This window comes from Streptomyces sp. HNM0574 (assembly GCF_012726235.1).
GTDB lineage: Bacteria > Actinomycetota > Actinomycetes > Streptomycetales > Streptomycetaceae > Streptomyces.
The window spans coordinates 57,672-288,357 of sequence record NZ_JAASAH010000003.1 but is presented as its reverse complement, the minus strand read 5'-3'; the positions used below and the strand labels follow the sequence as shown (position 1 = coordinate 288,357).

At 72.5% G+C, this 230,686-nt stretch carries 199 protein-coding genes, 1 tRNA gene, 2 pseudogenes and 1 riboswitch (2 of these 203 only partly in view); of the genes and pseudogenes, 109 read left to right on the top strand and 93 right to left on the bottom strand.

Translation table 11 applies throughout. From position 1 onward, the window contains the following. Nucleotides 1–339: the 5' portion of a peptidoglycan recognition family protein gene (locus tag HCC30_RS08030; protein WP_169441631.1), read on the bottom strand. The gene continues 252 nt to the left of window position 1, outside the view; 339 of the gene's 591 nt are visible here — the first part of the coding sequence; its start codon is at nt 337–339; its stop codon lies off the left edge, out of view. 103 nt (nt 340–442) lie between these two features. After that, nucleotides 443–2,002: a hypothetical protein gene (locus HCC30_RS08025; RefSeq protein WP_206323504.1), complete on the bottom strand. Its 1,560-nt coding sequence runs from the start codon at nt 2,000–2,002 to the stop codon at nt 443–445. A 290-nt stretch (nt 2,003–2,292) separates the two neighbouring features. On the opposite strand from HCC30_RS08025, the gene HCC30_RS08020 reads away from it, so the two are divergent. Then, entirely contained in the window at nt 2,293–3,660 is a 1,368-nt protein-coding gene (locus tag HCC30_RS08020) for a transcriptional regulator (RefSeq protein WP_169441630.1), read from the top strand. A gap of 85 nt (nt 3,661–3,745) precedes the next feature. Further along, nucleotides 3,746–4,276, top strand: a complete 531-nt coding sequence (locus tag HCC30_RS08015) for an NUDIX hydrolase (protein WP_169441629.1) — start codon at nt 3,746–3,748, stop codon at nt 4,274–4,276. A 66-nt stretch (nt 4,277–4,342) separates the two neighbouring features. On the opposite strand, the gene HCC30_RS08010 is transcribed toward HCC30_RS08015, so the two are convergent. Then, nucleotides 4,343–4,576 carry a hypothetical protein gene (locus tag HCC30_RS08010; protein ID WP_169441628.1) on the bottom strand — a complete coding sequence of 78 codons (234 nt, stop codon included), beginning with the start codon at nt 4,574–4,576 and terminating at the stop codon, nt 4,343–4,345. A gap of 140 nt (nt 4,577–4,716) precedes the next feature. Further along, nucleotides 4,717–5,640 (bottom strand): LysR family transcriptional regulator, encoded by a 924-nt coding sequence (locus tag HCC30_RS08005; protein WP_169441627.1) that lies wholly within the window; start codon nt 5,638–5,640, stop codon nt 4,717–4,719. A gap of 69 nt (nt 5,641–5,709) precedes the next feature. On the opposite strand from HCC30_RS08005, the gene HCC30_RS08000 reads away from it, so the two are divergent. The 3 genes from HCC30_RS08000 (at nt 5,710) to HCC30_RS07990 (ending at nt 9,741) form a co-directional block, all read left to right on the top strand. Next, nucleotides 5,710–6,678 carry an EamA family transporter gene (locus HCC30_RS08000; RefSeq protein WP_206323502.1) on the top strand — a complete coding sequence of 323 codons (969 nt, stop codon included), beginning with the start codon at nt 5,710–5,712 and terminating at the stop codon, nt 6,676–6,678. A 30-nt stretch (nt 6,679–6,708) separates the two neighbouring features. After that, entirely contained in the window at nt 6,709–7,878 is a 1,170-nt protein-coding gene (locus tag HCC30_RS07995; protein WP_346776542.1) for a class I SAM-dependent methyltransferase, read from the top strand. Nucleotides 7,879–7,983: 105 nt separating this feature from the next. Then, the gene (locus HCC30_RS07990) at nt 7,984–9,741 is read left to right on the top strand and encodes an FAD-dependent monooxygenase (protein WP_169441626.1); all 1,758 of its coding nucleotides are present in this window, start codon (nt 7,984–7,986) and stop codon (nt 9,739–9,741) included. Between the two features lie 308 nt (nt 9,742–10,049). Here HCC30_RS07990 and HCC30_RS07985 read toward each other — a convergent pair whose 3' ends face one another. From HCC30_RS07985 to sodN, 6 genes are all read right to left on the bottom strand, one after another. Next, nucleotides 10,050–10,820: an aminotransferase class IV gene (locus tag HCC30_RS07985; protein ID WP_169441866.1), complete on the bottom strand. Its 771-nt coding sequence runs from the start codon at nt 10,818–10,820 to the stop codon at nt 10,050–10,052. Nucleotides 10,821–10,881: 61 nt separating this feature from the next. Then, nucleotides 10,882–12,348: an amidohydrolase family protein gene (locus HCC30_RS07980; protein ID WP_169441865.1), complete on the bottom strand. Its 1,467-nt coding sequence runs from the start codon at nt 12,346–12,348 to the stop codon at nt 10,882–10,884. Between the two features lie 422 nt (nt 12,349–12,770). Next, nucleotides 12,771–14,861, bottom strand: a complete 2,091-nt coding sequence (locus HCC30_RS07975; protein ID WP_169441625.1) for an APC family permease — start codon at nt 14,859–14,861, stop codon at nt 12,771–12,773. 158 nt (nt 14,862–15,019) lie between these two features. Beyond that, nucleotides 15,020–16,018 carry a sporulation protein gene (locus HCC30_RS07970; RefSeq protein ID WP_169441624.1) on the bottom strand — a complete coding sequence of 333 codons (999 nt, stop codon included), beginning with the start codon at nt 16,016–16,018 and terminating at the stop codon, nt 15,020–15,022. Between the two features lie 195 nt (nt 16,019–16,213). Then, the gene (locus tag HCC30_RS07965) at nt 16,214–16,624 is read right to left on the bottom strand and encodes a VOC family protein (protein ID WP_169441623.1); all 411 of its coding nucleotides are present in this window, start codon (nt 16,622–16,624) and stop codon (nt 16,214–16,216) included. 172 nt (nt 16,625–16,796) lie between these two features. After that, the gene (sodN, locus tag HCC30_RS07960; RefSeq protein ID WP_169441622.1) at nt 16,797–17,192 is read right to left on the bottom strand and encodes a superoxide dismutase, Ni; all 396 of its coding nucleotides are present in this window, start codon (nt 17,190–17,192) and stop codon (nt 16,797–16,799) included. A 151-nt stretch (nt 17,193–17,343) separates the two neighbouring features. Here sodN and sodX point away from each other — a divergent pair. Beyond that, a pseudogene (gene sodX, locus HCC30_RS07955) lies at nt 17,344–17,757 on the top strand (nickel-type superoxide dismutase maturation protease); the annotation flags it as partial. Here sodX and HCC30_RS07950 read toward each other — a convergent pair. Then, complete coding sequence (locus HCC30_RS07950) at nt 17,700–18,374, bottom strand: CGNR zinc finger domain-containing protein (RefSeq protein WP_346776541.1); 675 nt, start codon at nt 18,372–18,374, stop codon at nt 17,700–17,702. The pseudogene sodX and the gene HCC30_RS07950 overlap by 58 nt on opposite strands. 80 nt (nt 18,375–18,454) lie before the next feature. Here HCC30_RS07950 and HCC30_RS07945 point away from each other — a divergent pair, with 80 nt between their 5' ends. Then, on the top strand, nt 18,455–19,243 hold the full coding sequence (locus HCC30_RS07945) for a class I SAM-dependent methyltransferase (RefSeq protein ID WP_169441620.1): 789 nt from the start codon (nt 18,455–18,457) through the stop codon (nt 19,241–19,243). A 299-nt stretch (nt 19,244–19,542) separates the two neighbouring features. Here HCC30_RS07945 and HCC30_RS07940 read toward each other — a convergent pair whose 3' ends face one another. Then, on the bottom strand, nt 19,543–20,739 hold the full coding sequence (locus HCC30_RS07940; RefSeq protein WP_346776540.1) for an NADP-dependent malic enzyme: 1,197 nt from the start codon (nt 20,737–20,739) through the stop codon (nt 19,543–19,545). Nucleotides 20,740–21,343: 604 nt separating this feature from the next. Between HCC30_RS07940 and HCC30_RS07935 the strand changes: the two genes are divergently transcribed. From HCC30_RS07935 to HCC30_RS07915, 5 genes are all read left to right on the top strand, one after another. Next, complete coding sequence (locus HCC30_RS07935) at nt 21,344–22,285, top strand: ABC transporter substrate-binding protein (protein WP_169441619.1); 942 nt, start codon at nt 21,344–21,346, stop codon at nt 22,283–22,285. Nucleotides 22,286–22,343: 58 nt separating this feature from the next. After that, nucleotides 22,344–23,291 (top strand): amino acid ABC transporter permease, encoded by a 948-nt coding sequence (locus tag HCC30_RS07930; RefSeq protein ID WP_346776539.1) that lies wholly within the window; start codon nt 22,344–22,346, stop codon nt 23,289–23,291. Then, a complete protein-coding gene (locus HCC30_RS07925; RefSeq protein ID WP_346776538.1) occupies nt 23,288–24,052 on the top strand; it encodes an amino acid ABC transporter ATP-binding protein in 765 nt (254 codons plus the stop codon). The genes HCC30_RS07930 and HCC30_RS07925 overlap by 4 nt, the downstream gene beginning before the upstream one ends. A 119-nt stretch (nt 24,053–24,171) precedes the next feature. Beyond that, a complete protein-coding gene (locus HCC30_RS07920) occupies nt 24,172–25,134 on the top strand; it encodes a zinc-binding dehydrogenase (RefSeq protein WP_169441618.1) in 963 nt (320 codons plus the stop codon). A gap of 63 nt (nt 25,135–25,197) precedes the next feature. Further along, nucleotides 25,198–25,800 (top strand): GNAT family N-acetyltransferase, encoded by a 603-nt coding sequence (locus HCC30_RS07915; RefSeq protein WP_169441617.1) that lies wholly within the window; start codon nt 25,198–25,200, stop codon nt 25,798–25,800. 219 nt (nt 25,801–26,019) lie between these two features. Here the strand turns inward: HCC30_RS07915 and HCC30_RS07910 are convergent, their stop codons facing one another. The 6 genes from HCC30_RS07910 to HCC30_RS07885 form a co-directional block, all read right to left on the bottom strand. Next, nucleotides 26,020–26,631 (bottom strand): TetR/AcrR family transcriptional regulator, encoded by a 612-nt coding sequence (locus HCC30_RS07910; RefSeq protein WP_169441616.1) that lies wholly within the window; start codon nt 26,629–26,631, stop codon nt 26,020–26,022. A gap of 71 nt (nt 26,632–26,702) precedes the next feature. Continuing rightward, nucleotides 26,703–27,488: an SDR family oxidoreductase gene (locus tag HCC30_RS07905; protein WP_169441615.1), complete on the bottom strand. Its 786-nt coding sequence runs from the start codon at nt 27,486–27,488 to the stop codon at nt 26,703–26,705. Between the two features lie 90 nt (nt 27,489–27,578). Further along, nucleotides 27,579–27,935: a hypothetical protein gene (locus HCC30_RS07900; protein ID WP_169441614.1), complete on the bottom strand. Its 357-nt coding sequence runs from the start codon at nt 27,933–27,935 to the stop codon at nt 27,579–27,581. Next, a complete protein-coding gene (locus tag HCC30_RS07895; protein ID WP_169441613.1) occupies nt 27,932–28,393 on the bottom strand; it encodes a prevent-host-death family protein in 462 nt (153 codons plus the stop codon). Before HCC30_RS07895 ends, HCC30_RS07900 begins: the two co-directional genes overlap by 4 nt. 49 nt (nt 28,394–28,442) lie before the next feature. Continuing rightward, nucleotides 28,443–28,982: a PadR family transcriptional regulator gene (locus HCC30_RS07890; protein WP_169441612.1), complete on the bottom strand. Its 540-nt coding sequence runs from the start codon at nt 28,980–28,982 to the stop codon at nt 28,443–28,445. Between the two features lie 203 nt (nt 28,983–29,185). Then, nucleotides 29,186–29,368, bottom strand: a complete 183-nt coding sequence (locus HCC30_RS07885) for a DUF6104 family protein (RefSeq protein ID WP_030790590.1) — start codon at nt 29,366–29,368, stop codon at nt 29,186–29,188. A 161-nt stretch (nt 29,369–29,529) separates the two neighbouring features. Here HCC30_RS07885 and HCC30_RS07880 point away from each other — a divergent pair, with 161 nt between their 5' ends. From HCC30_RS07880 to fxsT, 7 genes are all read left to right on the top strand, one after another. After that, nucleotides 29,530–29,979 (top strand): CU044_2847 family protein, encoded by a 450-nt coding sequence (locus HCC30_RS07880; protein WP_169441611.1) that lies wholly within the window; start codon nt 29,530–29,532, stop codon nt 29,977–29,979. Further along, nucleotides 29,972–32,200 carry a trypsin-like peptidase domain-containing protein gene (locus HCC30_RS07875; protein WP_169441610.1) on the top strand — a complete coding sequence of 743 codons (2,229 nt, stop codon included), beginning with the start codon at nt 29,972–29,974 and terminating at the stop codon, nt 32,198–32,200. Before HCC30_RS07880 ends, HCC30_RS07875 begins: the two co-directional genes overlap by 8 nt. Before the next feature lie 199 nt (nt 32,201–32,399). Then, a complete protein-coding gene (locus HCC30_RS07870) occupies nt 32,400–33,503 on the top strand; it encodes a MoxR family ATPase (protein WP_169441609.1) in 1,104 nt (367 codons plus the stop codon). Nucleotides 33,504–33,506: 3 nt separating this feature from the next. Next, nucleotides 33,507–36,929, top strand: coding sequence for an SAV_2336 N-terminal domain-related protein (locus HCC30_RS07865; RefSeq protein WP_169441608.1), 3,423 nt, complete (start codon nt 33,507–33,509; stop codon nt 36,927–36,929). Between the two features lie 35 nt (nt 36,930–36,964). Then, the gene (locus HCC30_RS28485) at nt 36,965–37,165 is read left to right on the top strand and encodes a hypothetical protein (protein WP_240979398.1); all 201 of its coding nucleotides are present in this window, start codon (nt 36,965–36,967) and stop codon (nt 37,163–37,165) included. Between the two features lie 71 nt (nt 37,166–37,236). Next, nucleotides 37,237–38,421, top strand: a complete 1,185-nt coding sequence (locus tag HCC30_RS07860) for a radical SAM protein (protein WP_346776555.1) — start codon at nt 37,237–37,239, stop codon at nt 38,419–38,421. Between the two features lie 96 nt (nt 38,422–38,517). Further along, nucleotides 38,518–41,478, top strand: coding sequence for an FxSxx-COOH system tetratricopeptide repeat protein (gene fxsT, locus HCC30_RS07855; protein WP_169441606.1), 2,961 nt, complete (start codon nt 38,518–38,520; stop codon nt 41,476–41,478). A gap of 228 nt (nt 41,479–41,706) precedes the next feature. On the opposite strand, the gene HCC30_RS07850 is transcribed toward fxsT, so the two are convergent. The 4 genes from HCC30_RS07850 to HCC30_RS28480 form a co-directional block, all read right to left on the bottom strand. Next, nucleotides 41,707–45,594, bottom strand: a complete 3,888-nt coding sequence (locus tag HCC30_RS07850; protein WP_169441605.1) for a multifunctional oxoglutarate decarboxylase/oxoglutarate dehydrogenase thiamine pyrophosphate-binding subunit/dihydrolipoyllysine-residue succinyltransferase subunit — start codon at nt 45,592–45,594, stop codon at nt 41,707–41,709. Between the two features lie 396 nt (nt 45,595–45,990). Next, nucleotides 45,991–47,103 carry an ATP-binding protein gene (locus HCC30_RS07845; protein ID WP_240979428.1) on the bottom strand — a complete coding sequence of 371 codons (1,113 nt, stop codon included), beginning with the start codon at nt 47,101–47,103 and terminating at the stop codon, nt 45,991–45,993. 300 nt (nt 47,104–47,403) lie between these two features. After that, nucleotides 47,404–48,255, bottom strand: a complete 852-nt coding sequence (locus tag HCC30_RS07840; RefSeq protein ID WP_240979397.1) for a response regulator transcription factor — start codon at nt 48,253–48,255, stop codon at nt 47,404–47,406. A gap of 91 nt (nt 48,256–48,346) precedes the next feature. Beyond that, nucleotides 48,347–49,207, bottom strand: a complete 861-nt coding sequence (locus HCC30_RS28480; RefSeq protein WP_240979396.1) for a spermidine synthase — start codon at nt 49,205–49,207, stop codon at nt 48,347–48,349. A gap of 163 nt (nt 49,208–49,370) precedes the next feature. Between HCC30_RS28480 and lon the strand changes: the two genes are divergently transcribed. After that, nucleotides 49,371–51,872: an endopeptidase La gene (gene lon / locus HCC30_RS07825; protein ID WP_169441604.1), complete on the top strand. Its 2,502-nt coding sequence runs from the start codon at nt 49,371–49,373 to the stop codon at nt 51,870–51,872. A gap of 22 nt (nt 51,873–51,894) precedes the next feature. On the opposite strand, the gene HCC30_RS07820 is transcribed toward lon, so the two are convergent. The 4 genes from HCC30_RS07820 to HCC30_RS07805 are packed head-to-tail and all read right to left on the bottom strand — an operon-like array spanning nt 51,895 to nt 57,581. Next, nucleotides 51,895–52,215, bottom strand: a complete 321-nt coding sequence (locus tag HCC30_RS07820; RefSeq protein ID WP_206323499.1) for a hypothetical protein — start codon at nt 52,213–52,215, stop codon at nt 51,895–51,897. Between the two features lie 34 nt (nt 52,216–52,249). After that, nucleotides 52,250–52,528 carry a hypothetical protein gene (locus HCC30_RS07815; RefSeq protein ID WP_169441603.1) on the bottom strand — a complete coding sequence of 93 codons (279 nt, stop codon included), beginning with the start codon at nt 52,526–52,528 and terminating at the stop codon, nt 52,250–52,252. A gap of 57 nt (nt 52,529–52,585) precedes the next feature. Continuing rightward, entirely contained in the window at nt 52,586–52,996 is a 411-nt protein-coding gene (locus HCC30_RS07810; RefSeq protein ID WP_169441602.1) for a hypothetical protein, read from the bottom strand. Nucleotide 52,997: 1 nt separating this feature from the next. Further along, nucleotides 52,998–57,581 (bottom strand): DUF6531 domain-containing protein, encoded by a 4,584-nt coding sequence (locus HCC30_RS07805; protein ID WP_169441601.1) that lies wholly within the window; start codon nt 57,579–57,581, stop codon nt 52,998–53,000. Nucleotides 57,582–57,764: 183 nt separating this feature from the next. Between HCC30_RS07805 and HCC30_RS07800 the strand changes: the two genes are divergently transcribed. After that, complete coding sequence (locus HCC30_RS07800) at nt 57,765–58,412, top strand: dihydrofolate reductase family protein (RefSeq protein WP_169441600.1); 648 nt, start codon at nt 57,765–57,767, stop codon at nt 58,410–58,412. A gap of 40 nt (nt 58,413–58,452) precedes the next feature. On the opposite strand, the gene HCC30_RS07795 is transcribed toward HCC30_RS07800, so the two are convergent. Together HCC30_RS07795 and HCC30_RS07790 are read right to left on the bottom strand one after the other, a co-directional pair. After that, nucleotides 58,453–58,704, bottom strand: a complete 252-nt coding sequence (locus HCC30_RS07795; RefSeq protein WP_169441599.1) for a DUF397 domain-containing protein — start codon at nt 58,702–58,704, stop codon at nt 58,453–58,455. Continuing rightward, a complete protein-coding gene (locus HCC30_RS07790; RefSeq protein WP_346776537.1) occupies nt 58,701–59,507 on the bottom strand; it encodes a helix-turn-helix transcriptional regulator in 807 nt (268 codons plus the stop codon). The genes HCC30_RS07795 and HCC30_RS07790 overlap by 4 nt, the downstream gene beginning before the upstream one ends. Before the next feature lie 388 nt (nt 59,508–59,895). Between HCC30_RS07790 and argE the strand changes: the two genes are divergently transcribed. Next, complete coding sequence (argE, locus tag HCC30_RS07785; protein ID WP_169441597.1) at nt 59,896–61,083, top strand: acetylornithine deacetylase; 1,188 nt, start codon at nt 59,896–59,898, stop codon at nt 61,081–61,083. 45 nt (nt 61,084–61,128) lie between these two features. Continuing rightward, entirely contained in the window at nt 61,129–62,433 is a 1,305-nt protein-coding gene (locus HCC30_RS07780) for an MFS transporter (protein ID WP_169441596.1), read from the top strand. Between the two features lie 120 nt (nt 62,434–62,553). Here the strand turns inward: HCC30_RS07780 and HCC30_RS07775 are convergent, their stop codons facing one another. Then, nucleotides 62,554–63,447, bottom strand: a complete 894-nt coding sequence (locus tag HCC30_RS07775; RefSeq protein WP_169441859.1) for a lysozyme — start codon at nt 63,445–63,447, stop codon at nt 62,554–62,556. Nucleotides 63,448–63,695: 248 nt separating this feature from the next. On the opposite strand from HCC30_RS07775, the gene HCC30_RS07770 reads away from it, so the two are divergent. After that, on the top strand, nt 63,696–64,205 hold the full coding sequence (locus HCC30_RS07770) for a MarR family transcriptional regulator (RefSeq protein WP_169441595.1): 510 nt from the start codon (nt 63,696–63,698) through the stop codon (nt 64,203–64,205). 217 nt (nt 64,206–64,422) lie between these two features. Here the strand turns inward: HCC30_RS07770 and HCC30_RS07765 are convergent, their stop codons facing one another. Then, nucleotides 64,423–65,262, bottom strand: coding sequence for a protein phosphatase 2C domain-containing protein (locus HCC30_RS07765; RefSeq protein ID WP_169441594.1), 840 nt, complete (start codon nt 65,260–65,262; stop codon nt 64,423–64,425). 524 nt (nt 65,263–65,786) lie between these two features. Here HCC30_RS07765 and HCC30_RS07760 point away from each other — a divergent pair. The 5 genes from HCC30_RS07760 to HCC30_RS07740 all read left to right on the top strand — a co-directional run bounded on the left by HCC30_RS07760 (nt 65,787) and on the right by HCC30_RS07740 (nt 71,525). Further along, nucleotides 65,787–68,615, top strand: a complete 2,829-nt coding sequence (locus HCC30_RS07760; protein ID WP_346776536.1) for a nitrate- and nitrite sensing domain-containing protein — start codon at nt 65,787–65,789, stop codon at nt 68,613–68,615. Nucleotides 68,616–68,674: 59 nt separating this feature from the next. Next, a complete protein-coding gene (locus HCC30_RS07755; protein ID WP_169441858.1) occupies nt 68,675–69,205 on the top strand; it encodes a roadblock/LC7 domain-containing protein in 531 nt (176 codons plus the stop codon). 26 nt (nt 69,206–69,231) lie between these two features. After that, nucleotides 69,232–69,618, top strand: coding sequence for a DUF742 domain-containing protein (locus HCC30_RS07750; RefSeq protein ID WP_206323551.1), 387 nt, complete (start codon nt 69,232–69,234; stop codon nt 69,616–69,618). Beyond that, nucleotides 69,599–70,201: an ATP/GTP-binding protein gene (locus HCC30_RS07745; protein WP_169441591.1), complete on the top strand. Its 603-nt coding sequence runs from the start codon at nt 69,599–69,601 to the stop codon at nt 70,199–70,201. The genes HCC30_RS07750 and HCC30_RS07745 overlap by 20 nt, the downstream gene beginning before the upstream one ends. Nucleotides 70,202–70,292: 91 nt before the next feature. Then, on the top strand, nt 70,293–71,525 hold the full coding sequence (locus tag HCC30_RS07740; RefSeq protein ID WP_169441590.1) for a styrene monooxygenase/indole monooxygenase family protein: 1,233 nt from the start codon (nt 70,293–70,295) through the stop codon (nt 71,523–71,525). 71 nt (nt 71,526–71,596) lie between these two features. On the opposite strand, the gene HCC30_RS29135 is transcribed toward HCC30_RS07740, so the two are convergent. The 7 genes from HCC30_RS29135 to HCC30_RS07705 all read right to left on the bottom strand — a co-directional run bounded on the left by HCC30_RS29135 (nt 71,597) and on the right by HCC30_RS07705 (nt 78,500). Then, nucleotides 71,597–72,799 carry a C40 family peptidase gene (locus tag HCC30_RS29135; RefSeq protein WP_169441589.1) on the bottom strand — a complete coding sequence of 401 codons (1,203 nt, stop codon included), beginning with the start codon at nt 72,797–72,799 and terminating at the stop codon, nt 71,597–71,599. Nucleotides 72,800–73,080: 281 nt separating this feature from the next. Beyond that, nucleotides 73,081–73,956 carry a protein kinase gene (locus tag HCC30_RS07730; protein WP_169441588.1) on the bottom strand — a complete coding sequence of 292 codons (876 nt, stop codon included), beginning with the start codon at nt 73,954–73,956 and terminating at the stop codon, nt 73,081–73,083. A 326-nt stretch (nt 73,957–74,282) separates the two neighbouring features. Further along, complete coding sequence (locus HCC30_RS07725) at nt 74,283–74,570, bottom strand: hypothetical protein (protein WP_169441587.1); 288 nt, start codon at nt 74,568–74,570, stop codon at nt 74,283–74,285. A gap of 10 nt (nt 74,571–74,580) precedes the next feature. Continuing rightward, on the bottom strand, nt 74,581–75,093 hold the full coding sequence (gene soxR, locus HCC30_RS07720) for a redox-sensitive transcriptional activator SoxR (RefSeq protein WP_169441586.1): 513 nt from the start codon (nt 75,091–75,093) through the stop codon (nt 74,581–74,583). 70 nt (nt 75,094–75,163) lie between these two features. Next, entirely contained in the window at nt 75,164–75,889 is a 726-nt protein-coding gene (locus HCC30_RS07715) for a TetR/AcrR family transcriptional regulator (protein ID WP_169441585.1), read from the bottom strand. Between the two features lie 148 nt (nt 75,890–76,037). Then, entirely contained in the window at nt 76,038–76,985 is a 948-nt protein-coding gene (locus HCC30_RS07710) for a diiron oxygenase (protein WP_169441584.1), read from the bottom strand. 147 nt (nt 76,986–77,132) lie between these two features. Next, nucleotides 77,133–78,500 (bottom strand): SLC13 family permease, encoded by a 1,368-nt coding sequence (locus HCC30_RS07705; RefSeq protein WP_169441583.1) that lies wholly within the window; start codon nt 78,498–78,500, stop codon nt 77,133–77,135. Between the two features lie 523 nt (nt 78,501–79,023). On the opposite strand from HCC30_RS07705, the gene HCC30_RS07700 reads away from it, so the two are divergent. Beyond that, nucleotides 79,024–80,283 (top strand): RNA-guided endonuclease TnpB family protein, encoded by a 1,260-nt coding sequence (locus HCC30_RS07700; protein WP_169441582.1) that lies wholly within the window; start codon nt 79,024–79,026, stop codon nt 80,281–80,283. 72 nt (nt 80,284–80,355) lie between these two features. Here HCC30_RS07700 and HCC30_RS07695 read toward each other — a convergent pair whose 3' ends face one another. Beyond that, the gene (locus tag HCC30_RS07695) at nt 80,356–80,790 is read right to left on the bottom strand and encodes a hypothetical protein (protein ID WP_169441440.1); all 435 of its coding nucleotides are present in this window, start codon (nt 80,788–80,790) and stop codon (nt 80,356–80,358) included. Between the two features lie 266 nt (nt 80,791–81,056). On the opposite strand from HCC30_RS07695, the gene HCC30_RS07690 reads away from it, so the two are divergent. Next, nucleotides 81,057–81,665, top strand: coding sequence for an ATP-dependent Clp protease proteolytic subunit (locus HCC30_RS07690; protein WP_169441857.1), 609 nt, complete (start codon nt 81,057–81,059; stop codon nt 81,663–81,665). 1 nt (nt 81,666) lies between these two features. After that, entirely contained in the window at nt 81,667–82,272 is a 606-nt protein-coding gene (locus HCC30_RS07685; RefSeq protein WP_169441581.1) for an ATP-dependent Clp protease proteolytic subunit, read from the top strand. 220 nt (nt 82,273–82,492) lie between these two features. On the opposite strand, the gene HCC30_RS07680 is transcribed toward HCC30_RS07685, so the two are convergent. Beyond that, nucleotides 82,493–82,657 (bottom strand): hypothetical protein, encoded by a 165-nt coding sequence (locus HCC30_RS07680; protein WP_169441439.1) that lies wholly within the window; start codon nt 82,655–82,657, stop codon nt 82,493–82,495. Nucleotides 82,658–83,254: 597 nt separating this feature from the next. Beyond that, a pseudogene (locus HCC30_RS07675) lies at nt 83,255–83,509 on the bottom strand (helix-turn-helix transcriptional regulator); the annotation flags it as partial. 445 nt (nt 83,510–83,954) lie between these two features. Here HCC30_RS07675 and HCC30_RS07670 point away from each other — a divergent pair. Together HCC30_RS07670 and HCC30_RS07665 are read left to right on the top strand one after the other, a co-directional pair. After that, a complete protein-coding gene (locus HCC30_RS07670; protein WP_169441580.1) occupies nt 83,955–84,527 on the top strand; it encodes a transglycosylase SLT domain-containing protein in 573 nt (190 codons plus the stop codon). A 235-nt stretch (nt 84,528–84,762) separates the two neighbouring features. Continuing rightward, complete coding sequence (locus HCC30_RS07665; RefSeq protein ID WP_240979395.1) at nt 84,763–86,001, top strand: LCP family protein; 1,239 nt, start codon at nt 84,763–84,765, stop codon at nt 85,999–86,001. A 72-nt stretch (nt 86,002–86,073) separates the two neighbouring features. Here HCC30_RS07665 and HCC30_RS07660 read toward each other — a convergent pair whose 3' ends face one another. Beyond that, entirely contained in the window at nt 86,074–86,811 is a 738-nt protein-coding gene (locus HCC30_RS07660) for a hypothetical protein (RefSeq protein WP_169441579.1), read from the bottom strand. A gap of 214 nt (nt 86,812–87,025) precedes the next feature. After that, a tRNA-Arg gene (locus tag HCC30_RS07655) sits at nt 87,026–87,097 on the bottom strand. A 285-nt stretch (nt 87,098–87,382) separates the two neighbouring features. Here HCC30_RS07655 and HCC30_RS07650 point away from each other — a divergent pair. From HCC30_RS07650 to HCC30_RS07535, 24 genes are all read left to right on the top strand, one after another. After that, complete coding sequence (locus HCC30_RS07650; RefSeq protein WP_169441855.1) at nt 87,383–87,946, top strand: response regulator; 564 nt, start codon at nt 87,383–87,385, stop codon at nt 87,944–87,946. 96 nt (nt 87,947–88,042) lie between these two features. Then, nucleotides 88,043–88,858 (top strand): arginine--tRNA ligase, encoded by an 816-nt coding sequence (locus HCC30_RS07645; RefSeq protein WP_169441578.1) that lies wholly within the window; start codon nt 88,043–88,045, stop codon nt 88,856–88,858. Between the two features lie 16 nt (nt 88,859–88,874). Further along, nucleotides 88,875–90,266: a diaminopimelate decarboxylase gene (gene lysA, locus HCC30_RS07640; protein ID WP_169441577.1), complete on the top strand. Its 1,392-nt coding sequence runs from the start codon at nt 88,875–88,877 to the stop codon at nt 90,264–90,266. Between the two features lie 109 nt (nt 90,267–90,375). Beyond that, entirely contained in the window at nt 90,376–91,677 is a 1,302-nt protein-coding gene (locus HCC30_RS07635; protein ID WP_169441576.1) for a homoserine dehydrogenase, read from the top strand. A 14-nt stretch (nt 91,678–91,691) separates the two neighbouring features. Beyond that, nucleotides 91,692–92,771: a threonine synthase gene (gene thrC, locus HCC30_RS07630; RefSeq protein WP_169441575.1), complete on the top strand. Its 1,080-nt coding sequence runs from the start codon at nt 91,692–91,694 to the stop codon at nt 92,769–92,771. Nucleotides 92,772–93,195: 424 nt separating this feature from the next. Continuing rightward, a complete protein-coding gene (gene thrB, locus HCC30_RS07625) occupies nt 93,196–94,149 on the top strand; it encodes a homoserine kinase (protein ID WP_169441574.1) in 954 nt (317 codons plus the stop codon). A gap of 399 nt (nt 94,150–94,548) precedes the next feature. Beyond that, nucleotides 94,549–96,588 (top strand): transcription termination factor Rho, encoded by a 2,040-nt coding sequence (gene rho, locus HCC30_RS07620; RefSeq protein ID WP_169441573.1) that lies wholly within the window; start codon nt 94,549–94,551, stop codon nt 96,586–96,588. Nucleotides 96,589–96,928: 340 nt separating this feature from the next. Further along, complete coding sequence (locus HCC30_RS07615; protein ID WP_169441572.1) at nt 96,929–98,059, top strand: LCP family protein; 1,131 nt, start codon at nt 96,929–96,931, stop codon at nt 98,057–98,059. 137 nt (nt 98,060–98,196) lie between these two features. Next, nucleotides 98,197–98,415 carry a 50S ribosomal protein L31 gene (gene rpmE, locus HCC30_RS07610; RefSeq protein ID WP_169441571.1) on the top strand — a complete coding sequence of 73 codons (219 nt, stop codon included), beginning with the start codon at nt 98,197–98,199 and terminating at the stop codon, nt 98,413–98,415. A 97-nt stretch (nt 98,416–98,512) separates the two neighbouring features. Next, nucleotides 98,513–99,583, top strand: a complete 1,071-nt coding sequence (gene prfA / locus HCC30_RS07605; RefSeq protein WP_169441570.1) for a peptide chain release factor 1 — start codon at nt 98,513–98,515, stop codon at nt 99,581–99,583. 84 nt (nt 99,584–99,667) lie between these two features. Continuing rightward, complete coding sequence (prmC, locus tag HCC30_RS07600; protein ID WP_169441569.1) at nt 99,668–100,513, top strand: peptide chain release factor N(5)-glutamine methyltransferase; 846 nt, start codon at nt 99,668–99,670, stop codon at nt 100,511–100,513. After that, nucleotides 100,513–101,160: an L-threonylcarbamoyladenylate synthase gene (locus HCC30_RS07595; RefSeq protein WP_169441568.1), complete on the top strand. Its 648-nt coding sequence runs from the start codon at nt 100,513–100,515 to the stop codon at nt 101,158–101,160. Before prmC ends, HCC30_RS07595 begins: the two co-directional genes overlap by 1 nt. A gap of 130 nt (nt 101,161–101,290) precedes the next feature. Then, nucleotides 101,291–101,914 (top strand): protein-tyrosine-phosphatase, encoded by a 624-nt coding sequence (locus HCC30_RS07590; protein WP_346776554.1) that lies wholly within the window; start codon nt 101,291–101,293, stop codon nt 101,912–101,914. 133 nt (nt 101,915–102,047) lie between these two features. Continuing rightward, entirely contained in the window at nt 102,048–103,358 is a 1,311-nt protein-coding gene (locus tag HCC30_RS07585) for an MraY family glycosyltransferase (protein WP_346776535.1), read from the top strand. A 234-nt stretch (nt 103,359–103,592) separates the two neighbouring features. Continuing rightward, a complete protein-coding gene (locus tag HCC30_RS07580) occupies nt 103,593–104,039 on the top strand; it encodes a hypothetical protein (RefSeq protein WP_169441566.1) in 447 nt (148 codons plus the stop codon). A gap of 219 nt (nt 104,040–104,258) precedes the next feature. Next, entirely contained in the window at nt 104,259–105,086 is an 828-nt protein-coding gene (gene atpB, locus HCC30_RS07575; RefSeq protein ID WP_169441565.1) for a F0F1 ATP synthase subunit A, read from the top strand. Nucleotides 105,087–105,162: 76 nt separating this feature from the next. After that, nucleotides 105,163–105,393: an ATP synthase F0 subunit C gene (gene atpE, locus HCC30_RS07570; RefSeq protein WP_169441564.1), complete on the top strand. Its 231-nt coding sequence runs from the start codon at nt 105,163–105,165 to the stop codon at nt 105,391–105,393. A 41-nt stretch (nt 105,394–105,434) separates the two neighbouring features. Beyond that, the gene (locus HCC30_RS07565; RefSeq protein ID WP_346776534.1) at nt 105,435–105,989 is read left to right on the top strand and encodes a F0F1 ATP synthase subunit B; all 555 of its coding nucleotides are present in this window, start codon (nt 105,435–105,437) and stop codon (nt 105,987–105,989) included. Further along, nucleotides 105,986–106,801 carry a F0F1 ATP synthase subunit delta gene (locus HCC30_RS07560; RefSeq protein WP_169441562.1) on the top strand — a complete coding sequence of 272 codons (816 nt, stop codon included), beginning with the start codon at nt 105,986–105,988 and terminating at the stop codon, nt 106,799–106,801. Before HCC30_RS07565 ends, HCC30_RS07560 begins: the two co-directional genes overlap by 4 nt. A gap of 120 nt (nt 106,802–106,921) precedes the next feature. Continuing rightward, the gene (atpA, locus tag HCC30_RS07555; protein ID WP_169441561.1) at nt 106,922–108,493 is read left to right on the top strand and encodes a F0F1 ATP synthase subunit alpha; all 1,572 of its coding nucleotides are present in this window, start codon (nt 106,922–106,924) and stop codon (nt 108,491–108,493) included. A 3-nt stretch (nt 108,494–108,496) separates the two neighbouring features. Next, complete coding sequence (locus tag HCC30_RS07550; RefSeq protein WP_169441560.1) at nt 108,497–109,435, top strand: F0F1 ATP synthase subunit gamma; 939 nt, start codon at nt 108,497–108,499, stop codon at nt 109,433–109,435. A gap of 2 nt (nt 109,436–109,437) precedes the next feature. Further along, nucleotides 109,438–110,892, top strand: a complete 1,455-nt coding sequence (gene atpD / locus HCC30_RS07545) for a F0F1 ATP synthase subunit beta (RefSeq protein ID WP_169441559.1) — start codon at nt 109,438–109,440, stop codon at nt 110,890–110,892. 123 nt (nt 110,893–111,015) lie between these two features. After that, complete coding sequence (locus HCC30_RS07540) at nt 111,016–111,396, top strand: F0F1 ATP synthase subunit epsilon (protein WP_169441558.1); 381 nt, start codon at nt 111,016–111,018, stop codon at nt 111,394–111,396. Nucleotides 111,397–111,597: 201 nt separating this feature from the next. Then, nucleotides 111,598–112,050, top strand: a complete 453-nt coding sequence (locus HCC30_RS07535) for a DUF2550 domain-containing protein (RefSeq protein WP_169441557.1) — start codon at nt 111,598–111,600, stop codon at nt 112,048–112,050. 78 nt (nt 112,051–112,128) lie between these two features. On the opposite strand, the gene HCC30_RS07530 is transcribed toward HCC30_RS07535, so the two are convergent. From HCC30_RS07530 to HCC30_RS07520, 3 genes are all read right to left on the bottom strand, one after another. Then, complete coding sequence (locus HCC30_RS07530; RefSeq protein ID WP_169441556.1) at nt 112,129–114,417, bottom strand: family 2 encapsulin nanocompartment cargo protein terpene cyclase; 2,289 nt, start codon at nt 114,415–114,417, stop codon at nt 112,129–112,131. 129 nt (nt 114,418–114,546) lie between these two features. Continuing rightward, the gene (locus HCC30_RS07525; RefSeq protein ID WP_346776533.1) at nt 114,547–115,251 is read right to left on the bottom strand and encodes a response regulator transcription factor; all 705 of its coding nucleotides are present in this window, start codon (nt 115,249–115,251) and stop codon (nt 114,547–114,549) included. Nucleotides 115,252–115,263: 12 nt separating this feature from the next. Beyond that, nucleotides 115,264–116,505, bottom strand: coding sequence for a histidine kinase (locus tag HCC30_RS07520; RefSeq protein WP_346776532.1), 1,242 nt, complete (start codon nt 116,503–116,505; stop codon nt 115,264–115,266). 276 nt (nt 116,506–116,781) lie between these two features. On the opposite strand from HCC30_RS07520, the gene HCC30_RS07515 reads away from it, so the two are divergent. Further along, a complete protein-coding gene (locus HCC30_RS07515) occupies nt 116,782–117,366 on the top strand; it encodes a hypothetical protein (RefSeq protein WP_169441554.1) in 585 nt (194 codons plus the stop codon). 52 nt (nt 117,367–117,418) lie between these two features. On the opposite strand, the gene HCC30_RS07510 is transcribed toward HCC30_RS07515, so the two are convergent. Next, nucleotides 117,419–117,991, bottom strand: a complete 573-nt coding sequence (locus HCC30_RS07510) for a cob(I)yrinic acid a,c-diamide adenosyltransferase (protein WP_169441553.1) — start codon at nt 117,989–117,991, stop codon at nt 117,419–117,421. Nucleotides 117,992–118,226: 235 nt separating this feature from the next. Between HCC30_RS07510 and wrbA the strand changes: the two genes are divergently transcribed. The 4 genes from wrbA (at nt 118,227) to HCC30_RS07490 (ending at nt 123,691) form a co-directional block, all read left to right on the top strand. Beyond that, nucleotides 118,227–118,847: an NAD(P)H:quinone oxidoreductase gene (wrbA, locus tag HCC30_RS07505; protein ID WP_169441552.1), complete on the top strand. Its 621-nt coding sequence runs from the start codon at nt 118,227–118,229 to the stop codon at nt 118,845–118,847. 588 nt (nt 118,848–119,435) lie between these two features. Then, nucleotides 119,436–120,284, top strand: coding sequence for a 3-hydroxyacyl-CoA dehydrogenase family protein (locus tag HCC30_RS07500; RefSeq protein WP_169441551.1), 849 nt, complete (start codon nt 119,436–119,438; stop codon nt 120,282–120,284). Nucleotides 120,285–120,665: 381 nt separating this feature from the next. Next, on the top strand, nt 120,666–121,043 hold the full coding sequence (locus tag HCC30_RS07495; protein WP_169441550.1) for an STAS domain-containing protein: 378 nt from the start codon (nt 120,666–120,668) through the stop codon (nt 121,041–121,043). A 116-nt stretch (nt 121,044–121,159) separates the two neighbouring features. After that, on the top strand, nt 121,160–123,691 hold the full coding sequence (locus HCC30_RS07490) for an ATP-binding protein (protein WP_169441549.1): 2,532 nt from the start codon (nt 121,160–121,162) through the stop codon (nt 123,689–123,691). A 68-nt stretch (nt 123,692–123,759) separates the two neighbouring features. Here HCC30_RS07490 and nucS read toward each other — a convergent pair whose 3' ends face one another. Then, nucleotides 123,760–124,419, bottom strand: coding sequence for an endonuclease NucS (nucS, locus tag HCC30_RS07485; protein ID WP_169441548.1), 660 nt, complete (start codon nt 124,417–124,419; stop codon nt 123,760–123,762). A gap of 325 nt (nt 124,420–124,744) precedes the next feature. On the opposite strand from nucS, the gene HCC30_RS07480 reads away from it, so the two are divergent. Next, nucleotides 124,745–125,137, top strand: coding sequence for an SCO5389 family protein (locus tag HCC30_RS07480; protein WP_169441547.1), 393 nt, complete (start codon nt 124,745–124,747; stop codon nt 125,135–125,137). A gap of 122 nt (nt 125,138–125,259) precedes the next feature. On the opposite strand, the gene HCC30_RS07475 is transcribed toward HCC30_RS07480, so the two are convergent. Next, the gene (locus tag HCC30_RS07475; protein ID WP_169441546.1) at nt 125,260–126,330 is read right to left on the bottom strand and encodes an LLM class flavin-dependent oxidoreductase; all 1,071 of its coding nucleotides are present in this window, start codon (nt 126,328–126,330) and stop codon (nt 125,260–125,262) included. A gap of 205 nt (nt 126,331–126,535) precedes the next feature. On the opposite strand from HCC30_RS07475, the gene HCC30_RS28470 reads away from it, so the two are divergent. Next, nucleotides 126,536–126,886, top strand: coding sequence for an ATP/GTP-binding protein (locus HCC30_RS28470; RefSeq protein ID WP_169441545.1), 351 nt, complete (start codon nt 126,536–126,538; stop codon nt 126,884–126,886). Nucleotides 126,887–126,908: 22 nt separating this feature from the next. On the opposite strand, the gene HCC30_RS28230 is transcribed toward HCC30_RS28470, so the two are convergent. The 7 genes from HCC30_RS28230 to mce all read right to left on the bottom strand — a co-directional run bounded on the left by HCC30_RS28230 (nt 126,909) and on the right by mce (nt 136,854). Next, the gene (locus HCC30_RS28230) at nt 126,909–127,928 is read right to left on the bottom strand and encodes an ABC transporter permease (RefSeq protein ID WP_206323495.1); all 1,020 of its coding nucleotides are present in this window, start codon (nt 127,926–127,928) and stop codon (nt 126,909–126,911) included. Next, nucleotides 127,925–129,244, bottom strand: coding sequence for an ABC transporter ATP-binding protein (locus HCC30_RS28225; RefSeq protein WP_240979394.1), 1,320 nt, complete (start codon nt 129,242–129,244; stop codon nt 127,925–127,927). The genes HCC30_RS28230 and HCC30_RS28225 overlap by 4 nt, the downstream gene beginning before the upstream one ends. A 126-nt stretch (nt 129,245–129,370) precedes the next feature. Then, nucleotides 129,371–130,141, bottom strand: a complete 771-nt coding sequence (locus tag HCC30_RS07460; RefSeq protein ID WP_169441544.1) for an ABC transporter permease subunit — start codon at nt 130,139–130,141, stop codon at nt 129,371–129,373. A 3-nt stretch (nt 130,142–130,144) separates the two neighbouring features. After that, nucleotides 130,145–131,143, bottom strand: a complete 999-nt coding sequence (locus tag HCC30_RS07455) for an ABC transporter ATP-binding protein (RefSeq protein ID WP_169441543.1) — start codon at nt 131,141–131,143, stop codon at nt 130,145–130,147. Nucleotides 131,144–131,316: 173 nt separating this feature from the next. After that, on the bottom strand, nt 131,317–132,282 hold the full coding sequence (locus HCC30_RS07450; protein ID WP_169441542.1) for a cellulose-binding protein: 966 nt from the start codon (nt 132,280–132,282) through the stop codon (nt 131,317–131,319). Between the two features lie 125 nt (nt 132,283–132,407). Continuing rightward, nucleotides 132,408–136,193 carry a polarized growth protein Scy gene (gene scy, locus HCC30_RS07445; RefSeq protein WP_169441541.1) on the bottom strand — a complete coding sequence of 1,262 codons (3,786 nt, stop codon included), beginning with the start codon at nt 136,191–136,193 and terminating at the stop codon, nt 132,408–132,410. A gap of 184 nt (nt 136,194–136,377) precedes the next feature. After that, a complete protein-coding gene (gene mce, locus HCC30_RS07440; RefSeq protein WP_169441540.1) occupies nt 136,378–136,854 on the bottom strand; it encodes a methylmalonyl-CoA epimerase in 477 nt (158 codons plus the stop codon). Nucleotides 136,855–137,016: 162 nt separating this feature from the next. Between mce and HCC30_RS07435 the strand changes: the two genes are divergently transcribed. Together HCC30_RS07435 and meaB are read left to right on the top strand one after the other, a co-directional pair. Beyond that, entirely contained in the window at nt 137,017–138,192 is a 1,176-nt protein-coding gene (locus HCC30_RS07435; protein ID WP_169441853.1) for an acetyl-CoA C-acetyltransferase, read from the top strand. Nucleotides 138,193–138,281: 89 nt separating this feature from the next. Then, complete coding sequence (gene meaB / locus HCC30_RS07430; RefSeq protein WP_169441539.1) at nt 138,282–139,244, top strand: methylmalonyl Co-A mutase-associated GTPase MeaB; 963 nt, start codon at nt 138,282–138,284, stop codon at nt 139,242–139,244. A 106-nt stretch (nt 139,245–139,350) separates the two neighbouring features. Here meaB and HCC30_RS07425 read toward each other — a convergent pair whose 3' ends face one another. Next, entirely contained in the window at nt 139,351–140,238 is an 888-nt protein-coding gene (locus HCC30_RS07425) for a PepSY domain-containing protein (RefSeq protein WP_169441538.1), read from the bottom strand. 161 nt (nt 140,239–140,399) lie between these two features. Here HCC30_RS07425 and HCC30_RS07420 point away from each other — a divergent pair, with 161 nt between their 5' ends. Together HCC30_RS07420 and HCC30_RS07415 are read left to right on the top strand one after the other, a co-directional pair. Continuing rightward, a complete protein-coding gene (locus tag HCC30_RS07420; protein WP_169441537.1) occupies nt 140,400–141,080 on the top strand; it encodes a response regulator transcription factor in 681 nt (226 codons plus the stop codon). Further along, nucleotides 141,077–142,651: an ATP-binding protein gene (locus HCC30_RS07415; protein WP_169441536.1), complete on the top strand. Its 1,575-nt coding sequence runs from the start codon at nt 141,077–141,079 to the stop codon at nt 142,649–142,651. Before HCC30_RS07420 ends, HCC30_RS07415 begins: the two co-directional genes overlap by 4 nt. A 57-nt stretch (nt 142,652–142,708) precedes the next feature. Here HCC30_RS07415 and HCC30_RS07410 read toward each other — a convergent pair whose 3' ends face one another. The 4 genes from HCC30_RS07410 to HCC30_RS07395 all read right to left on the bottom strand — a co-directional run bounded on the left by HCC30_RS07410 (nt 142,709) and on the right by HCC30_RS07395 (nt 145,326). Beyond that, entirely contained in the window at nt 142,709–143,185 is a 477-nt protein-coding gene (locus tag HCC30_RS07410; protein ID WP_169441535.1) for a MarR family transcriptional regulator, read from the bottom strand. Nucleotides 143,186–143,279: 94 nt separating this feature from the next. After that, complete coding sequence (locus HCC30_RS07405; RefSeq protein ID WP_169441534.1) at nt 143,280–144,041, bottom strand: AIM24 family protein; 762 nt, start codon at nt 144,039–144,041, stop codon at nt 143,280–143,282. Continuing rightward, nucleotides 144,038–144,688, bottom strand: a complete 651-nt coding sequence (locus HCC30_RS07400; RefSeq protein WP_169441533.1) for an AIM24 family protein — start codon at nt 144,686–144,688, stop codon at nt 144,038–144,040. The genes HCC30_RS07405 and HCC30_RS07400 overlap by 4 nt, the downstream gene beginning before the upstream one ends. Further along, a complete protein-coding gene (locus tag HCC30_RS07395; protein WP_169441532.1) occupies nt 144,688–145,326 on the bottom strand; it encodes an AIM24 family protein in 639 nt (212 codons plus the stop codon). Before HCC30_RS07395 ends, HCC30_RS07400 begins: the two co-directional genes overlap by 1 nt. A 131-nt stretch (nt 145,327–145,457) precedes the next feature. Between HCC30_RS07395 and HCC30_RS07390 the strand changes: the two genes are divergently transcribed. From HCC30_RS07390 to HCC30_RS07360, 7 genes are all read left to right on the top strand, one after another. Continuing rightward, a complete protein-coding gene (locus HCC30_RS07390; RefSeq protein ID WP_169441852.1) occupies nt 145,458–145,814 on the top strand; it encodes a DUF3817 domain-containing protein in 357 nt (118 codons plus the stop codon). Further along, a complete protein-coding gene (locus tag HCC30_RS07385) occupies nt 145,811–146,107 on the top strand; it encodes an MTH1187 family thiamine-binding protein (protein ID WP_169441531.1) in 297 nt (98 codons plus the stop codon). The genes HCC30_RS07390 and HCC30_RS07385 overlap by 4 nt, the downstream gene beginning before the upstream one ends. A 153-nt stretch (nt 146,108–146,260) precedes the next feature. Beyond that, entirely contained in the window at nt 146,261–146,773 is a 513-nt protein-coding gene (locus tag HCC30_RS07380) for a MarR family transcriptional regulator (protein WP_169441530.1), read from the top strand. 339 nt (nt 146,774–147,112) lie between these two features. Further along, the gene (locus HCC30_RS07375) at nt 147,113–147,451 is read left to right on the top strand and encodes a DUF3817 domain-containing protein (RefSeq protein ID WP_169441529.1); all 339 of its coding nucleotides are present in this window, start codon (nt 147,113–147,115) and stop codon (nt 147,449–147,451) included. A gap of 122 nt (nt 147,452–147,573) precedes the next feature. Then, nucleotides 147,574–149,274, top strand: a complete 1,701-nt coding sequence (locus HCC30_RS07370; RefSeq protein ID WP_169441528.1) for a methylmalonyl-CoA mutase family protein — start codon at nt 147,574–147,576, stop codon at nt 149,272–149,274. A 59-nt stretch (nt 149,275–149,333) separates the two neighbouring features. Then, complete coding sequence (locus HCC30_RS07365) at nt 149,334–150,653, top strand: OFA family MFS transporter (protein WP_169441527.1); 1,320 nt, start codon at nt 149,334–149,336, stop codon at nt 150,651–150,653. Then, complete coding sequence (locus HCC30_RS07360) at nt 150,622–150,759, top strand: hypothetical protein (RefSeq protein ID WP_169441526.1); 138 nt, start codon at nt 150,622–150,624, stop codon at nt 150,757–150,759. The genes HCC30_RS07365 and HCC30_RS07360 overlap by 32 nt, the downstream gene beginning before the upstream one ends. Before the next feature lie 7 nt (nt 150,760–150,766). Here the strand turns inward: HCC30_RS07360 and HCC30_RS07355 are convergent, their stop codons facing one another. Further along, nucleotides 150,767–151,438, bottom strand: a complete 672-nt coding sequence (locus HCC30_RS07355; protein ID WP_169441525.1) for a TetR/AcrR family transcriptional regulator — start codon at nt 151,436–151,438, stop codon at nt 150,767–150,769. 196 nt (nt 151,439–151,634) lie between these two features. Between HCC30_RS07355 and HCC30_RS07350 the strand changes: the two genes are divergently transcribed. The 4 genes from HCC30_RS07350 (at nt 151,635) to HCC30_RS28220 (ending at nt 155,956) form a co-directional block, all read left to right on the top strand. Next, nucleotides 151,635–152,591, top strand: a complete 957-nt coding sequence (locus tag HCC30_RS07350) for a tetratricopeptide repeat protein (RefSeq protein ID WP_169441524.1) — start codon at nt 151,635–151,637, stop codon at nt 152,589–152,591. Between the two features lie 647 nt (nt 152,592–153,238). Then, nucleotides 153,239–153,856 (top strand): DUF6230 family protein, encoded by a 618-nt coding sequence (locus tag HCC30_RS07345; protein ID WP_169441523.1) that lies wholly within the window; start codon nt 153,239–153,241, stop codon nt 153,854–153,856. Nucleotides 153,857–153,987: 131 nt separating this feature from the next. Further along, nucleotides 153,988–154,620 carry a DUF6114 domain-containing protein gene (locus tag HCC30_RS07340; protein WP_169441522.1) on the top strand — a complete coding sequence of 211 codons (633 nt, stop codon included), beginning with the start codon at nt 153,988–153,990 and terminating at the stop codon, nt 154,618–154,620. After that, complete coding sequence (locus HCC30_RS28220) at nt 154,610–155,956, top strand: hypothetical protein (protein ID WP_346776531.1); 1,347 nt, start codon at nt 154,610–154,612, stop codon at nt 155,954–155,956. Before HCC30_RS07340 ends, HCC30_RS28220 begins: the two co-directional genes overlap by 11 nt. A gap of 103 nt (nt 155,957–156,059) precedes the next feature. Here HCC30_RS28220 and pyk read toward each other — a convergent pair whose 3' ends face one another. The 3 genes from pyk to pta all read right to left on the bottom strand — a co-directional run bounded on the left by pyk (nt 156,060) and on the right by pta (nt 160,970). Then, nucleotides 156,060–157,487 (bottom strand): pyruvate kinase, encoded by a 1,428-nt coding sequence (pyk, locus tag HCC30_RS07330; RefSeq protein WP_169441521.1) that lies wholly within the window; start codon nt 157,485–157,487, stop codon nt 156,060–156,062. Nucleotides 157,488–157,541: 54 nt separating this feature from the next. After that, complete coding sequence (locus HCC30_RS07325; protein ID WP_169441520.1) at nt 157,542–158,780, bottom strand: acetate kinase; 1,239 nt, start codon at nt 158,778–158,780, stop codon at nt 157,542–157,544. A gap of 78 nt (nt 158,781–158,858) precedes the next feature. After that, nucleotides 158,859–160,970, bottom strand: coding sequence for a phosphate acetyltransferase (pta, locus tag HCC30_RS07320; protein ID WP_169441519.1), 2,112 nt, complete (start codon nt 160,968–160,970; stop codon nt 158,859–158,861). Nucleotides 160,971–161,392: 422 nt separating this feature from the next. Between pta and HCC30_RS07315 the strand changes: the two genes are divergently transcribed. From HCC30_RS07315 to HCC30_RS07300, 4 genes are all read left to right on the top strand, one after another. After that, nucleotides 161,393–162,418: an ATP-dependent 6-phosphofructokinase gene (locus tag HCC30_RS07315; RefSeq protein ID WP_169441518.1), complete on the top strand. Its 1,026-nt coding sequence runs from the start codon at nt 161,393–161,395 to the stop codon at nt 162,416–162,418. 83 nt (nt 162,419–162,501) lie between these two features. Further along, nucleotides 162,502–162,792, top strand: coding sequence for an amino acid permease (locus tag HCC30_RS28970; protein WP_277347958.1), 291 nt, complete (start codon nt 162,502–162,504; stop codon nt 162,790–162,792). A 130-nt stretch (nt 162,793–162,922) separates the two neighbouring features. After that, nucleotides 162,923–163,933 (top strand): APC family permease, encoded by a 1,011-nt coding sequence (locus HCC30_RS07305; protein ID WP_169441517.1) that lies wholly within the window; start codon nt 162,923–162,925, stop codon nt 163,931–163,933. A 300-nt stretch (nt 163,934–164,233) separates the two neighbouring features. Next, complete coding sequence (locus HCC30_RS07300; RefSeq protein ID WP_346776530.1) at nt 164,234–165,436, top strand: cytochrome P450; 1,203 nt, start codon at nt 164,234–164,236, stop codon at nt 165,434–165,436. Between the two features lie 296 nt (nt 165,437–165,732). Here HCC30_RS07300 and HCC30_RS07295 read toward each other — a convergent pair whose 3' ends face one another. From HCC30_RS07295 to HCC30_RS07285, 3 genes are all read right to left on the bottom strand, one after another. Next, nucleotides 165,733–165,954: a hypothetical protein gene (locus HCC30_RS07295; RefSeq protein ID WP_240979393.1), complete on the bottom strand. Its 222-nt coding sequence runs from the start codon at nt 165,952–165,954 to the stop codon at nt 165,733–165,735. A 62-nt stretch (nt 165,955–166,016) separates the two neighbouring features. Further along, nucleotides 166,017–167,228 carry a helix-turn-helix transcriptional regulator gene (locus HCC30_RS07290; protein WP_169441516.1) on the bottom strand — a complete coding sequence of 404 codons (1,212 nt, stop codon included), beginning with the start codon at nt 167,226–167,228 and terminating at the stop codon, nt 166,017–166,019. Between the two features lie 279 nt (nt 167,229–167,507). Beyond that, entirely contained in the window at nt 167,508–168,971 is a 1,464-nt protein-coding gene (locus tag HCC30_RS07285; RefSeq protein WP_169441515.1) for a cytosine permease, read from the bottom strand. A 126-nt stretch (nt 168,972–169,097) separates the two neighbouring features. Here HCC30_RS07285 and HCC30_RS07280 point away from each other — a divergent pair, with 126 nt between their 5' ends. Next, on the top strand, nt 169,098–169,241 hold the full coding sequence (locus HCC30_RS07280) for a hypothetical protein (RefSeq protein WP_169441514.1): 144 nt from the start codon (nt 169,098–169,100) through the stop codon (nt 169,239–169,241). Between the two features lie 273 nt (nt 169,242–169,514). Here the strand turns inward: HCC30_RS07280 and HCC30_RS07275 are convergent, their stop codons facing one another. The 6 genes from HCC30_RS07275 to HCC30_RS07250 all read right to left on the bottom strand — a co-directional run bounded on the left by HCC30_RS07275 (nt 169,515) and on the right by HCC30_RS07250 (nt 176,024). Then, nucleotides 169,515–170,225, bottom strand: a complete 711-nt coding sequence (locus HCC30_RS07275; RefSeq protein ID WP_169441513.1) for an XRE family transcriptional regulator — start codon at nt 170,223–170,225, stop codon at nt 169,515–169,517. A 91-nt stretch (nt 170,226–170,316) separates the two neighbouring features. Next, the gene (locus HCC30_RS07270) at nt 170,317–171,156 is read right to left on the bottom strand and encodes a carbohydrate ABC transporter permease (protein WP_346776529.1); all 840 of its coding nucleotides are present in this window, start codon (nt 171,154–171,156) and stop codon (nt 170,317–170,319) included. A gap of 1 nt (nt 171,157) precedes the next feature. Beyond that, nucleotides 171,158–172,057 carry a sugar ABC transporter permease gene (locus HCC30_RS07265; protein WP_169441512.1) on the bottom strand — a complete coding sequence of 300 codons (900 nt, stop codon included), beginning with the start codon at nt 172,055–172,057 and terminating at the stop codon, nt 171,158–171,160. Further along, nucleotides 172,054–173,418: an extracellular solute-binding protein gene (locus HCC30_RS07260; protein WP_169441511.1), complete on the bottom strand. Its 1,365-nt coding sequence runs from the start codon at nt 173,416–173,418 to the stop codon at nt 172,054–172,056. Before HCC30_RS07260 ends, HCC30_RS07265 begins: the two co-directional genes overlap by 4 nt. Nucleotides 173,419–173,562: 144 nt before the next feature. Continuing rightward, nucleotides 173,563–174,294: a response regulator gene (locus HCC30_RS07255; protein ID WP_169441510.1), complete on the bottom strand. Its 732-nt coding sequence runs from the start codon at nt 174,292–174,294 to the stop codon at nt 173,563–173,565. Continuing rightward, nucleotides 174,291–176,024 carry an ATP-binding protein gene (locus tag HCC30_RS07250; RefSeq protein WP_169441509.1) on the bottom strand — a complete coding sequence of 578 codons (1,734 nt, stop codon included), beginning with the start codon at nt 176,022–176,024 and terminating at the stop codon, nt 174,291–174,293. Before HCC30_RS07250 ends, HCC30_RS07255 begins: the two co-directional genes overlap by 4 nt. Before the next feature lie 131 nt (nt 176,025–176,155). Here HCC30_RS07250 and HCC30_RS07245 point away from each other — a divergent pair, with 131 nt between their 5' ends. Continuing rightward, complete coding sequence (locus tag HCC30_RS07245) at nt 176,156–177,550, top strand: cation:dicarboxylase symporter family transporter (RefSeq protein ID WP_346776528.1); 1,395 nt, start codon at nt 176,156–176,158, stop codon at nt 177,548–177,550. Between the two features lie 447 nt (nt 177,551–177,997). Here the strand turns inward: HCC30_RS07245 and glgB are convergent, their stop codons facing one another. The 4 genes from glgB to HCC30_RS07225 all read right to left on the bottom strand — a co-directional run bounded on the left by glgB (nt 177,998) and on the right by HCC30_RS07225 (nt 185,833). Further along, nucleotides 177,998–180,211, bottom strand: coding sequence for a 1,4-alpha-glucan branching enzyme (gene glgB, locus HCC30_RS07240; protein ID WP_346776553.1), 2,214 nt, complete (start codon nt 180,209–180,211; stop codon nt 177,998–178,000). A gap of 146 nt (nt 180,212–180,357) precedes the next feature. Next, the gene (locus HCC30_RS07235) at nt 180,358–181,875 is read right to left on the bottom strand and encodes a phosphotransferase (protein ID WP_169441507.1); all 1,518 of its coding nucleotides are present in this window, start codon (nt 181,873–181,875) and stop codon (nt 180,358–180,360) included. 198 nt (nt 181,876–182,073) lie between these two features. After that, nucleotides 182,074–183,798: a maltose alpha-D-glucosyltransferase gene (gene treS / locus HCC30_RS07230; RefSeq protein WP_169441506.1), complete on the bottom strand. Its 1,725-nt coding sequence runs from the start codon at nt 183,796–183,798 to the stop codon at nt 182,074–182,076. Further along, nucleotides 183,785–185,833 (bottom strand): alpha-1,4-glucan--maltose-1-phosphate maltosyltransferase, encoded by a 2,049-nt coding sequence (locus tag HCC30_RS07225; RefSeq protein ID WP_169441505.1) that lies wholly within the window; start codon nt 185,831–185,833, stop codon nt 183,785–183,787. The genes treS and HCC30_RS07225 overlap by 14 nt, the downstream gene beginning before the upstream one ends. A 466-nt stretch (nt 185,834–186,299) precedes the next feature. Here HCC30_RS07225 and glgP point away from each other — a divergent pair, with 466 nt between their 5' ends. Further along, nucleotides 186,300–188,906, top strand: coding sequence for an alpha-glucan family phosphorylase (gene glgP / locus HCC30_RS07220; RefSeq protein ID WP_169441504.1), 2,607 nt, complete (start codon nt 186,300–186,302; stop codon nt 188,904–188,906). A gap of 85 nt (nt 188,907–188,991) precedes the next feature. On the opposite strand, the gene HCC30_RS07215 is transcribed toward glgP, so the two are convergent. After that, nucleotides 188,992–190,587 carry a M4 family metallopeptidase gene (locus HCC30_RS07215; RefSeq protein ID WP_206323533.1) on the bottom strand — a complete coding sequence of 532 codons (1,596 nt, stop codon included), beginning with the start codon at nt 190,585–190,587 and terminating at the stop codon, nt 188,992–188,994. Nucleotides 190,588–191,060: 473 nt separating this feature from the next. Between HCC30_RS07215 and HCC30_RS07210 the strand changes: the two genes are divergently transcribed. Beyond that, nucleotides 191,061–191,921 carry an SAM-dependent methyltransferase gene (locus HCC30_RS07210; RefSeq protein WP_169441502.1) on the top strand — a complete coding sequence of 287 codons (861 nt, stop codon included), beginning with the start codon at nt 191,061–191,063 and terminating at the stop codon, nt 191,919–191,921. Nucleotides 191,922–191,933: 12 nt separating this feature from the next. Here HCC30_RS07210 and glgX read toward each other — a convergent pair whose 3' ends face one another. Continuing rightward, a complete protein-coding gene (gene glgX / locus HCC30_RS07205; RefSeq protein ID WP_346776552.1) occupies nt 191,934–194,135 on the bottom strand; it encodes a glycogen debranching protein GlgX in 2,202 nt (733 codons plus the stop codon). Between the two features lie 418 nt (nt 194,136–194,553). Here glgX and HCC30_RS07200 point away from each other — a divergent pair, with 418 nt between their 5' ends. The 3 genes from HCC30_RS07200 to HCC30_RS07190 all read left to right on the top strand — a co-directional run bounded on the left by HCC30_RS07200 (nt 194,554) and on the right by HCC30_RS07190 (nt 197,431). After that, nucleotides 194,554–195,825 carry an Ig-like domain-containing protein gene (locus tag HCC30_RS07200; protein WP_169441500.1) on the top strand — a complete coding sequence of 424 codons (1,272 nt, stop codon included), beginning with the start codon at nt 194,554–194,556 and terminating at the stop codon, nt 195,823–195,825. A gap of 74 nt (nt 195,826–195,899) precedes the next feature. Next, the gene (locus HCC30_RS07195; protein WP_169441499.1) at nt 195,900–196,667 is read left to right on the top strand and encodes an enoyl-CoA hydratase-related protein; all 768 of its coding nucleotides are present in this window, start codon (nt 195,900–195,902) and stop codon (nt 196,665–196,667) included. A gap of 254 nt (nt 196,668–196,921) precedes the next feature. Then, nucleotides 196,922–197,431 carry an ATP-binding protein gene (locus HCC30_RS07190; RefSeq protein ID WP_169441846.1) on the top strand — a complete coding sequence of 170 codons (510 nt, stop codon included), beginning with the start codon at nt 196,922–196,924 and terminating at the stop codon, nt 197,429–197,431. A gap of 22 nt (nt 197,432–197,453) precedes the next feature. Here the strand turns inward: HCC30_RS07190 and HCC30_RS07185 are convergent, their stop codons facing one another. The 7 genes from HCC30_RS07185 to HCC30_RS07155 all read right to left on the bottom strand — a co-directional run bounded on the left by HCC30_RS07185 (nt 197,454) and on the right by HCC30_RS07155 (nt 205,705). Further along, a complete protein-coding gene (locus HCC30_RS07185) occupies nt 197,454–198,548 on the bottom strand; it encodes a peptidoglycan DD-metalloendopeptidase family protein (protein WP_169441498.1) in 1,095 nt (364 codons plus the stop codon). Between the two features lie 251 nt (nt 198,549–198,799). Then, nucleotides 198,800–199,762 (bottom strand): alpha/beta hydrolase, encoded by a 963-nt coding sequence (locus tag HCC30_RS07180; RefSeq protein WP_169441497.1) that lies wholly within the window; start codon nt 199,760–199,762, stop codon nt 198,800–198,802. A gap of 89 nt (nt 199,763–199,851) precedes the next feature. Continuing rightward, the gene (locus HCC30_RS07175) at nt 199,852–201,093 is read right to left on the bottom strand and encodes a beta-ketoacyl-[acyl-carrier-protein] synthase family protein (RefSeq protein ID WP_169441496.1); all 1,242 of its coding nucleotides are present in this window, start codon (nt 201,091–201,093) and stop codon (nt 199,852–199,854) included. Next, nucleotides 201,093–201,329 carry an acyl carrier protein gene (locus HCC30_RS07170; RefSeq protein WP_169441495.1) on the bottom strand — a complete coding sequence of 79 codons (237 nt, stop codon included), beginning with the start codon at nt 201,327–201,329 and terminating at the stop codon, nt 201,093–201,095. Before HCC30_RS07170 ends, HCC30_RS07175 begins: the two co-directional genes overlap by 1 nt. A gap of 206 nt (nt 201,330–201,535) precedes the next feature. Next, a complete protein-coding gene (locus tag HCC30_RS07165) occupies nt 201,536–203,836 on the bottom strand; it encodes a glycoside hydrolase family 3 N-terminal domain-containing protein (protein WP_169441494.1) in 2,301 nt (766 codons plus the stop codon). Nucleotides 203,837–203,990: 154 nt separating this feature from the next. Further along, the gene (gene lysA / locus HCC30_RS07160) at nt 203,991–205,346 is read right to left on the bottom strand and encodes a diaminopimelate decarboxylase (protein ID WP_169441493.1); all 1,356 of its coding nucleotides are present in this window, start codon (nt 205,344–205,346) and stop codon (nt 203,991–203,993) included. Beyond that, nucleotides 205,343–205,705 carry an SAV_915 family protein gene (locus HCC30_RS07155; RefSeq protein WP_240979392.1) on the bottom strand — a complete coding sequence of 121 codons (363 nt, stop codon included), beginning with the start codon at nt 205,703–205,705 and terminating at the stop codon, nt 205,343–205,345. Before HCC30_RS07155 ends, lysA (HCC30_RS07160) begins: the two co-directional genes overlap by 4 nt. Before the next feature lie 395 nt (nt 205,706–206,100). Here HCC30_RS07155 and HCC30_RS07150 point away from each other — a divergent pair, with 395 nt between their 5' ends. After that, the gene (locus HCC30_RS07150; RefSeq protein WP_169441492.1) at nt 206,101–206,361 is read left to right on the top strand and encodes a hypothetical protein; all 261 of its coding nucleotides are present in this window, start codon (nt 206,101–206,103) and stop codon (nt 206,359–206,361) included. Nucleotides 206,362–206,375: 14 nt separating this feature from the next. On the opposite strand, the gene HCC30_RS07145 is transcribed toward HCC30_RS07150, so the two are convergent. The 4 genes from HCC30_RS07145 to gcvT all read right to left on the bottom strand — a co-directional run bounded on the left by HCC30_RS07145 (nt 206,376) and on the right by gcvT (nt 211,119). Beyond that, a complete protein-coding gene (locus HCC30_RS07145; RefSeq protein ID WP_169441491.1) occupies nt 206,376–207,773 on the bottom strand; it encodes an L-serine ammonia-lyase in 1,398 nt (465 codons plus the stop codon). Between the two features lie 235 nt (nt 207,774–208,008). Beyond that, nucleotides 208,009–209,283, bottom strand: coding sequence for a serine hydroxymethyltransferase (gene glyA, locus HCC30_RS07140; RefSeq protein WP_169441490.1), 1,275 nt, complete (start codon nt 209,281–209,283; stop codon nt 208,009–208,011). Nucleotides 209,284–209,343: 60 nt separating this feature from the next. Beyond that, on the bottom strand, nt 209,344–209,724 hold the full coding sequence (gene gcvH / locus HCC30_RS07135; RefSeq protein ID WP_169441489.1) for a glycine cleavage system protein GcvH: 381 nt from the start codon (nt 209,722–209,724) through the stop codon (nt 209,344–209,346). Between the two features lie 261 nt (nt 209,725–209,985). Beyond that, a complete protein-coding gene (gcvT, locus tag HCC30_RS07130; protein WP_169441488.1) occupies nt 209,986–211,119 on the bottom strand; it encodes a glycine cleavage system aminomethyltransferase GcvT in 1,134 nt (377 codons plus the stop codon). 157 nt (nt 211,120–211,276) lie between these two features. After that, nucleotides 211,277–211,376, bottom strand: a riboswitch (glycine riboswitch). A 157-nt stretch (nt 211,377–211,533) separates the two neighbouring features. On the opposite strand from gcvT, the gene HCC30_RS07125 reads away from it, so the two are divergent. After that, complete coding sequence (locus HCC30_RS07125; protein ID WP_346776527.1) at nt 211,534–212,211, top strand: AAA family ATPase; 678 nt, start codon at nt 211,534–211,536, stop codon at nt 212,209–212,211. 86 nt (nt 212,212–212,297) lie between these two features. Here the strand turns inward: HCC30_RS07125 and HCC30_RS07120 are convergent, their stop codons facing one another. Beyond that, a complete protein-coding gene (locus HCC30_RS07120) occupies nt 212,298–213,440 on the bottom strand; it encodes a hypothetical protein (RefSeq protein WP_169441486.1) in 1,143 nt (380 codons plus the stop codon). 186 nt (nt 213,441–213,626) lie between these two features. Here HCC30_RS07120 and HCC30_RS07115 point away from each other — a divergent pair, with 186 nt between their 5' ends. The 10 genes from HCC30_RS07115 to HCC30_RS07070 all read left to right on the top strand — a co-directional run bounded on the left by HCC30_RS07115 (nt 213,627) and on the right by HCC30_RS07070 (nt 224,318). Further along, nucleotides 213,627–214,400, top strand: coding sequence for an enhanced serine sensitivity protein SseB (locus HCC30_RS07115; protein WP_169441485.1), 774 nt, complete (start codon nt 213,627–213,629; stop codon nt 214,398–214,400). A gap of 248 nt (nt 214,401–214,648) precedes the next feature. Further along, complete coding sequence (locus tag HCC30_RS07110; RefSeq protein WP_169441844.1) at nt 214,649–215,395, top strand: enhanced serine sensitivity protein SseB C-terminal domain-containing protein; 747 nt, start codon at nt 214,649–214,651, stop codon at nt 215,393–215,395. Nucleotides 215,396–215,751: 356 nt separating this feature from the next. Continuing rightward, the gene (locus tag HCC30_RS07105) at nt 215,752–216,750 is read left to right on the top strand and encodes an ABC transporter permease (protein WP_169441484.1); all 999 of its coding nucleotides are present in this window, start codon (nt 215,752–215,754) and stop codon (nt 216,748–216,750) included. A gap of 77 nt (nt 216,751–216,827) precedes the next feature. Then, the gene (locus HCC30_RS07100) at nt 216,828–218,579 is read left to right on the top strand and encodes an ABC transporter substrate-binding protein (RefSeq protein WP_169441843.1); all 1,752 of its coding nucleotides are present in this window, start codon (nt 216,828–216,830) and stop codon (nt 218,577–218,579) included. Nucleotides 218,580–218,724: 145 nt separating this feature from the next. Next, nucleotides 218,725–219,723, top strand: a complete 999-nt coding sequence (locus HCC30_RS07095) for an ABC transporter permease (RefSeq protein WP_169441483.1) — start codon at nt 218,725–218,727, stop codon at nt 219,721–219,723. Beyond that, nucleotides 219,720–220,835 (top strand): ABC transporter ATP-binding protein, encoded by a 1,116-nt coding sequence (locus HCC30_RS07090; RefSeq protein WP_169441482.1) that lies wholly within the window; start codon nt 219,720–219,722, stop codon nt 220,833–220,835. The genes HCC30_RS07095 and HCC30_RS07090 overlap by 4 nt, the downstream gene beginning before the upstream one ends. Nucleotides 220,836–220,896: 61 nt before the next feature. Next, a complete protein-coding gene (locus HCC30_RS07085; protein WP_169441481.1) occupies nt 220,897–221,937 on the top strand; it encodes a dipeptide ABC transporter ATP-binding protein in 1,041 nt (346 codons plus the stop codon). 331 nt (nt 221,938–222,268) lie between these two features. Further along, nucleotides 222,269–223,087, top strand: coding sequence for a DUF5753 domain-containing protein (locus tag HCC30_RS07080; RefSeq protein WP_169441480.1), 819 nt, complete (start codon nt 222,269–222,271; stop codon nt 223,085–223,087). Then, nucleotides 223,084–223,308, top strand: coding sequence for a DUF397 domain-containing protein (locus HCC30_RS07075; protein ID WP_169441479.1), 225 nt, complete (start codon nt 223,084–223,086; stop codon nt 223,306–223,308). The genes HCC30_RS07080 and HCC30_RS07075 overlap by 4 nt, the downstream gene beginning before the upstream one ends. A 356-nt stretch (nt 223,309–223,664) precedes the next feature. Then, on the top strand, nt 223,665–224,318 hold the full coding sequence (locus HCC30_RS07070; RefSeq protein WP_169441478.1) for a trimeric intracellular cation channel family protein: 654 nt from the start codon (nt 223,665–223,667) through the stop codon (nt 224,316–224,318). A 49-nt stretch (nt 224,319–224,367) separates the two neighbouring features. Here the strand turns inward: HCC30_RS07070 and HCC30_RS07065 are convergent, their stop codons facing one another. After that, nucleotides 224,368–225,333: a WYL domain-containing protein gene (locus HCC30_RS07065; RefSeq protein WP_169441477.1), complete on the bottom strand. Its 966-nt coding sequence runs from the start codon at nt 225,331–225,333 to the stop codon at nt 224,368–224,370. 95 nt (nt 225,334–225,428) lie between these two features. Between HCC30_RS07065 and HCC30_RS07060 the strand changes: the two genes are divergently transcribed. Together HCC30_RS07060 and HCC30_RS07055 are read left to right on the top strand one after the other, a co-directional pair. Further along, complete coding sequence (locus HCC30_RS07060) at nt 225,429–225,794, top strand: VOC family protein (protein WP_169441476.1); 366 nt, start codon at nt 225,429–225,431, stop codon at nt 225,792–225,794. A gap of 367 nt (nt 225,795–226,161) precedes the next feature. Continuing rightward, nucleotides 226,162–226,992 carry a thioesterase family protein gene (locus HCC30_RS07055; RefSeq protein ID WP_169441475.1) on the top strand — a complete coding sequence of 277 codons (831 nt, stop codon included), beginning with the start codon at nt 226,162–226,164 and terminating at the stop codon, nt 226,990–226,992. 13 nt (nt 226,993–227,005) lie between these two features. Here HCC30_RS07055 and HCC30_RS07050 read toward each other — a convergent pair whose 3' ends face one another. Further along, on the bottom strand, nt 227,006–227,842 hold the full coding sequence (locus tag HCC30_RS07050) for an alpha/beta fold hydrolase (protein WP_169441474.1): 837 nt from the start codon (nt 227,840–227,842) through the stop codon (nt 227,006–227,008). Nucleotides 227,843–228,016: 174 nt separating this feature from the next. On the opposite strand from HCC30_RS07050, the gene HCC30_RS07045 reads away from it, so the two are divergent. From HCC30_RS07045 to HCC30_RS07030, 4 genes are all read left to right on the top strand, one after another. Further along, nucleotides 228,017–228,493 carry a DNA starvation/stationary phase protection protein gene (locus HCC30_RS07045; protein ID WP_169441473.1) on the top strand — a complete coding sequence of 159 codons (477 nt, stop codon included), beginning with the start codon at nt 228,017–228,019 and terminating at the stop codon, nt 228,491–228,493. Between the two features lie 63 nt (nt 228,494–228,556). Beyond that, entirely contained in the window at nt 228,557–228,769 is a 213-nt protein-coding gene (locus HCC30_RS07040) for a hypothetical protein (RefSeq protein WP_169441472.1), read from the top strand. A 278-nt stretch (nt 228,770–229,047) separates the two neighbouring features. Next, complete coding sequence (locus HCC30_RS07035; RefSeq protein WP_169441471.1) at nt 229,048–230,238, top strand: cysteine desulfurase family protein; 1,191 nt, start codon at nt 229,048–229,050, stop codon at nt 230,236–230,238. 92 nt (nt 230,239–230,330) lie between these two features. Further along, nucleotides 230,331–230,686 carry the 5' portion of a PP2C family protein-serine/threonine phosphatase gene (locus tag HCC30_RS07030; protein ID WP_169441470.1) on the top strand. Its footprint extends 1,354 nt past the window's final position, so 356 of the gene's 1,710 nt are visible here — the first part of the coding sequence; the start codon lies at nt 230,331–230,333; its stop codon lies off the right edge, out of view.

The window sequence follows — 230,686 nt, the reverse complement described above, 5'->3', positions numbered from 1 at the left end:
GGTGGGGGTGCGCTTCTCGGCGACGACCGCGCGGAGCACGTCGTCGTCCCCGAGCCCCGCGTGGTTGCAGCGGCCGTTCCCGACGAGGTGGATGGTGCCGTCCTTGGTGATGCAGCCGTGGGACAGCGGTCCCGGCAGGTCGGCGTGGCCGTCGTAGATCAGGTCCACCGTCTCCTTCGCGCCTCTCGTCGCGGTGTGGTGGATCATGACGCCGTGCACCGGGCCCCACGGGCCCTTGTGGTCGCGGTTGTGCTCGCGCCAGTCGCGGACCTCCTCGACCTTCGCGCCTTCCTTCTTCAGTGCCGCGACCAAGGCGTCCGCCGTGATGGGTGTGGCCATCTCTCGCCCCCGCATCTTCCGTGTCTCGTCCGGGTGTTCGGTGTGATTCCCTGCCGTCGCCGCCGTTACCCGTCGGCAGCGTGGCGGCTGCCTCCCGGCGCGTTCACCGGGCGTTCGCGGGGTGTTCCCGCGGCGCCCCGTCCGGCCCGTGACCGGCTCCGGCGCGGGTGAACAGCGCCCGCACACACTGCTCTCGCGCGTACGGCCGCAGCAGGCGGGGCATGCGGTCGCGGGCGCGGCGGGCACGTCCAGAGCGGACCATGGCACAGTCCTCCAGGAAGATCTGCCAGGCCGCGCACGCTTCCTCCAAACGGCCGTACGCCAGCAGGAGTTCGGCGAGTTCCGCGTGACTCACGGCGCGCGCCCGGCGCTCGCCGCGGGGCCGTACGTCGAGGGAGGCGCGCAGGTCACGGACCGCGCCGTCGGGGTCGCCGAGCCGGGCGCGCACCCGGCTGGACTGGTAGAGCAGCGCCGCCTGCTGGTACGCGCCGGCGCCCTCGCCGAGCGGGCTGTCCGGGCCGGTCGTCAAGTCGGCCGGGGTGCGGGCCAGTTCGCGTTCCGCGCGGTCCAGCGCCTCGGTCGCGCGGGCGCTCCCGCCGTCCGCCGCGTGCGCGACGGCGAGGCCCGCGTACAGGAAGGAGCGGGCCGACGGCGGGGCGTCCGGCGGTGCCGCGCGGCAGGCCGCCTCGGCGAGGGCGAGGCTCTGCGCGCGGTGGCCCAGCTCGTGGGCCTGGGTGCTCAGCGCGCGGTACGCGAGGGCCACGCCCTCCGGGTCCTCGCCCTCGCGGGCGAGTTCGGCCGCGGTGAGGAAGGCGCGCTGGGCGAGCCCGTGCCGCTGCTCGTCCGCGTACACCCTGGCCAGCAGGAAGCCGAGGCGGGCCGTGCCGGCCAACAGGGCCGCGTGGTGCGGCCCTTCGCCGCCGGCGCGCAGCTGCCGGACCAGGCCGGAGAGGTACGCGGCGAGCGAGGTGCGGATGTGGCCGCCGCCGTACCGGTCGGCCTGCTGGGCGAAGAACCGGGTGTGCTCGTGCACGGAGGCCACCTCGCCGGGATCGGTACGGCGGGCCGACCGCCCGCCCCGGGGGATGGCGGGGAGGGCTTTCCGGGGCGGGCGGAGCAGGTGGGGGTACGCGCCCGTGGCCGGCGGCAGCAACGGGCGCCCGGGGGACGGGGTTTGGGCGGGCGGCGGGTCCGTGACCAGGGTGAGGCGGTACGGGGCCGGGGACGGGGGCGCCGCGCGGGGCGGGCCGACGACGGGGGCGGTGAGGGCGGCGAGCCGGTCCACGGGGTGCGCGGCGGCGAGGCCCGTGGCGTCGGCGTCGGCCGCCCTGCCGTGGCCCGCGTCGTCGGCTTCCCGGGCGGGGCGGCGTCCGGGGCCGCCGCTGCGGCCGTCGCCCATGCCCAGCTCGGTCACGGTGACGGGGCGGCCGAGGCGCCGTGACAGCGCCTCGGCCATCAGCCGCTGCACCTGCGGCTCGGGGCGGCTGCCGCGCAGCCAGTGGGCGACGGAGGTGCGGTCGTAGTGCAGCCGCAGTCCCACCTCCGTGCCGGTGCGGGTGACCGCTCGCGCGAGGGTTTCCTGGGTCCATCCCGTCTCCTGGAGGAGGGAACGGAGCGCGAGGTTGGGGGCGGGGGACCGGCGTGGGTGTTCAGCGGACCGCACGGCTGGTCACCTGCCGGACGAGTATCGGGTCGTTCACGTGTGGCGCTCCTTCTGGTCGCTGTGCGTGGGCAGTTGCTCTGCGTGGGCGGCCGGTGTGCACGGTGCGTGTGCACCGGCCGGGGCGGCCGGAGGCCCCGTCCGCCCGGGTCTGCCGGGGCACTGTCCAGAGAAGCGGATGCGGCGCCCGCGCGGGAGTGTGTACGGAGGGTGTGTGCGAGTGGCTTTTTCACACCCTGTGTGAACGCACGTCCGTTACTCTGCGAAGCAGGAGTTGGACGACGGAGGGCGGGATGGAGCCCAACAGTCAACTGGACGCGCTGCTGGACCAGTCGGGGATCTCCCGGTCCGGTCTCGCGGCGCGCGTCAACCGGCTCGGCGCGGAAGCCGGAAGCACCCTGCGTTACGACCACACCGCCGTCGCGCGGTGGTTGAAGGGCCAGCGCCCGCGCGGCCGGGTCCCCGAGTTCGTGTGCGAGGTGCTCGGCCGGCGGCTCGGCCGCACACTCACCCTCGCCGACATCGGCATGGCCGCGCCCGCCGCCGTTCCCCCCGCCCCGCGGGACGCGGGCGACGACGGCGGACTCGGCCGGTTCGTCGAGCGCGCCGTCGGTTCCTGGCGCTCCGACCTGCGGTCGGACCAGGTGCGGGCCGGGGCGCCCGGGCCGCCGCTGCTGACCGGCGCGGCCGCCGTCGCGCCGGTGTGGGAGTGGGAGAACCCGCCGGAGGACGCGGACGTCTCGCACCGCGGCGAACTGCCCGTCACCGAGGTCGACGTGGCCGTGCTGCACGCGGCGCGGGGCCACTACGAGCACCTGTACCGGAACGCGGGCGGCGTCGCGACCCGCCCCCGCGTCGTCGGCTTCCTCACCGGCGAGGTCGCGCCCCTGCTGCGCGGCGGGTACGGGGACCGCACGGGCCGGAGTCTGTGCCGCGCCGCGGGCTCGCTGGCCGCCGTCGGCGGGATCTGCGCGTACGACGCGGACGCGCAGGGGCTGGCGCAGCGGTACTTCCACCAGGCGCTGCGGCTCGGAAAGGCCAGCGGGGACCGGATGTTCGGCGGCTACGTGGTGGCCCTCCTGGTCAACCAGGCGCTGTTCCTCGGGGACAACCGCCGCGCCATCGCCTGCGCCGAGGCCGTGCTGCGCACGCCGGGCGCGCAGGCGTCCCCCGCGCTCGCCACCGACCTGTACGCGATGCAGGCCACGGCCTACGCACGGCTGGGGGACGCGGCTACGGCGCACAGCCGCATGCGCGCGGCCGAGTCCTACGCGCAGCGCATCAGGCCGGAGAACGAGCCGGAGGAGACCGGCTACGTCCAGCCGGGGCTGCTCGAAGTCCGGCTGGCCGAGACGCTGTTGGCGCTGGGCGAGCTGGACGCGGCCGGCCGGTACGCCGAGGAGGCCGCCCGCGCCCCCGCGCATGTGCGCGGGCGGGTGAACCGGCTGGCGACGCTCACCGACGTCGCGCTGCGCAGCGGCGAGGCGGAGCGGGCGGCGCGCATCGCGGCCGAGATGGTGGGCCACGCGCAGGGCATCGAGTCGCAGCGGCTGCGGGGCCGGATGCGGCAGGTGCGCGACCACCTGGTGCGGTCGCCGGGGACGCCGGCGGCCGAGGCGGCGCGGCTGATCGAGGAGGCGCTGCGGGTGCCCCTGCGGTGAGGGGCCGTGGCTGTGCGCCTCCTGTCGTGCGGGCGTCGCGGCGTGCTGGGATGTGCCCAATTTCCGCCAGGAAGGGGGCACATACGTGCAATGGAACAACCTGGGTGAACACACTGTGTACGAGAACCAGTGGCTACGGGTCAACCTCGCGGACGTGCTTCTCCCGGACGGCCGCCATCTCGACCACTATCTGATCCGGCTGCGGCCGGTGGCGATGGCGACCACCGTCAACGAGAGGAACGAGGTGCTGCTGCTGTGGCGGCACCGGTTCATCACCGACAGCTGGGGCTGGGAGCTGGCCGCCGGTGTCGTCGACGACGGGGAGGAGATCGCCGCGGCGGCCGCGCGCGAGATGCTGGAGGAGACCGGCTGGCGTCCGGGACCGCTGGAGCCGCTGATGACCGTCGAGCCGTCCAACGGCCTGACCGACGCCCGGCACCACATCTACTGGTCGGAGACGGCCGAGTTCGCCGGGCACCCCGAGGACGACTTCGAGTCCGACAAGCGCGAGTGGGTGCCGCTCAAGGAGGCGCCCGAACTCGTCGCCCGCGGCGAGGTGCCGGCCGCGAACACGGCGGCGGCGCTGCTGATGCTGCACCGCCTGCGCTTCGGCTGAGGCGCGGCCCGGGCACGGCGCGGCCCCGCGGACGACCTGCCCGCGGGGCCGTGCGCGCGTGCTTCCTCAGTGGTGCAGGAAGCCGTCGCCGTGGGTGGCGATGTGCTGCTCCAGCTCCGTGAGGGCCCGCTGCACGTCGTCGGCCGAGCCGTTGCCGCGCTGCTCGGCGTAGTAGGCGGCGCCCAGCTTGCGCAGCAGGTCCTGGCCCGCGCGCTGTGCCTGGACCTCGTCCACCTTCTGCTTGCCCTGGTTGAGCGCTGACTGGGCCTGTTCCTTGGCCCTGTCGAGGAAACCCGCCATGGTCCTGCCTCCTGCTGGTGCGGTACGGAACGGGTGGCACGGAATTCCGCGGAGGAGCGGTGTGCCCCGTCTCCGCTCTTCTCGGAAGAACGCGTGCCCCGGCCGACGGGTTCCCCTCGCACGGGTGACGGACGGAAGGCTCAATGCGGGCCGGCCGGGGGCGGGCCGCCGAGCACCTCGCGGGCCAGCCGCACCAGCGCGGGCACGGCCGGGTGCACCGGGGCGGCGCGGTGGACCAGCAGCAGCGACACGGGGGAGACCCCGGCGAGCGGGCGGTAGCGGACGTCCGGGTGGACGTGCAGCTGGGCCGTCGCCTCGGTGGAGACGCCGACGGCGCCGCCCGCGGCGATCGCGCCCAGCCAGTCGTCGGTGTTGGCGACCTCGACGGTGCGGGAGGCGTCGGGGCGGACGCCGGCGGGCCACAGGTCCAGGGTGGTGTGCCCGGAGACGGTGTTGAGGGCGATCGGCATCCCGGCCAGGTCCGCCAGCGTCAACGGGCCGGCGGCGCGGGCGAGTTCGCTGTCCGCGGGGACGGCGGCGACGCGGGGCTCGTCCAGCAGCCAGGTGCTCACCAGCTCGCCGGGCCGGAAGCCCTCGACGGTGAACTCCGCCCCGGGGCCCGGGTGTTCGCCGCGCAGGAGGGCCGCGTCGGCGCGGCCGCCGAGGAGTCCGGCCGTGCGGTCGTCGAGGCGGAGCAGCTCCAGCGGTGTCCCGGGGTGCTCGGCGCGCCAGCGGCGGAGCAGCGGTGTCGTCCAGCGGCCCAGCGCGGACCAGGCGTGGCCGAGGCGGAGCGGCCGGTGCGCGGGCCGGGTGGGGTCGAGCGCGTGGTCGAAGGCGGTGACGGCCGAGGCGGCGCGGCCGTGGAAGGCGCGTCCCTCGGGGGTGAGCTCCAGGTGGTGGGTGGAGCGGTCGACGAGCCGGGCGCCGATCCGGTCCTCCAGCGCGCGCAGGGTGCGGGAGAGCGCGGGCTGGCCGACGCGCAGCCGCGCGGCGGCCGCGGTGATGCTGCCCTCCTCGGCAATGGCGAGGAAGGCGCGGAGGTGCCGCAGCTCGACGTTGGTCATGTCCACGGAGCATAACCACCGGTGCCGTGGCATTTCACAGCTGGAACGGGCAGGTCCTAGCGTTCCGGTATGACGCATGCCGACCGCCCGGCAGGGGCCGACGCCACCGCAGCCCTCCCCGAGTCCGCGGCCCCCGAGGCGGCCGCCGCCGTCTCCGCCACGCGCGGTACGGGGCCCGACGGCGGGCAGGCGGGCGTGAGCCGGGCGCGGCTGGGTGCCGTGGGCCTGGTGATCTGCAGCGCGATGTCGCTCCAGTTCGGGTCCGCGGTGGCCGCGACGCTGTTCCCGCGCGCGGGCGCGCTCGGCGTCGTCGCGCTGCGGCTGATCTTCTCCGCGCTGATCATGCTCGCGGTGTGCCGGCCGAAGGTACGGGGCCACTCGCGCGCCGACTGGGGCGTCGTCATCGGCCTCGGCGTCGCGCTCGGCACCATGAACTCGCTCTTCTACCAGGCCATCGACCGGATTCCGCTCGGCGCCGCGGTCACCCTGGAGCTGCTCGGCCCGCTCACCCTGTCCGTCGTCGCGTCCCGCCGCGCGCTCAGCTGGCTGTGGGCCGGGCTGGCGCTGGCCGGGGTGTACCTGCTGGGCAGCAGCGGCTTCGACAAGCTCGACGTCGCGGGCGTCGCCTTCGCGCTCGCCGCCGGGGCCATGTGGAGCGCGTACATCGTCTTCAACGCCAGGACCGGGGCGCGCTTCCCCGGGGTGGACGGGCTGGCGCTGGCGATGGGCGTGGCCGCGCTGGTCAGCGCGCCGCTGGGGGTGGCCGACGCGGGGGCTGCGCTGCTCGACCCGGTCACGCTGGGGCTGGGCGCCGCCGTCGCGGTGCTCTCCTCCGGGCTGCCGTACACCCTGGAGCTGTTCGCGCTGCGCAGGCTGCCGGCCGCGACCTTCGCGGTGCTGATGAGCCTGATGCCGGTCGCGGCGACCACGGCCGGGTTCCTGGTGCTGGACCAGAGCTTCGGTCCGGTGGAGCTGGTCGCGATCGCGCTGGTCGTCGCCGCGAGCATGGGCGCCGTCCGGACGGGCTCCGCGCGCTGACCGGGCCCGCCGACGCCATAGGCTGGGCCGGTGAACGAGCAGCAGGCTGAGCAGCAGACCGTCGCATGGGACGAGGACGGCACGACGCGCACCGCGCGGTGGCGCTCCGAGAGCGGCGCCCGGCCGCCCAAGCGGGTGCGGACGGCGGACGACCGGATGACGGCGGACGCCGCGTACAAGCTGGCCTGCGAGGGGACGGCGCTGCTGTGGCGCGGTGACTTCCACGGCGCGCGGCAGCTGCTGTCCGCGCTGGCCCGCCGGGTGGACCGCAAGCCCGCGAAGCCGGGCGCCACCCCGGCCGAGTCCTTCCATCTGCACCGGCAGGCCCTCTCCCGCCGCGCCCGCGTCCTGGGCATGCTGCTCGTCCCGCTGGAGAGCGGCGACGGCGCGTACACCGTTCCGCTGCGCCGCGCCCCCGAGGTGCACGGCGCGTGCGAGGCGGCGTACGGGCCGCCGGACGCGGGTCCTTCCGTGCTCGCGCTGCGGGAACTGCTCGGGCTGGTGGGCGCGTTCGAGTGGCAGCGCAAGGGGGTGCCGGTCCCGGCGCTGGACGGCGAGCGCGTGCACCCCGCGTACGGGGTCTTCTCGCCGGTGCGGGGCGAGTACGTCGACCTGGTCGCCGGGGCGCCGCTGCCGCCCGGCGTGGGCACGGCCTTCGACATCGGCACGGGCACCGGGGTGCTCGCCGCGGTGCTCGCGCGCCGTGGGGTGCGCCGGGTCGTCGCCACCGACCAGGACCCGCGCGCGCTCGACTGCGCCCGCGCGAACCTCGAACGGCTGGGCGTGCGCGGCACGGTGGACGTCGTACCGGCCGACCTCTTCCCGGACGCGGCCGAGGGCCGGGCCGGGCTGGTCGTCTGCAACCCGCCGTGGGTGCCGGCCAAGCCGACCTCGCCGCTGGAGCACGCGGTGTACGACCCGGGCAGCGGGATGCTGCGCGGCTTCCTGGGCGGGCTCGCGGAGCGGCTGACGGAGGACGGCGAGGGCTGGCTGATCCTCTCCGACCTCGCCGAGCACCTGGGCCTGCGCACCCGCGAGGAACTGCTCGGCTGGATCGGCGCGGCGGGCCTGGAGGTCGCGGGACGCGAGGACATCCGGCCGCGCCATCCCCGCGCCGCCGACGCCGGTGACCCGCTGCACGCGGCCCGCGCCGCCGAGACCACCTCGCTCTGGCGGCTGCGGCGGGCCGCCGGGGACTGACCTGCCGGGTGCTCAACCGCCCTGCGCCGACGGGAAGTTGAAGGAGAAACCAACACCGTTACGATCTTCCTGTCACCGTGACCCGGGAACAGGAGCAGCACCGTCGTGCAGAGAATCGAAACCGACGTACTGATCGTGGGCAGCGGCCCGGCAGGGGCCACGGCCGCGCTCGCGCTCAGCACGTACGGAGTGCGCACCATGGTCGTCACCCGTCACAGCAGGCTGGCGGACACCCCTCGCGCGCACATCACCAACCAGCGCACCATGGAGGTCTTCCGGGACCTCGGTGTCGAGGACCGGGTGGCCGCGCAGGCCACCCCGCAGCACTTCATGGGCCAGACCGTCTTCTGCACCAGTCTCGCCGGGCAGGAGCTGGGCCGGGTGCGCTCCTGGGGCAACGACCCGCACGTGCAGGCCGCGCACGAACTCGCCAGCCCCAGCCGCATGTGCGACATGCCGCAGCACCTGCTGGAGCCCGTCCTCGTCGACGCGGCCGTCTCCCGCGGCGCGGCACTCCGCTTCGCCACCGAGTACCTCTCCCACGAGCAGGACGAGGACGGAGTCACCGCGCTCGTCAAGGACCGGCTGCGCGGCGACAGTTACGAGATACGCGCGCGCTATCTGATCGGCGCCGACGGCGGGCGCAGCCGCGTCGCGGAGAACGCCGGGCTGCCGATGCGCGGCCGGATGGGCGTCGCCGGCAGCATCAACATCGTCTTCGAGGCCGACCTCAGCCGCTTCACCGCGCACCGCCCCAGCACCCTCTACTGGATGCTCTCCCCGGGCGCCACGGTGGGCGGGATCGGCGCCGGAGTGGTGCGCTGCGTGCGCCCCTGGAACGAGTGGATGGCCATCTGGGGCTACGACCTGGAGGAAGGGGAGCCCGACCTCACCGAGGAGTACGCGCTCTCCGTCGTCCACCGCCTGCTCGGCGACGCCGACGACCCGGTACCGGTGAAGATCACCTCCACCTCCGCCTGGACGGTCAACCACCAGTACGCCGAGCGCTACACCGACCGGCGCGTGCTGTGCGCCGGGGACGCCGTGCACCGGCACCCGCCGTCCAACGGGCTCGGCTCCAACACCTCCGTCCAGGACGCCTACAACCTCGCCTGGAAGCTCAAGCTCGTCCTCGACGGCACGGCGTCCCCCGCGCTGCTCGGCACCTACGACGCGGAGCGGGCGCCCGTCGGCGCGCAGATCGTGGAGCGCGCGAACAAGAGCATCGGCGAGACCCAGCCCGTCTTCGAGTCCCTCGACCTGCTCTCCACCGGCGAACCGGAGGAGATGTGGCGCCGGGTGGAGGCGCGCAAGGACGCCACCCCCGAGGCCGAGAAGCGGCGGCGGATGCTGCGCGAGGCGCTCGACGCGAAGGTGTACGAACTCAACGCGCACGGCGTCGAGATGAACCAGCGCTACACCTCGGACGCGGTCGTCCCCGACGGCACCCCCGACCCCGGCTTCCCCCGCGACCCGGAACTGCACCACCAGCCCAGCAGCCGCCCCGGCGCCCGGCTCCCGCACGCCTGGATCACCGGAGCGGACGGGCACCGGCTCTCCACCCTGGACCTCGCGGGCGGCGGCCGGTTCGCGCTGCTCACCGGGATCGGCGGCGAGTGCTGGGTCCGCGCGGCGGCGGACGTCTCGCGTGAACTGGGCTGCGAGATCGGCGCGTTCGTCATCGGGCCCGGGCAGGAGTACGAGGACCCCTACGGGGACTGGGACGCGGTGCGTGAGGTCGCCGACGGCGGGTGCGTGCTGGTGCGGCCCGACCAGTACGTCGCCTTCCGGCACGGGGAGCCGGGCGGCTCGGCGACGTCGCTGCTGGGCGCGGCGGTGCGGGGGGTGCTGGGGCGCGCGTAGCGCGGTTCCTTCGCGGGGTGCGGGGCGGTGTGGGCGGGTGCGGGGGCGCCGTGGCCGTTCGCGCAGTTCCCCGCGCCCCTTCGCGGGCCCACCCCGCTTGGGAGGTCTGCGCCAGAGGCGCAGGGCTGGCAAGCGCAGCGCCTCAGCCCCGGCGCGGGGTGCTCCATGTCGTCACCGGACCACCCGTCCGCCGTGGCCGTTCGCGCCGTTCCCCGCGCCCCCAAGAGGGCGCCGTTCCCCGCGCCCCCAAGATCGCGCAGTTCCCCGCGCCCCCAAGAGGCGCAGTTCCCCGCGCCCCTGCACGGGCCTCAGACCGGCTCCGGCCGGATGGCCGCGTACCTCGTGGTGAGGTCGTGCAGCACCGGGTGGGTGGGTGGGAATTCGCGGTCGTCCAGGGAGGCGAGGGGGCGGACGCCGAACGCCGCGTTGGTGGCGAAGGCGGCCTCCATCCGGACCGCCTCGGACAGCGGGACGGGCGCGCACGCGCCCGCCCCGCGCAGCAGCCGCATGGTGACGCCCTCCAGGCACTCCGCCTCCGGCCACACCACCCGGCCCCCGGCGTCGACGAAGCCGATGTTCCACGTGCCGCCCTCGGACACCCGCCCGCGCCGGTCCGTGAACAGCGCGTCGTCGTACCCCGCGAGCCGGGCCGCGCGCCGCTGCCGCAGGGAGCCGAAGAGCGCGACGCTCTTCACCTCCGGCGCGTCCCGCTCGTAGGTGACGGACCGTACGCGCAGCGGCGGCAGCGCCTCCCCGGCCGCCTCCCGCCGCGTCACCAGCACGCGCGGCGCGGCGGCCTGTTCGGGCCGGGCGAGGCCGAGCCCGGGGTCGAAGACGGTCACCCGGACAGTCGTCGCGCCCCGGGCCGGCAGCGTCCGGCGTACCCACTCGCGTACCCGTCCGGTGTCGAGCTCCGCACCGAACAGCGCGAAGCAGTCGCGGCGCAGGCGTTCCAGATGGAGGGCCAGTCCGCGCGCGGCGCCGTCCTCCACGCGGAGGGTCGTGAAGTGCCCGTAGTTGGTGAGCGCGAGGGCCCTCAGCTCGTCCGCGCCGGCCTCCCGCCCGTCGATCTCCGCCACTGTTCCCGCTGCGTTCCTCGCGTCCGTCACCGGGCCAGCATGGCAGGGCGGGCGGACGGGTTCAGCGGGGCTCCACCCGGTCGATGTCCGCGCGCCGGACGACCTCGGGGGCGAGGGAGGCGACCTCGTCGACGAGGGCCGAGGCGTCCCAGTCGCGCGGGTTGCCCTCCCACAGGCGGAGGCGTCCCGCGACGACCACCGCGGTGATCAGATCCCGGTTGCCGAAGCGGACCAGCTCCCACTCCAGGTCGGTGCTGGGCGTCAGTTCGGGGACCCGGAGGTCGACGACGAGGTAGTCCGCGGCCCGCCCCTCGGCGATCTCGCCGGTGACCTTCCCCAGCCCGAGCGCGTCCGCGCTGAGCGAGGTCGCGTGCCGCAGCCACATGCGTCCCGCGCCGCACACCGAGTCGCCCGAGGCGATCCCGTACGCCAGGCGCTGTGCCGTCTCGGCCGCGTCGACGAGCCGGAAGCCGTCGCCGCGGGTGCCGTCCGTGCCGGTGCCGAACCGTACGCCCATGGCGTCCAGCATCGTCGCGTGCGTGACGGCGTTGCCCTTCCAGGAGCTGGCCACCGGGTTGTAGCTGAGGGCCGCGCCGCTGTCGGCGAGCATCCGCATCTCGGCGGGCGTCAGCAGCGTGCCGTGCGCGCCGAGGGTGTGCGGGCCGAGCGCGCCGATGTGGTGCAGGTACTCCAGGGGACGGCGTCCGGTGCTCTTCAACGAGCGTTCCACGGAGGCCAGATGCTCGTTCACGTGCACCTGGAGCACCGCGTCCGCCTCGGCGCACAGCTTCGCCGTCTTCCGGTGGACGGCGGCCGTGGCGTCCTCGGGGACGGGTATCGCCAGCGAGGGATGGATCAGCGGGTTCCCGTCCCAGCGGCCGAGGTGCTCCTCGCCGCCCTTGCCGTCGGAGACCACGCGCGCCAGCACACAGCGGATGCCCGCCTCCTCCGCGCCGCGCGCCACCACCTCGACGTCCACGGGAGCGCGGGTGCCCGCGTCCGCGACGGTGGTGAAGCCGCCGCGCAGCGCCTCCAGCGAGGCGAGCTTCGCGGACAGGTACGCGCTCTTCTCGTCCAGCGCGTGCTCCAGCGGCTCCCAGACGGACTTGAAGATCTCCGAGGGCTGCCCGAACGCCTGGGCCTTGCCGAAGCTCTGCGTCAGATGGTGGTGCGCGTCGACGAACCCCGGCATCAGCAGCTTGCCGTCCATCCGTACGGGACGGAGGTTCGGGTGCCGTGCGGTGAGCCGGTCCGCGTCGCCGACCTCGCGGAACCTGCCCTTCTCGACGAGGACGCCCTGCCCGCGCCGCGGCCCGTCCGGCAGCAGGACGACCTCGGGGAGGAGCAGCTGCCGCTCGCCGCCGAAGTCGCCGGGACCGAGCCGCCGTTCACCGCCCGCGCCGCGCGCGTGCCCGGTCGGTGCGGGCTCCGCCGGCGCCGCTGCCGCGCTGCCGCCGCCCGCCACCGAGGCGCCCAGGACGCCCGCGCCGGTCAGTCCGACGTCGCGGAGGAAGCCGCGCCGTCCCATGCCGTCCTCGTTCCGCTCCGGGGACGGTTCCGCTTCCGGGACGTTCTGCCCCTGCTGTCCCCGGTGACCCTGGTGCTCCTGCTCGTGCGCCAACCCGCCCGCCTGCTTCCGCTGTTCGTCCGGCCCGCTGCCGGTCCGTGCCGACCCGTGCCCCGGGAGCGGTACCGCGCGTTCCGGGGACGGCGGCACCCTAGAGCCACCCGCGACCCGGAACAAGCCTTCCGGGATGCGGTAGGAGGGCGCCCGCCCCGGCCTCCGGCGCCCACAGTGGCGGAACCCTCGGGGCGCCCCTCGAACTCCCAGGTCACGCCCACGAGTCGGGCCGCGGCAGTGGCGTAACCCGAGCCCGGAAACACCGGAACCCGGCCCGAAAAACAGCGGAACCCGGGTGCCGGCACCCGGGTTCCCGACGGCCGGAACCGTCAGCTCTCCTCCGCGGCGGCCCGCTCCTCCACGGATGCCGGGCCGCCCTGCGCGGGGACCTCCGCCGCCCCCTCACCCGCCGACCCCCGCCGGACCGCGCCCGGCTGGTGCCACTCCGCGCCCCTGCGGGCCCGCTTCCTGGCGGCCTCCGAGGAGTCCAGCTGCCACGGGACGGAGGTGACCATCACGCCGGGCGTGAACAGCAGCCGCCCCTTGAGCCGCAACGCGCTCTGGTTGTGCAGCAGTTGCTCGTACCAGTGGCCTACGACGTACTCCGGGATGTACACCGAGACCACGTCCCCCGGGCTCTCCCGGCGCATCGCCTTGACGTGGTCGACGACCGGGCGGGTGATCTCGCGGTACGGGGAGTCCAGGATCGTCAGCGGCACCTCGATGCCCTGGCGCTGCCACTCGCGCCACAGCGCCTCCGTCTCCGCCGGGTCCACGCCGACGCTGACCGCCTCCAGGGTGTGCGAGCGCATCAGCCGGGCGTAGGCCAGGGCGCGGAGCGCGGGCTTGTGCAGCGTCGAGACGAGGACCAGGGAGCGCACCCGGGACGGCGCGGCGACGGAGTCCTCCTGCCCGTCGTCCACGGCCAGTTCGCTCTGCACGTGGTCGTAGTGGCGGCGGATGGCGAGCATCGTCACGTAGAACAGCGCCATGCCGACCAGGGCCACCCAGGCGCCGTGCGTGAACTTGGTGATCAGCACGACGACCAGCACCAGCCCCGTGAAGAACGCGCCGAAGGTGTTGATCGCCCGCGAGCGCAGCATCCGCCGCCGCTCCGCCGGGCGCCCCTCCCGCTTCAGATGCCGGTTCCAGTGCCGGATCATGCCGGTCTGGCTGAGCGTGAACGAGACGAAGACGCCCACGATGTAGAGCTGGATCAGCTTGGTGGAGTCCGCGTCGTACAGCACGACGAGCACCGCCGCCGCGCCCGCGAGCAGCACGATGCCGTTGGAGAAGGCGAGCCGGTCGCCGCGGGTGTGCAGCTGGCGGGGCAGGTAGCGGTCCTGCGCCAGGATCGAGCCGAGCAGCGGGAAGCCGTTGTACGCGGTGTTCGCGGCGAGGAAGAGCACCAGCGCGGTGGCCGCGGCGAGCAGCACGAAGAAGAACGAGCCCTCGCCGAAGACCGCGGCCGAGACCTGCGAGATCACCGGGTTCTGGGTGTAACCGGCGCCCACCGGCTCGCCGTTGTGCGTCAGGTGCGTGGCCGGATGCTCGGCGATCTTCACGCCGGTCGCCAGGGCCAGCGCGACGATGCCGCAGAACATGGTGACGGCGAGCCCGCCCATCAGGGCCAGCGTCGTCGCCGCGTTCTTCGACTTGGGCTTGCGGAACGCGGGCACGCCGTTGCTGATCGCCTCGACGCCGGTGAGCGCCGCGCAGCCGGAGGAGAAGGCCCGCAGCAGCAGGAACACCATGGCGAAACCGGCCAGTTCACCGTGCTCGGGCCGCACCTCGAAGCCGGCCGTGGGCGCCCGCATCTCCTCGCCGAGCACGAGCCCGCGGAAGGCACCCCAGGCGAGCATGGTGAAGACGCCGCCGACGAACACGTACGTCGGGATCGCGAAGAGCTTCCCCGACTCCTTCACGCCCCGCAGGTTCATCACCGTCAGCAGCACGATCATCACGACCGCGCAGAGCGTCTTGTGCTCGATGACGAAGGGGATCGCGGAGCCGAGGTTCTCCACGCCGGAGGAGATCGACACCGCCACCGTGAGCACGTAGTCGACGAGCAGCGCGCTCGCGACCGTCAGCCCCGCCTTCGGCCCCAGGTTGGTGGTGGCGACCTCGTAGTCGCCGCCGCCGCTCGGGTACGCGTGCACGTTCTGCCGGTACGAGGCGACGACGGTGAACATCAGCACCACGACCGCGACGGCGATCCACGGGCTGAAGGCGTAGGCGGAGACCCCCGCGACGGAGAGGACCAGCAGCACCTCCGTCGGCGCGTACGCCACGGAGGACAGCGGGTCGGAGGCGAAGACCGGAAGCGCGATCCGCTTGGGCAGCAGTGTTTCGCCGAGCTTGTCACTGCGCAGCGCACGACCCAGCAGGAGACGCTTGGGTATGTCGGAGGGTTTGGGCACGAAAGGGAACTCTAGGAGCCCGCCGAAGACCTTTGACGCGGTGTTGACGGGCCCCATACGGGGCCTTGACGGCGCCCCGGCGCGGGCTTCGTCACACCCGTCACGCCCCGGCGGCCGGCCCGTGACGCAGGGGTGTCACGGGCCCGTTCCGCCCGTGCTCACTCCTCGTCCTCGTCCTCCTCGTCGTCCTCGAAGGCGTCGCCGATCTCGTCGACCACCTCGGCGGCCACCAGCCCGCCCGCGACACCGACCGCGAGCCCGGCGGCCCCGGCCGCGACGGCGGTGCCCACGCCCGGACCCGAACGCTCCTGGTGCGCGCCGTGGCCGTGGTGCGGGTCGAAGCTTCCGTGCGCGTGGTGCCCGGCGTAGCCGGCGGCGGACGGGGCGCGCTGTTCGAGGAGGCTGAGCAGCCAGCCGTCGACCGTACCGTTCCAGTCCGTGCCCTCGGCGTCCTCGTGCCGGACGGTGAAGCTGTGCACGGTGTCGTGCCCGCCGGAGAACAGGCCGCCGCGCTTGTCCGCCTCCAGCACCACCTCCGTGCCGCCGGGGTGGGCCAGGAACGTCAGCTCCACCTCGTTCAGCTGCTGCGCGTACCGCGGCGGGGGCGTGAGCTCGATCTCCTGGTAGAAGGGCAGCCGCTGGCCGGTGCCGTGGATGGTGCCCAGCTCCAGGTCGGCCGAGGCGAAGCCGAAGCCCAGCTGGCCGAGCGCCTCCAGCACCGCCTCCTGGACCGGCAGCGGGCCGACCGCCAGCGCGTCCAGGTCGCCCTTGTCCTTCGCGCCGTCGAGCTCCACCTCGGTACGGACGCCGAGCACGATGCCGAGCGGCTGCCCGTGCAGCTGTGTCACCGGCGTCTCCCACGGCAGGACGACGCCGAACGGGAGGCTGCGGCGCTCGCCCTCCGCGAGGCGGAAACCGCCGCCCACGGTGAAGCGTTCGAAGACGACGTCCCCGCGCTCCTCGCCGTCGTGCCCCTCGGCCTCGACGCGGGCGACGAGCTCCAGCGTGATCTGCCGGACGTCCGCCTCGGCCGAGCCGCCCTCCAGGTGGACCTGTCCCTCCAGGGTGCCGCCCGGCGTCGCCGCGGTGTCCTGGAGCACGGTGTCCACCGAGGGCCCGCCCCTGCCGAGGGCCTGGAACAGCTTGCCGAACACCATCGCGGTGCACGCTCCTTCGGGTTCTCGTCTTCTGGGACGCCGGTCACCCGGCGACGCCATTCTCCTGAGGCCGCTACGCCCCACCGGACGACAAGCAGGCGGTTTCGGACAGCCGGTACGGGCCCCAACTCCCTTGGCGGGCCCGGGGGAGAGGCCTTCGCGCACCCGCTCCGGCCTCGGGGAATTGGCTTGTTTCTACACGTCTGTAGACGCAGGGCCGGTGAGCTCCGACCCGATCCGCAGCAGATTCCCGTCCCCGTCCACGAGCGCGAACTCCCGCATCCCGTACGGGGTGTCCACCGGCGCCACCAGCCGCGGCACCGCATCCCCCGCCCCACTGATCCCGAGCCCCGCCCAGGCCCGGAACACGTTCCCCGCGTCCCCCTCCAGCCGGACGTAGGCGGACTGCGCGTCACACCCCGGATCCGTCCCCGGCGCCAGGAAGAAGTGCAGCTCCACATCGTCCCGTTCAAGAATCAGATACCCCTCCTCCGGATACCTCCCCACCACCCCGAACCCGAGCCGGGCGTAGAACTGCACCGTCCCGTCCAGATCGCGACTGGGGAGGACGGGGGCGACGCGGCCGGTGAGGCGGGGTGGGGGCATGGGGGCTCCTCGACGAGGCGGACGGCAACGGCCAACTGGCGCGCGGGGCGCCCGACGACCGTACGTGCGGCGGCCGCGTCCCGCCGCCCCGCCCACCAAAAACCGCACCCGGCGGCTCGGATGGAGCGCCGGGTGCGGTGGGTGGGGCCTGGGCCCCGGGGCTGAGGGTGGGTCAGCCCTTCTTGGTCTCCCAGAAGATCTTGTCGATCTGGGCGATGTAGTCCAGAGCCTTCTGGCCCGTGGCCGGGTCGGTGGAACCCTTGGCCGCGCTGAGCGCCTTGAGGGCGTCGTTCACCAGCTGGTGCAGCTCCGGGTACTTCTCGAAGTGCGGGGGCTTGAAGTAGTCGCTCCACAGCACCGAGATGTGGTGCTTGGCGAGCTCCGCGCGCTCCTCCTTGATGGCGATGGCGCGCGTACGGAAGGCCGGGTCCTCGTTGGCCTGGTACTTCTCCTGGACGGCCTTGACGGACTCGGCCTCGATGCGGGCCTGGGCCGGGTCGTACACGCCGCAGGGGAGGTCGCAGTGGGCGCTGACCTGCACCTTGGGGGCGAACAGGCGGGAAAGCATGCAGCTGTCCTTCCTCGTGATCGTCTTCTCACGTGCGAGATTACTCCGTGCGGGAAGGCTTTTGGCGTGTGCCCCCTGGGGCTTACGACAAAAGTCCCCCCGTGTGCGGGGACGAGGACTGGCCGCAGGTGGACCGGAGGCGGAGCGGGAGATGCCGGAGAGCGCACATGAGCAGGGACGTCCTGAGCCGGACGGGGGCGGACTGCTGAAGCGGATCGGACTCGCCGAGGTCTACAACCCGTCGATGCTGCCGACGCTGCACCCCGGCGACCACCTGGTGGTGCGGTACGGCGGGACGGTGCGGCCGGGTGACGTGGTCGTGATGAAGCACCCGTTCCAGCACGATCTGCTCATCGTGAAGCGCGCGGTCGAACGGCGCGGTGCCGGCTGGTGGGTGGTCGGCGACAATCCGGGCGTACGCAACGACAGCCGGGAGTTCGGGGCGGTACCGGACGAACTGCTCGTGGCCCGGGCCTGGTTGCGGGTGCGGCCGCGCCCGCGCGGGGGTCAGCGGTCCTCGGTGCCGTCCGTCGCGGGCTGGGCGCTGGGGGCGGTGCGGCCGCTGGTGCGGGTACGGCTGCCGCTGCCGCTGCGTTCGCGGCTCTCGCGCGGGCGCTCCTCGCTCTCGCGGCGCTTGCGCGCGCGGTAGGCGGCGACGTTGGCGCGGGTGGCGCAGCGGTCGGAGCAGTAGCGGCGGGAGCGGTTGGTCGAGGTGTCGAGGTAGGCGTTGCGGCACGGGTCGGCGTTGCAGATGCCGAGCCGGTCGACGCCGAGCTCGGTGAGGTGGAAGGCGAGGCCCATGCAGGCAGTCGCCGCGTAGCCGGCGGTGGCGGTGACGGGGTGGTCGGCCAGGTGCATGTGCCAGCGCGGGCGGCCCTCGTCGTCCAGGAACTCGTGGCCGGAGATCTGCGGGCTCGTCGGGAACTCCATGAGCAGGGCGTTGAGCAGGTCGACGGCGCGGACCTCGTCGCCCTCGGCGGCCGCCGCGAAGACGGCGCGGAGCCGGGTGCGTACGGCGCGGAGCCTGCCGACGTCGGCCTCGGCGGCGCGTTTCGCCATCTGCACCATGGGGCCGCACAGTTCGCGCACGGCCTCGACGGACGTCAGCGTGTCCTCGCCGCGGTCGGGCCGCTCGGTGTTGACGAGCTGCACCGCCATGTTCGAGTAATAGCTGAGTTCCACTTGTGATCCTTACCGGCCCGGGCCTACTGTGGGTAATGCCTGTTTTCGCCTAGAGGGTATTACGCAGGGAAGGGATCGTGATGACTCAGGTGACCGCCGCCACCGCGGACCACGCGTACTGGAAGGCCCGGCAGGACAGTTGGGACCGGCAGCAGGAGTGGTACCTCCCGGACCGTGAGGAACGCTTCCGCGTCATGCTGGAGATGACCGAGGCGCTCACCGGCCCCGAACCCGAGGTCCTCGACCTCGCCTGCGGCACCGGCAGCATCTCCGGACGGCTGCTCGCCCGGCTGCCCGGCGCCCGCACCACCGGGGCCGACCTCGACCCCGCGCTGCTCGCCATCGCCCGCGGCCACTTCGCCGACGAGCCGCGCGCCCGCTTCGTCACCGTCGACCTGACCGACCCGGACTGGCCCGCGAAGCTGCTGCACCGCCGCTACGACGCCGTCCTCACCGCCACGGCCCTGCACTGGATGCGGACGGACGCGCTGAGCCGGCTGTACGGGCAGCTGGCCGGCGTCGTACGGGAGGGCGGGGTGTTCCTCAACGCGGACCACATGCCCGACCCGGTCACGCCCCGGATCAACGAGGCCGCGCACGCCTTCGACAAGGCGCGGCGGGAGCGGGAGGCCGCGGCGGGGCGGCAGGGCTGGGTGGAGTGGTGGCAGGAGATGGCCGCCGACCCGGTGCTGGCGGACGTCGTCGCCGAGCGCTACCGGATCTTCGGCGATCCGGCGCGGGGGGATCACGCGGACGGGCAGTTCCAGTCGCCCGCGTGGCACGTGGAGATGTTGCGCGGGGCGGGGTTCGCGGAGTCGCGGGTGGTGTGGAGTTCGCCGGGGGACGCGGTGGTGCTGGGGCTGCGCTGAGCGGCGGGGTGCCGCGTCCTGTGCGTCGCGGGGTGCGGGTGCTTCGTGGCTGAGCTTTTGCGCAGTTCCCCGCGCCCCTTTTTCGCGGGCTCACCCCGCTTGGGAGAACTGCGCCGTAGGCGCAGGGCTGGCAAGCGCAGCGCGCTCACCCCGGCGCGGGGTGCTCATCGCCGTCACCGGACCACCCCGTACGTCGTGGCCGTTCGCGCAGTTCCCCGCGCCCCCAAGAGGCGCAGTTCCCCGCGCCCCTGACGGGGCGCTCCTCCCCGCGCCCCCAAGAGGGGCGCGGGGGTGGTGCGTCAGCGGCGGGCGATGCCCTCCGCTCGGGCCGCGGCGGCGACGGCGGCGGTGACGGCCGGGGCCACCCGCTCGTCGAACGGCGACGGGATGACCTTGTCGGCGCTCAGCTCGTCCGCGACGACCGCGGCCAGCGCCTCGGCGGCGGCGAGCTTCATGCCCTCGGTGATGTCCGTGGCGCGGACCTGGAGCGCGCCGGCGAAGACACCGGGGAAGGCGAGCACGTTGTTGATCTGGTTCGGGTAGTCGCTGCGTCCGGTCGCGACGACCGAGGCGTACTTCTGCGCGACGTCCGGGTGGATCTCCGGGTTCGGGTTGGCCATGGCGAAGATGAACGCGCCCTCGGCCATCGTCGCGACGGTCTCCTCGGGGACGGTGCCGCCGCTGACGCCGATGTAGACGTCCGCGCCCGCCATCGCGTCCGCCAGCGAACCGGTCAGCCCGGCCTTGTTGGTGAACCCGGCCAGCTCGCGCTTGACGGCCGTCAGGTCCTCGCGGTCCTGCGAGACGATGCCCTTGCGGTCGCACACGGCGACGTCGCCGATGCCCGCCTCGGTCAGGATCTTCGCGATCGCGACGCCCGCGGCACCCGCGCCGGAGATGACGGCGCGCAGGTCGCCCAGCGGCCGCTCGCTGAGCAGGGCCGCGTTGCGCAGCGCCGCCAGCGTGACGATGGCCGTGCCGTGCTGGTCGTCGTGGAAGACGGGGACGTCGAGGCGCTGCTTGAGCTTCTCCTCGATCTCGAAGCACCGGGGTGCCGAGATGTCCTCCAGGTTGACGCCGCCGAACGACGGTGCGAGCCGGGCGACGGTCTCCACGATCTCGTCGGTCTCCCGGCAGTCGAGCGCCACCGGGACCGCGTCCACGCCGCCGAACTGCTTGAAGAGGATGGCCTTGCCCTCCATCACCGGAAGGCTGGCCTGCGGGCCGATGTCGCCCAGGCCGAGCACCGCGCTGCCGTCCGTCACGACGGCGACGACCTGGGACTTCCAGGTGTACTCGTCGACGAGTTCGGGCTGTTCGGCGATGGCGCTGCACACCTTGGCGACGCCCGGCGTGTAGGCGAGGGACAGGTCGTCCGCGTTCCGCACGGGAACGGTGGCCTGCACCGCCATCTTGCCGCTCCGGTGCAGGGCGAAGGCCGGATCGATGAGATCCTCGCCCAGCCCGTCCTTCGGATTGACGATCTCCGCTGACACTTTGATGACCCCTTTGTCGTTTTCGTGTGAGGGTGGCCGCTCCCTGGTTGAGGAGCGGGCGGGCACCACATCCGCTTCCCGTCCGGCGGATAACCGCCGTCCAGGGGGAGGCGCGGACGCCGGGCGCGCCGCACACGCGCCCTGGTCCCCGGGTGAGGGGTGTAAGCGACCTTTCTACCCGACGAGGCCGTACGGGGACGAGCCGCTTCCGGCCCCGAAGGGCCCCGTCACGGCGGGACGCACGGGCGCGCCCGCGCCCAGAAGCCCTGGTTCGGCCGGGAGTTCACGCCGTTCCGGCCCACTGCGCGTGATGTCCGTCTCACAGCACGCACAGGCGCCGTACGACGGCCGGTCACCGCGCCCCATACCCGACCGAGCCCCAACGAGCGGGCGTCCGTCCACTATCCGGATGGCTGGTTCCGTTATCCGATTTTGATGTTGCTGAGCCTCTGCAATCAGCCGTCCTGATGGCAGGATTCCGTCCACTCGTACGCCGCTTCGGCACTCGGCACCCTGTGCCCGTAAGGGGAAGAAGACGCACGTCAGGGGGCCGTACGCGGTTTCCCGCGCCGGCCGCTGTTCTCGTTTCGCAGGAGGACCCCGCATGACCGCACCCATCCGCCGCCGTCCCCTCGCCGTCGCGCCCGTGGCGCTCGCCGTCACCGGCGCCCTGCTGGTCACCCTGACCGGCTGCGGCGACCAGACGGACGCGGCCCAGGCGCGGCGGGCCCAGGACCGGGGCGAGGGGCCGCCGTTGGCGGACAAGCTCCCGCAGAAGATCCGTGACCAGGGCGTCGTCAAGGTCGGTTCGGACGCCGCCTACCGGCCCATGGAGTACCAGGACGGGGCCGACATCGTCGGCGTCGACCCGGAGATCGCGCAGGCGGTCGGGAAGAAGCTCGGGGTGCGGTTCCAGTTCCAGAACGGCACCTTCGACGGGCTCATCACGGCGATGCAGACCGGGCGCTTCGACATGGCGATGTCGTCGATGTCGGACACCAAGGAGCGCCAGCAGGGTCTGGACGACAACGGCAAGAAGGCGGGCAAGGGCGTCGACTTCGTCGACTACCTCTCCTCCGGTTCCTCGATCCTCGTCAGGAAGGGGAATCCGGACAAGGTCGACTCGGTGGAGGAGATGTGCGGGAAGAAGGTCGCCACCCAGCGCGGCACCGTCTCGCACGACATCCTCAAGGACCGGACGAAGCAGTGCGAGAAGGACGGCAAGAAGCCGGTCACCGTCGAGGCGTACGAGACGGACGACCAGGCACGCATCCGTCTGAAGACCGGCGCCGTCGTCGCGGACGTGGCCGACTTCCCCGTCGCGGCGCACGCCGCCGCCAGCGGGAACGAGTTCGAAGTCGTCGGTGAGCAGATGGAGTCGGCGCCCTACGGCATGGCGTTCGCGAAGGACAACAGCGAACTGCGGGACGCCGTCCGGGCCGGGCTCCAGGCGATCATCGAGGACGGCACCTACGCGAAGATCCTGAAGAAGTGGGGCATCGAGGACGGCGCCGTCTCCGAGGCGAAGATCAACGGCGGCTCGTGAGCGCGCGCGGACCCGGCACGCACGGACCCTGCACGCACGGACGCGGAAAGGTAACGCGGTGAGTTCCTCCCAGCCCACATCCCCCACCGAGGCGACACCGGGCGGCAGCCCGCCCGAAGCCATCAAGGCCATCCCCGTACGCCACTACGGCCGGTACGTCGCCGCCGTGCTCGTGCTCGCGCTGCTGGCGCTGCTCGTCAACGCCTTCGCCGGCGCGGACCTGCGCTGGTCGGCCGTGGGCGAGTTCCTCTTCGACGACCAGGTGCTGGAGGGCGTCAAGAACACCATCGTCGTGAGCGTGCTGGCGATGCTGATGGGCCTGGTGCTCGGCGTCGTCCTGTCCGTGATGCGGATGTCGAAGAACCCGGTGACGTCCTCCGTCGCCTGGGGCTACATCTGGTTCTTCCGCGGGACGCCCGTCTACGTCCAGCTGCTGCTGTGGTTCAACCTGGCGCTGGTCTTCCCGATCCTCAACCTCGGTCCGGTCTACAAGGACGAGATGACGGACGTCATGACCCCGTTCATGGCGGCGCTGCTCGGGCTCGGGCTCAACGAGGCCGCGTACATGGCCGAGATCTGCCGCGCGGGCATCGACTCCGTCGACGAGGGCCAGACCGAGGCGTCCCAGGCGCTCGGCATGAAGAGCAGCCAGAACATGCGGCGGATCGTGCTGCCGCAGGCGATGCGCGTCATCGTGCCGCCGACCGGCAACGAGTTCATCAACCTGCTGAAGACCTCCTCGCTGTGCGCCGTGGTGATGTTCGAGGAGACGCTCCGCAAGGCGCAGAACATCGGCAACACCTCCAGCGCCGTCGTCGAGCTGCTGCTCGTCGCGACGATCTGGTACCTGGCGATCACCACGGTCTTCAGCATCGGCCAGTTCTACCTGGAGCGCCGCTTCGCCCGCGGCTCCTCGCGGCAGCTGCCCGCGACGCCCTGGCAGAAGGTCAAGCAGAACCTCACGACATTCAGCCGCGGCACCGGAGCGGGGGCACAGAGCGCATGAGTTCGGACATGGTGAAGGCGGAGGCCGTCCACAAGTCCTTCGGACACGTGGAGGTGCTCAAGGGCGTCGACATGACGGTCGCGCCCGGCGAGGTCTCCTGCATCGTCGGCCCGTCGGGCTCCGGCAAGTCGACGTTCCTGCGCTGCATCAACCACCTGGAGAAGATCAACGCGGGCCGGCTGTACGTCGACGGCACGCTCGTCGGCTACCGCGAGAGCGGCGGCAAGCTCTACGAGCTGCGGGACCGTGAAGTCGCCGCGCAGCGCCGGGACATCGGCATGGTCTTCCAGCGCTTCAACCTCTTCCCGCACATGACCGCGGCGGAGAACGTGATGGAGGCGCCGGTCCAGGTCAAGAAGGTGCCCAGGGCGAAGGCCCGGGAGCGGGCCGTGGAGCTGCTGGAGCGGGTCGGGCTCGGCGACAAGACCGGCAACTACCCCTCGCAGCTCTCCGGCGGCCAGCAGCAGCGCGTCGCCATCGCGCGGGCGCTGGCGATGGAGCCGAAGCTGATGCTGTTCGACGAGCCGACCTCGGCCCTCGACCCGGAGCTGGTCGGCGAAGTCCTCGACGTCATGCGGGGCTTGGCCGAGGACGGCATGACGATGATCGTCGTCACGCACGAGATGGGCTTCGCGCGGGAGGTCGGCGACTCGCTGGTCTTCATGGACCAGGGCGTCGTCGTCGAGTCCGGCGACCCGCGCCAGGTGCTCACCGACCCGCGGCACGAGCGCACCAAGTCCTTCCTCTCCAAGGTGCTCTAGCCGCGGCCCGTCCCGATCCGCCCCGGCCCGAGGGGCGCGCGTGACCCGAGATGGTGACGTGCGTCCCTCTGTGCCGCGGGGTCTGGAACGCCCGGCTACCCGGGCGTAGCGTGCGGCCCATGTTTGCTGCCTACGCCGCGCGTATCGACAGGGACCAGCCGCTTTCCGGGCTGGAGTTGGGGGACCGGCCCGAGCCCGAGGTCCCGGCCGGATGGACGACCGTACGTGTGAAGGCGGCGTCCCTGAACCACCACGACCTGTGGTCGCTGCGCGGTGTGGGGCTCGGCGAGGAGGCCCTCCCGATGATCCTCGGCTGCGACGCGGCCGGGCTCGACGAGGACGGCAACGAGGTCGTGCTGCACTCGGTCGTCGGCCAGTCCGGGCACGGCGTCGGCCCGCGCGAGCGCCCCTCCATCCTCACCGAGAAGTACCAGGGCACCTTCGCCGAACGGGTCGCCGTACCCGCCTGGAACGTGCTGCCCAAGCCGCGCGAGCTCTCCTTCGAGGAGGCCGCCTGCCTGCCCACCGCCTGGCTCACCGCGTACCGGATGCTCTTCACCAACGCCGGTGTGCGGCCCGGTGACAGCGTCCTGGTGCAGGGCGCGGGCGGCGGCGTCGCGACGGCCGCCGTGGTGCTGGGCGCGGCCGCGGGTCTGCGGGTCTTCGTCACCAGCCGCGAGGAGTCCAAGCGGAAGCGGGCGCTGGAGCTGGGCGCCGAGGCCGCGTTCGCGTCCGGGGAGCGGCTGCCGCAGCGGGTGGACGCGGTGCTGGAGACCGTCGGCGCGGCGACCTGGTCGCACTCCGTCAAGTCCCTGAAGCCGGGCGGCACTCTGGTCATCTCCGGCGCCACCAGCGGACCCAACCCGCCGGCCGCCGAACTGAACCGCATCTTCTTCCTGGAGCTGCGCGTCGTCGGCTCCACCATGGGCACCAAGGACGAACTGGCCTCGCTGCTCAGCTTCTGCGCGGCCAAGGGCGTACGCCCCGTCGTCGACTCGACGCTGCCGCTGGACCGGGCCCGCGAGGGCTTCGAACGGATGGCGCAGGGCGACCTGTTCGGCAAGGTCGTCCTCACGGTCTGAGACACGGCCGCCCGGGAGCAGCGGGCGGCCCGGCCGTCAACGGAACTCACGGAGGGGAAACCGGTGGAGCGGACACGAGGCGCGGGCGAGCGGGACCGGGAGCCGGTCGCACGGTTACTGCACGAGGTCTTCCGGGACGATCCCGTCAGCCGGTGGCTCTTCCCCGAGGAGGCGGAGCGGGAGGCCCGGCACCCGCTGGTCTTCCGGGCCTTCCTCGACACCGCCCTCGCGCACGGCACCGTCGAGCTGACCGGCGACGAGGGCGGGCCGGTCACCGGCGCGGCCCTGTGGTTCGCCGTCGCCGGGGGCGAACTCGCGGGCGGCGAACCGCTCGGCAAGCTCATCGCCGCCGCCGCGCCGGGCAACGAACGGCTCGCCGCCATGGGCGGGCTGACCGGCGAGCGGCACCCCATGGCCGAGGACCACGCCTACCTCCAGGCCATCGCCGTCACCCCCGGCCGCCGCCGGCGCGGCCTGGGCAGCGCGCTGCTCGCGCCCATGCTGGAGCGCTGCGACGCGCGCGGCCTGCCCGCGTACCTGGAGGCCAGCAGCCCCGGCAGCCGCGAGCTCTACCTCGGCCTCGGCTTCACCGGTCTCGGCCCGCCCCTCCAGCTCCCGGACGGCCCACCGATGTGGCCCATGTGGCGTCCCGCGTCGGGGAGTTGAGACGGCACGGGCCTGAGACGGCACGGGTGTCCCGACCCCGCGTCGTCCACCGCCCACGCACCGGGAGTCGAGATCCGTCGGACTCTCCCGGCCCTGTGCGCCCTCCGGAAGGCCGACGGACCGGACGCGGTGCGAGCGCATGAGCATGCAGCGGCACGGGTGACGCCCCTCCCGCCGGGCCGGGGGCGGAAGTGCCGCCCGGGACGTGCCCGGTCCGGATCAGGCCGCGATGCCGTCGAGGACCATCGAGGTGTAGTGGGCGGCGATCTCGTCCGCGCTCTTGCGGCCCTCCGGGCGGTACCAGACGGCCGCGGTCCACACCGTGTCCCGGACGAAGCGGTAGGCGAGGGGCACGTCCAGGCCCGCGCGGAAGCTGCCGTCCTCGACGCCGCGGCGGAGCGTACGCGTCCACAGCTCCTGGAAGCGGCGCTGCGACTCCCCGAGGTACTCGAAGCGGGGCAGCGCGGACAGCGTCCTGGCCTCCTTCTGGTACAGCGCGACGGCGGGCCGGTGCCGCTCCATCTGCCGGAACGACTCGGCGACCAGGCCCTCGAAGGTGGCGCGCGGCGGGCGGTCCTCCGCGTCGATCCGGTCGTAGCCCTCCCACAGCTCGGTGAGGAAGGCGCTGAGGATCTCGTCCGCCATCGCCTCCTTGGAGTGGAAGTGGTAGTAGAGGCTCCCGGCGAGCATGCCCGCGCGGTCCGCGATGGTGCGGACGGTGGTGGCGTTGTACCCCTGCTCGGCGAACACCTCGGCGGCCGTCGCGAGCAGTTCGGGACGCCGGGGCCGGGCACCGCCCGTGGCCGGGGGCGCGGTCTTCTTCGGTGGCATGCGTCCATTGTCCGACGGCCCCGGACCGGCCCGGCCCCCGCTCCCGGCCGCCCGCGCGCGGCCGCGGGCCGTCACGGGTGCTGGCTGCTGACGGAGACGGACTCGCCCGTCATGTACGAGGAGTAGTCGCTGGCGAGGAACGCGATGACGTTGGCGATCTCCCAGGGCTCCGCGTACCGCCCGAACGCCTCCCGCGAGGTCAGCTCCTCCAGCAGTTCGGGGGTGGTGACCTTCACCAGGTGCGGGTGCATCGCCAGGCTGGGCGAGACCGCGTTGACCCGCACCCCGTACGCGGCGGCCTCCACGGCGGCGCACCGGGTCAGCGCCATCACGCCCGCCTTGGCCGACGCGTAGTGCGCCTGCCCGCGCTGGGCCCGCCAGCCCACCACGGAGGCGTTGTTGACGATGACGCCGTGCCCCTGCTCGCGCATCAGTCGGAGCGCGGCCCGGGTGCAGCGGAAGGTGCCGCCGAGGGTGACGTCGAGTACGGCGTCCCACTGCGCGTCGGTCATCTCGGTGAGTTCGGCGGTGCCGCCGAGGCCCGCGTTGTTGACGAGCACGTCGATCCGCCCGTACCGGTCGGCGCACTGCCGCAGCAGCGCCCGCACCTCGTCCTCGGCGGTGACGTCGCAGCGCACCGAGGCGACGCGGTCCGCGCCGAACTCCCCGGCCAGCTCCTTCTCCGTCTCCGCCAGCCGCCGCTCGTGCGTGTCCCCGAGCACGACGCCCTCGGCGCCCTCCTCCAGGAAACGCCGCGCCGTGGCCCCGCCGATCCCGCTCCCCGCCGCGGCGGTGACCACGGCCACCCGCCCGCCCAGCAACCCGTGCCCCGCCACGTATTCGGGCGCCACCACCATCTCCGCCCACCCCTTCCGCACAGCCCACCCCCGCCCGGCGGGCACACGGTATCTACCAAACGGTTGTTAGGGAAGGGTGCGAGGGCGGGCTCAGGCGTCGGTGTCGCGCGGGTGGCGCGGAGAGGCGTAGACGAAGTGCACGGTGTGCCGGTCCTCGTCGACGAGGTACCGGACCCGTCCGCCGGAGGTCACCTCGTACTCCCACTGCGGAAGCGGGCGGCCGCCGAGCGTCCCCGAGGCCAGACGGCCGCGCAGCCGGTGCTGCCGGTCGGGGTCGTGCCGGGCGAGAGGTGCCGTCCGCAGCGCCTCGTAGCACCGGCGGGCGTTGCCCGGGGCCTCGGCGCACAACTCGCCCCAGCCCTTGGCGGCTTCGTTGGTGGCGAAGCGGAGTGTCCACTCGGCGCCGACGGGTGGGGGCGGTACGTCGTCCCCGCGCTTCGGGGTCACGGAGCGGGCACCTCGCCGTGGTCGTCGCCGGGGAGCGGGCGGGTGAGCTGCGCGGTGAGTTCCGGGTCGGCGAGGACGCGCGCGGTCGCCCGCCACTCGGTGATGACGCGGTGCAGGTTGGTGTGGACGTCGAGCTCCGCCGCGTCGTGCGTGGCGTCCACGAGCTCGACGACGAACTCGCGCACCTCCTCGGACGAGAGGTGGCGGGTCCACGGGAAGACGGCGGGGAGGGCGAGCAGTATCGCCCGGGCGCCCTCGTCGTTGCCGATCAGCGCCGCGAACAGGCGGGCCGTCACCTCGGCGGTCTCCTCGCGCTGCTGGTCGTGCCGCGCGGTGGTGAGGAACATGTCCTCGCCGTCCCGCCGTGTGACGTGGACGCGCTGGGCCCGGTCGACCGCCGCGGCGACCTGTTTCGAGTTCTTGGAGAGCTCGGAGAACGACACCGTGGGTGTGGACATATCAGGACGGTACTTCGGAACGTGTTCCGAAGTCAACGGCGGGCGCCCCTCACCCCTCCTCCCCCTCCCCCCGCAGCAGGGCCGTGAGGTGGGTGGCTGTGGTGGTGAGGTGGGTGCGGGTCCGGGTGAGGCGGGTGGGGGTGAGGCCGTGGTCGCGGGCGGTGTCGCGGATCTCGTCGCGGAAGTGGTCCAGGAGGCGTTCGAGTTCGCGGAGAGGTGCGGTGTCGCGGGCGAGCCGGGGCATGCCGTGCCGGTCGTCGCCCGGGCGGGGCTCCTCGGTGGCGAGGGCGTCCAGGGAGCGGTGGATCTCGGCCTCCAGCTCGGCCAGTTCGGCCTGCCGGGCGGCGAGTTCGCGGCGTCCGGCCGCGGTGATCGCGTAGACCTTGCGGCCGCCCTCGGTGGTGTGCCGGACGAGGTCCTCGGACTCCAGCTTGGCCAGGCGCGGGTAGACGGTTCCGGCGGAGGGCGCGTACCGGCCGCGGAAGCGCTCCTCCAGCAGCCGGATCACCTCGTAGCCGTGCCGGGGCGCCTCGTCGAGCAGCTTGAGCAGGTAGAGGCGGAGCCGTCCGTGGCCGAAGACCGGGGGCATGTCACACGTCCTTGCTGGGGGAGTGCCGGGGCGCTGGGGAAGGGCTCCGGGTGCGCGCGCCGTACCGGCGGCCGCGGGGGCCGTGCGGGGTCCGACGGGGACGGGACGACATGACGCGTGTCCGCCGACACGCTATGTCGCGTATCGGCGGAGGGGCAAGGGAGGCGGGACCGCCCCGCCGTCACCCGCCGGTCAGCCGGCAGTCACTCCTCGTCGTCCTCGTCGTCCAGGCGGGCCAGCCAGGTGGCGAGGCGTTCCACCGGGACCTCGAAGTCCGGGTTCAGGTCGACGAAGGCGCGCAGCTGCTCGGCCAGCCACTCGAAGGTGACCTCCTCCTCGCCGCGCCGCTTCTCCAGCTCCTCGATACCGCGGTCGGTGAAGTACAAGGCGCATCTCCAGTGGTGTCCTGGCCCGGGGGAGGGGCCGGTGGGTCCGTTCCGTCCCAGGGTATGCGTCCGCCGGGTGGGGCTTCGCGCGCGGCCGTGGCGGCAGTAGTCTGGATCTTCTCAAGTGGCGCGCCCCGCAGGGGTGTTCGACGGGGACGGGGGTGCTGGACGTGGCATACCGGGTGCGGGAGATCGATCTCGGGAACGGCGACGTGGTGCTGGCCAGGGTCGAGACGCTGGACGCGGAGGACCTGGCGGTCCAGCGGCGCCCCGCGGGCTACGGCCAGGGCCAGGACGTCGGCGCGCTGGACTCGGTGGCCTCCCGCGCGGGGGACGTGGGCGAGGTCGTGCGCCGCGTCGCCCGGAACGTGGTGGACGCGGCCCGCGAGGCCGGTCCCGACGAGGTCGCCGTCACCTTCGGTCTCGAACTGGCCGCGAAGTCCGGCAAGGCGGTCGCCTTCGTGGCCGAGGGCGAGGCGAAGGCCGCACTGTCCGTGACGCTCACCTGGCGTTCGGAGGAGCGCGGGCGCACGGACTCCCGGGACAGCGCGGGCGGCGCCCACGGGAGCCCGCCCACGGTGCCGGCGCCCGGAGGCCCGGCTGATGCCTGACGCGGGGGCGGACGTCGGCCGGCTGGACACGCTCGTCCAGCCCGCGACGGTCCGCCTGCACGGCGCCGACGGCACGTTCTGGGGCTCGGGTTTCCTGGTCGCGCCGGGCTGGGCGCTGACCGCGGCGCACGTGGTGCGCGCGGGTCTTGGCGCTCCGGAACGGCTGACGGAGCCGTTCGACGTGGTGCTGCCGGAGGCGTACGGGCAGACCCGCACGGTGCGGGCCCGGCTCGGGTACTGGCCGCGCGGGGTGTTCGCGTACGACGCGGTGCCCGAGGAGTGCGACATCGCCCTCGTCCGGCTGCTGGAGCCCGAGCCGGCGCACCCGTGCGTCTGGCTGTCGGACCGGCGGGAGACGCCGAAGGGCCGGTTGAAGGCGTACGGCTGGTACGAGAAGGACGGCACCCCGCACGGCTGGGACTCGGTCTTCGCCTACAGCGGCAAGGACGGGCTGTACGGGCTGCGCTTCGCCCCGGACAGCGAGGTGCCGCCGGGGGTCTCGGGCGGGCCGGTCGTCGACCTGCACAGCAACGTGGTCGTCGGGCTGGTGAAGCGGAACAGCACGTTCGGCTCCGGTGACATCAAGGAGGGCGGGCTGGCCGTCCGCACCTCGCTGCTGGGCGATCTGACGGCCGAAGCCGTCTGCCCCGAGGCGGTGCTGGGCACCGACCCGTACGTCGAGCTGATGCGGCTGCACGACCGCTGGCACGAGGCGGCGGTCCGCCCCGGCGTCCCGCCCGCCGGTTCCTACGGCTTCGGTGCCGGAGGCCCCGGCGAGGGCTGGCACCGTACGCAGGCGGCGTCCCCCGAGCACGCGGTCGCGGCCGCCGCGCCCGGCGGGGCGGCGACGGCGGCCGGGCACTGGTCGCCCACGGACCGGCTGCGGCTGCTCGGGCTGCTCAGCAGGCTGCCCGAGCCGGGCGGCCCGGTGCGGGTGAAGCAGCTGGTGAGCGAGGCGGTGTACGGCAGCCTCGGCTCGCTGCCGCCGCGTCTGCGCACCCTCCGGGACGGGCACGGCTGCCTCTACCGGGACAACTTCTCCAACACCTCGCTGCCCTTCCTGCGGTACGCGCGGCTCGCCGCGCTCGCGGCGGCGCACGCGGCTGAGGCCGGGGACACCGGGGGCCTCGGGTACGCGGACGTGGTCCGGGCCGTCCAGGCCGTCGAGGAGTGGGTGGCGTCGCGGGTCGCGGAAATGCCCGTCGACCAGGTCGCGCAGGTGCTCACTCTGGCCCTGCCGCCGCAGCTCACGGACGCGCCGCCCGCGCACACCTCCGGCACCCCGTACATTCCGGCGCAGCCCTCGCCCGGCGAGCGGGAGAAGGCGACGGACCCGCTGCTGGTCTGCTCCGGCACGCACCCGGGCGACGAGGGGCCCACCGTCGTGCTGGAGATCGAGCCCGTGCTGTGGACGGAGCGGCCCGCGTTCTTCGCCTCGCTGCGGGTGCAGGTCGGGGACGAGCCCGGCGGGTACGACGAGCACATCGAGCCGCCCGGCGGCATCCCGTACGAGGAACTGGTGCCGTCCCTGCGGCGGCCGCTGCTGCGGCTGTTCGCCACCGTGGACACCGAGCGGCGCAAGGCGCCGCTCGAAGTCGCCCTGCCGCTGGAGCACTTCGACCTCGGGGTACAGCGCTGGATGCTGCACGAATCCGCCGGCTCGCTCGACGGGAACGACCCGGCGTACCTGCCGCTCGGCGCGCAGCGCCAGATCGTCGTCCGGGCGCTGGACCGCAAGGAGGGCGCGGGCGAGGACCCGTCCCCGGAGGCGGACGTGTGGGCCGGGCGCTGGGCGGCGCTCGGGGACGTCACGGGGCTGGAGACGGTGCGCGTCCCGCCGCACGGACTCCCGCTGCGCGAGGAGCAGTTGGCCGCCGCCGCGCCCGGCACCGTACCGGCGCTGTGCCGCCCGGCCGGGGACGAGACGGGGCGCGCGGGCATGGAGCTGGCGTTGCGGCACGGGCACGGCGTCGTCCTGTGGCAGTCCTCGCCGCACGCCTCGGGGCACTGCGACACCGGCTGCGACGCGCTGCACGAGCGGCTGGCGAAGACGGTGCGCGGCATCGGCTCCGCGCGCCAACTGCCCGAACATCTGCGCGTGTTGAGGGCGCGGTTCCACCGTCGGGACTACAGCGTGCAGTGGGCCGAGAAGCTGTCGATTCTCTACGATGACGCCTCGCGGCCCCTGCCCGCGGCCGAGGGGACGGTGGACTCGCCATGAGCGGCCGCGCGGTGCGCGGTGCGGCACGCGCCGGTCCGCGCGCCGGGTGCGCGCCGCACGTGAGGCGCACCGCCGCACGACACGAACAACCTTCCGGAGATTGTCGTTTTCCGGTGCGCGGCCGGGTACGTACTCGGTTGGCTCCAGCAGCACGACACCGGCCGGCCGGGGAGACACGAACCGCAATGAGGAGCCCATCGTGACGGAGTGGCTGATCTACAAAGGGGCGGGGGAGCCGCACGACGGCATCCGGCGACTGCCGGACCCGCCACCCTGGCGCACCTTCGACGGCGGCGCCGCCGGGGACGCGCACGACCCCGGCGCCGTGCTGCCCGCGCCCCGGGTCCCCGAGCTGGACCCGGCCACCGTCCGGCGGCTCGGACCGGCGCGGGAGCGGATGCGGGCCGAGAGCGAGCACGAGCTCGAACTCATCAACGCCGCCCTGTACTTGCGGCGTCCGCTGCTGGTCACCGGCGTCCCCGGCTCGGGCAAGAGCACCCTCGCGCACTCCCTCGCGTACGAACTCGGCCTCGGCCGCGTGCTCCAGTGGCCCGTCCTCTCCCGCACGACCCTCCGCGACGGGCTGTACCAGTACGACGCCATCGGCCGGCTCCAGGACGCCCAGCTGTCCGCCCGGAACGCGCGGCCGGGCGGGGAAGCGGGGGAGACGGGCGACATCGGCCGGTACGTGCGGCTCGGGCCGCTCGGGACGGCGCTGCTGCCCGGCGAACGGCCGCGGGTGCTACTCGTCGACGAGCTCGACAAGAGCGACATCGACCTGCCGAACGACCTGCTGAACGTGCTGGAGGAAGGCGAGTTCGAGATCCCGGAGCTCAGCCGGATCGCCGACGACGACGGCCGGCAGACCGTGCGCGTCCGCACCGACGACGGCACCTCCGTCGACGTCCGCCGCGGCCGCGTCCGCTGCCGCGCCTTCCCCGTCGTCGTGATGACCAGCAACGGCGAACGCGACTTCCCGCTGCCGCTGCTGCGCCGCTGCATCCACCTCGACCTGAAGGCGCCGGACAAGAAGCGCCTCGCGGCCATGGTCACGGCCCACTTCGGGGAGCTGAACGAGGACAACGACGCGACGATCGAGCAGTTCCTCTCCAGCGCCCCCGGCGAGGTGCACGCCGCCGACCAGCTGCTCAACGCCATCTACCTCACCCAGAACAGCGTGCTCGGGCAGGACGCGGGGCCGGACGCCAGGCGCCACCTGGCCGAGATGATGATGCGGCCGCTCGGCGCCACCGGCGGCCCCGGTGGCGAGGACCGGGGCGGCGCCTCCCACAGGCCGGGGTGACCGGTGTCCGACGGACTGCCCGAACTGGTGCGCAGACTCCGCGACGTGGGCGCCGAGCCCTCCGCGCGGGAGCTCGCCGACGCCCTGTGGCTGGCCCGCTGGGCCAGCCCGGGCGAGCCGCTGGCCGAGCCCGCTCCGGAACCGGACCGCACCGGCACGGCCGCGGCGGACACCACCGGAGCGCACGGCACCGGCGCGGGCACCCCGGCGGCGAAACCCGGCCGGGACGGGACGGCGCCCCAGGACCCGGTGGACGGCGCCCCCGCGCGCCGGCGCCGCGGCCCCGGGGACGACACCGTCCCGCTGCACACCACGGGCCCGCACCCGGCCGGGGGCACCCGGACCGGCGGGCCCACGGGCCGGCCCGTGGGAGTGCCCGTACGGGTGCCCGTCGCCAACGCGCTGCCCTCGCTGCTGCCGCTGCAACGGGCGCTGCGTCCGCTCCAGCGGTACCGGCCGCCGGTGCACGCGGTGCGCGAGGACGTCGACGAGCAGGCCACGGCCGAACGGGCCGCCGAGACCGGCCTGGTGGTGCCCGTCCTCCGCCGGGGCGCGCGGCGCACGGCACGGGTGCAGCTGCTCATGGACGTCTCCTCGTCGATGGTCCCGTGGGAGGAGATGTGCGCCGAGCTGCGCCAGGCGTGCGCGGGCGCGGGCGCGTTCCGCGACGTCAAGGTGCACTTCCTGCACGAGGACGCGGAGACCGGGGAACCGGCCGTCGGGTCCGAAGTGGACGCGCGGGGACGGGCGTTGCGGCCCGCCGGCCTGCTGCGCGACCCCACCGGGCACTGGATCACGCTGCTGCTCAGCGACTGCGCGGGCCCGATGTGGCGCAGCGGCCGGATGCAGCGCCAGCTGAACCACTGGGCGCAGACGTCCCCCGTCGCCGTCATCCAGCCGCTGCCGCAGCGCATGTGGCGGCGTACGCACCTGCCCGCGCTCCCCGGCGTGCTGCGGCGCAGGCAGGGCATGGGCGGGCAGCTCGCCTTCCGTCCCGCGAGCCGGGTGCGCCCGGCGCCCCGGGAGGCCGCGCGTGACACGGGCGCCTGGGCGGTGCCCGTGCTCGCGCCCACCGAGACGGCGCTCGGCAACTGGGCCCGCCTCGTCTCGGGCGTGACGGGCGTCGCCGTGAACGCCGCCGCCGGCTGGGTACGCCCCGCGCACCCGGCCGCCCGCGCGCCCCGCGCGGGCGGCGCACGCGAGCCCGGGCGGCTCCTCGCCGCCTTCGAGGGCAGCGCCTCACCGGACGCGGTGCAGCTGGCCGTGTATCTCTCGGCCACCGAACTCGCCTTGCCCGTCATGCAGTTGGTGCAGCGCGCGATGCTCCCGCACACCGGCCCGTCGGAACTCGCCGAGGTGCTGCTCAGCGGCCTCCTGCGGCGCGAGGGCGGCACAGGGCCGGGCGAGCGCGTGGCCTACGAGTTCCACGACGGCGTACGCGAACTGCTGCTGGAACGGCTCAGCCAGGGCGACGCGGCGCTCGTCCTCAAGGAGTGCTCGACGTACGTGGAGCGGCACTTCGGACGCCGCACCCGCAACTTCCCCGCGATGGCCGCCGATTACCTCGGCGGCACCGTCACACCCCCGTCCGGCGGCCCGGCCCCCGGGCGCGAGGGCGTCGCGCGGCAGCCGTTCGCGCGCGTCTCCCAGGCGGTGCTGCGCCGCTTCATGCCGCGCTGGGGCGAGGACGACGACCCGACGCGCCACGCCCCGCGCGAGCGCGAGGCCCTGCGGGAGCGCGCCCGGCACCACTGGAACCGGTACCACGACGACGGCACCGCACGGGAACTGGAGGCCGCCATCGCGCACTTCCGGGCCCTCGGCGGCCCGGAGACGGACGAATCGCTCGCCCGCGCCCTGCTGGAGCGCTGGCGCGTCACCGGCGACCGCGAGGACCTGCTCGACGCGTACGAGGCGCTGCGCCGGGTCACCGACGCCTACCCGGAGGACCCGGGCGTCTTCGTCCGCGCCGACCTCGTCCGGGTGCTGACCGGCCTCGCGGACGAGGTGCGCACCGCGCCCGACTGGCCCGCGCTGCGGGTCCTGCCCGCCGCCACCGGCCGCGCCTGGCAGGACACCCCCGCCGACCGGCTGCACGCCGAGTACCTGCTGCTGCTCCACGCGGCCGGCGCCGCGCCCACCACGGACGGCGCCCGGGACACCGCGGGCGGCGCCGCCGGCGCGGTGGCCACCGAACGCGCGGCCCTGCACCTGCGGCTGGCGACGCTGCTGGTGGAGATGCCCGAGCCGCCCGAGCACCCCGAACTCCCCGGCTCCCTCGACCGGCACGGCCTGGCGCTGCACCACCTGGACGCCGCCGACGCGGCCGTCGCGCTGCCCGACGCCGACCAGCTGCGGCAGAGCGCCGGCGTCGCGCTCGCGCTCTCCCGTGCCGCGCCCTCCGAACACGCCGCCGTGTACGCGGAGAAGGCGCTCGCCGGGCTGGAGATCGCGCACGCCAGGCAGCGGATGGGCAGGGACGGCCGCCGTTTCGTGCACTCGGCCCGCTACTGGCTGGACCGGGCCGAGGCCAGGACCAGGGCCGCCGGCGGCCTCCGCGCCGACCGGGTGTTCGCCACCGTGCTCCACGAGGCCGACACGGCCCTGGCGTTCGCGCGCGAGGCCGACGACCCGGCCCTGTGGGCCGAGGCCGTCTGCGCGCTCGGCGGGTACGCGCTCCGGGGCTGGGCGGAGGGCGCGGCGGCGGAGGCCGACGGGCGGGACGGGGTGTCCGAGGGCGGCATCTCCTGGCGCGGCGACGACGACTCCAGCCTGCGCGAGGTCCTGCCGCTGCTGCGCGAGGCCCGCGCCGGCCTCCCCCGCGAACAGCACGGCAGGCTCCGGCACATGGAGGCCCGGCTGCAACTGGCCCTCGCCCGCGCGGCACGGGACGCGGGCCGCGCCGGCGAAGCCGTCCGGCTGCTGCGGGAATGCCGCGCCGAGGCCGGGGAAGCCGAGGAGATGGCGGAAGTGGAGCAGGCACTGGGCGAGGCCCTGCTCGTCCGGTACCGGCTGACCGGGCCTGCGGACCGGCGCTGGTCCGACGTGGAGGAGGCGGAGGCGATGTTCAGCAGTGTGACGCGGACGCGCGAGGCACGCCCGCGCACCGTCGTCGACGCCTGGGCGACGCTCGCCGGATCGTGGCTCGACGAGCACACCGAGGACTCCCGCTACCGGCGCGCCAGCCAGGCGTCCCGCTTCCTGCACAACGCGGCCCACACCGCCGAGGACGCCGGACTGCTGGCGGAGGCGGCGCAGTACCGGTGGCGGCGGGCGCGGGTGATCGAGGCGTGGCTCGGCGGCGGCCCCGCGGTCTCCGCGTACGAGCAGATAGCGCAACTGTGGGAGCGGAACGGCGAGCCCGCGCACGAGGACGTGACCGCGGCCCGCGAGCGGGCCCGCGTCCTTGGGGGCGGCGAGGCGTGACGGAGCGGCGAGGCACGACGGAGGGGAGCTCCCCGATGCGGCCCGGCACCGCCGCGGGGGACGGCGGGTCCGGGCGGAGCGAGGTGCCGCTGCCCGCACCCGGCGACCTGCTCACCGAGAGCGCCACGCACCCGCTGCTCGCCGCCTTATTGCCCGGCATCAGGGCCCGCGCGGCCGCCCCGGCCGGTTCGGTCGTCGCGTACTACGAGGACTCGCCCCGCGACGGTGTCCCGTGAGGGAGCCCGTCGCGACGGCGCGTGACGCGCGTCAACCGGGGGAGGAACGGCCGCCCGCCTACCGGCAGTTCGTGCTGAAGGTGCACGGCCGCTGCAACCTGGCCTGCACCTACTGCTACCTCTACCGGGGCCCCGACACCACCTGGCGGGACCGCCCGGCCCGGGTCGCGCCCGGCACCATGCGGCAGGCCGCGGAGCGGATCGCCGAGCACGCGGCGGCGCACCGGCTGCCCTCGGCGCGGGTCGACCTGCACGGCGGGGAGCCGCTGCTCGGCGGCCCCGGCACGGCCCTGGAGTACGTGAAGACCGTGCGCGCCGCCGTACGCCGGGCCGCGCCCGGCTGCGCGCTGCGCTTCTTCGTGCAGACCAACGGCACGCTGCTCACCGCGGCCACGCTCCGCCGCCTCGCCGCGGCCGGCGTCCGCGTCGGCATCAGCGCCGACGGCGGCACCGCCGCGCTCAACCACCGCCGCGTCGACCACGCGGGCCGCCCCTCCTGGCCCGCCGTCGACCGCGCGGCCCGGCTGCTCGCCGAGCAGGTGCCGGAGGCGTACGCGGGCATCCTGTGCACCGTCGACGTGGCCCAGGACCCGCTGGAGACCTACACCTCGCTGCTCGCGCTCCGGCCGCCCGCCCTCGACCTGCTGCTCCCGCACGCCAATTGGGACGCCCCGCCGCCCGCGCTGCCCGCGCCGGGGGAGCCGGGGCGCACGGCGCGGGCCACCCCGTACGGCGACTGGCTGGTGCGGGTCTTCGACCGGTGGTGGGACGCGGGGCGGCTGGAGACCCGGGTGCGGCTGTTCGAGGAGATCCTCGCGCTGCTGCTCGGGGCGCCCAGCGCCGTCGAGTCCCTCGGCCACTCGCCCGGCGCCGCGGTGCTCGTCGAGACGGACGGGAGCATCGAGCGCGTCGACTCGCTCCGCTCCGCCTACCACGGCGCGTCCGCGACCGGATTCGACGTCTTCCACGACGCGTTCACGACCGTACGTGAACACTTCGGCGCCGGAACCGACCCGCCGCGCACCTGCCGCCGCTGCCCCGTCTTCCGGGTGTGCGGCGGCGGCAACCCCACGCACCGGTACGCCCCCGCGACCGGCTTCCGCAACCCCTCGGTGTACTGCGCCGACCTGGAACGCCTGATCCGGCACGTCGCGGACCGGCTCGGAAGGGCGGCGGCGCCGGAGGAAGCCGGACCACCCGGACCAAGCAGACCAGACGGAAACGGTGTGAGCGGACACCCAATACCCCTGTGGTGAACCATACTTGGGCACAGACGACCGACTGTCCGACGAATGCGTTACCGTCTATGAACACTCTGTGATTCCCTGCGTTTTCTCGTTCTCGAGGTCCACATGCAGCACTTCACCATCTCCTACGCCGGCGCCGGCCGTGCCTGGGCGGCCTGGATAGGCGACCAGCTCGCCCTCCAGGACCACACCTTCAGCCTGCACCGCTGGGACCCGCCCGGCGGCCTCCCGCTGGACGCCGCGTACCGCTCGCTGGTGGACAGCGCCGAACACCTCGTACTGCTCCTGGACGACTGGTACTTCAGCACCGGCGAGTACACCGAGGAGGAGTGGACGCGCGCCCTCACCGGCACGGTCGTGCCGCACCTGGAGCGCGTCACCGTGATCAACGTCGCCAGTCAGGAACTGCCGCACACCGCCGCCGCCCTCCGCCCCGTCAGCCTGCTCAACCTCGACGAACGCGAGGCGCGGCGGCGGATGTTCACCGCCATGGGCCTCGACACCACCGCCATCGAGACCCTCACCGAGAGCGGCGCGGCCCCCGCGCACCGCTTCCCCAGCGCCCCGCCCGCGGTCTGGCAGGCCCCCCGCCGCAACCGCAGGTTCACCGGCCGCGAGCGCTATCTGGAGACGCTCTACCGGCGGCTGAACTCCACCGGGGACGGCACCTCCCTCGTGGCGCTGCACGGCGTGCAGGGCGTCGGCAAGTCCCAGATCGCCGACGAGTACCTGCACCGCTTCGGCAACGAGTACGACATCGTCTGGCACGTCAACGCCGAGCGCCGCACCCAGGCCAGGCAGCAGGTCGCGCTGCTCGCCGACCGGCTCGGGCTGCGCGCCGGCGCCCAGCTCGGCGAGCAGATCCGCGGCGTGCACGAGGCGCTGCGCACCGGCGCCCCGCACCGCCGCTGGCTGATCGTCCTCGACGGCGCCGAGGACCCGGCGATGCTCGTCGACGACGTCATCCCCGAGGGCCGCGGCCACGTGCTGCTGACGACGCGGAACACCGAGTGGGGCCAGTACGGCGCCGAGCTGGTCGAGGTCACCCACTTCGACCGGGCCGAGAGCGTCTCCTTCGTCAAGCGGCGCTCCAAGCGGCTGACCGACCGGCAGGCCGCCGAACTCGCCTCCGAGATGGAGGACTTCCCGCTGCTGCTCGACCAGACGGCGGCCTGGCTGGCCCGCAACCCGACGATGGAGGTGCAGGAGTACCTCGGCCTGGTCCGCCAGGGCGACATCAACGTCGAGACCGACGCCGGGTACCCGCACACCTTCGACAAGGCGTGGGCCGTCACCTTCAACGGGCTGAAGGAGGAGGACCCGGTCTCCTACGAACTCCTCTGCCTGCTCGCCTTCTTCGCCCCCGACTCCATCCCCGTACGCCTGCTGCGCACCGCCCGCGCCGAGGATCTGCCCGCGCCGCTGGGCGACCTGATCGCCGACCCCAGCGAGTGGAACGCGACGCTCCGCAAGCTCCGCGAGGCCGCCGCCATCCGCATCGAGTACGAGGACCACCTGGAGCACGGCGACAACCTCACCGTGCGCGACGTCCGCATGCACCGCGTCTACCAGGCCCTGGTCAAGCGGTACATGGGCGAGGAGTCCCGCAGCCAGGGCGCCGCCAGCGCCTCCCGCCTCCTCGCCGCCGCCGACCCGCGCGAACCGGGCGACCGCGCCAACTGGAGCCGGTACGACGAGCTCGTCCCGCACCTGGAGAGCTCGGGCGCGCTCGTCTCCGACGACCCGGTGGTGCACGGCTTCGTGCTCAACTGCATCGAGTACCTCCGCGCCAACGGCGAGTACAAGTCCGGCTGGTGGCTCTGCCGCGAGTTCGTCCAGCACCTGCGCGGCCGGCTGGAGCCCACCGACCCGAGGCTGCTGGAGGGCGAGCTCCAGCACGCCAACATGCTCCGCCGGATGGGGCGTTACCAGGACGCCGAGGAGGTCGGCCGGCAGATCGTCCGCAGCCTGGAGAACGGCCCGGCCCGGCCCGTCGACCGGATGCGCGCCCAGGACGGCCTCGCCGGAAGCCTGATGGGCCTCGCCCGGTACGAGGAGGCGCACGACCTCTTCGCCCGCGAGGCCGAGGCCGCCACCGCCGAGTTCGGGCCCACCATGCCCCGCACCCTCTTCGCCCGCAGCAACCTCGGCATCGCCCAGTCCCTCCGCGGCCGGTACGACGACGCCCTCGCCACGCACGGCGGCATCCTGGACGCCGTCCGCGGCCAGCTCGGCGAACGCCACCCGATGACGCTGTACGCCACGCTGCACTACGCCTGGACGCTCCGCCTGCTCGGCCGGTACGACGAGGCCGAGTCCGTGCAGAACCTCAACGTCCACCTCAGCTCCGGCGTCCTGGACAAGCACCACGAACAGACCCTGCACGCCGAACACAACCTGGCCCTCTGCCTGCGCCGCACCGGCCAGGCGGAGCGCGCCGAGTCCCTGATGCGCGGCGTCGTCACCCGCACCCGGCGCAAGCTCGGGCCGCACCACCCCCGCACGCTGATGGTCGAGGCCGACCTCGCGATGCTGCTGCGCCAGCACGGCGAGGCCGAGGAGGCACGCAAGCTCGCCCACAGCACCTCGGGCCGGTACCGCGCCCACTTCGGCGAGGACCACCCGTACGCCATCGGCACCCACGGCAACTGGGGCCTGACCCTGTGGGGCACGGGCGACGTCCCCGGCGCGCTCACCGTCGCCGAGGACGCGTACGAGCGGATGGGCCGGGCCGTCGGTGCGACGCACCCGTGGACCCTCGGCTGCGGCCTCAACGTCATCGGCGCCCGGCACCTCACGGGCGAGGACGACGCGGCCGCCCGGCTCGCGGAGGAACTCCTCCCGCACGCGGAGCGGACGCTCGGCGAGGTCCACCCGCTGAGCCTCAACTTCCGCTCCGCGCATGTGCGGAGCCTGCGGGAGCTGGGCGACTCCCAGGCCGAGGACAAGGCGCGGCTGCGGATGATGCGGATCGCCGCGGGCCACTACGGCGAGGAGCACGCCTTCACCCGCGGCCTCCACCTCCGCGTCATGCCGTACTGGGACTTCGAGCCGCAGCCGTTGTAGGCCCGAAAGGGGCGCGGGGAACTGCGCGCTCAGCCCGGACGCACCGGCAGCCGGGTACGCACGGTGCGGGGCACCCCGTGAGCCGTCCGCACCCGGCGCCGGGGTGCTGCGCTTGCCAGCCCTGCGCCTCGGCGCAGACCTCCCAAGCGCAGCGGTACGCACACGACGGAGCCCCCGCCGCGCACCAAGTGCGCGGCGGGGGCTCCGTGTTCACGAGGCCAAGAAGCCTCAGAGGTCGAAGACCTCCTGGACGAGCTGCTGCTGCTCCTCCGCGTGCCGCTTGCCCGACCCCACCGCGGGGGACGAGGAGGACGGACGGGAGACCCGGCGCAGCCGGTCCGCGTTCGGGACCGGGTCGGAGCCGATGATCAGGTCCAGGTGGTCGACCAGGTTGAGCGCGATGAACGGCCACGCGCCCTGGTTGGCCGGCTCCTCCTGGGCCCACAGGAACTTCTCGGCGCCGCTGTACTTCGCCATCTCGGCCTGGATCTCCGCACCCGGCAGCGGGTACAGCCGCTCCAGGCGGATGATCGCCGTGTCCTTGAGACCACGCTTCTGCCGCTCGGCGATGAGGTCGTAGTAGACCTTGCCGGAGCAGAAGACGACCTTGCGGACGTCGGCCGGGTCCACCGAGTCGTCGCCGATGACGGGACGGAAGCCGCCCGCGGTGAAGTCCTTCGTCGCGGACGCCGCGGCCTTGAGCCGGAGCATCGACTTCGGGGTGAAGACGACCAGCGGCTTGTGGTGCGGGTTGTGGACCTGCCAGCGCAGCAGGTGGAAGTAGCTCGCCGGCGTCGACGGCATGGCCACCGTCATGCTGTTCTGCGCGCACAGCTGGAGGAAGCGCTCGATCCGGGCCGAGGAGTGGTCCGGGCCCTGGCCCTCGTAGCCGTGCGGCAGCAGCAGCGTGACGCCGGAGGTCTGGCCCCACTTCTGCTCGGCGGAGGTGATGAACTCGTCCACCACCGTCTGCGCGCCGTTCACGAAGTCACCGAACTGCGCCTCCCACATGACCAGCGCCTCGGGGCGGGCCAGCGAGTAGCCGTACTCGAAGCCCATCGCCGCGTACTCGCTGAGCAGCGAGTCGTAGACGGTGTAGCGGGCCTGGTCCTCGGTGAGGTAGAGCAGCGGCGTGTAGTCGTTGCCGGTGTTCTGGTCGAGCAGGACGGCGTGCCGCTGGCCGAAGGTGCCGCGGCGGGAGTCCTGGCCCGCGAGGCGGACCGGGGTGCCCTCCATCAGCAGGGAGCCGATGGCGAGGGTCTCGCCCATGCCCCAGTCGATGGTGTCGTCCTCGATCATCGACGCGCGCCGCTGCATCTGCGGCATCAGCCGCGGGTGCACGTGGACGTGCTCGGGGATGTTGACCTGGGACTCGGCGATCCGCTTGACGACCTCCTGGCCGATGCCCGTCTCCACGTGCACCGGGAACTCGGCCTCGGGCTGCGGGACTTCGGCCGGAGCGGGCGTGGACGTGGCGTCCCGCACCTCCGTGAAGACCTTCTCCAGCTGGCCCTGGAAGTCCTGGAGCGCCTGCTCCGCCTCCTCCAGCGTGATGTCGCCCCGGCCGATCAGGGACTCGGTGTAGAGCTTGCGCACCGAGCGCTTCTTGTCGATCAGGTTGTACATCAGCGGCTGCGTGAAGCGGGGGTTGTCGCCCTCGTTGTGGCCGCGGCGGCGGTAGCAGATCAGGTCGATGACGACGTCCTTGTTGAACGCCTGGCGGTACTCGAAGGCGAGCCGCGCGACGCGGACCACGGCCTCCGGGTCGTCACCGTTCACGTGGAAGATCGGCGCCTCGATCATCCGGGCCACGTCGGTGGAGTACATCGACGAGCGCGCCGACTCGGGCGCCGCGGTGAAGCCGACCTGGTTGTTGATGATGATGTGCACGGTGCCGCCGGTGCGGTAGCCGCGCAGCTGCGACATGTTGAGCGTCTCGGCCACGACGCCCTGGCCCGCGAAGGCCGCGTCGCCGTGCAGCTGGATCGGCAGGACGGTGAAGTCCGTGCCGCCCTTGCCGATGATGTCCTGCTTGGCGCGCGCGACACCCTCGACGACCGGGTCGACGGCCTCCAGGTGCGAGGGGTTGGCGGTGAGCGAGACCTTGATCTGCTCGCCGTCGAGACCGGTGAAGGTGCCCTCGTTGCCCAGGTGGTACTTCACGTCGCCGGAGCCGTGCATCGACTTCGGGTCGAGGTTGCCCTCGAACTCGCGGAAGATCTGCGCGTACGACTTGCCGACGATGTTCGCCAGCACGTTCAGCCGGCCGCGGTGCGCCATGCCGATCACGGCCTCGTCGAGCCGGGCCTCGGCCGCGGCGTCGAGGACGGAGTCCAGCATCGGGATGACGGACTCGCCGCCCTCCAGCGAGAAACGCTTCTGCCCGACGTACTTGGTCTGCAGGAAGGTCTCGAAGGCCTCGGCGGCGTTCAGCCGGCGCAGGATGCGCAGCTGCTCGTCACGCTCGGGCTTGTCGCTGCCGCGCTCCAGCCGGTCCTGGAGCCACTTGCGCTCCTTCGGGTTCTGGATGTGCATGTACTCGATGCCGGTGGTGCGGCAGTACGAGTCGCGCAGCACGCCGAGGATGTCGCGCAGCTTCATCATCGACTTGCCGGAGAAGCCGCCGACCGCGAACTCGCGCTCCAGGTCCCACAGCGTGAGCCCGTGCTCGGTGATGTCGAGGTCGTGGTGCTTGCGCTGCTTGTACTCCAGCGGGTCGGTGTCGGCCATGATGTGGCCGCGCACCCGGTAGGAGTGGATCAGGTCGAAGACGCGGGCGGCCTTCGTGACGTCGTCGTCGTGCGAGGCGTCGATGTCCTGGTTCCAGCGGACCGGCTCGTACGGGATCCGCAGGGCCTTGAAGATCTCGTCGTAGAAGTTGTCCTCGCCCAGCAGCAGCTTGCTGACGATGCGGAGGAACTCGCCCGACGCGGCACCCTGGATGACCCGGTGGTCGTAGGTGCTGGTCAGCGTCATGATCTTGGAGACGCCGAGGCGGTTCAGGGTGTCCTGCGAGGTGCCCTGGAACTCCGCCGGGTACTCCATCGCGCCGACGCCCATGATCAGGCCCTGGCCGGGCATCAGCCGCGGCACGGAGTGGACGGTGCCGATGCCGCCGGGGTTGGTCAGCGAGCAGGTGACGCCGGAGAAGTCCTCCATCGTCAGCTTGTTGTTCCGGGCGCGGCGGACGATGTCCTCGTACGCCTGCCAGAACTCGAAGAAGGTCAGCGTCTCGGCCTTCTTGATGGCGGCGACGACGAGCTGGCGGTCGCCGTTCGGCTTCACCAGGTCGATGGCCAGACCGAGGTTGACGTGCTCGGGCTTGACCAGGGTCGGCTTGCCGTCCTTCTCCGCGTACGCCCAGTTCATGGACGGCATCGCCTTCAGCGCCTGCACCATGGCGTAGCCGATGAGGTGCGTGAAGGACACCTTGCCGCCGCGGGCGCGCTTGAGGTGGTTGTTGATGACGATGCGGTTGTCGAACAGCAGCTTCACCGGGACGGCGCGCACGGACGTGGCCGTGGGCAGCTCCAGCGAGGCGTTCATGTTCTTCGCGACGGCGGCCGACGGTCCCCGCAGCTGGACGTACTCGGGGCCGGTGGATTCGGGAGCCGGCTTCTCCCCCGCGGGGGTGGCAGCCTTCCCGTCTCCTCCGGCCCCGGTGCCCTGGGCAGCCTTGGGTTCAGCGGACTTCTTCGGTTCTGCGGTCTTGGGTTGCACAGTCTTCTTCGGTTCGGCGGCCTGGGTTTCTGCCTGGGGTGCTGCCTGGGTCTGCTTCGGCTCCGCCGGCGCAGCCTGCGCGGGCGCGCTCGCGGCGGGGGCCGAGGGCTGGACAGGGGAGCTCTTCGCGGCGGGCGCCGCGGTGGACGCCTCGGCGGGCGTCGCGGACGGCGCCGCTGCGGTGGTGCCCGGGGCGCCCGCGTTCGCGGCTCCCGGCTTGTAATCAGCGAAGAAGTCCCACCAGGCTCGGTCTACCGAGTTCGGATCCTGGAGGTACTGCTGGTAGATCTCATCGACGAGCCACTCGTTCGGCCCGAAGACGGAGGCAGGGTCTTTGCCCTGACCGTCCCGGTCGGTCGAGACGCTCGGTGAGCTGTTGGGGGACTGTGACGACACGGCGGCAACCGCCCTCTTCCGCGTTCCTTAGGTGGTGGACAGCGGAAATAAAGGCTACGCCTCCTTTGCCGACAGTTGCAGTCCGCATGGCGATCTCGTCGCGCACATCACATCAAAGGCCCGGTTTCGCCGCGGGATTTGGCGGGAAACACACATGGTTTCGCGCTCAGTGGGAACCATAGGCGCCTCACGGACGTCACCGGTCCCCCGCGGGGTCTCCCCGCATCCTCCCCCGTGACCCCACATGCAGTCACCCGGAGTGACCGTCGTCCGCGTCCGGTCCGGCCGGTACCTGCGGGATCCGTAGCCGGACGGTCGGCCGGCGCGTGCGGAATCCGTAGCTCCGCTTCCGGTCCGCGGCCGGGACGCCGGTACCGAACGGGCCCCGGCGCCGGGTCAACCGTGCTTGCCGCCCAGCCCCGGAAGGGTGACCTGGATCAGGCAGCCCCGGGGTGATTCGGCCACCCGGATCCAGCCGCCGTGCAGGTCGACGGCCCAGCGGGCGATGGCCAGGCCGAGGCCCGTTCCGCCGTCGCCGACGCCCTGGCCGCCGGTGCCCGCCGGGTCGCCCTTGGCGCGGTTGAAGCGTTCGAAGACCTTGTGCCGCTCGGACTCGGGTATCCCCGGCCCCTCGTCGAGGACCTCGACCTCCAGGCTCTCCTCGCCGTCCCCGCGGCGGGCCCGCACGGTGACCCGGCCGTGCGGCGGGCTGTGCTTCACGGCGTTGTCGATCAGGTTGGCCACGACCTGGTGCAGCCGCTCCGCGTCGGCGTGCGCCGTCAGCTCGGGCGGGGAGACGTCGAGGTGCAGGTGCACGTCGTTGCGCGCGTGCCCCTGCCCCTTGCTCATGTTGGCCTCCTTGAGCACCCCGGCCAGGTACGGCCAGACCTCGAAGCGGCGGGCCCGCAGCGGGACGACGCCGTTGTCGAGGCGGGAGAGGTCGAGCAGGTGGTCGACGAGGCGGCCGAGCCGCTCGGTCTGCTGGAGCGCGGTGCGCATCGTCTCGGGGTCGGCGTCGGAGACCCCGTCGACGACGTTCTCCAGGACGGCGCGGAGCGCGGCGATCGGGGTGCGCAGCTCGTGCGAGACGTTCGCGACGAGTTCCTTGCGGTGCTGGTCGACGGACTCCAGGTCGGCGGCCATGCGGTTGAAGGTCTCGGCGAGCTCGCCGAACTCGTCCCGCCGTCCGCCGCGTACCCGCCGCGAGTAGTCGCCGTCGGCCATGGCCCTGGCCGCGCTGGTCATCTCGTCCAGCGGGGCCGTCAGGGACTGGGCGACGAACTGGGTGATCAGCAGCGAGACGATGATCGAGAGGATGGTGATCACGCGCAGCTCGGTCGCGGAGTAGACCGCGAACAGCGCGAGCAGCGTGGTGATGACGACGGAGATGATCACCAGGGCGCCGAGCGCCGCCTTGACCGAGCGGTACGGGTCGAGCGGCCGCAGCCCCTCCCACAGCTGACCCCACGCCCGTGACCAGGACTTCTCCAGCCGCGCCCGGAGCCGCAGCCCGAGCCGCGCGGCCAGCCGCCCGGCGGGCCGCAGCCGGAGCGCGGCGGCGCGGAGCGGGGGCGCGGCCCGGCGGGCGGCCCCGCGCAGCCGGGCGACGGCGGCGGTGACGGGGTTCCGGGCCGGGGAGGGGGCCTCGTCGCGGGCCGGGGGAGTGGTGCCGTCCGGCCCGGAGGGTGCGGGGGTCTCGGGGCCTTCCGTCACCGCGCGCACCCCGTCCGTGCCTCGTGCCCGTGCTGCTGTGCCATGCCGTACCCCGTCACCCGTGAACCCCGTGCACCCGTGAAGCCGCAGTGCCCGTCAGGAGCCGTCGGCGGCGGGCGCTGCGGGGGCGGGGGTCTCCAGCGCGTAGCCGACGCCGTGCACCGTGCGGATGCGCTCGGCGCCGATCTTGCGGCGCAGGGCCTTGATGTGGCTGTCGACGGTGCGGGTGCCGGAGGCGTCGGCCCAGTCCCACACCTCGGCGAGCAGCTGCTCGCGGGAGAGGACGGCGCGGGGCGAGTGCGCGAGGCAGACGAGCAGGTCGAACTCGGTGGGGGTGAGGTGCACGTCCTCGCCGGTGACGCGGACGCGGCGCTGCGCGTGGTCGATCTCCAGCTCGCCGAGGCGGAGTATGCCGCTGCGCGGGGTGTGCGCGGCGAGGGTGGCGCGCTCGACGCGGCGGAGCAGGACGTGCACGCGGGCCGCGACCTCGCGCATGGAGAACGGCTTGGTGATGTAGTCGTCCGCGCCGACGCCGAGGCCGACGAGCATGTCCGTCTCGTCGTCGCGGGCCGTCAGCATCAGCACGGGCACGGGGCGCTGCGCCTGCACCCGGCGGCAGACCTCCAGGCCGTCGAAGCCGGGCAGCATGATGTCCAGGACGATCAGATCCGGCTGCCAGGCCTCGGCGGTGTCCACCGCGGCGGGGCCGTCACCGGCGGTCTGCACCTGGAAGCCCTCGGCGCGCAGCCGCATGGCGATGGCGTCGACGATGGTGGGGTCGTCCTCGACGACGAGGATGCGGCGCTGGGCGCCGGGCGTCGTCGCGGCGGCGGAGCCGGCCGCGGCTCCGGGCCCGGTGGCGGCCGGGGTGCCTGCGGCGGCGTTCCCTGCGGCAGCGGCGTTCCCGGCGGCCCCGCCGTTGTTCGGTGTGGTGGTGTTCTGGTCCATTAGGCCCCGCCCCTGCGTCGCCCCGCTGCTTGTCGTGGCTTGTTTGTGTGCGCTTGCTGGCAGCAGCGTAAGGGCCCCGTGTGTGCGGCGGCTACGCCGGTTTGGTTGCGATGTGAACGACGTCGGGGACGCCTCGGACGACGCGGATCTCTTCGGTACGGACCCTCGTGAATCCGGTATTCCGCAATGCGTCCTCGAATGTCGGGGAGGGTTGGGCCGACCACACGGCCAGCACGCCGCCCGGGGTGAGGCTCTCGCGGCAGGCGGCGAGTCCGTCGGGTGAATAAAGGGTGGTGTTGTCCGCCGTGACCGTCCAGTCCGGGCCGTTGTCGATGTCCAGACACATCACGTCATAAGCCGCAGGGGACGCCTGAGTGGGCGGGAAGGTTGAGTCCGTGGGTGCGGATGAGGTGCCGTTCTTGTGAAGATTCCCGGCGGGGCCGGACGGGCCCGTTCCGGATGACCCCTGCTGCCCCTTTTCCGCCGCCGAATCCGGAATGGGGGACGGCGCCCTCGTCGCGGTGGTTGGGGGCGTCGCCGCCGGGCCGCTCAGGTGGGCGACGAGGTCGGTGTGCGCGATGCGGACCCGGGGGTCGGCCAGCGCCTCGGCGGAGACGTCCGCGAGGGGTGCGCCCGGGCGGTGCCAGTCGATGATCGCCTGCTCCCGCTCGGCGACGGTGATCTCTCCCCAGCGCGGCTCGGCCGCCGCCTCGGCGAGCGAGAAGCCCACGCCGAGGCCGCCGAGCAGCAGCGACGGCGCGGGGCGGCCGTCCAGCTCGCGCAGCGCGGCCCGCACGAGCAGCCGCTCGGAGCGGCCGTCGGAGGTGTCCATCAGGAAGCACCCGTTGGCGATGATCTGCAGCAGCTCGCCGTGCCGCCGCAGCACGACCTCGCCGTGCGGTCCCATCCGGCGGTCGAGGACGAGCGGGGGTTCGAGCGTCTCGTACGGCATCCCGTCATCCTCGGGGCGTCGCGGGGGCGGGGTCCAGCGGATTCGGGCCGGTGCCGGGCGGCGTCCGGTCCGCTCACGGTGAACGCGGGCGGGCGGCGGGAACAACGGCGGCGCCCGCTGCATTGAGTGGGTATTGCTCAACTTGCCTGCCGAGGGAGAGATCATGGCTTCGACGTCCCACACGCTCACCCTGCCCGTGCTGCCGCTCGACGATGAGGTCGTGCTGCCGGGAATGGTGGTCCCGCTGGACCTGACCGACCCGGAGGTCAAGGCCGCCGTCGACGCGGCGCGGACCGCCGCGGCCCCCGGCGAGAAACCCCAGGTCCTGCTCGTGCCCCGCGCCGGGAGCGACGCCGCCCAGGACGCGGCCGCCGCGCCGGCCCCGATCGGCGTGCTCGGCCGCGTCGAGCAGACCGGACGCCTCGCCGACGGCGACCCCGGCGCGCTGATCCGCGGCCTGAGCCGCGTCCGGATCGGCACCGGCACCACCGGGCCCGGGGACGCGCTGTGGGTCGAGGGCACCGCCGTGACCGAGGAGGTCCCCGAGCCGCTGCCGGGCCGGGTCACCGAACTGATGACGGAGTACAAGGCGCTGGCCACCGACTGGCTCCGCAAGCGCGGCGCCTGGCAGGTCGTGGACCGGGTGCAGCAGATCGACACCCCCGGTCGGCTCGCGGACAACGCGGGCTACTCGCCGTTCCTCGGCACGGAACGCAAGCGGCGCCTGCTGGAGACCCTCGACCCCGTCGAGCGGCTGCGGACCGCCACCGAGGACCTGCGCGAGCACCTCGCCGAACAGGACGTCGCCGAGTCCATCGCCAAGGACGTCCAGGAGGGCGTCGACAAGCAGCAGCGCGAGTTCCTGCTCCGCCGCCAGCTGGACGCCGTACGCAAGGAACTGTCCGAACTCAACGGCGGCCCGGCGGACGGGGCCGACGAGGGCGAGGACTACCGCGCCCGCATCGAGGCGGCCGCGCTGCCGGAAGAGGTGCGGAAGGCCGCGCTCAAGGAGGCCGACAAGCTGGAGCGCTCCGGCGACCAGTCGCCCGAGAGCAGCTGGATCCGCACCTGGCTCGACACCGTCCTCGAACTCCCCTGGAACCAGCGGACCGAGGACGCCTACGACATCGCCGGAGCCCGCGCCGTCCTCGACGCCGACCACGCGGGCCTCGCGGACGTCAAGGAACGCATCACCGAACACCTGGCCGTACGCAAGCGGCGGGACGAGCGCGACGGCGCGGAAGCGACGGCCGAGGGCGGACGACGGGAATCGGACGATGCCGCGCGGAGCGCGTCCACGACGGGCGGTGGTGGGCGACGGGCGGGCGGAGCGGTGCTCGCGCTCACCGGGCCTCCCGGCGTCGGGAAGACCTCGCTCGGCGAGAGCGTCGCCCGCGCCATGGGGCGGAAGTTCGTCCGCGTCGCGCTCGGCGGCGTCCGGGACGAGGCCGAGATCCGCGGCCACCGGCGCACCTACGTCGGCGCGCAGCCCGGACGGATCGTCCGCGCCATGAAGGAGGCCGGGTCGATGAACCCGGTCGTCCTCCTCGACGAGGTCGACAAGATCGCGTCCGACTTCCGCGGCGACCCGGCAGCCGCCCTGCTGGAGGTCCTCGACCCCGCGCAGAACCACACCTTCCGGGACCACTACCTGGAGGTCGAACTCGACCTGTCCGACGTGGTCTTCCTCGCCACGGCGAACGTCCTGGAGGCCATTCCGGAACCGCTCCTCGACCGGATGGAGGTCGTCCAGCTCGACGGCTACACCGAGGACGAGAAGGTCACCATCGCCCGCGACCACCTGCTCCCGCGCCAGCTGGAGCGCACCGGCCTGCGCGAGGACGAGGTGACCCTCGACGACGAGGTGCTGCGCCGCCTCGCCGGCGAGTACACCCGCGAAGCGGGCGTGCGGAACCTGGAGCGCGCCGTCGCCCGCGTCCTGCGCAAGCTCGCCGCCGAGCACGAACTCGGGCGCCGCGAGCTGCCGTTCACCGTCGACGCCGCCGCGCTGCGCGCGCTCATCGGCCGCCCGCGGCACGTCCCCGAGACGGCCCAGGACCCGGCCGAGCGGCGCACCTCCGTCCCCGGAGTGGCCACCGGGCTCGCCGTCACCGGCACCGGCGGCGACGTCCTGTTCGTCGAGGCGTCCCTCGCCGACCCCGAGACCGGCGGCTCCGGACTGACCCTCACCGGCCAGCTCGGCGACGTGATGAAGGAGTCCGCGCACATCGCGCTCTCCTACCTCCGCTCACGTGGCGCCGAACTCGAACTCCCCGTCGCCGACCTCCGCGAACGCGGCATCCACCTGCACGTCCCCGCCGGAGCCGTACCCAAGGACGGCCCCAGCGCGGGCATCACCATGACCACGGCCCTCGCCTCGCTCCTCTCCGGCCGCCAGGTACGCCCGGACGTCGCGATGACCGGCGAGGTGTCGTTGACCGGCCGCGTCCTCCCCATCGGCGGCGTCAAACAGAAACTCCTCGCCGCCCACCGCGCCGGCACCACCACCGTCATCATCCCCAAGCGCAACGAACCCGACCTCGACGACGTCCCCGAGGACGTCCTCACGGGCCTGAACGTCCACCCGGTGTCAGACGTGCGCCAGGTGCTGGAACTGGCGCTGCAGCCGGCGGGGGTGGAGAGGGGGGTGAGCGTGGGGGTGTGAGCTGTTCCCGTCCCGGTCCCGGTCACTCGGGGGAGTGGCCGGGACCGGGGTGCTCGTGCCGACGGCCCGACCATGCGGCTCGGTCCCAGACGGCGTGGAAGTCCTCCGGGCTGATGCGGCAGGCCGAGAACTCGGACTGCGCGGTGACGTCCGGGAGTTCACCCACCGGGGCCTCACTCAGCCCGATCTCCCGGGTTTCCGTCCCGGCGTCAGCCTTGACGATGCGTCCGCCCCTGAACTCCTGCACCTTCCGGACCTCGTACCCGTCCGCTCCGATCTCGCTCCAGAACGTCACGGGCTCTTCGTCGAAATCGTGATGCCAGACGACTTTCCAGTGGTCCATCCCCACCCTCTCGGCGATACGTGCCGCATACCACTCACGACGCGAAGTACGCCTCCAGCCGGTCTTCCCAGCCCTCGTCCGCCAGTCCCGAGGAGACCAGAAGGTCGCGCCAGTCCTCCTCCATCAGCTGCAGGGCGATGAGGAACCTGTCGGTGTCGCCGCGGGCCAGGACCACCGCAGCCCCTGTGATGCGCTCGTTGGACTGCCCGTGGTCCGTTTTCACCGCTGTCTCCTCCAGCAGGTCGATCACCTGCTGGGCCTCGTCCCTGAAGTCGGCGCGCACCTTTCGGGCGAGGCGCTCGGCTACCCGCACAGCGTTTCCTTCTTGTCGATCCGGACCCGGGTGCCCGTCAGGATTCTTCTGGGGCGACTATATGTCGGCGATACCCGCCATCTTGAAGATGTTCCTCCGCTGTTCTTCGACGGTTCCGATCGCGTCGAAAGAGGCGGGGGCCAGAATGTCTACGTCGTCGTCGTAGATCTCACGAGTTTCCGGGTTGAAAGAGTATGCAAACCTTCCGCCCTCGGTCTGCTTGCGCATGCCGGTTACCATGACATCCGGCCGGGCTCCCTGGCAGCACAGGAGCAGGCCTTTTTCTTCGAGGTCTCTTCTTGCTTTGAGGAGGCAGGAGAAGACGTTGTCCGCTTCGTACGAGTCGCTCACTCCTGCTGAGTCCGTGATGCTGAGGGCGTATGGATCGAAGCCCCGAATTTCCACGGTGACGACTTCTGCGGGGCTGCCTCGAAAGTCTACAGTCTGCATCGTGTGAGAACTGTCCATCCTAGCCTCCATAGTGCGGGTTGGGTATCCACTCGCGATGTGCGTTCCAGGCGCCTGCAATCTCTGACCTGTCGATGCTCCGGGGGAATGCGAACTCGCTCTCGGCTCGCATGTGGGGAGGAAGGTCGGGGAGGGCATCATTCACATCGACCCCGTCTTCTCGTGGCCTGATCAAATACACGTGGTCGGTATCGGATTTCATGCGGTCGAATGCATGTGACTTGTTGTCGGTGGTGGCAACGAAACCGGAATCCGGTGTGAAGTCTCCCGCTACTCCGTAGACGTGTTCTTCCAGGCTCATGTTATTCCCCTTCGGGTTCAGCCCATCCTCGAAAATGGTTTCCGGGCCGCGGGTGTCGCGGCGGTACCGCTCCACTGGGCACGGAGAAAGCCCCAGCGCATCCGTTTCCCTGCACGGATTGTCGACATACCCCACCGGATTCGGCGCCGGCGCCAGCCCCAGCGGATCCGGTGACGCGTACCGCCCCGTTTCCGGGTCGTAGTGCCTGAAGTAGTTGTAGTGGAGGGCGGTTTCGGGGTCTTCGTACTGGCCGGGGAAGCGGAGGGGGGTGTGGGCTGTGGCGTTGCGGTTGCGGGTGGTGGTGCCCCAGAGGGTGGTGCGGGTGTGCCAGGCGATGTCGCCCTGTTCGTCGACGAGTTCGGTGGGGGTGCCGACGAGGTCGGTGACGATGGCGAAGAAGCGGGAGTCGTACTCGTCCTGGGTGCGGGGCTTGCGCTCCAGCTGGGTGAGGGGGCGGTGGCCCTCGTGGTCCCAGGTGAGGGTGACGCCGGTGGCGGTGTCGGTCTGTTCGGCGAGGCGGGTGCCGTCCCAGGTGAAGTGGACGGTTTCGGCGGCCGAACCGTCCGCGTTCATGCGGTACTTGGCGGTGCGGCGGCCCATCGGGTCGTAGGTGTAACGCCAGACGGAGCCGTCGGGGGTGGTGCAGGAGACCAGGTGGTCCTCGGTGTCCCACTCGTAGTGCCAGGTGTCGGGCTTCTTCGACAGGCGGCGCTTCTGGCGGAGGACCATGCGGCCCGCGGCGTCGTGCTCGTAGCGGACGTTGCCCGCCGTCAGGACGCGCGTGCCCTCGTAGGTGCGCTCGCCGCGGGCCTCGGTGCGGCCCGCCTCGTCGGGCCATTCGGCGCGGGTCTGGTTGCCGGCCTGGTCGTAGGCGTAGGACTCGGTCCAGCCGTCCGCGGTGACGCTCAACGGGCGCCCGGCCGGGTCCAGTCGCATCTGCTGGCGGAGGCCGGTGGTCTCGTCGGTGATCGAGGTGAGGTGGTTGTCCGCCCGGTAGTGGTACGTCCGCGAGCGGAGGGTGCGGCCGGGGGAGACGAGGTTGTGGGCGACGGGGCGGCCGCTCATGTCCCAGGCGGTGGTGAGCGCGACCGGGGACGTGGCGGGGCCGAAGGCGCGGGTGAGCTCGCGGCCGAGGGCGTCGTGGGTGAAGTCGAGGCGGTGGCCGTCGATGTCGAGGCCGGTGCGGTTTCCGGCGGCGTCATACCTGAGGTGGGTGACGGCGCCGGTGGGGGTGGTGCGCGAGGTGCGGCGGCCGAGGGCGTCGTAGGTGTAGCGGGTGGTGCGGCCGTCGACGGTCTCCGCGAGGAGCCGGCCGGAGGGGTCCCTCTCCAGGAGGAGGGAGCTGAGGGGGCTGGTGGCGCTGGTGAGGGCGCCGAGGGCGTCGTACGTGTAGTCGGTGCGTATGCCGTCGGCTTCCTTGGCGACCAGGCGGCCGAGGGGGTCGTAGGCGTGGGTGATCTCCTCGCCGAGCGGGGTCGTACGGGAGACGGCGCGGCCTGCCGCGTCGTGGGTGTAGCGCACCTCGCGGTCGTCGAAGTCGGACTCGGATATCAGGCATCCGGCGCGGTCGTAGACGTAATCCCAGGTCAGGCCCTGGGGGTTGGTGACGCGGGTGAGGCGGAGCTCGGTGTCGTAGGTGAACGCGTAGCGGACGCCGTCGGGTCCGGTGCGGGCGGCGAGCTTGTCGAAGTGGGTGTACTCGAAGGCCGTCGTGCCGCCGGCCGCGTCGGTGTGGGTGAGGCAGTTGCCCTCGCCGTCCCAGGTGAGGCTCTCGGTGCGGCCGTCGGGGGAGGTCTGCGCCGCCAGTTGGCCCTCCGGCGTCCACGCGGCACGGGTGACGGCGCCGAGGGGGTCGGTGACCGTCACCGGACGTCCGAAGGCGTCCCGTTCCACCCGCGCGACGCCGCCCGAGACGTCGGTGACCGCCGTGGGGACGCCGGCCGCGTCGTTCCGGTACGCCGTCGTGCCGGCCGGGCCGGTGGCGGTGGCGACGGCGCCCGTGCGGTCGTGGGTGAACGCGTGGTGGGTGCCGTCCGGTCCGGTGGCCCGGGTGAGGTTGCCCCACTCGTCGTACTCCAGGCGGGCCGTGCCGCCGTCCGGGCGTACGGCCTCGACCGGGAGGTTCAGCGCGTTGTAGGTGACGGAGGTGCTGGTGCCGTCCGGGAGGTGGACCGCGGTGAGGTTCCAGGTCTCGTCGTACGCGTACCGGGTGGTGTGCCCGAGGGGGTCGGTGCGGGAGCGCAGGTTGTCGTAGCGGTCCCACTCCGAGTGCACCGTGTGGCCCAACGGGTCCGTCTCGGAGACGACTTGGTGGAGGGCGTTGAGCTGGTAGACCGTGGTGGCGCCGGTGGAGTCGGTGTACAGGGTGCGGCGCTGGGCGCGGTCGTAGGTCCAGGTGGAGGAGAGGCAGCCGTCGGGGCCGATGGTCCGGGTGACGCGGTCGGCGTCGTCGTGGACGTACCGGAAGGTGGAGTCGTTGCGGTCGGTCCAGGCGGTGATGCGGTGCCGTTCGTCGTAGTCGAAGACGAGGGGCAGGCCGCTGGAGTTGGTGACGTGGGTGAGGTCGCCGGCCGCGTCGTGGCCGTACGTCATGACGTCGACGGGGCCCTCGGGGGTGGTGAGGGTGAGGCGCTTCAGGCGTCCGTTGTGGACGTGGCAGTTGACGCGGTAGCCGCCGGAGTGGATCAGCGCCGAGGGGGTGCCGTCCTCCAGGCGGGAGACGTCGACCTCGTTGCTGTTGCGGTCCATCCAGTACGTCAGCCAGTACCAGCCGGTGCGGTGCAGCGGGCTGTCGGCGAAGGCGCGGGTGACGCCGGTGCGCGGGTCGGTGATCCGGTACGTGGTCTCGCCCATCCCGCCCGTGCCCTCCCAGGACAGGGGCAGGCGCGGGCCCTCCTCGGGCCACACCTCCTCGTCGCCGTCCGCGGCCGGAAGGTGCGGGTAGCGCAGCAGTGAGCCGTCCTCGCGGGCCCACATCACGGCGCCGTCCGGGAGGACTTCGAGGCGTTCGTCGAGGACGGAGGCCCAGGACGGGCCGAAGAACTGGCCGTAGCGGTACGTCGAGAGGTACGTGCGGGAGACGGTCAGGGGTAGGACGCCCGGGAGGGAGAGGTCGGTCTGGGTCAGCAGCATCTCGCCGCTGGCGACGTCGATGGGGTCGTTCTTGCAGGTGCGGTTGGTCTGGTCCCGGCCGGTCAGGCGCAGGTCGGACGGGGACTTGTCCATCGAGTCCGGCTTGACGTGGTTCGGGCCGCCGCCGGGCCCCTTGCCGCCGCCGGCCGGACCGCGGCCGTCGGCCTTGGAGTTGATCCCGCGCAGGTCGTCGACGATGCCGTCCTCGTTGCGCCGGTGGTTCTTCGAGGTGACGTCGATGCCGCGGGGGATGCCGTCGGTGACGTGCTTCTTGAGCGCGGGGGCGGCCTTGCCGAGGGCCTTGACGCCGGAGTCGATCAGCGGGTCGAAGACGGAGGTGAAGGAGTCCTTGCCGCGGGAACGGCCGTGGCTGGATTCGGCCTTGCCGAGCTTGGAGAGGGCGCCGGAGTCGAACTTGGAGGCGAGGTTCTTCAGGTCTCCCGACGCCTTGTCCATCTCGCCCGGGTCGATGCTGACCTTGCCCGAGGCACCCGTACCGCCGGGGAAACCGGCCGAGCCCGGCGCGGAGTTGAGCTGCATCCCGCCCTTGTCGCCCGGCGGGCCCTGGCCCGGCAGGCCCAGCGCCTCGGAGCCCAGCTCGACCAGCAGATCGGCGGCCATGTCCTCCAGCTTGGCGACCACCGGCTCGGTCAGCACGGAGACCAGATGCTCGACGATCGCGTCCGCGGCCTCCTTGATCGCCCGCCGGATCGCCTCCCGCGCCGCCGTCGTCCCCGCCGCGCCGACCAGCGCGGACAGGCCGCCGGTCGCGACGGCGAGGGCGAGGGAGATGCCCACCGAGGCGGCGAGGATGCCGAGTTCGGCCTCCGCCTTCCGCTTCATCCCGTCGATCAGGTCGGCCACCACGTCCATCGCGTCGCCGAAGGTGCGGGTGACGTCCGAGACGTCCTGGATATGGGTGCCCTTCACCTTCCCCCAGTGCGCCTCCAGCGCCTCGGCGGCCGCCCCCTCGCTCGCGGACAGCAGCCGCTGCACGGTGCGGTGCGCCTCGGCCCCGTGGTCCTCGATGGCCTCGGAGAAGTCGCGCAGATCCTGCGCCATGGCCCGGTAGTCGTCCTCGTCGACATTCGGGAAATTGATCCCGATGAAGTCCAGAACCTCGTCCGCCCACTCCGGCAGCGTGTACCCCACCGTCAACTCCCCCTGTCCGCCCGTCCCTTGGACCTTCACCAGGTCAGCAGGGCGACAGACTGCCACATGGGGGTGTCAGGGGGCTCGGGGGATACCGGACGAACACGCCGCCCCGATGACTTCCGCCCCTCCCACCCGTCGACCCGTGTACCGATGGACCGAGCCGCGACGAGGGAGACGGATATGGGGCAGCTGTTGAGGGTGCAGAACTTCACGGTGTCGGCGGACGGGTTCGGGGCCGGGGAGGGGCAGAGTCTGGAGCGGCCCTTCGGGCACGCCGATCCGGGGGACATGTTCGTCTGGGCGGGGGCCACGGCGAGCTGGCCGCACCGGGCCGACGGCGCCGGCACCCGCGGGCTGGACGACTACTTCACGCGGGACTACGGGCGCAACATCGGTGCCGAGATCATGGGCCGCAACAAGTTCGGTCCCCAGCGCGGGCCCTGGCAGGACCACGAGTGGCAGGGCTGGTGGGGCGAGGAACCCCCGTTCCACACCCCGGTGTTCGTGATGACGCACCACCCGCGCCCGTCGTTCACACTGTCCGACACCACCTTCCACTTCGTCGGCGGCGACCCGGCCGCCGTCCTCGAACAGGCCAAGGAGGCGGCGCGGGGCAAGGACGTCCGCCTGGGCGGCGGCGCGACCACCATCCGCGAGTTCCTGGACGCCGGCCTCGTCGACACCCTGCACGTGGCCGTCTCACCACTGAAGCTCGGCTCGGGCTCCCGCCTCTGGGAGTCCCCGGACGAACTCCTCGACCGCTACCACCGCGACGTCGTCCCCAGCCCGACGGGCACGGTGGTCCACCATCTGTACTGGCGGAGGTGAGGGGGTGGGCGTCCTCACCTGCCGGAATCCGCCCGGGAGTTCAGCAGTCCCGCGCCGCCGCGTACGCCACGAACGCGTCCCACGCGGGGGAGGAGAGGGCGAGCTGGGGCCCGTCGGTCACCTTGGAGTCGCGGACGTGGACGGCTTCGGCGCAGGTGGCGACCTCGACGCAGTCGTCGCCCTCCGATCCGCTGTGGCTGGACTTGCGCCAGGACAGGGCGACTTCGACGCAGGAGTCGCCCTCCGAGCCGCTGAAGCTGCTCTTGAACCAGGTCAGTCGGGACATGTTCACAGCGCTCCTCGCATTCGCCTCAACAGGCCCAGGGAGTCCTCCGGAGTGAGGGCCTGTGAGCGCAGTTTGGCATAGCGCTGTTGCAGCACGCTGATCTCCTCGGGAGCGGTGATCAGCCGCCCGTTCTTCTGCCCCTCCGAGTATGCGAACCACTGGTGATCCGGTGTCTCCAGCAGCTGGAGCGGCCCGTCCAGGCCCGCGTGCACCGGCTGGCGCAGGGGCATCAGCTGGAGCTCTATGTTCCAGTGCCGCTCGGCCATCTCCAGCAGGCGGTCGAGGAGTTCGCGGGTGACGGACTCGCCGCCGGTGTGCCGCTCCAGCACCGCCTGTTCGACGATGAAGCTGAAGGCCGACGGCGGCTTCCGGTGGGTGGAGAGCAGCTCCTGCCGGTCCAGCCTGGCGGTGACGCGTTCCTCCAGCCGGTTCTCGTCGGGCAGCGGCGGCACGTTCAGCGTCACCGCCCGCGCGTACGCCTCCGTCTGCAACAGCCCTGGAACCAGGCGGCATTCGTAGGTGTGCAGACTGATGGCCTCCGCCTCCAGCAGGGCCCACTGGGCGAACCAGCTGGCCAGCCCCGGCTGCCGGGACAGGTGGCGGGCCGCGCCCTCGATCGCGCCGAACGCGTCCAGCACCGTCTCCGCGCGCTGGATGAACGTGGGAGGCGGGAAGCGGCGGCCCAGTTCGATGGAGGAGACCGTCGGCGCCGAGTAGTGGACCAGCGCCGCGAACTCCTCCTGGGTGAGCCCGGCCCGTCGCCGGAACGCCTTCACCACCTCGCCGAAGCACCGCAGGCTGTCCGACACCTCCGGCTCCCCGCCCGCCCTGACCTGCGTGCTCACCTTGCCTGTACCGCCCGGCGCGCGTTTCCCGCCTGGCCTCCCCGCACCCGCCATGCCAGGACCCTTCCTGTGCGCCGACTTCGTCCCGCATACACGACTTGTCCATCGTCACGGGCGGCCCTCGCGGCTGTCCACGGCGGGAACTCGTACGCGGGGGGCGCGTACAGGTGCGCGGCCCACACTCCGAGACACTCCGCCCCGACTCCCCCTCCCGGGGCACGATTCCGGTGGCGGGAATCCGGTGGGCGTCGCGGTTGTTGCGCAGGGCACCCATGGCACCCGTGGCGTTGACCGGCTGGTGCCGTCAGCGTGGACGCGTACGACCGCCCGAGCACTTGGAGTCCTCATCAGCATGGCCGCCGACCGCAGCACCCTGGTTCCGACCGAGGTGACGATGGACTGGATCACCCGTCTCATCGGCATCGACACCACCAGCCGGGACAGCAACCTGCCGCTCATCGAACTCGTCGCCGAGGAGATACGGGCCCACGGCGTCGAGCCGGTGCTCGTGCCCAACGCGGAGGGGACGAAGGCGAATCTGCTCGCCACGATCCCGGCCGCCGACGGGTCCACCACCGGCGGCGTCGTCCTCTCCGGCCACACCGACGTGGTGCCCGTCGACGGCCAGCCCTGGAGCAGTGAGCCGTTCGTGCCTCAGGTGCGCGAGGGGCGGCTGTACGGGCGGGGCACCTGCGACATGAAGTCCTTCGTCGGCGCGATCGTCGCGAAGCTGCCGCAGCTCACCACGGTGCCGCTGAGCGAGCCCGTGCACCTGGCCTTCTCGTACGACGAGGAGATCGGCTGCGTCGGCGCGCCCTCCCTGGTCGAGGAGATCGGACGGCGCGAACTGCGGCCGCGCGCCTGCGTGGTCGGGGAGCCGACGAGCATGCGGGTCATCCGCGGCCACAAGTCGATCACCGCGCTCCGGGTCGCCTTCCACGGCGTCGCGGCGCACTCCTCGCTGACGCCGAACGGCGTCAACGCGATCGAGTACGCGGCCCAGCTCGTCCGCTTCGTGCGCTCCTTCGCCGAACGGAACCGCGCGGAGGGGCCGTTCGACGAGTTCTACGAGGTGCCCTTCACCACGGCGACGGTCAACCAGATCGAGGGCGGCATCGCCGTCAACACCGTCCCCGCCGAGTGCGCCCTGAGCTTCGAGTTCCGGGCCGTCGCCGAGGTCGACGTGGACGAGACGGTGGAGATGTTCCGCGCCGAGGTGCGCCGGATCGAGGCGCTGATGCGCGAGGAGAACCCGGAGGCGCGCGCCGAGGTCACCGTCACCGCGAAGGCCCCCGGGCTCGACACCGCGCTGGACGCCGAGGTCATGAACCTGGCCACGCGCTGGGGCGGCGAGGTGAGCCCGGGGAAGGTCACCTACGGCACCGAGGCCGGGCTGTTCCACCACGCCGGCATCCCGACCGTCGTCTGCGGCCCCGGCGACATCGCCCAGGCGCACTCGCCGGACGAGTACGTCGAGCTCGAACAGATCGCGCGCTGCGAGGACTTCCTCGACGCCCTCGTCGACCACCTGCGGTCCTGAGCCGTCCGCGCGCCGCCCACTCGCCACGTGAAGAGAAGGCCCGCCATGACCAGCAGCCCCACCAGCACGTCCACCGCACCACCGGCTCCGGAAGCCGATCCGGCACGTCTCGCGGCCGCGCGCAAGGCGGTGATCAGCAGCTCGATCGGCGCGGCCCTCGAATGGTTCGACATCATCGTCTACGCGTCGTTCGCGGTCGTCATCGCGAAGAACTTCTTCCCCGCGGGTGACGCCGGCCTCGGCCTCATCCTCACCTTCGCGACGTTCACGATCACCTACCTCGTGCGGCCCCTCGGCGGCCTGCTCATCGGCGGTTACGGCGACCGGCACGGGCGCAAGAAGGCGCTCACCCTGACGCTGATGCTGATGATGGCGGGCACGCTGCTGATGGCCGCGGCCCCGACGCACGCCACCGTCGGGGTCTGGGCCGGGGTGATCATCCTCGTCTCGCGGCTGATCCAGGGCTTCTCGGCCGGTGCCGAGTTCGGGACGGCGACGACGTTCCTGATCGAGACGGCGCCGCACCGGAAGGCGTACTACGCCTCCTGGCAGGTGGCCAGCCAGGGCGTGTCGATGTTCCTCGCCTCGGCCTTCGGCTACGTGCTCTTCACGTACCTGCCCGAGGACGACCTGTACGCGTGGGGCTGGCGGCTCCCGTTCGTGGTCGGCGTCCTCGTCGGCCCCGTCGGGCTCTACATCCGGGCGCGGCTGTCGGAGACCGAGGAGTTCAGCGAGGGGCCGCGGGAGCGGGCGCCGGTCAGGGCCACGCTGACGCGCCACCTCGGGCGGGTGCTGGCCGGTGCGGCGAGCGTGGGCGTCGCGACGATCTCGGTGTACCTGATCCTCTACATGCCGACCTTCGCGGTGGAGAGCCTCGGAGTCCCGGCCGACGCGGCCTACTTGGGCGGTGTCGTCGCCGGTCTCGTGGTGCTCGCCGGGGTGCCCTTCGTCGGCCGGCTGGCGGACCGGGTGGGGCCGGTCCGGGTGATGACGTGGACGGCCGTGGCCGCGCTGCTGCTCGCCTGGCCGCTGTTCAAGGTGCTGACGAGCTCGCCGACGGTGCCCGTGCTGGTGCTCGTCGTCGCGGTGCTCGGCGTCGTCATGGCCTTCTACTTCGCCCCGCTGCCGGCGCTGCTCACCTCGCTGTACCCGGGCGAGGTGCGCAACACCGCCGTGTCCGCCGCGTACAACACCGGTGTGACGCTGCTGGGCGGCATCGCGCCGCTGGTCCTCACCTGGCTCATCGACCGCACGGGCTCGCTCGACTCGCCCAGCCTGTACTACATGGGCGTCGCCGTGGTCTCCCTCGTGGGGCTGGGGTTCGCGCGGCGGTGGGAAGGGGTGCGGTAACGGTCGGCCCTGTGCCGCTGTGCCGGGGGAGTACGGGGCGCGGGGTGCCCCGGACGGCGCGTTGCCGGGTGCGGGCGCCGTCGGGGTTTCTCGCGCAGTTCCCCGCGCCCCTTTCGGGCGCTACCCGTTGGCCAGGGCCTTGAGGCGGTCGTAGGCGCCGTTGAACTTGTTGTGGTCGCCGACGATCGGGCCCTTCGAGGTGTACTGCCAGAACGTGTGGAAGCCCCAGCCCGCCGGGAGCGTGCCGGGTGAGCTGGCGTAACGGGCGATCCACAGCGGGTTGGTGGAGCCGAAGCCGCCGTTGTTGCCGGTGCAGCGGGTCCACCAGTCGGTGGTGGTGTAGATGACCGCGTCCCGTCCCGTACGGGCCTTGTACGTACGGGTGAAGTCGCGGATCCAGCTGACCATCGCGCTCTGGCTCAAGCCGTAACAGGTGCTGCCGTACGGGTTGTACTCGATGTCCAGCACGCCCGGCAGGGTCTTGCCGTCCTTGCTCCAGCCGCCGCCGTTGTCCGCGAAGTACTTCGCCTGGGTGGCGCCGCTGGAGCTGCTGGGCACGGCGAAGTGGTAGGCGCCGCGGATCATCCCGGACCGGTAGGAGCCGTTGTACTGCTGCGCGAAGTACGGGTTCTTGTAGGACGTGCCCTCGGTCGCCTTCGAGTACGCCCAGCGCACGCCGCTGCGGTAGAGGGCGCCCCAGTCGACGTTGCCCTGATGGCTGGAGACGTCCACGCCCTCGACGGTCGCGGCCGTCCCCACGTCACCCCGTACGCCGGCCTCCTGCTCGCCCTCGTGCATCTGCACCCCGGCGCCCATCCAGGCCTGGCCCGGCGCGGGCGGGGGCGTGGGGAGGGTGCCGGGCGCGTCCTCCCGCGGGGCCGCCGAGGCGGTGCCGGGGAGGAGGAGCGTGCCGAGCAGGCCGAGCACGAGACCCGTCGCGGCGGCCAAGTGCCGTGCGGTGGACGGGTATTGGCGCGGGTGGTGCGGACTCTCATCGGGTCTGATCGCTGACATTTCGGGCATCGCTGCCTCCGAAGCGGTCCGTGGGGGAGTCGGGCGGCGCTGCGCGGAAGGGGAGCGGGGGTGGGGGACGCACGTCGCCCTGTCTGTGGTGTGCCCATGCCGGCCGTGGCGTACGCGCGGACACGGCGGCGGAAGAGGGGCGGTGGACGCCGGGACCTCCGAGCTGCGAAATACTGCGCCAACACACCGTTTCCGATCGGTGACCGACCCCCAGCACGACCACCGGAGAGGGCACAGCCGTGCACGACGCCCGGAACGAAGGTGACGAACCGTACGAGTCCCCGTACGGCGAGGACCTCACCCCCGAAGGGGACTTCGCGCCCGAATTCCTCGACCTGGAACGGGAACTGGCCGTCTTCCTCCGCCGGGCCCGCGCCTCCTCGGGCGAGATGGCCCGCGAGGTCCACCCCGAACTGGAGCCCTCCGCCTACGGGCTGCTGGTGCGCCTCGCCGACGCGGGGCCGCAGCGGTCCAGCACGCTCGCCGCGTACTTCGGCGTCGGCAAGGCCACGATGAGCCGGCAGGTCGCGGCGCTGGACCGGCTCGGCCTGATCACCCGCACCCCCGACCCGGCCGACGGGCGCGCCTCCCTGCTCCAGATCACCCCCGAGGGCTACGCGCGCTTCAACCGCGTCCGCGAGGCCCGCCGGGCCCGCTACCAGCGCAAACTCGCCTCCTGGGACCGAGCGGAAATCGGCGAACTCGCCCGCCTCCTGAACCGCCTGAACGGGTCCCGCGAGGAGGGCTGACGCCCCTTTGGGGGCGCGGGGAACTGCGCGCTCAGCCAGCGGCGACGGGGTGGTCCGGTGACGGCATGGAGCACCCCGCGCGGGGGTGACCGCGCTGCGCTTGCCAGCCCTGCGCCTAAGGCGCAGTTCTCCCAAGCGGGGCGGGCCCGCGATCAGGGGCGCGGGGAACTGCGCGAAAAGCCCGAGCCACGACGCACCCGCACCCCGCGACAACGCCCTACAGCTCGACGAACACCGCCGTCGCGTCATCGCTCCGCTTCCCCCGAGGCGCCACATCCCCGGCCTCCGCCGCACGCACCTGTGCGACGAGCCCGGAGGTCCCCAGCTTGCGGACGAGCGCGGGAAGTTGCTCCCAGGTGCCGAGCCGGAACCTTTCGGTCCACCGGGAGGCCCCGTCGGTGACGGCGAGCAGCGCCGTCACGGACGCACGCGGCGTGGTGCCGGTGACGGCGTGGGCCGCGACGGCGGGATCGGCCGCCGCGGTCCAGAAGCCGGTGCCGTCGGGCGCGTTCCGCAGCCCCTCGACCGCGCGCACGTACGCCGCGCGCGCCCGCACGTGCTCCGGCGACCCCTCGGGCAGGGCACGCACCTCGCGGCCCAGCTCCCGGACGTGCGGCGGGAGTTCGGAGAGCCGGGTGTCGCGTACGGGGGTGACCGCGCCGCCCGGGTGCTCCAGCAGCAGCGAGGAGTCGGAGAGCACCAGATGCTCCACGGTGTCCGCGTCCCAGCGCGCCGCGACCACCGTCGCCTGGGGGGTGCGGACATGAGAAAGGTCACAGGTTGAGCGGTGCGCGTCGGCGGTACGCGCGAGCGCCGCCGAGAGGCACGCGGCGAGCGTCAGCTCGCGTCGCGAACCGGACAGTTCGAGCATCGCGCCGCCGAGCCGGGCGGTGAACCAGGGCACGCCGTGCACACAACCGTCGTCCCCCTCGGGCGGCGTCACGCCGTCCAGGACGACCAGGACGCCGCCCTCGCCGGACGCCGGGAGGGCCACGGAGGCGTAGTCCTCATTGGGGTGCGGGGGCGATCCGGGCTCGCTGGTCATCTCGCTGCGCATGGCGGCCAGTCTGCCGGAGCGGCACATCACGTCGCGGGGCGGCCCGAGGTGTGGGGGAGGTGTGGAGATGCGCGGGGTGAGGGCCGGCCGACGCACCGTCACGAGGCACGCGGGCGACCGAGTTGGCCCGGAATCGGGCAGTCCGCGAAACTGCGGGCGCGAATCCTGCCAGGGAGCCCCCGGGAAATCCAACCCGGCCGTGAGACGGGGGCCGATCACCCCGTGAACCGGAGTTGTTCCCCAACTCCCCTGTGTTGTTCACTCCTTCGGGTGGCCCGGCAGGGGATCGTGGCCTGCCCCTCACCCGTGCTGGAAGGGTCGGACGGTGCAGACGGGGCGGGGCCAATCTGCTGCGACACACGGTTGTACTGTGCCACCCGGCAACCCCCGGGGCAGGCCGGACGAGATTGCGAGCACGGGTGCGGAACAAGCTGCTTCGGAAACCGGGTGACCCCCAGAATGTGACCGGCACCGGCACAGGGGACGGGCCCCCGCCCCCCGGAGCCGCCCCCCGGCGCGCACGGGTGCGCAACCGTCTGCTGGTCTCCGTCGTGCTGTGCGCCGCCGCCGTCATCGGCGCGGGCACGCCCACCGTCGTCACCGCCTCCGCCGACGTCTCCGACTCCCAGGAACTCGTCGACCTCGCGACCCTCGACCGCAAGGCCGTCTCCCTCTCGCACGCGCTCGCGGACGAGCGCGACGCCATGGTCGAGGCCGCCGCCGAGCGCGCCTCGGGCCCCAGGTCCCAGGCGGGCACCGCCGGACAGCCCGGCGCCGAGTCCGGCATGCCCGGTGCCGTCGACCCCGCCGGCGCCACCGGGACGGCCGCCGCGCCCGGCGCCTCCCAGCACGACCGCGTCGACCGGCTCGCCCGCGCCGTCCGCACCGACTCCGCCACCCCGGCCGCGCTGAAGAAGGCCCTCGGCACCCTGCCCGAACTCCGCCGCGGCGCGTCCGGGAACACCGGTGGCGACCCGCGGGAGATCCACCGGGCGTACGGCGACCTCCTCGGCCAGCTGCGCGACCTGACCGGCCGCGTCGCCCGCAACCTCCCGGCCCGCGCCCAGAACCGCACCGCCGACGCGCTGCCCGAGCTGGCCCTCGCCGTCGAACAGGCCTCCTCCGTACGGGGGTTGCTGCTCGGCGCCCTCGCCGGCGGCGGCGACCAGCGCGAACTGGTCACCGAGGCACAGCTCTCCGCCGTACGGGAGAAGGCCGCGCTGGCCGGGTTCGAGGACACCGCGGGCGCCGCCGCGCGGGACACCCTCAGCCAGACCGTCACCGGCACCGACGTCACCCTCGCCGAGCGGTACGTCGGGAAGCTCACCGCGCGCCCGTACCTGCGGCCCTCGGACCGGCTGGTCAGCCAGGAACGGTTCGGCACGGCCACCTCCGCGCGGATCGACCGGATGCGCGGGGTGCAGGCGTCGCTGGCGACCGAGGAGGTCAAGCGGCTGGAGGCGCTGCGCGACGAGGACGTGACCGACCTGGAGCTGCTGATCGCGCTCGTCGGGCTCTGCCTGCTCGTCTCCGTCGGCGTCGGGATCACCACGGCCCGCTCCATGGCCCGCCCGCTGTCCGTGCTGCGGCGCGGTTCGCAGCGGCTGGCGGCGTCCAAGGACGCGCCGGGGGACGAGGAGCCGATCACCTTCCACGGCAGGAACGACGAGTTCGCCGACGTCGTCCGCGCCCTCAACGAACTGCGCGAGTCCGCCGCCGCGCTGCACGAGCGGGCCACCGAGGCCGAGGCCGACAGCAGCTACCTCGTCGGCTCGAAGGACGACCTCAGCGCCGAGCGGGACCGGCTGCGCTCCGAGGTCGCCACCCTGCGGCAGCGCGTCCGCGAGGCGGAGCAGCGCACCGACACCGTCACGGAGGGCGTGCACGGCACCTTCGTCAACCTCGGGCTGCGCACCCTCAGCCTCGTCGAGCGCCAACTCGGCGTCATCGAGGGGCTGGAGGAGAAGGAGACCGACCCGGACCAGCTCGGCACCCTCTTCAAGCTCGACCACCTCGCGACCCGGATGCGGCGGCACAGCGAGAACCTGCTGCTGCTCGCCGGCGCCGAGCACGCGGGCGGCCACCACAGCGGCCCCGTGCCGCTGCTGGACGTGCTGCGCGCCGCGGTCAGCGAGATAGAGCGGTACGAGCGGGTCGAGCTGGGCACCCTGCCGCCGCACGTCCAGGTCGCGGGGCACGCGGCCGACGACATCAGCCACCTGGTCGCCGAACTCCTCGACAACGCCGCCTCGTTCTCGCCGCCGGAGAGCCGCGTCCAGCTCGCGGGCTGGCTGCTGGAGAGCGGTGAGGCGGTGCTCTCCGTCCAGGACGACGGCATCGGCATCACCGAGTCCCGGCTGGCCGAGCTCAACGAGCGGCTGTCCGCGCCGGAGACCATGGAGCCTCCGCGCCCGGACACCGACGGCGGCGAATTCGGCCTGGGCATGGGCCTGTACGTGGTGGCCAGGCTGGCCTCCCGGCAGAACCTGACGGTGCGGCTGCGCAAGCAGCAGCAGGGCGGCGTCGCGGCCGTCGTCACCGTCCCGCGCGCGCTGCTGCCGGACCGCCCGGCACCCGGCGCGGCGCACCACGACACCGACGGCGAGGCGGTGGCCTCGCTGCCCGGCTTCGACGCCGAGGCCAACTCCCATGTCCTGCCGGGCCGTCGGGTCCCCCGCCAGCAGCCGGAGCCTCTCTCCGGCACGCCGGCCGCCGACGAGACCGACCCGGTGGCCGAGGACCTCGCGTACGACCCGGACCCCGAGCCCGCGCTCGCGTACGAGCCGGACGACGCGGCGGACCCGTACGACGGGGACGACGCCGAGGCGGCCGAGCCCACGGCCGTGGTGCAGGAGGGCGGCGACCGGTTCGTCGCCGCGGCCGAGGCCGCCGTGCGCAAGGCCGAGCAGGAGGGCGCGCTGGAATCCACGCCCCTGCGCGCGGCCGACGGCGGGACCGCCGAGGACGGCGAGACCGACACCGAGCCGCAGCACGAGGCGGCGGGCGACGCGGAGGACGCGGACGACGCGGAGGTCTCGCGTCCCGCGCCCGGCGTCACCGACAAGGGCCTGCCCAAGCGCCGCCCGCGGAACGTCGCGGCGGCCACCGGGCCCGCGCGGCCCCGCAAGGGCGGGGCGAACGCGGAGGAACTGCGGCGCCGCCTCGGCGGTTTCCAGCAGGGAGCACGCAGCGGCCGCCGGGACGTGGCGGCCGAGACCGAGGGACAGGGCTTCGCCCTCGGCGCGCTGCCGGACGGCGGCGCCGAGGAGACCGATTCGCCCGCACGGGGAGCACAGCACGACCAATCGGGGGCGCAGGTTGACGGTGGTACCGCCGAGGAGGCACGGAAGTGAACGCGCCCACCACACGCACGCCCACGCCACGGAGCGGGCCGGCTGAGAGTGTTGCCGCCCTGAGCCACGAAGCGCGCAGTCTGCGCTTCCTGCTGGCGAATCTCGTCGACGAGGTGCCCGGCATCCGCTCGGTCGCCGTCGTCTCGTCCGACGGGCTGCTGCTGCTCTCGTCCGACCCCGATCACGAGGCGCGGGCCACCACGGCCCGGGCCGTGGTGGCCGGGGAAGACGAGGGCCCAGGTGCCCGGGAAACCGCGAGCGGACTGGAGGAACGCGACACCGCGGACAGCGGGCCCAGGGGGTCCAGCGCCGACCTCGCCACGATCGTCTCCGGCGTCGGCTCGCTGACGCTCGGCGCCGCGAAACTGATGGACGGGGGCGACGTCCGGCAGACCATGATCTCCATGGACGAGGGCTCGCTCTTCGTCACCTCCATCAGCGACGGTTCGCTGCTCGGCGTGCACGCCACGGCCGACTGCGACATGAGCGTCATCGCGTACCACATGGCGCTGTTCGTCGGCCGGGCCGGACATGTCCTCACACCCGAACTCCGCACAGAGCTGCGCACGTCGATGGAGCTGGATCAGTGACACCCGACACGCCCTCCAGGCCGTCCCTGCCCGTTCGCCGGGCCGAGACGGGCAAGGCCAAGCGTGTACGTCCGTACACGCTCACCGGCGGCCGGACCCGCTTCGGCCACGTCCTCCTCGTCGAGACCTTCGTCGCGGCGATCGAGGCGCCGCCGGAGCGTCCCGAACTGACCTCCGGCGGGCTGCGCGAGCGCGTGATGCCGGAGATGCACGCCATCGTGGAGCTCTGCCGCCGGATGCGTTCCGTCGCGGAGGTCTCCGCGCTGCTCAAGATGCCGCTGGGCGTGGTGCGTGTGCTGCTCAGCGACCTCGCCGACCAAGGACTGATTCGCGTCTACGGCAACGGGCACGGCACCGGCCGCCCCGACCGTGCGCTGCTGGAAAGGGTGCTGGGTGGACTTCGCAGTCTCTGAGCCGGCCACACAGAGCTGGCAGGAAGACCTGAGCCGGGCGCCCATATCCACCAAGATCGTGGTGGCGGGCGGATTCGGCGTCGGCAAGACGACGTTCGTCGGGAACGTCTCCGAGATCGAGCCTCTGCAGACGGAGGCCCTGATGACCCAGGCGAGCGAGGCCACCGACGACCTCGCCGCCACCCCGGGCAAGACGACCACCACGGTCGCCATGGACTTCGGGCGCATCACGCTCGACTCCGACCTGGTCCTCTACCTGTTCGGCACCCCGGGCCAGCAGCGCTTCTGGTTCATGTGGGACGACCTGATCCGCGGCGCGATCGGCGCCGTGGTGATGGCCGACACCAGGCGGCTGGAGGACTGCTTCCCCGCGCTCGACTACTTCGAGAGCTGCGGCCTGCCCTACGTCGTCGCGGTGAACCACTTCGAGGGCACCACCACGTACGCGGCCGAGGACGTCCGGGAAGCCCTGTCGGTCCCCGAGTCCTCCCCCGTGGTGATCATGGACGCGCGTGAACGGGACACCGTGGTCGAGTCGTTGCTCGCCCTCGTCTCCCACGCACTGGACGTCACCCCCGCCTGACCGGGCCCGAGTGCCGCGTGTCCACCCCTCGGACACGCGGCACCTTCACATGCCCCTGGCACTGTCACCCACAGAGTAGAGAGAAGCCGCGATGCGCAAGATCCTCATCGTCGGAGCCGGGCAGGCCGGGCTCCAACTGGCGCTCGGCCTGCAGTCGCACGGCTACGAGGTCACCGTGATGTCGAACCGCACGGCGGACGAGATACGCGGCGGCCGCGTCATGTCCACCCAGTGCATGTTCCACACCGCGCTCCAGCACGAACGGGACAACCGGATCAACTTCTGGGAGGGGCAGGCCCCCAGGATCGAGGGGCTCGGCGTCTCCGTCGCGGGACCCGACGGCTCCCGCGCCGTCGACTGGCTCGGCCGGCTGGACGGCATCGCCCAGTCCGTCGACCAGCGCGTGAAGATGGCGGGCTGGATGGAGACCTTCGCGCAGCGCGGCGGCCAGCTCGTCATCCACGGCGCCGCCGTCTCCGACCTCGACTTCTTCGCCCGCCGCTACGACCTCGTCCTGGTCGCCGCGGGCAAGGGCGAACTGGTGTCGATGTTCGAGCGGGACGCGGAGCGCTCCCCGTACGACGCGCCGCAGCGCGCGCTCGCCGTCTCCTACGTGCACGGGCTCGGGCCCCGCCCGGAGCACCCGGGCACCGAGGCGGTGCGCTGCAACCTGGTGCCCGGCGTCGGCGAACTGTTCGTCATGCCGACGCTGACCACCTCGGGCCGCGCGGACATCCTCTTCTGGGAGGGCATCCCCGGCGGCCCGCTGGACGCCTTCCAGGGCATCAAGGACCCGGGCGAGCACCTCGCCAAGACCCTTGAGCTGCTGGAGAAGTTCGTCCCCTGGGAGTACGCGCGCGCCACCAACGTCGAACTCACCGACGCGGGCGGCACCCTCGCCGGACGGTACGCGCCGACCGTCCGCAAGCCCGTCGGCCGGCTGCCCGGCGGCGGCGCGGTCCTCGGTGTCGCGGACGTCGTCGTCGCCAACGACCCGGTGACCGGCCAGGGCTCCAACTCGGCCTCCAAGTGCGCCGCTTCGTACCTGCGCTCCATCCTCGACCGCGGCGACGAGCCGTTCGACGAGGAGTGGATGCGGCAGGCCTTCGACCGCTACTGGGCGACGGCGCAGCACGTCACCAAGTGGACGAACGCGATGCTGGCCCCGCCGCCCGAGCACGTGCTGAAGCTGATCGGCTCGGGCGGCGAACTCCAGCCCGTCGCCGACCGGTTCGCCAACGGCTTCAACGACCCGGGCGACTTCGAGGACTGGTTCTACGACGCGGACAAGGCCGACGCGTACCTGGCCGGCCTCACCGCCTGAACCGGCCCTCCGTCACGGGAGCCCGGCGCCACGTGTCCGGCGCCGGGCTCCCGTGTTCCGTCCGGACGGGCTCAGCCGTCGGTGCGGGCGCGGTCGTCGCCCGTTCCGGCGGGGAGCCGGGGCGGCCGGTAGTCCGCCAGCGGCCGGGCCCCCGGGTCCGGACGGACGGCGCCCAGCAGCGGGTTCGCGGACAGCGGGGAGACCGTCACCTTCGCGCGCGGCCGCGGCGCCTGCACGATCCGGCCCTCGCCCGCGTACAGCCCGACGTGCGTCGCGCCGCGGTGGTAGAGCACCAGGTCACCGGGGCGCAGTTCGTGCAGCGGGACCCGCTTGAGTTTCTTCCACTGCGCCTGGCTGGTCCGCGGCAGCGTGCGGCCCGCGTGCTTCCAGGCCCGCGCCGTCAGCCCCGAGCAGTCGAACGCGCCGGGCCCCTCGGCGCCCCACACGTACGGCTTGCCGACCTGGTCCAGCGCGAAGCGCAGCGCCCGCTCGCCCTGCCGGGACGGGGCGCGGGCGGCGCCCGGCGCCGGCGCGGACATCAACTGCCGCTGCGCGCCGGCCACTCGCTCCGATTCGGCGCTGCTCAGCTCGTCCAGCCTGTCCAGGCTGAGCGTGGCGAGCATCGACTCGACGGCGTTCAGCCGCTCCTCGACGGTCCGGTGCTGGCGGCGCTGCCGCTCGGCCAGCCGCTGCTCCTTCGCCAGCTCGCGGTGCGCCTTCTCGGTCAGCGCCCGGTGCCGCCGCTCCCCGCTGGCCAGCCGCTCGACGGTCGCGGCCTGGTTCTTCGCGGCCCGCTTGAGCAGGTGGCCGTGGTCGAGCGCGCGCTGCGGGTGCTTGCTGAGCAGCAGCTGCACGTCGGACGGGATGCCGACGCCGCCCTGCCGGTACTGCTGCCTGGCCAGCCGCGCCGCCGCGTCCCGTCCCTCGGCCAGCTGCGATCTGGCCTTCGCCAGCGCCGACTTGGCCTTCCCGGCGCGGCCCCGCTGCTTCTTCAGCTTCGCCGTCGTGCTCTTGTACGCGTCCGAGGCGGCCTCGGTCTTCTCGTGCAGCGCGCGCAGATCCCGCAGCAGCTCGCTGACCGGTTTGTCGGCCGGGGCGGTGCGCGGGCCCGGGCGGGCGGCGCTGGCCTGCGCTTCGGTCGCGCCCGTGCCGTCGACGGTGACGGAGGCGGGCACGGGGGTGTCGAGGGTGACGGAGCCGACGGGCAGGACGACCAGCGCACACGCCGTGGCCCCGACCACCGCCACCGTGCCGAGAGAGCGTACGAGGGACACCGGCTCACCTCACCTTGGTTCCTGGCCCCGCACCGGGGCTGACCCACCGCCACCAGCCATGACGGACCGTCACCAAGATGGTCATACAGAATGCACGGCCCGGGTCGCCCCCACCCGGCCCCTCACCCGATAGTCCCCACCCCCTCACCCCACCGGCCCCCGCCGGGATGCGGCCCCGGCACGGAGGGGTGCGGCGCACCCCAAGGGGCGCGGGGAACGGCGCGACCAGCCACGACGCACCCGCGGCCCGGGACGCACGGAAGCCCGGCACAAGGGACGGCTCAGCGCCCGAAGAGCCGCCGCCCCACCAGACCCCGCGCCGCCTCCGCGAAGGACTCCGCCTGCCGGAGCACCGCGTCGGGAAGCCACTCCGCCCCCGGCCGCCCCGCCGTCTCCTCCAGGTCGAACGCCCGCGCCAGCTCGACCGGGTGCGGCCGGCTCTCCGGCACCTTGTGCAGACAGGCCAGCAGCGCAGGACAGAGCGCCTCCGGCACGCCCGTCAGATCCGGGTCCTCCCGCGCGGAGGGCAGGATGCTCCCGGCGAAGGGCTGGTGCCCGGAGGCGGCGGTGACGAGGGTGGCCCCGAGCTCGAACACGTCGGCCGCGGGCCCGGCACCGTCCGCGTCCGGGCCGCCGAGGTCGGCGCGGCCGAGGCCGAGCGCGTAGTCGACGGCGCGCGGGGTGCCGGTGGTGAGCAGGACGTTGCCGGGGCGCAGGTCGCGGTGGACGATCCGGCTCGCGTGCAGCGCGGTCAGCGCGTGGCACAGCGCACCGGCGAGCGCGCGCACCGCGTACTCGGGCAGCGGCCCGTTCGCCGCGACGGCCGCCGCGAGGGAGACGCCGGGCACGAACTCGGAGGCGGTCCAGGGGGTTTCGCTGTCCAGCTCGCAGCCGAGCGCCGCCGCCACGTACGGGCTGTCGAGCTTCGGGCCCGCGGTCTCCAGCTCGTGCCGGAGGCGGGCGCGCAGCTGCCGGTCGCGCAGCAGCTCGGGGCGGAGGGCGCGGACGGCGGCCAGTTGTTTGCGTCCGCCCCGGTGCGCGGCGCCGCGTCCGAGGTAGACCGTGCCGGAGGTGCCGTGCCCGAGCACCCCGTGCAGCTTGTAGGGGCCGAGCTGCCGGGGGTCGGAGCTGCCGAGGCGCGCCATCCCTGCGATCACAGTGGGCACCCTAAGGGCACCGGCGCGTGACGTCGCCGGGTCGGCGGAGAACTGCCGAACTTCTTTGCAATCCTCCAAGGCGTGAACGGCCGCAAAGTCCCGGGATAGCGCCCGACTTCGGGCATGTCGGGCCGGGCGAAAGTGCCGACGGCACTGGCCGATTCGCTTCGTAGATTGTGCCGTCACCGACGCGGCTCCGTGGCCCTTTCGCGAAGGCGCGAGGGCGTACGGGGGCGGGACGAAGCGGAAGCAGCCGCTCCGGCCCGGCGGGGGCCCGGCCGGGACGCGAGGGCGACGGCCCGGGCAGGCGTGGCGGAAAACCGCCGCTACGGACGTCCGCCGGAGGCTTTGCTCCAGGGCCACTTCAGGCGGGTGTGCCAGGGCGCCGCGGGCCCCTCGGACTCGTACACGTACCGCCAGCCCCGGGGCAGGCCCAGGCGCCGAGTGTGGCCGGCGGGCTCCAGCCGGTACCGGTGGACGGTGGGCGGGCCGCCCCCGGGGCCCGGCACCGGCACCTCGTAGTGACGGGGCGGCCGGCCGGTCGGGCCCAGCAGGACGGGCAGGGCGCGGCCGTCCAGCGGTCCGCCGGTGAACGTCGTCTCCTCGCTCCGCACCGGCCCCGCCTCAGCCGGCTTCCGCGGACGGGCCCGGCTCCTCGCCGTCGGCGTCGCACGGGTGCGCGGGCTGGGAGAGGGCGCGGGCGCCGGGGCCCTCGCCGCCCAGCTCGTCGTAGGGGTTGGCCAGGGCGCAGCTCTGGAGGGAGAGGCAGCCGCAGCCGATGCAGTCGCTGAGGTGGTCGCGCAGCTGCGTCATCAGCTTGATGCGCTGGTTGAGGTCGGCGCGCCAGCACTCGGAGACCCGCGCCCAGTCCTCACGCGTGGGGGTGCGGTTGTCCGGCAGCAGTGCGAGCACCTGCTTGATCGCGGAGAGCGGCATGCCGAGCCGCTGCGAGGCGCGGATGAACGCGACCCGGCGTAGGGTGTCCCGGCTGTAGCGGCGCTGGTTGCCCGAGGTGCGGCGGCTGTGGATCAGCCCCTCGCGCTCGTAGAAGCGGAGGGCGGAGGTGGCGACTCCGGCGCGCTCGGCCAGCTCGCCGACGGTCGCCTCCTTCGAGTTCCAGGAGAGGTGGGTCGACATGGGGCCAGGCTAGCCGTCCTTCACGTGAGCTTGAAGTCCTCGGACGGGACGGACTCGTATCCGCCGGGGCTCAGAGCAGGTGGCCGGCGTGGGCGACGACCGGCAGGGCGCGGCGGACCAGGTCGCCCACCGGGCCCTCGCGCTCCTCCATCTCCAGCGCCCGCAGCGTGATCCGGTGCATCTCGTCGTCCCGGGCGCCGGTGATGACCAGCAGGGCGACGAAGTGCTCGACCATGCCCTCGCGCAGTTCCTCCCTGGGCGGCCGCTTGCCCTCGTCGAGCCAGATCAGCGAGGCGGCCTCGACGGCGGCGATCCAGGTCCGCACCGTCGTCCGCAGCCGTTCGCCCGGGTCCTCGGTGCCGAGGTGTGCGAAGACCTCCTCGGCGGCGGTCCGCCGTACCTCGTCCACGATCGCGTGCGTACGGGAGGTCTCGACGACGCTGCCGCCCTGGAGGAGGGCCATGAACCCGGCGTCGTGCTCGTCGACGAAGGCGAGATAGCGGTCCAGCGCGCGGGACAGGCGGACCGTCAGCGGGCCCGACTGCGGTTCGGAGAAGCACAGTTCGAGCCGGTCGGCCGCGCTGCGCAGGGCCTCCTCGTACAACTGCTGCTTCCCTCCCGGGAAGTAGCGGTACACCAGCGGGCGGGAGACGCCGGCGGCGCTCGCCACGCCGTCGAGGGAGATGTCCTCCGGCGGGTGGTGCGCGAAGAGGCCGAGCGCGGTGGTGATCAGCTGCGCGCGCCGCTGCTCCACTGTCATTCGGCGATAGGCCGGTGCGGTGCCGCTGCTGCTCATGACGTGCAGCGTAACGCTCCTGGTCCGGGCGGCGCGGGGGTGACCGAGCGGGTGCGCGGGCGCACGTGGCCGGTTTCCGCCCCCGCGTGCGCCGGGGCCCGAGCGGTGGCCCGTACGCGGCCGGAACCTGTGGCCTGAAGTGCCCGTGCTACTTCGCGAGCAGGCCCGAGCTGACCCACAACGTGCGCCCCACGCCGCGCAGTACGCCGATCTCGTCGAGGAAGTCGGTCAGCCGCCGGGCGCCGTTCTGCATCACCTCGCGGCGGTGGCCGCTGGCCTTCACCTGCGCGAGCGCCTCCCGCCGGTCGAGCCCGACGTTGGTGTACACCTCGGGGTTGATGAAGGCCTGCACGAAGACGCGGGACGCCTCGCCGGAGCTGATCCGCGTCAACTCGGCCTCCCAGCGCGGGCAGGAGACCATCTGGCGGCGCAGCTCCTCGCGCGCGTAGCGCACGTGCCGCGCCTCCTCGACGACGTGGATCCGGGTCACGCCGCGGACCAGCGGCTGGATGCGTTCGTCCGGGAAGGTCAGCCGCTGCATCCAGTCCAGGATCTCCTCGCCGAGCAGCGTGGCGGTGAACGAACCCGGCGTCGTGGAGATGGTCTTGAGGGCCCGGGCCAGATTGTGCTGGGTGCGCGAGACGGGGTACGCCGGGGCGCCGCCCTGCTTGATCAGCCGCGCGAACATCATCGAGTGGCGGCACTCGTCGGCGATCTCGGTGAGCGCGTACCGGACGTGGTTGCTGGTCAGCGACTTGTCGTAGATGTGCCGCACGAGCAGCTGCATCAGGATGATCTCGAACCAGATGCCGAGCGAGGCGATGGACGCCGCCTCGTGCCGGGCCAGGTCCATCCGCTGCTCCTCGGACATCCGCTTCCACAGCGGGGTGCCGTAGAGGGAGACGAGCTCCGGCGGCCAGAACCACTTGCCCTCCTCGAAGGGCGCGTCCCAGTCGAGTTCGGTGTCCGGGTCGAAGGAGTGCTTCCGGGAGGAGGCCAGCAGGCGTTCGGCGACCTTCTCCCGGTCCTTGAGGAGCCCGAGGGCGTCCCGGAGCACCTCGTGTTCCGCGGGGGCGATGTCTGGAGCGGTCGTCATGCGTCAGGCACCTCTTCGTCGGGGTCGCCGGCGGGCACGTCTGCCGTTCGCTCTTATGAGACTCCGCGTCAGTAGCACCGTCAATCCCTTGCGCAGGACTTGTTGACGGCCTCAACTCCCGCCTGAAGCAGGGGAGTCGGGCCGCCTTCAGAGGATCAGGGAGATGGACTGGACGAGCAGCAGCGCGACCACCGAGGCGGCCGAGACGGTGACCGTGCAGGTCTTCAGCGTGCCCCGGGTGGTCTGCCCGAGCAGCGTCTGCAGCAGCCAGAAGGTGTTGCTCGTCGCGTGGATGGCGAACAGCGAACCGGCCCCCGCCGCCAGCGCGATGAACACCGGCTGCACGTCCAGCGCGGGCGCGACCGGCGCCAGGATGCCCGCCGCCGTGATCGCCGACGTCGTCACCGAACCGATCGCCATGTGCAGCAGCGCGGCGATCAGCCACACCAGCGCCAGCGGCGCCCATGTGCTCGCCGAGAACGACTCCTTGACGATGTCGCCCAGGCCCGCCTTCTCCACCACGGCGGCCAGCGAGCCGCCGACCCCGGTGAGCACCAGGATCTGCCCGCTCGTCCGGAACGCCTGCCCGAACGCCTCGCCCACGGCCCCGTCCGGCAGCTGCCGGCGCGCCACCAGACAGGCGCCGACCAGCCCCAGCAGCAGCCCGATCACCGGGTTGCCCAGGAACGTCACCACCGGCGAGTCCCAGCCCCCGACCTCGGCGAACGCGCCGCCCGCGATCAGCACCAGCGCCAGCAGCAGCGGGGCCAGCGACAGGGCGAGCGGGGGACCGTCCGGTGCCGCGGCGTCCGGCGCGTCAACTTCCGTGCCGGCGCCGGTCGTCGGGGCCTCCTCGGCGGCCGCCTCCCGGGGTATCTCGTCCCGCTCCGGGTTCCAGAAGCCGCGGCGGGCGGCCACGCCGAAGAGGAACAGGGTGACGACGATGGTGACGGCCGTGACGGGGAAGCCGTACAGCAGCATCGTGCCCAGCGGGATGTCCAGCAGCCCGGCGAGCGCCAGCGCCCCGATGCCCGGCACCGACAGCGCGATGCCGACCTCCACGCCCAGCGCCATCGCCGCCGCCATCCGCGCCGTGCCCAGCGGGCCGGTCCTGCGGCCCAGCGAGCGCGCGATCGGGGCCGTCATCACCAGCAGCACGTCCGCGAAGATGGACTGCAACACCGTGCCCACCGTCACCGCGAACGAGTACGGCAGCCGCTTCGGGCCCAGCAGCCGCAGCAGCGTCGCCACCAGCTTCTCGATCGCGCCGAGCGCGGACAGCAGCGAGCCCAGCAGCACCCCGAACACGATGAGCAGCCCGACCTCGGCCATCAGATCGCCGAAGCCCCGGGTGATCGTGTCCACGGTGCGCTCGGCACCCAGCCCCGTCGCCAGCCCGAGATACACCGAGCCGAGCACCAGCGCCAGCGCCGGGTTCACCTTCGCCCTCAGAATCAGCACGACGACGCCGACGATCGCGCCCGCCGTGTGCAGCAGCACCGCTGTGTTCCCCATGGCCCCTCTCTCCGCCGCGGTACGCGGGAGCGCCCGCGCCCGCACGCATGCCCGTGCCGTACGCGGCGCACCGGTTCCGGGGCGCGGCGCACCTGTGCGTGTACGGCGTCCGTCCCGGCGCCCGGGTGGGGGCGATCCGTGCCGTCGCGTACGGGGGCGCGGCTCCTCGCGCCGTGGGGTGAGCGGCAGCAGGCTACGGGGTGCCCCGCGCCCCTCCCGCACCGGGGCCCGCCCGGAGACGGCGGTGACCTGCGGCGACGCGGGCGCCCACGGGCCCGGGGAGCACCTCTCGACCTGCGGCCCGCGGCCCGGCTGTCTACGGTCGAACGGGGAAGCCGGACGGGGCCGGCCCGAGGAGGCGGTATGGCGCTGCACCGGGCGTCGGGCGAGCGGGACGAGGCGTTCGACGACATCACAGCAGTGCTTGGCGAGAGTGCCCCGTCCTTCAGGGCGGGGGTGCATCGCCCGGAGATCAGGCTTGGACTCCCGGCGAGGTGTCACAGCCCCATGGGAAGCTGCGGTCATGCAGCTTCGGTACTCGTTCCGCGTCTACCCGACGCCGGGTCAGCGCGCAGCGCTGGCAAGGGCGTTCGGATGCGCTCGGGCCGTGTACAACGACGCACTGTGTGTCCGCGAAGACGCCCGTAGGGCGGGACTGCCGTTCGTCACCTCGCGCGAACTGTCCAAGCGGCTTACCGCAGCGAAGAAGACTCCCGAGCGGGCATGGCTCGCAGGGGTGTCGTCGGTCGTGTTGCAGCAGTCCCTGCGGGACCTCGACACCGCGTACCGGAACTTCTTCGACGGCCTCAAGGGCAAGCGCCCGCGCGTGGGCGCTCCCCGGTTCAAGTCCCGCAAGGACAACCGTCAGGCCATCCGTTTCACCGCGAACGCGAACTGGCGGATCACTCCGGGCGGGAAACTCCGTCTCCCGAAGATCGGCGACGTCATGGTGAAGTGGTCTCGCCGCCTGCCCTCGGCCCCGTCCACGGTGACCGTCATCAAGGACGCGGCGGGCCGGTACTTCGCGAGCTTTGTCGTCGAGGCCGACGAGTCCCCGCTCCCGGAGACGGGCAGCCAGGTCGGTATCGACCTGGGCCTGTCGCACTTCGCGATCCTGTCCGACGGCACGAAGATCGACAGTCCGCGTTTCCTCCGGCGCGCCGAGAAGAAGCTGAAGAAGGCCCAGCGGGACCTGTCCCGCAAGCAGAAGTGCTCCAGCAACCGTGACAAGGCCCGGCTGAAGGTCGCCCGCGCACACGCGAAGGCAGCCGACGCACGGCGCGAGTTCCACCACCAGCTCTCGACGAAGCTGATCCGCGAGAACCAAGCGGTCGCCGTCGAAGACCTGGCGGTCAACGGACTCGCCCGCACCCGCCTGGCCAAGTCCGTACACGACGCGGGCTGGTCGCAGTTCGTGGCGATGCTGGAGTACAAGGCCGCACGCTACGGCCGCACCCTGCACAGGATCGGCCGGTTCGAGCCGACCTCGCAGGTGTGCTCCGTGTGTGGCGTCAAGGACGGCCCCAAGCCTCTCCACGTCCGCTCGTGGGCGTGCGGAGCGTGCGGGGCTGTCCTCGACCGAGACATCAACGCGGCCGTCAACGTCGCGAAGGCCGCCGGACTGGCGGTATCAGCCTGTGGAGCGCAGGTAAGACCGGGACCCGTCCCGGCACAGCGCGAAGAAGCAGGAACCCGCCCAGAGCTACCCGCACCCGCGCCCCATCCGGTGTGGGAGCAGAGGGGGATCCCGGTCCTTCAGGGCCGGGAGGAAGTCAAAGCATGACCATCGGTGACCGGCTGGCCGCTGTCCAACTCCCGCCGTGCCCGCGCCCGTTAAGCCGCGTCCGGCTCTCGCTCAGCAGCCCCCTCCGCAGCCGCCGCCCCCGCCCCCGCAGCCCGCACCGCCGTCCCCGCCGCCGTGACCGCCGCCGTGACCGCCTCCGCCTCCGCCGAGGAAGCCGCCCCCGCCCGCGCCGATCCACATCCGCAGCGGGCCGCCGGCGACGTGCCGTACCAGCAGCCGCAGCCCCCGCAGCGCCAGCCAGCCCGTGGCCAGCAGGCCGCCCAGGGAGCCCAGCGTCCCGGCGAAGGCGACGAAGAGGTTGCCCAGATTGACCGCCCCGGCCGGAGCCTGAAGCTGCTCCCACCCCAGCCGCACACAGCCGACGACGCCGAACAGCGTCAGAAACCCCGAGACGACGACGGTGCACACGCCCCACACCTGCACCAGCCGCGCGGCCACCACCCGCCGCACCGGCAACGCCCCCGCGCTGCCCGACGTACCCGCCACCGCGTCCACCTCCGCCCGCTCACCCGGTCACGGGCCGCACCCTACGACGCCCGCCCTTCCCCGCAGGGGCTCTGCTGTGGGCAGATCTGCTGCGGGCCGACATCGCTGACGCGGCGCCCTCGTCCGGACGACGGTGGAGGAAGACGCACGGCGCCGGGCCGCGCGTCCCCACCCAGGGAGGACCGATGGCAGCACCACCCCTCACCGGCCGCACCGCCCGAACGGGCCCGGCCGGCCCCGCAGTCGGCGCGACCTCGCCGTACACCATGCGCGACGCCGGCGCCTCCGCGTCCCCCTTCGACGACCACCTCGCCTTCCAGCTGCTCGGCCAGCGCATCGTGCTGCTCGGCACGGAGGTCACCGAGTCCTCGGCGAACCGGGTCTGCGCACAGCTGCTGCTGCTCTCCGCCGAGGACCCGCGCGGCGACATCAGCCTGTGCATCAACAGCCCGGGCGGTTCCGTCACCGCGGGGCTGGCGATCTACGACACGATGCGCCTGATCCCCAACGACGTCTCCACCCTCGTCATGGGGTTCGCCGCGAGCATGGGCCAGTTCCTGCTCACCGTCGGCACCGCGGGCAAGCGGTACGCGCTGCCCAACGCGCGGATCATGATGCACCAGCCCTCCTCGGGCATCGGCGGCGCCGCGGCCGACATCGCCATCCAGGCCGAGAACCACGAGTACATGAAACGCACCATCGAACGCCTCACCGCCGAGCACACCGGCCAGTCCGAGGAGACGATCTCCCGCGACGGCGACCGCGACCGCTGGTTCACGGCCGGACAGGCGAAGGAGTACGGCATGGTCGACCGCGTCGTCACGTCCCTGGACGACGTCCGCCCGGTGGGCGCCAAGCGACGGATGGGGATCTGACATGAGCCAGTACACGATCCCGACCGTCGTCGAACGCACCACCACCGGCGAACGCGCCAGCGACATCTTCAGCCGGCTGCTCTCCGAACGCGTCGTCTTCCTCGGCACCGAGATCGACGACGGCGTCGCCAACGTCGTCATCGCCCAGCTCCTCCACCTGGAGGCCGCCAACCCCGACCGCGAGATCGCCGTCTACCTCAACTCGCCCGGCGGCTCCGTCACTTCGCTCATGGCCATCTACGACGCCATGAGCTACGTGAAGGCCCCCGTCTCCACCTTCTGCGTCGGCCAGGCGGCCTCCACGGCGGCGGTGCTGCTGGCCGGCGGCGACCCCGGCCGCCGCTTCGTCCTCGAACACGCGCGGGTACTCCTCGGCCAGCCCGTCAGCGGCGGACAGCAGGGGACGATCTCCGACCTGAGCGTCCAGGCCAAGGAGGTGCAGCGCATCCGCACCCAGATCGAGGAGGTCCTCGCCCGCCACACCGGCCACGACCCCGCGACCCTCCGCGCCGACATGGACCGCGACAAAATCTTCACCGCCCCCGAAGCCGTCGCCTACGGCCTCGCCGACGAGGTGGTCACCCGCCGCCGCAACTCAGCCCCCTGACCCGCCCCGCGCGGGCCTGGTCCACGGGGGTGACCGGGTCCGCGTGGTGGGGCCTTGTCGGGCGGCCGGCCGGGGCCTTCAGCTGTACGTTCCGGTGCCTTCGGTCCGGCCGCTTCTTCGGCCCTGCCAGGCGGCGAGACCTGAATGTTCGCGGGGCCGTCAGGCAGCCGTTCCGGTGCTTTCGGTCCCGCCGGGCGCGGGCCGCCCGCCTTCGGCCCTGTCAGGCGGCCAGCCGTACGTCCCCGCGCCGCAGCTCGGCTGCGACCGCGGGCATCGGCTTGGCGACGACGGAAACCGCCCCCGGGCTTGCCACGACGGACACCACGAGGGACGCCGGGACAGCTGCCGCGCCGGAGGCCACCGTGCGCCCCTCGACGAGAGGCACGACGCGCCCCTCGACAGCGGACACTTCCGAGGCGGTCGGCGACGAGGCACCGTCTGCGGCTGCCGGGGCGCCTGCACCCGGGACGACCGAGGAGCCCGCCCCGGGCACGACCGAGGCGCCCGCACCGGGCACGACCGAGGACCCCGCACCGGACACCACCGAAGCCCCGGCAGGCGGCGCAACCGAAGAGCCCGCGGCCGACCCGACGGAGGACCCCGCACCGGACACCACCGAAGCCCCGGCAGGCGGCGCAACCGAAGAGCCCGCGGCCGACCCGACGGAGGACCCCGCCCCCGGCACAACCGAGGACCCCGCACCCGACCCGGCCGACGCCCCCGACACCGACGACACGGCCCGCTCCGACGCCACCTCCACCGGCCCACCGGCCCGCGAAGCCGCAGCGGACGCCGACGCCGGGTCCGACCCGGAACCCGAGACCGCCGCCCCGTCACGCTCCACCCGCCCCTGCCCGGCACCCGAGCGCACACCGGCACCCGTACGCCCCGGAGCCGGAGCGCCCGGGCGGCGTGTGCGGCGCGGGTCGGTGGCGGCGGCGCGCAGGCGTGCGGTGCGCTCCAACTCGGCCTGGACGCGCAGCAGCAGTCCCGTCAGCCCGAACCCGAGGGCCCGCGCGATGGCGGCCAGCACCTCGGAGGAGCCTTCCTTGCGGCCGCGTTCGAGCTCGGAGAGGTACGGCATCGAGATCCGGGCGGCCTCCGCCACTTCCCGCAGCGTCCGCCCCTGGTCCAGCCGCTCACGGCGCAGCACACCCCCGACCAGATGCCGCCACAACGGCTCCGCCTCCACCGGACGCAGCGACCCCCGGCCCTCACCCGACGCATGACTGCTCACCCCCTCACGGTAGAAGCCCCCTCCCACCCGGCACACCCCTTGACGTTCCGCCCTCAGTGAAGCGCCGCTCCGGCCGGCCGCACGCACCTCCCCGGAACACAGGTGACCCCCGCCACTTTCCACCCCCTTCCGGAGGGGCCCCGCTGTGACGCCACCCATAGGGCGCACGCCACATCGGAAGGGGAGTAGTAGCCGGGGGCAGAAGTCGCGGCCCCGGGTTCAGGGGGCGGATGTCAAATCGGACGAAACGCGTACGAAGCAGCGTAGTACGTCACATCCTTGCCACCTCTTCGCAAGCCGCCTAACCATGGCTCTCGTTCCGGGGCGAGCACATCGCCGGGCCGGACGGGCACCGCTCGTACCGACCGATCCGGCCCGCCGCGTGGAGCCGACCTCCTCGCGCCGCAGGCCCCGGTCCGTCCCCGTACCGAAGAGGTAGTTCCGCATGTCTTTCCACGCCACCACCGCCGCCGCGACCGCCACCACCGCCGGTACCGGCCGGGCCGCCCGCGTCCGCCGGTTCTCCGTCGCGGGCCTGGTCGCGACCGGTGCGGCGGCCGTCGCCCTCTCGCTGGCCCCGTCGCCCGCCCACGCGGACGCGCCGCAGTCGGTGAACACCACCGCCGCGACCAAGGTCTCGGCGGAGAGCGTCGCGCAGCAGGCCCACACCGCCGCGAAGAGCGCCAAGCAGGGCGGCGGCGGTCAGCTCGACGGCTGGATCAACGAGGCCCTCGACATCATGAAGGAGAAGGGCATACCCGGCTCCTACGAGGGCCTGCACCGCAACATCATGCGCGAGTCCGGCGGCGACCCGAACGCCGAGAACGGCTGGGACGTGAACGCCCAGGCGGGCACCCCGTCCAAGGGCCTGCTCCAGGTGATCCAGCCGACCTTCGACGCGTACCACGTCAAGGGCACCCCGGACGACCTGACCGACCCGGTCGCCAACATCACCGCGGCCGCCAACTACGCCGCCGACCGCTACGGCTCCATCGACAACGTCGACTCCGCGTACTGATCCACCCGGACCCGCCGCGAGGCGGCGCGTGAGCCGCCCGGGCCCGCTGTCACGCCGTACGAGGACGACGCGTGACGCGGCCAAGGCCCGGCGGCGCATCCCCGGACCGACCGAACGAACCCGCACGGGCCGTACGCACCGTACGCACCATGCGGACCGCAGGCGCCCAGCGCACCGTGCGGACCGAACGAGACGGCTCACCCGTGCGTGAGCCGAGAACGAGAGTGCAGAGCTGATGCCGCAAGACAGCGGGGACCGGACCCAGGGCGGGCAGCCGCCGCATCCGGAACAGCCGCGGAGCGCGGACCAGCCGTACGCCGCGGACCAGCCGGACGCCACGCAGCAGCTGTACGCGGCCGGCCAGCCGTACCACGCCACGGAGCAGCCCCACCCCGGCGCCACCCGTACCGGGCGGCACGGGAAGCGGAGGCGCGGCCGGGGGCGGTCGATGAAGATCGCGGCCTGGTCCCTCCTCGGCTTCCTGCTGCTGGGCGGCGGGCTCGGCGCGCTGTGGATGACCCACCTGAACTCGAACCTCAAGGGCGTCGACGTCGACGCCGCGCTCGGTGACGACCGCCCGGGCGGCGCGCGCGGCGGCGCGATGAACATCCTGCTGCTCGGCTCCGACTCGCGGGCCGGCACGCACGGCCAGTACGGCAAGGACACCGGCGGCGCCCGCGCGGACACCGCGATGGTGCTGCACGTCGACAAGTCCCACAAGCGTGCCGACCTGGTGAGCATCCCCCGCGACACCGAGGTCGACCGGCCCGCCTGCGCCGACCCGAAGGGCGGCGGCAGCGTGCCGGGCGAGCAGAAGGCGATGTTCAACGCGTCCTACCAGGCGGGCGGCCCCGCCTGCACGATGAAGACCGTCGAGCGGATGTCCGGGCTGCGCATGGACCACTACCTCCAGGTCGACTTCAAGGGCTTCAAGAAGCTCGTGGACGAGCTCGGCGGCGTGGACATCACCACCGACAAGGCCATCAAGGACGAGGACAGCCACCTCTCCCTGGAGGCGGGCAAGCACAAGCTCAAGGGCGAGCAGGCCCTCCAGCTGGTCCGCACCCGCCACGGCGTGGGCGACGGCAGCGACCTCGGCCGGATACAGCTCCAGCAGGAGTTCCTGAAGTCCCTGATCCGCCAGGTCGACGACATCGGCCTGCTCGGCGACCCGGGCAAGCTGTACGGGCTCGCCGACACGGCCACCAGCAGCGTCACCGCCGACGACGACCTGGCCTCCACCGGCAAGCTCCTGTCCCTCGCCAAGGACCTCAAGGGCATCGACCCCGAACACCTCGACGCGCGCACGCTCCCGGTCACCTACGACCCGCAGAACCCGGAGCGCGTCCTCCCGCTGGAGAAGCAGTCCCAGCAGGTGTGGCAGGCGCTGCGCAAGGACCGCCCCGTCCCGTCCTCCGCGACGGCGAACTCGGTGGGCGACCAGAACAACTCCCCGGTCAGCAGCCCCCACTGACCGAGGCTCCCCGTACGGCCCGGCCCGCGACGTCCCCGGACGCGGCGGCCCGGGCCGTACGCGTGCGCCGGGTCAGTAGTCCCAGTGCCGCGTCATCTCGGCCGACCACGGCTTCGGGAAGCTCTGGTCGATGCGGAAGGCCATGCCGAGCCCCTTGGCCAACTGCACCTTCCGGTCAAGGGTCTTCTCGTACGGGTGGTTGTTGTCGTCCCACCAGATCTCGTGCTGCGTGATGCACATCTGGTCCTTGTACCGGGCGTTCTCGCAGGGCGCGGGCGGCGACCAGACCTGCCGGTGCCGGAAGTTGATCTTCTTCCCGCCCTTCTCCTCCTGGACGGTGCCCTTCGCGTCCAGGCAGTAGCCCTCGGCCGGGATGTTCCAGCGCACGTAGTGCTGCCGGGCGTCCTCGGACGGAATCGCCTTCATGCCCGCGCAGTTGGCGTCCCCGGCCTTCTCCTCCGTGACGCGCTGCTCGTAGTACTCGGTGCCCTTCTGCCCCCAGCCGTCCAGCAGCAGCCACTCGCCGTCGGCGGAACGCCGGAACCGCTCCCGGTTCTCCGGCCGCTCCTGATCCCAGTTGACGCTGAACTCCCCGGAGGGCTCCGTACGCCAGGACCACTGGCCGGCCACCGCGTCCCCGGCGCCGAACTGCCCCGCCGACCGCTGGTCCAGCCGCGAGAACTCGGCGTACGTACCGACGGCCTTCCCGTCCGCCGAGGCGTCCCCCTCGGCACCGACGGCCGTGACCGTCCCCGCCGCGGCCAGCGCGCCCACCGCGACGACCCCGAGCACGATCCGCGCTCGCTTCATGATCTTTCCCCCGAACTTCCCCGTGGTTCCCCGTAGTTCCCGCTTCGCGGCACTTGCCTGCCGATGCCGAGGGACTCTAGTGGCCCCCACCGACATCGCAACCACGCGCGGGTGACGACCGGGGGACGGGGAGAATGCCCGCGCGGACACGAAAAAACCCCGCGACCGGGAGTCATCTCCCAGGCCACGGGGCCCATCAGCACTTCTCTCGAAGTACCCCCGGCAGGATTCGAACCTGCGCACACGGCTCCGGAGGCCGTTGCTCTATCCCCTGAGCTACGGGGGCGCGTCGGGCGCTGTGCGCTTCGACGGGTAGAACACTACCAGCTCGGCGGGGGTGCACCGGAACCCGGATTTCAGGAGCGGTCGGCGAGGGGGCTTCGGGGCCGTCTCCCGGGGTGCTAACGGGCCCCGGCGCGGAGGCCGGCCCGTACGCGGGCGGGGGCGGACGGGCACGTTCGGGCACTCCGGGGCGGGATCCGGGCAGGGCAGGGCGGAGGCCGCGGGGTGGAAATGGGCAAAACCGGGACGCAGCCGAAGTGCCGTGCCTAGGCTCTGTCGTGTGCCAGGTATGTCCGGCCGGGTACTTGTCGTCGACGACAACAAGGTGATCCGGCAGCTGATCAAGGTCAACCTCGAGCTGGAGGGCTTCGAGGTCGTGACCGCCGCCGACGGCGTCGAGTGTCTGGAGGCCGTGCACCGCGTCCGGCCCGATGTGGTCACGCTCGACGTGGCGATGCCCCGGCTCGACGGGCTGCGGACGGCCGACCGCCTGCGTTCCGATCCGCGGACGCGGCACATCCCGGCGGCCATCATCAGCGGCTGCACCGGCCACGGTGACCACGGCGGGCCCGAGAGCGCGGCCGCCGGACGGTGGCACGGCGTGGACGCGGTGCTGGCCAAGCCCTTCGAGCCCGCCGACCTGGTGCGTACGGTGCGCCGCCTGATGCGCGGCGAACGCGGCCTGCCGGACGGGTACGAGGAGGCGGTGCGGCCCGGCTGCCCGGAACACGGCTCCCGGCCGGACGCCGCCGCCCGCGAGCGGGAGGCGGACGGTGTGCCGGAGGGCGAGGGCATGGCGGCGGAGACCGGGCCCGAACCGGCGGCCGACTCGGGCGCGGGCGGGGCCCGCTGAGCCGCGCCCTCCAGACATGAACAGCCGGTTGCGAAGGCGGGACGTCCGGCGAATCCCGTTCGCACACCCCCGCCCCCTCTCCCATACGCTTGTCGCGTGACCCCTGACCAGCTCTCGCGCACCGTGCTGCACGCCGTGCGCCGCGTCCTCGCGGACGGCGCCCTTCCGGCGGCCGGCGCGGAGGCCGTGACGGCTGCGACGGAACGGGCCACCGTCGGCACCGCGCCCCGGCGGGGCCACGGGGACTACGCGCTGAACATCGCGTTCCCGCTGGCCAAGGCCGTGGGCCGGACGCCGCGCGAGGTCGCCCCGGTGCTGCGCGGGGAACTGCTGCGGCAGCCGGGCATCGCCCGGGTGGAGATCACCGGCCCCGGTTTCCTGGACGTCACGCTCGACGCCGGAGCCAGGTCGGCCCTGGTGGGCGAGCTGGCCGCGGGGGCGCCGGAGCCCGAGGCGGACGATCCCGCCTCCGACATCGCCTCCTGGTCCGCCGCCACCGGCGACGACCCCCGCTCCCTCGCCGTACGGGACACCTCCAGCCCGCTGTTCCGCGTCCAGTACGCGCACGCCCGCGCCCGCGCCCTGCTGCGCGGCGGCGACGAGCTCGGGGTGACCCCCCGGAGCGAAGGCGAGGCCGCGTACCCGTACGACCACGTGCGCGAGCGGGCGCTGCTCGGGCTGCTGGCCGACCACCGCCGGCAGCTGGCCGGTTCCTCGCGCGCGCACGCCCGCCACCTGGAAGCGGTCGGCGAGGCGTTCTTCGACTTCCACGACGCGTGCCCGTCCCTGCCGCGCGGTGACGAGAAACCCGGGGCCGTCCACCGGGCCCGGCTGGCACTCGCCGCTGCCGCCGGGACGGTGCTGGCCGGCGGCCTCTCCCAGCTCGGCGTCACCGCACCCGCACATCTGTAGAAGTGGATCCCTGGACATGAGCCGTTCCGCACACCCCGCCGGGCCCCGTCACGCCGACGTCCTCCCGGAGGGACACTTCAGCCCCCCGCCCACCGACCTCAACGCGCTGGACCCGCGCGTCTGGTCGCGGACCACGACGCGCACCGAGGACGGCTCCGTCACCGTCGGCGGCATGGACGTCGCCCGGCTCGCCGAGGAGTTCGGCACCCCGGCGTACTTCCTCGACGAGGAGGACTTCCGCGCCCGCTGCCGCGCCTGGCGCGCGGCCTTCGGCGAGGAGGCCGACGTGTTCTACGCGGGCAAGGCGTTCCTCTCCCGCGCCGTCGTCCGCTGGCTGACGGAGGAGGGGCTGAACCTCGACGTCTGCTCCGCAGGCGAGCTGGCCACCGCGCTCGACGCGGGCATGCCCGCCGAGCGGATCGCGCTGCACGGCAACAACAAGTCGACGGCCGAGATCGAGCGCGCCGTCGAGGCGGGCGTCGGCCGGATCGTCCTGGACTCCTTCCAGGAGATCGTCCGGGTGGCGCACGTCGCCCAGCGGCTCGGCCGCCGGCAGCCGGTGCAGATCCGGGTGACGGTCGGCGTCGAGGCGCACACCCACGAGTTCATCGCGACGGCGCACGAGGACCAGAAGTTCGGCCTCGCGCTGGCCGACGGCCAGGCCGCCGAGGCCGTGCGCCGGGTGCTGAAGCTCGACGGCCTGGAGCTGACGGGCATCCACTCGCACATCGGCTCGCAGATCTTCGACATGGCGGGCTTCGAGGTCTCCGCGCGCCGCGTCGTCGGCCTGCTGACCGAGGTGCGCGACGAGCACGGCGTCGAGCTGCCCGAGATCGACCTCGGCGGCGGCCTCGGCATCGCGTACACCCCGGACGACGACCCGCGCGAGCCGCACGAGATCGCCAAGGCGCTCGGCGACATCGTCACCCGCGAGTGCGAGAGCGCCGGGCTGTCGGTCCCGCGGCTCTCGGTGGAGCCCGGGCGCGCGATCGTCGGCCCGACGGCCTTCACGCTGTACGAGGTCGGTACCGTTAAGGAGCTGGAGGGCCTGCGGACGTACGTGAGTGTCGACGGCGGAATGTCGGACAACATCCGCACCGCGCTGTACGACGCCGAGTACACCGTCTCGCTGGTCTCCCGCGCCTCGACGGCCGAGCCGATGCTCTCGCGCGTGGTCGGCAAGCACTGCGAGAGCGGCGACATCGTCGTCCGCGACGCCTTCCTGCCCGCCGATCTCGCGCCGGGTGACCTGCTCGCCGTGCCCGCCACGGGCGCGTACTGCCGGTCGATGGCGAGCAACTACAACCACGCGCTGCGCCCGCCGGTCGTCGCCGTCCGCGAGGGCGCGGCACGCGTGATCGTCCGGCGCGAGACGGAGGAGGATCTCCTGCGTCTCGATGTCGGCTAGTGAGAAATGAATCCCACATACTGGACCCGGCGTGGAATCTCCGGACCGGTACGTGAGACTTGAGTACACCGGACAGCACCAACCGGAACATGATGAGAAGCGAGGTCGAATGATGCGTACGCGTCCGCTGAAAGTGGCGCTGCTGGGCTGTGGGGTCGTCGGCTCAGAGGTGGCACGCATCATGACGACGCACGCGGAGGACCTCGCGGCCCGGATCGGAGCCCCGGTCGAACTGGCCGGGGTCGCCGTGCGCAGGCCCGACCGGGTGCGCGAGGGCATCGACCCGGCCCTCGTCACCACCGACGCGACGGCCCTCGCTCAGCGCGAGGACATCGACGTCGTCGTCGAGGTCATCGGCGGGATCGAGCCCGCGCGCGGGCTGATCACCACCGCCTTCGAGCACGGCGCCAGCGTCGTCACGGCCAACAAGGCGCTGCTCGCCGAGGACGGCTCGACGCTGCACGAGTCGGCCGAGAAGCACGGCGTCGACCTCTTCTACGAGGCCGCCGTCGCCGCCGCGATCCCGCTGGTCAAGCCGCTGCGCGAATCGCTCGCCGGGGACAAGGTCAACCGCGTCCTCGGCATCGTCAACGGCACCACCAACTTCATCCTCGACCGGATGGACACCAGCGGCGCCGGCTACAGCGAGGCACTCGACGAGGCCACCGCCCTCGGGTACGCGGAGGCCGACCCGACCGCCGACGTCGAGGGCTTCGACGCCGCCGCGAAGGCCGCGATCCTCGCCGGCATCGCCTTCCACACCCGGGTACGCCTCGACGACGTGCACCGCGAGGGCCTCACCGAGGTCACCGCCGCCGACATCGCGTCCGCGAAGCGCATGGGCTGCACGGTCAAGCTGCTCGCCATCTGCGAGCGCGCGGCCGACGGCCGCAGCGTCACCGCCCGCGTGCACCCGGCGATGATCCCGCTCAGCCACCCGCTCGCGAGCGTCCGCGAGGCCTACAACGCCGTCTTCGTCGAGTCCGACGCGGCGGGCCAGCTGATGTTCTACGGCCCCGGCGCCGGCGGTTCCCCCACTGCATCGGCGGTGCTCGGCGACCTCGTCGCCGCCTGCCGCAACAAGCTCAACGGGGCGAAGGGCCCCGGGGAGTCCGCGTACACCCAGCTGCCCGTGTCCCCCATGGGCGAGGTCGTCACGCGGTACCACATCAGCCTCGACGTCGCGGACAAGCCCGGCGTGCTCGCGCAGGTCGCCATGGTCTTCGCCGAGCACGGGGTGTCCATCGACACCGTCCGTCAGCAGGGCAAGGACGGCGACGCGTGGCTGGTCGTCGTCACCCACCGGGCAGCGGACGCGGCGCTCAGCGCGACCGTCGAGGCGCTGCGCAAACTGGACACCGTACGCGGTGTCGCCAGCATCATGCGGGTCGAAGGGGAGCAGGGGAGTTAAGGAAAGTGACCATCATGGAGAGTGCTCGGACTGCCGCGAGCGGGCAGTGGCGCGGCATCATCGAGGAGTACCGCGACCGGCTCCCGGTCGCCCCTGACACCCAGGCCGTGACGCTGCGCGAGGGCGGCACGCCGCTCGTCCCGGCGCAGGTCCTGTCGCAGCTCACGGGCTGCGACGTCCACCTCAAGGTGGAGGGCGCCAACCCGACCGGTTCCTTCAAGGACCGGGGCATGACGATGGCCATCACGAAGGCGAAGGCCGACGGCGCCCAGGCCGTCATCTGCGCCTCCACGGGCAACACCTCGGCCTCGGCCGCCGCGTACGCGGTCCGCGCCGGCATGGTCTGCGCCGTCCTCGTCCCACAGGGCAAGATCGCCCTGGGCAAGATGGGCCAGGCGCTGGTGCACGGCGCGAAGATCCTCCAGGTCGACGGCAACTTCGACGACTGCCTCACGCTCGCGCGCGGCCTGTCCGAGAAGTACCCCGTCGCACTGGTGAATTCGGTGAACCCGGTGCGCATCGAGGGCCAGAAGACCGCCGCCTTCGAGATCGTCGACATGCTCGGGGACGCCCCCGACATCCACGTCCTCCCGGTCGGCAACGCGGGCAACATCACGGCTTACTGGAAGGGGTACAGCGAGTACCTCGCCGACGGCCCGGCCACCCGCACCCCGCGCATGTGGGGCTACCAGGCGTCCGGTTCGGCGCCGATCGTCAAGGGCGAGCCCGTCACCGACCCGAGCACCATCGCGACCGCGATCCGGATCGGCAACCCGGCCTCGTGGAAGCTCGCCGAGCAGGCGCGGGACGCCTCCGGCGGCTTCATCGACATGGTGACCGACCGTCAGATCCTGCGCGCCTACAAGCTGTTGGCCGCGCAGGAGGGCGTCTTCGTCGAGCCCGCCTCGGCCGCCTCGGTCGCCGGTCTGCTGCAGGCCGCCGAGCAGGGCAAGGTCGACCCGGGCCAGCGCATCGTCTGCACCGTCACCGGCAACGGCCTCAAGGACCCGGACTGGGCCGTCGCGGGCGCCCCGCAGCCCGTCACCGTCCCGGTCGACGCGGACGCGGCCGCGGCCCGTCTCGGTCTCGCCTGAGCCCCGACGCACCGCAGGCCGCACCACGCACCACCGCACGCGCCGCACGTGCCCCGCACCACGGGGCCCGTGCGGCGCGGTGCAGCACCCGGTTCCGACCGTGGGACCGGACGGCGGTTTCGCCCGGCGCCCGGGTGGGAACCCCACCGGCGACAGGGGCGTTGACGCTCCCGAGGACGCGTGACGAGGCCGGGTCGGTACCGCGCCGCAGCTCCGCCGCAGGCGGGGAGCGCGGGGCGGGGACGACACGCATCGTGCGCCTCCTGTGCGCCCTATGTCGCCAGTGAACCTTCCTTCGATAGGCTTGCGTTCACCCCGACCCCATGCACGTCACCATGTGCCATGGGCGGTGGCCGGTCCGGCTCAAGCCCCGGCCCCCCAGGGGGAATTGCTCCAGATCAATACCAAGGAGAGTCATCGCCTGATGGCCGGTCCCGCCTTCCGCGCCGCCGCCGTCCGGGTGCGCGTTCCTGCCACCAGCGCCAACCTCGGCCCGGGATACGACGCGTTCGGCCTGGCCCTGGGTCTCTACGACGACGTGGTCGTCCGCGTCGCCGACTCCGGGCTGCACGTCGACATCGCGGGCGAGGGCGAGAACACCCTTCCCCGCGACGAGAGTCACCTCCTCGTACGGTCGCTGCGCACGGCCTTCGACCTGCTCGGCGGCCAGCCCCGCGGGCTGGAGGTCGTCTGCGCCAACCGCATCCCGCACGGCCGCGGCCTCGGCTCCTCGTCGGCCGCGATCTGCGCGGGCATCATGGCGGCGCGCGCCGTGACCACGGGCGGCGAGGCCCGGCTCGACGAGACGGCGATGCTTGAGCTGGCCACCGAGATCGAGGGCCACCCGGACAACGTCGCGGCCTGTCTGCTCGGCGGGTTCACGCTGGCCTGGACGGACGGCGGCGCGGCCAGGGCGATCAGCATGGAGCCCTCGGAGTCCATCGTTCCGGTGGTCTTCGTACCCGGTAAGCCGCTGCTGACGGAGACCGCGCGCGGGCTGATCCCGCAGACGGTCCCGCACGTCGACGCGGCGTTCAACGCGGGCCGTTCGGGGCTGCTCGTCGAGGCGCTGACCAGGCGTCCGGAGCTGCTGCTGCCCGCCACGGAGGACCGGCTCCACCAGGAGTACCGCGCTCCGGCGATGACCGAGAGCGTCGAGCTCGTGCACCGGCTGCGCGCCGACGGCATTCCCGCCGTCATCTCCGGCGCGGGGCCCACGGTGCTGGCGCTGCCGGAGGGCGGCGGCGCGGCGGAGAAGGCGGCGAGGCTCGCGGGGGACGGATGGGCGGCGAACCCGCTCGGGTTCGACGGCCAGGGGGCGAGCGTCCTGCCGCTGGGCGCCGCCGACAGCGGTGTCACGGGCAGTACGACCCGGTGACGAGAGGTCGCCGGTCTAAGAGAGGGGGAATGTTTGTCGGACCCGGTAGTGTTAACCTCAAGTCTGTACACGCGGTCTCGTGGACCTCACGCGGAATACTGTGAGGGTTCGTAGAGTGCGGTACTTGCGTGTTCCCTCGGGTAAAGCCCCCAGAAGGGACCACATTCTCCCCCGGAGCTTCCCAGGGCGGCGTCGCGCCGCCGAACGACGTGGAACACGCTCCGGAGACGGCGTGAAGGACGCACGTTCTCGCTTCTCGCCGCGTCATGAACTGATCCCCCCGCCACAAATCCAGGTGGGACCACCGTCCCGGCCAGGTCGAGCACAGGACCCCAGCCGGACAGCACAACCGGTCGCCGAGCCAGACAGGCCGACGTCCGCTCCAGGGAAGGACCCTTCGTGAGCGACACCACCGATCTGATGGGCGTGAACGCCGACAACGCGGGCAGCTCTGCCGGCGCTGCCGCCGCGCCTGCCACGGACGCTCCTGCTTCCGCTGCGCCCAAGCGTCGGCGCTCCGGTACCGGGCTCGAGGGCATGGTCCTGGCCGAGCTGCAGCAGGTTGCCTCAGGACTCGGCATCAAGGGCACCGCGCGGATGCGCAAGAGCCAGCTGATCGAGGTCATCAAGGAGAGGCAGGCGGGCGGGAGTTCGGCCCCGCAGGGCGAGAAGCCCGCGGCGGCGAAGGACGCCAAGAGCACCGCCAAGGACTCCAAGTCCGGCAAGGACGAGCAGGGCGAGAAGCCCGCCGCCGCGCAGGAGAAGCCGAAGCGCCGCGCGACCTCGAAGGCGCGCACGGGTGAGAACGAGACGGACTCGGCGCAGCAGATCGAGATCCCGGGGCAGCCCGCCAGCGACGAGAAGCCCGCCGCCGAGCGCCGTACGCGCCGTGACCGTGCCGAGAACGGCGACGGTGACAAGGGCGAGGGCAAGAACGCCGACAAGGGCTCCGACAAGGGCGACAAGCAGGACCGTTCGCAGCAGGACGGCAAGGCCGACTCCCGCGAGGGCGGCCGGCCCGACCGTCAGCAGGACGGTGGCAAGGGCGGTGACGGCAAGCAGCAGGACCGTCAGTCCAAGCGCGACCGTCAGCGGGACCGTGACCGCAACCGCAACAAGAACAACGACGGCGGCGGCCAGAACCAGGGCCAGGGCGGCGGCGGTGGCGGCAACCGCGACCGTGACCGCGACCGCGACGAGGACTTCGAGGGCGGCCGCCGCGGCCGCCGCGGCCGCTACCGCGACCGCCGGGGCCGTCGCGGGCGTGACGACGCCGAGCCGCAGATCGCCGAGGACGACGTCCTGATCCCCGTCGCGGGCATCCTCGACATCCTCGACAACTACGCGTTCGTGCGCACCTCCGGCTACCTGCCGGGCCCGAACGACGTGTACGTCTCGCTGGCGCAGGTCCGCAAGAACGGGCTGCGCAAGGGTGACCACGTCACGGGTGCCGTGCGCCAGCCGCGTGAGGGCGAGCGGCGCGAGAAGTTCAACGCGCTGGTCCGCCTCGACTCCGTCAACGGCACCGCGCCCGAGGGCGGCAAGGCCCGTGCGGAGTTCAACAAGCTGACGCCGCTGTACCCGCAGGAGCGGCTGCGCCTGGAGACGGACCCGGGTCACCTGACCTCGCGGATCATCGACCTGGTCGCGCCGATCGGCAAGGGGCAGCGCGGTCTGATCGTGGCGCCGCCGAAGGCGGGCAAGACCACGGTGCTGCAGTCGATCGCGAACTCCATCACGACGAACAACCCCGAGTGCCACCTGATGGTCGTGCTCGTGGACGAGCGTCCCGAGGAAGTCACCGACATGCAGCGGTCGGTGAAGGGCGAGGTCATCTCCTCGACCTTCGACCGTCCGGCCGAAGACCACACCACCATCGCCGAGTTGGCGATCGAGCGCGCCAAGCGTCTGGTGGAGCTGGGGCACGACGTGGTGGTGCTGCTCGACAACATCACCCGCCTCGGCCGCGCGTACAACCTCGCGGCCCCGGCCTCCGGCCGGATCCTCTCCGGTGGTGTCGACTCGACGGCGCTGTACCCGCCGAAGAAGTTCTTCGGTGCGGCGCGGAACATCGAGGACGGCGGCTCCCTGACGATCCTCGCGGCGGCGCTGGTGGAGACCGGCTCCCGCATGGACGAGGTGATCTTCGAGGAGTTCAAGGGCACCGGCAACATGGAGCTCAAGCTCGACCGGAAGCTCTCCGAGAAGCGCATCTTCCCCGCGGTGGACGTCGACGCGTCCAGCACCCGCAAGGAAGACATCCTGATGGCGAACGAGGAGCTCCAGATCATCTGGAAGCTCCGCCGGGTCCTCCACGCGCTGGACCAGCAGCAGGCGATCGAGCTCCTGCTGGACAAGCTGAAGAAGACCAAGTCGAACGCCGAGTTCCTGCTGCAGATCCAGAAGACGACGCCGACGCCGGGCAACGGCGGCGAGTGACGCCGGTGGCCCGGCCACGGAACGTGAACCGGGTCACCTGTATGGACGCAGCTGTGAGGGCCGTCCCACCACATTCGGTGGGGCGGCCCTCGCCGTATGTGAGCTGCCCTGAGAGCTTGACCACAGGCGACCGGTCCGCGACCCGCCCGGCAAATTCCCGGGCGGTGGCCCGTCGTCGCAGGTAGAAGGGGAGGGAACACCCCGTTCCCCGGGGGTTGGCTCGGGTCCGTCCGCACCGGTGTGGTTTGCGTGCAGTGGTCACCCACTGTGCAACCCTTCCGCAGGACGAATCGTCTTCCACGGGACGACGAGCCAGCACGGCAGGACCGAGGGAAGTGACATGCCGGACGACACGAGGAGCGGCGGCCAGCCGGACGCCCAGGCCCGCGCCGGAGGCGTACGGGCCACCGGGCGGCGCCGCAAGCCGCGTACGCGGCGGCAGCGCGTGCTGCGGGTCGTGGCGTGGACGGCCGCCGGTGTGATCGTCCTGGGCGGCGGGGCGCTCGGCTTCGTCTACTTCAAGTTCGACGGGAACATCACCGGCATCGACATCAACGCGGCGCTCGGCACCGACCGGCCCGTGGACACCCCGAACGGCTCGATGGACATCCTCGTCCTGGGCTCCGACTCCCGCTCCGGCAGCAACGCCAAGTACGGGCAGGACGGCGGCGGGGCGCGCTCGGACACCGCGATGGTCGTGCACGTCAACAAGGACCACGACAAGGCGAGCGTCGTCTCGATACCGCGGGACACGATCATCGACCGGCCCTCGTGCGTGAAGGACGACGGGAGCGGGGCGCAGGTCCCGGCGCAGCAGGCGATGTTCAACTCGGCGTACGAGGTCGGCGGCCCGGCCTGCGCGGTGAAGACCGTCGAGACGATGTCCGGGGTCCGCATGGACCACTACGTCGAGGTCGACTTCTCGGGCTTCAAGAAGCTCATCGACACGCTCGGCGGCGTCGAGATCACCACGGCCAAGGCCATACAGGACAAGGACAGCCACCTGAACATCGGCGCCGGCACGCACCGGCTCAACGGTGAGCAGTCGCTGGGCCTCGTCCGCACCCGGCACGGCGTCGGCGACGGCAGCGACCTGGGACGCATCCAGCTCCAGCAGGCGTTCGTGAAGGCGCTGGTCGAGCAGGTCAACAGCGTCGGGATGTTCAGCAACCCGAAGAAGCTGTACGACCTGGCCGACACCGCGACCAAGACCGTCACCACCGACTCCGACCTGGACTCGGCGGCCGACCTGGCCGGCCTCGCACAGATGCTCAAGGGCATCAAGCCCGACGACATCCAGATGACGACGCTGCCCGTGCAGTACGACCCGGCCGACCCGAACCGCGTCGTCCCGCTGGAGATGAAGACGAAGCAGGTCTGGACGGCCGTGAAGCGGGACGCGCGGATCCCGGAGTCGGCGACGAAGGACTCCGCCGGCGACAAGACCGACATACACGACGTGGTCCGCTGACGCACCGGCGGGAATAGAACCCCCGACCACCCGGTTTTGGGGGGTGCGGCCAGTAGTGGCAAACTGGACCGTCGGTCCCGGTTCACGGTGGGCAGTCCGCCCTCCGACCCGGAACCCTCCCGAACCTAGGAGACACCTTGAAGCGCGACATTCACCCGGAGTACGTCGAGACCCAGGTCAGCTGCACCTGCGGTAACGAGTTCACCACGCGGAGCACCATGTCGGTCGTCCGCGCCGACATCTGCTCCGCCTGCCACCCCTTCTACACCGGCAAGCAGAAGATCATGGACACGGGTGGGCGCGTGGCCCGCTTCGAGGCCCGCTTCGGCAAGAACGCCGGGTCCGCGAAGAAGTAGCGACGAAGCAGCGCCGGTCCTCGGCCGTCCCGTTCGGGGCGGCCGGACCGGCGCTCTTTTGGTGCTGCTGCTCCTTCTCCCAGGTTAGGAACCCACGATGTTCGAGGCGGTCGAGGAACTCATCGGCGAGCACGCCGATATCGAGAAGAAGCTCGCCGACCCCGCGATCCACGCCGATCAGGCGGGAGCGCGCAAGCTCAACAAGCGGTACGCGGAGCTCACCCCGATCATCACGGCGTACCTGGCCTGGAAGCAGAACGGCGAGGACATCGTCACGGCCCGTGAACTCGGCGCCGACGACCCGGAGTTCGCCGCCGAGGTCAAGGTGCTGGAGGAGCGGCACGAGGAGCTCACGGAGAAGCTGCGGCTGCTCCTCGTCCCCCGGGACCCGAGCGACGACAAGGACGTCATCCTGGAGGTCAAGGCGGGGGAGGGTGGCGACGAGTCCGCGCTCTTCGCCGGCGACCTGCTGCGGATGTACCTCAGGTACGCCGAGCGGCTCGGCTGGAAGACGGAGCTGATCCAGGCCAACGAGTCGGATCTGGGCGGCTACAAGGACGTCCAGGTCGCCGTGAAGGCCAAGGGGCAGACGGAGCCGGGCCAGGGCGTGTGGGCGCGGCTGAAGTACGAGGGCGGCGTGCACCGGGTGCAGCGGGTCCCCGCGACGGAGTCGCAGGGCCGCATCCACACCTCGGCCGCCGGTGTCCTCGTCCTCCCCGAGGCGGAGGACGTGGACGTCGAGATCAGCCCGAACGATCTGCGGATCGACGTGTACCGCTCCTCGGGCCCCGGCGGCCAGTCCGTCAACACCACGGACTCCGCCGTCCGCATCACGCACGAGCCGACCGGCATCGTCGTCTCCTGCCAGAACGAGAAGAGCCAGCTCCAGAACAAGGAGCAGGCGCTCCGCATCCTGCGCGCCAGGCTGCTGGCCGCGGCGCAGGAGGAGGCGGAGAAGGAAGCCTCGGACGCCCGCCGCAGCCAGGTCCGCACGGTGGACCGCTCCGAGCGCGTCCGCACGTACAACTTCCCGGAGAACCGGATCTCCGACCACCGGGTGGGCTTCAAGGCGTACAACCTGGACCAGGTGCTCGACGGCGAGCTCGACCCGGTGATCCAGGCGTGCGTCGACGCGGACGCGTCGGCGAAGCTCGCCGCGGCGCAGTAGGGGTCCGCCCGGTCCTCAAGTCCCCACAGCCCGTCACCCGTTGACGCGGCGTCCCGTACATCCGTAAGCGCGTAGGAGAGGCTCGTGAACGTGCTGCTTGCCGAGGTGGCCCAGGCCACCCAGCGGTTGGCCGACGCAGGTGTGCCCTCACCGCGGTTCGACGCGGAGGAGCTGGCCGCCTTCGTGCACGGCGTGAAACGGGGCGAGCTGATCCGCGTCTCGGACGCCGACTTCGACGCCAGGTACTGGGAGGCCGTCGCCCGCCGCGAGGCCCGCGAGCCGCTCCAGCACATCACCGGGCGCGCCTTCTTCCGGTACCTCGAACTCCAGGTGGGCCCGGGCGTGTTCGTGCCCAGGCCGGAGACCGAGTCGGTGGTCGGCTGGGCGATAGACGCCGTGCGGGCCATGGACGTGGCCGAGCCGCTGGTGGTGGACCTGTGCACCGGCTCCGGCGCCATCGCGCTGGCCCTGGCCCAGGAGGTGCCGCGCTCGCGCGTGCACGCGGTCGAGCTGGACGAGGGCGCGTACGGCTGGGCGTGCAAGAACGTCGAGGGCTCCCGCGTCAACCTGCACCACGGCGACGCGTTGACGGCGCTGCCCGAACTCGACGGGCAGGTCGACCTGGTCATCTCCAACCCGCCCTACATCCCGCTCACCGAGTGGGAGTATGTGGCCCCCGAGGCCCGCGACCACGACCCCGAACTCGCGTTGTTCTCGGGCGAGGACGGTCTGGTGACGATCCGCGGACTGGAGCGTGCGGCACACCGCCTGCTGCGCCCCGGCGGCCTCGTGGTCATCGAGCACGCCGACACCCAGGGCGGCCAGGTGCCCTGGATCTTCACCGAGGACCGCGGCTGGGCGGACGCCGCGGACCACCCCGACCTCAACAACAGGCCCCGATTCGCCACAGCCCGCAGGGAGGTGCCGTGATGGCACGGCGTTACGACTGCTCCGACGCGACCGACCGCAAGACCGGCCTGCGCGAGGCCGCTTCGGCCGTCCGGCGGGGCGAACTCGTCGTGCTGCCCACCGACACCGTCTACGGCATCGGCGCCGACGCGTTCAGCCCGGACGCGGTCGGTGACCTGCTGGAGGCCAAGGGCCGCGGACGCAACATGCCCTCGCCGGTCCTCGTCGGCTCCCCGAGCACCCTGCACGGCCTCGTCACCGACTTCTCCGAGCGGGCCTGGGACCTCGTCGACGCCTACTGGCCCGGCGCGCTCACCCTCGTCGCCCGGCAGCAGCCGTCCCTCGCCTGGGACCTCGGGGACGCGCGCGGCACCGTCGCCGTACGGATGCCGCTGCACCCCGTCGCGCTCGAACTCCTCAAGGAATTCGGGCCGATGGCCGTCTCCTCGGCCAACCTCACCGGGCACCCCTCGCCGCAGGACTGCGACGCGGCGCAGGACATGCTGGGCGATTCCGTCGCCGTCTACCTCGACGGCGGCCCGACCCCGGACAACGTCCCGTCGTCGATCGTCGACGTCACCGGCGGCACCCCGGTGCTGCTGCGCGCGGGCGCGCTCGACGCGGACGAGCTGCGCAAGGTCGTACCCGACCTGGAGGTGGCCTCGTGACGCGGGCCGCAGCACACCAGCTCCACCGGCTGCCGGGCGTCGCCGACGCCGGGCGGCCGTCGGACCGGGCCGGGAGTACCGCGCAGTGAGCGACCTCCACGGGCGTGGCCCCGCGGAGCGGACCGGCGGCATAATCCAGCCCGCGTCGGACACCTTCCGCGTCCTCCACGTCTCCACCGGCAACGTCTGCCGCTCGCCGATCACCGAGCGGCTGACGCGGCATGCCCTGGACGACCGGCTGGGCGACGCGCGCAGCGGCGGCATCGTCGTCGAGAGCGCGGGCACCTGGGGCCACGAGGGCGCGCCCATGGAGGACCACGCGGCCGAGGTCCTCGTCGAGTACGGCGCCGACACCGACGGATTCCGCGGCCGGGAGCTGATCGACGACCACGTCATCCGCGCCGACCTGGTGCTGACCGCCACCCGCGACCACCGCGCGCAGGTCATCTCCATGGGCCACTCCGCCGGTCTGCGCACCTTCACGCTCAAGGAGTTCACGCGCCTCGTGCGCGCGATAGACGCCGCGACCCTGCCCGACCCGCGCTCCGCCGAGGGCGTCGTCGAGCGGGCCCGCGCCCTCGTCCAGGCGGCGGCTGCCCTGCGCGGCTGGCTGCTCGCGCCCGACCCCGAGGCGGACGAGATCTACGACCCGTACGGGGCGCCGATCCCGTACTTCCGCACCGTCGGCGACGAGATCAGCAAGGCGCTCGACCCCGTCGTCACCGCGATGACCGGCGTTCCGGCCCGCACCTGAGCGGTGCCCGCGTCCCGGTGCGCACCCCGTGCACGGAGAACGAGAGCGGACAGGCGGGTGTCCTAGGGTGTGGACCTGCTGAGTTTCCCCTCAGCGCATCCGAAGATCAGTCGGCGAGACCCCTGGGGAGCCCGTGCGTGAATATCTGCTGACGCTGTGCGTTACGGCCGCGGTCACCTATCTGCTGACCGGCCCTGTGCGGAAGTTCGCCATCGCGGCGGGCGCCATGCCACAGATCCGAGCCCGTGACGTGCACCGCGAGCCCACTCCCCGGATGGGTGGCATCGCGATGTTCGGCGGACTCTGCGCCGGCCTCCTCGCCGCGTCCCAACTCACCAACATCGGCGAGGTGTTCACCCTTTCCGATGAACCGCGGGCCCTGCTCTCCGGCGCCGGACTGATCTGGCTGCTCGGCGTCCTCGACGACAAGTGGGGCGTGGACGCGCTGGTCAAGCTCGGCGGGCAGATGATCGCCGCGGGGGTGATGGTCCTCCAGGGCCTGACGATCCTGTGGCTGCCCGTCCCCGGCGTCGGCAACGTCGCGCTGACCCCGCTCCAGGGGACGCTGCTGACGGTCGCGCTCGTCGTCATCACCATCAACGCCGTCAACTTCGTGGACGGCCTCGACGGCCTCGCCTCGGGCATGGTCGGCATCGCCTCGGTCGCGTTCTTCATGTACGCGTACCGCATCTGGTACGGCTACGGCGTCGAGGCGGCGGCGCCCGCGACGCTCTTCGCCGCGGTGCTGATGGGCATGTGCATCGGCTTCCTGCCGCACAACATGCACCCCGCGCGGATCTTCATGGGCGACTCGGGATCGATGCTGATCGGTCTGGTGCTCGCGGCCGGCGCGGTCTCGATCACCGGTCAGGTGGACCCCGACCTCATGGTCGAGCAGTCCGGCTCGGTGCGGTCCGCGGTGCACACGATGGTGCCGCTGTACATGCCGCTGCTGCTGCCGCTGACCATCATCGCGATCCCGGTCGCGGACCTGATCCTCGCCATCGTCCGGCGTACCTGGCACGGCCAGTCGCCGTTCGCCGCCGACCGCGGGCACCTGCACCACCGGCTGCTGGAGATCGGGCACTCGCACAGCCGCGCGGTGCTGATCATGTACTTCTGGTCCGCGCTGATCGCCTTCGGCGCCGTGGCCTTCTCGGTCCAGTCCTCCAGCCTCGTGGTCGTCCTCACGATCGTCCTGCTCAGCGCCGTCGGCCTGGTCGTCCTGCTGCTGCCCCGGTTCACCCCGCGGGTGCCGTCCTGGGCGGAGCGCCTCGTCCCGCCGCGCTACCGCAAGCCGCACGAGGAGGCGGCGGCGGAGGAGCCCGGGGACTCCGGGGGAGAGGCCGTGGCGGCGGGCGCGCAAGGTGCCACGGAGGACAAGGAGAGCCGCTCAGGGGACTCCGGGGGCCCGGTGGGCGGTTCGGCGAACGGACGCCCATAGCAGGCCCGTTCGCACCCGTCAGCGGGACGCGCACGAAGTAGTGCACACGTGTGACAGGGTGCACACGATGTGGGTAAAGACCTCATCAAAAAGTTTGTGATAGCGTTCACGAAACCCGGTGACGGAGCCGAAGTGTCGCAGAGCATGGGCTCCGGCGCGAGGCAGTGACCTCAACGCCGGGTCCCCCGTTCGTCATTGACGACAGATGCCCCCGATTTCCCCGGAGCAACTCCCATGCAGTCGAACGACGCTCGCATGCTGCTGCACTGCGCCGTACCGACCGGCCTGGCCGGCGTCGTGGGTGCCGTCGTCGGTGGCGTACTGGACGGCGGGAAGGGTGCCATCGGCGGAGCCGCCGGCGCGGTCATCGTGATCCTCTTCATGGGGATCGGGCTGTACGTCCTGCAGCGCACCGCCAAATCCCTCCCGCACCTTTTCCAGGCGATGGGGCTGCTGCTCTACACGACGCAGATCCTGTTGCTCGCCGTGGTCCTGGCCCTGTTCAAGGACGCCACGTTCTTCAACCCCCACGTATTCGCGTTCACCCTCCTCGGGACCACCCTCGTGTGGATCGCGTCCCAGGCACGGGCGCACATGAAGGCCAAGATCCTTTACGTGCAGCCCGACTCCTCTCCCCGTGACGACGCGCAGAAGACCGCCGCCACGGGAGCGAATTCGTGAGGCGTAGGGCCGGGATAAAGACTCGTTCGAGCAACTGCTATCGTCCGTTCCCAACTGCGGCGCAGCAGGCGCGAGCAGCCGGGCTGCCGGGTTCCACGGGACGGAGCAGGCGGCCCCGCTCGCTGATCAGCCGCCGCCCTCACACCCGTACGACCAGTCCAGTGCCGCTCCGCGGATGCACGCCGCGCCGACACATCGAGGTAGCCGTATCCATGCGCCATGCAGAAGGAGCTCGCGGTGAGTGCTGACCAGATGCTCGCCTTCGAGGCCGATTGCCAGATCTTTAGCGGTTGCGGCTTCCCGGCCCCGGGGCTCCACTCGTTCGTCTTCAAGCCGATGTTCACCGTCGGCGGCATCGAGTTCAACAAGCCGATGCTGCTTGCCCTGTTGGGAACCGTCGCGATCGTCTGGTTCTTCTGGGCCGCGTTCAGCAAGCCCAAGCTGGTGCCGGGCAAGCTGCAGATGGTCGGTGAGGCGGGGTACGACTTCGTGCGCCGCGGCATCGTCTACGAGACGATCGGCAAGAAGGAGGGCGAGAAGTATGTGCCTCTCATGGTCGCCCTCTTCTTCTTCGTCTGGGTGATGAACCTCTGGTCGATCATTCCGTTCGCCCAGTTCCCGGTGACCTCGGTCATCGCCTTCCCCGCCGGACTGGCGATCATCGTCTGGCTCGTCTGGGTCTCCCTGACCTTCAAGCGGCACGGTTTCGTCGGCGCGTTCAAGAACTTCACCGGATACGACAAGTCGCTCGGCCCGGTGCTGCCGCTCGCCATGGTGATCGAGTTCTTCTCGAACCTGCTGGTGCGACCCTTCACCCACGCCGTCCGGCTCTTCGCGAACATGTTCGCGGGGCACCTGCTGATCGTGATGTTCACGATCGCCACTTGGTACTTCATGAACGGTCTGGGCTTCATCTACGCCCCGGTCGGCTTCGTGATGACCATCGTGATGATCGGCTTCGAGCTCTTCATCCAGGCGATCCAGGCGTACGTCTTCGTGCTCCTGGCCTGCAACTACGTCCAGGGCGCGCTCGCCGAGCACCACTGAGTGAGCCTCTCCACCCCAGCCCCAGTTGTCCGGTGGCCAACCCCCACCGGTCCGTGAAACAGAAGGAAGAAACGGCATGTCCGCTCTCCAGAACCTTGCTGCCGTCACCGGCGACCTCGGCTCCGTCGGTTACGGTCTCGCCGCGATCGGCCCCGGCATCGGCGTCGGCATCGTCTTCGGTAACGGCACCCAGGCCCTGGCCCGTCAGCCCGAGGCCGCCGGTCTGATCCGCCAGAACCAGATCCTCGGCTTCGCCTTCTGTGAGGCCCTCGCCCTGATCGGCATCGTCATGCCGTTCGTCTACTGACGGTCAGCGACACCAGCCCACCGTCGACGAAAGGCACTGATGTGAACGCCCTGGTAAACATGGCGGCCGAGGAGAAGATGAACCCTCTCCTCCCCCCGATCCCAGAGCTCGTCATCGGCCTGATCGCATTCGCCATCGTCTTCTTCTTCCTGTGGAAGAAGCTCCTCCCGAGCATCAACAAGGTGCTGGACGAGCGTCGTGAAGCCATCGAAGGCGGCATCGAAAAGGCCGAGGCGGCGCAGGAAGAGGCAGCCGAGGTCCTCAAGCAGTACAAGGACCAGCTCGCCGAGGCCCGTCACGAGGCCGCGCGTCTGCGCTCCGAGGCGCAGGAGCAGGGCGCCGCGCTCATCGCCGAGATGCGCGCGGAAGGCCAGCGCCAGCGCGAGGAGATCATCGCGGCTGGCCACGCCCAGATCGAGGCCGACCGCAAGCAGGCCGCGCAGACGCTGCGTCAGGACGTGGGCAAGCTTGCCACCGACCTGGCGGGCAAGCTGGTCGGTGAGTCCCTCGAGGACCACGCCCGCCAGAGCCGTACGATCGACCGCTTCCTCGACCAGCTCGAGGAGAAGGCCGACACCAGCGGAGCCGCCCGATGAGTGGAGCGAGCCGCGAGGCGCTGGCCGCCGCACGCGAGAGCCTGACCGCGCTGACCGACAACACCTCGGTCGACGCCAAGGTCCTCGCCGACGAGCTGTCCGCCGTGACCGCGCTCCTCGACCGTGAGGTGTCCTTGCGCCGGGTCCTGACCGACCCGGCGCAGGACGGCGAGGCCAAGGCCCAGCTGGTGGCACGCGTCCTGGGCGAGCAGGTGGGCGGCGCGACCGTCGACCTGGTCTCGGGCATGGTCCGGTCCCGCTGGTCGGCCCCGCGCCACTTCGTGGACGCGGTGGAGGAGCTGGCGGACTCCGCCGAGCTCGTTGCCGCCGAGCGTGACGGTTCGCTGGAGGACGTCGAGGACGAGCTGTTCCGGTTCTCCCGGACGGTCTCCTCCGCGCCCGAGCTGCGGGCCGCGCTGGCCGGCAGCTCCGCCGGTGCGCAGGCCAAGACGCAGCTGGTGCACAGCCTGCTCGGCGGCCGGGCGAAGCCCGCCACGGAGCGGCTGGTCACCCGCCTGGTGACGCACCCGCGGGGACGTAGCCTGGAGGGAGGGCTCGACGCCCTCTCCAAGCTGGCCGCCGAGCGGCGGGACCGCTCGGTCGCGATCGTCACCTCGGCGGTGCCGCTCAGCGACGGTCAGAAGCAGCGTCTCGGTGACGTGCTGGCGCGCCTCTACGGCCGCCGGATGCACCTCAACCTGGACGTGGACCCCGAGGTCCTCGGCGGGATCGCGGTGCGCATCGGCGACGAGGTCATCAACGGCTCCATCGCGGAGCGTCTCGGTGAGGCGCAGCGGCGGATCGCCCGCTGACCGGCAGCACACCAACTCAACAGCATTAGTAGCGGCCCGAGTTGGGCCGACACACCTCCTGGGGGGCACCCCCAGACCCCCAGACATATTCGGGCCCAACAAGGAGAGCAGGGAACCCAGATGGCGGAGCTCACGATCCGGCCGGATGAGATCCGGGACGCGCTGGAGAACTTTGTCCAGTCGTACGAGCCGGACGCGGCCTCACGCGAAGAGGTCGGGACGGTCAGCGTTGCCGGCGACGGCATCGCGAAGGTCGAGGGGCTGCCCTCGGCCATGGCGAACGAGCTGCTGAAGTTCGAGGACGGCACCCTCGGCCTCGCCCTCAACCTCGAGGAGCGCGAGATCGGTGCCGTCGTCCTCGGTGAGTTCAGCGGCATCGAAGAGGGCCAGCAGGTGCAGCGCACCGGCGAGGTCCTGTCGGTTCCGGTCGGCGACGCCTTCCTCGGTCGCGTCGTGGACCCGCTGGGTGCCCCGGTCGACGGTCTCGGTGACATCGAGTCCGAGGGCCGCCGCGCCCTCGAGCTCCAGGCCCCCACGGTCATGGAGCGCAAGTCGGTGCACGAGCCGATGGAGACGGGCTACAAGGCCGTCGACACCATGACCCCCGTCGGCCGCGGTCAGCGTCAGCTGGTCATCGGTGACCGGCAGACCGGCAAGACCGCCCTCTGCGTCGACACGATCATCAACCAGCGGGACAACTGGCGCTCCGGCGACCCCGACAAGCAGGTGCGCTGCATCTACGTCGCGGTCGGCCAGAAGGGCTCCACCATCGCGTCCGTCCGCGGCGCGCTGGAGGAGGCCGGTGCGCTGGAGTACACGACGATCGTCGCGGCCCCCGCGTCCGACCCGGCGGGCTTCAAGTACCTGGCCCCGTACACCGGTTCGGCCATCGGCCAGCACTGGATGTACCAGGGCAAGCACGTCCTCGTCGTCTTCGACGACCTGTCGAAGCAGGCCGACGCCTACCGCGCGGTGTCCCTGCTGCTGCGCCGTCCGCCGGGCCGTGAGGCCTACCCGGGCGACGTCTTCTACCTGCACTCCCGGCTGCTGGAGCGTTGCGCCAAGCTGTCCGACGACATGGGCAAGGGCTCGATGACGGGTCTGCCGATCGTCGAGACCAAGGCGAACGACGTGTCGGCGTTCATTCCGACCAACGTCATCTCCATCACCGACGGCCAGTGCTTCCTGGAGTCCGACCTGTTCAACGCGGGCCAGCGCCCGGCGCTGAACGTCGGTATCTCGGTCTCCCGTGTCGGTGGTTCCGCGCAGCACAAGGCGATCAAGCAGATCACCGGTTCGCTCCGTGTGGACCTCGCCCAGTACCGCGAGCTGGAGGCGTTCGCCGCCTTCGGTTCCGACCTGGACGACGCCTCCAAGGCATCGCTGGAGCGCGGTAAGCGCATGGTCGAGCTGCTGAAGCAGCCGCAGTACGCGCCGTTCTCCACCGAGGACCAGGTCGTCTCCGTGTGGTCCGGCACGAACGGCAAGATGGACGACGTCCCCGTCGAGGACATCCGCCGCTTCGAGCGCGAGCTGCTGGACTTCATGCACCGCGAGCACGACGGTCTGCTGAAGAGCATCCGCGAGGGCGGCAAGATGTCGGACGACACGCTCACTGCCCTGGGCGACGCCGTCGACTCCTTCAAGCGCCAGTTCGAGACCGCGGACGGCAAGCTCCTGGGCGAGGACTGATCCATGGGCGCCCAGCTGAGGGTCTACAAGCGACGGATCAAGTCCGTCACTGCGACCAAGAAGATCACCAGGGCGATGGAGATGATCGCCGCCTCGCGCATCGTCAAGGCGCAGCGCAGGGTGGCGGCCTCCGAGCCGTACGCGACCGAGCTCACCCGTGCGGTGACCGCCGTCGCGCAGGGCTCGAACACGGAGCACTCGCTCACCACCGAGGTCGAGCGTCCGACGCGCGCCGCGGTCCTGCTCATCACGAGCGACCGCGGTCTGGCGGGCGGCTACAACTCCAACGCCATCAAGGCCGCGGATCAGCTGACCGCACGGCTGACCGGTGAGGGCAAGGAAGTCGTCAACTTCATCGTCGGCTCCAAGGGTGTCTCGTACTACGGCTTCCGTGACCGCGCGATCCAGGAGTCCTGGACCGGCTTCACGGACAGCCCGACGTACGCGGACGCCAAGGCCGTCGCCGCCCCGCTCATCGAGGCCGTCCAGGCCGAGACGGCGCAGGGCGGGGTGGACGAACTCCACATCGTCTACACCGAGTTCGTCTCGATGATGACGCAGACCCCGGTGCAGAACCGGATGCTGCCGCTCAGCCTCGGGAAGAGCGAGGAGTCGGCGGAGGCTGTGGAGGGGGCCCCGAAGAAGGGCCAGGAGATCCTGCCGCTGTTCGACTTCGAGCCCTCGGCCGAGGAAGTGCTCGACGCGCTGCTCCCGCGGTACGTCGAGAGCCGGATCTACAACGCACTGTTGCAGGCCGCCGCTTCGAAGCACGCCGCCACGCGTCGTGCGATGAAGTCGGCGACCGACAACGCCGAAGACCTCATCAAGTCGCTGACGCGGCTTGCCAATGCGGCCCGCCAGGCCGACATCACCCAGGAAATCAGTGAGATCGTCGGTGGCGCGAGCGCGCTGGCTGACGCTTCTGCGGGGAGTGACCGCTAACTATGACCACCACTGTTGAGCCGACCGCGACCGCCGGCGTGGCCGCGGGCCGCGTCGCGCGGGTCATCGGCCCGGTCGTCGACGTGGAGTTCCCCGTCGACGCCATGCCGGACATCTACAACGCGCTGACCGTCGAGGTCGCCGACCCGGCGAACGAGGGCGAGAAGAAGACCCTCACGCTCGAGGTCGCACAGCACCTCGGTGAGGGCCTCGTCAAGGCCATCGCCATGGAGCCCACCGACGGTCTGGTCCGCCAGGCCCCGGTGACCGACACGGGCGAGAGCATCACCGTCCCGGTCGGTGACGTCACCAAGGGCCGGGTGTTCAACACCCTCGGCAAGATCCTGAACGAGCCCGAAGCCGAGGCCGAGGTGACCGAGCGGTGGTCCATCCACCGCCAGGCCCCCGCGTTCGACCAGCTCGAGTCCAAGACCGAGATGTTCGAGACCGGCCTGAAGGTCGTCGACCTGCTGACCCCGTACGTCAAGGGCGGCAAGATCGGTCTGTTCGGCGGCGCCGGCGTCGGCAAGACCGTTCTCATCCAGGAAATGATCATGCGTGTGGCCAAGCTGCACGAGGGCGTTTCCGTGTTCGCCGGTGTCGGCGAGCGCACCCGTGAGGGCAACGACCTGATCGAGGAGATGGCCGAGTCCGGCGTTCTCCCGCAGACCGCGCTTGTCTTCGGTCAGATGGACGAGCCGCCGGGGACCCGTCTCCGCGTCGCCCTGGCCGGTCTGACCATGGCGGAGTACTTCCGCGATGTGCAGAAGCAGGACGTGCTGTTCTTCATCGACAACATCTTCCGCTTCACGCAGGCCGGTTCCGAGGTCTCCACCCTGCTGGGCCGCATGCCCTCCGCGGTGGGTTACCAGCCGAACCTGGCGGACGAGATGGGTGTTCTCCAGGAGCGCATCACCTCGACCCGTGGTCACTCCATCACCTCGATGCAGGCGATCTACGTGCCCGCGGACGACCTCACCGACCCGGCCCCGGCGACGACCTTCGCGCACCTCGACGCGACGACGGTTCTCTCCCGGCCGATCTCGGAGAAGGGCATCTACCCGGCGGTGGACCCGCTGGACTCGACGTCCCGCATCCTGGACCCGCGCTACATCTCGCAGGACCACTACAACTGCGCCTCGCGCGTCAAGGGCATCCTGCAGAAGTACAAGGACCTCCAGGACATCATCTCCATCCTGGGTATCGACGAGCTGTCCGAGGAGGACAAGCTCACGGTGTCCCGTGCCCGCCGGATCGAGCGCTTCCTGTCGCAGAACACCCACGCGGCGAAGCAGTTCACCGGTCTCGACGGATCGGACGTCCCGCTGGACGAGTCGATCGCGGCCTTCAACGCGATCGCCGACGGCGAGTACGACCACTTCCCCGAGCAGGCGTTCTTCATGTGCGGTGGCCTCGAGGACCTCAAGGCCAAGGCCAAGGAGCTCGGCGTCTCCTGACGCCCGCTCCACGGTGGGGGCGGACCCAGGGAATCCGCCCCCGCCGAAGAACCCCGTATTCTTTCTCCCATCCCAGTGCTGTGATCCCGGGGCCCGCCCCGGACCCCCAACGAAGGAGCCACTGTGGCTGAGCTGCACGTCGAGTTGGTCGCCGCGGACCGCAAGGTCTGGTCGGGCGAGGCCAGCCTGGTCGTCGCGCGCACCACGTCCGGTGATATCGGCGTCATGCCCGGCCACCAGCCGCTGCTCGGAGTGCTGGAGTCGGGCGCGGTCACGATTCGTACGGCGGGTGAGAGCGGCGAGGGAACCGTCGTCGCCGCGGTGCACGGAGGTTTCATCTCCTTCGCGGACGACAAGCTTTCGCTGCTCGCCGAGATCGCGGAGCTTGCCGACGAGATCGACGTCGAGCGCGCCGAGGTGGCGCGCGAGCGGGCCAAGTCGGACACCGACGCCGCCGCCGAGCGGCGCGCCGACGTCCGGCTGCGAGCGGTGGCGAGCCGCTGAGGCGGCGGACCACCACAGCAGGAACGCTCAGCCGCGGGCCGCTCCGGAAACCCCGGAGCGGCCCGCGGCTGAACCCATACCGGAGCGGATGAACGAGATCCACACCACGGTGGTCGCCGTTCGTCCGCGAGCTCCGCGGGATGTGCGGTACACACGGAGTGCGCATACGCGGATCGAGAGACAGCGAGGAGGTCGGTGAAGATGGTCCTCGCTCTGCTGCTGTGCGGCGCGGTCCTCCTGCTGGCGCTGGCGGGGCTGTTCGCCTTCGGGGTGCGGCGGCGTCTGATCCAGCGCCCCGGTGGCACCTTCGACTGCAATCTGCGCTGGGAGGCGCCCGAGGATCCCTCGCGCGAGCCGAGGGGCAAGGGCTGGACGTACGGTGTGGCCCGCTACAACGGCGACGAGGTGGAGTGGTTCCGCGTCTTCTCCTACGCGCCCCGTCCCCGCCGGACGCTGGAGCGCGGCGGGATCGAGGTGCTGGAGCGGCGCGATCCCGAGGGCGAGGAGGAGCTGGCCCTGCTCTCCGACGCCGTGATCCTCGCCTGCTCGGTACGCGGCACCCGCGTCGAACTCGCCATGAGCGACGACGCCTTGACCGGATTCCTGGCCTGGCTGGAGGCGGCCCCTCCGGGGCAGCGGGTCAACGTGGCCTGAACGGAGGGGTCTCGCTGGGTGGGGGTGCCCCCGGACGGAGTCTGGGGGAGGGTCAACGTGGCCTGAGCTGGAGCCTCCTCAGCGCGCCGCCAGGGTTTCCGCCAGTCGGGCGGCCGAGGTGCCGAGTCCGGTGGGGCGGAGGAGCCTCGGGCCCGGTGCCGGTGCGGCCGGTGCGGCGTGCCGGCGGAGCAGGTCCTCCTCGCGGTAGCGGTGGCATTCGCGGTGCCAGGTGAGGATGCCCGCGAGCCAGTCCTTGAGCTCCTCCGCGTACCGGGTGACGAGTGCGCGCGCCTCGGCGCCGAGCCGGAACTCCTCGAAGAGCGTGGGCAGTTGGGTCGCGACGACGTGCTCGAACTCGCGCATCCGGGAGGCCATCAGGTCCGCGACGACGCCGACGGCCTGCTCCCTGCCGCAGTCCAGGAAGCGCTGCACGACGAGCACTCCGTTGTGGATCTCGCCCTCGAACTGGATCTCCTTCTGGTACGAGAACAGGTCGTTCAGCAGGCAGGCGTAGTCCTGTGCCGCGTGCTCCATCGCCGTGAACGGGCGGGAGCGGTAGACCTCCTGCGGTACGGCGCCGCCGTGCGAGAGCCGGGAGAGGCTCATCGTCAGGTCGGAGCCGAAGGTGGCGCGGCGCATCTCGATGTAGTCGACGGGGTCGGGGACGCGGTTCTGCTTCTGGTTGGCCAGCTCCCACAGCCAGCTCTCCGTCATGTCCTCGATCCCGGCGCGGAAGGTGCGCCGTGCCGCGGGGTCCATCGGCCCGGCGGTGCGGGCCCAGAGGTCGGCGAGGCCGCGTTCGAGGGCGTTGGCCGGTTCGGGGGCCGCGCCGCCGCCGGGTTCGTCGACGTCCATGAGGGCGGCGAGGCGGTCGGTGCAGGCGCGGGCCGCGGTGAGGTCGTGGGTGCGGCCGAAGACGACGGGGTAGTAGTCGTCGCCGTAGGTGCCCCAGGTCAGCCAGTCGGTGGTGAGGTCCAGGGCTCCGGGTTCCGCGTCGGGGTGGATGCCGGCGGCGCAGAGCGCCAGGTCGTAGCCGCGCAGGCCCTCCTCGTCCCAGACGGGCGGGACGGGGACGCCGGGCACCGGGTCGAGCATGCCCATGCGGGGTGCCCACTCCATGGTGTGCGCGCGGGAGGCGTCCAGGTGCGGGCTGAGCCGGGTGGTGTAGGGCATGTGCAGCTCGGGCAGCGGCAGCGGGCCGGTCTGCGGATACGGGACGTGCGTGTGCTTGCGGGCGCGCGCGGGGGCGGTCTTGAGCAGGGACGGGAGGATCTGCGCGGCCGAAGTGCCCAGTCCGAGCGGGCCGTTGAGCACCTCGGGCGAGGCGTCCGCGTGCCCGGCGGAGCGGTGGGTGCCGGCCGCGTCGTTCATGTAGCGGCTGGAGCGCAGGTGCCACTCGTGGCCGCCGGACTGCCAGTCCTGGAGGCCCTTCACGTAGGCGAGGACGTCGGCGCGTTCGCGCGGGTCGGTGCCCTCCTGCTCGAAGAGCGCGGGGAGTTCGGTGAGGGCGGTGTGCTCGAACTGCTGGAGCCGGGAGGTCAGCAGCTCGTTGACGGTCTCGGCGGCCTCCTGGGTGCTGTGGCCGAGGAAGCGTTCGAGGACGAGGACGGCGTTGGCGAGTTCGCCCTCCTCGCGGGTCTCCCGTTCGTAGGAGAACAGGTCGTTGCGCAGGTGCACGCCGTCGGAGAAGGAGTCCTTGAGGACGCGCAGCGGGCGGCTCGCGGCGAGCGCGTCCGGGACCTCGGCGCCCACCGCGTGCTCCACGAGGTTCGCCGACCAGGGCGCTCCACCGACCTTGCGGCGCATCTCGATGTACTCGACGGGGTTGGAGACGCGGCCCTCGCGGATGTTCGACAGCTCCCAGAGCGACTCCTCCAGCAGGTGCTGGGTGCTCTCCGCGAAGCGCCGCCGCCAGCCCTCCGACCGGGCGGGTACGGTGCGCGCCCACAGGTCGGCCAGGCCCTGCTCGACGGGGTTGCGGGGCGGGCCGGGGTCGGTGCGGGGGGCGGCGGCCGCGTGCGGCATGAAGGCGGGCAGCCGGTCGAGGTACTCCTTGGCGCCGGTCATGTCGCGGCTGCGTTTGAAGATGTCGAGGAAGTGGTCGTCGAAGAAGAAGACCCACACGTACCAGTCGGTGATCAGGTCGAGTTCGGGCCCGGAGGCGTCGGGGTGCGTGTAGGCGCAGAGCAGGGCGTAGTCGTGGGAGTCGAGGTCGTGCTCCTCCCAGATGCCGGAGCCCTCGACCATCCCCATGCCGCGCGCCCATTCCTTGGAGTGCCTGCGGGCACGCTCCAGGTGCGGGTTGAGGCGTGCCGGGTACGGCACGTAGAAGTCGGGGAGCTGGAACGGCTGGGACGGCTGCGGCACGTGCGGTCCTCTCCTGTCTGCGCGGCGATCACGGCCACGCTAGGGCGGGGCCCCTGACAGGGGAGGGGGACGCCGGAGGCATGCCGCCCGATCAGATGAATATCCGCGTCATTCCGTTTGGGGACGGGCTCAGAGCCCGAACTCCTGGGCCAGGACGGCGGCTTGGGTCCTGCTGCGCAGGTCGAGCTTGGCGAGCAGCCGGCTGACGTGGGTCTTCACGGTGGCCTCGGCCATCGCGAGCCGCTGGGCGATCTCCGCGTTGGACAGTCCCTCACCGAGGCAGCCCAGCACCTCGCGTTCGCGCCGGGTGAGCTCGGCCAGTCCGGGCGGCGGCTCTCCGGGCCCGGCCGGTGCGCCGGTTCCGCTTCCCATTCCGCTCCGGCCGAACTCGGCGATCAGGCGGCGGGTGACGGCCGGCGCGATCAGGCCCTCGCCGCGGGCGACGGTCCGTACGGCGTCGACCACGGTGGCCGCGTCGCTGTCCTTGAGCAGGAAGCCGGAGGCGCCGGCGCGGAGCGCCCCGAAGACGTACGCGTCGAGGTCGAAGGTGGTCAGCACCAGGACGTCGGCGAGCCGTTCGCCGGTGATCTCGCGGGTGGCGGAGACGCCGTCGAGGCGGGGCATCTGGACGTCCATCAGGACGACGGCGGGCCGCAGTTCACGCGCGAGCCGCACCGCCTCCTCGCCGTCGCCGGCCTCCCCGACGACCTCGATGCCGCCGGCGCCGCGGAGGATCAGCACCAGCCCGGCCCGTACGGCGCGCTGGTCCTCGGCGACGAGGACGCGCACCGGGCCGTCGGGTCCGCCGGGTGCTGCCGGGTCGTGTTCCGTCACCGTTGCCGCTCCTTATGGCTGTGTGGTTCCGTCCCCGAGCGGCAGGCGGGCGTGCACCCGCCACACCTGCCCGGGCCCGCCGGCCTGCTCGGGGCCCGCCGTGAAGGTGCCGCCGAGCAGGTCGACGCGTTCGCGCATGCCGATGAGCCCGGCGCCGGAGCCGGGGGCGCGGGGGCTGCCGTCCGCCGCGTCCGGCCCGTTCCGCGCGCCCGGTTCGTCGGGGCTCGTGACGCGGACGTCCAGGGTGCGGCGGCCCGACTCCGGCCCGCCACGGGCGAGTTCGACGGTGACGGTGCCGGGCGAGGCGTGCTTGAGCGCGTTCGTCACCGACTCCTGGACGAGCCGGTACGCCGTGAGCTCGACCGGCGCGGGGAGCGGCTCGGGGCCCCTGGCGTCGTCGAGCACGAGGCCGAGCCCGGCCTCGTCGGCGGTGCCGCGTACCCGGTCGAAGAGTGCGTCGAGGCCGTCGAGCGTGGGGGAGGCGGCGGGCTCCGTGCCGTCGGCGCCGGAGGTGCGCAGCAGTCCGATCAGGCGGCGCATCTCGGCCAGCCCCTGCACGCTGTTCTCCCGGATGACGCCGAGCGCCTCCCGTACGGCGGCCTCCGCTTCCGGTTCCGGTTCGGGCCGTGCGCCGGCCTCAGGACGCAGGGAGAGCGCCGCCGTGGAGTGGATCGCGATGGCGGAGAGGTGGTTGGCGACGACGTCGTGCAACTCGCGTGCCATGCGGGCGCGTTCGGCGGTGACGGCCTGGGTGCGGTCCATCTCGGCCAGCAGCGCCGTCTGTTCGGCCCGCAGCCGCTCGGCGGCCGCCGCGTCCCGGTGCCGCCGCAGCAGCGCCCCCGTCCACGCGGGCGTGATGGTGATGCCCGCGCAGATCGCGCCGAACAGCAGCATCTCGGGGGTGCGGAAGGCGGCCAGCAGTCCGAGCGTGAGCGTGACGGTGAGCACCACGCCGGCCGGGACGACGAACCGGAGCAGCCGTTCGGACCCGTACAGCACGGCCGCGTACACGAGGTCGGTGAAGAGCACCACGGTGGCGAGCAGCGAGCCGGTGGCGATGTCCGCCGCGAGCGCGGCCACCGCGAGCAGCAGCGCCCAGGGCTGGCAGGTGCGCCGGCCCAGCGCGGCCAGGCACATCACGGCGAGCGGGACGAGGACGAGCGCGCCGCTCCGCTCGGCCTGCGGCTGGTTGTTGGCGAGCCCGAACCACCACAGCAGCAGCCCGCCGACGGCACCGGCGAGGGCGACGAGCACGTCGTCACGGTGCGGGCGGGTCCAGGGGCGGTGAGCGCGGCCGGCTGGGCTGCTGGGGTTGGGCACGGGCCCATCTCAGCACGCGGCGGCGGCCCTCCGCGTCACCGCACGGGACCACCGGCGGAGCGCCCGCTACATCGAAGGGTGCAGTCCGGGTCCGGCGGGATCGTCACGGGCGACGACGGAATCGGCGGCCGGGACGGGGAGTCTGGGAGGCGTCATCGGGGGCCGGGACCGCGCAACCGCTCCTCGCGGCCGGACACGAAGGAGAATCCCGTGATCGTCACGCTGATCATCGTCTGCGAGGTCGCCTTCTGGGTGCTGCTCGCCGCCGGTCTGGCGCTGCGCTATCTCGCGCGGATGCCGCGCACGGGCGCGGCCGTCCTGCTGTGCGAGCCGCTGCTGGAACTCGTCCTGCTGGTGGTGACCGCCGTCGACCTGAAGAACGGCGCGGAGCCGGACTGGAAGCATGGCCTGGCGGCCGTCTACATCGGGTTCACGGCCACCCACGGCCACTACCTGATCAAGTGGGCCGACGGGCACGTCGCGCACCGCTTCGCCGGCGGCCCGCGTCCGGTGAAGCCGCCGCGGTACGGCACGGCCAGGGCCGTGCACGAGTGGAAGATGGCCGCGCGCGGCATCGGCGCCGCCGCCATCGCCGCGGCCCTGCTCCAGGGCGCGGTCTGGTACGTCGGCGACGCGGGTCAGGTGGAGTCGCTGCGGATGTGGCAGCTGCGGATGGGCGCGGTCGCCGGGATCTCCGCGCTGATCGCGCTCTCGTACACGCTCTTCCCGAAACAGGCCCCGGCCGGGACGGACGCTCCGGCCCGCCCCGGACCCCGCGAGCGCGCGGGCCGCTGACCCCGCCGCCCGGGCCGGACGCCTTTCCCGCGTACGGCCCGGGCGGCGCCGTTCAGCGTTCGCCGCCGGGGACCCAGAGGACGTCGCCGGTCTCCTTGTTCGCCGTGCGGGCGAGGATGAACAGGAGGTCGGAGAGGCGGTTGAGGTAGGTCGCGGTCAGCGGGTTCATCGTCTCGCCGTGCTCCTCCAACGCCGCCCAGGTGGAGCGCTCGGCCCGGCGGACGACGGTGCACGCCTGGTGCAGCAGCGCGGCGCCGGCCGTACCGCTGGGAAGGATGAAGCTGCGCAGCTTCTCCAGGTCCTCCAGGAAGGTGTCGCAGTCCGCCTCCAGCTTGTCGACGTATGCCTGCTCGACGCGCAGCGGCGGGTACTCGGGGTTCTCCACGACGGGTGTGGCCAGGTCGGCGCCGACGTCGAAGAGGTCGTTCTGGACGCGGAAGAGGACGGTCTTCATCTCCTCCGGCAGCTCTCCCAGGGCCATGGCGACGCCGATGGCCGCGTTGGCCTCGTTGGCGTCCGCGTACGCCGCGATGCGGGAGTCGGTCTTGGAGGTGCGGCTCATGTCGCCCAGGGCGGTCGTGCCCTTGTCTCCGGTGCGGGTGTAGATGCGCGTCAGATTGACCATGCGCCGAGCGTAACGGCCGCCGGAGGGCTTCCGGCGGGGGCTGTTGTTGAAGGTTGAACGATAGAGCTGAGTGGTTTACGCTTCAACTATGTGCCGACAGCGGCGCAGCCCGACCCGGGACGTGACAAGGAAAGTGGAGCTCACCGTGGGTCTGTTCAGTCGCCGCCGGGACGGCAACCGCCACCGGAACGGCACCAACGCACAGCAGCACGTACAGCCTGAGGAGGCGCGTCCGATGTCCACCGAACCCGTGAAGCTTGCCGTCGTCTACTACTCCTCGACCGGCACCATCGCCACGCTGGCCAAGGAGCTCGCGGAGACCGCGGAGAAGGCGGGCGCCGAGGTCCGGCTGCGCAAGGCCGCCGAGCTGGCTCCGCAGGCCGCGATCGAGTCCAACCCGGCCTGGGCCGAGAACGTCCGCGCCACCGCCGACGTCGCCGAGGCCACCCCGGAGGACCTGGAGTGGGCCGACGCCGTGATCTTCGGCTCGCCGACCCGCTTCGGCAACATCGCCTCCCAGCTGAAGCAGTTCATCGACACCCTCGGCGGCCTGTGGGCCCAGGGCAAGCTGGCCGACAAGGTCTACAGCGGCTTCACCTCCTCGGCGACGGCGCACGGCGGCCAGGAGTCGACGCTGCTCGCGCTCTACAACTCCTTCCACCACTTCGGCGGCATCGTCGCGGCCCCCGGTTACACGGACGGCTCGAAGTTCGTCGACGGCAACCCCTACGGCACCTCCCACGTGGACGCGCAGGGCAACAACCCCGTCGACGACGTCTCCCGCACCGCCGCCCGCGTCCAGTCCGAGCGCGTGCTGCGCATCGCCGCCGCGCTCAAGTCCGGTCTGGCCGCCTGAGCCAGGACCGCACCGGGGTGACGCACCCCGCCTGAACGCCCCGTTCCGCCCGCCCCCCGAGGGCTGCTTCCGCCGCGTGACCCATACCGCGCGGAGCGAAGCAGCCCGGGGCGGAACGGGGCCTTTTCGCGTTTCCGGGGGCTTCCGCGTCCCGCGCGGCGGGCGCGCGTCAACTGCGCCGTGCGCGCCGTCACTTGGGCCCGCGTGCGCGGACGGCGCGGGCGCGCCTGTCAAGACCCGTCCGCCGGTCGGAATCCGGTCATGCCGCGCGGATCGGGCGCCCGCGATGTGATGTCCGCCATGTGAGACGAGACACGTGTGCTGTGGCTGCCCAACTGCCCCGTCGAGACGCTAATGTCCGGCGAACGGGCGTCGTGTCGAGGCCGCCGGGGCGCGTACCCGGGGCCGCGCGAGCCGCCGTGCGCACGGACCGGTGCGCACGGGACCGTATCCGACGAACAGTGCGTACCGGACGGCGCGGGCCGAACTGCGCGCGGCGGACGGGTGGTTCGGGGGAGCGCGCGGCGGGGCGGCGGGCGTCCGGACAGGCAGCGCAACACAACAGCGAGAACAGACAGGGTGGGTGTCGTGGCGAAGAAGCTCGCGGTCATCGGAGCCGGACTCATGGGATCCGGCATCGCACAGGTCTCCGCCCAGGCGGGCTGGGACGTGGTGCTCCGCGACGTGACCGACGCGGCGCTGACCCGCGGCACCGACGGGATCAAGGCGTCCTTCGACAAGTTCGTGGGCAAGGGCAAGCTGGCCGCCGAGGACGCGGAGGCGGCCCTCGGCCGGATCACCACCAGCACCGAACTCGACGCCGCCGCCGACGCGGACGTCGTCGTCGAGGCCGTCTTCGAGAAGATCGAGGTCAAGCGGGAGATCTTCGCCGCCCTCGACAAGGTGGTGAAGGACGAGACGATCCTCGCTTCCAACACCTCCGCCATCCCGATCACCAAGATCGCGGCCGCGACCGCGCGCCCCGAACGCGTCGTCGGGACGCACTTCTTCTCGCCGGTGCCGATGATGGCGCTCTGCGAGCTCGTGCGCGGCCACCTCACCAGCGACGAAACCCTCGCCACCGCACGGGGGTTCGCCGAGTCCGTCGGCAAGACCTGCATCGTCGTCAACCGCGACGTCGCGGGCTTCGTGACCACCCGGCTCATCTCCGCGCTCGTCGTCGAGGCCGCCAAGCTCCAGGAATCCGGGGTGGCTTCGGCCGAGGACATCGACACCGCCTGCAAGCTGGGCTTCGGGCACGCGATGGGCCCGCTCGCGACGGCCGACCTCACGGGCGTCGACATCCTGCTGCACGCCAGCGACAACATCCACACCGAGTCCCAGGACGGCAAGTTCGCGCCGCCCGAGTCCATGCGGCGCATGGTCGACGCGGGCGACATCGGCCGCAAGAGCGGCCGCGGTTACTACACCTACTGACGGCGACGTCACCCGCGGCGCCGGTGCCCCGGCGGCTCGAACGCGTCAGCGGCAGCGGTCCGCACGACGGGGAACCGGGGCCGCGAGAGGTCGCCCGTGAGGGTGAAATCACCGCCGTACACGGCAGGTACGGCAACTCCGCTGCCTGCGAGGCAGTCAGTTGTGATGAGACGGTTGCGGTGCGCGCCGCCGCGTCGGCGCACCCACGCACTGCCACGGCACGCGCACGCACCGTCCTTCCGCCCGGTCTCCGCGCACAGCGGAGCCACCCGGCGGGGGACGCGGGCGGCGGCACGGGACGGCAGGACGCCACGGAACGCGACCGGCGCACGGACAGACGCTTAAAGGTTCACGCAGAGCGACATACCGGGGAGAGCTGCTATGCACATCAGGGGCGACCACGCCGAGTTGGCCGTCGGAGGTCGTCTCGATGTCCGCAGTGCCGCGGACGCCCGCACGATCCTGCACTCCGCGGTCGACTCCGGCGACGGCGACCTCGTCCTCGACCTCGCCGCCCTCGACTCCTGGGACGCCACCGGACTCGGCGTGATCATGGGCGCGCACCGGCGGGCCGGGCGCTGCGGGCGCAGGCTGGTCCTCCGGGACGTCCCGCCGCAGATGCGCCGGCTGCTCGTCGCGACGCGGCTGCACCGCATCCTCGCCATCGAGGACGGCGGCCCGGTCCCGCCGCCCGCCTCCGCGCCCGGCGCGGCGTCACCGTCCTCCCCGTCCTCGCCGCACATCCTCACCCGGCCCTGAACCCCCTGCCCGGCTCCCGTCCGGCGCACTCGGCGATACTGGTGCGTATCCGACGGAACGGCAGGGGGTGAGCCGTCCGGCGCCGCTCGTAGACCAGCAATGGGGGAGAACGGCCCATGGCGCAGCACGACAACAACCTCAACGGGGACAACCGGGACCACGCGGACAGCGGGGGCGGCCCGGCCGCGCCCGCGGTCACCGTGCAGCTGGTCGCGGGGGAGACGCTGCTGACGGTCAACCCCGTCGACGGCAGCGAGATCCAGCCCTGCCCGCCCGGTGGCCTGCCCGCCCGGCCGCGCAAGCTGCGCCCCGCCGACCGGCCCGCCTCGGCGGCCGACGCCGTGGCCGAGGCCACCGCGGCGGCCGCACGCCCCGCGCCGGTGCTGGAGCGCGACGAGGAACGCGCCCGGCTGCGCCGGCTGCTGTCGCAGGGCCGCTCCGTCCGGCTGACCGGCCCCGCCGGCTCCGGGCGCGGCACCCTGCTGGACGCCGCGGCCGAGGACGTCGCGGGCCTGGCGCCCGACGGCGTGATCCGGCTCGACGCGCGCGGCCTCGGCCTCACCGACGTGCTGTACGCGCTGTTCGACGCCACCCACGAGTCCTCCGCGTACCGGCCCGGCCCCGAGGAACTGGACGCCGCGCTGCGGAGCGTCGGCGCCGTCGTCCTGCTGGACGGCCTGGAGTTCGGGGGCGCCGCGCTCGACGCGCTCCTCGACGCCACCCCCGAGTGCGCCTTCCTCTTCTCCGCGCTCCCCGGCGCGCCCGCGCCGCCGCCCGGCTGCGACATCGCGGAGCTGAGCGTCTCCGGCCTCAGCCGCCCGGCCTGCCTGGAACTGCTGGAGCACGCGGCAGGCCGTCCCCTCACGGAGCAGGAGGCGGACTGGGCGGCGGACGTCTGGTTCGCCTCGCAGGGGCTGCCGCTCGCCTTCGTGCAGGCGGGCGCCCTGCTGCGGAACGGGACGCCGACGACGGCCGCGCGGCCCGCCGAGATCGTGGCGCTGGTGGCCGCCGGGCTGCCCGTCGCGGCCCGGGAGACGCTCCGGCTGGCGGTCGCGCTGGGCGGCGAACTCCCGCACCACTCGCACCTCCCTGCGCTCCTCGACCCGGAGCAGGCCGGCGGGCCCGGGGCCGACGCGGGCGAGGGCGCGACGGTCGCCGCGCTGGCCGGCGCCGGGCTCGTCACCGTCACGGGCGGCCGCCGGCGGCTGGCCCCCGGGGTGGCCGAGGCGCTGCGCGAGACAGCGGGTTCCGGTTCCGGTTCGGGTTCCGGTTCCGAGGGCGCGGCGGCGCGGACGGCGGCGCAGCACTACGCGTGGTGGGTGGCCCATCCGTCCGTCACGGCCGGACGTGTCGCCGCCGAGGGCGAGGTGCTGCTGGCCGCCGTCCAGGGCGCGCGCCGGGCCGGGCACGTCGGCGCCGCGGTGCTGCTGGCCCGCGCGGCCGCCCCCGTGCTGGCCGCCGGGCCGCGGTGGAACCTGTGGGAACGCGTGCTCCGCGCCGGTCAGGAGGCGGCGCGGGTCTCGGGCGAGGTCGCGGAACAGGCGTACTTCCAGCACGAGTTGGGCGTCCTCGCGTTCTGCACGGGCGATCTGGAGCGGGCCCGGAGCGAGCTGGAGGCGTCGATAGCGCTGCGCGGCGCCCTCGCCGACCAGCGGGGCACCGTCGCCGGGCGCCGGGCCCTGGCTCTCGTGCGGGACGGCCTGCGGGCCGCCGACGGCGGCGCGTACGCCGCGGACAGCCGGGGCGCCGCACGGGGCAACGAGCCCGCGGCGGGCGCCGGTTCGGCCGCGAAGAGCCCGGCTTCCGCTCCCGACGCGACCGCTGTGACGGCCCGGTACCCGCGGGTGGACGGGCCCGCCGACACGCTGCGGACGGCGACGGTCGCGCACAGCGCGTACGCCGGGGCCGCCGACGCGCGGGGCCGCACCCCGGCGCGGGGGCGCAGGCACCTGGTGGCGGCGGGCGCGGGCGCGCTCCTGGCGGTCGCCGTCGGCACGGTCGTCACCCTCGGCGTCGTCTCGGGCGACGGTTCGCCGGACCGGGGCACCCCGGGCCCGTCCGTCGCGCCCCGGAGCGGTGACGGCGACCTCCCCGGCGAGGAGCCCCCGGGCGGCGGCGGGAACCCGCAACCGGAGGGCGCCCCGGCCGAGACCGCGCCGCCCGGCACCCGCGGCCCCGAACCCGGCCGCACGGGCACGCCCGGCACCTCACGCCCGCCGGAGGACGGCAGCACGGGCGGCGGCAGCGGCTCCACCGGCCCCTCGCCCAGCGACAGCGAGACCTCCACCCCGCCCGGCAACTCCGGCGGTACGGACGGCGGTTCGTCCTCCAGCGGCTCGGGCGGTTCCGGCGGCACCACGGGCGGTTCCGGTTCGGGCGGGTCCGGCGGCTCCGACAGCGGCGGCACATCGGACGGCGGGACGAGCGACGGCGGCACGTCCGACGGCGGTTCCTCGGGCGGTGCCTCCGACGGCGGTTCCGGGAGCGGCGGCGCCTCCGACGGCGGCGCGGACGGCGGCGGCACGTCCGACGGCGGCTCCGGCGGCAGCCCCACGTCCTCGCCCACGTCCTCGCCCACGTCCTCCGGCTCCCCGTCCCCGACGGCCACCGGCGGACCCTCCGAGCCGGAGAGCAGCCCGACGCCCTGACGGGCGGGTCACGTACGCGCGCGCCCCCGCCGCACGGGAAGTGCGACGGGGGCGCGCGGTGCGAGGGATCAGAAGAGGCGGAGCTTGTCGTCCTCGATGCCGCGGAGGGCGTCGTAGTCGAGGGTGACGCAGTCGATGCCGCGGTCCGTGGCCAGGACGCGCGCCTGCGGCTTGATCTCCTGGGCCGCGAACATGCCCTTGACCGGCGCCAGATGGGGGTCCCGGTTGAGGAGGTCGAGGTAGCGGGTCAGCTGCTCGACGCCGTCGATCTCGCCGCGCCGCTTGATCTCGATGGCGACGGTCGTGCCGTCCGCGTCCCGGCAGAGGATGTCGACGGGGCCGATCGCCGTCGGGTACTCGCGGCGGATCAGCGTCCAGCCCTCGCCGAGGGTGTCCATCCGGTCGGCGAGGAGTTCCTGCAGGTGGGCCTCCACGCCGTCCTTGATCAGGCCGGGGTCGACGCCGAGTTCGTGCGAGGAGTCGTGCAGGACCTCCTCCATGGTGATGATGAGCTTCTCGCCCGCCTTGTTCTCCACCGTCCACTTGTCCTCGCCCTCCTTCAGAGTGCAGGGCGGGGACATCCAGTTGAGGGGCTTGTAGGCGCGGTCGTCCGCGTGCACGGAGACGGAGCCGTCGGCCTTCACCAGGATGAGCCGGGGGGCGGAGGGGAGATGTGCGGTGAGCCTGCCCGCGTAGTCGACGGAGCAGCGCGCGATGACGAGACGCATGGTCGGAAACGCTACTGGACGGCGGGTGCCGCGCGCGATTCGCCCCGGAACTCCCCGCACGGCACGCGAGCCGTCCCGTGCGCCGGGCGGGCGGGGGCGGGGGCGGCTCCGGGGCGTGCGCGAGTGACTGCCGTGGCGCGTCCGTCAGTTGGGGCGGCAGGTGGCTGGATGTATGTCCATTCGCATGGTGCGGTCACTCTCCGCCCCTTACCGTTGACTCTCGGGGGACGTCGCCGTCCGAGATCGCGCGACTACGCGGTGCGGCGGGGTCCACCGATTCATCCGGAAGACCCCCTGCCCCACGGGGGTCGCGAGAGGAGAACCCATGTCGCTCGACGTCTCACCGGCCCTTCTCGAACAGGCCGAGCGAGGCGACGTCGACGAGAAGGAATTCGTCGACTGCGTCCGTTCCTCCCTGCCGTACGCCTGGGAGATGATCAGCTCCCTGGTCGCCCGACTGAAGGTGGACGGAGGGGAGTTCGCCGACAACCAGACCCCGCCGCCGGACGAACAGGCCCGCGGCCAGCTGCTGCGCGCCCTGGCCAGTGACGCGATACGTGGTGCCCTGGAGCGGCACTTCGGTGTGCGGCTCGCCTTCCAGAACTGCCACCGCGTGGCGGTGTTCCCGCTGGACGGCTCGTCGGACGACCGGCTCGCCCGCTTCACGTCGGTGCGCGGCCAGCTGCTCAACCAGTCGCCGGAGCTGCGCGACTGCTGACGGCTCGCCCGCCGCCGGTGCACCGCCGGACCGGTGGAGTCTGCGGACCCCTGGACCCGTACCGTCCACGGGTCCGCAGCAGCCGCGGGTCCGGCGGTGCCGTGCGCCGGTGCGGGCCGCCGCTACGGGAGTTGCGGCAGTACCTCCGAGCCCAGCCGCGCCACGTTCCGTTCCGTCGCGGCGAGATCACCCGTGCCCTCGACGAGCAGCGCGAACCGGCCGATCCCGGTGCGTTCCGCGGTGGCCGCGAGCCGGTCGGCGCAGAGCCGGGGCGTGCCCACCGGGTGCATGTCGCAGAGCAGTTCCGTGTACGCGACGGGGTCGCGGAGGGAACGCTTCCGGTCGTCGACGGTCCGGTGCGCGCCGAGACCGAGCCGGAACCAGCCGGGCATCGCCTTGGTGAGGTTCTCGCGCGCGTCCCGCGTGGAGTCCTCGACCTGGGCGACGCCGGCGGACACGTGCAGCGCGGCCGCCGCCTCGACCGCGTCGGACGAGAGCCCGGCGTCCCTCGCCTCGCGCCGCCAGAGCGCGACCATCTCGGCCTTCTCCTCGTCGCCGCAGTGCATGCCGAGCACCATCGGCAGCCCGTGCCGGGCCGCGAGCCGCACGGAGCGCGGCGAGGTGCAGGCGACCACGACGGGCGGCCCGGCCCCGATTCCGCCCGCGGTTCCGCTTCCGGCCGGGACGGGCGGCGGCAGCGGCTCGTCGGCGCGAGGGACGACGTCCACCTCGCGGAAGCGGAAGCGTTCGCCGTCCGCGCCCACCCGCGGTTCGCGCAGCCAGCGCAGCAGCAGGTCCAGCGCCTCGGGGAAGCCCCGCTCGTAGGCGTCCACACCGCCGCCGAACACCTCCAGGTCCACCCAGGGGCCGCCGCGTCCGACGCCGAGCGTGAACCGTCCGCCGGAGGTCAGGTGCAGCAGTGCGGCCTGTTCGCCGAGGGCGACGGGGTGCGCGTTGGGCAGCACGCTGACCGCCGTACCCACGCCGATACGGCGCGTGCGCCCCAGCATCAGCGCCGCCAGTGTCGTGGCCGAGGGGCATACTCCGTAGGGGACGAAGTGGTGCTCGGCCAGCCATACGGCGTCGAGACCCGCGGCCTCCGCGGCGTCCGCCGTCCGTACGGCGCGGTGCAGTGCCTCGCTCTGTCCCTGGCCGGGGAACTGCGCGGCCAGTACAAAGGCTCCAACTCGCAACGTGCTCTGCCTCCTTGAGGCCGACCCGTGACTCCCCCTGCACTGGCATCAACGCCTGACACGTGCCAAAGGCACGGCCTGCGCCCAGATTCGTCAGATGAACGTCAGCAGGGGTGAAGCCTGTGGACAACCGGCGGGCCGTCGGCGCCGGATGAGTAACCTGGTGGTGCCTGGAGTACCCGATCCGATCCCCGAGGTGTCCGTCGTGTCCCCGCGTCACAACCGCCCACGCGGCCGTTCCGGAAAGTCCGGAAAGCGTGGAGCCGAGGATTCCGCCGCCCGTCGCGACGAGGCGGGGGAGCGGTACGGACTGGAGCGGTCCGTGGAGTGGCAGGGCGAGGAGTGGGCGGTCCGCCAGATCAGCGGGAACGCGGCGAGCAAGCACTACCGCTGCCCGGGGTGCGACCAGGAGATCCCGCCCGGGGTCCCGCACGTCGTGGCCTGGGCACTGATGGGGGACGGGGACGACCGGAGGCACTGGCACAAGTCCTGCTGGAACGCGCGGGACCGCCGGAGCGCGAAGCTCCAGCGGTCCCGGAACGCACCGCGTCACTGACGGCCGTCGGCCGCCTGCGGGGTCACACGTCGCGCTTCCAGATCAGCAGGTGCGAACCGGCCGTCGCCGCGGCGGTGACCAGCGCCAGCACGCCGAGCAGCGGCCAGCCCGTCGCGCCCATGTCCCCCTGCATGGGGATGCCGTACATCGACGCGAGCCCGTTCAGCGGGGAGTACTCCATGAGGACCTCGCGCAGGGGCTGAAGGGACTCGGTGACCATGAACAGCGCCATCACCAGCGGCAGCAGGACGACGGCCAGCATCACCGTGATTGCGCCGGCCGAGTGCCGCAGCATCGCGCCGACGGAGAGCGAGAGCAGACCGAGCAGCGCGACGTAGAGCGCGGCGCCGACGGTCGAGCCGAGCCATTCGCTGCCGTTGGCGATCAGTTCACCGTTGACCACGGAATCGGCCAGCGGTCCCTGCGCCAGCGTCGGCGGCACCCGCTGACCGGACAGCATCACCGAGTTGATCAGCGCGGTGATCAGGCAGGCCGCGGTCGTCATCACGAAGGCGAGCAGGAAGAAGACGATCGCCTTCGCCAGCAGCACCCGGCTCCGGTTCGGGCAGGCCGTGAGCGTCGTCCGGATCATCCCCGTCCCGTACTCGGAGGTGACGACGAGCACGCCGAGCGTGATCACGCAGATCTGCCCGAGCATCAGCCCGAAGAAGCCGGGCGCCAGCAGCGGGATACCGGTGTACGTCCCGCTGCCGCTCAGGCCGACGGCGGTGAGCAGTCCGATGCCGACGACGAGGACGAACATCACGCCGAGCGTCCACACCGTGGAACGCACGGAGCGGATTTTCGCCCACTCCGAGGCGAGCGCGTGCCCGAGATGCGTCGGCCGCACCGGGATGGGCGAGGTGTACCCGGCGTTCAACCCGCCCTGCGCCTGCGGCACTTGACCGTGCGCGGGCGCTCCCTGCGGGGGAGCGGCGTCGACGAGCGGGGCATGCTGCGGGCCGTGGCCCTGCGGGGGCGCGGCGGGTGCGGCGAACTGCTGGGGTGCGGCGCCGTGCTGGGGCTGCTGCGGGGTCGTCATCGGGCGTCCTCGCCTTCGGGCCGGTGGAACTCGGGTGCGGGGGAGCCGGCGGGCCCGGGCGCGTGCCCGCCCGCGGCCTGCGCGGGTGGCGCCCCGTACGGTGGCGCCCCCGGCGGCGGCGCCTGCCCGGCCGCGCCCTGCGGCGGCATGCCCTGCGGCGGCATCCCGTACGGCGCGGGTCCGCCCGGCGCCCCCTGCGGCGGCATCCCGCCCGGTGCGCCCGGCCCGAACCCGGGCTGCCCGAACGGGGGTTGACCGAACGGGGGTTGACCGAACGCGGGCTCCCCGTGCGGCCCCGGCTGCGGCGGCCCGTACGGCGGCCCGGCCGCGCCCTGCGGCGGGACCGCGCCCGGGACCGCGCCCGGCCCGGCGGGCTGCTGGAGGCCGGCCCGTTCGTCCATCGTCGAGCGGTAGTCCACCGCGCCCTGGGTCAGGCGCATGTACGCCTCCTCCAGGGAGGCGTGGTGCGGGGAGAGTTCCCACAGCCGGACGTCGGCGCCGTGCGCCAGTTCGCTGATGCGGGGGAGCGGGAGACCCGTCACCCGCAGCGCCCCGTCCGGTTCCGGTTCGAGCTGTCCGCCCGCCTCGTGCAGCGTCGCGAGCAGCTTCTCGCGTGCCTCCGGTTCGTCCTCGGGCGTGCGGACCCGCGCGAAGCTCGCCGAGTTCTGCGCTATGAACTCCCGCACCGAGGTGTCCGCCATCAGCTGCCCGCGCCCGATGACGAGCAGGTGCTCGGCGGTCTGCGCCATCTCGCTCATCAGGTGCGAGGAGACCAGGACGGTACGGCCCTCGCCCGCGAGCTGCTTCATCAGGTTCCGCACCCAGAGAATGCCCTCCGGGTCCAGGCCGTTGACGGGCTCGTCGAAGAGCAGCACCTGCGGGTCGCCGAGCAGCGCGGCGGCGATGCCGAGCCGCTGCCCCATGCCCAGCGAGAAGCCGTTCGACCGCTTCTTCGCGACGTCCTGGAGCCCGACGACGCCCAGCACCTCGTCCACCCGGCGGGCCGGGATGCCGGACAGGTGCGCGAGGGACAGCAGGTGGCTGCGCGCGCTGCGCCCGCCGTGCACGGCCTTCGCGTCGAGCAGCGCGCCCACCTGGCGGGGCGCGTTGGGCAGCTGCCGGAACGGACGGCCGCAGACCGTGACCGTCCCCGAGGTCGGGGTGTCCAGCCCCAGGATGAGCCGCATGGTGGTGGATTTGCCGGAGCCGTTGGGCCCCAGGAAGCCGGTCACGGTGCCCGGCCGGATCTGGAAGGAAAGGTTGTTGACGGCCGTCTTGGCGCCGTAGCGCTTCGTCAGGCCGTACGCCTCGATCATCAATCGCCCCTGAACGCGGTTTCGGGGCTCACGTGCCTCACGTATCCGCCCCCCGTCATGGACTGGGAGGCTACAAGCCCGCTCACCGGTTCCGCGAAGCGCCCGCGGGAAGGGCCCGCCCGGTGATCAGGCGTCGCGGCGCTTGAGCATCAGGAAGCCCGCGAGCAGCGCGACGACGACCCATACGACCATGATCAGCAGCCCGGCCCAGGGCCCGTACGGACGGTCCAGGGTCTCGGGGACGACCGACATCACCGTCGTCCCGGCCTGGTCGGGGAGGTACTGGGCGACCTTCTTCGTCGCGTCGACGCTGCCCAGGATGCTGGAGATGAGGAAGAAGAACGGCATCAGGATCGCGAACGACAGCAGCGGGCTGCGCAGGACGAAGGTGACGCCGACGGCGAAGAGCGCGATCAGCGCCATGTAGAGCCCGCCGCCGAACACGGCGCGCAGCACCCCCGGATCACCCAGCGAGGCCCGGTGCTCCTGGAGCAGCGACTGGCCGACGAAGAAGGTCACAAAGCTGGTGATCATGCCGACCACCAGCACCAGCGCCCCCGTCACGGCCACCTTGCACGCCATCAGCGTCCCGCGCTGCGGAACGGCGGCCAGCGAACTGCGGATCATGCCGGTGCTGTACTCGCCGGAGACGACCAGCACCCCGAAGGCGATCATGGCGAGCTGCCCGAGCCCCATCCCGGCGAAGCTGGTGTACGTGGGGTCGAAGGTGATCCGCTCGCCCGCGGCCATGTCGTCGAACTCGGAGTGGGTGAAGAAGCAGATCACCGCCGACAGGCCGGCGGTCACGACGAGCGCGAGCGCCAGCGTCCAGAGGGTCGACTGCACGGTGCGGACCTTGGTCCACTCGGAACGGAGAACCCGCGTTGCGTGGGCCATGGTTCACTTCCCCTTCGTCTTCCAGCCGGCACCCCAGTCCGCACCGCCCCGCGCCTCCGGCCCCGCTGCGGGCCCGTCCTCCCGCCCCGGAGCCCCGTCCCCGTGCGCGTGGTACTCGACGGACTCCGCCGTGAGCTGCATGAACGCCTCCTCCAAGGAGGCCCGCTGCGGGCTGAGTTCGTGCAGTACCAGCCGGTGCCGTGCGGCCAGCTCGCCGATCTGTTCGGCCCGCGCCCCCTCGACCTCCCACGCGCCCTCGGGCCCCGGCGCCGGCGCGAGCCCCTCGGCCGCCAGCACCTCCCGCAGCCGCTCCGGCTCGGGAGTGCGCACCCGGACGTACGCGCGGGAGTTCTCGGCGATGAACGTCGCCATGGAGGTGTCGGCCAGCAGCCTGCCCTGGCCGATGACCACCAAGTGCTCGGCCGTGAGCGCCATTTCGCTCATCAGGTGCGAGGAGACGAACACCGTCCGCCCCTCGGACGCCAGGTGCTGCATCAGGTTGCGGATCCAGTGGATGCCCTCGGGGTCGAGCCCGTTGACCGGCTCGTCGAACATCAGGATGCTCGGGTCGCCGAGCAGCGCCCCCGCGATGCCGAGCCGCTGGCCCATCCCCAGCGAGAAGCCCTTGGGGCGCTTCTTCGCGACGGCCGAGAGTCCGACGAGGTCGAGTACCTCGTCGACCCGCCGCTCCGGGATGCCGTTGGACTGGGCGAGGCACAGCAGATGGTGGCGTGCCGTACGGCCGCCGTGCACGGCCTTGGCCTCCAGCAGCGCTCCGATGTAGTTGAGCGGGTCCCGGAGGCGGTCGTAGGGCTTGCCGTCGATCCGGACCTCGCCGCCCGACGGGATGTCGAGGCCGAGCACCATCCGCATGGTCGTCGACTTCCCCGCGCCGTTGGGCCCGAGGAAGCCGGTGACGAGTCCGGGGCGGACGTTGAAGGTGAGATCGTCCACGGCCAGCTTCTCGCCGTACCGCTTCGTCAGCCCACGAAGTTCGATCATGAATAGACGCTAAGCGCCGTTCGGGTGCCCCGCCACTCGGCCGACCCCGTACCGGTGGCGGCGGCCGCACACGACCGCGCGGGCGGGACGGCGGCCGGAGCGGCCACCGACCCGCCCGCGCGGGACGAGCGACGGAAGGGCGCCGGGACGGGACGGGGGCCCGGCGCCGGGCGTCAGCGCGTCTGCTGTGCCGGAACCCCGCGGGTGAGGGACTCCTCCTCGCCCGCGGTCTCGCCGTCCTCCTCGACGCCGGGCTGACCGGCGGCGGCGACGGCGGCACCCGTGAGGGTCGCCAGCATCTCGCGGACGTTCGTCAGCTGCGCGTTGATGCTGTCGCGGCGGTTGGTGAGGGCCGCCAGCTCACGCTCGGACTCGCTGCGGACCCGGTCCGCCTTCGCGTTCGCGTCGGCGACGATGTCCTCGGCCTGCCGCTGCGCGGTCTCGACCGTCTGACGGGCCCGGCGCTCCGCGTCCGTGCGCAGCTTCTCCGCCTCCAGGCGGAGCTGCTCGGCGCGGTGCTCGATCTCCGCGAGCCGCTTCTCGGCCTTCGCCTGGCGGGAGGCGAGGTCACGCTCGGACTGCTCGCGGCGCTTGGCCAGGTTCGTCTCGAAGTCGGCCGCGGCCTGGGCCGCCTTGGCGCGGGTGTCCTCGAAGAGGGAGTCGGCCTCCTCGCGCTTGGACTGGGCGTCCTTCTCGGCCTCGGAACGCAGCGACTGGGCCTCGCCCTTCGCCTCCTCGACGATCCGTGCGCCCTCGTCCTCGGCCTTCGCCTTGCGCTCGGCGGCGAACGCCTCGGCGTCGTTCCGCACCTGCTGAGCGGCGCCCTCGGCCAGCTCGCGGTGCTGCTCGGCGGCCCGACGGGCCTCCTCGCGCAGGTCCTTGGCCTCTTCCTCGGCGAGGCGCAGGATTTTCTCCACGCGCGCGCCGAGACCGGCGTACGACGGCTCCGAGTCGTTCACCTGGGCCTGGGCGTTCTGCGTTTCGAGGTGGAGCTCCTCGATGCGCTTTTCCAGAGAAGTGATGCGGGCAAGTGCGCTGTCACGGTCGGCGATGAGCTTCGTGATGCGCTCGTCCACCTGCGCGCGGTCGTAGCCACGGCGAACGAGCTCGAAGCCGAAGGGGGAGGTGGTCTCGCTCATGGGGTTCCTGTCGATTCAGACGGGTTATCAGACGCGGGAGTGATAGAGAGAATCCTAGGGGCCCGGACGGCGTGTCATCGAGTCAATGCCGGTTTGATCTGGAGAATGTGCGCTCGTTCGAGTGGCTAGTTGCCGGAACCCTTGCCACCCGAACGCGTGGCGCCCGCTCCGACTCCTGCGGTGGCGCCGCCTGTTGACGAGGCGTCACCCCCGTTCTTCTTGCCGCCCGAACCGCCCGCCGAGGGGGACTCGAACGACTCCAGCGCCACCAACACGTCCTGGACCCGGGAGATTTCGGCGTTGATGTCCTCCTGTCGCCGTACCAGCTTCTCGAGTTCGCGCTGCCCCGCTTCCACCGTGGCCTGCGCCTCGGACGTGGCCTCCTCGCGGATGCGCTCCGCCTCGCGGGTCATCTCGGCCCGGCGCTGCTCGGCCTCCTTCAGCAGGCCCTCCGCCTTCTTCACCGCGGCGATACGGACCTTGCCCGCCTCGGAGTTGGCGTCGTTCAGCAGCTCCTCGGCCTTCTCCTCGGCGTCCTTGAGCTGGGCCTCGGCCGCCTTCACGAGCTTGTCGCAGCGCTCGCCCGCGTTCTGCATGGCCTCCGCCGACTCGCGGCGGGCGCGCTCGTGCAGCTCCTCGACCTCGCCCTCGATCCGGGTGCGCAGCTCCTCGGCCCGCTCCCGTATCGCGACGGCGTCGTTCCTGGCCTCCTCCAGCATGGTGTTGGAGGAGCCACGCGCCTCCTCGACCAGCTCGCGGCCCTGCTCGGTGGCCTCGGTGACCAGCCGCTCGGCCTCCTGGCGCGCGGCGCCGACCATCGTGTCGGCCTGCTCCTCGGCGGAGGCGTGCACGCGCGCCGCCTCCTCCTGGGCGCCGGTGACGAGCTGGTCGGCCTGCTCGGCGGCCTCGGCGCGCTTCGCGGCCGCCTCCTCGCGGGTCTCGTCCTGGAGCCGGGCCGCCTCCGTACGGATGCGCTCGGCCTCCTCGCGGGCCTCGGAGACGAGCCGGTCGGCCTCCTCCTGGGCGCCCGTGACGAGCTGGTCGGCCTGCTCCGCGGCCTCGGCGCGTTTCCTGGCCGTCTCCTCGCGGGTCTCCTCGCGCAGCCGCTCCGCCTCCGCGCGGACGGCCTCGGCCTCCGTACGGGCCTCGCCCGTCAGCCGCTCCGACTCGGTACGCGCCTCGGTGACGAGCCGCTCCGACTCCGTACGGGCCTCGGAGACGAGCCGGTCGGCCTCCTCCTGGGCGCCCGTGACGAGCTGGTCGGCCTGCTCGGCCGCCTCGGTCCGTTTCTGCGCCGCCTCGGCCCGCGCCTCGTCGCGCACCTGCTCGGCCTCCGCGCGGGTGCGCTCGGCCTCGGCCATCGCCTCCGAAACGGTGTGCTCGGCAAGCGACTTGGCGGCGTCCGTCTCCTCCTTGACCTCGCGGCGCAGCTTCTCGGCGGCCTGCTCGGCCTCCTCGCGGGTGCTCCGGGCGGCCTGCTCGGCCGTCTCGCGGGTGCTCCGCGCCGCCTCGTCGGCCTCGGTGCGGAGCGCGGCCGTCTCCCGCTCGGCCTCCTCGTGCAGGCCCGCGACGCTGTCGCGCACCTCCTGCGCGGCCTGCTCGGCCGTCGACACCAGCTCGGCGGCGCGCCGCTCGGCCTCCTCGACCAGCCGCGCCGACTCGGTACGGGCCTCCTCGACGCCCTCGCGGGCCGAGTTCAGCAGCTCCTCGCTCTGCTCCCGGGCCTGGGTGCGCTCCTGGTGCGCCTCCTCGCGGGCGTCGGCCAGCAGCTGCTCGGCCTCGCGGCGCCGCCGCTCGGCCTCCTCCTGCGCGGCCGAAAGCGCCTGCGCCGCCTCGGAGTTCGTCCGCTCCGCCGCGGCGTTCGCCTCGGCGCGGACCCGGTCGGCGGTCTCCGCCGCCTCGGCGCGCAGCCGCTCCGCCTCAGCGGTGGCCTCGGTGCGCAGCTGCACGGCGACGGCCTCGCCCTCGGAGCGCGCCTGCGAGGCGTCCGAGGCGGCCTCCGAACGGGCACGCGCGGCCTCCTCCTCGGCCTGCTCCTGGAGCGTACGGGCCTTCTCCGCGGCCTCGGCGCGGAGCCGTTCGGACTCGGCGCGGGTCTCCTCGCGCAGCCGCTCGGCCTCGGCCTTCGCCTCCGTCAGCCGCTCCTCGGCCTCGGCCGTGCGCTCCTCGGCCTCGGTGCGCAGCCGCTCCAACTCGGCGTCGGCCTCGGCCCGGTGGTCCCGCGCGGCCTGCTCGGCCTCCTCGCGGATGCGGGCGCCCGCCTCGTCGGCCTCGGCGCGGGTCTGCCCGGCCTGCTCCTCGGCCGCGGTGCGCAGCTCCTCCGCCTCGGCCTTGGCGGCCTCCAGCGCCTCCTCGGCCTGCTCGCGCAGCGCGGCGGCCCGCTCGGCGGCCTCCGAACGGAGCCGCTCGGCATCGGAGTTGGCGTCGCCGCGGGTCTCCTCGGCGTCCGACTTGGCCTTGGCCAGCAGTTCCTCGGCGCGGCCGGCGGCCTCCTCGATCTGCTGCACGGCCTCGCGGCGCGCCTCGCCGCGGATCCGCTCGCCCTCCTCGACGGCCTCGGCGCGCAGTTGCTCGGCCTCGCCGCGCAACCGCCGTGCCTCCTCCTGGAGTTCGACGGTCTTGGCGCGGTACTCCTTGGTGTCGTCCTTGGCCGCGCCCTTCAACTGCTGGGCCACGTCGTGCGCTTCGGAGCGGAGCCGGTCGGCCTCCTCCTCGGCCTCGCCGCGCAGCCGCTCGGCCTCCTCGGTGGCGGCGCGCGTCGTCGCCTGGGCCTCCTCGGACGCCTTGTTGAGCACGTCCTCGGCCGAACGGGCCGCCTCGGCAAGCTGGTTGGCCGACTCCTCGGCGGCCTTGGCGCGGGCCTCCTCCTTGGCCTCCGAGACCATCCGCTCGATCTCGGCCCTGGCGTCCTCCCGGAGCCGCTCGGCCTCGGCCTTGATCTCCTCGGCTTCCTTGGTGGCCTCGCCGACCAGCCGGGCGACCTCGTTCTTGGCCGTGCTCGTGCGCTGCTCGACGGTGGACTCGCAGTCCTCCAGCCGCTTCGCCGCCTCGGCCTCCGCGGCCGTCAGCTTCTCCTCGGCCTCGGCGGCGGCCTCGCGCATCCGCGCCTCGGCCTCCTCCATCCGCTGCTCGGCCTCGCGCACCAGCTCGGCGGCCTCGCGGCGGGAGGACTCCGACTCCGTCGCCGTCGAGGTACGCAGCTGCTCGGCCTGCTCGGTGGCCTCCTGGGCCTGGCTGGAGGCGGCGTTCAGCAGCCGCTCCGCGTCGGCGCGGGCCCGGCGCAGCACCGAGTCGGCCTCGGCGCGGGCCTGCTCGGCCTCGGTGCTCAGCCGCTCGCGGGTCTCCTCGGTGAGCCGCTGGGCCTCGGCGCGCGCCTGGCCCAGGGAGTGCTCGGACTCGGTCCGGGTCTCCTCCATGAGCCGCTGGGCCTGGGCCTCGGTACGGGCGCGCAGCTGCTCGGCCCAGGCGACGTTCTCGTTGACGTGGTTCTCGACCGTCGCGCGGCGCTCGGCGAGTTCCTGGTCGAGCTGCTGGCGCCGGCGTACGGCCTCCGCGTGCAGCTCGGACTCCAGCCGGGACTGGCGCTCCGTCCGCTCCTGGAGCAGGCGTTGGGTCTCGGCGCGGGCGTCGCGCAGTTCACGCTCGGCGTCGGACCGCATCTGGTCCGCCTGCGTCTGCGCGTTGCGCAGCAACTGCTCGGCCTGGCGCGAGAGATTGTCGTAGTCGTAGCCCGACGGACGCGTGGCGAGGGCGCGGCGCGCCTCGTGCAGCTTGGCGCGCAGCACTTCGACCTGGTAGCCGAGGTCGTCGGCGTGGTCGACGGCCTTCTCCCGCTCCTTCTTCAGCCGCTCCATCTCGGCCTCGAACTGCGAGAGGTGATCGTCAGCCTCAAAGCGGTCGTAGCCCCGCACTGCGCGGTCCCATCCGTCCCCTGGTCGTGGTGGTGAACTGACCCATCACGGAAATGGTGTCAGATCATCGGCGGAACGCGGACCGAGCCCCCGATCCCCACAAGTCCCCAGCCCGGGGCTTCCTGTGGGAGCGGAGGCCCCGTCCCGGCCGAATGGCTACTCTACCGGCCCTCGAAGCTCTCCGTCAGTGGTCCGCCTCCGCCCCCGCTCCGTGACCGGCCTCACCGTGGCTCGTGTGCTGCCCCGCCGAGGTCACCAGCTCGGTGAGCACGCCGTGACAGTCCTTGGGGTGGAGGAAGGTGATCCGGGAGTCCATGGAGCCCCGCCGCGGCTCGTCGTAGAGCACGCGGACGCCCTTGTCGCGGATGCCGTCGGCCTCCGCGTCGACGTCGGCGGTGCCGAAGGCGATGTGGTGCACGCCCTCGCCGTGCCGCTGAAGCCACTTGGCGACGGTGGAGTCCTCCCGCACGGGCTCCAGGAGCTGGAGGTAGGAGGCGCCGCCGTCGTCGGTGCCGTTGATCCGGAGCATGGCCTCGCGTACGCCCTGCTCCTCGTTGACCTCGGAGTGGAACACCTCGAAGCCGTAGGTGCGCGAATAGAACTCGACGGTCTGGTCCAGGTCGAAGCAGGCGATCCCGATGTGGTCGATACGCGTCAGCATGGAGACAGTGCAGCGGCTGAAAGGTGGTGACGCAACGTGCGCACGGTCACACCGACGAGGCGGTGACCGGGCGGCGTACCGCTCAGTACATTGGCGATAACCCTCGTTAACCTCCCGCTGGAAGGGACCCTCATGACTGGTACGTCCAGCAAGACCGGCTCGGTGATCGTCGCCGGAGCCCGGACCCCGATGGGCCGGATGCTCGGCTCCCTGAAGTCCTTCTCCGGCGCGGACCTCGGCGGCTTCGCGATCAAGGCCGCGCTCGACCGGGCCGGCATCGGCGGCGACCAGGTCGAGTACGTGATCATGGGCCAGGTGCTGCAGGCCGGGGCGGGGCAGATCCCGGCGCGCCAGGCCGCCGTGAAGGCGGGCATCCCGATGAACGTCCCGGCGCTGACCGTCAACAAGGTCTGTCTCTCCGGCCTCGACGCGATCGCGCTCGCCGATCAGCTCGTGCGCGCGGGCGAGTTCGACATCGTCGTGGCCGGCGGCCAGGAGTCCATGACGAACGCCCCGCACCTGCTGCCGAAGTCGCGCGGCGGCTACAAGTACGGCTCCGTCGAGATGCTCGACGCGATGGCGTACGACGGGCTGACCGACGCCTTCGACGACGTGCCCATGGGCGAGTCGACGGAGAAGCACAACACCCGCCTCGGCATCGGCCGCGCCGAGCAGGACGAGATCGCCGCCGCCTCCCACCAGCGCGCCGCGGCCGCGCAGAAGAACGGCCTCTTCGAGGCGGAGATCACGCCCGTCGAGATCCCGCAGCGCAAGGGCGACCCGGTCGTCTTCAGCCAGGACGAGGGCATCCGCGGCGAGACCACCGCCGAGTCGCTGGGCAAGCTCCGTCCGGCCTTCGCCAAGGACGGGACGATCACGGCCGGTTCGGCCTCGCAGATCTCCGACGGCGCCGCCGCCGTCGTCGTGATGAGCCGCGCCAAGGCCGAGGAGCTGGGCCTGGAGTGGCTCGCCGAGATCGGCGCGCACGGCAACGTCGCCGGCCCGGACAACTCCCTCCAGTCGCAGCCCTCCAACGCGATCGGCCACGCGCTGAAGAAGGACGGGCTGAGCAAGGACGACCTCGATCTCGTCGAGATCAACGAGGCGTTCGCCGCCGTGGCCGTGCAGTCCATGAAGGACCTGGGCGTCGGCCCCGAAAAGGTGAACGTCAACGGCGGTGCGATCGCGCTCGGTCACCCGATCGGGATGTCCGGCGCCCGCATCGTGCTGCACCTCGCACTGGAGCTGAAGCGGCGCGGCGGCGGCACCGGCGCCGCGGCCCTGTGCGGCGGCGGCGGCCAGGGCGACGCGCTGATCGTCCGGGTTCCGGGGAAGTAACCCCGGGAAGGTCCGGCTCCCCGCCGGGGAGCCGGACGTCGGCAGGCGAGCGGCCGCCGTGCAGGAGCGGCCGGAGGAGCTGAGGTGGCATGGCGGTGGACGTCCCCGGTCTCGTGGCGCAGGCGCGGGAGGGCAGGCCCCGGGCCGTGGCCCGGCTGATCTCGCTCGTGGAGGGGGCCTCCCCGCAGCTGCGCGAGGTGATGGCCGAACTGGCCCCGATCTGCGGCAACGCGTACGTGGTCGGGCTCACGGGCTCGCCCGGGGTCGGCAAGTCGACCTCGACCTCCGCGCTGGTCTCCGCGTACCGGCGGGCCGGGAAGCGGGTCGGCATCCTCGCCGTCGACCCGTCCTCGCCGTTCTCCGGCGGGGCGCTGCTCGGCGACCGGGTGCGGATGGGCGACCACGCCTCCGACCCCGGCGTCTACATCCGCTCCATGGCCACCCGCGGCCACCTCGGCGGGCTGGCCTGGGCGGCGCCGCAGGCGATCCGGGTGCTGGACGCGGCGGGCTGCGACGTGGTGCTCGTCGAGACGGTCGGCGTCGGCCAGAGCGAGGTGGAGATCGCCGCGCAGGCGGACACCAGCGTGGTGCTGCTGGCCCCGGGCATGGGCGACGGCATCCAGGCGGCCAAGGCCGGAATCCTGGAGATCGGCGACGTGTACGTGGTCAACAAGGCCGACCGCGAGGGCGCCGACGCCACGGCCCGCGAGCTGAACCACATGCTCGGGCTGGGCGAGGCCCGCGCGCCCGGGGACTGGCGGCCCTCGGTGGTGAAGACGGTCGCGTCCAGGGGCGAGGGGATCGACGAGGTCGTCGAGGCGCTGGAGAAGCACCGCGCCTGGGCCGAGGAGCGGGGCACGCTCACCGAGCGGCGCCGCCGGCGCGCGGCGCACGAGATCGAGACGATCGCCGTCACCGCGCTGCGGGAGCGGATGGGCGAACTCCGCGGCGGCAGGCGGCTGGAGGAGCTGGCCGAGCGGGTGCTGCGCGGCGAGACCGACCCGTACGCCGCCTCCGACGAACTGGTCGCCGGGCTGACCCGGGAGTCCTGAGCGTACGAGCGCGCCCCCGCCGCAACTTCCGTGCGGCGAGGGCGCGTTCGCGTGCCCGGGCGGACCCGGGGTCGTACCGGGGGAGTACGGCGGGCGGGGGAGACGGTCAGTCGTCGTCCTGGTCGCCCTGGTCGCCCTGGTCGCCCTGGTCGCCCTGGTCGCCCTGGTCGCCCTGGTCGCCCTGGTCGTCGTCGTGGTCGTCGCTGTCGTCGTGGCCGGCGTGCTCGCCCTTGTCGTCGTCGCTGTCGTCGGCGTGGTCGCGGCTGTCGTCCCGGTCGTCGCCGTCGTCGTCCTCGTCGTCCGACGGGAGCTGGCTGACCTTGCCGTCGTCGAGGCTGACGGCGAGCCCGCGCTCGGCGCCGTTCTTGTCGAGGACCTTGACCTCCCAGACGGTGCCCAGGCGCTTGTGGTCGTCCTCCAGGTCGACGGAGGTGACGGTGGCGCCGGAGGCGTGCGAGTCGGCCTTGCGCACGGCCTCCGCCGCGTCGACGGAGGAGCCCTTCAGGTCCTCGCGGACGTATCGCTGGCCGTGCTCGTCGCTGAAGGGGCCGTCGTCGGTGTGCTGGTTGAGGATCTTGCCGTTGCCCGGGTCGACGTCGAGGTTGTGCCACTTGCCGTCCTTGCCGAGGACGTCGATCTCCCAGGCCACGGCGCCGTCGTCCTCGTCGAGCTCGGCCTCGGTGACGGTGCCGGGCACCGCCTTCAGCGCGGCCTTGATCGCCTCGTCGGCGGAGAGCTTGGCGGCCTTCGAGGCGCGCACGTCGTCGCCGTCCCGGTCGTCCCCGCGGTCGTCGTCCCGGTCGTCACCCCGGTCGTCCCGGTCGTCGGCGCGGTCCCCGTCGTCGTCCCGGTCGTCGTTGGCCTGCGTGAGCTGGATGGACGAGGCGTGCTCGGCCTCCTGCCCGGGCTCGTCCGCGATGGCGGCGGCGGAGACCGCTCCGGTGCCGATCACCGCGGCGGCCGCGAGGGTGGCGATGACGATCTTGCGCTTCATGGGTCTCTCCCCGATGACGGTGGTTCGGTCTGGCCCGGTCCGGGTGGTCCGGGTCCGGTCGCTTCCGGCGAGGAAGTGACTCCACCGTGCGCCGCCGATGCTGAACGCAGCCTGAAGCTCCCTGAAGAGGGCTTCAGCAAGGCTCTGACAGAGTGGGGCGCATGCGCTTGCTGATCGTGGAGGACGAGAAACGGCTGGCCCAGTCGCTGGCCAAGGGCCTGACGGCCGAGGGCTTCGCCGTGGACGTCGTGCACGACGGCACCGAGGGCCTGCACCAGGCGAGCGAGGGCGAGTACGACCTGATCGTCCTCGACATCATGCTGCCCGGCATGAACGGCTACCGCGTCTGCTCCGCACTCCGCGCCGCCGGCGACGAGACGCCCGTGCTGATGCTCACCGCCAAGGACGGCGAGTACGACGAGGCCGAGGGCCTCGACACCGGCGCCGACGACTACCTGACCAAGCCCTTCAGCTACGTCGTCCTGCTCGCCCGCGTCCGCGCCCTGCTCCGCCGCCGCACCCGCGGCGCCCGCGCCGCGCTCACCCTGGGCGCGCTCACCGTCGACCCCGGCACCCGCCGGGTGACCGTGGGGCCGCGCGAAGTGGAGCTGACGGCCAAGGAGTTCGCGGTGCTGGAGTACCTCGCGGTCCGCGCGGGCGAGGTCGTCTCCAAGTCCGAAATCCTCGCGCACGTCTGGGACTTCGCGTACGAGGGCGACGTCAACATCGTCGAGGTGTACGTCAGCGCCCTGCGCCGCAAGCTCGGCCCCGGCTGGATCGCCACCGTGCGCGGCGCCGGGTACCGGCTGGTCGACGCGGGCGAGTCCGGGGCACGCCGATGAGCCGCGCACGCAGGGGCTCGGTCCGCACCCGCGCCGCGATCGGCGCGACGGCCGTGGTCGCGGTGGCGCTGATCGCCGCCGGGCTCGCCGTCGTCGCCGTGCTGCGCTCCGGCCTGGCCGACAACGCCAAGCTGTCCGCCGAGGCCACGGCCCGCGAGGTCGCGGCGCAGGTCACGGACGTGGACACGGCCAAGGTGCGGGACGTCGACGGGCTGGACGACGACGAGCCAGTCCAGGTCGTCGACGGCACCGGCAGGGTGCTCGGCGCCACCGACCCGCTCCGCGGCCGCGGCCCCATGGCCCGCTTCAACCTCGCCGACGCCCCGGACCAGGACCAGCAGGACCAGGACCAGGATCAGGACCGGGACCGGGATCAGGACCACCGGAACCAGCAGGACGACGACGAGGACAGCGACAACGACAGCGACAGCTCCGAGGACGGCGACGACTCCGGCGCCCGCGAACCCGTCGAGGTCGACCGCGACAGCGAGGACCGCGACCTGTCCTTCCCCGTCGACTCCGACGGCGAAGTGACCTACGAGCAGGGCGAGTCCGAGGGTCGGCAGGACTTCAGCGTCGTCGCCGTGCAGAGCGCCACCCGCGACGGCCGCCCCGTCACCGTGTACGCCGGCACCTCGCTCCGCGCCCAGCAGGAGGCCGTCGCCGACGTCACCCGCGCCATGCTCATCGGCCTGCCCGTGCTCCTCTTCGTCGTCGCCGGCGTGACCTGGCTGGTGACGCGGCGCGCGCTCCAGCCCGTCGAGGGCATCCGGCAGGGCATGGCCGCCATCACCGCCAGCACCGACCTCTCCCGCCGGGTGCCCGAGCCCGCAGCCAAGGACGAGGTGGCCCGGCTGGCCGCCACCACCAACGAGACGCTCGCCGCGCTGGAGTCCTCCACCGAACGCCAGCGCCGCTTCGTCGCCGACGCCTCGCACGAGCTGCGCAGCCCCATCGCGTCCCTGCGCACCCAGCTCGAAGTCGGCGCCGCACACCCGGAGTTGCTCGACCTCGACGGCGCCGTGCAGGACACCGTACGGCTCCAGGGCCTCGCCGCCGACCTGCTGCTGCTCGCCCGGCTCGACGCGGGCGAGCGGCCCACGGAGGGCCGCGTCTCGCTGACGGCGCTGCTGCACGAGGAGCTGGCCCAGCGCACCGCCGACCGCCACCCGGTGCGGATCACCGGCGAGGGCGCCGAGGGCGAAGTCGCCGGTTCCAAGGGCCAGTTGGTCCGCGTCGTCGGCAACCTGCTGGACAACGCGCAGCGGCACGCCGCCTCGGAGGTCACCGTCGCGGTGACGCGCGCGGACGGGACGCTGGCGCTGACCGTCGCCGACGACGGCGACGGGGTCCCGGAGGACCAGCGGGAGCGGATCTTCGAACGGTTCGTCCGCCTCGACGACGCCCGCAGCCGCGACGACGGCGGCGCCGGCCTCGGGCTGGCCATCGCACGGGACATCGCCGAACGTCACGGCGGCACCCTCACCGTCGCCGCCGCCCCCGCGGGCGGCGCCGCCTTCACCCTCCGGCTGCCGGTCACGGGCGGCGCCACCGAGGTCACCGACGGCTGACAACGGACGAGCCGCGGCCGGAAGACGGCCGCGGCTCGTACGGAAGTGCCCGCGGGCTCAGAACCGTCCGCGCTCGGCCCGCAGCTTCTCGGTGACCGGACGGAGCGTCTCCCGCAGGTGGGAGAGGTCCTCCTGGGCGATCTGGTCGATGAACCGGCGGCGGACGGCGGCCACGTGGTGCGGGGCGACCTCGCGCATCGTGTCCCAGCCGTGCGGGGTGAGGACGGCGAACAGGCCCCGCCGGTCGGACTCGCAGCTCTCGCGGCGCACCAGCCCGGCCTTCTCCATGCGCGTGATCTGGTGCGACAGCCGGCTCTTGGACTGGAGCGTGGCCGCCGCGAGATCGCTCATCCGCAGCCGCTGGTCCTCGGCCTCGGAGAGGTTGACCAGGATCTCGTAGTCGTTCATGGTCAGCCCGAACGGCTGCAGGTCGCGCTCCAGCTGGTACATGAGCAGCCGGTTCACGTCCAGGTACGTCCGCCAAGCGTGCTGCTCGTCCTCGGAGAGCCAGCGGGTGCCGTCATCGGTGTCCATAGCGTGAGACCTTACCTAGCTCCGCACACACGTGCTGTCACCGTACCCATTGCCCGGCCGGGACCGCGCTGTCACCCGTCCGGCCGCCCCGGGCTCAGAGCCCGAAGCGGCGCTGGAGGTTGCCCAGCCCCGGCAGCTGCTGGCCCGAGGACGCGCCGCCCCCGCCGCCGGGGACGCCCTCCTGCTGCGGGTGGGCCCCGGTGTTCCGCTCGGCCATGAGCTGCTCGGTCGACTGGATCAGCACCGTCCCCGCGCCCACGAACTCGAACTGGTGCTCCTCGCCGGAGGCCCCGCCCAGCCCCGTCATGGCCCGGATGCCGCCGAGCACGCCCTTGAGGTAGCCGTGGTCGTAGTGGTGGTTCGGGGAGGGGCAGTCGGCCCAGCCGACCAGCGCCTGCGGATCGACCCGTACCGGCGGCTCCACGAAGTGCACCGGACCGTTCGAGGCGGCGATGAACTTGCCCGTCCCGATCAGCGTCAGGAACCCGGGGATGATCGACTGCTTCAGCGAGAGCGAGGGCTCGAACGCGAGCAGGTTGCCCGAGCGGACGGTGAGGTTCCCGTCCTCCAGGTCGAAGGAGTTCACGTCGAAGGCCCGGTCGGCGAGCAGCATCTTGCCGCTGCCCTCGGCCACCACCCAGTCCGCCGCGTGCAGCGGCGAGTGGAAGCTCGCCGCGACGAGCCGGTCCAGCCGCCCGTGCCCCACACCGTCGAAGCTGATCTGCCCGTAGTAGGCGACCATCTTCCCCTTCTGCAGGAACCACTGCCCGTTGAGCTCCACACAGAACGTGTAGGAGTTGACGTTGTCGTTGGACGGCAGACTGCTGACGTCCAGGATCTGCGGAGCGGTGGTCACAGCTTCTCCTCGCTTGCCTGTACGAACACGGCGCCGTCGCCGGAGAGTTCGAGCTGGAAGCCCTCTCCGGAGCCGCGGCCGACCATCTCGCGCCAGCCCAGCGCCGTCGTCAGCTTGTTGCGCACCTCGCCGTGGTGCGCGACGTACGCCTGCGGGTCGACGCGTACGGGGCGGTCGGGGGTGATCGGGAGCTGGATGATGCCGCCGTGCGCCATCACGGCCACCGCGCCCTTGCCGCGCAGGGTCGTGGTGAACAGGCCCTGGCCCGAGACCTGGCCGCGGACCATGCCCATCACGCCGCCGTCCGAGCCGAGGAAGAGGGTGCCCTGCTCCAGGCTGCCGTCGAAGGCGAGCAGCCGGTCGGCCTCCACGCACAGGGTGTCGCCGTCGAGTTCGACGACCTCGACGTGGTGGCCGCCGTGCCCGAACAGCACGGTGCCCTCGCCCTCGACGGTCATCAGCGGTGTCGCCTCGTTGGCGACGCGGCGGCCGATCATCGACATCACGCCGCCCTGGCCGCCCTGGATGTTCGGCGTGAAGGCGACCTGGCCGGTGTACGCGATCATCGCGCCGCGCTGGCTGAACATCCGCTGCCCGGGCACCACCCGGGCCTCGACCATCTTGGAGTTGATCTCGCGGAAGGGCATCAGAGGTCACCGCCGATCGTGTTCCGCTCGCTGGGCTGGACGTACACCAGGCCGTCGCCCTCGAAGCGGATCTGGAAGGACTCGCCGGAGCCCTCGCCCATCACCGTCCGGAAGTTCACCCCGGACTGGAACTGCTGCTGGAGATTGCCCTGGTGGGCGATGTACGCGCCGGGGTCGACCTGGAGCGGCATCCCCGGCGTCACCCGCAGCACCACGGCCGTGCCCTCGGAGAGCAGCGCGGCCTGGCCGGTGCCCTCGACGGTGGTGGTGAACAGGCCGTTGCCCTGGGAGGCGCCGCGCAGACCGGTGAAGGAGGTGCCGGTGCGCAGGGAGGAGTCGGTGCACAGCAGGTTGCTGGCCTCGACGTGCAGTTTCTCGCCGTTCAGGTGCACCAGGTTGATGTCACTGGCGCGGTCGGCGAAGTAGCAGGTGCCGTGCCCCTTGACCTCCATGACCTCCATCTGTTCGCCGGTGAGGCGTCTGGTGACCATGCCGCGCATGCCGTCCCCGCCCCCGGACATCTTCTTGAACGCCATCTGGCCGTCGTACGCGACCATCGACCCGTTCTTGGCCTTGACGGCGTCGCCGTTCACCGAGACGGCGAGCACCTTCGCGCTGTGAAGTAGGAACTGAGCCACACGGGGCAACCTACCCCTGCGGTCCGGCGCGGACGGAAGGGCTGCCACAATGGCACCGCTTGTGCATCCCTTCACAAACGATCTCGCGAGCTGAGGACTTCCCCGTGGCCATCATGGAAACCCCCAGCGGCCTGCCGCCCAAGTCGGTGTCTGCGCTGCGTCGTCTCCGTCTGACCTCGATGCCCGAAGCGGTGTCGTTCCTGTTGCTGCTCGTCTGCTCCGTGCTGAAGCGGACCAGCGACTTCAACGCCGTCCCGGTCATGGGAATGATCCACGGCATCCTCTTCATCCTGTACGTGATCTTCTGGGCGGACGCCTGGAACCGCGTGAAGTGGCCCTTCGGCCGCGCCGCGCTGCTGTTCGTCCTCTCCGTGCTGCCCACCGGCGGCTTCTTCGCGGACAAGATGCTGCGCCGCGAGGAGGAGGCGGGCGTCATAGCCGCCCGCGCCCGCAAGGAGCAGGCGACCGGAAGCGCGGCCGCGTCGTGATCGTCGCCTTCTCCGTGACCCCGCTCGGTGTGGGGGAGGACGTCGGCAGTTACGTCGCCGAGGCGGTCCGCGTCGTCCGCGAGTCCGGCCTGCCGAACCGTACGGACGCCATGTTCACCTCGCTGGAGGGCGACTGGGACGCGTGCATGGACGTCGTGCGCCGGGCCGTCGCCGCCGTCGAGGAGCGCAGCGGCGGGCGGGTCTCGCTGGTGCTGAAGGCGGACATCCGCCCGGGCGTCACGGACGGTCTGACCTCGAAGGTCGAGACGGTCGAGCGTCATCTCGCGGACTGACCGCGCGCTTCGTCCCCGAAGGCCCCCTTCGTGCCCGCCGGCACGAAGGGGGCCTTCGCCGTTCGCGGGGGCGCGGGGGCGTGCGGAAGGGGGTCGCGCTCGCTTCGTGAGACGCCTGTGACCGGCAAATGACCCCCCGGTAAGGTCGGGCGCGTGCCGAAGCCGCTAAGCCTGCCGTTCGACCCGATCGCCCGCGCCGACGAGCTGTGGGAGCAGCGATGGGGCTCCCGGCCCTCGATGGCCGCGATCACCTCGATCATGCGCGCGCACCAGATCCTCCTCGCCGAGGTGGACGCCGTCGTCAAGCCGTACGGGCTGACGTTCGCGCGGTACGAGGCGCTGGTCCTGCTGACGTTCTCGCGCTCCGGCGAGCTGACGATGTCGAAGATCGGGGAGCGGCTCATGGTCCACCCGACCTCCGTGACGAACACCGTCGACCGGCTCCAGCGCGCGGGTCTCGTCTCCAAGCGCCCCAACCCGAACGACGGCCGCGGCACCCTCGCCTGCATCACGGACAAGGGGCGCGAGGTGTGCGACGCGGCGACCCGTGACCTGATGGCCATGGACTTCGGCCTGGGCGCGTACGACGCGGAGCAGTGCGAGGAGATCTTCCGCGTCCTCCGCCCGCTCCGCGTCGCGGCGGCGGACTTCGACGAGGACGCCTGAGGCTTTCCCTCGCGGGGTGCGGCTCTTTGTGCGTCGCGGGGCGCGGGTCCGTCGTGGCCGGGCTTTTCGCGCAGTTCCCCGCGCCCCTTTTCGGGGGCGCCCCGCTTCTCGGGTGACCCCGCTTGGGAGGTCTGCGCCGAGGCGCAGGGCTGGCAAGCGCAGCGCCTCAGCCCCGGCGCGGGGTGCTCCATGCCGTCGCCGGGCCACCCCGTATGCCGTGGCCGTTCGCGCAGTTCCCCGCGCCCCCAAGAGGGCGCAGTTCCCCGCGCCCCCTCGGGCGCGTGCCGCAGTGCGGGGCCCGCCGGAAGATCGCCGGTTCGGGGCGGTTACGCTCGTTCCATGAAGAAGAGCGTGCTGACCCGGTACCGGGTGATGGCCTACGTCACCGCCGTGCTCCTCGTCCTCCTGACGATCGGCTTCATCGCCAAGCGCGGCCTGGGCATGGCCGAGGCCGAGGGCTTCACCTCGATCGTCGGCATCGCGCACGGCTGGCTGTACGTGCTCTACCTGGTCTTCGCCTTCGACCTGGGCCAGAAGATGAAGTGGCCGCTGGGCAAGCAGCTGTGGGTGCTGCTCGCGGGCACCATCCCGACCGCCGCCTTCTTCGTCGAGCGCAAGGTCGTCCGCGAGGTCGAGCCGGTGATCGCCGACGCGCAGCCCGCCCCCGCGAAGGTCTGACCCGCACCTTTTCCCGCTTCCCCGGCTCCGTCGAGCCGGGGTTTCGCGTTTCCGGGGGCGTGCGGTCATTCGCCGGGCTTCTGCCATCGACAGATACTTGGACGTCCAAGTAAATTGGTGTCATGGACGCTGACGCCATCGCAGAGGGCCGCCGCCGCTGGCAGGCCCGGTACGACGCCGCGCGCACCCGGGACGCGGACTTCACCACGCTCTCGGGCGATCCCGTCGAGCCGCTGTACGGCCCGCCCGAAGGGGCCGTCGTGCCCGGCTTCGAGCGGATCGGCTGGCCCGGCGAGTTCCCGTACACCCGGGGTCTGCACTCCACCGGGTACCGGGGGCGGACGTGGACGATCCGGCAGTTCGCCGGCTTCGGGAACGCGGAGCAGACCAACGAGCGGTACAAGATGATCCTGGCCGCGGGCGGCGGCGGGCTCTCCGTGGCCTTCGACATGCCGACGCTGATGGGGCGGGACTCCGACGAGCCGCAGTCGCTCGGCGAGGTCGGCCACTGCGGCGTCGCCATCGACTCGGCCGCCGACATGGAGGTCCTCTTCCGGGACATCCCGCTCGGGGACGTCACCACCTCGATGACGATCTCCGGCCCCGCCGTCCCGGTGTTCTGCATGTACCTCGTCGCGGCCGAGCGGCAGGGGGTGGACCTGGGGCGGCTCAACGGCACGCTCCAGACGGACATCTTCAAGGAGTACATCGCGCAGAAGGAGTGGCTGTTCGCGCCCGAGCCCCATCTGCGGCTGATCGGCGACCTGATGGAGCACTGCAGCAGCCGCATCCCCGCGTACAAGCCGCTGTCCGTCTCCGGTTACCACATCCGTGAGGCGGGCTCGACGGCCGCGCAGGAGCTGGCGTACACGCTCGCCGACGGCTTCGGCTACGTCGAGCTGGGCCTCAGCCGCGGGCTGGACGTCGACGACTTCGCGCCGGGGCTCTCCTTCTTCTTCGACGCGCACGTCGACTTCTTCGAGGAGATCGCCAAGTTCCGCGCCGCGCGCCGGATCTGGGCCCGCTGGATGCGCGACGAGTACGGCGCGAAGAGCGAGAAGGCGCAGTGGCTGCGCTTCCACACGCAGACCGCCGGCGTCTCGCTCACCGCGCAGCAGCCGTACAACAACGTGGTGCGTACCGCCGTCGAGGCGCTCTCGGCGGTGCTGGGCGGCACCAACTCGCTGCACACCAATGCCCTCGACGAGACCCTCGCGCTGCCCAGCGAGCAGGCCGCCGAGATCGCCCTGCGCACCCAGCAGGTACTGATGGAGGAGACGGGCGTCACCAACGTGGCGGACCCGCTGGGCGGTTCGTGGTACGTCGAGGCGCTGACGGACCGTATCGAGGCGGACGCGGAGAAGATCTTCGAGCAGATCAAGGAGCGCGGCCGCCGGGCCGTGCCGGACGGCCGGCACCCCATCGGTCCCATCACCTCGGGCATCCTGCGCGGGATCGAGGACGGCTGGTTCACCGGCGAGATCGCGGAGGCGGCGTTCCGGTACCAGCAGGCGCTGGAGAAGGACGAGAAGAAGGTCGTCGGCGTCAACTGCCACACCTCGTCCGTCACCGGCGATCTGGAGATCCTCCGGGTCAGCCACGAGGTGGAGCGGGACCAGGTGCGCGTCCTCGGCGAACGCAAGGCCGCGCGGGACGGCGAGGCCGTGCGGTCGGCGCTGGAGCGGATGGTCGAGGCGGCCCGCGGCGAGGCGAACCTGATCGGCCCGATGATGGACGCCGTCCGCGCCGAGGCCACCCTCGGCGAGATCTGCGGCGCCCTCCGCGAGGAGTGGGGCGGCTACACGGAGCCGCCGGTCTTCTGACCCGGACGGAGATCCAACCGCCCCTTCACACGGGGCGGTTGACTCCATAGCGTTCGCTCATGACGCCTCCCGTAGCCCCGCCGGGCTGGAGCAGGTGGCTGGTGCCGCCCGCCGCCCTCTCGGTGCACCTGTCGATCGGCCAGGCGTACGCCTGGAGCGTGTTCAAGCCGCCGCTGGAGGACGCGCTCGGCCTCACCGGCACCCAGAGCGCCCTCCCGTTCCAGCTGGCCATCGTGATGCTGGGGCTCTCCGCCGCGTTCGGCGGCACGCTCGTCGAACGGAACGGCCCGCGCTGGGCGATGGCGGTGGCGCTCGGCTGTTTCTCCTCCGGGTTCCTGCTGTCGGCGCTGGGCGCCTGGAGCGAGCAGTACTGGCTGATCGTGCTCGGCTACGGCTTCGTCGGCGGGATCGGTCTGGGTATCGGCTACATCTCCCCGGTGTCCACGCTGCTCAAGTGGTTCCCCGACCGCCCCGGCACGGCCACCGGCATCGCCATCATGGGCTTCGGCGGCGGCGCGCTGATCGCCTCGCCGTGGTCGGCCCGGATGCTGGAGTCGTACGGGACGGACCCCGACGGCATCGCGGCCGCGTTCCTCACCCACGGTCTGGTGTACGCGGTCTTCATGGCCCTGGGCGTGCTGCTGGTCCGGGTGCCGCGGCCCGTACCGGCGGCGGCCGGGGAAGCGGTGGCGGACGCGGGGCCGCAGGTCTCGGCCCGGCAGGCGCTGCGTACGCCGCAGTTCTGGTGCCTGTGGGTCGTGCTGTGCATGAACGTCACCGCCGGGATCGGCATCCTGGAGAAGGCCGCGCCGATGATCACGGACTTCTTCGCGGACACCGGGACGCCGGTCTCGGCCGCCGCCGCTGCCGGCTTCGTGGCGCTGCTGTCGGCGGCCAACATGCTGGGCCGGATCGGCTGGTCCGCCACCTCCGACCTGGTGGGGCGCAAGAACATCTACCGCCTCTACCTGGGCGCCGGCGCCCTGATGTACCTGGCGATCCTCCAACTCGGCGACTCCAAGCCGCTGTTCGTGCTGTGCGCGCTGGTGATCCTCTCCTTCTACGGCGGCGGTTTCGCGACCGTCCCGGCGTACCTGAAGGACCTGTTCGGCACGTACCAGGTCGGCGCGATCCACGGGCGGCTGCTCACGGCCTGGTCGACGGCGGGCGTGCTGGGGCCGCTGATCGTCAACCGGGTCGCCGACTCCCAGGAGCAGGCGGGCAAGTCCGGGCCCGGGCTGTACGGCCTCTCGCTCACGGTCATGATCGTCCTGCTGCTCGTCGGCTTCGTCGCCAACGAGCTGGTCCGCCCCGTCCATCCCCGGCACCACCGGCGAGAGGAGTCGGATGTCCGGCAGCCGTCTGAGTCCGGCGCGTGAGCGCCGTACCCCGCTGATCGTCCTGACCTGGACCTGGGTCGGCGTCCCCCTGGCCTGGGGCGCCTGGGAACTCGTCCGCAAGGCGGCCCAGTTGTTCACGGGATAGCCGGGAACTACCGCGCCCCGACCCCCGCCAGCCCGTTCAGCAGCAGGGTGGTGAAGCGGTGGGTCCAGGCGGCGTCGACCGGTTCGTCGCTGACGAGGCGGCGGTGCACGACGGCGCCGGCGATCACGTCGTAGATCATGTCGACGATCTGCGCCGCCTCCTGGCCGTCGTCCGGGTCGGGCGGCAGCTCGCCGCGTTCCTGCGCGCGCCGGCGGCCCTCCAGGACGAGCCGCTTCTGCCGGTCGACGACGGCCTCGCGGATGCGCACCCGCAGCACGGCGTCGTGCGTGGACTCGGCGACGACGGCCATCAGCGAGGTCTTGGTCTCGGGGCGTTCCAGCAGTGCGGCGAAGGAGAGGACGACGCCCTCGACGTCGGCCTTGAGGCTGCCCCCGTCGGGGAGTTCGAGCTCGTCGAAGAGGACGGCGACGGCGTCGACGACGAGTTCGCTCTTGCGGGCCCACCGCCGGTACAGGGTGGTCTTGGCGACGCCGGCGCGGGCCGCGATCTGGCCCATCGTGAGCTTGTTCCAGCCGGTCTCGACGAGCGCGCTGCGGGTGGCGTCGAGGATGGCCCGGTCGGCGGCGGCACTGCGCGGGCGCCCCGGACGTTGCACCCCGGGGGACGCCGGACGCGCAGCGGGCGCGGGGGAGGCCGAGGAGGCCGGGCGGGAGGGCATTCCCCTCACTGTAGTGACGGTCCCCGTGACCGGGGTGTGTGACGTAGCCCGCGCCCTGCCGGGCGGGCTTGCCGGACCCGGGGTCACGGGAGTTACGCTACGAGTCGTAGCGGAATGCGGTCTCCGTTGCGGCAACCACGAAGCGCCGGGTGGGGACCCGGCGCACGCCACCGTGCGAAGGGGGGAGACTGGTCCCATGCAGCCACGCAACATGTCCATGAACGGAGCGGTCGACCTCGCCGCGGTGAAGGCGGCCGGTGAGGCCAAGCAGAAGGCGGAGCAGGCGCGGGCCCGCTCCGCCGAGGAGGGCGGCGCCGGGGCCCCGGCCCGCCTGGTGATCGACGTCGACGAGGCGGGCTTCGAGGCGGAGGTGCTCCAGCGCTCCGCCGAGGTCCCGGTCGTCATCGACTTCTGGGCCGAGTGGTGCGAGCCGTGCAAGCAGCTCTCGCCCGTACTGGAGCGGATCACCCAGGAGTACGCGGGGCGCGTGCTGCTGGCGAAGATCGACGTCGACCAGAACCAGACGCTGATGCAGCAGTTCGGCGTGCAGGGCATTCCCGCCGTGTTCGCCGTCGTCGCGGGGCAGGCGCTGCCCCTCTTCCAGGGTGCCGCCTCCGAGCAGCAGATCCGGGAGACGCTGGACCAGCTGGTGCAGGTCGCCGAGCAGCGCTTCGGCATCACCGGCATCCAGGGCGCCGTCGCCGAGGAGGCGGGCGCGCCCGCCGAGCCCGAGGTCCCGGAGGACCCGGCGCTGGCCGCGGCCCAGGAGGCCCTGGACTCGGGCGACTTGAGCGGTGCGGTGCAGGCGTACAAGAACGTGCTGGCGGACGACCCCGGGCACACCGAGGCGCGGGTGGGCCTGGCGATGGCCGAACTGCTCAGCCGGGTGCAGGGTCTGGACGCGAACCAGGTGCGCAAGGACGCGGCGGACGCCCCCGCCGACGTGGAGGCGCAGCTGAAGGCGGCGGACCTCGACATGTCCGGCGGTCACGTGGAGGACGCCTTCGGACGTCTCGTGGAGACGGTGAAGAGGACTTCGGGGGACGAGCGGGAGAAAACGCGACTTCGTCTGCTGGAGCTCTTCGAGGTGATTGGCGCGGAGGACCCCCGGGTAGTCACGGCTCGCGGCGCCCTCGCCCGCGTTCTGTTCTGACGTCGGTGCCGCTGCCCTGACCTCGGGTCAGGGCTCGTCGCCACTCATGGATTTAGCGACATCGGCGGCTGCGTTTTACCAAAACTTGGTAATCGCAGCCGCTGTTACTCCCAGTAAGAAACCCGACGGCATTCGTCGAGGCATGTCCGGAAGATCCGGCTGTCAGTGCCCCGGCCGTCGCGACCCTGTGTGCCCGGTCTAAGCTGAACGGCCGCTCCGCGGTTATCAGGCCGTTACTCACAAGTAACGCAGCCCCTTGTGCGCAGCCCGCGGATGCACCACGATCGGCCAAGCTCGGTCCAAAGCTCGCCGCCCTGCAACCCATCGGTGCGCGGGCCTTGGGTCCCCACCGGGCAGACCGGCATCCGCACCACGCCCCACCCCAGCACCACCCGCCGGTCTCGTGGACAGGGGGGTCTCTGCCCCGCGGCAGATGCCTGTCCGCGTTAACGAGGTTGCGCGAGAGCGTGGCCAGTGGTTGTCGCTCGGGGGTGATCGCCGACAGCTCGGACGCACGTACAGCTACTGCTCCGTTGACGGCGCTCCCCTTCCCGAGGACGTAGCGCTTCTCCCATCCCAGGCTGGGAGCGGCCCGCGTGAGCGGGTCGTTTCGGGCCGGAGATGTACGTCCGAGAAGGAGGAAAGTCATGGAGTCCCTGGCTCGTGGCGGGACCAGATGGAAGCGGTTCGCCGTCGTCATGGTGCCGAGCGTTGCCGCGACGGCCGCGATCGGTGTCGCCCTCTCGCAGGGTGCGCTGGCGGCGTCGTTCAGCGTCTCCGGCCAGCAGTTCAAGGTCGCCGCCGAGCGCCTGGACGGCACCGGGTTCGTGCAGTACGGCGCGGTCGACTCGACCAAGGCCGGTAAGAAGCCCGTCGCGGTCGTCGGTTTCGACGAGGCCAAGATCCGCGGCATGTGCCAGTCGGTCGTCGTTCCTGTCCCCGCGTTCGGTGACATGACGATGCAGCTGACCGCCGGTGGCGAAGGCGCTCCGAAGGTAGAGGCCAAGAAGCTCTACATCGACGCCGACGACATGAACGCCAACGCGACGTTCAACAACATCGACATCGGCGTCGCCGTGGACGAGACCACCAAGGGTCCCGGTCCGCACAAGGGCGACAAGTTCGAGTCCGGTTCGTTCTCGCAGCAGGCCGAGAGTGCGACGTTCACCGACGTCAAGCAGCGGGCCTGGGCCACGACGGCCGGCACGTTCAAGCTCAGCGGACTCAAGATGTCCGTCAAGAAGGGCAAGAACGAGTGCTACTGAGGCACTGATCCCCGGCGGGCGCGGAACGCGTGCCGCAGGCCCGGCAGTTGCCGTGCCGCAGCGGCGGACCGCGCCCGCGGGGACCGCTCCACCCAAGCAAGTTGTGTGCCAGTCCCGAGGAGCTGTACGACATGAGCGCCGACACGCGACAGAGGCTGACGAACGGGTTCAGCCAGAAGCGCAGTTCGTTCCGGGAATGGCGCGGACAGCGTCCGTTCTGGGGCGGGATGCTGACGCTGCTCGCGGGTATCCCGATCATGTACATCCCGTATCAGAACTTCACCCTGGGCTCGCTCACCATCCGCATGTCGACGACGGCGGGTGCGGGATCGCTGATCATCGGCGTCCTGCTGGTGGTGCTCGGGCTGACGATGTGGTTCCAGCCGCACTCCAGGGTCTTCGCCGGTGTCGCGGCGATCTTGCTGGCATTGGTCTCACTGGTCGTCTCGAACGTCGGCGCGTTCATGATCGGCTTCCTGCTCGGGCTGCTCGGCGGTGCCCTCGGCGTCGCCTGGGCCCCGGGCAAGCAGGAGGCGGGCGGCGACGGCAACAGCCGCGCCGGGGAGCAGCAGGCGGCGGAGCCCGACCGGGCGCCGTCCAGCCCCACGTACTCCTCGCAGCCGCACGCGGGCCGGGACGCGCACGGCGCGCCGGACCCGGGAGCGGGCACCGGCAGCGCCCTGGACGACCTTTCAGTCTTCGGAACGGCTCCGCCCGGCGGGGCCGACGGGAACCACGGGAACGGGAGGCACCGTGCCGGGTGACGAGGTGCATGAGGAGGCGGGAGCGTCCGCGACGTCGGGTTACGTCGCCGCGGACGCCGACGGCGGAAGAAGGGCCCCGCGCCACGCGGCCCCGCGCAAGCCGCTGTTGACCCGTCTGCATGTCCCCGCGGGCAAGGCGATAGCCATCGCGGCGATGCCGTCCGCTGTCCTGATGGGCATGGGACTCACGCCGCAGCTGGCGAACGCCAAGCCGCTGCCCAAGAACCCCTTCAAGCCCGGCCCTTGCGTGTCCCAGCAGGACCAGGACGCGCAGGAGCAGGAGGAGAAGGCCGAGCGGGCGGCGAAGGAGAAGGCGGAGCGCGAGAAGGCCGAGAAGAAGAAGGCGGCCGAGGAGAAGGCCGAGCGCGAGAAGGCGGAGCGGGAGAAGGCCGAAGAGGACGGCTCCGGCTCGGACTCCTCGGGCGACTCCGGCTCGGATTCCGGTGCGGACTCCGGTTCCGGCGACTCCACCGAGCCCTCGGACGGTTCCTCGGACACGGACGAGTCCGGGAAGAACCCGCTCGACCCGCTGGGCCTCGGGGACAAGATCAAGGACGCCTTCACCCCCGACGACCAGGAGCGCGTCGAGGAGGCCCGGCAGAACGCTGCCGAGCAGGACAAGTCCGGGAGTGACGCGGCCGGTTCGGACACGGCGCAGGACTCCGGCACGGCCGAGGCGGACTCCGGTGCGAAGCCGGACGTCGGCGGCGCGCTGGAGGACACCGTCGGCAAGGTCGGCGACGGCGTCGAGGACACCACCGGCAAGCTGGAGCAGGGGGCCGAGGACGCCAAGGACAAGCTCGGCGACGTCAAGTTCCCCAGCACCAAGGAGGAGGCGCAGGACGCGGCCGACGGCAAGACGGCCATGCCCTGCGTCGAGGAGAAGAAGTCCGAGGGCAAGGACGAGCAGACCGCCGCGACCCTGCCCAACGACCCCTGGCAGCTGGACGCGAGCTCGCTCGCGCTGCACGGCCTGGACTACAAGGGCGTCGTCAACGTCAAGACGGCGAGCGGCCAGACCAAGCAGGTCCTGAAGTTCACCGCGGACAGCCTCGACATCGGCGACCTGCACCAGACGGTCAAGGGCCCGGACGGGACCACGTACCACGTGCAGGCCGCGAAGGGCTCCAAGTCGACGATCAGGGGCGGCCAGGTGACGATGTACACCGAGCGCCTGGAGGGCAACCTCTTCGGGCTGATCCCGATCGTCTTCGACCCCGAGCACCCGCCGCCGCTCAACGTCCCCGAGGCGTACTTCACCAAGGTGAAGGTCACGCAGGCAGGCCAGTTCGGCGGCAACCTGACCGTCCCGGGCCTGCACCAGTTCGTGGACTGAGCCCGCCGCGGGTGACCGCGCGGACTCGTGCACGGGAGCCGCACACGACGAAGGCCCGCCACCCCGGAACGGGGCGGCGGGCCTTCGCCGTGTGCGCGGTGCGTCAGCTCTGGGCGCGGCCCAGGTGGTGCACGCGGACCATGTTCGTCGTGCCGGGGACGCCGGGGGGCGAGCCGGCGGTGATGAGCATGACGTCGCCCTCGTCGTAGCGCTGGAGCTTCAGCAGCTCGGCGTCGACGAGGTCGACCATCTCGTCCGTGTGGTCGACGTGCGGGACGACGAAGGTCTCCACGCCCCAGCTGAGCGTCAGCTGGTTGCGGGTCTCCGGGTCCGTGGTGAACGCCAGGATCGGCTGGAGGGTGCGGTACCGGGACAGACGGCGGGCCGTGTCACCGGACTTGGTGAAGGCCACCAGCGCCTTGCCGTCCAGGAAGTCCGCCATCTCGCAGGCCGCGCGGGCCACGGCGCCGCCCTGCGTGCGGGGCTTCTTGCCGGGGACCAGCGGCTGGAGGCCGCGGCTGAGCAGCTCGCCCTCGGCCGCCTCGACGATCTTCGACATCGTCTTGACGGTCTCGAACGGGTACTGGCCGACGGAGGACTCCGCGGAGAGCATCACCGCGTCCGCGCCGTCCAGGATCGCGTTGGCGACGTCGGACGCCTCGGCGCGCGTGGGACGGGAGTTGGTGATCATCGACTCCATCATCTGGGTCGCGACGATCACCGGCTTGGCGTTCCGGCGGCACATCTCGACGAGCCGCTTCTGCACCATCGGCACCCGCTCCAGCGGGTATTCGACGGCGAGGTCACCGCGGGCGACCATCACGCCGTCGAAGGCCATGACCACGGCCTCCATGTTCTCGACGGCCTGCGGCTTCTCGACCTTGGCGATGACCGGCACCCGGCGGCCCACCTCGTCCATGACGCGGTGCACGTCGCGGACGTCGCTCGCGTCCCGGACGAAGGAGAGCGCGACCATGTCGCAGCCCATGTTCAGCGCGAACTTGAGGTCCTCGATGTCCTTCTCGGACAGCGCGGGCACGTTCACGGCCGCGCCCGGCAGGTTGATCCCCTTGTGGTCGGAGATCACGCCGCCCTCGATGACGATGGTGCGGACGCGGGGCCCGTCGACCTCGATCACCTGGAGCGCGACGTTGCCGTCGTTGATCAGGACCGAGTCGCCCTTGGTGACGTCACCGGGCAGGCCCTTGTAGGTGGTGCCGCAGATGGTGCGGTCACCCGGGACGTCGTCCGTGGTGATGGTGAACTCCTCACCGCGGACGAGCTCGACCGGGCCTTCGGCGAAGGTCTCCAGCCGGATCTTCGGGCCCTGGAGGTCGGCGAGGACGCCCACCGCGCGGCCGGTCTCCTCGGAGGCCTTGCGCACGCGGTGATAGCGCTCCTCGTGCTCCGAGTGGGAACCGTGGCTCATGTTGAAACGGGCCACGTTCATGCCGGCCTCGATCAGCGTCTTCAGCTGCTCGTAGGAGTCGACGGCTGGGCCCAGGGTGCAGACGATTTTGGAACGGCGCATGAAGACGATCCTATCTTTTTGTTCAAGAGTGGAACGAACTGGGGGTGAGCCGGATCACGCGGCGGGTGCGTTGACCAGCGCGTATGTCTGCTGCGCGATCTCCAGCTCCTCGTCCGTGGGGACCACGGCGACCGCGACGCGTGCGTAGTCCGGGGAGATCAGCCGCGGCCCGCCGTCCCGCGCCGCGTTGCGGTCGCTGTCGACGGCCAGCCCCAGCTCCTCCAGGCCGGCCACCGCGGCCTCGCGCACCGGGGCGGAGTTCTCCCCGACCCCGGCGGTGAACACCACGGCGTCCACCCGTCCCAGCACGGCGTAGTAGGCGCCGATGTACTTCTTCAGCCGGTGCGTGTAGATGTCGAACGCCAGCTTCGCAGCCTCGTCTCCCTCCTCCACACGGCGGCGGATCTCCCGCATGTCGTTGTCCCCGCACAGCCCGACGAGACCGCTCTTCTTGTTGAGCAGCTCGTCGACCTCGTCGGCGGACATTCCTGCCACCCGCCCGAGGTGGAAGACCACGGCCGGGTCGATGTCCCCGGAACGGGTGCCCATGACCAGCCCCTCCAGCGGGGTCAGGCCCATGGACGTGTCCACGCAGCGGCCGCCCTCGACGGCCGAGGCCGAGGCGCCGTTGCCGAGGTGCAGCACGATCACGTTCACCTCGGACGGGTCCTTGCCCAGCAGCTTCGCCGTCTCCCTGGAGACGTACGCGTGCGAGGTGCCGTGGAAACCGTAGCGGCGGATGCGGTGGTCGTCGGCCGTCCGCACGTCGATCGCGTACCGGGCCGCGTGCTCCGGCATCGTCGTGTGGAAGGTGGTGTCGAAGACCGCGACCTGCGGCAGCCCCGGGTTCAGCGCCTGCGCGGTGCGGATGCCCGTCAGGTTCGCCGGGTTGTGCAGCGGGGCCACGGGGACGAGGCGCTCGATCTCCTTCAGCACCGCGTCGTCGATCACCGTCGGCTCCGTGAACCACTTGCCGCCGTGCACCACCCGGTGCCCGATCGCGGCCAGTTCGGGGGAGTCCAGGCCCAGGCCGTCCGCCGCCAGCTCCTCGGCGACGGCCTTCAGTGCCGCCTCGTGGTCCGGGATCGGGCCGGTGCGCTCGCGGCGCTCGCCCTCCCCGGAGGGGGTGTGCGCCAGACGGGAGGTCTCCTCGCCGATCCGCTCCACCAGGCCGACGGCCAGCCGGGAGTGGTCGGCCATGTCGAGCAGCTGGTACTTCACGGACGAGGAACCGGAGTTGAGGACGAGGACCCGGGTCGCTGCCGGGTCGGCGGGAGACGGCTGGACGGTCACGGACACGCTCTGCTTTCTCTGGGGGAACGGGAGGAGGGGGTCAGACGGGCGCGGCGGGGGCGGCGCCGGGACGGTTGCTCACGACTGGGCCTGGGCCTGGATCGCGGTGATGGCGACGGTGTTGACGATGTCCTGCACCAGCGCGCCCCGCGAGAGGTCGTTCACCGGCTTCCGCAGGCCCTGGAGCACCGGCCCGACGGCCACCGCACCGGCCGAACGCTGCACCGCCTTGTAGGTGTTGTTGCCGGTGTTCAGGTCCGGGAAGACCAGCACCGTGGCCTGGCCCGCGACCTTCGACTCGGGCAGCTTCGTCGCCGCCACCGAGGGCTCGACGGCCGCGTCGTACTGGATCGGGCCCTCCACCAGCAGGTCCGGGCGCCGCTCGCGCACCAGCGCGGTCGCCTCCCGCACCTTGTCGACACCGGAACCGGAACCGGAGGTGCCGGTCGAGTACGAGAGCATCGCGATCCGCGGCTCCACCCCGAACTGCGCGGCGGTGGCGGCCGACTGGACGGCGATGTCCGCGAGCTGCTCGGCGTTCGGGTCCGGGTTCACGGCGCAGTCGCCGTAGACCAGGACGCGGTCGGCCAGGCACATGAAGAAGACCGAGGAGACGATCGAGGCGTCCGGCTTGGTCTTGATGACCTCGAACGCGGGCCGGATCGTCGCCGCCGTGGAGTGCACGGCGCCGGAGACCATCCCGTCGGCCAGGCCCTCGCGCACCATCAGGGTGCCGAAGTACGAGACGTCGGCGACCACGTCGTGCGCCAGCTCGAAGGTGACGCCCTTGTGCGCGCGCAGCTGCGCGTACGACTCGGCGAAGCGCTCGCGCAGCGGCGAGGTCTGCGGGTCGACGACCCGGGCCGTGGCCTGGGGGCCCGAGGCGACCTCGCCGTCGTCCAGCAGGGCCAGCCCGATGCCGAGTTCGGCCGCGCGCTTGCGGACGGCGGTGGGCTCGCCGAGCAGCGTCAGGTCGCAGATGCCGCGGCGCAGCAGCACCTCGGCGGCGCGCAGCACGCGCTCCTCGGCGCCCTCCGGCAGCACGATGTGCCGCCGGTCGTCGCGGGAGCGGCCGACGAGCTCGTGCTCGAACATCATCGGCGTGACGCGCTCGCTGCGGACCACCGACAGGTGCTCGGTGAGCCGGCCGGTGTCCACGTGCGTCTCGAACAGGCCGAGCGCGATCTCCGCCTTGCGCGGCGTCGCGGCCGTCAGCTTGCCCTCCAGCGAGAAGAGTTCGGCCGCGGTCGGGAACGAGCCGCCCGGCACCGACAGCACCGGCGTGCCGGGCGCCAGCCGCGCGGCGAGCGCCATGGCCTCCTCGCCGGGCTGCTCGTCGAGGGTGAGGACGACGCCGGCTATCGCGGGGGCGCCCGCCGAGTGCGCGGCGAGGGTGCCGACGATCAGGTCGGCGCGGTCCCCCGGGGTGATCACCATGCAGCCCTCGGTCAGGGCCGGGAGGAACGCGGGCAGGTGCGCGCCGCCGAAGACGAAGTCCCGTACGTCACGGGCCAGCCCGGAGGCGTCGCCGAGCAGGACCTCGGCGCCGAGGGTGTCCCGGACCTGCGCGACGGTCGGCGCGGAGAGCGCCGGCTCCTCGGGCAGCACGTACACCGGCTCGGGCAGGTGGTCGCCGAGCCGCCGGGCTGCCTCGCCGGCCTCGGCGTCCCGGACCCGGTTGGCGATCATGGCGACGAGGTCGCAGCCGAGGGACGTGAAGGCGTGGTGCGCGTTGCGGACCTCGGCCGTCACCGACTCCGCGTCCTGGCCCTGGGTGCCGACGACCGGCAGCACGGAGGCGCCGAACTCGTTCGCCAGCCGCGCGTTGAGCGCCAGCTCGGCGGGGAGCTGGGTGTCCGCGTAGTCGGTGCCGAGGACGAGCACGGCCTCGTACTCGTCGGCGACGGCGCGGAACCGGTCGACGAGCTGCGAGACCAGCTCGTCGGTGCCCAGCTCGGCCTGGAGCGCGGCGGCCTTCTCGTACCGCATGCCGAAGACCGTCTCCGGCGGCTGGCTCAGCCGGTAGCGGCTGCGCAGCAGGTCGTACAGCCGGTCCGGTCCTTCGTGCATCAGGGGGCGGAAGACGCCGACGCGGTCGACCTGCCGCGTCAGCAGTTCCATCACGCCGAGCTCGACGACCTGCCGTCCGTCGCCTCTGCCGATTCCGGTCACGTACACGCTGCGGGTCACGCGTGCTCTCCCATTGCTCTTCGGGGTCGGGTGGGGCGGCCCGTCGCGGGCGGCTGCCGGAGGCGGCGGTGACTCCGGCGCGTACCGGGCCGGTGCGGCCCGCGCGGATAAAGCATCGGTAAAACGCCCGTACGAGTGCGCTTACCCCCTTGACAGTACCTGGCCGTGCGGATATGGCGCTCGGCCAGGTTGCCGGTGGCCGACCCGGGTGCGGAAAGCCGCAGGCAGAGCCAGGATGGCGGGGCCCGCGGGCCCGGAACGATCAAGGGCGGGAACGGGCCGCCGGACGCGAGGTACGGCTTGCCTTCAAGACATGAAACAATCGCACCGGCTCAGGCTCACCGGTTCCCCTACACAGATCAGAAGCCAGCAGCGACCCGCACCTCCCAGCGGGCCACTACCGAGCAGGAGAAGCGAACCCCATGCGTATCGGAGTCCTCACCGCCGGCGGCGACTGCCCTGGTCTGAACGCCGTGATCCGGTCCGTCGTCCACCGCGCAGTCCACGACCGAGGCGACGAGGTCATCGGTTTCGAGGACGGCTTCAAGGGCCTGCTCGACGGCCGCTACCGCACCCTCGACATCAACTCCGTCTCCGGCATCCTCGCCCGCGGCGGCACCATCCTCGGCTCCGCCCGCCTGGAGCGCGACCGGCTGCGCGACGCCTGCGACAACTCCGAGGAGCTCGTCGAACGCCTCGGCCTCGACGCCCTCATCCCCATCGGCGGCGAGGGCACCCTCACCGCCGCGCGGATGCTCGCCGACGCGGGCCTGCCGGTCGTCGGCGTCCCCAAGACGATCGACAACGACATCTCCGCCACCGACCGCACCTTCGGCTTCGACACCGCCGTCGGCGTCGCCACCGAGGCCATGGACCGGCTGAAGACCACCGCCGAGTCCCACCAGCGCGTGATGGTCGTCGAGGTCATGGGACGGCACGCGGGCTGGATCGCGCTGGAGGCCGGCATGGCCGCGGGCGCGCACGGCATCTGCGTCCCCGAGCGGCCCTTCGAGGTCGACTCCCTGGTCAAGATGGTCGAGGAGCGCTTCGCGCGGCAGAAGCGGTTCGCGATCGTCTGCGTCGCCGAGGGCGCCCACCCCGTCGAGGGCTCCATGCCGTACGAGAAGGGCGTCATCGACCAGTACGGGCACGAGCGCTTCGTCGGCATCGGCAACCGTCTCGCGGGCGAGCTGGAGCACCGGCTCGGCAAGGAGGCCAAGGCCGTCATCCTCGGCCACGTCCAGCGCGGCGGCACCCCCACCGCGTACGACCGCGTCCTCGCCACCCGCTTCGGCTGGCACGCCGTCGAGGCCGCGCACCGCGGCGACTTCGGCCAGATGACCGCGCTGCGCGGCACCGAGATCGTCATGACCCCGCTCGCCGACGCGGTCAGCGAACTCAAGCGCGTCCCGCAGGACCGCATGGACGAGACGGAGTCCGTCTTCTGACGGACGGCTGACGCGGGCCCCGCCGCCCCTTCCGGGTGCGCGGGGTCTGGTCACCGCGGCCCGGCTGCGGTCCACTACGGGCCATGACTCCACGGACCGGGTCCGCACAGCCGAAGAGCGACGGGTTCCTCCGCGTACTCGGCCGGGGCGACGTACTGGCGCTCGCCTTCGGCGCCATGATCGGCTTCGGCTGGGTCGTCCTCACCTCGGACTTCATCCGCGCCGCCGGACCCGGCGGCGCGGCCCTCGCCTTCGCCGTCGGCGGCGTCGTCGTCGCGCTCGTCGGCCTCTGCTACGCCGAACTCGTCTCCGCCATGCCGCACGCGGGCGGCGAACACGTCTACGGGCTGCGGGCGTTGGGCATACGCGCCTAGAATCAAGAAGCTGTCACCGCGTCCTCCGGGAACGGCTCCGTTGCGGCGAGGCTGTCGCCCTGCCCCAGACACTGCTGCACCTCACCCGGCCTTCCCGCCGGGCACCTTTGATGCCATCGCCGGCTACCAGGTGCACGCCACCTGGGTCGCCGTCGGCTCCGGCTCCGCCGTCGTCGTCACGCTGCTCAACTACCTCGGCATCCGGCCCGCCAGTCTCTTCCAGACCCTCGCCGTGCTGTTCCTGCTCGGCGTCGGCGCGCTGCTCGTCCTCGGCGCCCTCACCGGCGGCGAACGGGAGCACCTGACGCCGCTGTTCCGGGGCGGCGCCGGGGGTGTGCTCACGGTGCTGGTCGCGGTGCCGTTCCTGTTCGTCGGCTTCGACGTCGTCCCGCAGTCCGCCGCCGAGATCAACCTGCCGCGGCGGCTGGTCGGCACGCTGCTGGTGCTGTCCGTGGTGTGCGCCGCGCTCTGGTACGTCCTGGTCATGCTCACCGTCGGCGCCGGACTCGGGCCCGACGCGCTCGCCTCGGCCGACCTCGCCTCCGCCGAGGGCATGGCCGCGCTCTGGCACAGCCCGCTGATGGGCGACGTGCTCGTCCTCGGCGGCATCGCGGGCATCCTCACCAGCTGGAACGCCTTCCTCATCGGCGCCAGCCGGCTGCTCTACGCGATGGCCGCCTCCCGCATGCTGCCCACCTGGTTCGCCCGCCTCCACCCGCGCTTCCGCACCCCCTCCAACGCGGTCCTCTTCGTCGGCGGACTCTCCGCGCTGGCCCCGCTGTTCGGGGAGTCGATGCTGGAGTGGCTGGTCAACGCGGGCGGCATCAACATCGTCGTCGCCTACGTGGTCGTCGTCCTCAGCTTCCTCCGGCTGCGCCACCGCGAGCCCGCCATGGAACGCCCCTTCCGCGCCCCCGCCGGCCAACTCGTCGGCATCCTGGCCCTGTTGCTCAGCCTCGCCCTCGGCACCCTCTACCTCCCCGGCATGCCCGCGGCCCTCACCTGGCCCGCCGAATGGCTCATCGCCGGCGCCTGGTGGACCTTGGGCGCCCTCCTGCTGCTCCGCCTGCCGTGGACGGGGGCGGGTGCGGACGCGGAGGGGCGGCTGGTGGCCGCGGTGGAGCGGAGGCGGGGGCGGTGAGTCGGGGAGGGGTGTGTTGAACTCTCGTACGGACCGGGTGGGTTGGGGGTGTGCGCCTGGGGGGTGGGTGGTCCGGGGTGCGCTGGGTGGTCCTTCGGTGCGCCTTGTCGTGGGTGGGGCGGGGTGGAGGGCCAGGTGAGGGGCGTGTTGGCGGTTCCGTTCCGGTGGGGCGGCGGCGGGGAGCGGGGACGGGGCGGCGTGGGCGGTCGTGCTCGTCGGGGAAGGGATGTGAAGCGGCGGGAGGTGAGGGCTGCTCCGGGGGCGCCGTGCGACCGTTCGCCGTGAGACCGGGAGAAGCCCGTGGACAGCACACCTCCGGAGTCCGCACCGATCGACCTTCCGCTGCCGCCGCCTGGCAGCATGGGCCCGCCCGAGGAGCACCGGCGGCTGCGCCGGGAGTGCCCGATGGCCAGAATCCGGGACACCGGGGAGACGGTCTGGTACCTGACCCGCTACGCGGACGTCAGGGAACTGCTGGCCGACCGCCGCCTGATCCGGCCCAGCATCACCGACTGGGCGCTGGACCCGGACGTCCCCGAGCAGGACACCGGGCCCGCCCTGATCACCATGATGGAGATGGAAGGGCCCCAGCACCTCGCCCTGCGCAGATCCCTCGCCGAGGCGTTCAGCATCCGCTCCGCCCGCCGCCGGCTGCCCCGGCTCCGCGAACTGGCCGCGGGGCTGCTGGACCCCCTCGCCGCGTCCGGCCCGCCCGGCGACCTGACCGCGGGCTTCACCGAACCCTTCCCACTGCTCGCCGTCTGCGAGCTGACCGGCATCCCCTACGAGGACCGCGCGCACTATCTGCCCCTCGCGGACAAGGCGTTGGGCGCGCTGGACTCCGTCGAGGAGGGGCGCCGGGTCACGGTGCAGCTCCAGGAGTACATGGGCGCGCTGATCGCGGAGAAGCGGCACCGGCCCGCCGGCGACCTCCTCACGTACCTGGTGCGCGAGTGCGACCGGGGCGCGCTGGAGGAGGGGAGCGTCATGGGGTTCGGGCTGTCCATGCTCGTCGCCGGGTACCGGACGACGACCATGGTCCTGGGCAACGCCGTCGTCGCCCTGCTGGAGGAGCCGGAACGGTACGCCCTCCTCCGCGACGACCGCTCCCTGCTCCCCGGGGCGGTGGAGGAGATCCTGCGCTACGTCCCCGTCATGAACGGCGCGATCGTGCTCCGGGCCACCGAGGACATCCCGTGGAACGGGCACACGATCCGTGCGGGCGATGCCGTCCTGCCCGTGGTGGCGGCGGCCAACCGGGACGAGCGGGTGTTCACCGAACCGGACGGCTTCGCCCCGCGCCGGCGGTACAACCCCCACCTCATGTTCGGCCGGGGCCCGCACAGCTGCATCGGCTCGCACCTGGCACGGGCCGAACTCACCGCGGGCCTTGAGGCGTTGCTCGACCGTTTCCCGCACCTGCGCCCGGCCGAGGGCCACGCCCCCACCTGGGAGGACGTCTCCCCGATCAGGTCACCTCTCACTCTGCCGGTCAGCTGGTGAGGGGCGTCTGACGTCCGGTTCCTCTGCCTCTTCGGGGTGCGTGGGGTCTGGACGCGGAGGCGCGGCCGCGCACGGCGGGGAGTGGTGACGAGTGGTCTGCTCGTCACCCTTCACCGTGACTTCGCGTTGCCCGGTGTGGCGGGAGGGAGTGCACCGGGCGCACTCGCAAGGTGGGTATCCGGCCGGATTGGTCAGCCGTAGCCGTGCATCCGCTCTCGCGTGGAATTCGCGCGTCGGCGACCACGAGCGGCCGGAATCACGGGACACCCGAAGCGTCATCCGTGACCCGTCTTCGCTCAACGTCCGAGCTCCCGTACGTACCGTGCAAGGCGAAGCGCCTCCTCGGCCGACATGCCGCCCAGCGCGACGTGCCCCCGGCCGTTGACGGGGTAGTCGCCGGTCAGGGACGGAAAAGTGAACCCCGCTTCCTTGAGTGCGCTCTGGAGTTCCCGGGCGGCGTCGTCGCCGTGCTGTAAGGCTCCGGCTGCCGTCATGTCGTGGGGATCGGTTTGCCTCATACCGTCACTGTGCCGGGACGCTCCGGACGTCCCCAGGGACGTAACGTCCCACTCTCACCACGTTATTGGGCCACACCCAGGAAGTCGGCGAGCTTCCTCAGCCCCGGTGGCCGGACCGGCCCGGACCACAGGTCGGTCACGATCGTGACCGCCAGTGTGTGGTGCCGCATCCACCCGGGGGCAACCCTGCGCAGCGCTTCGAGGGCCTTCACTGCGCTGTTCGCGTCGCCCACGTCGGTGTGGGCGCGAGCGACGTCCAGTAGCAGCCAGGTGCGCCAGGACGGCGGGGTGTCCTTGCTCAGTCGCATGCCGCGGGCCAGGTGCAGGGCCTCTTCCGGGCGGGCGTGCTGCACGGAGAGGCGTACGCGTTCGATACGTACCGATGAGCGGCTGAAGACGGATACGAGCCTGCTGTCCTCCGGAGGCGGCAGCTTCGTGAGCCTGCCCGCCGCCCGTTCCGCTGTCGTCATCATGTCGCTGGCCTGCGTGTAGTCCCCGCTCCGGGCGACGCTGGTGGCGGCGGACATCAGCAAGCCGCCCCAGACGCGGAGCCCTTCGGCCGTGCCGACGTGGTCGCGTTCGACGCCGTCGGCGGCGTACACGGCGAGGTGCGAGGCGTCGTCCAGCCGGTTCTGACGTTGGTACGCCCAGGCGACGGAGTTGGACACCATGGGGGCCAGCAGCGGGTCCGAGGATGCCTCCGCCGCCACTATGGCCCGCTCCAGGCTGGACAGCGCGAGGTCCGTCTTACCGAGGCGGATGGCCAAGTGCCCGCCCAGCTGCAGGGCTTTGGCGAGCGCCGCTTGCCCCGCGGCCCGTTGCTCCGCGCTCCCTACGGCGGCGGAGAGACGCGCGTCGGTGATGACGCCGGGAAGGATTTCCATCAGCCTGCCGAACTCGGCCGCGTGGTACAGCGTCCAGGCATCGGCCAGTTCTGCTCTGAGCAGCGGCAGGGAAAGCCTCTCGGCCCCCGTCGGCTCGGGAGGCGGCATGAAGAGCGGAGGCAGGATGGCCCGGCGGACGGCAACCAGAGCCGGGGGCTCGACCTCTCCGTTGGACGGTACGCCGGGCGGGTCGCCCATGAGCGAGGTGACCTCGACGCCCAGGCCGCGTGCCAGTGCGTGCAACGTGGGGAGCCGCGCCGAATGTTTGCGCCTCTGCTCCAACTTCCGCACCACGTCCGCGGAAACACCGGACTTGGCGGCCAGGCTTTCCTGCGTCAACTCTGCCATGCGGCGCAGACGGGACAGGCGATCGCCGATGTGCTCAGCCATGGACCCGAGGTTACGCCGCCGAACGGCCGCGAGGGCGGGAGAGTTCCTTCCCGCCTCTCACGGGTTGTCACAAGGGTTGTTCGTGGACCCTCTCGACGGCGCCGCACCCCGAAAGGCGGGGCGGGCCCGCGACAAAGGGGCGCGGGGAACTGCGCAAAAAGGGGCGCGGGGAACTGCGCGAAGGCCCGGGCCACGACGGCGCCGCACCCGAAAAGCGGCGTGGCCCGAAAACCGGCGTGAGCCCGAGAAGTCGCGCGGGCAACTACCGTCGCGCCCCCGCTACGGCGCGGTCTCCTGGGCGCGTACGCGAGCGCGGCCAAAGGCCAGGGTCAGGCCGAGGCCGAGAGCGAGCGCGGCGAGGACGCCGAGGTTGGCCCCGGCCCACGGTCCGCTCCTGCCGCCCAGACCGAGCGGACCCAGCAGGTAGCCCTGCCAAGTGAGCCAGGCCGCACCGGAGTTGGTGACCAGACCCCAGCCCACGGCCGTGGCACCGGCCAGCAGCGCGACGGGCGCCCGCCGTACGTCGCCGTACCTGCCCGCGCGGTCGAAGAGGCCGGCCTCGTCGTACGGGCGGGTGCGCAGGGCGACGTCGGCGAGCATGATCCCGCACCAGGCGGCGACGGGGACGCCGAGCGTGGTGAGGAACCCGGTGAACGCGTCGAGGAACCCGTCGGCGAGGAACACCATGCAGACCGTGCCCGCGATCATCAGGGCGCCGTCGATGGCGACGGCCGCGTGCCGGGGGACGCGGACGCCGACGGCCAGCAGCGCCAGCCCCGAGGAGTAGATGTCGAGCACCGCGCCGCCGACGAGCCCCAGCACGGCGACGACGGCGAAGGGGAGCAGGAACCACAGCGGCAGCAGCGTCGTCAGCGCTCCGACGGGGTCGGCGGCGACGGCCCCGCGCAGTTCCGGCGAGGAACCCGCCAGCAGCAGCCCGGCCACGAACAGGAGCAGCGGCGCCGCCGAGGCACCGAGCACCGTCCAGCCCGCGACGGCCGCGCCGCGGGTGCGGCGCGGCAGGTAGCGCGAGTAGTCGGCGGCCGCGTTGACCCAGCCGAGGCCGAATCCGGTCATCAGGAACACCAGCGCGCCGAGCACCTGTTGGGCGGAACCGGAGGGCAGCGCGGTGACCGTCGCCCACCGGATCTCGTCGGCGACCAGGGCCACGTACCCGAGGGTGAGCACGCCCGTGACGACGGTGATGACGGCCTGCAGGCGCATGATGAGACCGAAGCCGGCGATTCCGGCGAGGACGGTCAGGGCCGAGACGAGGACGAGCGCCGCGAGCTTCGTGGACGTGTCGCCGCCCCAGCCCAGCCGGTCGAAGACGGTGGCGGTCGCCAGGGTGGCGAGGGTGACCAGCACCGTCTCCCAGCCGACGGTCAGCAGCCAGGAGACGGCCGACGGGAGCCGGTTGCCGCGGACGCCGAACGCGGCGCGGCTCAGCACCATCGTCGGGGCCGACCCGCGCTTGCCCGCGACCGCGATCACCCCGCACAGCAGGAAGGAGAAGACGATGCCGGCCACCCCGGCGGCGAGGGCCTGCCCGAAGGACAGCCCGAAGTCGAGCGCGAAGGCGCCGTAACTCAGGCCCAGCACCGAGACGTTGGCCCCGAACCACGGCCAGAACAGCTGCGCGGGACGTCCGGTGCGCTCGGCGTCCCCGATGACGTCCAGCCCGTGCCGCTCGACGGCCGTCCCGCGCGCCGAGGCCGCGGCGCCGCCCCCTTGCTCTGCCATCCCGCCCCCGATCCGCCCCCGGTGATCCGACGTGAGCCTGGCCGGTGGCGGAGGCGCGGTCAAGGGCACGACGCCCGGGCGGAACCGTCTGGCGCGCGCGGCCCGGAGCGGGCAGACTCACCGGCCATGCCGACACCACCGCCGAACGGCCCGCTGTGCACCCGCGATTCGCTCACCGCCGAGCTGCGCGCCCTCGGTGTCGTGCCGGGCGAGACCGTTAGGGGCGCGGGGAACTGCGCGAGCGGCCACGGCGGCGGGGCGGGCCGGTGACGGCATTGCGCACCCCGCGCCGGGGCTGAGGCGCTGCGCTTGCCAGCCCTGCGCCTCGGCGCAGTTCTCCCAAGCGCGGGGCGGGCCCGCGACAAAGGGGCGCGGGGAACTGCGCAAAAAAGGGGCGCGGGGAACTGCGCAACCCCCGAGCCCCGACGGCGCCGCACCCGAGCAGCCGGGGCGAGCCCGCAAAAAGGGGCGCGGGGAACGGCGCGAAAGACCACAACGCCGCCGCACCCCGAGCAGGAAACGCACCCCGCACCGCGGCCCGGGCTACAGCCCCCCGACCTCCGACCAGAAGTGCTCCAGAATGTCCGCGAGAAAGACGCGCCCCGCCTCGCGCGCCTGCTCGGAGGAGTCATCGGCGGCCCAGCTGAGGGACGCCGCGGTGGTGGACTGGTACTGCTCGTGCAGGGCGCGCAGCACCACCTCCAGCTCCTCGCGCTCCAGCGGGACGAGCTTGCCGACGGGGCGCAGGTACGGCTGCCAGCGGGCGGTGACGGCGTCGCGGAGGAGCCGGGCCAGGCGGTCCGCCTTGCCGGTGAGCGCGAGCGCCGCGTCCGGCGGGAGCCCGAGGGTGTGGGCGAGGAGTGCGGCCTGCCCGTCGTTGCCGGTCCAGGCGCCGGTCTCCTCGGCGCGTTCGTAGGAGTGCGCGTCCATGCCGATGGCGCGGGCCACGTCGGCGACGGCCATGCCGCCGGCCAGCCGGTGTTCCCGGAGCGTGGTGGGCCGGGAGAGCAGGTCGGCCGGTGAGCACCAGAGGGCGCCCGCAAGGGCGGTGAGCTGGGATTCGTCCGGGGTGCCGAGCCCCGCCTCCCAGGCGGCGACGGTGCGTGCCGTGACCTGCGCCCCGTAGGCGGCGCGCATCCCGTACGCCACGTCCTGCGGTGTCATGCCGAGGGCCTCGCGCAGGCGGCGCGCGGCGGCCGCGTCGAGGGGGGACGAGCTGTGCGGGGCGGGACGGGAGGGACGGCCGTGGTGCATCCGCACACGGTAGGGGCGCCGAAGCGGCCGCCCCTACCGTGCGTTCACACGAAGTCGCGGATCGTAGGAACGGCCAGCGCGGGCCGCCCCTTCACCCCTTGACCGCGCCGCCCAGCGTGAACCCGCCGCCGAGCCGCCGGGCGATGAGGACGTACAGCAGCAGCACGGGCGTCGAGTAGAGGATCGAGAAGGCGGCCAGCTCGCCGAAGGCGATGGAGCCGAAGTCCCCGAAGAAGGTGAAGACGCTGACGGAGGCCGGGAGCTGGTCGGGGGTGAGCAGCAGCATGAAGGGGACGAAGAAGTTCCCCCACATCATGATGAAGCTGTAGACCGTGACGACGGAGATGCCGGGTCCCATCAGCGGCAGCACGACCCGGGTGAGGGTCTGCGTCCAGCTCGCCCCGTCGGTCCGCGCGGCCTCCTCCAGGACGAGGGGTACGCCGTCCATGAAGTTCTTCATCAGCCAGATGGCGAAGGGCAGTTGGGAGGTGGCGAGGAAGAGCGCGGTGCCCCACAGCGTGTCGATGAGGTTGATCTGCACGAACAGGCCGTAGACGGGGACCATCACGGCGGTCACCGGCAGGCAGGTCGTGAACAGGATCGTCAGCAGGTACGGCCGGGCGAAGCGGGACCGGAAGCGGGAGAGCGGGTACGCCGCGAGCGTCGCGCACACGATGGTGACGAGGGTGGCGCCGCCGCACAGCAGCAGGCTGTTGCGCATCGGGACGAAGGTGATGTCCTCCGTCATCACGGCCGAGAAGTTGCCCAGCGTCGGCTCCTCGGGCGGCCGCACCCGCAGCGTCGCCTCGGCGTCGAGCGAGGCCAGTACCAGCCACAGCAGCGGGACGGCGAACGCCAGCCCGAGGACGGCCAGTCCGAGGTCGGCGGCCAGCCGCTGCCGGGTGCGGCGGCTCAGTACGCGCGGGGGCACGTCACACCTCCTCGCGCATCAGGCGCAGGTAGACGAGGGAGAAGAGGGCGCCGACGACGAGCAGCAGCAGGGCCACCGCCGTGCCGTAGCCGATGAGCGCCTTGTTGAACGCCTGGTCGTACATGAACACGGGGAGGGTCTGGCTCCGGTTTCCCGGGCCGCCGCGCGTCATGGCCCAGATGAGGCCGAAGACGGACAGTGTCTGGAGGGTGTTGAGCATCAGGTTGGTGCCGATCGAGCGGCGGATCATCGGGAGCGTGATCCGCCACATCCGCTGCCATCCCGAAGCGCCGTCCACCTGCGCCGACTCGCTGATCTCGGACGGGATCCCGGTCAGCGCAGCCGAGTACACCAGCATCGAGAAGGCGGTGCCGCGCCAGATGTTGGCGAAGGAGACGGCGAGGATCGGCAGCGTGAACAGCCAGTTCTGGTCCGGCAGTCCGAGCCGGCCCAGTACGGCGTTGAGCGAGCCGTCCTCGCTGAAGAACGCGTACAGCAGGAACCCCGCGACGATCTCCGGCAGCACCCACGCGCCGATCACGACGGCCCCGGTGAGCGTCCGGACCGGCCTGCTCGCGCGCTGCATCAGCGCGGCCAGCGTCAGCCCGATGGTGTTCTGCCCGAGCACGGAGGAGACCAGGGTGAAGACCAGGGTGAGGACGACGGCGTTGCGGAACCCGGCGTCGCCGAACGCCCGCCGGAAGTTCTCCAGCCCGACGAACGAGGTCGACTCCTGGCCGGTCAACTGCAGGTCGGTGAAGGCGAGATAGCCGCAGTACGCGATCGGCCCGGCGAGGAAGAGCAGCAGCAGGACCGTCGCCGGGCTCAGCGGCAGCCAGCGCAGGAAGCGCAGCCGGTGCGCGGGCGGGCGGGCGGCGGTGGCGTCGACGGCGGCGCTCACTCGGACGTCACCCGCCCGTCGGTGATCGCCGTCAGCTGCTCGTCGTAGCGCCGCGCGGCCTGTTCGACGGTCAGGTCGCCGGTGGTCACGGCCTCCATGGCCTCGGTGATGGCGGTGGAGACCTGCGGGTAGACGGGCAGCGTCGGACGGTAGTGGGTGTGCTTCACGCGCTCGGTGAAGAAGGCCACCCCGGGCGAGGACGCGAGGTACCTGGGGTCCTTCGCGACGTCGTCCCGCACCGCGATCTGGGCGTTGCTGACGCAGAACGCGACAGCGTTGTCGGTCGTCTGGAAGGTTTCCAGCATCTCCCAGGCCAGCCGCGGGTTCTCCGACTTGCGGGGGATGGCCCAGGCCCAGCCGCCGGACATGCTGACCTCGCCGGGCGCCTGCCCGGCCTGCGTCGGCATCGGCGCCAGGCCCATCGTCTTCTCCCAGCCGGGCCAGGGACTGCCGCCGGACTTCAGCCACTGCTGCCCGAGCCAGGAGCCGTCCAGGTTGATCGCCAGCTTCCCCTCGGGCAGGTACTCGGTGGCCACCTTCGTCTTGATGTTGGGGTTGAGCGCGGCGCCGACGTCCGGGCCGAGCTTCTCCGCGTACACCGTCGACACGAACTCCAGGCTGTCGCGGAAGCCCTGGCCGCCGCGCACCCACTTCTTCTTCTCCCGGTCGTAGAGCGGGTCCTCGCCGGAGCCGGTGCCGTACAGCAGCGGCTGGAAGCCCTGCATGGCGGAGACCTCGCCGGACGCCTTGCCCGTGAAGACGTTCAGCGGGACGACGCCCGGCACCTTCTTCCGCACCGTGCGGGCGGCGTCGAGCACGTCCTCCCAGGTCCTCGGCTTCCAGTCGCGGGGCAGCCCGGCCTTCGCGAAGATCTTCCGGTTGAACCACAGGCCGCGGGTGTCGGTGCCGTCGGGGACGCCGTACGTCCGGCCGTCCTCGCCGCGCACCGACCGCTTGGCGCCCGCCGCGTACCGGTCCCAGTCCTTCCAGCTCTTGAGGTACCCGTCGAGCGGGCGCAGATAGCCGCTCTTCACATCGGAGTTGAGCAGGAAGGTGTCCTCGTAGACCAGGTCGGGCGCGGTGCGCGGGGAGCGCATCATCTGCTGGATCTTCGCGTAGTAGTCCTGCTGCGGCGCCTGGATGGGGATCAGCTCGACGTTCTTCCCCGGGTGCTTCTTCTCGAACTTCTCGGCGATCGCCTCGATGTAGTCGTCCCGGACGGTGACCTTCCGGTCGGTGTCCTTGGGGAAGGCGATCTTCACGGTGTCCGGATCGTTGCCCGTACCGCACGCGGTGAGCGCGCCGGCGGCGAGGACGGCGGTGACGGTGAGGACCAGCGGAGCACGGCGGCGCACAGGCATGACCTCCTCGGGCCATGGCCGAAACCACGCCGAACGCGCCACCGGCCACGGGCTGCTGCGGTGACGGTACGTTCACCCGGGCACGCGGCACGGGTCAATGCCCGTGCAGATCAGCCTTCTTGGTGACGGACACCGGCGCCCGCCTCACCCCCGGTGCCGGTAGCAGAACTCCGGGCGGCCGACCTGGCCGTACTGGGGTGCGCGGGCCGCGCTGCCCGCGTCCACCAGGTGTTCCAGGTAGCGGCGGGCGGTGATGCGGTTGATGCCGAGGAGTTCGGCGGCCGCGCTCGCGGTGAGGCCGGAATCGCCCGCGTCGAAGAGCGCACCCGTCACGGATTCCAGCGTCGGGGCGCTCAGGCCCTTGGGGAGGGTCACGGGGCGGGGCGCGCGCAGGTCGGCGAGGGCCCGGTCGACCTCGGCCTGGCTGACGGCCTCGCCGCCCGAACCCCGGGACGCCGCACGGAAGTCGGCGTACTGGCGGAGCCGGTCGCGCAGCGCCGGAAAGGTGAACGGCTTCAGCACGTGCTGGACGACGCCCAGCGAGACGCCCTCGCGGATGACGGTCAGGTCCCGGGCCGAGGTGACGGCGAAGACGTCCGTGGTGTGGCCGGCGGCGCGCAGCCCGCGCAGCAGGGTCAGCCCGCTGCCGTCGGGCAGGTACAGGTCGAGCAGGATCAGGTCGACGGGCGTGCGCTCCAGGGCACGCGCCGCCTCGGCGCGGGAGTGCGCCACCCCGGCGACGGCGAAGCCGGGGACGCGCGTGACGTAGCGCGCGTGCGCGGCGGCCGCCACCGGGTCGTCCTCGACGACCAGCACCTGGAGCGTCCCGCCGGCCTCCTCGGTCCCGCCCGTGCTCGCTTCCGGGTTCGCGCTCATGCTCCGGTGACCTCCTCCGACGGTCTCGTGCCTGCCCGTGCGTCCTCGTCCCGCGCGGCCGGCGGGCCGGTGAGCGGCAGCCGCACCGTGAACTCGGCGCCGCCCTCGGCCGCTTGACCGACCCGCGCGCTGCCGCCGTACCGGTGCGCCGTCTGCCGCACCAGCGCCAGGCCGAGCCCGCGCCCGCCCGCCGCGTGCGGCTTGGTCGACCAGCCGCGCTCGAACACGGCCTCCGCCTCCCCGGGCCCGACTCCGGGCCCGCTGTCGGCGACCCGCACCAGCAGCACGGCCCCGTCCACGCCGTCCTCCGTGCGGACGGTCACCGTCACGCGCGGGACGTCACGCCCGGGACCGTCCCCGACCGCGTCCAGCGCGTTGTCGATCAGGTTGCCGACGACGGTGACCAGATCGCGCGCGGGCAGGATCGTACGCCCCGCACCGCCCGCGCCCCCAGCCTCCGGTGCCGTCCAGGCGTCCTCGATGTGGCTGTCGGGGGAGAGCCGCAGCTCGATGCCGCGCTCGTTCGCCTGCGCGGCCTTGCCCAGCAGCAGCGCGGCCAGCACCGGTTCGCCGACGGCGGAGACGACCTGGTCGGTCAGCGCCTGGGCGAGCTCCAGCTCCTCCGTCGCGAAGTCCACCGCGTCGTCGGTGCGGCCGAGTTCGATCAGCGAGACGACGGTGTGCAGCCGGTTCGCCGCCTCGTGCGCCTGCGAGCGGAGCGCCTCGGTGACCCCGCGTACCGAGTCCAGCTCACCCGCCAGCGACTGGAGCGCGGTGTGGTCGCGGAGGGTGACGACGGTGCCGGAGCGGTGGCCGCCCGAGACCGGGGAGGTGCTCAGCAGCACGACCCGGTCGGCGGTGAGGTGCACCTCGTCCACGCGGGGTTCGCCGTCCAGCAGCGCCGCCGTCAGCGAGGGCGGCAGCCCCAGCTCCGGTACGGGGCGGCCGACCGGGCCGGGTCCCGGAGCCGTCAGGCCGAGCAGGTCCCGGGCGCCGTCGTTGATCAGCGCGACCCGGTGCGCGCCGTCCAGCAGGAGCAGCCCCTCGCGGACGGCGTGCAGTGCGGCCTGGTGGTACTCCCGCATGCGGCGCAGCTCCACCGCGTTCATGCGGTGCGTGTGCCGCCGCAGCCGGACGTGCGTCCACCACGCGCCGAGCCCGCCGAGCAGCAGCGCGCCGGCCGCGACCCCGAGCAGCAGCGTCACCTGGTGCCGCAGCTGCGCGCTGATCGTCTCCACGGTGATGCCCGCCGCGACGAGCGCGACGACGCGCCCCTCGTCGTCGGTGACCGGGGTGACCACGCGGACCGAGGGGCCGAGCGTGCCGGTGTAGGTCTCGTCGAAGGTCTCGCCACGCGTCGCGGGCCCGATGTGGCCGACGAAGCGCTTGCCGAGCTGCCGCGGGTCGGGGTGCGTCCAGCGCGTCCCCTCCACGGACATGATCGTGATGAAGGTGACGCCGGTGTCCCGCCGCACCTCCCGCGCGTACTCCTGGAGCCGCCCGGCGGGCTCCGCCGTCCGCACCGCCTCCCGCACCGACGGGGAGTGCGCGACGGCGGCGGCCGTGGCCCCGGCCCGGTGCCGCGCCGCGTTCTCGGCCTGCGCCTTGTCCGTCACGTACGCGAACACCGCGCAGCCCGCGACCACGACGGCCACCAGCACGACCTGCGCCGCGAACAGCTGGCCCGCGAGGCTGCGCGGCCGGCGGCGAAGTGAACGGGGAGAGAACACCGGCTCAGTGTGCCCGGGGAATTTCCGTGCACGTAATGCACGTAAGGGTGACGAGAATCATGCCCTGTTGCATAGTCACCGGGACTCGGTGCGAGTCAGAGCCGCAATGAAGCATGACGAGGAGCCCCGACGTGTCGCAGCAGGCACCCCCGCCGTCCTCGGCACCCGCGTCCAAGAAGCGGGACCGTACGCATTACCTCTACATCGCCGTGATCGCCGCGGTGGTCCTCGGCGTCACGCTCGGTCTCGTGGCGCCCGATGTCGCCACGCAGCTGAAACCGGTCGGTGAGGGCTTCGTCGCGCTGATCAAGATGATGATCTCGCCGGTGATCTTCTGCACCATCGTGCTGGGCATCGGCTCGGTGCGGAAGGCCGCGAAGGTCGGCGCCGTCGGCGGACTCGCGCTCGGCTACTTCATGGTGATGTCGACGGTCGCGCTCGGCATCGGCCTCGTCGTCGGCAACTTCCTCGACCCCGGGCACGGGCTGCACCTGAGCGAGGCGGCCAAGGACGCCGGAGCCGCCGAGGCCGAGGGCGGCGGCGAGGGCACCTCCGACTTCCTGCTCGGGATCATCCCGACGACCATGGTCTCCGCCTTCACCCAGGGCGAGGTTCTGCAGACGCTGCTGGTCGCGCTGCTCGTGGGCTTCGCGCTGCAGGCCATGGGCACCTCGGGCGAGCCGGTCCTGCGCGGCATCGGTCACCTCCAGCGGCTCGTCTTCCGGGTGCTGGCGATGGTGATGTGGGCCGCGCCGGTGGGCGCCTTCGGCGCGATGGCGGCCGTGGTCGGCGAGACGGGGGTCGGGGCGCTGAAGTCCCTGGCCGTCATCATGATCGGCTTCTACGCGACCTGTTTCCTGTTCGTGATCGTGGTGCTCGGGCTGCTGCTGAAGCTGGTCGCGGGCGTCAACATCTTCTCCCTGCTGAAGTACCTGGGCCGGGAGTTCCTGCTGATCCTCTCCACCTCCTCCTCCGAGTCCGCGCTGCCGCGGCTCATTGCGAAGATGGAGCACATGGGCGTCAGCCGTCCCGTCGTCGGCATCACTGTCCCGACGGGCTACTCCTTCAACCTCGACGGCACCGCCATCTACCTCACGATGGCCTCGCTCTTCGTCGCCGAGGCGATGGGCGACCCGCTGACCATCGGCCAGCAGCTCTCCCTGCTCGTCTTCATGATCATCGCCTCGAAGGGGGCCGCCGGGGTCACCGGTGCCGGACTCGCCACCCTCGCGGGCGGGCTCCAGTCGCACCGCCCCGAACTCGTCGACGGCGTCGGCCTGATCGTCGGCATCGACCGCTTCATGAGCGAGGCCCGCGCCCTCACCAACTTCGCGGGCAACGCGGTCGCCACGGTGATCGTCGGCACCTGGACGAAGGAGATCGACAAGGAGCGGGCCGCCGAAGTCCTCGCCGGACGCGTCCCGTTCGACGAGACGACGCTCGTCGACGACCACGCCTCCGGCGACGGGCCCGGGGGCGACGTCCCCGCGCAGACCGGTCCCGCACCGGTCAGCACCACCAAGTAGTCCGCCAGGCCAGGGCACGGCACGGGACCGTCCTCCCACGCCGACGCCCACGGGGCGACCGCCTCTCCCCCCTGCGGCGGCCCGCCCAACCGGCCGCTCCCCGCCCCGGAACACCTCCGGGGCGGGGAGCGGCTTTTTTGGGGGGCGCGGGGAAAGCCACGGCGTACGGGGTGGCCCGGCGACGGCGGTTGCGCGCGCCGGGGCTGGGGCGCTGCGCTTGCCAGCCCTGCGCCTCGGCGCAGTTCTCCCAAGCGGGGTCACCCCGAGAAGCGGAGCGAGCCCGAAAAGGGGCGCGGGGAACTGCGCGAAAACCCGAGCCCCGACGCCGCCGCACCCGAAGAAGCGGGGCGAGCCCGCAAAACAGGGGCGCGGGGAACTGCGCGAAGACCCGAGCCACAACGGCGCCGCACCCGGAAACGTACGCGCACCCCGCGAAGCACCGGGCCCCTAACCCGCAGGTTCGAACCACACCGTACCCAGCGGCGGCAGCACCGGCGTCACCGAGAGCGGCCGGCCGTGCCACGGGACGGGCGCGGCCGGCAGCGGCTCCGCGTTGCGCAGGTCACCCCCGCCGTACCGCGCCGCGTCCGTGTTGAGCGTCTCGCGCCAGGCGCGCACGCCGTCCGGCACCCCGATCCGGTAGCCGTGGCGCGGCACGGGGGAGAGGTTGGCGACGGCGACGAGCGGGGAGCCGTCGGCCGCGTACCGGAGGAAGGCGAAGACGTTGTCCTCGCGCGCCCCGCCGTCGATCCAGGAGAAGCCGGACGGGTCGGTGTCCCGCTCCCACAGGGCCGGGGCTTCCAGGTAGCGGTGGTTGAGGTCGCGGACGAGGTCGCGGACGCCCCGGTGGTCGGACTCGGCCGCGTAACTCGGGTCGAGCAGCCACCAGTCGGGCCCGTGGCCCTCGTCCCACTCGGCGCCCTGCGCGAACTCCTGCCCCATGAACAGCAGTTGCTTGCCCGGGTGGGCCCACATCAGGCCCAGGTAGGCACGGTGGTTGGCGCGCTGCTGCCACCAGTCGCCCGGCATCTTCGACACCAGCGACCGCTTCCCGTGCACCACCTCGTCGTGCGAGATGGGCAGCAGGTAGTTCTCGGAGTACGCGTAGACCATCGAGAAGGTCATGTCGTCGTGGTGGTACTTGCGGTGGACCGGGTCCTTCGCGATGTACACCAGGGTGTCGTGCATCCAGCCCATGTTCCATTTGAAGCCGAAGCCGAGCCCGCCGAAGCCGCCGGGGCCCGTGTGGTGGGTGGCGCGGGTGACGCCGTCCCAGGCCGTGGACTCCTCGGCCGCGGTGAGGACGCCGGGGCAGCGGCGGTAGAGCGTCGCGTTCATCTCCTGGAGGAAGGCGACGGCGTCGAGGTCCTCGCGCCCGCCGTGCGCGTTGGGCGTCCACTCGCCGTCCTCGCGGGAGTAGTCGAGGTAGAGCATGGAGGCGACGGCGTCGACCCGGAGCCCGTCGATGTGGAACTCCTCGCACCAGTACACGGCGTTGGCGACGAGGAAGTTGCGCACCTCGCGCCGCCCGTGGTCGAACTCCAGCGTCCCCCAGTCCGGGTGCTCGGCCCGGCGCGGGTCGGCGTGCTCGTACAGCGGGGTGCCGTCGAAGCGGGCCAGCGCCCACTCGTCCTTCGGGAAGTGCGCGGGCACCCAGTCCATGAGGACGCCGATGCCCTCCCGGTGCAGCGCGTCCACCAGGTACTTGAAGTCGTCCGGGGTGCCGAGCCGTGCGGTGGGCGCGTAGAACCCGGTGACCTGGTAGCCCCAGGACGGGCTGTACGGATGCTCGGCCACCGGCATCAGCTCGACGTGCGTGAAGCCCAGCTCCCGTACGTAGGCCGGGAGTTGGGCGGCCAGTTCGCGGTAGGACAGGCCGGGGCGCCACGAGGGGAGGTGCACCTCGTACACCGACATCGGCGAGGTGTGGTGCGTCCCGGCGCCCGCGGCCCGGCGTTCCATCCACGCCGCGTCCGACCAGGTGTGGTGCGAGCGGTGCACGACGGACGCGTTCGCGGGCGGGCACTCGGTGCGCCGGGCCATCGGGTCGGCGCGCAGCCGCCGGTCGCCGTCCGGCCCGGTCACCTCGTACTTGTACAGGGCGCCCTCGCCGACCCCGGGCAGGAACAGCTCCCAGATCCCGGAGGAGCCGAGCGAACGCATCGGCGCCGCCGTGCCGTTCCAGCAGTTGAAGTCGCCCGCGACGCGGACGCCCCGCGCGTTCGGCGCCCATACGGTGAACCGGGTGCCGGTCACGCCCGCGTGCTCCATCGGGTGCGCGCCGAGCGCCCGCCACAGCTCCTCGTGCCGCCCCTCCGCGATCAGGTGCAGATCGAGCTCGCCGAGCGCGGGCAGGAAGCGGTACGGGTCCGCCTCGCGGATCTCGTCCTCGCCGGGCCGCTCGCCGTACCCGGTGAGCAGCTCGTACGCGGGGATCGCGGGGAGCGGCAGCACCCCGGCGAAGAACCCGTCGCCCTCGTCGTGCAGTTCGGCCCGCAGCCCCTTCGTCGCGACGGTGACCGCGCGCGCGAACGGGCGCAGCACCCGGAAGCCGACCCCGCCCCGTACGAGGTGGGCGCCCAGGTGCGCGTGCGGGTCGTGGTGCGCGCCGTCCAGCAGCCGCCGCCGGTCGTCCGGGTGCAGCGGCGGCGCGGTGCGCACCCCGTGGCTCCCGCCGCCGGGACCGGCCTCCCGCCGGGGCGCGGGCGGCACTCCCGCCGGTTCCTCGGCGCGGAAGGTGGCGGGGACGGCGGCTGCGGGGGGCGCGGGCGTGCGGGGCTCGGGGCGGGCGGACGGCTGACGGGCGGTCACTGGGGGCTCCTCCTGGGCGGGGCGGCGAGACGGCGGATGGCGGACAGCGGGATGGGCAGCCACGAGGGGCGGTGCCGGGCCTCGTAGAGCACCTCGTAGATCGCCTTGTCGGTCTCGTACGCGCGCAGCAGCACGGCCTGCGCGCGCGGGTCGGCGCCCGAGGCGTCGGCGTAACCGGCGCAGAACGCGGCCCGGTTGGCGCCCGCCCACTCCTCCGGGCCGCCGCCCCCGTCCGCCTGTCCGGGCCGGTGGCTCGCGGCGTAGTCGAAGGAGCGCAGCATCCCGGCGACGTCCCGGACGACGGGCTGCGGGACGCGGCGCTCGCCGAGCGGACGGTCCGGCTCGCCCTCGAAGTCGATCAGCGTCCAGCGCCCGTCCGGCCCGTGCAGCACCTGCCCGAGGTGCAGGTCGCCGTGGACGCGCTGGGCCCGGCAGCGGTACCCGCCGCGGCCGAGCTCGGCGACGGCCCGGAAGGCGCCGCGCAGCGCGGCCCGGTACGGGAGGAGCGCGGGCACGGCGGTGGCGGCGGCCTCCAGCCGCCTGGCCATGTCGCGGGCCAGCGCCTCCAGTTGGGGCCGGTGCAGCACGGTGGTGGGCAGCGAGGCGGCGAGCCCGGTGTGCACCTCGGCGGTGGCGTGGCCGAGGGCGCGGGCCGAGGCGGTGAAGTCCCGGCCGTCCGCGAGGGCCCGGAGCGCCAGCTGCCACCCGTCGTGCGAACCGGGCAGGAACGGCTGGAGCACCCCGAGCGTCAGCGAACCGGCCGTCTCCTCCGGCGCCGTCCGCGCCTCGAACCAGGCCGTCGGCGCGGGGACGCGGGCGCAGCCGCCGCGGGCCAGCGCGAGCGGCAGTTCGAGGTCGGGGTTGAGCCCGGGCCCGACCCGGCGGAAGACCTTGAGGATGTACGAGGTGCCGTACACCACCGAGGAGTTGGACTGCTCGGCCGAGAGCGGCCGGGGCCGCAGCCCGGACGGGATCACGGACTCCGGCTCGCGCGCGAACACCAGCGGCCCGAGCCGCCCCGGCGCCCGCAGCCGCTCCAGCAGCAGCCCCGCCAGCCGCGGGTCCGACAGCGCCTCGTACACCATGAACCCGCGCAGCGGGCCCCGGGCCGGGCGTCCGATCAGGGCGGGGGCCAGGGCCGGCGGCAGCACGGTGCGGACGCCGAGCAGCAGTTGGTAGCAGTCCTCCGGCTCCTCCGCCGGGCCGCCGTCGCCGTCCTGGCCGCCGGGGCCGTCCGCGCCGTGGCCCGGTTCCGGTACCGGCGCGGGCTGGTGGGCGCGGACGAGGAGGTGGAGCAGGCCCGGGGTCGCGCCGCCGGCGGAGCACGGCAGCAGCTCGGTGGCGCCGACGAGGGTGAACCCGCCGATGGGGCGGCCCTTCCCGGCGAACCAGCGCTGCCGGGGCAGCCACTCGGTCAGCAGGGGCGCGAGGGAGTGGAGCAGGCCGCCTGATCCCCCCGCCGCGGAACCGGCGTGGGCCGGGGCCGCGGTGAGGGACAAGGAGCGTTCCGACATGGAGTCTTGCGTCCTTTCCCCGGGCACACGAAAAAGTACGCAGAGTGTCCCGGATTGCGGCGTCGGCTGTCCGGCTGTGCGGGACGTGTCGAAGAACTTCACTCGGCGACGGCCGGCGGCCGTCCCCCGAAAGCGCGGGGACAGGGGAACGCGTGCCCGTGGGGCCCGGAAACCAATCCGGTTTCCGGGCCCCGGCGCTCAGTTCTGCGCGGGTTCCTGTTCGCGGAGCCGGAACCAGTAGAAGCCGTGTCCCGCCATGGTGAGCAGATACGGGAGTTCACCGATCGGCGGGAAGCGCACCCCGCCGATCAGTTCCACCGGAACGCGTCCGGCGAGGCTCGGCAGATCGAGTTCCGTGGGCTGCGGGAAGCGGGAGAAATTGTGCACGCACATCACGGTGTCGTCCTCGCCGTTCTCCATCCGCACTTCCCGGAGGAACGCCAGAACGGACGGGTTGGACGAGGGGAGTTCGGTGTACGTGCCGAGTCCGAAGGCCGGATTCTGTTTGCGGATCTCGACCATGCGGCGCGTCCAGTGCAGCAGTGAACTCGGGGAGCTCATCGCCGCTTCGACATTGGTGACCTGATAGCCGTGGACCGGGTCCATGATGGCGGGCAGGAAAAGCCGCCCCGGGTCGCAGGAGGAGAATCCGGCGTTGCGGTCGGGCGTCCACTGCATGGGGGTGCGGACGGCGTCGCGGTCGCCGAGCCAGATGTTGTCGCCCATGCCGATCTCGTCGCCGTAGTACAGGATCGGCGAGCCGGGCAGGGACAGCAGCAGGGCCGTGAACAGCTCGATCTGGTTGCGGTCGTTGTCCAGCAGCGGGGCGAGGCGGCGGCGGATGCCGATGTTGGCGCGCATGCGCGGGTCCTTGGCGTACTCCGCGTACATGTAGTCGCGTTCCTCGTCGGTGACCATCTCCAGGGTCAGCTCGTCGTGGTTCCGCAGGAAGATGCCCCACTGGCAGCCGGACGGGATGTTCGGCGTCTTGGCCAGGATTTCCGAGACCGGGTAGCGGGATTCGCGGCGCACCGCCATGAAGATCCGCGGCATGACGGGGAAATGGAATGCCATGTGGCATTCGTCGCCGCCCTTTTCGTAGTCGCCGAAGTAGTCGACGACGTCCTCGGGCCACTGGTTGGCCTCGGCGAGCAGCACCGTGTCCGGATAGTGCGCGTCGATCTCGGCCCGTACGCGCTTGAGGAAATCGTGCGAGCGCGGCAGGTTCTCGCAGTTGGTGCCCTCCTCGGCGTACAGGTACGGAACGGCGTCCAGCCGGAATCCGTCGATGCCGAGATCCAGCCAGAAACGCAGCGCCGAGATCATCTCCTCCTGCACCACCGGGTTCTCGTAGTTGAGGTCCGGCTGGTGCGAGAAGAAGCGGTGCCAGTAGTACTGCTGGCGTACCGGGTCGAAGGTCCAGTTGGACGCCTCGGTGTCGACGAAGATGATGCGCGCGTCGGAGTACTGCTTGTCGTCGTCGGCCCATACGTAGTAGTCGCCGTACGGTCCGTCCGGGTCCGCTCTCGACTCCTGGAACCAGGGGTGCTGGTCACTGGTGTGATTCATGACCATGTCGATGATGACCCTGATGCCGCGCTGGTGCGCGGAGTCGACGAACTCGACGAAGTCGGCCAGGTCGCCGAATTCGGGGAGGACGGACGTGTAGTCCGAGACGTCGTAACCGCCGTCCCGGAGTGGTGACTTGAAGAAGGGCGGCAGCCACAGGCAGTCGACGCCGAGCCATTGCAGGTAGTCGAGTTTGGCCGTGAGCCCTTTCAGGTCACCGATGCCGTCACCGTTGCTGTCCTGGAAGGAGCGGACCAGGACCTCGTAGAAGACCGCGCGCTTGAACCAGTCGGGGTCGCGGTCCTTGGCGGGGGTGTCCTCGAAGGTGTCGGGGACGGGGTCATTGACGGTCATGTGCGGGTGACCCTCCGGTCGAAGTGGACGGTCGCAGGGAGAGGACGTGGGCCGCGGCGGGGGAGTCACCCCCCGGGTCGAGGCGCACGTAGTTGTCCCTGCCCCAGTGGTAGGTGTCGCCGGTGAGCTCGTCGCGCACCGGGAAAGTCTCTTTTCCGCTCACTTGAGCGGGGTTGAGACCGAATGATTGGAGATGTGAGCTGTCCAACGACACCGTCGCTTCGTGGGTGTGGTGCGGGTCGAGGTTGACCACGACGAGCACCGTCTCGGCGTACGGCCGTGTAGCGCGCTTGGAGTAGGCGATCACCTGCTCGTTGTCGGTGCGGTGGAAGGTGAGGCCGCGCAGCCGCCGCAGCGCGGGGTGCCGGCGGCGCAGCCGGTTCAGCGTGGTGATCAGCGGGGAGAGGCTGCGGCCCGCGTGCTCGGCGCCCGTCCAGTCGCGGGGGCGCAGCTCGTACTTCTCGGAGTGCAGGTACTCCTCGCTGCCCTCGTGCAGCGGCGTCGCCTCGCACAGCTCGTACCCGGCGTACATGCCCCAGGACGGGGAGAGCGTCGAGGCCAGCACCGCGCGGGTGGCGAACGCGGGCCTGCCGCCCTGCTGGAGGTAGGCGTGCAGGATGTCGGGGGTGTTCACGAAGAGGTTGGGGCGCATGAAGGCGGCGGTCTCGCCGGAGAGTTCGGTCAGGTACTCCGTCAGCTCCCGCTTGGTGTTCCGCCAGGTGAAGTAGGTGTAGGACTGCTGGAAGCCGACGGCGGCGAGGGTGCGCATCATCGCGGGCCGGGTGAACGCCTCGGCCAGGAAGATCACGTCGGGGTCGCTGCGGCCGATGTCCCCGATGACCTTCTCCCAGAAGACCACCGGCTTGGTGTGCGGGTTGTCGACGCGGAAGATCCGCACCCCGCGCGCCATCCAGAACCGCAGCACGCGCAGCGTCTCGCGGACGATGCCGCGGAAGGCCGCCGGGTCGGTGTCGAAGTCCAGCGGGTAGATGTCCTGGTACTTCTTCGGCGGGTTCTCGGCGTACGCGATGGTGCCGTCCGCGCGGTGCCGGAACCACTCCGGGTGTTCCTTGACCCAGGGGTGGTCGGGGGAGCACTGGAGGGCGAAGTCGAGCGCGACCTCCAGGCGGAGCTCCTTGGCCCGCGCGACGAAGTGGTCGAAGTCCGCCAGCGTGCCCAGGTCGGGGTGGACGGTGTCGTGCCCGCCGGCCGGGGAGCCGATGGCCCAGGGGCAGCCGACGTCGTCGGGCCCGGCCGCGAGCGCGTTGTCGGGGCCCTTGCGGTAGGCGTCGCCGATGGGGTGGACCGGCGGCAGGTAGACCACGTCGAAGCCCATCGCGGCGACGGCGTCGAGGCGTTCGGCCGCGGTGCGGAAGGTGCCGGAGACCGGGGGCTTGCCCGGCTCGACGACGGCGCCCTCGGAGCGCGGGAACATCTCGTACCAGGCGCCGACCAGGGCGCGTTCCCGTTCGACGTGCAGGGTCAGCGGACGGGAGGAGGAGACGAGTTCGCGCAGCGGGTACGCGTCGAGGACCTCCGTCACCCGGGAGGCGAGCGCCGCGGCCAGCCGCTGCGCGGGCTCGCGGGAGGTGTCGCGCAGCGCGGCCGCCGCCTCCAGCACTCTGCCGCGGCCCGCGGTCTTCGGGACTCCGGCGGCCGCGCGTTCGTGCAGCTCCGCGCCCTCCTCCAGGGTGAGTTCGGTGTCCACGTCCGCCGGGATCTTGATCCGCGCGTGCTGCCGCCAGGTGGCGACGGGGTCGCTCCAGGCCTCCACCGCGTACGCCCAGCGCCCCTCGGCGTCGGGGGTGACGTCGGCGGCCCAGCGGTCGGTGCCGGGGGCGATCTCGCGCATGGGGGTCCAGGGGGCCGAGCGTCCGGTGGGGTCGCGGAGCACGACGTTGGCGCCGATCACGTCGTGCCCCTCGCGGAAGACGGTGGCGGACACCTGGAAGGTCTCTCCGGCCACGGCCTTCGCCGGACGGCGTCCGCAGTCGACCAGCGGCTGGACGTCGAGAACAGGGATACGACCGATCATGGGTTCACCTGGGGGCTGTACGCGGGGGCCCTCGGGGAATGAGGGCGCGGGAAACGGAGGGCAGGCAGCGGGGGGTGGGGAAGACGGGGACATCGGCGGTAATGCCGCTTGCGCCCTTTGTATCGGTTCTTTCCGTTCCGCTGGACGCTTTCGGGCTGCGGGCATGGTCGCTCCTGGACGCGTTCACTCGGGTGGGGGCGTGGAGCTGTGCGGACGCCGCGCGCCGCTCGGAACAGGGTCAGAGCCCGCTCCCCGTCGCGGGCCCCGGCAGTCCGGCGCTCCGTGAACTGCTGGTACGCAGCTGGCAAGTCGGACCGGGTTCCGTCAAGTCCTCGCGTACGAGGGTGAGTTGGGGTGCGGACGCCGTGGGGTGCGGACATGCGGACAAGCGGCGCGTCACGTCGCATCAGCGGCACAAGGGGTTCAATCAGCGGCAAATGCCCGGTTTCCGGACTACCTTCGAGGGGTGAAGGCACATCGTCGTTTCTCCGTACGCCCCGTCCTGCCCGAGCCGCTGCGTCCGCTGAGCGAGCTGGCCCGCAACCTGCGCTGGTCCTGGCACCCCGGCACCCGGGCGCTGTTCCGCGCCGTCGACCCGTCCGGCTGGGAGGCGGCGGGCGGCGACCCGCTGCGGCTGCTGGGCGCGCTCGCGCCGGACCGGCCCGCCGAACTCGCCGCCGACGACGGCTTTCTCCGCCGTCTCACCGAGGTCCACGAGGACCTGCGCCGCTACCTCCGCGAGCCCCGCTGGTACCAGCACCGCGACGGGGACGAGGGAGGAGGCGGCGAACCGCCCTCGGCCGTCGCGTACTTCTCGCCCGAGTTCGGGATCACCGAGGCGCTGCCCCAGTACTCCGGCGGACTCGGCATCCTCGCCGGGGACCACCTCAAGGCGGCCAGCGACCTCGGCGTCCCGCTGATCGGCGTCGGGCTGCTGTACCGGCACGGCTACTTCCGGCAGACCCTCTCCCGGGACGGCTGGCAGCAGGAGCACTATCCCGTCCTCGACCCCGGCGAACTCCCCCTGGAACTGCTGCGCGAAGGCGACGGCGCCCCCGTGCACACCGAGCTGCGGCTGCCCGGCGGGCGGCTGCTGCGGGCGCACGTGTGGCAGGCGCGGGTCGGCCGGGTCCCGCTGCTGCTGCTGGACTCCGACGTCGAGGGCAACACCCCCGGCGACCGGGACGTCACCGACCGGCTCTACGGCGGCGGCAGCGAACACCGGCTGCTCCAGGAGATGCTGCTGGGCATCGGCGGCGTACGGGCGCTGCGCGCGTACTGCCGGATCACCGGGCACCCGGAGCCCGAGGTGTTCCACACCAACGAGGGCCACGCCGGGTTCCTCGGCCTGGAACGCATCCGCGAACTCACCGGCGGCGAGCACCCCCGGCTGTCCTTCGCCGAGGCGCTGGAGACCGTCCGCGCGGGCAACGTGTTCACCACCCACACCCCCGTCTCCGCCGGCATCGACCGCTTCGAGCGGGAACTCGTCGCCCGGCACTTCGGCGAGGGCGGGGAGCTCGACGGGATCGACCTCGCCGAGGTGCTGGAACTCGGCGCCGAGACGCACACCGGCGCTGACCCCGAGGTGTTCAACATGGCCGCCATGGGCCTGCGTCTCGCCCAGCGGGCCAACGGCGTCAGCGCGCTGCACGGCACCGTCAGCCGGGAGATGTTCGCCGGGCTCTGGCCCGGCTTCGACGCGGCCGAGGTGCCCATCGCCTCCGTCACCAACGGGGTGCACGGCGGCACCTGGGCCGCGCCCGAGGTCCCGCCCGCCGCGCACACCCTGGACGACGCCGCGCTCTGGGAGCTGCGCCGCACCCTGCGCTCCGGGCTCGTCGACGAGGTGCGCGAGCGGCTGCGCGCCTCCTGCCTGCACCGCGGCGCCTCCCGCGCGGAGACCGGGTGGACCGGGCAGGTCCTCGACCCGGAGGTGCTGACGATCGGCTTCGCCCGCCGCGTCCCCTCGTACAAGCGGCTGACGCTGATGCTGCGGGACCCCGAGCGGCTGCGCCGGCTGCTGCTCGACCCGGAACGTCCGGTGCAGATCGTCGTCGCGGGCAAGGCGCACCCGGCCGACGAGGGCGGCAAGCGGCTGATCCAGGACCTCGTACGGTTCGCCGACGACCCGCGGGTGCGGCACCGCGTCGTCTTCCTGCCGGACTACGGGATGGGCCTGGCCCAGCGGCTGTGCTCCGGCGCCGACGTCTGGCTGAACAATCCGCTGCGCCCGCTGGAGGCATGCGGCACCAGCGGCATGAAGGCCGCGCTCAACGGCGGCCTCAACCTCTCGGTCCTGGACGGCTGGTGGGACGAGTGGTACGAGCCGTCCTTCGGCTGGGCCGTGCCCACCGCGGACGGCGAGGAGGCGCAGCACGAGGACCGGCGGGACGACGTGGAGGCGGCCGCGCTCTACGACCTGGTCGAGCAGCAGGTCGCCCCGCGCTTCTACGACGACCGGGACGCCGCCGGGGTGCCGCGCTGCTGGACGGCGATGGTCCGGCAGACGCTGGCGCGGCTCGGCCCGAAGGTGCAGGCCGAGCGCATGGTGCGGGAGTACACCGAGGTGCTGTACGCGCCCGCGGCGCGGGCCCGCCGCGCGCTGGACCCGGACGCGGCACGGGAGTTGGCGGCCTGGAAGGCGCGGGTGCGCCGGGAGTGGCCGCTGGTGTCGGTCGGCCACGTGGAGACGGCGGGGCCCGAGCCGGAGGCCGGCCCCGGCCGCGAGGCCGCCGAGTGGGCGGCGGGCGCCCCGCCGGTGCTGCGCGCGCGGGTCACGCTCGGCGGGCTCACCCCCGACGACGTGGAGGTGCAGGCCGTCGTGGGCCGGGTCGACGACAGCGACCGGCTCGACGCCGAGGACAGCGTGCGGCTGCCGCTGAAGCCGGCCGGCAGCCCGTCCCTGGACGGCGGCCGCTGGTACGAGGGGACGCTGGAGCTCGGGCGCACCGGCTCCTTCGGCTGCACCGTGCGGGTGCTGCCCTCGCACCGGCTGCTGGCCTCGCCCGCCGAACTGGGCCTGGTCGCGGCCCCCGCCGACGAGCCCCCCGAGAGCGCGGCGGCGGACTGACGGGACGTACGAGGGGCCGGGGAGCGTGTGCTCCCCGGCCCCTCGCCTCGCCCGGGCCCCGCCGTGAAGGCGCCCGGGGATCAGGTCACTTGACCTTGACCGCCGTCCAGGCCGCCTCGACGGCCTTGGCGTCGGCGGACTGGGCGCCGAACAGGGCGCCCGCGGCCTTGACGGTGGCCTCGCGCGCTCCCTTGTAGTCGGTGTTGGACGTCATGTTCTCGGTGAGGGCCTTGAACCAGATCTTCTCGGCCTTCTCGATGCCGATCCCCTCGACCTTGGTGCCGTCGGCGGTCGGGGAGTCGTACTTGACGCCGTTGATCTCCTTCGCGCCGCTGCCCTCGGACAGCAGGTAGAAGAAGTGGTTGGCGATGCCGGAGGAGTAGTGGACGTCCACGTCCCCGGCCTTCTCGTCCCAGTAGTCCAGCGAGTTGCCGTCCTTGCTGGGCTCGTCCATGTAGCGCAGCGGGGTGCCGTCGCCGTTCAGGTCGATCTGCTCACCGACGAGGTAGTCGGCGACGTCGGTCTTGCTGTCGGTCTTGAACTCGACGCCCGCGGCGAAGATGTCCGAGGTGGCCTCGTTGAGGCCGCCGGACTCGCCCGCGTAGACCAGGTTCGCGGTGGTCGAGGTGACGCCGTGCGACATCTCGTGGGCCGCGACGTCGACGGAGGTGAGGGGCTTCTTGTTGCCCTCGCCGTCGCCGTAGGTCATGCAGAAGCAGCTGTCGTCCCAGAAGGCGTTGGAGTAGTTGTTGCCGTAGTGGACGCGGCTGAGGGCGCCCTTGCCGTCCCCGGCGATGCCCTCGCGGCCGTGCACGCCCTTGAAGTAGTCCCAGGTCAGGCCCGCTCCATAGTGCGCGTCGACGCCGGCGGTCTGCGGGTCGCCGGGGGTGCCGTCGCCCCACTTGTCGTCCTCGTCGGTGAACGCCTTGCCGTCGCCGCTCTCGCCGCCGTCGAGGTTCGTGGTCTTGTCGTCGCCCCGCTTGGGGTCGGAGAGCGTGTACTTGCCGTCCGAGCCCGAGGTGCCGAGCTCGACGTCGCCGCTGTACTGGCTCTTGCCGGTGCCGTCCTGGATGCCCTGGTACTCCAGCAGCTTCTTGCCGGACTCGGCGTCGGTGATGACGTGCATCCGGTTGGGCGTGCCGTCCTTCTGGGTGCCGCCGACGACGGTCTCCCAGGCGAGGACGGGCTTGCCCTCGGCGGCGAAGACGACCTTGCGGGGCGCCTTGCTGCCCTCCGCCTTCGCGGTGGCGGGCTTCTTCGCGGCGGGCGCGGCCGAGGTGTCCACGGCGAGCTTCGCGTCGGTGGACTTCGTGACGCCGGTGCGCTTCCCGTCGGCCTTCTTGTGCACGACCATGTCGCCGCCGATGACGGGGAGTCCGTCGTAGGTGCGCTCGTAGCGGACGTGGGTGTCGCCGTTCTGGTTCTTGACGACGTCCTTGACGTGCAGCTTCTCCTGCTTGCCGAGGCCCAGGGCGCGGGCGTCGGCGGACTTGGCCTCCGCCGTGTCGGCGGACTTCACGAGCGCGGCCTTCTGCGGGGCCGACAGCTGCGCGGGCAGCGCGCTCGTCCGCAGCGTCGAGCCCGAACCGCTCTCGGAGGGGCCCGCGTTGGCGGTACCGGCGGTGATGCCGGCGGCCAGCAGAGCCGCCGTGGCGACGAGGCCGCCGGATATCCGGTACATCCGCTGCTTCTTGCTGGTGGATCTCACTCGATGGCTCCTTCTGCCGTGGGGGCCGGGCGGAACCGCCGCTCCCGTACCGGGTGCCGCGCCGTGCGGCGTGGTGGTGCGGGAGGTGCGCGGGGCACCGTCCGGGCAGATCTGTGGAACGCAGTGCGGGTGCGGCGTACGCGTGTGCACGGGATGTGTGCGAGCGCACGATGCGTCGTGAGACTCCCACCGCGGAAGTGTTCATGTCACGGGGTGCGGCCGAGACGATCCCCACCTTGGCCGGATTTCGTTCGTTGACACGAAGTGCCCGCCCGCATAGCGGACATGGGCGCGTGCCCGGGGCCGCCCCCGTCCCGCCGCCCGTGTGATCTCGCCAACTCCCCTGCTGTTCAGGGCATTTGACGCTGCCCCGGGCGCGGGGAGGGCGGTTAGCATGCGCACACGTGCCGGACGACCACCGGTGCGGGAACGACCGGAGGCAGCGCATGACGGAGCAGCACAGCAGCGGTCACGGCGAGGGGTCCGCCGCGGCGCACACCGAGATCGACCTGAGCAGGCCGCACGCGGCCCGGCTGTACGACTTCTATCTCGGCGGCAGGACCAACTACAGCGTCGACCGGGAACAGGCCGTCAAGGTCATCCAGATCTACCCGGAAGCCTTCACCGCGGCCCGGCACAACCGTGCCTTCATGCACCGCGCCACGCACTACCTCGCCCGCGTCCACGGCATGCGCCAGTGGCTCGACATCGGCACCGGCATCCCCACCGAGCCGAACCTGCACCAGAAGGCGCAGGAGGTCGCACCCGACGCGCGCGTCGTGTACGTCGACAACGACCCGATCGTGCTGACCTACGCGCAGGCGCTGCTCACCGGCAAGCCGGAGGGCCGCACCGCCTACATCCAGGCCGACGTCACCGACCCGCGCTCCATCCTCCAATCCCCGCAGCTGGCCGAGACCCTCGACCTGACGCAGCCGGTCGTCCTCTCGCTCAACGCGCTGCTGCACTTCGTCCCGGACGAGGGCGACCCGTACGGCATCGTCAAAACGCTGATGGACGCGCTGCCCTCGGGCAGCGCCCTGGCGATCAGCCACGCGACGCCGGAGTTCGCCGAGGAGAGCCTCGGCTCGATCGTGGACGTGTACGCCAAGTCCGAGATCCCCGTGAAGCTGCGCACGAAGAAGGAGATCGAGCCCTTCTTCGAAGGCCTGGAGTTCGTCGACCCGGGCCTCGCCGTCGCCCACCGCTGGCGCCCCGAGGAGGGCGAACCGGCCGTCGCCGGCGCCCCGGACACGGCCGCCGACCACGAGGTCAGCCTCTGGGCGGGGGTCGCGATCAAGCCCTGAGCGGGCCCCGGCTCAGCTCAGCACCCGCAGCAGCTGGACCGAGCGCCCCGGCACGGGGAGGTACGTGCCCGCCGCGTGTTCCGTGGCGGGCGGCCTCGCCTGCCCGGGGCGCGCGGTGTCCACCACCAGCTGGTAGTCGCGGGCCCAGGGGTGGCCCGGCAGCGGGAAGTTCAGCTCCCGCTCGTCCGCGTGCAGGACGCACAGGAAGCTGTCGTCCGTGACGGGGGTGCCGTCCGGCGTCCGCTGCGGGATGTCGCGCCCCGAGAGGAACATGCCGAGGGTGCGGCCCGGCGCGAACCAGTCCCGCTCGGTCATCTCCTTCCCCTCCGCCGTGAACCAGGCCAGGTCGCGCAGGCCCTCCGGGCCGTGCGCCCGGCCGGAGAAGAACGCCTTCCTGCGCAGCACCGGGTGCTCGCGGCGCAGCCGCAGCAGCCGGGACGCGAGCGCGAACAGCTCGTGCCAGCCGCCGTCCGGTTCCCGCAGCAGCGACCAGTCGACCCAACTCGTCGCGTTGTCCTGGCAGTAGGCGTTGTTGTTGCCGCCCTGGGTGCGACCCATCTCGTCCCCGGCCACCAGCATCGGTACGCCGGTGGACAGCAGCAGCGTCGTCAGCAGGTTCCGCAGCTGCCGGGCGCGCAGCTCGCGGACGGCCGGGTCCCGGGCCGGGCCCTCGGTGCCGCAGTTCCAGGACCGGTTGTCGCCGGTGCCGTCCCGGTTGTCCTCGCCGTTCGCCTCGTTGTGCTTGTGCTCGTAGCTGACCAGGTCGCGCAGGGTGAAACCGTCGTGCGCCGTGACGAAGTTGACCGAGGCGTACGGCCGGCGCCCGCCCCACGCGTACAGGTCGCTGGAGCCCGAGAGGCGGTAGGCCAGGTCCCGTACGTCGGGCAGCGCGCCGCGCCAGAAGTCCCGCGCGGTGTCCCGGTAGCGGTCGTTCCACTCCGTCCACAGCGGCGGGAAGGCGCCCACCTGGTAGCCGCCGTTGCCCACGTCCCACGGCTCCGCGATCAGCTTCACCCGGCGCAGCACCGGGTCCTGCGCGATGACCGCGAGGAACGGGGAGAGCATGTCGACGTCGTGCATCGCCCGCGCCAGCGCCGAGGCCAGGTCGAAGCGGAAGCCGTCGACGCCCATCTCCTGCACCCAGTAGCGCAGCGAGTCGGTGATCAGCCGCAGCGTCTGCGGCTGCACCACGTGCAGGGTGTTGCCGCAGCCGGTGTAGTCGGCGTAGCGGCGCGGGTCCCCGCCGAGCCGGTAGTAGCCGCGGTTGTCGATGCCGCGCAGGGACAGCGTCGGCCCGTTCTCGTTGCCCTCGGCGGTGTGGTTGTAGACGACGTCGAGGATGACCTCGATGCCCGCCGCGTGCAGTGCCCGCACCATCCGCTTGAACTCGCCGACCTGCTGCCCCCGCGTCCCGCCCGCCGCGTACCCCGCGTGCGGCGCGAAGTAGCCGACGGAGTTGTAGCCCCAGTAGTTGCGCAGCCCGCGCCGCAGCAGATGGTCCTCGTGCGCGAACTGGTGCACCGGCAGCAGCTCCACCGCCGTCACCCCGAGCCGCGTCAGATGCCCGACGGCCGCCGGGTGCGCGAGCCCCGCGTAGGTGCCGCGCAGCTCCTCGGGCACGTCCGGGTGCCGGATGGTGAAGCCGCGCACGTGCAGCTCGTACAGCACGGAGTCGGCCCACGGTGTCTTCGGGCGCCGGTCGTCGTCCCAGGCGTCCAGGTCCTCGACGACGACGCCCTTGGGGACGTACGGGGCCGAGTCCCGCTCGTCGCGCACCGTGTCGGCGACCTCCTGCTGCGGCCAGTCCCGCACGTGCCCGTACACCTCGGCCGGGGCGCCGAACTCGCCGTCGACGGCGCGCGCGTACGGGTCGAGCAGCAGCTTCGCCGGGTTCCAGCGGGCGCCGGTCCACGGGTCCCAGCGGCCGTGCACCCGGTAGCCGTAGCGGGCGCCCGGCCGCACGCCGGGGACGAAGCCGTGCCAGATCTCGTGCGTCTGCTCGGCCAGCCGGTAGCGGGTCTCGGTCTCCGGGCCCGGCCCCTCGTCGTCGAAGAGGCACACCTCGACGGCCTCCGCGCCGCCCGCCCACAGCGCGAAGTTGGTGCCCCGCACCCCGCCGGGCCCCGTGTGGTGCCGGGCGCCCAGCGGCTGCGGGCTGCCCGGCAGCGCCGTGCGCTCCCCGCGCCCCGCGGCCCTCGGCCCGTCCCTGAGCACCGGGTCGGGGACGTTCTGCTCGGGTGCCTGCGACACGTGACTGCCTCCCGGGGCTCGCGGCGCGGCCCGCCGCCGTTCGGTGTGCGTTGCGGCCGGTTGCGGCCGGTTCCGGGGTGGTTGTCCCGGCCCCGCGGATTCTTCCCGGGGGCACGTGCCCGCTCACACCGTCCGCCGTCCCGTTTCCCCCGCGCGGCCCGGTCGGCACGCCGCCGATGGCCGCGCGGGACCTGCGCTCGCACCAGGGACGACGGCCGGTGCCGCGCCCGGAATTGCGACGGAACGGTGACACACCAGGGGGAGGTGCCGGGCCGCCGTCGTGTGGTTGTCTGACGAGAGGCGCACGAGGGGCTCGGGCGCGGGGGCGCAGGCGGCGGACGCGCGGGGGCGGCGCGCGGGGGATCACGAGGGAGTGGACACAGTGGATCTCAAGACGCTGACGGACAAGGTGAACCTGGCGGAGATACGCACCGACAGCAGGGCGAAGGTCGTCGGAACCTCGGCGGGCGCCGCCGGCCTCGTGCTCGTCCTGGCCCTCACGCTCAGCACCTGCGGCGGCAGCGGCGGCGCCTCGGGCCGGGAGGGCGGCGGGAAGGAGCGCGCCGGCTCCGCCGCCGGCATAGCGATCACCCCCGAGGACGGCGCGGAGGACGTGGCCCCCTCCGGCGGCCTGAAGGTCGCCGCCGAGGGCGGGAAGCTGACCCGGGTCCGGGTGAGCGACGCCGACGGCGAGCCCGTCGCGGGCCGCCTCGCGGCGGACGGCCGCGGCTGGACGCCCGCGAGTCACCTCGCCACCGATACCGCGTACACCGTGCGGGCCGTCGCGCGGGACGCCGACGGCCGCGAGCGGACCGAGACCTCCCGCTTCCGCACCTTCGCCCCCGAGAACACCTTCATCGGCCGCTTCACCCCCGAGGACGGCAGCACCGTCGGCGCCGGGATGCCCGTCTCGCTGGAGTTCGACCACCCGGTGGAGAACCGCGCCGAGGTCGAGAAGGCGATATCCGTCTCCGCCGACCCCGAAGTCCGTGTCGAGGGGCACTGGTTCGGCGACCAGCGGCTCGACTTCCGCCCCGAGGAGTACTGGAGGTCCGGCACGAAGGTCGAGCTCGCACTCGGCCTCGACGGCGTCGAGGCGTCCGACGGCCGCTACGGCACCCAGCACAAGACCGTCGGCTTCACCGTCGGACGGCAGCAGGTCAGCGTCGTCGACGCGAAGAAGAAGACGATGGCCGTCACCCGCGACGGCGAGCGGATCAAGACGGTGCCGATCACCTCGGGCAGCGACGAACACCCCACCTACAACGGCCGGATGGTGATCAGCGAACGCCACCGGGAGACCCGCATGGACGGCCGCACCGTCGGCTTCGGCCGGGACGAGGACGAGGGCGGCTACGACATCAAGGACGTCCCGCACGCCATGCGCCTGAGCACCTCGGGCACCTTCATCCACGGCAACTACTGGAACCCGCGGCACACCTTCGGCGAGGCCAACCTCAGCCACGGCTGCGTCGGCCTCTTCGACAAGAAGGGCGGCGGGGACAAGGGGACGCCGGGCGCCTGGTTCTACGCCAACTCCATGGTCGGCGACGTCGTCGAGATCAAGAACTCGAAGGACGAGACGATCGACCCGGACAACGGCCTGAACGGCTGGAACATGTCCTGGGAGGAGTGGACCGAACCGCAGTCCTGACGGCGCCCGTGCCGCGCCGCCAACCGGCGGCCGGAGGCGGTGCGTTGCCCGGGACGAGGCCGTAGCCTCGTCGCATGACTGTGAATCTTGAGGTCTCCGACGGCGTCGGCACCGTCCGCCTGGACCGTCCCCCGATGAACGCCCTCGACATCGCCACCCAGGACCGGCTGCTGGAGGTCGCGGGCGAGATCACCCGCCGCGACGACGTCCGCGCCGTCGTCCTGTACGGCGGCGAGAAGGTGTTCGCCGCGGGCGCGGACATCAAGGAGATGCAGGACATGGACCACGCGGCCATGGTCGAACGCTCCCGCGGACTCCAGGACGCCTTCACCGCCGTCGCCCGCATCCCCAAGCCCGTCGTCGCCGCCGTCACCGGGTACGCGCTCGGCGGCGGCTGCGAACTGGCGCTCTGCGCCGACATCCGGATCGCGGGCGAGCGCGCCAAGTTCGGCCAGCCCGAGATCCAGCTCGGCCTGATCCCCGGCGCCGGCGGCACCCAGCGCCTGGCCCGGCTGCTCGGTCCCGCCAAGGCCAAGGACCTGATCTTCACCGGGCGGCATGTGAAGGCGGACGAGGCCCTGGCCATCGGCCTCGCCGACCGCGTCGTCCCCGACGAGGAGGTGTACGAGCAGGCCCGTGCCTGGGCGGCCCGCCTCGCCAAGGGCCCCGCGATGGCGCTGCGGGCCGCGAAGGAGGCCGTCGACACCGGCCTGGAGGCGGACATCGACACCGGCCTCGCCGTCGAACGCACCTGGTTCGCGGGCCTGTTCGCCACCGAGGACGCCCGGGGCGGCATGCGCAGCTTCGCCGAGGAGGGCCCGGGCAAGGCCACCTTCCGCTGAGCCCGCCACGCGTCAGCGGCGCGCAGCCGGACACCGCACCTTCCGGGGGAATGAAGCGCACCTCAAGGGAGCCTTAACCGCCGCGCCGCCAGGTCGCGTTGTGGCCTGCGTCACGTCACGCGTCCTGCCTGGTCACGGAGTTGGCGCCGGGCGCGTGACGGGTCGTGCGAACGGCCCGGCACGCGCCCGCGAGGAGTCCGCGCGGCCCCCGGATCGTGGGGAACGGGCCCGAAATCCCGCCTGTGCAGGCGAAGATGGTGCCCATGGCGGGACAGGGAGATGTGGCGAGCGTGACCGAGTGGGTGCCGAAGGCTCCGGGCGAGGGTGTGGGCGAGGGTTCCGACAGCAAGGTGCTGGAACTCATCGGTGATCCGACCGCCGACGAGGTACGGCTCCCGAACCGCCCCCAGTCCGCGCACGTCGCCCGCCGCCTCGCGCAGGCCGTGCTCCAGCTCCGCTGGGCCATGCCGGGACCGCTCTCCGACAACACGGTGCTCCTCGTCTCCGAACTCGTCGGCAACGCCGTACGCCACACCGGCGCGCACGTCTTCGGGCTGCGGATGCTGCGCCGCCGCGGCTGGATCAGGGTCGAGGTGCGGGACCCGTCCCGTGGCCTGCCCGCGCTGCTGCCCGTCGCCGACCTGGACACCAGCGGGCGCGGCCTGTTCCTCGTCGACACCCTCTCCGACCGCTGGGGCGTGGACCTGCTCCCGCGCGGCAAGACCACCTGGTTCGAGATCCGCGTCACCGAACGCGACCGCTGACCGGCCGCGCCCGGCGCCGCGTTCAGATCGTGACGCCGTGCTCCCGCAGCCACGGCAGCGGGTTGACCGCCGACCCCATCTGCGGCGTGACCCGCACCTCGAAGTGCAGATGCGGACCCGTGGAGTTGCCGGTGTTCCCGGACAGCCCGATCCGCTGCCCCGGCTTCACCGTCTGCCCCTGCGCCACCGCGATCGACGACAGGTGCGCGTACTGCGTGTAGTAGCCGTTCGGGTGCCGCAGGACGACGCTGTTGCCGAACGCGTCCCCGCGGTTCGTCTCCTGCACCGTCCCGCCGCCCGCGGCGCGCACCGGAGTGCCGACCGGGACGGCGAAGTCCTGCCCGGTGTGCCGGCTCGACCAGCGCGCTCCCGCGCTCGCGAACCCGGACGAGAGGGTGTACTTCTTCACCGGCTTCACCCAGGCGCCCCCGTCCTCCCCGCCGGAGGCGGCGCCGGGTGCCGAGGTGCCGCCCGGGACGCTCATCGGCCGCAGCGGCCCCGGCCGTTGCTCGGCCCGTACCCGCCGCAGCCGTTCCTGCGCCTGGGCCAGCTTCGTCGCGATGTCGGCGCGGATCTCGTTCTGCCGCTCGGTCTTCTCCTTCAGCGCCGCCAGGGCCTTGGTCGCCTTCAACTCCTCGGCGGTGAGCGTCCGTTGGGCCTCGTTGACGGTGACGAACAGCTGCACCATCGCGTGGTCGCCCTTGCGCAGCAGGGACGTCCGCTCCAGGAACGACTCGGGCTCGGTGCTGAACAGCAGCTTCGTCGCCTGGGTGAGGCCGCCGTTGCGGTACTGGCTGCGGGCCATCCGCCCCATCCCGGAGCGCAGTTCCCGCAGCCGCGCCTTGCTGGCGGCCACGGACTTGCGGAGCTTGCGCGTCTTCGCCCGCTGCGCCTCCGCCTGCTTGCGGGCCTTCTCGAAGGCGCGGGTCGCGGCGCCCGCCTCCTTGTACAGCTGCTCGACCCGGGCGGCCGCCCGGCCCGGCGGACTCTGCGGGCCTTCGGCGGGGAGTTGATCGGGTGCGGCGGCCGCGTGCTGCCCGGTGGCCACCGGTACGAAGAGCGTGGCGCACAGCAGGGCGGCGGACGCTGTCCGGTGCGGAGTGGCGGTACGTGACATTGGCCGATCATCACGAGACGCGCGGACCGAACCGTCAGCGGACACGCACCCCGTGCCCGGTGGGTTCCGGAATCGCGGCCGGGCGGGTGACAGCACGCGGCACCGAAACGGCCCGTCCGTGTGCCCCTGCCGCACCCACGGGCCCGGCGCGCCCCCTGGACGCGCCGGGCCCCCTGTGCATCGGCGCCGCTCGCGCGCGTGCCCGTCCGTCCGCCCGCACGGACGGGCACGCGCGCCGGGCGCCGAGGCGGTTACCTGGCCGGGTCCAGCGGGGCCGTCAGGTACGGGGCCGCCAGGGCCGCGCGGTCGGTGAAGAAGCGCAGCGCGAGGTCGGCGACCTCCTGCGAACGCTCCAGCACCACCCAGTGGTCGGAGTCGGCGAGCGTGACGAAGCGGCCGTCGGCGATCGTCCCGGCGAACTCCCGCTGCCGCTCCGGTCCTGTCACGGTGTCGTGCTCGCCGGTGAACACCAGCGTCGGGACGCCGGAGAGCCCGCCGGAGAAGTCCGGGGTGTCCCGCAGCGCCCGCTGGAGCGCGGCCGTGGCGTGCGGGGAGTGCAGCGCCGCGTGCAGGATCGACCGGCGCACGTAGCGGTAGGCGATGGTCCGGTTGGCGACCGTGCGCTCCTCGTCGAGGCACATCATGACGCCGGTCGCCAGCGTCGCGAACTCCTCGGGCTGCCCGGCCGCCAGCCGCTGCGTGGCCCGCAGCCACTGGGCCCGCTGCTCGGGGCCGATGTGCGCGGGCACGCCGCCGAGCAGCAGCCGCGCGACCCGGTCCGGGGTCCGCTGGGCGCAGTTGAAGGTCAGCGCGGCCCCGTAGGAGAAGCCGAAGAGGTTCACCTTCGGTACGCCGAGGTCGTCGATGATGCCGTCGATGGCCCGCTGGAGGATCTCGGTGCCGACCTCGGGCGGGAGCGGGTCGGCGCTGCCCATGCCGGGCAGGTCGGCGGTGACGACCGTCGCGGCCGGGCCGATGTGGTCGTCCAGCTGCGGCCAGCCGAGCATGCCCTGCAGCGCGCCGCCGACGACGAGCACGGGCTCGGTGACCGGTTCCGGCTGGTGGAGCACGCGGTACGCGTAGCGCAGCCCGTCCACCGAGAGGGAGTGGATGGTCTCCTTGCCGTCGCGGTCCGCCGGTGCTGCGGAGGGACGAGCGGAGGGGGAGGCTGCTGCGTCCTCGTGTGCCTTGGTGTCCACGGATTCCACGGTCATGGCCTGGTTTCTGGTCAGGAGGCCGGCGCCGGGCCCCGGGTCGGTCAACTGTCTGGCAACTGCTGGTGCTGCCGGCGGGCGGCAGCCGCTCAGGTACGGGTGAGGACGAGGACGGCGTTGTGGCCGCCGAAGCCCAGCGAGGTCTTCACGGCGGCGTCGAGCCGGGCGGCTCTGGCCTCCTTGGCGACCACGTCCGCCGTGATGTTCAGGTCCTGGTTCTCCAGGTTGGCCGTCGGCGGGACCAGCCCGTGCTCCAGCGCGAGCACGGTCAGCGCCGACTCGATGCCGCCGGCGGCGCCGAGCGTGTGGCCCGTCCGGCCCTTGGTGGAGGTCACCAGCGGGTGTGCGCCGAGGACCCGGCCGAGGACGCCGGACTCGATCTGGTCGTTCATGACGGTCGAGGTGCCGTGCGCGTTGACGTGGCCGATGTCGCGGGCGGCGACGTCCGCGTCGGCGAGCGCCGTGCGCAGCGCGCGCTCGATGCCGTTGCCCTCGGGGTCGGGAGCGACGGCGGAGTGGGCGTCGCTGGACGCGCCGTACCCGGCGACGCCCGCGCGCACCCGCGCCCCGCGCGCCGCCGCGTGCTCGGGGCGCTCCATGACGAGCAGCCCGGCGCCCTCGCCGACGACGAAACCGTCCCGCTCCGCGTCGAACGGGCGGCAGGCGCGGGTCGGTTCGTCGCGTCGCGTGGAGACCGCGCGCATCGTGCACGCGCTCGCGATCAGCAGCCGGGACAGCGGCGACTCGGCGCCGCCCGCGACGGCGACGTCGACGGCGCCGCAGCGCAGCAGCTGGTGCGCGGTGCCGATGGCGACCGTGCCCGAGGAGCAGGCGGTGGAGACGCCGAAGCTCGGGCCGTGCGCGCCGAGGTCCGTCGCGACGCTGCTGGCCGCGCCGTTGACCACGGTCAGCGGGGCGAGCTTGGGGGAGACCCGGCGCGGGCCGCGCTCGGCGAGGACGGCGCTCTGCTCGTCGTAGAACGGGAGGCCGCCGTGGGCCGAGCCGATGACGACGGCCACCCGGCCGCTGTCCCAGACCGAGGCGTCGAGCCCGGCGTCGGCCACCGCCTCGCGGGCCGCGATCACCGCCAGCTGGGAAAAACGGTCCATCAGACGCTGCGTCGCGACGCCCAGCACGGCGGTGGCGTCCAGGTCCTCGACCCCGTAGGTGAAGTCGCAGGGCAGGCCGTCGAGTTCGGGGCGGTGCGCGACCGAGGGCGGTGCCCCGGGCGCGGTCACGTCGCGCCAGGTGGCTTCGGCTCCGACACCCGCCGCCGTGACCAGGCCGAGGCCCGTCACGGCCGCGGTGAACGGCTCGTCGGGGCGCCGCACTACGCCGCTGCCCTGACCTGGACGACCTCGACCAGCCGTCCCACCGTGTCCCGCGAGGTCAGCTCGGCGTCGTCGAGGTCGACGTCCAGCCTGCTCTCGATGTGCAGGCGCAGCTCCTCCAGCGCCAGCGAGTCCAGACCGAGCTGCCGCAGGGGGCTGTCGGGCCGGCCGACGGCGACGGGGTCTGCTCCGAACTTCTGGACCAGCAGGCTGCTGACCTCTTCCGCGACGCTCACTGGGTACTCCTCGGATGTCGGGACGCGGTCCCGGCCTTGAACGAAGGGGGCGACCGCGAGGCGTCAGGTGTGCATCGGCGTCTGATGCCGGATTCGGGGCACCCCTTTATACGCCGGAGCAACCCCCGCGACCTATCCGTGTCCCCCCATCGGATGGCCCGTTGCACCCGCGTGCGAAACCGCCTCGCGGCGCCGCCCGGCGGGCGTCAGACGACCGTGAGCGTCAGCCTGTCCCGGGCCTCGGAGCTGGTGCCGACGTACAGGTCGAAGGCGCCCTCCTCGACCCGGAAGTCACCCTCCGTGTCGTTCGTCCAGAAGCCGAGATCCGCCGCGCCGAGACGGAAGCGGACCCTCCGCTCCTCGCCCGGCTCCAGCGTGACCCGGCGGAACCCGCGCAGCCTGCGCACCGGCTGGGCGAGGGAGGCCGCGCGGTCGTGCACGTACAGCTGGACGACCTCGTCGCCCGTACGTCTGCCCGAGTTGCGCACGGTGACCGAGACCTCCAGGGTGTCGCCGTCGCGGAGCGCCCCGGCGGCGATCCGGGTGCGGCTCAACCCGGGCTCGCCGAGCGTGAACCGGGTGTAGCTCAGGCCGAAGCCGAACGGGAACCGCGGGCCCTCGGGCAGGTCCAGGTACTTGGAGGTGTACTTCTCGTCCGGGTCGTACGGGCGCCCCGTCGAGTGGTGGTTGTAGTGGACGGGGAGCTGGCCGACGGTGCGCGGCACCGAGACGGGCAGCTTGCCGCCCGGGTTGACCTCGCCGAACAGCACGTCGGCCACCGCGTTCCCGGCCTCGACGCCCGGGTGCCACGCCGCCAGCACGGCGGGCGCCCGCTCCAGCCAGCCGCCGACGGTCAGCGGCCGCCCGCCGACCAGCACCACCACGAACGGTGTGCCGGTCTCCGCGACCGCCTCGATCAGCTTCTCCTGCGCGCCCGGCAGCGAGAGGTCGCTGCGCGAGGCCGCCTCCCCGCTGAGCGCCGGGGCCTCGCCGACGACGAGCACCGCGACGTCCGAGGCGCGCGCCGCGGCCACGGCCTCACCGATGCCCGCGGTGTCCTCGCCGTCGGGGGAGACGCCGCGCGCGTGGCGGACCTTCGCCCCGGGGACGGCCTTCCGCACCGCGTCCAGGATCTTCACGGCCGGGAACTTCTCCTGTGCGGGCGGGAGGGTCCAGGTGCCGAGCAGGTCGGCGGAGTCGGCGAACGGGCCGAGCACCGCGACGGAGGAGACCTCGCGGGACAGCGGCAGCGTGCCGCCCTCGTTCCGCAGCAGCACCATCGACCGGGCGCCGGCGGTGCGGGCGGCGGCGCGGGCCGCCGGCGAGGGTGCGGTGACCGCCCGCTCGGGGTCGGCGTACGGCTCGTCGAAGAGGCCGAGGCGGAACTTGAGGAGCAGCACCCGGTACACCGCGTCGTCCAGGCGTTCCGCGTCGATCCGGCCGGAGCGCAGCAGGGCCCTGCCGTGGTCGGCGAGGGTGGTGCTGACCATCTCCATGTCGAGCCCGGCGGCGAGGGTCAGCCGGGCCGCGTCCGCCTCGTCCTCGGCGAAGCCGTGCGCGACCAGTTCGCGGACGCCGGTGAAGTCGCCGACGACCATGCCGTCGAAGCCCCACTCCCGCTTGAGGATGCCGGTCAGCAGGTGGTGGTTGCCGTGCGCGGGGACGCCGGCGACGGTGTTGAAGGAGGCCATGACGGTCGCGGCGCCCGCGTCCAGCGCCGCCTTGAACGGCGGCAGGTACAGATCGCGCAGCCGGGACTCGGAGACGTCGACGGTGTTGTAGTCGCGCCCGCCCTCCGCGCCGCCGTACGCCGCGAAGTGCTTGGCGCAGGCGGCGAGCCTGTCCTTCGCCCTCAGCCCCGCGCCGTCCGCCGGGCCCTGGTAGCCGCGGACCTTCGCCGCCGCGAACTCGGCGGTGAGGTACGGGTCTTCGCCGCAGCCCTCCGCGATCCGGCCCCAGCGCGGCTCGTGGGTGACGTCCAACATCGGGGCGAACGTCCAGTGCACGCCGTTGGAGCGGGCCTCCTTCGCGGAGATCTCGGCGTCCCGGACGGCGACCTCCGGGTCGAAGGAGGCGGCCTGGGCGAGCGGGATCGGGAAGGTGGTCCACATGCCGTGGATCACGTCGAGCCCGAAGACGAGCGGGATGCCCAGCCGGGACTCCTCGACGGCGATCCGCTGGAGCGCGTTCGTCGCCTGGGCGCCGAGGATGCTGAGGACCGAGCCGAGCCGGCCCTTCCGCGCCGCCTCCTCCACCTCCCTGGTGTCCCCGCCGCCGGGCCCGGTGTCGTAGCTCCACGGCAACTGCTGGAGCTGGCCGAGCTTTTCCTCGACCGTCATCCGGGCCAGCAGCGCCCGGATCTCCGCGTCGTACGGGCCCGGCTCGGGGGCCTTCGGCTTCCCGTCCGCCGGTGCCGCTCCGGTGGCCGCTGCCGCCGGGCCCGTGCCGAGCAGGCAGCCGGCGACCGCCGTGCCCGAGGCGGCGGAGAGAAGTGTGCGTCGTCGCATCCTGTTCACCTCTTTGAGAAGGGGTGGGCCCAACGCCCGCCACAGCTACAGGAGTTGAAGCGGAACGTAGAAGCCGGTCACAGGACGGTCAAGAGATCTGACAGACGTCAGGGAAACCCCGGCGCGCCCCGCGAGGGCGCGCCGGGGCCGGGCGTCACAGGCCCAGGTCGCGGCCGCGCAGGTCCGCCGCCGTCTCCCTGCGGACCAGCGTCCGCGCCTCGCCGTCCCGCACGGCGACCACCGGCGGGCGGCCCACCAGGTTGTAGCCCGAGGCCATCGACAGGTGGTACGCGCCCGCGACGGGCACCGCCAGCAGGTCACCCGCGCGCACGTCGGACGGCAGCGGCACGTCCTCGGTGAGCACGTCGCCCGCCTCGCAGTGGCGGCCCACGACGGTGACCCGCCGGTACGTGCCCGAGCCCCGGCGGCCCACCAGCCGGGGCGCGTACCGCACCCCGTACAGCGCGGGCCGCGGGTTGTCGCTCATGCCCCCGTCCACCGCGACGAACGTCGCCCCGCCCGTCCGCTTCACCGTCACCACCCGGTACAGCGCGACCCCCGCCGGACCCGCGACGGCCCGCCCCGGCTCGACGGTCAGCCGGGGTACGGCCACCCCGGCCGCCGCGCAGCTCTCCGTGAGCGCCGTGCGCACCCGGCGGGCCAGGTCGCCGAGGTCGAGCGACTCCTCGCCCGGGCGGTAGGCGACGCCGTGACCCCCGCCGATGTCCAGCTCCGGCAGCGTCACCCCGTGCTGCTCCCGGACCCGGGCCAGCAGCCCGGTCAGCCGCCGGACGGCGACGAGGTACGGCTTCACGGAGGTGATCTGGGAGCCCAAGTGGCAGTGCAGACCCGTCAGTCGGAGCGTCGGATGCCCCAGGATGCGGGTCAGGGTGTGCTGCGCGGAGCCGTCCGTCATGGACACCCCGAACTTCTGCCCCTCCGTCCCGGTGCGGATCTTGTGGTGCGCGCCCGCCGTGATGCCGGGGACGACCCGCAGCAGCACCCGGCGCGGCCGCTCCGGCGTGCCGGCCGCGGCCAGCGGCGCCACCTCGGACGGGTCGTCGATCACGACCCGTCCGACGTCGTGGCGGACGGCGGCCGCCAGATCGGCCGGGCTCTTGGCGTTGCCGTGCAGCACCACCCGCTCCGGCGGGAACCCGGCCGCGACGGCCAGCTCCAGCTCACCGGCCGAGCAGACGTCCAGGCCGAGACCCTCCTCGTGGATCCAGTGCGCCATCGCCCGGCAGAGGAACGCCTTGGCCGCGTACAGGACTTCACCGTCCGGGAACGCGGCGCGGTAGCGGCGGCAGCGGTCCCGCACCTCCGCCTCGTCCAGCACGTACGCCGGGGTGCCCACCGTCCGGGCGACGGAGGCGAGCGGGACGCCGCCCACCGCCAGGTCCCCGTCCGGCAGCGGGGCCGTGGACGCGGGCCAGACGTCCAACGGGCCCGCGCGTTCCGGGAGTTGCGCGACGTCGGCGTCCCCGGAGGAGGTGAGGCGGGTGCTCATCGGGTGGGGCTCTCGGCGGCCGTGGCCTGGACCGGGCGCGGGTCGACGAGGACGCCGACGCCGTCCAACGGCTCGGTCAGGGACCGCAGTACGGCCTCCGAGAGCCGGATCCAGGTCTGCTCGCCGCCGAGCGCGGCGAGCAGCCGCGTACGGGTCGTGAAGGCGACGGCCGTCCGGCGCCGCGCGCCCGTACGGAACAGCCGGGGCACGCAGCCGGCCGGGCCGATCCGCACCGGGACGTACAGCGCCCGGGCCGCGCCGCTGCCGGCGCCGGGCGGGACGGGGCCCGAGGCGGCGAGGGAGACGGAGACTGGGGCCATCGGGGTGGCGGGGGATGCGTCGCAGCTTAACCGGGCCATGACGGGGGCTCCTTGAGTGCGAAGAGTCTCGGCGGACCTCCGGAGCCTCCCAGCGGATCGGAGACACCGGCGGTCCCGGACGGAAGGGACCCCGGAACGCGGGGAGGCGGACCGGGGTACGGCCCCGACGCTATGCCCGCCCCCGCCCTCCCGTACCGCTCCACCCGACGCGCTGACGCAAAACTGACGCCCCGGGGGCCTCCCTTGACGCGGCGGATGCGGGTGGGGGCGGAGGAGCAGCTTCCGTGCGGGGCATGGGCCCCGCTGTAGGAGTACGGGCCCAACTCTCCTGCGGCAGTGAGCCCTTGGCGCCCGCACAGGCCCTGGGCGCCGCATCCCCCGCGGCGCGAGCCGAGTACGGTTCCGGTGGATATGGCGAGTACATGGGGGTGGGCATGAGCACCGAGTCCGTGACGGTGGAGGACAGACCCGGAGGGCAGGAGGCGCCGCGCGCGGCCGAGCGGAGGCCCGCGCCGCTCTGGTTCTGCCTGCTGGCGGGCCTGGTCGTGGCCCCGGTGCTGGTGTTCTGGGCGCCGGAGCTGCCGTGGTGGGGCCGGCTGGCGGTCTTCACCGCCCTCGTCCCTGTGACCGAGGGCCTGTGGAGACTCGGCGCGCGGCTGCGGCACCGCCGACGCGAGGGCCCGGAAACGGACTGACGCGTCCGCCCCCCTCAGCACTCGATGACGTTCACCGCCAGCCCGCCCCGGGCCGTTTCCTTGTACTTGACCTTCATGTCGGCGCCGGTGTCCTTCATGGTTTTGATGGCCTTGTCGAGGGAGACGTGATGCCGGCCGTCGCCGCGGAGGGACATGTGGGCCGCGGTGACGGCCTTGACCGAGGCCATGCCGTTGCGCTCGATGCAGGGGATCTGGACGAGGCCGCCGATGGGGTCGCAGGTGAGGCCGAGGTTGTGCTCGATGCCGATCTCGGCCGCGTTCTCGACCTTCTCGGGGGAGGCGCCCAGGACTTCGGCGAGTCCGCCCGCCGCCATCGAGCAGGCCGAGCCGACCTCGCCCTGGCAGCCGACCTCGGCGCCGGAGATGGAGGCGTTCTCCTTGAAGAGCATGCCGACGGCGCCCGCGGCGAGCAGGAAGCGGACGATGCCGTCCTGCTTCTCCTCCTCGGTGGCCGAACCGGCGGCGAAGTTGACGTAGTAGTGCAGGACGGCGGGGATGATGCCGGCGGCGCCGTTGGTCGGCGCGGTGACGACGCGGCCGCCCGCCGCGTTCTCCTCGTTGACGGCCATCGCGTACAGCGTCGCCCACTCCATCGCGTGCGCCTGCGGGCTGCCCTCGCCGCGGAGCTGGCGGGCGGCGGCAGCGGCGCGGCGGCGGACCTTCAGGCCGCCGGGGAGGATGCCCTCCTGGGTGAGGCCGCGGCTGACGCAGGCGCGCATGACCTCCCAGATCTCCAGCAGCCCGGCCCGGATCTCCTCCTCGGTGCGCCACGCCTTCTCGTTCTCCAGCATCAGCGCGGAGACGGACAGCCCCGTCTCGCGGGTGAGGCGCAGCAGTTCGTCGCCGGTGCGGAACGGGTGGGTGAGCTGGGTGTCGTCGGGGACGACGCGGTCCTGGCCGACGGCGTCCTCGTCGATGACGAAGCCGCCGCCCACCGAGTAGTACGTCTTCTCCTGGAGCGGGGCGCCGTCCGCGTCGTACGCGAAGAGGGTCATGCCGTTCGCGTGGTACGGGAGGGAGCGGCGGCGGTGCATGATCAGCTGCGTCGACTCGTCGAAGTCGATCTCGTGCGCGTCCCCTATGTCGGTGGCGAGCAGCCGCAGCCGTTTGGAGGTGCGGATCGCGGTGACCCGCTCGTCGGCCGTGGTCACGTCGACCGTGCGGGGCGACTCGCCCTCCAGGCCGAGCAGGACCGCCTTGGGGGAGCCGTGCCCGTGCCCCGTCGCGCCGAGCGAGCCGAACAGCTCGGCGCGGACGGACGCCGTCTGGGCCAGGACGCCCTCGTTCTTGAGGCGGCGGACGAACATCCGGGCCGCACGCATCGGGCCGACGGTGTGCGAACTGGAGGGTCCGATGCCGATCGAGAAGAGATCGAAGACGGAAATGGCCATGGGTGACGCTCCGGATCCCCCGCGCTGCGGCGGGGCGACGCCCGTCGCGGGACGCCCCGGTGGGGGCGCGGGCGACGGGGACTTGAGGGTGGTGGTTCAGGGGTGAGCGGGGGTGGCGCTCGGCGCCCGCGAGGGGCGCGGGGAACTGCGCGACCGGCCACGACCCCGCGGTCGGGGCGCACGGCCGGCCGGAGTCCGGCCCCGTGGCGCGGGTGCGCCACGGGGCCGGGACCGGTCACTTGCCCAGGTTCGGGTACAGCGGGTGCTTCGCGGCCAGCGCGGAGACGCGGGCGGCGAGCGCCTTGGACTTCTCCTCGTCGAAGGACGGCAGGAGCGCCTCGGCGATGACGTCCGCGACCTCCCGGAAGTCCTCGTCCTGGAAACCGCGGGTGGCGAGCGCGGGCGTACCCACGCGCAGGCCCGAGGTGACCATCGGCGGGCGCGGGTCGTTCGGCACCGCGTTGCGGTTGACGGTGATGCCGATCTCGTGGAGCCGGTCCTCGGCCTGCTGGCCGTCGAGCTCGCTGTTGCGCAGGTCGACGAGGACGAGGTGGACGTCCGTGCCGCCGGACAGCACGTTGACGCCCGCGCCGACGGTGTCCTCCTGGAGCAGCCGCTCGGCGAGGATGCGGGCACCGGAGAGGGTGCGCTGCTGCCGGTCCTTGAACTCGTCACTCGCCGCGATCTTGAACGAGACCGCCTTGGCGGCGATGACGTGCTCCAGCGGGCCGCCCTGCTGGCCGGGGAAGACCGCCGAGTTGATCTTCTTCGCGTACTCCTTCTTGGACAGGATCACGCCGCCGCGCGGACCGCCGAGGGTCTTGTGCGTGGTGGTGGTGACGACGTCCGCGTAGGGCACGGGGGAGGGGTGCAGGCCGGCGGCGACGAGGCCCGCGAAGTGCGCCATGTCGACCATGAGGAGCGCGCCGACCTCGTCCGCGATCCGCCGGAAGGCGGCGAAGTCCAGCTGGCGCGGGTACGCCGACCAGCCCGCGACGATCAGGTTGGGCCGGTGCTCCTTGGCGAGGCGCTCGACCTCCTCCATGTCGACCAGGTTGGTCTTCTCGTCGACGTGGTACGCGACCACGTTGTACAGCTTGCCGGAGAAGTTGATCTTCATGCCGTGGGTCAGGTGCCCGCCGTGGGCGAGGTCCAGACCCATGATCGTGTCGCCCGGCTTGAGCAGCGCGAACATGGCGGCGGCGTTCGCGGACGCGCCGGAGTGCGGCTGCACGTTCGCCGCCTCCGCGCCGAACAGGGACTTGATGCGGTCGCGCGCGATGTCCTCGACGACATCGACGTACTCACAGCCGCCGTAGTAGCGGCGGCCCGGGTAGCCCTCGGCGTACTTGTTGGTGAGGACCGAGCCCTGGGCCTCCAGCGCCGCGACGGGAGCGAAGTTCTCCGACGCGATCATCTCGAGGGTGGACTGCTGACGGTTGAGTTCGGAGTCGACAGCAGCGGCGACGTCCGGGTCTACCTCGTGAAGCGAGCTGTTCAGAAGCGACATGTATCCATCCTGGCGGCACGGAGACGGTGAGTGAACATGGGCAGCGTGCGGGCCGGGGCCTCAGCTGCCCGAGGCGAAGGCGGCGTACTCGTCGGCGGAGAGCAGACCTTCCGGCTCTCCCTCGAGCTTCACCTTGAACAGCCATCCCCCCTCGAAGGGGTCCGAGTTCACGAGTGCCGGGTCGTCGACGACGTCCTGGTTGATCTCGGTGATCTCACCGGACACCGGGGCGTACAGGTCGCTCACCGACTTCGTGGACTCCAGCTCGCCACAGGGCTCGCCCGCGGTGACGGCGTCGCCGACCTCGGGGAGCTGGACGAACACGACGTCGCCCAGGGCCGTGGCCGCGTGCGACGTGATGCCGACGGTCGAGACTCCGTCGTCGGCGGCCGACAGCCACTCGTGCTCTTTGCTGTAGCGCAGCTGCTGGGGGTTGCTCATGGTCTGATTCTCCTGCATGCGTGAGGTCGGAAGGAAAAGGGTCCGGCAGCCGGGACGCCACCCAGTCCAAGGCCGTGCCCAGCGGGAACTCCAGGTATTCCGGATACCACAACGAGTGAGTGCGGCATCACGCCACCCGGGTATGCACACCTTTCCCGGGCAGCCGGAATCCACTGGTCCGCCGGAAATGCCCGGCTCTGTGCGGGTGTTGCCGACGCGCTGACGGTGGGTGACGGAGGGAACAGGGGGGACGCGGCGGCGTCAGCGCTGCCGCTTGTAGAAGGGCAGCGCCACGACCTCGTACGGCTCGTGCGTGCCGCGGATGTCCACCGCGACGCCCGCCGTGCCCGGCTCCGCGTGCGCCGGGTCGACGTATGCGATCGCGACGGGCTTGCCGAGGGTGGGGGAGGGGGCGCCCGAGGTGACCTCGCCGATGACGGTGCCGTCCGCCGCCACCACCGGGTAACCGGCCCGCGGCACCCGGCGGCCCTCGGCGATCAGGCCGACCAGCTTGCGCGGCGGGTTCGACGCGGCCCGCTCGGCGGCGGCCTCCAGCGGCTCGCGGCCGACGAAGCGCCCGCCGTTGGTCTCCTTCTCGAACTTCACGATCCGGCCGAGACCCGCGTCGAACGGCGTGGTCCGCGTGCTCAGTTCGTGCCCGTACAGCGGCATGCCGGCCTCCAGCCGGAGGGTGTCGCGGCAGCTGAGCCCGCAGGGCACCAGGCCGACGCCCGCGCCCGCCTCGGTCACGGCCTCCCAGACCGCCACCGCGTCACCGGGCGCGACGAACAGCTCGAAGCCGTCCTCGCCGGTGTAGCCGGTGCGGGCGATCAGGGCCTCCACGCCCGCGACCGTGCCGGGCAGGCCCGCGTAGTACTTCAGGCCGTCGAGGTCGGCGTCCGTGAGGCCCTTGAGGATGCCGGCCGACTCCGGGCCCTGGACGGCGATCAGCGCGTACGCCTCGCGGTCGTCGCGGACCACGGCGTCGAAGCCGGATTGGCGCTCGCGCAGCGCGTCCAGCACCACCTGGGAGTTGGCCGCGTTCGCGACCACCAGGTAGGTCTCCTCCTGGAGGCGGTAGACGATCAGGTCGTCGAGGATGCCGCCGGACTCGTCGCAGATCATCGTGTAGCGCGCGCGGCCGGACTTCAGCTTGGAGAGGTTGCCGACGAGCGCGTAGTCCAGCAGCTCGCCCGCCTGCGGGCCGGTGACGGTGAGTTCGCCCATGTGCGACAGGTCGAAGAGGCCGGCGCGGGTGCGGACCGCCTGGTGCTCCTCGCGCTCGCTCGCGTACCGCAGCGGCATGTCCCAGCCCGCGAAGTCGGTCATCGTCGCACCCAGGGCGCGGTGCGTGGCGTCCAGCGCCGTCTTGCGGGGTGTGGCGGTGTCGGTCATGTCAGTCAGGCTCCCGGTGGAGAGCCCCGGGCGGACCCGGGGAAGTGACGCGGATGTCCTCCCCATCTGTCATCGGAACCTGAGAGGTTCGCCGGGAGGGACCCGGCTTGCACCTTGGGTGGGACCGCTGTGCGGCGGCCCGCTTTTCAGATCTGCCTCACCCTGCGCGGTATCGGTGCCTGAGAGATTCAAGGGAGGATCTTGCTCCTTCGGCGCCCCGGAGCATCTGCAGCCGGGGACTCTCCCGCGCGGATTACAAGCGGCCTGTATGGAGTTGGCCGGTACATCATGGCACGCGAACGCCGGGAGCGGACCTCCCCTACGACAGGTAACCGTCTTGAAGCGCATTACCCTTTCTTGACACTCTCGGACCGGAGCCGCGCTCTTGCGGCCGGAACCGGGAGGGGCGATCAGGTGAACAGCCTGCGCAGTGCTTACGCGACGGGCGCGGGGGGCGGGGCCGCGGCGGCCGCCGCCGCAGCCGCGCCGGCCACCGGGCGCGACCTGAGGGGCTCGGCGGCCAGGAGAACCCTCCGCTTCGCGCCCGGCGACCGCGTCGTCGTCTCCGGTCTGCCCGGCAGCGGCAAGTCCACCCTCATCCGGCGCACGGTCGCGCTGACCGGCGAGGCCGACGACGCGGCGGGCCGCGCCCCCGTGCACACCATCGACTCGCAGGACACCCGTGAGCGCTGGGAGGCCCGGCTGCCCTCCTGGCTGCCGTACGGGCTCTACCGTCCGCTGGCCCGGCTCGCGCACTACGCCTCGCTGCGCCGGGCGCTCGCCTCGGGCGGCGGGGTCGTCGTGCACGACTGCGGCACCCAGGGCTGGGTGCGGGACTGGCTCGCGCGGGACTCCCGCAGGCGGGGCCGCGCCCTGCACCTGGTGCTGCTGGACGTCTCGCCGCAGACGGCGCTCCAGGGGCAGGCGGAGCGCGGGCGCGGCGTCTCGGGGTACGCCTTCCTGCGGCACCGCCGGGCCGTCGGGCGGCTCATCGAGCAGGCCGAGGCGGGCCGGCTGCCCGCCGGATTCGCCTCGGTGGTGCTGCTCGACCGCACCTCGGCCGCGGCGCTGGACGCCGTCGTCTTCGACTGAGGACGCCGCGCACGCGGCCCGCCGCCCGGGTGCGGACGACGGGCCGCGTACGTGAACTCCCGTGACGTGCACGGGCGTTCGGGACGTCAGGCGGCCGGCTGTGACGCGCTGCCGGCCCGGCCCTGCTCCTTCAGGCCGGAGAGGTCGGCCTTGGGGAGCTGCTTGCTGCTGAGCGTCCCGGCGATGAAGTCCACCGACGCCTTGACGGTCGCCCTCGCGGCCGCGCCGGTCTTCTTCACGTCGCCCTTGGTCGAGGTCTTCAGCAGCGCCAGGGCCTTGGCCTTCAACTGGGCCAGGGACTCGGCGCGCAGATCGGCCGCGGCGGGGCCGGCGGCGCGTGCGGGCGCGGCGCGCCTCGCCTTGTCCACGGACGCGTTGACGTCCTCGCGGTGCTCCTTGAGCTTCGCGGGCGAGAGCTTGCCGTTGTCCGCCTTGAGCACGTCGCGCACCAGCTCCGAGACGTCGTTGACCACATCGCTGGTGCTGTCCAGCGTCTGCGTCTGCTTCAGCAGCTTGTCCGCGCCCGGCACCGGCTTCGCCGGGCCCTTCCGGCCCTCTCCCGAGGAGCCCGCCGAGAGCGGGACGAGGCCCGCCTGCGCCTGCCGGACCTCCTCGGCCTGCTCCCGCTGCTGCTGCGTGAACTGCTCCTGGTCGCCCGGCCGTTGCGCCCCCGAGGGCTGCTGCGCCTGCTGCGGCCGGACGGCGTCGCGCGGGAGGCCCGCCTCGTGCGCGGCGGCCTCGGTGACGGAGGAGAGCGCGGGGACGAGCCCGGCGACCGCGCGCGAGCGCTGCTCCTCGGTCGCCCGGTCGGCGCCGGCGGCCCGGTCGACGGTCTGCCCGAACTGCCGGACGGAGTCCGCGAGTGCGGGCACCCGCCGGTCCGCGGGCGCCGACGCCGGGCGGTTCTCCGGCGCGGCCTTCGCGACGGCGTCGAGGAGCTGCCTGCCGCGCTCCTTGAGCTGGACGCGTACGGGTTCCAGCTGCTGCCTGGTCGTCCGCTCCTCCTGCGCGATGCGGCCGAAGTGGCCGGTCAGGCGGGCGAGTTCGCCGAGGTGCTCGACGACGCGGAACTGCTGGGCGGTCGTCGTCTCCGCCGCCCGGGACGCCTCCGCGGCGGAGGCCCGGTCGGGGCCGGCGGCGGAGGCGAAGGCCGTACCCGAGGCGCCGAGGGCGAGTGAGCCGGAGAGGGCGGCGACGAGTGCGGCGGAGGCGGTCCTGTTGACACGCATGGGGTGATTTCCTCCCGGAATTCCGAGAAAACAGGTTGATGGGGACGGGTTCCACCCTTGGCAGGCCGCTTGCGCCCCGCAACCGGACGGTCGCCATCGGTGACCAACCGGGTTATCGGCCGGGGCCCGGGGCGGTACCGACGCCTGCCTGCGGACCTGCGAGGGAGCGCGGCTAGGGTGGCCGTCATGACCTTTCCGCAGCAGTACGGACCTGGCCACGGCGGAGGCTGGCCCGGCAACGAGCTGGAGGAAACCCTCGCGGCCTCCCTCGGCACGGCAGGTGCCGGCGCCCGGCTGCTGGAGGTCCTCGCGCGCAACAGCGTCTGGGTGCCGCTCCCCGAGGGCGGCGGACCCGACAGCCCGAACCTCGACCTGCCCACCGTCCAGTTGGGCGGAACGCCCCATGTGCCGGTCTTCAGCTCCGAGGCGCAGTTCCTCCAGGTCGTCGGCTCGCACATGTCCTTCACCGTCGCGCCCGCGCGGGAGTTCGCGCGCGGGCTGCCGCCCGGCGTCGGCGTCGTCGTCAATCCGGAGGGCACCGTCGGGATGCCGCTGCCGCCCGAGGCGGTCGCCGAGCTGTGCCGCAACTCGCCCTCGGAACAGGCGTCCTGGGGTGTCGCGCGCGGCGCCCGGGTGCGGCTCTTCGAGCCGGACTGGCAGGAGGAGCCGGTCGACTTCCTCGCCGCCGCGGCGGGCGAGTTCGCCGTCCTGTCCTACGTGCGCAGCGCGCGCCGGGCGCTCGCCAGCACCGAGGGCGACCCGCCCGCGCTGTTCGTCGGCGTCGAGCTCGACCTGCTCGACCCGGAGGCACGGCAGGCCGCGCACGACGCGCTGGGCCGGGCCCTGGGCCGCTGCCCCGTGAAGTGGCCGGTCCAACTGGTGCTGCTGGACGCGGCGAACGACCCGGTCGTGGACTGGATGCGGCAGTGCGTCCGCCCGTTCCACACCCGCGAGACCTGAAAGACCGCGGCGGGGCACCCCTTCGGGGGGCCGGGGCTGAGTACTCACGACGCATGCCGGGCCGCCTCGTAAGCTGGTTGGATGGCGGGGCGGGGCGCCGGGGTGCGCCGCGCGGACGACCACGATGACGGAGACTTGAGCGAGCGCCGACGGCCCCGGACCTGCGACGGCCGCGGCGGGACCGAGGGGACGAGGGGAAGGGTGGCCACGTGAGCGCGGGAGCGGGCGTCGAGCAGCTGCTGCGGCAGATGTCACCGGGGCAGTACGACACCTACGAGGCGCTGCTCGGCCAACTGGCCGCCGGGCAGGTCTGGATGCTGCTCTGGAACGGGCAGGCCGGCTCCCCCGACGCCCAGTACGGGAACATGGAGGTCGCCGGGTACGGCTACGCGCCCTGCGTCACCTCGGCCCAGGAACTCGCCGTCTCCGGCTGGGACCGGGCGCACGAGATCGTCCCCGGACGCGAGATCGCCGCCGCCCTCTTCCCCGAGCGCTGGGGCATCTGGCTCAACCCGCACGCGCCCGGCGGCGGCGTCGGCATCCCCTGGCTGGACCTGCGGCGCATCGCCTCCGGGCTCGACCGGCTGCCCGCGGGGCCGCTGCGGCTGGGCGAACCCACCCTGGAGATCCCGCAGTTCTACGCGCTGCTCGCGCACCACGCGCACCGCACGCCCGTGGTCCGCTCGCTGCGCCGCTGCTGGGTGCAGCCGGCGCTGGGGGCGCCGTACCTCGCCATCGGGCTCGACCTGTACGACAACAGTCCGCAGGCGATCGAGTCGGTGCAGCACATGATGGGGCAGTCCGTGCCGGCGGCGCCGGAGGGGCTGCCCGTCTCCAGCGTCTCCATGGCGGACGACTACGACCCCGTCACGATGTGGCTGCGCCGCAACTCGCGGCCCTTCTTCGACCGTGACGCGCCGGGGGCGGGGCCGGCTGCGCCGGTGCCGCCGACCGGGGGGTACGGGTACGGGTACCCGCCGCCGCGGGCCTACTAGGTTTCTCGGGCCCCGTACGTCTCCGGCCGCGGCGCCGCCGTGGCTTTTCGCGCAGTTCCCCGCGCCCCTTTTGCGCAGTTCCCCGCGCCCCTGATCGCGGGCTCACCCCGCTTCTTCGGGTGCGGCGCCGCCGTGGTTTTTCGCGCAGTTCCCCGCGCCCCCGCGGGGCGCGTGTCCACATCACGGTTACGCATCCTTTCCAGGAGGGGGCTGGCGAGTGATCGCGAGCCCGATGAAGACTCCCCGGCCATAGGGCCAGCGCCATCGGCCTCGTGTACGAACTGCTTGTGAACGTGCCGCCACAGCGGTGTGCGTTGGGCCGGTCACCACCGGCCCGGGAGGGGTTCTCGAAGGCGATGACGGCACCACTGCACGACACGTCCACGGCGACCGGGACCAGCGAGCCGGCCGGCCCCGTGCCGGGCGCCAAGGCGATCGAGGGCCGCTCGCTCGGCCGGATCGCCTGGGAGCGGCTGAAGCGCGACAAGGTGACCCTGGCGGGCGGCGCGGTCGTCCTGCTGCTGATCCTCGTCGCGATCTTCGCGCCGCTGATCACCGCACTGACCGGCCAGTCGCCCGAGGTGCGCAACGAGCACCTGATCGACCCGCTGTTCAGCACCCCCAAGGGCGCGCTCGGCGGGATCAGCGCGGAGCACTGGCTCGGCGTCGAGCCCGTCAGCGGCCGCGACATCCTCGCCCGCATCGTCTACGGCGCCCGCGTCTCGATCCTCGTCGGCTTCCTCTCGGCCTTCGTCGCCGTCGTCTTCGGCGCCGTACTCGGCACGCTCGCCGGGTACTTCGGCGGCTGGCTCGACGCCGTCATCAGCCGCGTGATGGACATGCTGCTGGCCTTCCCGCAGCTGCTCTTCATCATCTCGCTGATCTCGGTGATGCCGAACAACCTCCTGGGCCTGACGGGTACGGGAGTGCGGCTGCTCGTGATGATCCTGGTGATCGGCTTCTTCGGCTGGCCGTACATCGGCCGGATCGTGCGCGGCCAGGTGCTGTCGCTGCGCGAGCGCGAGTACATCGAGGCGGCGCGCAGCCTGGGCGCGGGCCGCCGGTACATCATCACCCGCGAGCTGCTGCCGAACCTGGTCGCGCCGATCACCGTCTACACGACGCTCATGATCCCGACCAACATCCTCACCGAGGCGGCGCTCAGCTTCCTCGGGGTGGGCGTCAAGCCGCCCACCGCTTCCTGGGGTTCGATGCTCTCCGACGCGGTGACGTACTACGAGTCGGACCCGATGTTCATGATCATCCCCGGCGTCGCCATCTTCATCACGGTGCTCGCCTTCAACCTCTTCGGCGACGGCGTGCGCGACGCGCTGGACCCGAAGGGGACCCGTTGAACCAGCCAGTCTCCCGGCCCGCGCAGGCGGCGGGCCGTGACACCCACGGAGGTTGCGACACAGTGAGAGTTCAGCGCATATCGAGCCGGTCACGGCGGCGCAGGGCGGCCGCGCTCTCGGCCGGTCTCGTCGGTGTCCTGCTGACCACGGCCGCCTGCGGCGGCGGCGCGGGGGAGGACGGGGGCGGCGGCGCCGGCTACAACGCGGGCATCAACAAGGTCGCCAACGCCTCGGACAAGAAGGGCGGCACCCTCAAGTTCATCGGGGTCCAGGACGCCGACTCCTGGGACACGACCCGCATGTACTACGGCTTCGCCTTCGACTTCGCGCGCTTCTACAGCCGCCAGCTGGTGAGCTACACCCCGGCGCCGGGCCAGAAGAGCATCGAGCTCCAGCCGGACCTCGCCAAGAGCAAGGCCAAGGTCAGCGACGGCGGCAAGACCTACACCTACGAGCTGAAGGACGGCCTGAAGTGGGAGGACGGCAAGCCGATCACCTCCCAGGACATCAAGTACGGCATCCAGCGGCAGTGGGCGCAGAAGACGCTCTCCGGCGGCCCGGTCTACGTCAAGGACGTCCTCGACCCGGACGGCAAGTACAAGGGCCCGTACGAGGACAAGGGCGGGCTCGACGCGATCGAGACGCCCAGCGACAAGAAGATCGTCTTCCATCTGCCGGAAGCCAACGGTGACTTTGAACAGATGCTGGCGATGCCGACGAACTCGCCGGTGCGTGAGGACAAGGACACCAAGTCCAAGTACACGCTCAAGCCGTTCTCCTCGGGCCCGTACAAGTTCGAGTCGTACACCCCGAACAAGTCCCTCACGCTGGTGCGGAACAAGCACTGGGACCGCTCGACGGACAAGCTCCGCAAGGCACTTCCGGACAAGGTCAGGGTCACCCTGATCACCAACCCCGACGAGCGCGACAAGCGGCTCATCAACGGGGACGCCGACCTGGACCTGAACCAGCGCGGCATGGAGGTGCAGGGCCGGCAGACCGCCCTCAAGCAGCACAAGGGCAACGTGGACAACCCGCAGTCCGGGTTCATCTCGTACGTCGCCTTCCCGCAGAGCGTGAAGCCGTTCGAGAACATCCACTGCCGCAAGGCGGCGATCTACGGCACCGACCACAAGTCCGTGCAGACCGCGCGCGGCGGCCCGCTCGCGGGCGGCGCCGTCGCGCCGAACATGCTGCCCCCGGTCGTCCCCGGTCACGACCCGAAGGACGACCAGTACGGGATGCTGGAGAACGGCAGCGGCGCGAACGTCGCCAAGGCCAAGGACGAGCTCGCCAAGTGCGGCAAGCCGGACGGCTTCAAGACCACGCTCGCCGTTCGTAACACCGACAAGGCCGACATGAAGTCCGCCGAGGCGATCCAGGCGTCCCTGAAGAAGGTCGGCATCCGGGTCGAGATCGACGCCTTCGACGGCGCCCAGGGCTCCTCGATCGTCGGCAACCCGGACACCGTCAAGCGCAAGGGCTACGGCATGGTCCTGTACGGCTGGGGCCCCGACTTCCCCAGTGGCCAGGGCTACGGCGTCCCGCTCTGGCACAGCGACTACATCCTCGACAACGGCAACAACAACTACGCCCTGATCGACGACAAGAAGATCGACAAGGGCTTCGACGAGGCGATCGCCGAACTGGACCCGGACAAGGCGGCCGAGAAGTACGCGGAGGTCAACAAGGAGGTCATGAAGGGCGGTTACTACCTCCCGCTGACCTACCTGAAGGTGATCCAGTGGCGCTCCGAGCGGCTGACCAACGCGTACTCGTCCGACGCGTTCAGCGGCTGGTACGACTTCGTCAACCTCGGCGTGAAGTGACCCGTCCCGCCACCGACATCACCATCTGACGGCGTCACCCGCCGCCGGCACGAAGGGCAGGTGAAGGCCGCCGCACCGGTCCGGACCCGGCCGCCCCCGCACCCGCGGGGGCGGCGGGCCGGGCGCCGCAAAGGGGCCGAGAGCAGTGCTCACATATCTCATCAGGCGGCTGTTCGCCGTCGCAGTGATGCTGGTCGTCATCATCCTGGCGGTCTTCTGCATCTTCTTCCTCATCCCGAAGTGGACGGGCACCGACCCGGCCACCATGTTCGTCGGCAAGCAGGCCAACAAGGAGGCCATCGAGGGCGTCCGGGAGAAGCTCCAGCTGGACGAGCCGGTCCTGGTGCAGCTCTTCGAGTTCTTCAAGGGGCTGTTCGTCGGCCGGGAATACGTGGGCGGCGGCTCCACCACGCACTGTTCGGCACCGTGCTTCGGCTACTCGTTCAAGACCGAGCAGGAGATCTGGCCCGTCCTCACCGACCGGCTGCCCGTCACCCTCTCGCTCGCGCTCGGTGCCGCGATCGTCTGGCTGGTCATCGGCCTCACCGTCGGCGTCCTCTCGGCGCTGCGCCGCGGCACCCTGTGGGACCGGCTGGCGATGACCGGCGCCCTCGCCGGGGTGTCCCTGCCGGTGTACTTCACCGGCCTCATCTCGCTGGCGCTGTTCGCGTACCAGCTGAACTGGGTGAGCAACACCTTCACCCCGTTCGGCGAGGACGCGGCCAAGTGGTTCAGCGGCATGGTGCTGCCCTGGATCACGCTCGCCTTCCTCTTCGGCGCGATGTACGCGCGGCTCACCCGCGCCACCATGCTGGAGGTGATGGGCGAGGACTACATCCGCACCGCCCGCGCCAAGGGCCTGACCGAGCCGAAGGTCATCGGCAAGCACGCGATGCGCTCCACCATGACGCCGGTGCTCACGCTGCTCGGCATCGACATCGGCGCGCTGATGGGCGGCGCGATCCTGACCGAGACGACGTTCAGCATCCCCGGGCTCGGCCAGGCCGTGCTCAAGGCGATCAACGAGCGCGACCTGCCGCTGATCCTCGGCGTTACGCTCATCACCGCCACCGCCGTCGTGATCGCGAATCTCGTCGTGGACCTGCTGTACGGCGTGATCGACCCCCGAGTGAGGCTCGCATGACAGACCTGCCCGCGAAATCCGGCGCCGCCGGGGACGCCTCCGGTGCCTTCCTCGAAGTGCGCGATCTGCGCGTGCACTTCCCCAGTGAGGACGGCCTGGTCAAGTCCGTCGACGGGCTGTCCTTCTCGCTGGAGAAGGGCAAGACCCTCGGCATCGTCGGGGAGTCGGGCTCCGGCAAGTCCGTCACCTCGCTCGGCATCATGGGCCTGCACACCGTCGGCCAGTACGGCCGGAAGAAGGCGCAGATATCCGGCGAGATCCTGCTCGACGGCCGGGACCTGCTCACCGCCCCGCCGGACGAGGTGCGCAAGCTGCGCGGCCGCGAGATGGCGATGATCTTCCAGGACCCGCTGTCCGCGCTGCACCCGTACTTCACCATCGGCCAGCAGATCGTCGAGGCGTACCGCGTCCACCACGACGTGGACAAGAAGACGGCGCGCAAGCGGGCCGTCGAGCTCCTGGACCGGGTCGGCATCCCGCAGCCCGACAAGCGCGTCGACGGCTACCCGCACGAGTTCTCCGGCGGGATGCGGCAGCGCGCGATGATCGCCATGTCGCTGGTCAACAACCCCGAACTGCTCATCGCGGACGAGCCGACCACCGCGCTCGACGTCACCGTCCAGGCGCAGATCCTCGACCTGATCCGCGACCTCCAGCAGGAGTTCGGCTCGGCCGTCATCGTCATCACCCACGACCTGGGCGTCGTCGCCGAACTCGCCGACGACATCCTGGTGATGTACGGCGGCCGCTGCGTCGAGTACGGCACCGCCGAGGACGTCTTCCACCAGCCCCAGCACCCCTACACCTGGGGCCTGCTCGGCTCGATGCCGCGCATCGACCGCGCGCAGACCGACCGGCTCACCCCCGTCAAGGGCTCCCCGCCCAGCCTGATCAACGTGCCCGAGGGCTGCGCCTTCAACCCCCGCTGCCCGTACGCCGACCTGCCCAAGGAGGACCTCACCCGCACCGAACGCCCGGAGCTGAGGGTGATCGAGGCGGACGGTGCCGAGGGGACGGACGGGCCCGGGGCCAGGCGGCACCTGTCCGCCTGCCATCTGACCCCGTCGCAGCGGCACCGGATCTGGACCGAAGAGATCGCCCCCAGGCTGTGAACGCGGACATCGGCGTGGAACCGGAAGCGGACGGAACGAACGCGAGGACGAGGACGAGCAGATGACCATCCCCACCCAGGCGACGGGCACGTCCGCCGGCGGCCCCGGCCCGGAAGCGGGCGAGACGCTGCTGCGGGTGACCGGGCTGAAGAAACACTTCCCGGTGACCAAGGGCGTGCTCAAACGCCAGACCGGCGCGGTCAAGGCCGTCGACGGCATCGACTTCGACGTGCGCGCGGGCGAGACGCTCGGCGTGGTCGGCGAGTCGGGCTGCGGCAAGTCCACGATGGGGCGGCTGATCACGCGGCTGCTCGAACCGACCGCCGGGACGGTCGAGTTCCAGGGCACGGACATCACGCACCTGGGCGCGGGCGGTATGCGGCCGCTCCGCCGCGACGTCCAGATGATCTTCCAGGACCCGTACTCCTCGCTGAACCCGCGGCACACCGTCGGCGCCATCGTCAGCGCGCCGTTCAAGCTGCAGAACGTCAAGCCAGAGGGCGGCGTGAAGCAGGCGGTGCAGCGGCTGCTGGAGACCGTCGGCCTCAACCCTGAGCACTACAACCGCTATCCGCACGAGTTCTCCGGCGGCCAGCGGCAGCGCATCGGCATCGCCCGCGCGCTCGCGCTCAACCCGAAGCTCGTCGTCGCCGACGAACCGGTCTCCGCGCTCGACGTCTCCATCCAGGCCCAGGTCGTCAACCTGCTCGACGACCTCCAGGACGAGCTCGGGCTCACGTACGTGATCATCGCCCACGACCTGTCCGTCATCCGGCACGTCTCGGACCGGATCGCGGTCATGTACCTCGGCAAGATCGTCGAGTTGACCGACCGGCAGTCGCTGTACGACACCCCCATGCACCCCTACACCCGGGCCCTGCTCTCCGCCGTCCCCGTACCCGACCCGCGCCGCAAGTCGGGCGAGGGCCGCGAACGCATCCTCCTCCGCGGCGACGTCCCCTCCCCCCTGAACCCGCCCCCCGGCTGCCGCTTCCACACCCGCTGCTGGAAGGCGACGGAGGAGTGCGCCACCACCGAGCCACCCCTCGTCCCCCTCCGCCCCGGCCACCAGGTCGCCTGCCACCACCCGGAAAACACCTGAGCGCCCTCTTGGGGGCGCGGGGAACTGCGCGACAAGCCACGGCGTACGGGTGGTCCGGTGACGGCATTGAGCACCCCGCGCGGGGGTGACCGCGCTGCGCTTGCCAGCCCTGCGCCTCGGCGCAGACCTCCCAAGCGGGGCGAGCCCGAGAAGCGGGGCGAGCCCGAGACAAGGGGCGCGGGGAACTGCGCAAAAGGCCCGAGCCACGAGCGCACCCGCCCCCGGCAACGCACCGCGGCACAGCCGAGTTCGCCCGACACCCGGACGCCCCCGCGTCCGGATGTCTAGACTTCGAGGCCCTCTGTACGGGATGTACCGAAAGGGCGCCCCCATGGCCGACAGCGCCGAACTCCCCGCGAACCTGCGCTACTTGGGCAACCAGTTCCGACTCTGGCGCGTGGACGCCGGAGTCGCGAGAGAGGCCGCCGCCGAGGCCGTCGGCTACTCGCTGGAGATGGTCAAGTCCGTCGAGTGCGGCCGCCGCAAATGCCCGCCCAAGATGGCCCTCATCGGCGACGAACTCTTCGGCGCCGGTGGCAAGTTGAAGGCGGGACTGAAGTACCAGGAGCCGGAGAAGTATTCGGAGAAGGCGCAGGACTTTCTTGCGCTGGAGCGCACGGCGCGGTGTATCTGGGCATACGAGATGGGGCATGTGCCGGGGCTGCTCCAGATCGCCGAGCACGCTCGGGCGCTGCTGTCCGCACATTGCCCGCCCCTGGGGGACGAGACCGTTGAGCGTCGAGTTGCGGGCCGAGTGGAACGTCAGCATCTCCTGTCGACGACGGCTGAGGAGCCCGTCGAGCTGGCTTGCGTACTGCTCGAAACCGCGCTGCGCGTATCCATCGGCGGGAAGGACGTCCACAGGAAGCAGTTGCTGCACCTCTTGGAGAGGGGGAAGCAGCGGAACGTCTCACTCCAGGTGCTTCCGGTGGATCGGGTTCCGCCAACGGCCTTGGACGGGCCACTGGTTGTTCTGGAGACCCACGACGACGAGTGCTACGGGTACATGGAGGGTCACACCGCCAGCAGCCTTACGTCGGACCCGAGGGACATCAGCAGCCTTCTGCGGCGCCATGGGACGATCAGGATGCAGGCCCTCAGCGCAGAGGAGTCGACGGAGTACATCGAGGGGATTGTGCAGCGGCTATGAGCGAGCAGCTCATGTGGTTCAAGTCCAGTTTCAGCGACACCTCGGGCGGAAACTGCCTCGAAGTGGCCCTGGACTGGCGGAAGTCCAGCCACAGCGCTGGTACGGATGGCGACCCGCACACCGTGCACATCCGGGACTCGAAGCGGCCCGACTCCGCCCCGCACCTGACCGTCCCGCCCTCCGCGTGGACCGCCTTCGTCGCGTACGCGCGGGCGCTGTAGCGGGACGCCCCGAAAGGGGCGCGGGGAACTGCGCGAACGGCCACGGCGTACGGGGCGGCCCGGTGACGGCATGGAGCACCCCGCGCGGGGGTGACCGCGCTGCGCTTGCCAGCCCTGCGCCTATGGCGCAGTTCTCCCAAGCGGGGCGAGCCCGAGAAGCGGGGCGAGCCCGAACAGGGGCGAGGGGAACTGCGCAGAAGACCCGAGCCACGAGCACCCGCACCCGAAGAAGCGGGGCGGGCCCGAACAGGGGCGCGCACCCGCACCCCGCGACAAACCGCGAGGGCCGGCCCCGCGTCCCGAGAAGCGACCGCCCCCGCCGAAGGGGTCCACGGCCGGCCGGGTAGAAAGTCCGCGTGGAACCGCACCTGTACGACCCCGACGTCCAGCACTGGCTGGACCTCGCCGGGATCTTCGTCTTCTCGATCTCCGGCGCCCTGCTCGGCGTCCGGAAGAACTTCGACGTCTTCGGCCTCGCCACCCTCGCCGCCGCCACGGGGCTGGGCGGCGGCCTGTTCCGGGACCTGGTGATCGGCGCCGTACCGCCCGCCGCCTTCACCGACCTCGGGTACTTCCTGACGCCGTTCCTCTCCACGCTGCTGGTTTTCTTCCTGCATCCGCAGGTCGAGCGGATCAACAAGGCGGTGGGGGTGTTCGACGCGGCGGGGCTCGGGCTGTTCTGCGTGGTGGGCACGATCAAGGCGCACGAGTACGGGCTGGGCCTCGTCGCCTCCGCCGCGCTCGGCCTCGCCACGGCGGCGGGCGGCGGCATGCTGCGGGACGTGCTCGCCAACGAGGTGCCGTCGGTGCTGCGCTGGGACCGTGAGATGTACGCCGTCCCCGCGATCGTCGGCGCCGGTGCGGCCGCGCTGCTGATCCGCTTCGAGGCGCTGAACGTCGTCACGATGACGCTGGCCGCCGCCCTCGGCTTCGTCCTCCGCCTCTGCGCCATGCGCTACGGCTGGCGCGCGCCCCGCGCCTGGCACCGCCGCAGCGAGGCGCCCCGCTAGGTGTGCTGACCGGAGACGTCGATTGAGGGCAGGACGTTCCGGTCGGCGTTCACGAAGCTGGGGTCGAGTGCCTTTCCGCCAGGTCTCCGGCGAGCTGACTGATGCGTTCGCGGGCTGTCTCCGGGGTGAGTACCTCGATGTGGTCGCCGAACTGGAGGAGCTGACGCACCGACTCGATATCGGGGTAGCGGACGACGACGGTGCACCAGCCGTTTTCCGCGTCGGAGACGTCGTGGATGCGGCTGCCGAGGATGCGCCGCGCCAGGGCGAGTCCGTTTTCCGGCAGACGGACGGTCACGCTCACGCGACCTTGACCCTCGGTGCGTTCCTTCAACGCGGCCCATCTGGTGCGGAGGGTTTCGCCTGGCCGGAGAGCAGCCGGCGCGTCGAGTTCTTCGTAGGACGAGAGCCGTTCCAGAGCGAACAGCCGACCGTTCCCCTGGTCATCGGCTATGAGATACCAGCGACCGGATTTCGCGACGATCCCGTACGGGTCGACCACCCGCGTTGAGGCCTGATTCTCGGCGCTGCGCCGGTACTGGATTCGCAGCCGGCGGCGGTGTCGCAGTGCCGAGGCCAGGTCCGATACGTCGATCCCTGCCTCTGAGTCGGCAAACCACCCGGTGCTGTCCACCAGCACCAGGTCCGCCAGTTGCGGCAGGCTCGGCGATCCAGGTACGGCAGTCTGCCGGGCGGCGATCTTGCGCGCGGCCGACTCCCACACCGCGGACAGGCCCATACGCTCACGTTGCGCGCTGTCCAGACCGGCTACGGAGAGGGCCTCCAGCTCCGGTGGTTCCAGATGGGACGCGTTGAGCCTTGCACCGGGGAGCAGGACGATCCCGCCGTTCCGCCCGCGTTCGGCATGGACAGGCACACCTGCCGTCGAGAGCGCCTCGACATCCCGCAGCACAGTCCGCCGAGACACTTCCAGACGCTCGGCGAGATCGGTGGTGGTGATGCGCTGACGGGTCTGCAGGAGCAGCAGGAGGTGCAACAGCCTCGAAGCCTTCATGCTGACCAATGTTCGCGGAAAAGGTGACAGGTTCTGTCGCGATGAGGCGATCCACTGGAGCGGTACCGGGACTTCAACGATCTGAGGAGCGCTCGATGCCCGCACCCAACCTGTTCCTGATCGGCGTCCGCGACGCCGAGGCCGCTACCGCCTTCTACCGCGACCTGTTCGAGATCGAACCGGCCTTCATCAGTCCCCACTACGTAGCTTTCGAGGTTGCCCCCGGTGTCCTGTTCGCGCTGTGGACGGGCTACGGCGAGCAAGCGGTCCCGAGCACCCCTCGCACAAGCGAAGTCGGGCTGATGGTCTCCGGAGCGGCGACTGCGATCGACGAGATCTTCACGAGTTGGGTCTCGAAGGGAGTCCATGTCGTGGAGGAGCCGTACGACGCTGTCTTCGGCCGCACGTTCGTGATCACCGACCCCGACGGCAACCGCATCCGAGTCTCCCCGGTGGACTGATCCGCACGCCGACGCCGGTTGTGCACCCCGCACCGTGGCGGGCCGGTAACGGAGGCGGCACCCTGCGCCTCGGCGCAGACCTCCCAAGCGGGGCCAGCCCGCGACAAGGGGCGCGGGGAACTGCGCGAAGACCCGAGCCACGATGGCGCCGCACCCGAAGAAGCAAGCCGAGCCCGCGACAAGGGGCGCGGGGAACTGCGCGAAAAGCCCGAGCCACGAAGCACCCGCACCCCGCGACGCACAGACAGGTACAGCACCGCACCCGGAACCGCCCCGCACCCCGCGACGCACACGAAGGGGCACCGCCCCGCACCCCGCGAAGGCACCCCCCTACCCACCGGTAACCATCCCGTGTACCGTGCATCCCATGTCCGCCGCCAGCGAGTTCGACCGTGACACCGCCGTACACCCCCGCGCAGACGAACCCGGCGTCTTCGACGCAGGCCTCTCCGCCGGCTGGGCCATCGGGCACGCGCTCAACGGCGGCTACCTCCTCGCCGTGCTCGGCCGCGCGCTGGGCGAAGCCCTCCCGCACGCCGACCCGTTCACGATCAGCGCCCACTACCTCTCGGCGACCACGGCGGGCCCCGCCGTCGTCCGCACTGAGACGATCCGTACCGGGCGCACCATGTCCACCGGCAGCGCCGGCCTCTTCCAGACCGACGAGAGCGGCGAGGAGGTCGAGCGGATACGCGTCCTCGGCACCTACGGCGAGCTCGCCACGCTGCCCGAGGACGTCCGCACCAGCGCCAAGCCGCCCGAAATCCCGCCGCTGGAACGCTGCTTCGGGCAGCAGGACAACCCGGCGGGCGCCGACTCGGGTCCCGCCATGGGCAAGCGCCTCGACCTCCGCCTCGACCCGGCCACCTGCGGCTGGGCGCTCGGCGCGCCAGCGGGCAAGGGGGAGATGCGCGCCTGGTTCCAGCTCGCCGACGGCCGCGCCCCCGACCCGCTGTCGCTGCTGATGACGGTCGACGCGCTGCCGCCCACCGCCTTCGAACTCGGCCTGAGCGGCTGGGTCCCGACCGTCGAACTCACCGTCCACGTCCGCGCCCTCCCCGCGCCCGGACCGCTCCGGGTCGCGATCACCACCCGTAATCTCGCGGGCGGTTACCTGGAGGAGGACACCGAGATCTGGGACAGCGCGGACCGGCTCGTCGCCCAGTCCCGCCAGCTCGCCCGCGCCAAGCTGGGCTGAACCGGCCCTCCGCTCAGCCGAGGAACTCGCCGAGCGCGGCGGTCAGTTCGGCGGGCGCGTCCTCCTGGACGAGGTGACCCGCGCCCTCGATCAGCCGCAGCCGGGCGCCGCGGACCGTCGCCGCCAGCCGGTGCGCCCGGTCCACCGGGACCCAGCTGTCCTCGGTCCCCCAGCAGACCAGGACGGGCAGCGCCAGCTCCCCGTACCTGCCCTCGATCTCGTCCGTCCAGCGCTGGTCGTTCTGCGCGATCTGCCGGTGGAAGGCGGCCCGTCCGCCCGCGCCCGTCCACGGGGCGACGAGCGCGTCCAGCGCGTCCTCGCGCAGGCCGCGGGCACTGGCCGAGCCGATGTACGCGCGGACCATCGCCTCGTGCAGCGCGGGCGGCAACTGCCCGAAGACCTCCGCGTGTTCGCCCAGCAGCCGGTACGAGGGCGAGCCCCAGGGGGCGAGCGCCACCACGTCCACCAGCGCGAGCCGGGCGTACCGCGCGCCGTGCAGCAGGTGCGCGCGCAGGGCCACGCAGCCGCCGAAGTCGTGGGCCACCACGGCGGGTTCGGCGAGGCCCCAGTGGTCCAGCAGCTCGGCGAAGACCCGGCCCTGCGCGGCCAGCGAGACGTCCTGGCCCTCGTACGCCTCGGAGGCCCCGTAGCCCGGCATGTCCCAGAGGTAGACCGGCCGGCGCGCGGCGAGGGCGCGGGCCACGGCCCGCCACGTCCACGAGGACCACGGGGTGCCGTGCAGCAGGACGACGGGCTCGCCGCCGTCCGCCTCGTGCGGGCCGAGGACGGTCCAGCGGACGGTGCCCGAGGAGGTGCGGACGGTGCGGTCGAGGCTCCAGTCGGCGGTCATGGCTCCAGCCTCTCCGGGGCCGTGCGGCCGCGCCAGTGGCTTTTCCGCCCCGGTGAGGGGGTTTTCGCAGGTCGGGGGCGGGGTCGGCGGGATGGAGGCAGGTGTTTGTCCGGTTTCGGTGCGGTGCCTGTAGCTTGGGGAGGAAAGGTGAAGCAAGAGAGGAATGGTGCCGTCGTGGCGAACGCAGTGAAGAGCACACTCCCGGACGAGGACCTCAAGGTCGTCGGCGAGGCGCTCCAGGGAGCGCTCGTGGACCTCGTGGATCTCTCCCTCGTCGCCAAGCAGATCCACTGGAACGTCGTGGGCCCGCGCTTCCGGTCCATCCACCTCCAGCTCGACGAGGTCGTCGACACCGCGCGCGGCTTCTCCGACACCGTCGCCGAGCGCGCCTCCGCGCTGGGCATCGCCCCCGACGGGCGGGCCACCAGCGTCGCCTCCGGCAGCAGCATCGGCACCGTCAAGGAGGGCTGGCAGCAGGACACCGACGCCGTTCAGGCCATGGTCTCCGCGCTGGCCGCGGTGATCGCCACGTCCCGGGAGCGGATGAAGGCCACCGGCCCGGTCGACCCCGTCACCGAGGACATCTTCATCCAGATCACCGGCGACCTGGAGAAGCACCACTGGATGTTCCAGGCCGAGAACCGCGGCTGACCCGGAGCCCGGGACGCGCCCGCCCGAGATGCGGCGCGGGGCCCGGCGACGCAGCCTGTCGGTATGTCCGCACCGGTTGTCGTCCATCCGCCCGTCCCCGAGGGAGGCCGCCGGGTCACCGCGCGGGGCGAATTCCTGGGCACCGCCTACGGCATGGTCGACCTCATCGAGTTCCTCCGCCGTGCCGGGCTCGACCTGGCGACGATCGACCTGCACGACAAGGACCTGATCGACTGGCAGGGCGGCGGCCCCGAGACCTGGGAGCCCGAGACCTGACCCGCCCCGCCCGCAACCGCATCTCCCGCCGCCCTCCCCGCCGTTCCCCGGCCGGGAGGGCGGCGCGCGTGTGTGCGGGGCTTCGGAACGGGGCCGAAACCGGACCCCGGCAGCGGAATACGCGCGGTCGCCGTGCGGTTCCCGCCTGTTGACCGTCGCGGGAGCCCGCGCACAGCGCGGTGCCCCGCATCCGCCCTGCCCGCCCGGCCCGTGCCCCGCCAGCGGCGGGCATGCGCCCGGCGGGCCGCAGAGCCGCTGCTCGTAGAATCGGGGGCACCATGGCTGTTACCGCCCAAGGCTCCGCCTACTTCGACCACGCCGCCACCACGCCCATGCTCCCCGAGGCGATCGAGACGATGACCGCGCAGTTCGCGGTCGTCGGCAACGCCTCGTCCCTGCACGGCGCCGGACGGCGGGCACGCCGCACCGTCGAGGAGGCGAGGGAGGCGCTCGCCGCCGCCCTCGGCGCCCGCCCCAGCGAGGTCGTCTTCACCTCGGGCGGCACCGAGGCCGACAACCTCGCCGTCAAGGGCCTCTACTGGTCCCGGCGGGACGCCGACCCGGCCCGCACCCGCGTACTGGCCAGCCCCGTCGAGCACCACGCGGTGCTCGACACCGTGCAGTGGCTCGCCGACCACGAGGGCGCCGACGTCGAGTGGCTGCCCGTCGACCACCACGGCCGTGTCCACCCCGAGGCGTTCCGCGAGGCCGTCGAGCGGGACCCGGGGACGGTCGCGCTGGCCACGGTCATGTGGGCGAACAACGAGATCGGCACGATCATGCCGATCCGTGAACTGGCCGGTGTCGCCGCCGAGTTCGGCGTACCGCTGCACGCCGACGCGGTGCAGGCCATCGGGCAGACGGAGGTCGACTGGGGCACCTCGGGCCTCGCCGCGCTGACCCTCACCGGGCACAAGATCGGCGGCCCGTACGGCGTCGGCGCGCTGCTGCTGCGCCGCGAGCACAGCCCCGTACCGCTGCTGCACGGCGGCGGCCAGGAGCGCGAGGTGCGCTCCGGCACCCTCGACGTCCCGGCCGTCGCCGCCTTCGCCACCGCGGCCGAGCTCGCCGTCGAGCGGCGCGAGTGGTTCGCGCGGGAGATCGGCGGACTGCGGGACGAGCTGATCGCCGGCGTGCGGGAGGCCGTGCCGGACGCGATCCTCGGCGGCGACCCCGACCCGGCGGGCCGGCTCCCCGGCAACGCGCACTTCTCCTTCCCCGGCTGCGAGGGCGACTCGCTGCTCCTGCTGCTCGACGCGCAGGGCATCGCCTGCTCCACCGGCTCGGCGTGCACCGCCGGGATCGCCCAGCCCTCGCACGTCCTGCTCGCCGTCGGCGCCGACCCCGAACTCGCCCGCGGCACCCTCCGCTTCTCGCTCGGGCACACCACCACCCGCGAGGAGGTCGAGGCGCTCACCAAGGCGATCGGCCCCGCCGTGGAACGCGCCCGCGGCGCCGGCCTCAGCTGACGCGCCCCGCTGGCGGGGGTGTGCCGCGTCGGCGAGCATTCCCCGTGTGGGCGGCGACGCCGGACCCGAGCGCACGTCTGGGGTGAGGCGAGGTGAACACACCGTGGTGGGACGACGGGGCTCCGGAACTGCGGCGGATCAGCGACCTGCTGGCCGCGCAGCGCCGCCACGTACGCCGCTTCACCGCCCGGCACCGGGCGTGGGCCGAGACGTTCCCGGCGGGCGGGGAGGAACTCCCGGACATCCGGGAGCTGCCCGCCCCGGACGCGCAGGCGGTGCTCGACGCCGTCCCGCTCGCGGCCATGCTGCTGGCACCGCTGCACGGCCCGGACGGCGCGGTCCGCGACTTCCGGTACGTCACGCACAACGTCGCCGCCGGCGAGTACGCGGCGCGCTACCTGGGCAGCGTCGTCTCGCCGTGGCCGGGACGGGTCCCGATCCTGCGGTA

Excerpts from the sequence above, each read along its gene's own strand:
- HCC30_RS07425 (WP_169441538.1), bottom strand. The coding sequence starts at position 140,238 with ATGAAGCGCAAGATCGTCATCGCCACCCTCGCGGCCGCCGCGGTGATC.
- HCC30_RS07780 (WP_169441596.1), top strand. The coding sequence starts at position 61,129 with ATGACCAGCAGCCCCACCAGCACGTCCACCGCACCACCGGCTCCGGAA.
- HCC30_RS07890 (WP_169441612.1), bottom strand. The coding sequence starts at position 28,982 with ATGCCCCCGGTCTTCGGCCACGGACGGCTCCGCCTCTACCTGCTCAAG.
- lysA (WP_169441577.1), top strand. The coding sequence starts at position 88,875 with ATGAGCCGTTCCGCACACCCCGCCGGGCCCCGTCACGCCGACGTCCTC.
- HCC30_RS07195 (WP_169441499.1), top strand. The coding sequence starts at position 195,900 with ATGACTGTGAATCTTGAGGTCTCCGACGGCGTCGGCACCGTCCGCCTG.
- HCC30_RS07165 (WP_169441494.1), bottom strand. The coding sequence starts at position 203,836 with ATGCGACGACGCACACTTCTCTCCGCCGCCTCGGGCACGGCGGTCGCC.
- HCC30_RS07905 (WP_169441615.1), bottom strand. The coding sequence starts at position 27,488 with ATGGTGGTGGCGCCCGAATACGTGGCGGGGCACGGGTTGCTGGGCGGG.
- HCC30_RS07415 (WP_169441536.1), top strand. The coding sequence starts at position 141,077 with ATGAGCCGCGCACGCAGGGGCTCGGTCCGCACCCGCGCCGCGATCGGC.
- nucS (WP_169441548.1), bottom strand. The coding sequence starts at position 124,419 with ATGCGTCTCGTCATCGCGCGCTGCTCCGTCGACTACGCGGGCAGGCTC.
- HCC30_RS07370 (WP_169441528.1), top strand. The coding sequence starts at position 147,574 with ATGGACGCTGACGCCATCGCAGAGGGCCGCCGCCGCTGGCAGGCCCGG.
- wrbA (WP_169441552.1), top strand. The coding sequence starts at position 118,227 with ATGTCCACCGAACCCGTGAAGCTTGCCGTCGTCTACTACTCCTCGACC.
- HCC30_RS07840 (WP_240979397.1), bottom strand. The coding sequence starts at position 48,255 with ATGGACCAGAACACCACCACACCGAACAACGGCGGGGCCGCCGGGAAC.
- HCC30_RS07635 (WP_169441576.1), top strand. The coding sequence starts at position 90,376 with ATGATGCGTACGCGTCCGCTGAAAGTGGCGCTGCTGGGCTGTGGGGTC.
- sodN (WP_169441622.1), bottom strand. The coding sequence starts at position 17,192 with ATGCTTTCCCGCCTGTTCGCCCCCAAGGTGCAGGTCAGCGCCCACTGC.
- thrC (WP_169441575.1), top strand. The coding sequence starts at position 91,692 with ATGGAGAGTGCTCGGACTGCCGCGAGCGGGCAGTGGCGCGGCATCATC.
- HCC30_RS07185 (WP_169441498.1), bottom strand. The coding sequence starts at position 198,548 with ATGTCACGTACCGCCACTCCGCACCGGACAGCGTCCGCCGCCCTGCTG.
- HCC30_RS07090 (WP_169441482.1), top strand. The coding sequence starts at position 219,720 with ATGACAGACCTGCCCGCGAAATCCGGCGCCGCCGGGGACGCCTCCGGT.
- HCC30_RS07035 (WP_169441471.1), top strand. The coding sequence starts at position 229,048 with ATGGCTGTTACCGCCCAAGGCTCCGCCTACTTCGACCACGCCGCCACC.
- HCC30_RS07375 (WP_169441529.1), top strand. The coding sequence starts at position 147,113 with ATGAAGAAGAGCGTGCTGACCCGGTACCGGGTGATGGCCTACGTCACC.
- HCC30_RS07560 (WP_169441562.1), top strand. The coding sequence starts at position 105,986 with ATGAGTGGAGCGAGCCGCGAGGCGCTGGCCGCCGCACGCGAGAGCCTG.
- HCC30_RS07490 (WP_169441549.1), top strand. The coding sequence starts at position 121,160 with ATGGCGCAGCACGACAACAACCTCAACGGGGACAACCGGGACCACGCG.
- HCC30_RS07535 (WP_169441557.1), top strand. The coding sequence starts at position 111,598 with ATGGTCCTCGCTCTGCTGCTGTGCGGCGCGGTCCTCCTGCTGGCGCTG.
- HCC30_RS08000 (WP_206323502.1), top strand. The coding sequence starts at position 5,710 with ATGACGCATGCCGACCGCCCGGCAGGGGCCGACGCCACCGCAGCCCTC.
- HCC30_RS07420 (WP_169441537.1), top strand. The coding sequence starts at position 140,400 with ATGCGCTTGCTGATCGTGGAGGACGAGAAACGGCTGGCCCAGTCGCTG.
- atpB (WP_169441565.1), top strand. The coding sequence starts at position 104,259 with ATGCAGAAGGAGCTCGCGGTGAGTGCTGACCAGATGCTCGCCTTCGAG.
- HCC30_RS07945 (WP_169441620.1), top strand. The coding sequence starts at position 18,455 with ATGACTCAGGTGACCGCCGCCACCGCGGACCACGCGTACTGGAAGGCC.
- HCC30_RS07740 (WP_169441590.1), top strand. The coding sequence starts at position 70,293 with ATGCGCAAGATCCTCATCGTCGGAGCCGGGCAGGCCGGGCTCCAACTG.
- HCC30_RS07075 (WP_169441479.1), top strand. The coding sequence starts at position 223,084 with ATGAGCGAGCAGCTCATGTGGTTCAAGTCCAGTTTCAGCGACACCTCG.
- HCC30_RS07210 (WP_169441502.1), top strand. The coding sequence starts at position 191,061 with ATGACGGAGCAGCACAGCAGCGGTCACGGCGAGGGGTCCGCCGCGGCG.
- HCC30_RS07065 (WP_169441477.1), bottom strand. The coding sequence starts at position 225,333 with ATGAAGGCTTCGAGGCTGTTGCACCTCCTGCTGCTCCTGCAGACCCGT.
- HCC30_RS07665 (WP_240979395.1), top strand. The coding sequence starts at position 84,763 with ATGCCGCAAGACAGCGGGGACCGGACCCAGGGCGGGCAGCCGCCGCAT.
- HCC30_RS07055 (WP_169441475.1), top strand. The coding sequence starts at position 226,162 with ATGTCCGCCGCCAGCGAGTTCGACCGTGACACCGCCGTACACCCCCGC.
- meaB (WP_169441539.1), top strand. The coding sequence starts at position 138,282 with ATGGCGGTGGACGTCCCCGGTCTCGTGGCGCAGGCGCGGGAGGGCAGG.
- HCC30_RS07360 (WP_169441526.1), top strand. The coding sequence starts at position 150,622 with ATGTCCGGCAGCCGTCTGAGTCCGGCGCGTGAGCGCCGTACCCCGCTG.
- HCC30_RS07275 (WP_169441513.1), bottom strand. The coding sequence starts at position 170,225 with ATGCACCACGGCCGTCCCTCCCGTCCCGCCCCGCACAGCTCGTCCCCC.
- atpE (WP_169441564.1), top strand. The coding sequence starts at position 105,163 with ATGTCCGCTCTCCAGAACCTTGCTGCCGTCACCGGCGACCTCGGCTCC.
- HCC30_RS07155 (WP_240979392.1), bottom strand. The coding sequence starts at position 205,705 with ATGGCCCGGTTAAGCTGCGACGCATCCCCCGCCACCCCGATGGCCCCA.
- HCC30_RS07190 (WP_169441846.1), top strand. The coding sequence starts at position 196,922 with ATGGTGCCCATGGCGGGACAGGGAGATGTGGCGAGCGTGACCGAGTGG.
- HCC30_RS07550 (WP_169441560.1), top strand. The coding sequence starts at position 108,497 with ATGGGCGCCCAGCTGAGGGTCTACAAGCGACGGATCAAGTCCGTCACT.
- argE (WP_169441597.1), top strand. The coding sequence starts at position 59,896 with ATGGCCGCCGACCGCAGCACCCTGGTTCCGACCGAGGTGACGATGGAC.
- HCC30_RS07295 (WP_240979393.1), bottom strand. The coding sequence starts at position 165,954 with ATGAGGCAAACCGATCCCCACGACATGACGGCAGCCGGAGCCTTACAG.
- HCC30_RS07365 (WP_169441527.1), top strand. The coding sequence starts at position 149,334 with ATGACGCCTCCCGTAGCCCCGCCGGGCTGGAGCAGGTGGCTGGTGCCG.
- HCC30_RS07280 (WP_169441514.1), top strand. The coding sequence starts at position 169,098 with ATGCCGACACCACCGCCGAACGGCCCGCTGTGCACCCGCGATTCGCTC.
- HCC30_RS07800 (WP_169441600.1), top strand. The coding sequence starts at position 57,765 with ATGGGGCAGCTGTTGAGGGTGCAGAACTTCACGGTGTCGGCGGACGGG.
- HCC30_RS07080 (WP_169441480.1), top strand. The coding sequence starts at position 222,269 with ATGGCCGACAGCGCCGAACTCCCCGCGAACCTGCGCTACTTGGGCAAC.
- HCC30_RS07775 (WP_169441859.1), bottom strand. The coding sequence starts at position 63,447 with ATGTCAGCGATCAGACCCGATGAGAGTCCGCACCACCCGCGCCAATAC.
- HCC30_RS07040 (WP_169441472.1), top strand. The coding sequence starts at position 228,557 with ATGTCCGCACCGGTTGTCGTCCATCCGCCCGTCCCCGAGGGAGGCCGC.
- soxR (WP_169441586.1), bottom strand. The coding sequence starts at position 75,093 with ATGTCGACCCACCTCTCCTGGAACTCGAAGGAGGCGACCGTCGGCGAG.
- HCC30_RS07150 (WP_169441492.1), top strand. The coding sequence starts at position 206,101 with ATGAGCACCGAGTCCGTGACGGTGGAGGACAGACCCGGAGGGCAGGAG.
- HCC30_RS07875 (WP_169441610.1), top strand. The coding sequence starts at position 29,972 with ATGCCTGACGCGGGGGCGGACGTCGGCCGGCTGGACACGCTCGTCCAG.
- HCC30_RS07060 (WP_169441476.1), top strand. The coding sequence starts at position 225,429 with ATGCCCGCACCCAACCTGTTCCTGATCGGCGTCCGCGACGCCGAGGCC.
- fxsT (WP_169441606.1), top strand. The coding sequence starts at position 38,518 with ATGCAGCACTTCACCATCTCCTACGCCGGCGCCGGCCGTGCCTGGGCG.
- pyk (WP_169441521.1), bottom strand. The coding sequence starts at position 157,487 with ATGCGCCGTTCCAAAATCGTCTGCACCCTGGGCCCAGCCGTCGACTCC.
- HCC30_RS07215 (WP_206323533.1), bottom strand. The coding sequence starts at position 190,587 with ATGTACCGGATATCCGGCGGCCTCGTCGCCACGGCGGCTCTGCTGGCC.
- HCC30_RS07345 (WP_169441523.1), top strand. The coding sequence starts at position 153,239 with ATGGAGTCCCTGGCTCGTGGCGGGACCAGATGGAAGCGGTTCGCCGTC.
- HCC30_RS07495 (WP_169441550.1), top strand. The coding sequence starts at position 120,666 with ATGCACATCAGGGGCGACCACGCCGAGTTGGCCGTCGGAGGTCGTCTC.
- HCC30_RS07450 (WP_169441542.1), bottom strand. The coding sequence starts at position 132,282 with ATGAGCGAGACCACCTCCCCCTTCGGCTTCGAGCTCGTTCGCCGTGGC.
- HCC30_RS07615 (WP_169441572.1), top strand. The coding sequence starts at position 96,929 with ATGCCGGACGACACGAGGAGCGGCGGCCAGCCGGACGCCCAGGCCCGC.
- HCC30_RS07650 (WP_169441855.1), top strand. The coding sequence starts at position 87,383 with ATGTCCGGCCGGGTACTTGTCGTCGACGACAACAAGGTGATCCGGCAG.
- HCC30_RS07145 (WP_169441491.1), bottom strand. The coding sequence starts at position 207,773 with ATGGCCATTTCCGTCTTCGATCTCTTCTCGATCGGCATCGGACCCTCC.
- treS (WP_169441506.1), bottom strand. The coding sequence starts at position 183,798 with ATGACCGTCAATGACCCCGTCCCCGACACCTTCGAGGACACCCCCGCC.
- HCC30_RS07225 (WP_169441505.1), bottom strand. The coding sequence starts at position 185,833 with ATGATCGGTCGTATCCCTGTTCTCGACGTCCAGCCGCTGGTCGACTGC.
- HCC30_RS07895 (WP_169441613.1), bottom strand. The coding sequence starts at position 28,393 with ATGTCCACACCCACGGTGTCGTTCTCCGAGCTCTCCAAGAACTCGAAA.
- HCC30_RS28480 (WP_240979396.1), bottom strand. The coding sequence starts at position 49,207 with ATGCCGTACGAGACGCTCGAACCCCCGCTCGTCCTCGACCGCCGGATG.
- HCC30_RS07685 (WP_169441581.1), top strand. The coding sequence starts at position 81,667 with ATGAGCCAGTACACGATCCCGACCGTCGTCGAACGCACCACCACCGGC.
- HCC30_RS07700 (WP_169441582.1), top strand. The coding sequence starts at position 79,024 with ATGCAGCTTCGGTACTCGTTCCGCGTCTACCCGACGCCGGGTCAGCGC.
- HCC30_RS07705 (WP_169441583.1), bottom strand. The coding sequence starts at position 78,500 with ATGGGGAACACAGCGGTGCTGCTGCACACGGCGGGCGCGATCGTCGGC.
- gcvT (WP_169441488.1), bottom strand. The coding sequence starts at position 211,119 with ATGACCGACACCGCCACACCCCGCAAGACGGCGCTGGACGCCACGCAC.
- HCC30_RS07315 (WP_169441518.1), top strand. The coding sequence starts at position 161,393 with ATGCGTATCGGAGTCCTCACCGCCGGCGGCGACTGCCCTGGTCTGAAC.
- HCC30_RS07180 (WP_169441497.1), bottom strand. The coding sequence starts at position 199,762 with ATGACCGTGGAATCCGTGGACACCAAGGCACACGAGGACGCAGCAGCC.
- HCC30_RS07340 (WP_169441522.1), top strand. The coding sequence starts at position 153,988 with ATGAGCGCCGACACGCGACAGAGGCTGACGAACGGGTTCAGCCAGAAG.
- atpA (WP_169441561.1), top strand. The coding sequence starts at position 106,922 with ATGGCGGAGCTCACGATCCGGCCGGATGAGATCCGGGACGCGCTGGAG.
- prfA (WP_169441570.1), top strand. The coding sequence starts at position 98,513 with ATGTTCGAGGCGGTCGAGGAACTCATCGGCGAGCACGCCGATATCGAG.
- glyA (WP_169441490.1), bottom strand. The coding sequence starts at position 209,283 with ATGTCGCTTCTGAACAGCTCGCTTCACGAGGTAGACCCGGACGTCGCC.
- HCC30_RS07235 (WP_169441507.1), bottom strand. The coding sequence starts at position 181,875 with ATGTCGGAACGCTCCTTGTCCCTCACCGCGGCCCCGGCCCACGCCGGT.
- HCC30_RS07460 (WP_169441544.1), bottom strand. The coding sequence starts at position 130,141 with ATGGCCCACGCAACGCGGGTTCTCCGTTCCGAGTGGACCAAGGTCCGC.
- HCC30_RS07355 (WP_169441525.1), bottom strand. The coding sequence starts at position 151,438 with ATGCCCTCCCGCCCGGCCTCCTCGGCCTCCCCCGCGCCCGCTGCGCGT.
- HCC30_RS07110 (WP_169441844.1), top strand. The coding sequence starts at position 214,649 with ATGTCACCGGGGCAGTACGACACCTACGAGGCGCTGCTCGGCCAACTG.
- HCC30_RS07285 (WP_169441515.1), bottom strand. The coding sequence starts at position 168,971 with ATGGCAGAGCAAGGGGGCGGCGCCGCGGCCTCGGCGCGCGGGACGGCC.
- HCC30_RS28485 (WP_240979398.1), top strand. The coding sequence starts at position 36,965 with ATGCGGCCCGGCACCGCCGCGGGGGACGGCGGGTCCGGGCGGAGCGAG.
- HCC30_RS07670 (WP_169441580.1), top strand. The coding sequence starts at position 83,955 with ATGTCTTTCCACGCCACCACCGCCGCCGCGACCGCCACCACCGCCGGT.
- HCC30_RS07455 (WP_169441543.1), bottom strand. The coding sequence starts at position 131,143 with ATGATCGAACTTCGTGGGCTGACGAAGCGGTACGGCGAGAAGCTGGCC.
- HCC30_RS07765 (WP_169441594.1), bottom strand. The coding sequence starts at position 65,262 with ATGCGCAGCGAGATGACCAGCGAGCCCGGATCGCCCCCGCACCCCAAT.
- HCC30_RS07115 (WP_169441485.1), top strand. The coding sequence starts at position 213,627 with ATGACCTTTCCGCAGCAGTACGGACCTGGCCACGGCGGAGGCTGGCCC.
- HCC30_RS08020 (WP_169441630.1), top strand. The coding sequence starts at position 2,293 with ATGGAGCCCAACAGTCAACTGGACGCGCTGCTGGACCAGTCGGGGATC.
- HCC30_RS07810 (WP_169441602.1), bottom strand. The coding sequence starts at position 52,996 with ATGGACAGTTCTCACACGATGCAGACTGTAGACTTTCGAGGCAGCCCC.
- HCC30_RS07595 (WP_169441568.1), top strand. The coding sequence starts at position 100,513 with ATGGCACGGCGTTACGACTGCTCCGACGCGACCGACCGCAAGACCGGC.
- thrB (WP_169441574.1), top strand. The coding sequence starts at position 93,196 with ATGGCCGGTCCCGCCTTCCGCGCCGCCGCCGTCCGGGTGCGCGTTCCT.
- lysA (WP_169441493.1), bottom strand. The coding sequence starts at position 205,346 with ATGAGCACCCGCCTCACCTCCTCCGGGGACGCCGACGTCGCGCAACTC.
- atpD (WP_169441559.1), top strand. The coding sequence starts at position 109,438 with ATGACCACCACTGTTGAGCCGACCGCGACCGCCGGCGTGGCCGCGGGC.
- HCC30_RS07910 (WP_169441616.1), bottom strand. The coding sequence starts at position 26,631 with ATGCCACCGAAGAAGACCGCGCCCCCGGCCACGGGCGGTGCCCGGCCC.
- HCC30_RS07480 (WP_169441547.1), top strand. The coding sequence starts at position 124,745 with ATGTCGCTCGACGTCTCACCGGCCCTTCTCGAACAGGCCGAGCGAGGC.
- HCC30_RS07935 (WP_169441619.1), top strand. The coding sequence starts at position 21,344 with ATGACCGCACCCATCCGCCGCCGTCCCCTCGCCGTCGCGCCCGTGGCG.
- HCC30_RS07980 (WP_169441865.1), bottom strand. The coding sequence starts at position 12,348 with ATGGGACGGCGCGGCTTCCTCCGCGACGTCGGACTGACCGGCGCGGGC.
- HCC30_RS07965 (WP_169441623.1), bottom strand. The coding sequence starts at position 16,624 with ATGCCCCCACCCCGCCTCACCGGCCGCGTCGCCCCCGTCCTCCCCAGT.
- HCC30_RS07660 (WP_169441579.1), bottom strand. The coding sequence starts at position 86,811 with ATGAAGCGAGCGCGGATCGTGCTCGGGGTCGTCGCGGTGGGCGCGCTG.
- HCC30_RS07255 (WP_169441510.1), bottom strand. The coding sequence starts at position 174,294 with ATGAGCGCGAACCCGGAAGCGAGCACGGGCGGGACCGAGGAGGCCGGC.
- HCC30_RS07290 (WP_169441516.1), bottom strand. The coding sequence starts at position 167,228 with ATGGCTGAGCACATCGGCGATCGCCTGTCCCGTCTGCGCCGCATGGCA.
- HCC30_RS28225 (WP_240979394.1), bottom strand. The coding sequence starts at position 129,244 with ATGATCGAGGCGTACGGCCTGACGAAGCGCTACGGCGCCAAGACGGCC.
- mce (WP_169441540.1), bottom strand. The coding sequence starts at position 136,854 with ATGCTGACGCGTATCGACCACATCGGGATCGCCTGCTTCGACCTGGAC.
- HCC30_RS07970 (WP_169441624.1), bottom strand. The coding sequence starts at position 16,018 with ATGGTGTTCGGCAAGCTGTTCCAGGCCCTCGGCAGGGGCGGGCCCTCG.
- HCC30_RS07350 (WP_169441524.1), top strand. The coding sequence starts at position 151,635 with ATGCAGCCACGCAACATGTCCATGAACGGAGCGGTCGACCTCGCCGCG.
- HCC30_RS28970 (WP_277347958.1), top strand. The coding sequence starts at position 162,502 with ATGACTCCACGGACCGGGTCCGCACAGCCGAAGAGCGACGGGTTCCTC.
- HCC30_RS07710 (WP_169441584.1), bottom strand. The coding sequence starts at position 76,985 with ATGACGACCGCTCCAGACATCGCCCCCGCGGAACACGAGGTGCTCCGG.
- HCC30_RS07410 (WP_169441535.1), bottom strand. The coding sequence starts at position 143,185 with ATGGACACCGATGACGGCACCCGCTGGCTCTCCGAGGACGAGCAGCAC.
- HCC30_RS08010 (WP_169441628.1), bottom strand. The coding sequence starts at position 4,576 with ATGGCGGGTTTCCTCGACAGGGCCAAGGAACAGGCCCAGTCAGCGCTC.
- HCC30_RS08005 (WP_169441627.1), bottom strand. The coding sequence starts at position 5,640 with ATGACCAACGTCGAGCTGCGGCACCTCCGCGCCTTCCTCGCCATTGCC.
- HCC30_RS07260 (WP_169441511.1), bottom strand. The coding sequence starts at position 173,418 with ATGCCTGTGCGCCGCCGTGCTCCGCTGGTCCTCACCGTCACCGCCGTC.
- HCC30_RS07920 (WP_169441618.1), top strand. The coding sequence starts at position 24,172 with ATGTTTGCTGCCTACGCCGCGCGTATCGACAGGGACCAGCCGCTTTCC.
- HCC30_RS07105 (WP_169441484.1), top strand. The coding sequence starts at position 215,752 with ATGACGGCACCACTGCACGACACGTCCACGGCGACCGGGACCAGCGAG.
- HCC30_RS07510 (WP_169441553.1), bottom strand. The coding sequence starts at position 117,991 with ATGGTCAATCTGACGCGCATCTACACCCGCACCGGAGACAAGGGCACG.
- lon (WP_169441604.1), top strand. The coding sequence starts at position 49,371 with ATGGCTTCGACGTCCCACACGCTCACCCTGCCCGTGCTGCCGCTCGAC.
- HCC30_RS07050 (WP_169441474.1), bottom strand. The coding sequence starts at position 227,842 with ATGACCGCCGACTGGAGCCTCGACCGCACCGTCCGCACCTCCTCGGGC.
- HCC30_RS07580 (WP_169441566.1), top strand. The coding sequence starts at position 103,593 with ATGCAGTCGAACGACGCTCGCATGCTGCTGCACTGCGCCGTACCGACC.
- HCC30_RS07085 (WP_169441481.1), top strand. The coding sequence starts at position 220,897 with ATGACCATCCCCACCCAGGCGACGGGCACGTCCGCCGGCGGCCCCGGC.
- HCC30_RS07690 (WP_169441857.1), top strand. The coding sequence starts at position 81,057 with ATGCGCGACGCCGGCGCCTCCGCGTCCCCCTTCGACGACCACCTCGCC.
- HCC30_RS07400 (WP_169441533.1), bottom strand. The coding sequence starts at position 144,688 with ATGCCCTTCCGCGAGATCAACTCCAAGATGGTCGAGGCCCGGGTGGTG.
- HCC30_RS07120 (WP_169441486.1), bottom strand. The coding sequence starts at position 213,440 with ATGCGTGTCAACAGGACCGCCTCCGCCGCACTCGTCGCCGCCCTCTCC.
- HCC30_RS28230 (WP_206323495.1), bottom strand. The coding sequence starts at position 127,928 with ATGACGACCCCGCAGCAGCCCCAGCACGGCGCCGCACCCCAGCAGTTC.
- gcvH (WP_169441489.1), bottom strand. The coding sequence starts at position 209,724 with ATGAGCAACCCCCAGCAGCTGCGCTACAGCAAAGAGCACGAGTGGCTG.
- HCC30_RS07820 (WP_206323499.1), bottom strand. The coding sequence starts at position 52,215 with ATGGACCACTGGAAAGTCGTCTGGCATCACGATTTCGACGAAGAGCCC.
- HCC30_RS07715 (WP_169441585.1), bottom strand. The coding sequence starts at position 75,889 with ATGAGCAGCAGCGGCACCGCACCGGCCTATCGCCGAATGACAGTGGAG.
- HCC30_RS07925 (WP_346776538.1), top strand. The coding sequence starts at position 23,288 with ATGAGTTCGGACATGGTGAAGGCGGAGGCCGTCCACAAGTCCTTCGGA.